Source organism: Cellvibrio sp. pealriver, assembly GCF_001183545.1.
Lineage (GTDB): Bacteria > Pseudomonadota > Gammaproteobacteria > Pseudomonadales > Cellvibrionaceae > Cellvibrio.
On sequence record NZ_KQ236688.1, the window covers coordinates 2015548 to 2246233 of the forward strand.

The window sequence follows — 230686 nt, forward strand, 5'->3', positions numbered from 1 at the left end:
GTGTCACCAAGCTGGAAGAAAAACTGAGCGAACTGGCCTAGTACATGCTCGCGGCACAGTGTAATGAGATAAAAGCATGGCACTACTGAATATCACATCGCCCCATACCCATGGGGCTAACCGCACCGGCCGCTTGATGCGTCTGGTGGTGTACGCCACCTTTCCTGGTATAGCGGCGCTCACCCATTTCTTTGGGATAGGCGTGATCATCAACGTGCTTTTGGCAAGCTTGTGTTGTGTTGCCTTTGAAGCCCTGGTGATGAAACTGCGCAACCGCCCGATCATGTTCTACTTGCGCGATTGCAGCGCCTTGGTGACAGGCGTATTGATCGGTGTATCACTCCCACCCTATTGCCCTTGGTGGCTGGTAGTCAGCGCGAGTTTTATCGCCATCGTGTTGGCAAAGCAGCTTTACGGCGGTATGGGTTTTAACCCGTTTAATCCGGCGATGGTTGCGTATGTGCTCTTGCTGATTTCATTCCCACTGCAAATGACGCAATGGGCAACGCCAGTGACTATGCTGGGTGATGGCCAAACCTTGCCCAGCCTTGTGGCTGCGCTCGATAAAGTGTTTTTGGGTACCCAGATTGATGGGTACAGCTCAGCGACCGTGCTGGACATCATGAAACAAAACACAGGGCTTACGCTGGATGACCTTTATCAACAGCAACCGGTATTTAGCGAAGGGCGCTGGGCGGGTGCGGGCTGGGAATGGGTCAACATTGCGTTCTTGATTGGTGGACTTTACCTGCTCTACAAAAAAGCCTTCACTTGGCACGCACCACTATCGATGCTGTTGGCGTTGGCATTGATGGCAGCACTGTTTTACGACTCAGGCAGCTCCAATTCCGGCGGCTCACCTATTTATCATTTGCTCTCCGGTGCCACCATGCTTGGTGCATTTTTTATCGTCACTGACCCGGTAAGTTCTGCCGTTAGTACACGCGGGCGTATTATTTACGGAGCACTGATTGGTGTGCTGGTTTATGTCATCCGCACTTGGGGGACAAGCTATCCGGACGGTGTCGGTTTTGCCGTTTTATTGTTGAATTTTGCCGCGCCGTTTATCGACTACTACACCACTCCGCGTACTTACGGCCACAAAAAGCCGCGCCGTGCTACCGATTCCAACAAGCAAGATGGAGGTCACTAATGCTCGGCCAATCCATTAGCAAAAACAGTTTATTACTCGCCGCGTTTGCATTGGCAACTGCAGGTACCTTGGCGCTCACCAATTTGGGCACCAAAGAGCGAATTGCCAATGCAGAGCGTGCTGCACAACAACGCGCACTGTTTGAAGTTATTCCCGTACAAGATCACGACAACGATTTGCTCAATGACACTATCGCAATACCTGAGTCTGCTTTGGCCGATTTGCATGTCAGTAGCACCGCCAGAATTTATCGCGCGCGCCGCAATGGCGACATCACCGCGTTGATTGTGCCCGCCATTGCACCTGACGGTTACTCAGGCGATATTGAAATGATTGTAGGGGTGAATCGCGATGGCAGTATTGCGGGCGTGCGTATTATCAAGCACAAAGAAACCCCGGGGCTTGGCGATAAAATCGAACTGAAAAAACATCAATGGATTTTAAGTTTTAATGGCAAGAGCTTGACGGTTCCGGTCATTGAAGAATGGAAAGTTAAAAAAGACGGCGGTGTGTTTGATCAATTTGCCGGAGCAACGATTACTCCACGCGCAGTAGTTGGGCAAGTGAAACGCGTGCTTGAATTTGTACAAGCCAATCAACAACCGTTTTTTAATGATGCGCAGCCAGCTATAGCAGGTGACCAGCATGAGTAATGACGTAAATTACAAAGAGATTACCCAAAAAGGCCTATGGAGCAATAACGCTGCACTGGTGCAATTACTCGGGCTGTGCCCACTGCTCGCCGTTAGCTCAACCGTTGTGAATGCACTGGGTTTAGGGTTGGCCACACTGATCGTATTGATGATTTCGAACATCGTGGTTTCGCTGATCCGCCATCAAGTGAGTGACGCAATCCGTCTGCCTGCGTTTGTCATGATTATCGCCTCGGCAGTGACCTGCACCGAGTTATTGATGAAAGCATTTACCTATGAGCTGTATCTGATACTGGGTATTTTTATTCCTCTGATCGTTACTAACTGTGCCGTCCTTGGCCGCGCCGATGCATTCGCCAGCAAAAATAAGTTGTTACCTGCTGCAGTAGACGGTTTTATGATGGGCATGGGTTTTATGTTGGTATTAATTGCCGTTGGTGCTGTACGTGAGCTGTTGGGTACAGGCCATTTGTTTGCTGACATGCATTTGATTTTTGGTGAATCCGCGCGCAGCTGGCAATTAAATATTTTTGGAGCCAGTTATCCCAATGTCATTTTTGCTCTATTGCCGCCGGGTGCCTTTATTGTGGTTGGCTTTTTGATTGCCGGAAAAAACTATATCGATGCGCAACTCAAGCAGCGCATGCAAGCTAAAAAAGAATCCACGCCCAAGGGCAGTAAACGCGTACGGACAACCGGCAGTGTTGTCTGATCGCCGATTGATTGGCAGCAACGAGAGGAGATAAATATGTTCGATATTGATCAAGCCCAGATAATCAGTTTCTACGATAAGTTTGTCGCTCCCTGGAGCATCAAAATTCTTATCGCACTGCTCATATTTTTGGTTGGTCAATTGGTTGCCAAAATTATTTCCCGCGTGCTTGGGAAAGTACTTGGCCGAACCAAGCTGGATTCCATTCTGGTTGAATTTATCCAATCGCTCGTCAACGCCCTCTTGTTGGTGTTTGTCATTGTGGCAGCGCTTGACCAGCTGGGTGTAAATACCAATTCTGTGATCGCAGTATTGGGTGCGGCCGGTTTGGCGATTGGCTTGGCATTGCAAGGCTCACTACAGAATTTTGCCGCCGGTTTTATGTTGTTGATCTTCCGCCCGTTCAAAGGCGGCGATTTTGTTGAAGCCGCCGGTGTTGCCGGGATTATCGAAAAAATCGGTATTTTTTCGACTACCATGCACACCGGTGACAACAAAGAAGTCATCATCCCTAATGGGGCGATTTACAGCAGCAACATCATCAACTACTCCAAGCGCGCCACCCGCCGTATCGATATGATTTTCAGTATTGGCTACGCCGATGATATACGCCTTGCACGCGATGTGATGGACGCAATCATCAAAGCCGACCCGCGTGTGTTGGCCGATCCTGAGCCGCTGATTGCTGTAGGTGAGTTAGGCCCGAGTAGCGTGAATTTTTTTGTGCGCCCCTGGGTAAAAACCGAAGACTATTGGACAGTGAAATTTGACCTGACCGAAAAAATCAAAATTGCTTTTGATGAGAACGGCATTACCATTCCCTTCCCTCAGATGGATATCCACTGGAATAAACCATGACTTATTGTGTTGCCATCAAAGTCGATGCCGGCCTGATTTTTTGTTCGGATTCACGTACCAATGCCGGTGTTGACCAGGTCAGCACCTATAGCAAGATGTATCAATTTGGTATTCAGGGCGATCGCCAGCTGGTCATCAACTCAGCGGGTAATCTGGCGACAACCCAGTCTGTTATTGCGCGAATTCGCAAGGATATCAAAGACGGTGCCGATGTCAGCCTCGCCACTGTCGAGAGCATTCATGAGGCAGCGGATTATGTCGGTGAGATCAGTATCGCCATTCAGGAAAAGCACGCCCAGCACAATACCAATGTGAGCTTTGAAGCAAGCTTCCTATTGGGCGGCCAAATCGGCTTGGAGACACCGGCAGTGATGCTGATCTATCCACAAGGCAACCACATCACCACCTCCAACCAAACGCCCTACCTGCAAATTGGCGAGAGCAAATACGGAAAGCCGATTCTGGACCGTATCCTCAAGCCCGAAACGGCGTTGGATACCGCTGCACTCTGTGCACTGGTGTCGATGGACTCCACCATGAAATCCAACCTTACCGTTGGCCCGCCAATTGAGTTGATGACCTACGCGACCGATAGCGGCGTTATGCAGCACAACATTTTTGAGGCAGACAACCAATATCTGCGCGAGCTCACCAAATCCTGGGACCGCCTGATTGTTGAAGCCTTCTTACAATTGCCATCACCGCCCAAAAGCTAAACGTTCCCAGCGGGCACGACCCGATAACGATAAATAAAGCGCCTGTATTTGACCCATACAGGCGCTTTATTTTTTTGTATTGGTGCTGCGGGGCACTTATGGTGCAGTTATTGCCTTACTAACAGTCAGTAACCAAGCAGTAACGGGAACAGGCGCATCATTCCGGCAGACTACAATCCCAATAGCGTCATAACGACTGTGGATGATGGTCTGCGACCTTGGTGAGTGAAGGCTGGCTCTGGTGATTGAACAGAGCGGCTCACTTCGCCACTGGCTGTCACTTGCCCTTTTCCCAACCTGATGCACACTTGAGTGCACCAGTATGAACCATAAACCGCATAACGCAGGAAGGATGTATTTATGGCTATCCGTGTTGCCATCCACCACAAAACCCATTACGAATTTGATCGCCTCACCAGCCTGTTTCCCCATGTGTTGCGCTTGCGTCCGGCACCCCACAGCCGCACCAAAATCCACAGCTATTCACTGAAAGTGGAGCCCACCAATCATTTCATTAACTGGCAGCAAGATCCCTTCGGTAATTTTCAGGCGCGGCTTGTGTTCCCTGAGCAATGCAAAAAATTAAGTATTGAAGTCGAAGTCATTGCCGATATGACTTCCATCAACCCGTTTGATTTTTTCGTTGAAGAATACGCGCAACATATTCCCTTCAAATACGACACCCAACTCCAGCGCGAGCTGATTCCCTATTTGGAGGTCACTGAAAGCGGCCCGCAATTAATGGCGATTGTGGATAAACTCAAAGCCGACATCCGCCATCGCGAACTCAGTGAAAAGCCTTGGGCAGTCAACGATTTTATGGTGAGCACCAACCAACTGGTGCAGCAAATGATTGGTTATGGTGTACGGCTGGAACCGGGCATACAAAGTTGCGAAGAAACGCTGACGCTCGCCAAAGGTTCCTGTCGCGATAGCGCCTGGCTGCTCGTGCAAATTTTTCGTCATTTGGGTTATGCCGCGCGTTTTGCATCGGGATATTTAGTGCAGTTAACCGCCGACATTAAAGCGCTTGATGGCCCCAGCGGCCCCGAAAAAGATTTCACTGATTTGCACGCGTGGACGGAAATTTATATTCCCGGTGCAGGCTGGATTGGCCTTGACCCAACATCAGGCTTACTGGCGACAGAAGGTCACATTCCCCTCGCCTGCACGCCCGATCCTATTTCTGCCGCACCTATTACCGGTGCAACCAGTAAGTGCGAAGTCACCTTTTCTTACAGCAATGAAGTCTTCCGTATCTTGGAAGACCCGCGCGTCACCAAACCTTATACCGAAGATCAATGGCAAACCATCAATGCATTGGGCGCGGCGGTCGATCAAGAATTAATTGCGCAAGATGTGCGCTTGACCACCGGCGGTGAACCGACATTTGTCTCCATCGACGATATGGAATCCGAACAGTGGAATACCGGTGCATTGGGTGCAGACAAATTAAAACTCGCCAAAGATTTATTACTGCGCATGCGCAATACCTTTGCGCCTAATGGACTACTGCATTACGGGCAAGGCAAATGGTATCCGGGTGAAGAAGTCCCGCGTTGGGCGCTGGGATGTTTCTGGCGTACCGACGGACAAGCGCTGTGGCGCAACCCGCATTTACTCGCCCGATTTGATAAAAATTACGGTCTCACCCATGTCGATGCGAAAAAATTTGCACAGGCACTGTGCGAAAAAATTGCCGTCAACACCGAACATTTAATTCCCGCCTATGAAGACGTGCTTTATTACTTATGGGCAGAACAAACATTACCGCCCGACATCAATCCGTTAAAAGCCGATTTAAAAGATGATCTTGAACGTCGCAGAATCGCAAAACTGTTAACACGCGGCCTTAATACTGAAACGGGTTATGTGTTGCCGATTGAATGGAATTATCTGCACCGGAATTGGCTAACTGGCCGCTGGAAACTGCGCAATGACCAATTGATGTTGATTCCTGGCGACTCACCACTCGGATTGCGTTTACCGTTAAATTCGCTGGAATTTCCCAAACACGAATACGAACGCTATCAACCAGAAAATGATCCGCTGGCAGAACGTGAACCACTGGCAGCGAGCGGCCAACAACAGGTTGCACTAACCAAGAACTTGTCTACGGCATCAACTAGCGCACTCAAATCGTCTATTGCGCAAAAAGTTGCTGAACAAAAAGCGGCATTACGTGGCGAGCCAACATCACCAACAAAACCGCCATACATTGAAGCCGGTTATGTCATCCGAACCGCACTCTGTTTTGAAGTGCGCGATGGGCGTTTGCATTTATTTTTACCGCCGCTCACTTACCTTGAACACTATGTTGCGTTAATTGAAGCGATCGAAGATACCGCTGCTGCGTTAAACATGCCTGTCGTGTTGGAAGGTTACGAACCACCAAAAGATTATCGATTAAAGAAATTTTTAATCACGCCTGATCCGGGTGTAATTGAAGTGAATATTCATCCGGTCGAAAGCTGGCAGGAATTAGTAACCAACACCGAAGCATTGTATGAAGATGCGCGGCAATGCCGGTTAGGCACTGAAAAATTTATGCTGGATGGCCGTCACTCAGGCACAGGCGGCGGCAATCATGTCACCTTTGGTGGTTCATCACCCGCCAACAGCCCATTCCTGCGCCGCCCGGATTTATTGCGTAGCCTTGTCACTTATTGGCAGCATCACCCGGGGCTATCGTATTTATTTTCCGGATTATTTATCGGCCCCACCAGTCAGTCACCGCGCGTTGACGAAGGGCGCGATGAAATGCTGTACGAACTGGAAATTGCCTTCAAACAAATGCCGGATGGTATTGTCGATCAGCCTTGGTTAGTCGATAGATTGATGCGTAATTTATTGATTGATATTACCGGCAATACCCATCGCTCGGAATTTTGTATCGATAAATTATATTCACCCGGCAGTGCGAGTGGGCGGCAAGGCATTCTGGAGTTTCGCGGATTTGAAATGCCGCCGCATGCGCGTATGTCGCTAGTACAAATTTTATTATTGCGCTGCCTGATCAGCCGTTTTTGGAAAAATCCATACAAGCAACCGTTGGTGCGCTGGGGGACATTACTGCACGATAAATTTATGTTGCCGCATTATGTGTGGGAAGACCTGCGCGATGTTGTAAACGATTTAAATGAAAATGGCTATCCGTTCCAATTGGAATGGCTCGCCGCATTTGAAGAATTCCGCTTCCCCCATTACGGTCGCGTACAACTTGACGATATCGAAATAGAATTGCGTTGGGCGATAGAACCCTGGCATGTGCTCGGCGAAGAAGTGAGTAGCTTCGGTACCTCACGTTATGTGGATTCCTCTGTCGAACGTTTACAAGTAAAAGTCAGCGGGCTCACACCTGGCCGCTATGTGCTCGCCTGCAACGGCCGGCGCGTGTGCCTGAACGCAACCGGCAAACACGGCGAATATGTTGGCGGCGTGCGTTACCGCGCATGGCAACCACCATCAGCGCTGCATCCGACTATCGGTATACATTCGCCGCTGGTGTTTGACTTAATCGATACCTGGAATGGCAAAAGCATTGGCGGTTGTACCTATCACGTGAGCCACCCCGGTGGCCGCAGTTATGATCGGTTCCCGGTCAATGCGAATGAAGCAGAATCGCGTCGCGGTAACCGCTTTTTTGATATCAACCATACACCCGGCGCTTTACCGATTACGCCAGCCGGTAAAATTCTGCGTGAATTTTTTGAAAACAAACATCCACCGCGCCCCATGGCACCACCACCCGAGGAGCCCGCTGACGAATATCCACATACACTTGATTTGCGTCGTTAATCTGCTGATCACGCACACTGCACCAGTAGTGTGCGTGGAATCTTGCGCACAAAAAAACGCATCGGCGCAAAATAGGGTTAAAATGAAAAACAAACACCATAACGACAAGAACCCAGACCATGAATTCCACGCTTATGGAAACCCGGCTCGATAGCAATCAAAGCGCATTTAATTATCCCTCGCCACTGCAAGGGGTTGATGAGGCTTACGATGCAGAAGGACGCATCCGCCCCTACTGGCGGTATTTGTTGCATAGCCTGGAATCGCTTGGGCAAGACACCATCGAAGATCGACAAAAAAAAGCGCGCCGCATTCTGCGCGATGACGGTGCCACTTACAAAATTTACGACGAGCCAGATGCAAACCAAAGCTGGCAACTCAATCCGATTCCACTGCTAATCAACAGCGATGAATGGAACCAGATTGAAACAGGTTTGATTGAGCGCGCAGAATTATTTAATTTATTACTGCAAGATATTTATGGCGAGCGAAAATTAATTCGCCAAGGTGTTATTCCGCCGGAATTATTATTTTCGCATCAGGGTTTTTTGCGCCCCTGCCATAGAGTCAGTTTATCCGGCCCACATCAATTGATTTTGCACGGCGTGGATTTGGTACGCGCACCCGATGGCCATATGCGGGTGATGGCTGACCGCACCCAAGCGCCTTCAGGTGCCGGTTATGCGCTGGAAAACCGTACGGTAATGAACCGTGTATTTCCCAGTTTATTTCGCGATAGCCATGTGCATCGCCTGTCATTATTTTTTTCGCGTTTGCGCCAACGTTTGCAAGAATTAAATCCGAACGGCGGCATTGCGCGCATTGTTGTACTCACCCCCGGCACCTACAACGAAGCCTATTTTGAACACGCCTATCTCGCCAATTATTTGGGCTTTCAATTAGTGCAAGGCAGCGATTTAAGTGTGCGCAACGGCTATGTATGGATGAAAGCGCTCGATGGTTTAAAACGCGTCGATGTCATTTTGCGCCGCGTGGATGATATTTATTGCGACCCTGTGGAATTAAAAGGCGATTCACGTTTGGGTGTGCCCGGTTTACTGGAAGTCGCGCGTATGGGGCGCGTTGCAATTGCCAACCCCCTCGGTTCAAGTGTGCTTGAGAATCCTGCATTGTTGCGTTATTTACCGGCGATCGCGCGCGCGCTGATCGGGCGCGATTTACAGTTGCGCTCAGTAAAAACCTGGTGGTGCGGCAACCCGGATGATTTGGAATATGTGTGCGCCAATTTAAAAAATTTGCTGATCAAACCCACCTATCGTCGCCCGGGTTTGTATGAAGCCTACGGCGCAGATTTGGATGAAACCAAATTACAGGCCTGGCAAAACCGTATCCGCAAAAATCCTTACCAGTTTGCTGCGCAAGAGTACGTTGCAGGTGCACAGACACCCACATGGCACCAAGGGAAAATAGTGCCGCGCCCTTCGGTATTACGCACCTTTGCGGTGGCCAGTGAAAGCTCTTATGCGGTGATGCCCGGTGGACTTACACGGATTAATCTGGATAGCGACAAAAAAATTATTTCCAACCAGCGCGGCTCGGTTTCAAAAGATACCTGGGTGCTTGCCTCGGAACCGGAAAAGCAAATCAGTTTGCGCCCGGTGGATGTGCAACCCACACTGGAATCGGGCAATGCATTGCCCAGCCGCGTAGTCGAAAATTTATTTTGGATGGGGCGTTACGCTGAACGCGCCGAATCGGCATTGCGCTTATTGCGCACCGTATTTATCCAACTCAACCGCACTGAAAAGTTACCCGATGCGGTGCAATGTACGCTGCTAAGTGCAATTACCCACGTGACATCGACTTACCCCGGCTTTACCAGCTTGCAGCAAAATTTATTAAAAAACCCCGAGCCGGAAATGATCGCAATCTTGCTGGATCAACAACGCTTGGGCAGCGTAGCAAATAATTTGATCGCCATGATCAATTCTGCGGAGCAAGTAAAGGAACAATTATCCAGCGATACCCAACGCGTCATTAACGATATTGGCGATGAGTTGGAAAATTTAAAAATTGCGCTGGAACCCGGCGCGCTTTCTGCACCGGAAGAAGCCCTTGCGCCGCTGATCACCACCCTGCTCGCCTTTGCCGGTTTGATCCATGAAAGCATGACGCGCGGTAACGGCTGGCACTTTATTGAAATTGGTCGCCGCCTTGAACGCGCACTGCAAATCACCAGCAGCTTGCGCGCATTGCTTACGCCGCGTTTTGATGAACCTGATCAGGAAAGCCTTATCGAATCAACATTACTCTGTGGTGAAGCATTAATTCCTTATCGCCGCCGCTACCAAAACGGTATTCATATCGATCAGGGGCTGGAAATGATTATGCTCAACAACAAAAATCCGCGCTCGCTGATTTATCAGCTGAACCAGCTTGAGCAACATTTTTCTGAATTGCCGGAAGACCGCGATACCTTTAGTGCAGAACACAAACTGTTATTGGAAGCGACTACCGCATTGAAATTAAGCGACATCAAAACTCTAGCAAAAACAACCGGTGGTATTCGCAGCGACCTGGATCAATTGTTATCGCGCTTGCAGTATTTGATTACTAACGCGGCAAAAACCATTGGCCAACGTTATTTCGATCACACCGAAGGGCCGCAATTGCTGGTGAAAAACGCCGATTGGCAAGACCATCTCTAAATGTACTCTGGCTTTTAAAGATGATCGGCATTTAAAGTAATCGACTGATAAAGCGCACCGACTATGAAATATCGTATCCAACACAAAACCCGCTATCACTACTCACTGCCGGTGAGTCATTGCTACAACCTTGCGTATGTGTTGCCACGCGCAACCGAGCGCCAGCGTGTTGAAGATATAAAAATTGCTATATCACCCAAAGTCAGTGGACATACTCAACATACCGATTATTTTGGCAATCATTTTTTACAATTTGCAATTGAAAAAGACCACAGCGAATTGGATGTCAGTATCACCAGTGAATTGTTGATTAAAGAAAACACCCACAATATCAATCTGGATTTTGGAACCCCTTGCGCCTACGTAAAATATTTACTGCAAAATAGCAAAGACTGGGAAACGCTAAGCGCACGTGAATTTATGCTGGATTCACCCATGGTGCAGCAACATGCCGAGCTTGCCGATTATGCAGCACCTTCTTTTGCCAATGACCGGCCTTTTTTATCGGCGGTATTGGAATTAACGCAGCGGATTTTTAGCGAGTTTATTTACGACCCGCAATTTTCTGACGTGGCGACACCACTTGCCGATGTACTCAAACACAAGCGCGGTGTGTGCCAGGATTTTGCACACCTGGCGATTGGTTGCTTGCGCTCATTGGGCTACCCAGCGCGTTATGTCAGTGGTTATTTGGAAACACTGCCACCACCGGGGCAAGAAAAATTAGTGGGTGCCGATGCAACCCATGCCTGGTTCGCGGTGTATTCGCCGGGCGAAGGCTGGTATGAATTCGACCCAACCAACAATACCATGACCGGCTCACAACACATCACCACCGCATGGGGGCGCGACTACTCCGATGTAACACCATTGAAAGGCGTTATTTTTGGTGGCGGCCTTTCACCTCAATTATCCGTATCCGTCGATGTGCAACGCATTCCAGAAGATGTTATTCAAGGCTTGTAATGTTAAGGTTTATTAATGACAACACGCATATCTATTCCATTAAAAGACAGCTACAAATTATTCAACCACGGCCCCGTCAGTATTATCACCAGCGCGCATGGAAACAAACGCAATGTTATGGCAGCGTCATGGACAATGCCCGTGGATTTTTCACCCGCCAAAGTTGCCGTGGTAATCGACAACAATACTTATACACGCGAACTGGTTGATGCCAGTGGTGAATTTGGCCTGCAATTTCCCATGCGTAAAATTGCCAAACTTACTTTAGATGTTGGCGATATCTCTGGCCGCGATAACGATAAATTTTCGCGCTTTGGTATCAACACCTTTTCCGCTGAAAAAATTGCAGCACCCTTTATTGAAGATTGTATTGGCTGGCTGGAATGTAAAGTCATTAGACAAGGCGCAGAAACAATGGATGTCATCATCGGCGAAGTGATTGCTGCCTATGCCGACGCAGAACAATTTATCGATGGCCGCTGGCATTTTTCCTCCGACCCACAAAAACGCAGCATCCACTATATGGCAGGCGGTGAGTTCTATATGACGGGCGAGGCGTTTCGGGTAGAAAGTGGTCATTCAGCAGAGTGAAATAGCATTCAGGATTGGTAAAGCTAATAGAGCTATGATTAACCGAAAACACTGATGACAAGTGTTTATGCTGCATAAACTACTAACGGACTAACAATACATGACGACCAAAGCGGTTATTAAAGGCCTTTCTTTATTACTTCTGATCTTCTTTTTGAACGGCTGCGAAAGCAGCGATAACAAAGCTATCGAAAGCCCTGGTGCTAGTATGAAGTCTGAACTAGCGCAGCGGAAAACCAATCCTTATCTGTCTTACGAGCACAGCCTTAGTGTAGAACTTGAAAAAGCAGCACTCGCAACCAAATTTAAAGCTCTGACTGACCAATGCTCAGCAGACAGAGAAAATAATTGCACGTTACTCGAAACTGATTTTTCTGGAGGAAGCTATACCTATGCAAGAATTAAGCTGAGAGTTGCCCCTACCGGGGTTGAAAAAATACTCGTTCTTGCAGGTGACAATGGAAAAATCACCAATGAAATGACTACCGTAGAAGATCTCTCCACGCAGATTTTTGATACTGAAAAACGTATCAAGCTATTACAAACCTATCAAAATGATCTACTTGATCTACAAAAACAAGCCAAGGGCAATATAGACTCGTTAATCAAAGTGTCTCAAGAAATTGCCAGCGTACAATCTCAACTGGAAGAGCTGAGCGGAAATAGCCAAGCATTAATGCAACGCGTAAATATGGACATCATTAACATTCGCCTATCAAGCCGCAACGAAAAAGCCTTCTGGACACCTATTTCTGATGCTCTCGATGAATTTAAAGGTAATTTAGCAGAAGGGATTGCTGGAGCTATTACGGGTGTCGCCTACCTTATTCCTTGGTTAATTGTTTTGCTGATCCTGTTTTTTATTGGCCGGTTTATATGGCGAAGGTTAAGAAGAAAATAATTTCATATCCAGTGAGTCCGAACAGTTTAGTTGTACTAGTTCATACGCCTGTTTTTCAATGGTCGCATCCGGCAAATTTATCATCACGATGCAAATATAACGATTGACGGAAATAAAAAACCCGGCCTTGTGAGCCGGGTTTTTTATTTTTACAACAGCGTTTTGTTAAAAGACTGTTTTTTAGCAGGCGTTAATCTTATTGCGGATTCAAGCCCATGATTTGCAGCACTTTCACGAAGTTGGCTTTTCTGTCGGCCAAGCCATCTACTGCGCCGCTGATTGGGCAGGTAGCTGCCGGACAGCCGCGGTTTACAATGCCGGAGATCTCGTTGATAAACGCATCGCCTTTTAATCCACCGTCAACGTAAGCTTTCAGGCGTGCGTAGTAATCCCAGTTGTACGCCGGGTCGTTATAGCCTTGCACTTCGTTCATCCAGAAGAACAAACCGGCGATCCATTTAATTTCACCGTGCTCGGTTGATGAACACACCAATTGCGGGTTGGAGCAAAGATCCATATCGGCGTACAGCGGTTGCGCCGGTGCCGGAGTTACTGGAACACCGTCGATCACTTGGCCAGCATAAGCAGGATCAACATGACTGCGGCCGAGGAAGTGGTTCAACTTACCAAAGTTCAAACGACCAGTGGTTTGGATAACACCGCGACCCCACCAACCACAACCTTCAATGCTCTTACCTGCACTGCCATTCCACACAAACTTACCGGCTTTTTGGCCGTCATAGACTTTACCTTCTTCACGCAAATAGGCTTGTGCAGATTTATCCACGGTGGTGACTGCAGGGAACCATGCGCTGTAATCCCAGTAGCCAACACTGCCATTCACGAGCAAACCTTTCTTCGCCAATACACGATCAGGCGCAGTGAATAATGGGCCTGGAGCGCCGTACCATTTTGCGTTGGTATTCGCTGTGATTTCCATTTTTGGATCGCGTGGGCAAGAGTATGGATTGTCGCGGCCAGTAATTGGGTCTTGGCCGTAGGACGCATAATCTTGTTGCAACTGACCGCATGACGCAGAGATTGGATAGTTCACTGGGTCGCCAGTATTGATCGACCAGTTATTTTCATCGCACGCATCGTATTGGATGGTTTCTTTCATACTTTGTGAAAGGAACGCTGCAATTGCCACCTTGGCGTATTTGATATTGGTTGCATTGTCTTTTGTTGGATCAATTAACCAATATTTGGTTGGCCCTACACCCACATTGTGCATTGCATTTAATGCCATCAAGAAATCCGCCCACTTGTAAATGCTGGAAGGTTCTTTGCCATTAGATGGTGTGGTGTAGAGGAATGCCTGATTATTCATGGCATTTTCAACACTCGCCAAATCGCTATTCAACTGCGCGATGGTGGTGATCGCACTTGCAGTGGTTAATTGGCCTGAGCCGTACAGTGGCATACCACCATTGGCTTTATTAGCAGCGATTTTATTTTTCAACCAACCGTTATCGGTTGCACTGTTTGCAGTTGGAACAACACCTACGCCGGTTTTGCTACCCCACATAATCGCAAACACATTGCTGTATGCGGCGCGACGCAATCCGGAAATACCCCAGTCGTACGGCGTTTGCTGCAACAATGCATTCACACTGCTTGCGCCTGTGTACACCGATGAATTCAGCGGAATGCTCAACACATCACTGCGCACATTGCTGATGGTTTTTCCAATACTCTTATCGCCCATGAAATAGGTACCGGCGGTGCCTGAATCATTTGCCAGATTGTAACTGCCAGTCGATTCACTCACGCTCGCCAAGTGACTACCAGGAATTTGCCACAGCATGGCGGGGATTGATAATGAATCTGTCACCTGACGCACGTAGTTCAAATAATTTTCCCACTGTCTTGCACCGTAAGCATAAGCACCGCGCGCAGAAGGTGACAAACCATCGTCAGCCGAGGTATCGAACGCGAAGAAATCCGGGCGATAACTATTCGTGGTGTAAGCACCGATGCTATTGGCAAAGGTGGATACAGAGAAAGCCGCTGCGTTCCAGACATCTTGCAAACCATCAAAATCGGTATGCACCCAGGTGTTATTACCAGGGCTTGATACGCCAGCAACCCAACCGAAAGACACATCCGGACTCAAACGTTTAATCAACAAATTGTGTGCTTGCACCCAACCGGTGATGTTGTTTTGCAATGCGCTATCCACTTCGGCTTTCACATTATTCAAATTGTAAATTGCCGATAGAGATTGGCTGCCGATAACAAAATTCGCATCATTAGTTAACGCATCTTTCACCGCTTGTTTGACATCAATCGCCACCCAGGCACCTTGACTACCGAATGCCGTTTTGAAGCTGCCATTTTGGTTCGCTTGCCATTGCGCTAATAAACCAGCGTTGAGCACGATTGCACCAGGGTTCGGATGCGATGAATCTTTACTCGCCTGTAAAGTTGCCGCAACGCGAATCAGATTTTGGAAATGCTTAACCATATTGGCGGAATTCAAAATATCATCCGCACCAATACCGGTTGCATCTGCCGTTGCAACACCGATCACCGGCAACACAGAACCACCGCCTACGCGTTCAATATCACGCGCTTGCACAATAGTATTGTTGGTAACAGTGGGTGCAATCACTTGTCCACGGTCGCCAGTGCCATTACCTTCGTTATTGAAAACAGAATCCACACCGGATGCAGCAAGCGCATCGTTGGATGCGGTGTTGTTATCGGTGAAAGAACCCATCGCCAAATCACTTGGCCAACCTTTTACTTTCAAGCTCACGGGATTTGCGCGCACCGGGAAATAACCGGTAATCGCCACGCTCACACTGGAAGGAGCAGACGAAGAAGAAGGCACAGATGAGGAAGAAGGCGCAGATGAAGACGACGGAGTGATTGAACTGGAAGAGCTTCTTGAACTGCTAGTCACACTCACACTGGAAGCACTTGATCTGCTACTGCTCACCGACGAAACGCTCGATGGCGCAACCGAGCTACTACCTGTGCCCGTACAATTTTGCACAAATGTCCAGGAGCCATCGCTACCCGGAACGCTTTGTGTCCACCAATTTGCCCGATAAGCAACACCTTGGTGTTGCATTTGGTCGCCACCGGCAGCGTAAGAAGGATTACCCGCCCAATCTTTTTGAGTCCAATTCGGGTAAACATTAATGCCCGCACACACACCGGTTGAAACCGACGAGCTGCTAGACGAAATACTGGAAGGCGCTACGCTGCTCGACTTACTGGAAGGAGCCACACTGCTTGATGAAACACTGGATGGTGCTACGCTGCTGGATGACACACTGGAAGGTGCAACGCTACTTGACGTGACGACCGCATCGCACGAACCCAAATCAGTCCACGCATTGCTCGCCGCCCAACCTACGCCCGGTTCATAAGGGCCACCAATCGAACACCAACCGCCCACCGTACAACGGTAGGCTTTGTTGACATTCTTTACCAACGCACCTGTTGTATAAGCGGAACCATTTACATACTGCGCCAGTTGGCTACAGTCATAAGCGTGGGCTGTGGTTGACCACAATAATCCTGCTGATGACACCAACATCAACTTTGAAATTATTTTCATTATTTTCCCCTCGTGATTGATTTCATTTTCTCCGGGCAATAAAACACCCTCCCCTGTCATTGGGGTAATTTTTATTAAACTTGATTTACACACACGCACTACAACGGTGATTCCGACACCAATAAACGCCAACGGAATCCCGCTCTAAAAGAAAAGGGCTTAACAATACTGCAGCAGACGTAATGCATTATTTATATTGAGCAATACTATTTATTTCAGGCAATAGAATATCGCTCTGAGTTTTCACTCAAATAAAATAATGATCAGCGGACTATTCAGTGATTAACCCGTCATTCGTTAGATTTTTTATTATTCCCTTGTTGTAACCCAGCGCTGTAGTTCCCAACAGCTATTCCAACAAAAGCATTCCAACAAACATCGATAACCAACTAACAAGAAAACACTCAGAACTGAGTACTTGAGAATCCCAAACTACGCCCATTGGACAACGTTGTCAAGTTTTGTAAAGCCCTGCGTCAATATGCCGCTATCAACGCGACTGCGATGTGTAACCAATGGAAACAGCCTTGGTGATTATTTGATGAGGCTGAAAGTTATTTTCATCATGCTCGCTATTTATATAATTTTATCCAGTTTGTTGCGCGCTTATTCAATGCTGAACATTGCTGATATTAATAGCCGAAAATAGAAAAACTGCCTTAAAAAAACCAACATCTATCGCCATATATTTTTTCAAAACCATTGCCTTGCCCGTATTCATACCATGCTTTAAGTTCTGGGGGATTATCAGCCATTATGCTAAGATCACGCCCGCACATTTGCTGGCTTGTACGGCACTTTTTGCATAAGACTAACATTGGATTTCACCACTCATTAATGGAGCTTGGGATTATGAAAAAAATGGTTTATGGCAGCCTGTTTTTACTGGCGGCTTGTGGCGGCGGTGGTAGTAGTGGTGGTGGAAGCGGTAATGGAGGCGGCGGCGTATTTGGCAGCACGCAGTATGGGACAGCCGCGATTGCCGGATTGTGGGATCTGTCGGAAGAGGTTTCTCCGGGTGTGCGCGACGAGCTTTATTTACATATCGCCAGCGATGGAAAAGGCACCTTTTATGATTACGCGGGCGATACCTATGATGAATGGGGAAATTGTTACTGGATTGATTCCGGATTTGATTTTACTCACGTAGAGAAAAATACTTTTAAATTTGGAACAGTCAATACAATCAATGTTGAAGCTTACGTGACTAACAATAAGCTGACGCTCAAATTACCCGACGTTGGCGACCTTGATGATGACGGCAACACGACGGAAATACTGACCGAAGAAGTGCCAAAAGCAACCAATAAAAATGTCGCAAACTTCAAACCGGAATGTTCTGACTCTATGGCAACAGCCAGATCACTTATTCCAGCCAAAGGTAAAAAGCCTGATGCTGTATTGATGATTAAATAAACCGGATTTTTTCAGGTTAAAGGGCGCACTAAAAATGCGCCCTTTTTAATTGAAAACAACAGTTGTTGAATTAGATAACAGTTTCAAAAACCAGCTAACAACCATAATAAAAAACGCCCGCATAATAAAAAAGGCCCGCATAATAAAAAAGGCCCGCATAACGGGCCAGAGGTCTCAGAGAGACAACACGCAAGACAAAACAATAATCAGGCAATACAAAAGCAATTATGCAGATTTTTGCTCCTGTGATTGCACCATCACACTGGGAAGAAACCAGGTTTCTGCAATTTTGAAATGCAAGTTACCGATCTCCAATTGCAGCTCATCAATGTACTCGTGCAAGCCTGATTGCAATAACCTGTCCAAATCCGCTTCATCTAATTTATGCTGGATGTTCACAATCGCGGCTAATACTTTTTCGCTATTCGGCAAAGCCCATAAACACTGCTCCAACTGTTTTAAGCAGTGGGATACGGCGCGCGGAAAATCCTCGTTCTGCAATAAAAAGCTCACCACTGCGTTGGCATTTACCCGGTCGCGCACGTGTTGGCGATACATTTGGTATGCGCTTAAAGAACGCAGTACACTCATCCAAAGAATGTTGTCGTAAGGCTCCAGTACTTCCGTTCCACCAATCGACAAATGCGGCAATAAATTGACCAAGCCGACATCGACAATACGCGTACTCATATCGGCGCGTTCAAGGTTGCGCCCAATACGGATTAAATCGTAAGCATTGTTGTGACTCATACAGCCCGCCAAAAGCCCGGTAAATTGCTGTACGCTGCTAATCACATGCAGCAACATAATACTACGGTCGCGACGCGAGGTGACTTTTTCGGCGCGGTCGCGGATGTAATGATACAAATCATTAATTAATTCCCATGCTTCCATGGGCATAATTTCACGCGTGATACGCGAATTTTCCCGTGCAAAGCTCAATGAGTTAATTAAAGATGCAGGGTTGTCTTTATCCGCCAGCATAAAATGCACAACGGTTTTTTCATCTGCACTCAAGGTATCTTTTTTAAAATAACTGCCGGTGCCACTGATATCAATCAACGACCCCCAGCCCACACGCACACCACTCGGCAAATCCAATAATAAATTCGAGTTTACATTCACAAGGCGCGCTGTATTTTCGCAGCGTTCCATGTAACGCCCTAACCAATAAATGCGTTCAGCTACACGGGACAACATAATTTAGCCCTCCACCACAATCCAGGTATCTTTACTGCCACCGCCTTGCGATGAGTTCACCACATAAGAACCCTTGCGCATTGCCACGCGAGTTAAACCGCCGGGTGTTACGCAGTGATCTCTGCCTTGCAATACAAATGGGCGCAAATCAATATGACGTGGCTCGGCATTACCCTCTGTGAGAATAGGTGCCGTTGACAATGAAATTAATGGCTGCGCCATATAATTGCGCGGGTTTGCTTTAATGCGTAAAGCAAATTCTTCCAATTCTTTTTTGCTCGCTTGCGGGCCGATAATCATCCCGTAACCGCCCGATTCATTGGCAGGTTTCACTACTAATTTATCGAGATTTTGCAACACGTAATCGCACTGTTTTTTATCGACACACAAATAACTGGGAACATTCGGCAGAATGGGCTCTTCACCCAAATAATATTTGATCATGTCTGGCACGTAGGTATAGATGACTTTATCATCTGCCACACCTGCACCCGGTGCATTGGCCAGTGCGACATTACCTTTTAGCCATGCGCGCATGAGCCCGCGCACGCCCAATACTGAATCAGGATGAAACATTTCAGGATCAAGGAATAAATCATCAATACGGCGATAAATAACATCCACACGTTTCAAACCATCAATACTGCGCATGTAAACGCAGTCATCGCTATCCACCACTAAATCATTACCTTCAACCAATTCAACGCCCATTTGCTGCGCAAGGTATGAATGTTCGAAATACGCAGAGTTATAAATACCTGGCGTGAGCACCACAATTTCCGGGCGGTCTGATTTACGCGGCGAGAGCGATGCAAGTGTGTCAAATAATTGATTGGGATAATCGGTGACTGGGACTATGTTGTGGTTTTCAAATAATTCTGGAAAAACCCGCTTGGTGACTTTACGGTTTTCCAACATGTAAGATACACCGGAAGGCACACGCAGGTTATCTTCCAACACAAAAAACTCTCCTTTGTTATCGCGAATTAAATCGCTACCGCAAATATGTGACCACACACCATACGCGGGTTTCATGCCGATGCATTCTTTGCGGAAGTTGACTGAATCCTCAAATAAATAAGAAGGTACAACCTTATCTTTGATAATTTTCTGGTCGTTATAAATATCGTTGATAAATAAATTCAGCGCCGTTAATCGTTGGATCAAACCGCGCTCGGTTTTTTGCCATTCACGTTGCGGGATGATGCGCGGAATAATATCGAATGGCCATTCACGGTCGATGTTTCCTGCATCGCTATATACCGTAAACGAAATACCCATGGTTTTGATTGCAAGCTCAGCAGAGAGTTTTCGCTCTTGCAATTCTTCTCCGGAAAGAGAGGCCAGATACTGCGCAAGGTGTTTGGTTTCAGGACGGGGGTTGCCGGGCGAGCTAATTAATTCGTCGTAAAAATTGCCAGAATGATAATTCTGCCAATCAATTTTCATTTCACTCATGGTGACTTCCTTAAGCATGCGCGGCCTCGCTTTATTGTCTCTATAAAGAGGAGTTTCTCTGAGCGTCGGGTTCTAGTTGTCTTGTTGTTATAGCGCTCACTGAAATTCATCCCTGGTTCCATTTCTCCACTCCCGGAAGACTTTCAGCGAGCTACGCCCCTAATCTTGCAAAAGCATTGCCAACTAACTTGAGCACTCCAAAACCTAACACAACTATCCGTTACATCCCGGTCATTCCACTCTGGCAACGCTAACAATAATTAGCGATCCCAAGTCGCACGCTGTATTTGCAAGGTCAGTTAGCCGCCGATTTATGAGACACGAGGGATTTATCGCCTAAAAATTCTGTTGCTTTAGGCTGAATATTTTCGCGCACCTAAAGAGCTCACGGCTTTACCCGAAACCACCCTGCAATACTTTGGCGTGGACGGCTCGCTGGAAGAACCTCATGGGGAAATTCCTCACTTAAAAACAGCACCAGCCTGCCGCATTCTGGTGCAACACGGACTAACTCGTCCGTGCCTGCTTCATCATAGAGCACCAATTCACCACCCGCTGCAAAATCCCAATCCGCATTTAAATAAAACACGCTGGAGACTTTGCGGCCCGGTTTTCCACGAAATGCATCGCTGTGTTTCTTATAAAAAGCGCCGGGGTTATAACGTGCAAAATGCGCCTCATAATCGCATAACCCTAAAAACAGACGCTGGTTGAGTGCAGCGCGCAGTTTATCCATGGCGGATAAAAATTCTGTGACAGCAGGTTCGCCCGCTTCCAACCACTCAATAGCATCGCCACGCACAGTGTCATTGAGCTGGAAATCGTCATTGCGACCAACACCCGCACGTTTCAGCTGGCCATCTTTGCCACTGATAAGCTCGATAAGTCTTTGCGTAAGTGCGTCCGGCAGGGCTCCGTCCAGAATAATAAACCCGGGGCCCGCGAGCGCATCGGCAATTTCATCGTACTTTTTTTCAAGGCACGATGTAGCTTCAAGAAGGCTCTTGTTGTGGGAATCAAACCTGCTGTTAGACATAAACACCATCGTTCATTTTAAAAAGGATTACATGATTGACCAGATTAGCCATTATAGGCTTGATCCATGTCAATTCGTTTGGCTGCGCTGGTTTTTACTATAACGACTCCACAGTAACAGGTAGGCGTTATGCGCAACTTTGAACAACCTCTTGAATGGGACTCGCTGCTAATTCACCGCTATGATTTGGCGGGGCCACGGTATACCTCCTACCCGACTGCGCCACAATTTCGCGAAGCATTTAGCCAGTCTGCGCTGTTCCGTGCAATTGTGCGCAGCAATCTCGCGCACCGGCCGCTGTCGTTGTACTTTCACATTCCGTTTTGTGAAAGTCTTTGTTACTACTGCGGCTGCAATAAAGTTGTCACCCATAACAAAAGCCGCGCGCTGCCTTATATCCAGCGCATGATCCAGGAATTATCGCTTTACGCCGATTTATTTGAACCGGGTAAACAAGTGCAACAAGTACACTGGGGCGGAGGTACACCTACCTTTATTAGCGATGATGAAATGTCATTACTTATGAACGCGAGCCGACGTTTATTTTCGTTTGCTGATGATGAATCGGCCGAGTTTTCAATTGAAATTCATCCGGGACAAATAGCGCCTGACAGACTGCGACATCTTCGCAAACTGGGATTTAACCGGATCAGCATGGGCGTACAAGATTTTGATCCGCATGTGCAGCGCGCCGTCAATCGCTTTAATACTTACGAGCAAGTCGCAGACCTGACACGCGCGACGCGTGAACATCAATACCAATCGATCAGTATGGATTTGATCTACGGTTTGCCGTTGCAAAACCAACAGTCATTGCACAATACTTTGCAGAAAGTGATTGATTTGGAGCCGGATCGTTTATCGCTATTTAATTATGCGCACATGCCACATTTATTCAAAAGCCAAAAAATGATTAGCGAAAGCGAGCTGCCATCGCCCGCTGAAAAACTGGATATGCTGCAACACGCGATTGAGACTCTGCAAGTGGCAGGTTACGTTTATATCGGCATGGATCACTTTGCCAAACCCAGCGACCCACTTGCTATTGCACAGCAACAAGGAAAATTACAGCGAAATTTTCAGGGATATTCGACGCATGGCAATTGCGATTTACTAGCGCTGGGCGTGTCGTCCATAAGCATGATCGATAATGTGTACGTGCAAAACGCAAAGGACTTAACCACCTATCAGCAAAAAATGGATATGGGATTACTGCCCATCATGAAAGGCTTTAGTTTGAATCAGGAGGATATTCTCCGGCGCTTTGTCATTAACCAATTAATTTGCCACTTTGAGTTGGCATTTGCAGATGTAATGCGCGAATTTGGAATTGATGCACAAGCACATTTTCAAAAAGAACTTATCCAGCTACAACCTATGCGTGAAGATGGATTATTGAGTATTAACAGCAGCGGCATTTATGTCCATAACAAAGGCCGCTTGTTGATCCGCAGAATTTGCATGGTATTTGATGAATACCTGCAAAAACAGCAGAGCACGGTATCGCCTATTCGCTATTCAAAAATTATTTGACCGGCATTAATTATTAAGATGGTCAGGTAATTTTTTAATCGTGTAAATGTCGTAACGGCTGGATTTTCCTTCCAATTGGTACGAAGGCGTTTGATTATTGAGAAACGGTGCTTTACGTGGACGCTTTACAACAACACGATAATTCACATGCTCAAGCGCCAGCGGTAATAGTGAATCGGCATCCTCATCTTTACCAACAACATCGTGAAACGCAGCCATTTCTTTTTTAACATCGGCACTTTTATTTCGTTCCGGGAACATTGGATCAAGATAAATCACATCGGGAAATGCCGATGTATCCAGTGAAGCCAAATACGCGCCGCTATCCTGTGTAATCAATTGCATACGCTGTAGCACCACTAACAATTCAGGATCATGCTCACGTGCAAACGCTAACGCACGCATCAATCCGTCCTGCAATAAAATCTGCACGACCGGTGAACGCTCAAGCAGCGTAACGGGGCAGCCCAAACTCGCCAATACAAAACTGTCTTTACCTAAACCTGCGGTTGCATCCAATACACGCGGGTAACAACCCGATTTAATACCGACTGCTTTGGCAATCATCTGCCCTTTGCCACCACCAAATTTCCGGCGATGATCAACCGAACCTTCTGTAAACTCCACCAGAATAGGGCCAGGAGCCTTGCGCCCGGTTTGCTGCAACACTACACGCACGTCATCAACAAGCAGTACGAATTCAGCGCTGGTGATTAAGTCTGGCGATTGGTCGCGCAACAAAGGAATTTGCAGCTGTGATGCCAGTGATTCAACCCATGCAGCGCGCGCAGAGTCGAGTGATAAGTCATTGCATAAAATAGCGATGTTGGATGAGCAGGACATAACAACCAAGGGCACAGTAAATAGAGCGGCTATTATCTACTGTGCCTTTGTAAGCGCAACTATTTTTCCAATTTAAAGGTCACGCGATCACGCACATCCGGTGTTCTGACGGGATTGCCATCCACCACATTCGGCTTGTACTTCCAGTTTTTAATTGCTTTTAACACGCTGCGATTAAATACGCTCGATGGATGAAACCCGACAACACGAATATTATCGGTAGTGCCTAATTCCGTTACATCAAACATAACATCTACATAACCTTCCACGCCTTTTGCCAACGCCGATTGTGGATATTGCGGCGGTACTTTAATGAAAGGAATCATTTGACCTGTACCGGCTATTCCAACACCGATAGGTGGTTGTTCTATCACAACCGGGCCACCCAAATTTATCGCGGTTGAACCGGGATCAATTTCGATGGGTTCAACCATCGCGATTTTCGGTGGCTGCTCTACCTCAACAGGACGCACAGGTGGCTCATCCATTCTGGTATCAATTGTTGGAGGACCTGCCATAACAACAACCGGAATTTTCGGAGTATCGTCTACTATTTCCACTGGCTGTTCGTTATTGACCAATGCCTGCATCATCCAAAGAAGACAAGCGGTCATCAAAATACCTAAGGGCAAACCTGTAAACATACGGCCGAGCGCGCTTATCTCCTCTTGATCGGCAACGGTTTTATTGAATTGATTAGCGGTTATTGCTTTACTCATGATGACATCCTCAATGTTCGGGCAAAACATGGCCCTGCCCGAGTAAGGGCCATTAAAAACAGCAGGGAATACAGGGTGAAATTTATCGTCGAGAGAAAGACGATGCGGGTATCAATTGGAAATGGTATGTCTCGGTAACACCTTGGACAATCACAGCTTGTCCATCAATGATCTGCGGGCGATAGCGGGATTTTTTAATCGCACCCAACACATTGCGATCAAATATTGCAGAGGGAGAATGGGCGATAATTCGCGGCTCAATAATTTCACCTTCGATGCCTATAGAAAACTCTACTTGTACCCAACCTTCTATTCCTTTTTGAAGCGCCACTGCAGGATATTCCGGCGAAACCAAATCGACAGGCAAATAACCTTGGATTTGAATACGGGGAATATCAGGGCGTACCTGCTCCACTGAGAGTCCACTGGAAAATTCTTGTTTAGTGGGCTTGCTGACAGTGACCCGTGTTGTTTCCAATTGCTCATCCCAATGGGGATATTCTTGTAAAACAGGTTTAATCCGCTGCAGTAATTCCCAACTAAAAGTCTCGACAACAACAGCCTTATCATCATCAACCAGTTTCTTTTCTGCAATTTCCGGCCATTGAATTTCCAACAAAAAATCACTTCGCTGACGCAGCTGCTCTTGTAGTGGCAGCAACTGTACACTGGCCCAAAACACTAATAAAAATACACTGCAAATAACCCAGTACTGAGCCGTCTCCATCGCAACAGGCTGGTGCGAACGCTGTTGATCAAGCAACGCCATAATGCGCCAATAAATAGGAGACTGGCCGCGCATATGTAAACTTTCTGAAGAGTGAGTTGATTCATTTGTATCAGCAATTGCCAATAAATTTTTAGCGTAAACAACATGTTTATCACGCAGTTTAAAAATATAATCATCACATGCGATTTCGGCCTGCTGATAAATTTGCCTGGCAACCCACCAGATGGGCGCTAAAAACCAGAAGCATGCGCAAGTTATTTTTACCAACAATAATGTCAACCAATCCCAACGGGCAATGTGCCCAAGCTCATGAATAAGCGCACTGATTTGCTTGTCTTCATCCCAAACTAAAGCTGCACGAGGTAACATGATAACCGGGTGGAAAAGCCCCCAGGTTTGCGGAGAATTTATCTCGCGATCTATCACAAGTTTAATGGGACGTTGTATGCCAACTAACTCACTGAGTGCATTTAACTGCGCAATCAACTCTTGTGATTTAACAGGCTCAGCTTGGCGTGTTTGCCACCAGAGCCCACCAATCCCCAAAAGCAAATAAAAAATCAAGGTACTGGCAGGCAGAAAATAAATTGCGGTTAGTATTAAAAATTCATGCATTGATGAATGATTGCCGAGCCAGCTATTCATCGCATCCAGCCAGGACACAGGCACTTGAAAAACCGACGCAAAGGCAGGGAACAACGAAATTGAGCCATCGCTTAATCCAATAGTAAGCACCCCCAACAAAAGCACGCTGATTACACCAAGGCTTAGTACAAAGTGTTGCAAGGATGCGGAACGTTTACGCAACAACCACCATAACGCGCTAATGACAAGCAATAAAATAATCGGCTTTATTAGTCCGGAGATAATGAAGCTGGCCATTAGTTGGGTATTCATTTACCACCTTCCAGTACTGTTATTGAATATGATGTTTTTATTGGAGCCGGTATTTTTATTTTGGTAATTGGATATCGCGCGCGGCCTCATCAATCGCCTGCTGCAGCTGCTGTACCTCTGCCTCGCTCAATTTTTCCCGGTTCATACCCAACAGTGCATTAACTGCCGCTGCGGTCGATCCACCAAAAAAAGTTTTTAACAATTTTTGTAACGCCGATGTACGCGCCTCTTCTGCGGCGACTACCGGAAAATAAATATAACGAGGGCCATCCTCGCGAAAATCAACTATTTTTTTCTCAACCAATTTGGCCAGTAGCGCACGAACGGCTGAATAGCTAGGTGCATCCGGAATTGCGGCGCGAACATCCTGTGCTGATAGCTCACCCGCTTCAAATAAGGCATCCATAATTTGTCTTTCACGTCGGCTCAGTTGCGCGGCTGCACTTTTGTCCAAATCATCTAACGTCATTGTTATCACCATTCATTAAAAATGTACTCATCTGGTAATTGGGTTGCCAAAGCTTTCCCATCCCACCTGCTAATTTTTTAGCACCATGCTAATAAAGTAGCACTCACATCACAATGGTCAAGCAAAATATGCTAAAAAATTAGCACACCTTCTTAACCACTTGAAATTTAAGACAATAAAAAAGCCGCCAAGCAATGCTTGGCGGCTTCAGATGACTCAAATAACGCTTACTCGTTAGGAATTAGTTCCAGCTCAACACGGCGGTTTTGTTCGCGACCACTTGGAGTATCGTTGCTTGCGATCGGGTAACGTGAACCATAACCATATGATTGGATACGTGCACTGCTCACTTTCTGGCTTCGTAAATACATGGCTACGCTGTCAGCGCGGCGCTCACTCAGCGGCTGGTTGATTTTGTCGCCGCCGGTAGAGTCTGTATGCCCGGTTACGCGAATGGAGGTTTGGTTAAACTCGGCTAACACTTTTGCAACTGAGTTCAACACATCGAAAAAGTCGGAACGAATGTCAGCACTATTGGATGCAAACGTAATATTACCCGGCATAATCAGGGTTAAATTATTGCCATCACGTTGAACCTGCACGCCAGTACCTTGCAATTCAGCACGCAGTTTGGCCTCTTGGCGATCCATATAATTGCCGACGCCGCCACCAATCACACCACCCAGAACAGCGCCTTTTAACGCACGATCACGACGATCTTTTTTATTATCGCCAGTAGCAGCACCCAATACCGCACCTGCAACAGCGCCAATACCGGCACCTTTAACAGTTTTACTGGTCTTTTGTTCACCGGTATAAGGGTCTGTAGTGGTACAAGCGATCAAGCTCATGGAAAATAATAATGCAATGATATATTTCATGTTGGACTCTCCTGTGGAACAAAAGTAAAAAACATCGTGTCAACTTAACAGACAACAACTTAATGGGAATTGTTAAATAGCAGAACTGAATAAATACTGAATTTCAAATCCAATGATTGCTGTGCAACCCGAACCTTATTAAAGTGCTTATATTAAACACTTATGAAATCAACCTGAGAAAACTCACTATGTATAACAAATTTCCTTTTGTTTTTTGTGGTCTTATCGTCAGTTTTTTAATGACGGGCTGTAAAAATTATTCAGTGAGTGTGAATGAAAATATTGTTTATACACCACCTTCAATATTCAAAAATTACCAATTGGCAGACTCAAAATTACACGATTGTGTTGAACAAACCATTTACGATCAACACATCACCAAAGCGGAAGATTTGAAACGATTGGACTGTAGCGATGCAGGCATTACATCACTTTCAGGGCTGGAAACTTTTTTTGCATTAAAAGAACTTAATTTGGCCAATAATCAGCTAGTTGCTATAGATACCATTGGCCAGTTAGGGCGCTTGGAGAAATTAATGCTGGGAAATAACAAAATCAACAATGCAGCACCGCTGCTGCATTTATTGCATTTGAAACACCTGGATGTAACAAACAATCCACAAATGGGATGCAAGGATTTAAAGCAATTATCACGAAATTTGAACAGCCAAAAACTCGAATTGGCATTGCCGACACAGTGTTTGTAAGTAATATGGGCGCGTTAGCTAGCGCCCCGAACAAACATCAAACCTATCGTGTTACGGAGTTGGTGCACCACACGCATACGCACCGGGTCAGCATTGATAGCGCCGACGGCTTTTTTAAACTTCACCGAAACTTCTGTTCCTACAGGTGGACAGACCTGATTTTCTATTTGGACTTGCGCACCACCATCAGAAATATCTTTAGCAAATCCAATAATCGTTCCGAAGCTGGGATGCGACATTTCAACCCGTACAGAGGTTGATGTACGCTCAAAAACGCGGCGTTCATTCACTGTGAGTTCTCCATTAGTAACTTGCCGTTTATTCATTTGTTTATTGTTGCGCGTGATAATTCATTCACGAATATTGCTGAGTATAGATAGGATTGGACAAAAATCACCTTCCGCATCTGTTAAGAAGAGACTGTCAGCAAAAAGTGAATTTAACGCGCAAATGAAAAGGGGGCTCTAAGCCCCCATTTTCTAATGCCTGAACAGTATCCTTAGAACGTCAAACCAAGGCGCTGACCAACCATTTCGTAAGACTCGACCACATTGCCCAGATTTTGGCGGAAACGGTCTTTATCCAGCTTTTCACGTGTATCTTTATCCCATAAACGGCAGCCATCTGGTGAAAACTCATCACCGAGAATCACTTCGCCTTTATGCAGACCAAATTCCACTTTGAAATCCACCAACAGCATATTGCCTGCTGCAAATAAATCCTTAAGTACTGCGTTGATTTTGAAGGTCAGCTCTTTCATGCGAGCCAATTGTTCCGGTGTAGCCCAGCCAAATGACTGCACATGTGATTCATTGACCATTGGGTCGCCCAAAGCATCGTTTTTAAGAAAGAGTTCAAACGTAGGCGGATTCAAATCCATACCTTCCTGAACTCCCAAGCGACGCACCAACGAGCCTGCCGCTAGATTGCGCACAACGCACTCTACCGGAATCATTTCCATCGTTTTCACCAGGGATTCTGTATCGGATACCAACTTGACGAAATGCGTCGGGATACCCGCTTCCTGCAACTTACCCATAATGAATGCATTGAACTTATTGTTCACCATGCCCTTGCGATCCAATTGTTCGATTCGTTTGCCATCAAAGGCGGACGTATCATTGCGGAACAACATGATCAACAGATCAGGATCGTCAGTTTTATAGATGGATTTGGCTTTGCCTGCGTAGAGTTGTTCGCGCTTTTCCATTGATTGGCCTGCTATTCGAAAGTAAAAAATTAAACTTGTAGTTAAGTAACCGACAACCAGTCAAACCCCTGGTTTTGGCAGGCAAAAGTCACTTGTTTGACCTCTGCCGTGACCGATGCCAAAGCCGCCTGCGCAAGCTCCAGCGAATTATTTTGTTGACTGATGTGCGCCACCACCAAATGCTGCAGCCGCGCACAATTGAGCCGCTGTAAAAACCCGGCAGCTTGCTGATTGCTCAAGTGCCCCCAGAGCCCGCCGACACGTTGTTTTAACGATGGAGGATAAGGCCCGGATGCCAACATAAAAGGATCATGATTAGCTTCAAGCACCATCGCATCCAAATCCTGATAATGCGTTTCTACATGGGAGGTAATACTTCCCAAATCCGTCAGCACCCCCAATCGCAACCCTTCGTATTCAAAAACAAATTGCGCAGGTTCGCGTGCATCATGCGGTACAGCCACAGGAACGACATTTAAATCGTTGAGCACAAAAGGGGTATAGGCCTCGATTAATCGCAAATCCGGTAGTTCACCCAGATCCCTACTCTGCCAGGTCCCCGGTGTCATATAGACCGGTAAACCATAGCGCCGAGCCATAGCCGCAACGCCTTTGATGTGGTCAGTATGCTCATGGGTTACCAATATCGCAGTCAGATCTTCTGCACATTTCCCTAATCGCTCAAGCCGCTGATTGGCTTCTTTGACACTGAATCCGCAATCAATCAAAAGTGTTCCTGCGGCCCACTCAATCAGCGTTGAATTACCGCGACTGCCACTCCCAAGGGATGCAAAGCGCAGGGGGCTTGCCATTTAGATCAGGTTTCTGCGCAGCACGGTTAATAACTCACGAGCCTCATGAGGGCTCAAGCGTTTGCCGTACGGATCACGGATGCGGACAACGAAATTGTTGTTGCTTCCCGTTACGACTATTAAATAACCCGGGGCATCAGGTAATGCTTTTTCTTCGTCACGATCAGAGCGTGGCGCTTTTTCAAAGGCATCACCGGTCAGCATATTGGTTTTGATTTGCTCCAATGAGTAGGGCGTAGTTGGGGCTTTAGGTTCCAAACCAATGCGGAACAAGCGTTTGAGCCAGCCCGGCTTAGCATCTTCCGGATTTATGTAATGGACGTAATAGAGACCTGCATCGATATCCTGGGCAAACGTGGTAAAACCATCGCGTTTGGCTGCATATGTCAGAGTTGCAAAGGCGCGCTGACGATCAAGCTTGATGGTCATCAATGGCTCGTTACCCAACACACCCAGATTTGCTTTTACCGAGCCACCAATCGCCTGCGCGAGTAATGATGTTCCACCTTCAGCTGTTTCACTTGCCAAGGTTGCAGCAAGCTCATCCAACATCCACTTTTCACGCTCTGGATTAACTGAACGACGCGGCCACCCCATAGTAGGAGTTGGTTTTTCAGCAACCGGAACGCTCATATGGGTGATGTGGATTTCAGTAGTCTCAGGCTGTACACCTTGATCGATCTGCAAACGATAACGGTCATAAGTTGATAGATCCGTCTTGAATTGCAACCAACTGGTCTCGATGATGCCTTTACCAATATCGGCTTTGCTAACAGCCAAAGCATTCACATTAAGGAAATTACGGATTCGTGGCCAGACCTCGCCAGGTGCCGCATTCAGCAAAATCCAGCTTTCATTGCCTACTCGCTGTATTTTGACGTTTTCCTGTTCAAGGTTTGCCGATAAGGGCATAGGCCGCGGTACTTCGTAGTCGTCCGCACTGGGGTCAAAGCCAAAGTCAGTCGCAGTAATCGGTGGAATTGGATACAACTCACCCATGGTTTCTGATTTTGTCCCTGCGGGTAACACAAGCGGAGGAATATTATCGGCTTTTAAATAATCACCTTCGCGATTACGAAAAACTCCCTCATCGCCAAAAAACATGCCGCACCCCGATAGAGAAACCCCCAAAGTGGCAACTAGCAGGGTCCATAATGGACGCTTAATATTGATAGACAAAAATGGTTTTGTTGTTATGGTCATTGCGTTAATCGGACTCATGAATCATCTCGTGACAACATGCAACCCAAGGTTCTTTCAGACCCCGGCGAGCTGCATCGCTGATTTAAGCTGTTGGTGATACTGCTCTGACAAGCGTGTCAGTGGCAGGCGAATACCCGATTGGATCATCCCCATATGTTCAAGGGCCCACTTCACCGGAATCGGGTTGGATTCAACAAACATAGCCGTATGCAAAGGCAATAAACGCTCGTTAATTGCGCGCGCTTCATTTGCATTACCTGCCAGAGCCAATTCGCACATACGCGCAATGGCAGCAGGTACGACATTCGCCGTGACAGAAATATCCCCTTTACCCCCTAAAAGAATTAAATCAGCGGCTGTTGCATCATCACCCGAGATAACTGCAAAGCTGGATGGGGCTTGCTCGATCAGTACTTTAGCGCGCTCAAGATCACCCGTTGCCTCTTTGATCCCAACAATGTTAGGCACTTTAGCCAAACGAAGTGCCGTTTCAGGCTTCATATCCACGCCCGTGCGGCCGGGCACATTGTAGAGGATTTGGGGAATGGCGACGGCGCGCGCAATATGAGTATGGTGTAACACCAAGCCTTCCTGAGTGGGCTTGTTGTAATAAGGAGTTACCAGCAGACAGGCATCAGCACCAATATCTTTGGCTGCTTGGGTCCACTCAACCGCCTCTGCAGTAGAGTTAGCGCCTGTACCCGCGATTACCGGAATACGACCATTCACCTGATCAACTACTTTCTTGATTACTGCCAGATGTTCATCAACATTCAACGTGGGCGATTCGCCGGTGGTACCCACGGCAACAATTGCATGAGTGCCCTGCTCCAGATGCCAGTCCACCAACTTATGCAAACTCGCCCAATCGAGGGAATTATCTGCATTCATCGGGGTTACCAGGGCAACCATACTGCCTTGAATCATCGGGAGCTCCGTTAGCTAGCGAAATAAAGTAGCGTTTTAAAGTTGGGGGAATTGAATTGACCAAATACGAAAGGCGACATGGTACTGAGTGGTGCCAGACGAAACAAGCAAAACACTATCAATCACCAGCAGCAATACTTATTTTTTAAAATCCAGCATTCGTTGTAACGGAATCATCGCTCGCTTACCCAGGTCAGGGTCAACATGGATTTCGTTATCCGTCCGTTCAAACACACTTGCCAGATTATCCAATACATTCATTGCCATCCAGGGGCAGTTGGCGCAAGAGCGACAAGTTGCGCCGCTACCCGCCGTTGGGGCGATGTGGAAAGTTTTGTCAGGATTGACCTGTTGCATTTTGTAGAAAATGCCTTGGTCAGTTGCCACGATGAACTCCCGGTTTGGTAAAGTCTGCGCCGCTTTGATCAACTGTGATGTTGAACCAACCACATCAGCCAATTCTACTACCGCTTTGGGCGACTCAGGGTGCACCAGCACTGCAGCATCGGGATAAAGAATCTTGAGATCCTCCACTCCCTTCGCCTTAAACTCTTCGTGCACAATGCAAGCGCCGTCCCACAACAGAACATCAGCTCCGGTTTTTTGCTGAACATAAGCACCAAGATGTTTATCGGGTGCCCACAGAATTTTTTTACCTTGGCGATCCAGATAGTCAACCACATCCAGCGCAATACTCGAAGTCACGACCCAATCGGCACGCGCTTTTACCGCGGCGGACGTGTTGGCATAAACCACGACAGTGCGATCAGGGTGCTGGTCGCAAAACGCAGAAAACTCATCAATAGGACACCCCAAATCCAGCGAGCATGTCGCCTCCAGGGTCGGCATAAGTACACGCTTTTCAGGTGTGAGGATTTTGGCGGTTTCACCCATGAATTTAACACCGGCAACAATGAGGGTGTCGGCAGGGTGATTTTTTCCAAAACGAGCCATCTCCAAAGAGTCAGACACACAACCACCCGTCTCTTCGGCAAGCGCTTGTATCAGGGGATCGGTGTAATAGTGAGCAACCAATACTGCATTGTGCTGTTTGAGCAATGATTTAATGCGCAACTTGTATTCAGATTCTTGCTCAGGAGTGTATTGAGGCGCACTCCAGACTCGCGCCAGATGTTGTTTAACGAGATCTTCAGCAGCGAGATCGCGCACAGCAAGATTCACAAACTCGGACATATCATCGCCTCACTAAAACCAACTCGCTTTGGCGAGCAGTACATTTGCGCCAAATTTTATCACAGAGCAAACTCTGGATTGGCGGTTAAATTTGGGACTTCGCAAGAATCAATTATTTTGTCCAATAAAAAAGGGCGCTTTGTTAAGCGCCCTTTTTTGCATTTCTATGTGGTGGGTCGTGCTGGATTCGAACCAGCGACCAATTGGTTAAAAGCCAACTGCTCTACCGACTGATTTGTCCAACAACAGGGTTCGCATTTACTATTTTTGAAGTACCACCAGATAAATGGTGGGTCGTGCTGGATTCGAACCAGCGACCAATTGGTTAAAAGCCAACTGCTCTACCGACTGAGCTAACGACCCCAAATGCGAGGCGCGTATAATAATGTTTTGGACTGAAAAGACAAGCATTTTTTACTAATTCTTGCAGACGCTACAGATCCCAAATAATTATTGGTTATTAAAGAAGCTTTTTGGTAGCTTTATCAACAGCGCACTCGATACAAAGAAGATTCTGCAGAGCTTTTTGGGCCACATTGAAACTTTTGCGACAACGGCACCAAATTTAACCTATTCTTTAAGTCGGCTCGCTACCCCCCTTTGAAATAACAACAGGTTTGTAACGGCCATCCAGGATTGGTTGCCCTAGTCGATTACGAGACAGTCGCATGCTTTTTGCTTCACACGGGGAAGGAATATCGCAGCCCAATTTACCCAGGCTCGCTCAATTAGTGATTGTTTTTTTGGCTTACAGCCTGACTGGTTGGCTAGGCCTGTGTGTGCCTTTCGAAAATGATCGGGTCACCCTTTTTTGGTTACCCGGCGGAATTGCTTTAGCCGCATTTTATCGCTGGTCCCCACGCATGTGGCCAGCTGTATTTCTGGCTGCATTCGCCCTGCAAACATACAGTGGTGCGAACATCGTCACCAATCTGATTTTGGCCGCAGGGAACACCTTGGCACCGCTGTTTGGCACATGGCTTTTGCGCAGGGCACAGTGCGACCTCACACAACTCAATCGTCGCAACACTGTCTGGTTTTTAGCACTAGGGGCGCTGGGCATGTTGGTGTCAGCTGCTATCGGTGGCTTTACACTCAATAGCGACAACCAGGGGTCACTCAATGACGGCTTATATACCGTACTTATCTGGTGGATGGGCGATAGCCTCGGCGTTTTCCTCATTACTCCCCTGCTGATAAACATCAATCGCGCCAACATCAACCGTGTAGCAGAACGCAAGCTGGATTTTGTCATTATTCTCGCAGTCAGCCTGATTGTAGGTTTATGCTGTTTTCCATTTAATAATTTTGAAGGTGACTTGCTTGAAGGCAAATGGCATTTGCCTATCGTGTTCACCAGTTTTGTTTGCGTGGCGTGGGCAGCACTCTCTTTCGGTTTGTTAGGTTGCGCATTAACCACAATTGGCTTCAGCTTTCTCGCGATCTGGTCCAGCGTTCACCAACTCGGGCCTTTTTCATTACCTTCGCAGCAGCTCAGCTATTGGGTTATCTGGATTTACACTGTCAGTATGACTATTTTGGGGCTGATGATCACTGCAGCTCATACCGAAATAATCACCACAACGCATCAATTGGGCGAGTCGAATGAGGCGCAAGAGAAACAAAAATTACATCTTGAAGCCATCCTTCATGCAATTCCGGATTTGCTATTTGAAATTGACCGTCAGGGTCATGTGTTGTCTTTCAACGGCAGCAGCCAGCATCACAATCTGACAACAGAAGAACTGCTAGGAAAAAATCTTTCGGAAACATTACCCTCATCGTCTGTTTCTGTATGGATGCATGCCCTCAGCGAAGCTGATCACTGGGGAATATCGCAAGGCAAAAGTATTCGTATCACCCACGGCGATGACACTTTCTGGTACGAACTGTCGATTGCCAAACACGCTGGCAGTCGCCGTGAGGATGACAGGTTTATTTGTCTTGCGCGCGACATCACCAAACGCATCAATACCCATCAAGCCGATCTCGCCAATGAACAGCGCTTCCGCAATATTTTTGAAACCACACGGAATATTGCTGTGCAAGGCTACAACCGTTTCCACGAAGTAATTTTCTGGAACAAAGCCAGTGAGGATCTATATGGATTTAGCGCCTCAAATGCAATGGGGAAAAAACTGGAAGATTTAATTATCCCCGGCTTTATGCGCGAAGGCGTTTATCAAGCAATCGAAGACTGGCATGAAAAGGATATAGCGATCCCCTCGGGTGAACTCGCACTACAGGACGCCAATGGCAATGAAGTGTGGGTATATTCAAACCATGTATTGATTGACACGCCCGATCACAAAGAAATGTATTGCCTTGATATTGATTTGGGACCACAGCGCAAAGCGCTCTTGCGAGCAGAGAAGGAACTGGCAGAGCGCAAACAAGTGGAAGATGCCTTGCGCCAAAGCGAGCAACGCCTGGAAAGCGCCCAGCTAATGGCGCGCATCGCCTACTGGAGCTGGAATCCGGATACGGATGAATGCCATTTCAATAATTCAGTGAAAGACTTATTTGGCTTTCCCGATGAATATCTCAACTCCACCATGACCGATTTTATCAACCGGTTTGTCTATAGCGAAGATCGGGAAAATCTGAGCAATGCCCTTGCTGACAGCCTTCGCTATCACAAACCACTGACGCAAGAAGTGCGCATTGAAATTGACGGACAAAAATTGTGGCTGCAATTACAAGGCGATACATTAGACGATACACAAAACATCAGTATCCAAGGCAGTTTGCAGGATATTACCGAACGTAAAGGCCTTGATTTAGCCTTAACAGCTGCTGCGGCAGATGCAGCCTCTACTCCTGATTTTTTTGTCACCATATTGCAGGCACTCGCCGATGCCATTGGCGCAGGTCATGCAGCGATCAGTTTGATTGACAGTGAAAATCCCAACGAAGCAGTTACACACACCTACCTGAAAAACGGCCAGTTGCAACCCAACATTCGCTATGCACTACAAGGCACTCCATGCAACGATGTCTTTGAAGAAAATTTTTGTTTTATGAGCAGTGGCGCAAGTGCGCGCTATCCCGATGATGCGTTATTGCGGGAACTCAATATTGAGAGTTATCTCGGAGTAGGTATACGCAATGCACAAGGAGCACCCTTCGGTGTATTGGTGCTGCTTGCAGAACATCCATTACCCATATCCCCGCAAATCAGCTCGCTATTATTAATTTTTGCCGACCGTATTAGCGGTGAGTTACGACGCGCACAAGATCAGGAAAAAATCTATAACCTCGCATTTTTTGATCCATTAACACGCCTGCCAAATAGACGTATGTTGCAAGATCGTCTGCGACTATTAACGGCGCAAAGTGCGCGCACTGGTCAGCATGGCGCGCTTTTGTTTATCGATATTGATCACTTTAAAATGCTTAACGATACCCGCGGCCATCACATCGGCGACCAGCTATTGGTGCAAGTGGCGGAGCGCATTGCCAGTATTATCCGCACAACAGATTTAGCTGCACGTTTGGGCGGTGATGAATTTGTTGTGGTGTTTGATAATTTGGGGGAGGACGCTGAAACAGCGGCGCTGGAAGCGAAAAAACGTGCAGAAGAATTACATGACCTGATTAATTTACCCTATCCGTTACAACAATCGGTTTATCACTGCACCATCAGTATTGGTGTCAATTTATTTAAAGGCCAGATGCGCACAATTGACGATCTATTGCGTCATGCCGATGTCGCCATGTATCAAGCCAAAGACAGTGGCAGAAATGCGATCCGCTTTTTTGACCCCAATATGCAATCGCATTTGGAAAAGCGCGCCGCAATTGAAACTGATTTGCGCACTGCATATGAATCAAAACAACAATTGATTCCCTACTATCAAGTACAAATTGATACACAGGGTAAAGCCTTGGGCGCAGAGCTGTTACTGCGTTGGCGACATCCGAATAACGGCATGATTTCCCCTGCCGATTTTATTCCTGTCGCTGAGCAAACCGGTTTAATTGTTTCCATTGGCAAACAAGTCATTCGCCAAGCTTGTGAGCAGTTACAACAATGGAGCCTTCATCAGGCGTTTTGCCAGCTAAGCATTGCCGTCAATGTAAGCCCAATTCAATTTAACCAGCCAAGTTTTGTGGATGATGTACTGGCTATTGTCAGCCACAGCAATATCAATCCGCATTTATTAAAGTTGGAGTTAACCGAAAGTTCACTGCTGAAAAATGTCGATCAAAGTATCGAAAAAATGCAGCAACTACAAAATAGCGGAATTGGCTTTTCAATGGATGACTTTGGTATAGGTTATTCATCCCTGTCTTATTTGAAACGTTTGCCGCTGGATCAATTAAAAATTGACCAGACATTTGTGCGCGATATCGCGATTGACCCTAACGATGCCATTATTACCCGCACTATTATTGCTATGGCACAAAATATGAATTTGCAAGTCATCGCAGAAGGAGTTGAAACAGAAGTACAGAAAAGCTTCCTGGAACAAAATGGATGCACCATGTTCCAAGGATATTTCTTCGGCAGACCCATGCCGATTGAAGAATTTGAACAGCAGCTATTGGAGCGCGGATATTGCTCTGCGCATAAATGATAAAAATCAGTTCTGGTAATGTGTTGGGTCGGCAATACCGGCCTGAGTAAAACCCTGCTTGCGCAAGCGGCAGCTATCGCATTTTCCGCACGCCTCGCCCGCATCGTTTGCTTGATAGCAAGATACTGTCAGCCCGTAGTCAACACCCAATGCAATACCCTGGCGGATAATATCGGCTTTACTCAAGTGAATCAGTGGTGTGCGGATATGTAATTTATTACCTTCGGCACCCGCGCGGGTTGCCAGATTGGCCATCTTCTCATAAGCCGCGATATATTCCGGGCGGCAATCCGGATAGCCGGAAAAATCCACCGCATTTACACCAATAAAAATATCGTCACACTCCAGTACTTCAGCCCAACCCAAGGCAATCGATAGAAATACTGTATTGCGTGCCGGCACATAGGTTACCGGAATACCGCCCGTCTCTTCCTCCGGCACATCAATCGCGTCATCTGTCAGTGCAGAACCACCGATTGAGCGCAAATCCAGTTTAATCACTTTATGTTCAACAGCGCCCAAGGCCTTGGCAGTGCGTTCTGCTGCAAGCAATTCAGATTTATGGCGCTGGCCGTAATCAAAACTCATGGAATAGCAGGCGTAACCTTCACTGCGGGCAATAGCCAACACAGTGGTGGAATCCAGACCGCCGGAGACAAGCACGACTGCTTTTTTTTGCGACATAACAACAACCAACCATGAATAAAAAAAGAAAAACGCTGATGAAAACGACAGCCATCAATGGCCGGGGGTATCACTCCACAGAAGTTTGTGGAGTTGTAACTGGAAACGCACCGGTAAATTATCCGCCAAAATCCATTCAGCTAACGCCAATGGCTCTACTTGACCAAAGCTGGGGGAAAACAATACTTCAGCGACTCTGCCTGATAATTGATATTCGTCCAGTTTGAAACGTGCCCATTCATAATCAGCACGATCGCAAATCACAAACTTAATCTGATCCTGCTCACCCAATAACGGGATATTTTCCCAGCGATTACGCCCCACTTCGCCTGAACCGGGCGTTTTTAAATCCATTACTTTAACCACGCGAGGATCAACGTCATCTACGGGCAAAGCACCGCTGGTTTCCAGGGATACCTTGTAGCCAGCATCACACAGTGCCGTCAACAATGTCAGGCATTCGCGCTGGGCAAGCGGTTCACCGCCAGTGACACAGATGTAGCGTGCGTTATAGGTGGCGACTTTGGCGAGAATTTCATCGAGCGACAAACGCTCCCCACCGTAAAAGGCGTATTCAGAATCGCAATAACCACAACGCAGCGGACAGCCAGTGAGCCGGACAAATACGGTCGGCAAACCAACAGTATTAGACTCTCCCTGGAGCGAATAGAAAATTTCAGTAATTTTGAGGCTGGCTTGGGTCATGCGACGACCATTTAAGATACAGATGGAATGAAGAGGCTTGAAAGGCGCGCAGTTTACCTAAAGCGAGCCGGTGATGCGAGGTTAAAGGCTCTGGCCGATTGCCCTTGGCTTGGGGGCGCTGGTATGCTGGCAGATCGTCCCGCTACTGCGGGTTTGTCCAATCCAACATTTGCACAACATGATCACACCCACCAAAACCCGCCGCCAACTGCATCAGGAACTGGAACAACAAGTTCAGGAATTTCTGCATAAAGGCGGACATGTCAATGAAATACCTCGCGGACTCAGTGGCCGCGTGGATGCTAACGGGCCCTTGGTCAGCATCTTTGAAGGTTCAAGCCAGGAAGACCGCACCCCCTTACCTGAGGTGGTCGCCGCCATAGAAGCGCGGAAAAAACCCCAGCTGGCACTCAAACCTAAAAAGCCTCGCCCTCGCAAAAAAGTGATTCTGGATGATTTTGGCCAACCCTTACGTTGGGAATGGGTAGAAGAATAAATTAGACAGGCGATGTTGCTCGCTGGTCACCTGGGTGCTTGTGCAGAACCAACACATCCTGAAGTGTGCTATCGAATACAACCGTGGTATTACGCCCGATATGCTTTGCCTGATACAGAGCCGCATCAGCCGCTCTGAACCATTCACTGTAACCCTGCCCCTCGCGAAACGCAGCCACTCCCACGCTGATAGAACAGCGTAATCCGCTCACCCGTTCATCGATTTCATATAAAGCCTGCCCTACCAACAAGCGCAAGCGCTCGGCGGTTGCGTAGGCAGCATCCTGGGTGGTGTTAGGTAATAAAAGCGCGAACTCCTCGCCACCGTAACGCCCTAACAATTCGCCTTCGCGCAAATTCATGCGCAGTAATTGCGCCACCTGCTTGAGCACCTGATCGCCTGCCACATGCCCATAGGTATCGTTAATAGCTTTGAAGTGGTCGATATCCAACAAAATCAACGCCATAGGTTGATTGTTGCGGCGCGCGACAGCAATCGACTCGGTAGTACGGGACTCCCAGTAATAACGATTGTATAAGCCCGTCAATCCATCGGTGCGGCTCAAGCGCTTTAATAATTCTTTTTGTTGATGCAGCTGGATAGCAAGGTTGTAAGTAATCAAGCCTATCGCTACCGGGTAAGCAACCAGCATGGGTAATGAGGCGTATACAACCCAATCGCCCGTCGTCAGGTCTGGATGCCAACCAAATGCAGCTAACCCCACCAGTAAACCTATACCTGTGGTGGCCAGCCCTTTCAGGAATAAGCGCAATCCACCGGCTGCGATGTTGTTCATCCACAACATCATGAGGATCAGGGTACTGACTAAAGGATTGAATCCCATCGCGACCACCCAGAAGCCGCCACTTCCACTATCCAACAATAGATGTCTGCGTTCGGCCTGAAAAGGTATAGCGCTACGGCAGGCAATTACATAAGCCAAATGCGGCCAGACCAAGCCATTGACCAGCAAAAGCAACCAATAAAAGACAGGAAAGTCTTGCGCCAGAAGTACAGTGCCAACCGCAACCCCGCCCAACCCCAGACCCAGGGTGCGAGCAGGGTAAACGCGTTTTACAAAGCTTAATCCCCTGACGGATTCGTCTTTTTTACTCACGTTATTACAGCCAGTCTTTGCGCTTGAAATACCAATACGGCAAAACAGCGGAAAGGAACATCAATGAGAGAGCCACCGCAAACCCGTATTTCCAGTGGGTATGGGGGATAAACTCAAAGTTCATACCGTACGCACTGGCCACTACTGTTGGAGGCAGGAACACCATCGCCGCAATCGAGAATATTTTAATAATCTGGTTTTGTTCGATGTTGATGAAACCTTGGGTCGAGTCCATCAAGAAGTTAATTTTGTCGAACAGGAAAGCGGTGTGCGACATGAGGGTGTCCACATCACGCTTGATCTCACGTGCAGTTTCCTGCAGATCAAATGATTCGCGCAGATGGCGCTGCAAAAAAGAAATTGAACGCTGGGTATCCATCAAACACAGTCGGATTTTTCCATTGCTGTCCTCAAGCTTCGCCAATCTATCGATGGCCTCCTCCAACTCGGCATCCTCATCCTCCAGCACCATGTGGCTGACTTCTTCGAGTTTGCGGTGGATGTCTTCCAAGGCATCGGCAAGGTTTTCCACTTTCTGCTCAAACATGGTCACCAGCAAATCTTGCGGGGATGTCACATGTACTTGCCCGGCACGGGCACGCATGCGCAACAAACGGAAATCTGCCAGATCACCATCGCGCACTGAAATCAAACGTTTGTCTTGAAGGATGAATGCCACCGTTGAGGTGCTATGGCGACCAGAGTCTCCCGGTGCCAAAAACAGCGAGTGGACATGGATTCCCACACCATCCTGAAAATAGCGCGCAGAGAATTCAATCTCTTCAACATCATCGGTTTCGGGTAACTCGGCACGCAGAAAGGTATTAAGCTCTTCGCGTTCTTCGTCACTGGGTTCGCGCGCATCAATCCACAGCGCACTACTAAGTGCCAAGGGGGTATTTTCATCTTGCTGCTTGTCTTCACGCAGCGCGTTACCTTGAACTTTAAACATTCTCAACATCGGTGTTTATCTCCTGAAGCTTCAAGGTTTCGATGGTTTCCGCGGGTGGCGGCTTTATAGCATAGGCGTAATTAATGTAGATTAAATGAAATGCATTTATTCAGTGTTGCTGACAATTATTCATCAACAAAACCTCAGCGTTTCTTTTTATAAAACCCTGGCTCTCCTGCCGGACGGGTTTTGAAGCGGCGATGCACCCACAAATACTGCTCGGGTTTTACACGCACCATATCCTCAATAATCTTGTTGATGCGCGTTGCATCTTCCACATCGTCACCGCTGGGAAAGTTTTCCAGTGGTGCACCAAACACCAAACGGTAGTGTCCATTATCCTCGCGATAATGCGCATAGGGCAAAACCACTGCACGACCCAACTGGGCAATACGGGCAGTCCCCAAGACAGTCGCTGCAGGAATACCAAAAAACGGGGCGAATACGCTTTGGTCTTTCCCGTAGTCCTGATCAGGCGCATACCAGACTGCCTCACCCTGCCGCAGCTTTTTAATCAGCTGGCGGGTATCGCTGTAGACAATCGCTGAAGTCAGGTATTTTTCGCGCGCCTTGATCAATTCATAAGCCAATAGCGGGTTAGGGTCTTTGCGATACAACATGTGCGCATCGGCGTGATAGGCATAAATGCGGCCTGCCGGATCCATGGTAGTGAAATGACATCCCAACAACAGCGCACCGCGCCCCTCTGCTTTTGCAGCAGCGATATGCTCCAAACCTTCTACGGTGTGACGATCGCGCAGCTTGTCTTTTTGTCCCCACAAAGACATCGCTGACTCCATGATACTGATACCGCAATTGCGGATAACATCGCGCACCATTTTGTGTTGCGCTTGTTCATCCAGCTCGGGAAAACACAAGGCAATATTGGTCTGGGCAACACGGCGGCGCGACTTGGCCAAGTAATAAAACAGCAGGCCAATAAAACGGCCTATCGCGAAATTGACCGGCACCGGCAGCAAAGCGCAAATGCGGAAAAAAGCCAACAGCATCCAAGTCGGCCAAAAGCGTGGACGATAAAAAGAAGAGTGAAATTCGGGTGGGCTGTGTTTATCCAAAATAATTACTCGTATCGGAAAATGAAAACACTGGACGCAGACACGACTGCGTCAGGCACACAATAAGCGCGCGAATTATAGCAACCACATTCGCTCCGCGCTCAGGCAAAAACACGACAAGGACAAAGCCAGTGGGTTCTGCTAAGGTTGTCCGGCAGCCACAAAGAGCTCTTATTTATGCAAATTCGTCAGGTATCTGCCGCGCTTGACCGCAAGCTGGTTCAACTGGATCAACAACTTAAATCCCTTGAGCAAGAACGCAATCAGCCGGATGGCAACCGGCAGCAAGCCGACATAGAGCATGACATCCATGCCCTGCTCCAAATCCGCAACAAGTTGGTCAAATCCAAAGACATCGCGTGGCGTGCCCATCAGCTGCAATCCCAAAACGATGAACAACGCAGGGCGCGCCAGCGTGTGATTGGTTTATCGCTTTGTATTATCAGTGTGATAGGTGCAGGAATTCTGCTGGTGTTTGCCATCAACCAATAAGATTGGTGGCAAACCCATCATGCGCAGCACCCGCAGCCTGAGACTGCCGGTGCCAAAGGCTTAGCCGGCAGCCGCGGCGTCAATCAAAGGCTTCAATTCACCCTTTTCGTGCATTTCGGTGATGATATCGCAGCCACCAATCAGTTCACCCTTGACCCACAATTGTGGAAAGGTTGGCCAGTTGGCGTACTTGGGCAATTCGGAGCGGATGTCCGGATTGCTCAGGATATCCACATAGGCAAAGCGCTGGCCACACGCCATCAATGCCTGGGATGCGCGTTGGGAAAAACCACATTGGGGCGCATTGGGCGACCCTTTCATATAAAGAATCACGGCATTTTCGCTAATTTGCTGCTTGATTGTTTCTAACACATCCATCTTTCTCTACCTCGACAAGGCTATTCGTTACGACAGGGGGAACAGGGCAAGGGCGGATATATCCGAGTATTTTGCTCAAGTATTGCCATTTTACCCCAGCCGGTGGCGACAGGCCAATCTCGTGCGATTGCCAAATAACGGTTTTTGCATATGCTGTTACCACGCAATCCTGCTTACCCTCACGACCAAGGTTGTATCAGTACCGTGAAATTCAATTTACGAGTCCAGGTTTTTTTAGTCTTCGCCTGTTTTGCCGTGTTGCTGACGGGCGGATTATTTTTATATTCACGATTAAGTTTTGAGCGCAGTTTTAACCATTACATGGAAGAAAAAGAAGCCGCGCGCAATGCACGCCTGATCAGAGCCTTGGAGCGCCATTATTCCAATAATGGAAACTGGGCGATGTTCACGCTCAATCCTTTTTATTGGGAATTATTTGTGTGGCAAAACAGCGCCAGTTTACGTCAACGGCTTGAACGCCCTATTCCGTTTCCATTTCTTCCCGAATTCGACAATCGTTTTGATGAAGACAAAGTAGAGCGCAACCCGGATTTCATTCGCAGGAATACGCAAGAAGAGCGTCGACAGCTGCGCCGCAGTGAACCGGAAACAGATGATTTCTTGCGTCACCAACCCTACCGGCGTTTCATTTTGCTCGATAAAAATAAAAACATTATCAGTGGGAAAAAATGGCGCAACGAAAGTTATTTTCTTAGCGATTTATTTGCCACAATTGAGGGTAAAAAAGAACGTATTGGCTATTTGGGTACCCCCATGAATCCTGCCCTGCGCGATTTGCGCGACAGCGAATTTGCCAAACGCCAACAAAAACATTTTCTGGTAATGGCAATGGTCGCCCTGGCGATTGCGCTCGCTTGCGCAATTCCACTCTCGTATTTATTGACGCAGCGCGTTAAAAAATTAGCCCGTCACGTGCAGGATTTAAGCAAAGGTGAATATCACCAGCGCCTCGCAATCAAAGGGCAAGATGAAATTGCCAATTTAGCTGAAAACTTAAATCACCTGGCGCATACACTGGACCAAACAGAACAAGCACGCAAACGCTGGGTAGCCGATATTTCCCACGAGTTGCGCACGCCGCTGGCAGTACTAAAAGCAGATCTTGAAGCACTGGAGGATGGTGTACGGAAATTTGATGCTAAAGCAATTGCACGGCTACAAAAACACGCTGCGCGTCTTGCCAATCTTATTAATGATTTGTATCAATTATCGCTAACTGATATTGGCGCTATGAGCTACCGCAAAACAACCTGTGATTTACGGGAAATCATCGATGAAATCAGTGTTTCCCTGCATGAAAAATTACAACAGACTGGGCTGCAACTTGATACACAACTACCCAACAATCCGCTCATGGCATTTGCAGATCCGGAACGGTTGCACCAGTTATTTTTAAATTTGTTCAATAACAGCATTAATTACACTGAAGCTCCCGGAAACATTCGTGTGCGCCTATTGTCTGAGCAAGGCAATGCCGTGTTTACTATTGAAGATTCATCACCCGGTGTTTCACCTGAATTACACGAAAAACTGTTTGAACGTTTATATCGCGCCGAATCATCGCGCAGCCGCGAAACAGGCGGAGCAGGATTAGGCTTAAGCATTTGTCGCAACATTGCCGATGCGCACGAAGGCAAGATCACTATTACCAACAGTGAACTGGGCGGCTTGAAAGTCTCTGTGTATTTACCTCTACAGGAAAGCGTATGAATATTTTAATTGTGGAAGATGAAATTGATCTGGGTGAAATTTTGCAAGATTATCTGGCCAGTGAAAATTACAACACCACCTTGATCAGCGATGGTGAACAGGCTTTGCAAAAAATCCTCACTGAAAAATGGGACCTTATACTGCTTGATCTGATGCTTCCCAAACGCGATGGGTTAAGTATTTGTCAGGAAGTGCGCAAGACATCCCAAGTGCCGATTATTATGACAACGGCAAAAGTGGAAGAAATTGATCGCTTGATTGGGTTGGAGTTGGGCGCAGACGATTATATATGCAAACCTTTTAGCCCACGTGAAGTTGTTGCACGGGTAAAAGCGGTACTGCGCCGCAGCAGCAAAACAGATGAGCAACACGAAGAAGGTTTACGTCTGGACAAAGAGCGGCAATATGCCTGTGTAGGTGAGCAATGTGTGGAGCTGACCAGTATTGAATTTCGCATTTTGGAAACATTATTACTGAACAAGCAGCGTGTTATCTCGCGCGATTTATTATTAAAAAATGCCTACACCGATCACCGGGTTGTGAGTGATAGGACTATGGATTCACACATCACTAAATTACGCAAAAAATTACAGCCCATTTGCAACGATGACATTATTCACTCTGTTTACGGTGTAGGGTATCGTTTGCAAATTTCATGATCTTTAGCTGCTAAACGGCAAGCCATGGAAGGCACCGAAACAACCTACCACCTCCAAAAAATGCTCTATTATCAACCTTACTCGCTGCTTTCACATTTTTTCCATAATTGATTATAAGAATTGTACCGCTCAGGTTTACAGGCTGTTTCATAACCGGGTTAATACTAAGATTATGTCCGGAACCCACTTAACAATGCCTCCAATTTAAGAATCTCCTGCTCAAGATGTGCGCGTGAGCGGCTCACTTGCTCGCCTGCCTCATGATTTTTTTGGGCTTGTTGTAAAATCGTGTCCATGCTGCCGGTAATTTTCTGCATGGAGTACTTTTCCTCTTCCGATGCACGTTCAATTTGCGAATTCATTTGCTGGATCCTATCAACCACATCCACAATGTTGGAGAAAGCGTTCGACGTATTGGCAATACGCTCTTTAATAACCAACGCTTTTTGCTGTGCTCCCCCCATCACCTCCACCGCTTTACTTGAACCCGTGGTCAAATTGGTGATGATCGTTTCGATAGCTTTAGTTGATTCCTGCGTGCGCGAAGCCAAACTTCTCACTTCGTCTGCCACCACCGCAAAACCGCGCCCGGTTTCGCCTGCACGCGCCGCCTCGATTGCAGCATTGAGCGCTAACAAATTTGTTTGTTCGGCAATACTGCGAATGACTTCCAACATGCTTCCAATATTCTGGCTATCCGCTACTAATGCAGAAATCACTTGCGATGCGTTATTCACTTCCTGCACCACTTCATCAACGCCTTGCTGTGCCAAAACCACTACCTCATTACCTGCACCAGTCGTGTTGGCAGCATCAACCGATGCCTGATTAGCGCGCACAGCCGCTTCTGCCACCTTCTCCAAAGTAGAGGAAATGTTTTCCACTACCGAAACAACATGGGAAATTTCTTGCAGCTGCATATCGCAACCCTTGGTGGTCTGGGCAATAGATTCAGTGATCTGCACACTGGCAGCGGTCAATGTATGGTTGCTGTTTTGCGCCTGACTAATCAGTATTTGTAATTTTTCAACAAACCGGTTAAATGCATAAGCAAGCCGCCCCAATTCTGTAGTGGAATTTTCATTGTGCAGGCGCGCAGTCAGATCTCCTGACCCTGATGACAACTCTTGCAAGTTTTCAGTGACGCGTGATATTGGCTGCAATATCATGTTGTTGGCAAAAATAAAAATAACGATCGCCATCACAACACTCACTACCAATGCAGAAAATAATTTGATCGTAGCAGCATGTTGCAATGCCGATACATTTCCTGTTTCACTCTCCACTTTTGCATCGGCCTCTTCTTCCATTTTTCCAATAAAGACTAACAATTCATCCAATTGGCTATTGAGTTGTTGATATTCCGTTAGCGCTACAGCACCTGACTGTAGTTTGTTGATCAGCGCATCGCGGGTTATGTGGTATTCCGTTAATTGTTGATCCAGGTTGGCAATAGTGGCTGGGCTCATCAACCCGGAATTTTTCATGCGCGCCAGTGCTTCATTTTCCATTGCAATTGCATCTTCAAAAACTGTTTGAATTTCAGCGTAGGTTGCTTCGTTGTAGTACAGCTTTTGCAGCGCAATGATTTGAGCCTCCAAACCAATTTGCCCTTCCATAGCACCGTCTGCTGCATTCCAGGCCGGACCGGAAATATAATCCAGCAACGCACCCAGTTTTTGGCTGGAATTAAAGCCAACATAGGTATTAATTCCTATGAGCACAATAAACACAGCGACGACACAGGTTATTGATTGCCTGATATTCATTACGTTTGCCCTTTTCCGTAACTTTCAGTAGAAAACACTTCATTAAAAAATAAATTGAATGCTCCATCTAAAACTCTATGTAAACACGTGCGCCTAACGCCAATGCATCGCTTATTGTTTTATCCATAGATGGATTCTGGATGTAATACACGCTTGCTTGTGCACTTAAATGATCGATCACCGGTGCAAAATAGGTTAGCTCCCACGCCGTTTCTGCACGCTGTAGTTCTGTATTAGCGGCAAGATAGGGATCGCCATTGCGCGCATGGGCGACAGCAAGCCCTAACCCATCATCATCCAGCCAAAAACTATTGAAGGTAATACCGGTACCCGCGTAATACTCCAGTTGGTTAAATTGGTCGTCTGCCTGCCCTAATTGCACAAAGACAGCGGCAACATTATTAATATTTTTTTCACCAATAATATAAATTCCGGTGTTGTCATCGTTGATGCTGCCATCCACCGGGTTTTCAACTTCAGCGGTGTGTTGCCATGCGCCTAATGCGAGCTTGTCACTGTTGCTATTTGCCCAACCCCATTCGACTGCACTGAATAAGCCATCGCTACTATTGAATTGAATATGAGTGCCGCGTGGGTTATTGGGATCACCAGGAATTCCGTCATAAATTGCGGCGAGCAAATATTGATTCTCGCCCGTAAAAGTAAAATGCAAGGCAGTGGCCGTTGTGGAAAAAATGGAAGGGCCAACCTGTGATGTATCCGGGCCTATACCGAATGATGGGTGGGTAAAAAGGCCCGCAGACTCTAATGAATAAAAAGTGGAATTGTAATCGTGCAACCCGAACAGCACTTTTACACTTTCATCGGCAAAATAATGCTGATACCAAAACTCATACATTTTTACCGTTTCATCCGTTGCGATATTGGAAATACCTTGTACATCGCCAACGTAATCAGAAGGATTTTTTCCCGCGTTACCCAACACATAAACAAACCATTCGCCGCTTCCCCACCATCCTGCGGCCTCTGTATCGATTGCCAGTGTCAGATCAAGATTGGCCAGTTCACGCGAACCTTTTTTAATCCCGCCATCCATATTGCTCACGCTTTCCAAGGTGAGCGCAGCTGACCATTCATACGCGGGGGTATTGGAATCCTCTGTATTTGCGTGTGCGCTTGTGGTGAAGAACAGGAGTAAAACGGTAAGCGATAATTTTTTCATGGCGAATTGGTCCCTCGATAATCAGGACGGAAAATCCCAGCTCAGCCCATACCATGCAAATGATACGGTGAATAGCAGTATAGACAGGGATTTAACAATTCACGGGTTGTCGCCTAAAAAGAAATTTTTCATTTCTTTTTAGAATTTAAAGGTAAATTAATAGACAAATAAGCGGATAAAAACACAGACTCAAGGAGATATTTAAACATGATCGGATTATTGACCCTGTTGCTGCGCCAATTTCTTTTTGGTGAGCGCAGTGGCTTCATGCTCCAGTGGATTGTCCGGCCATGGGTGACGAGGATAGCGCCCTCGCATTTCTTTGCGCACATCCGGGTAGGCCTGCTGCCAAAAGGTTTGCAAATTGGTGGTGATAGCAAGCGGACTGCCATTGGGGGATAACAAATGTATTTTCAAAGGAATTTTTCCACCGCCTAATTGCAACTGTTCACAGCCAAAAAATTCCTGCAATTTGGCAAACACTTGCGCACTGCCATCACTATTAAAACTGACCGATACGTTACGCCCACTGGGCAGCTCGATTTTTTCTGGCAGCAGTTGTGCTATTTTTTGGCAGCCATCAAAGCCGATATAAAACTCCAATGCTTCAAATAAAGGCAACTGCTCCAAGCGGGTTGATTCAGTTAAAAATGGCAGCAACCATTGTTCAAGATGACTAACGAGGTGTTCGTCATCCACTGCGGGCAAATCGTATAGCTGATGCAAACTCACCAAACGCGCGCGCTCAAGTAGCGTTTTCGCTTTATCGCTCCATGCCAAGTGATCGAGCCCTTTTGATGCAGCGATTGTACGGACCTGTTGCAGTAACTTCGGTACTATGTCGGTTGCGGATATCGCTCTCCATTCTTCATCAATCACCACACCACCCATCACCCAGCAAATGTGTTCTTGCCAACGCTGCTGTTTAAACACCAATTCTGATTGCGATTGACTGAGCTGTCGCTGTTGCACCGACGTTAACTGCAAAGCGATACCAATACCGGAGTGGCTTTTCGGGCGCGTGTTGATAACGGGGAAGACGGCCCATTGGGATTCCAACTTGCCCTGACTTTCTACACTCATGCCAGAGTTCAAGCGGTAGCGACCAGAGTCTTGTTTAAATCCAATACGATCACTGAATGCCTGGGCAACATACAGCGGCATTAATTCGCTGTCGTTTTTTTGTAGTGACAATACTTGAAGCCAACGTTTTTGTTGCTGCTGCCATTGACGATTGCGCGCAAGCTCACGTGCGGCGTCATCCATCAAGGTTGCAATATCTTGCTCGGCAGAAAATTCAAAATGTAAGGCAAGTGCAAGCAATAGCGCAGGCTCACTGATCACCTGTTGATGCAGTAACAAAAACGCAGCAACGCGCGGATGGGTTCCCAAGGCGCTGACTGATTTTCCTGCAGCAGTAATCGCGCCCGAGCCATCTAACAGTTGCATCTTGTGTAATTGCTGCTGCGCAAAATTCATTGCCAATGCATTAGGCACCTCCAGCCAGGGTAAATCGGCAACAGGGCTTCCCCAATGTGCAATGCGCAGCGCCAGCGGTAAATAATCGGTCGCACGGATTTCCGGTAAATCTGCTGCGGCCAGCGGCTGGTCTTGCGACCACAAGCGAATACAATGACCTGCCTGCACGCGCCCTGCACGACCGCGACGTTGCTCTGCACTGGCCATGCTAATGCGCGCAGTGCGCAAGCGCGTGACACCGGTGCGCTGTTCGTAATCGGCACGGCGCGCCAAACCGGAATCAATCACCAGAGTTACATCGGCAATGGTCAATGAGGTTTCGGCAATATTGGTAGCAAGAATCAACCGCGCACCTTGTGTTTCATCCAACGCCGCTGTTTGTTCATTCATCAGCACACGGCTGTGAAGGCGACATATTTTATGCGCAGGAAATTGCTGCGAAATTAACGCTGCACAGTTTTCAATTTCACGCCAACCCGGCAAAAAAACCAACACACATTGCGATTGCCAATTCGTTTGCGCAAGCAAGGCGCGCAACAATTGCTCTTCCAGTTTTTCCGGGTAGCCGTTGTTTGATTGTTTTGCTGGTTGATACTGGATACTCACCGGAAAACAGCGGCCGGGCGCAAATAAACGGTTGGCGATTTGTTTCTGCAATGCGGGGTCAGGTGTTGCACTCATCAATACCAGCTGCAAATCATCGCGCAGGATGTGCACTTCTTGTAAAAACGCCCAAGCTACATCCTGATTGACGCTGCGCTCGTGAATTTCATCGAGCATCACACAGGCAACACCATCCAGAGTTGGATTTTGCAATAAGTGTTGCAACAAAACGCCCGGTGTCATCAACACCAACCGGGTATTGTTGCCCATGCGTGAATCGTAGGGCACTTGATAACCCACTTGCTGCCCCGGCGTTTCCCCCAGTAGCTGCGCGAGCCGCTGTGCCAATGCTTGCGCCGCCAGTACGCGCGGCTGTACCAACCATACTTGTTGTCCGGGCGCTGTATTGGCCAATACCCACAGCGGTGCAAGAGTTGATTTACCCGCGCCTGGTTCTGCCTCTAACAACAGTGGCGTGCGGGTTAATGCCGCAAAAAAATCGTCGCGCAAACCAGTGAGCGGAAGTACGGGCAAGCTATCAAGATCAATATCGGCCAAGTGCAAAACCTATGTAAATGTTACTTTTGAAAGTGATTTTTAGAAGCAACTTTTTAAAATAATTTTTTAAAAAAACTTTTTAAAACTTGTAACCAAGCTTGATGCCGGCAACAAGGTTACGCCCCAACGCTGGTTCAAAAGCGCGGCCATTGCTTTGGTTAACGACCACCGAGCCTACATAATTTTCATCGGTAATATTCGCCAATTTGATCCACCATTCAATATCGGTTTTTGGTAATGACACCTGTTGCAATGAGTAAACACCTTGCAAGGTGAAATCAAAGGTAGTGTATGCAGGTGCGTAAATCTGGTTATTATCCGCCGTAAAAATGCGCGCACGCTCTTGCGCTTGCAACCCTGCAATCAATGCATCATTTACCCACGGCCGCCATTGTACGCCTAACTGATATTGGCGGGCGGCGACACCCGGTAATGTTTTACCTTGCCATTGCCCCGCGGAATATTCAGCATCCAATTGTTGTGCGCTGAATTGCACTAAAATTTGCTCACCAAGCGGGTAGCGCACCAGCAGTTCTATGCCATCGCGTTCGGTTGCTGCGGCATTGCGAAAACTGGTGCGCCCGTTGAGTGATTGGTCAACCACAATTTCATTTTCGGTCTCGATTAAAAATTGCGTGAGCGTTATCTCACCCAAGGCTCTTGGGCGGTAGCGGATTCCCCATTCGTGCTGGCGATTAATCGCCGCGTCAAGCTCAGTATTCAAACCGGTCGCGTTGGTTTTATACGCCATTTCGGTCAGAGTGGGCGTTTCATAACCGCGCCCGCTGCTGGCAAATATTTCCCATGCATTTACAAATGTGTAATTAACACCGATTGCATACGCCTGTTCGCGATAATTGCGCGCACCGGAATCATCCGGATTCCCTACGGCTCCTGTCGGTGACGACACTATAAAAAAATCCTGCACATCAATGTCCAGACTCGTGTGACGTGCACCGGCATACAGCATTAATGTTTCAAGGGGATGCATTTGCACCAGCGCATAAATATCGCGGCTATCCAGATCACCTTTATCGTTGCGGCGCAAATCACCGGCTTCGCCATTATTGTTTACATAACCGCGCCGATGATCTTGCATCTGCGCCAATTCAGCACCCACACTGATATCAACAGGCATTGCCAATACATCAAGGCTTTGCGTAAAAGTGCCGCTCGCACCAGAAAAATCCCGCGCTAAATCCACTACGCCACCACTGCCGGTAATCGCATCGCCACTAAAACCCAGGTACTGAACAATATCGCGCTCACCTTGCCAGAGCGATGCCTGCCAGCGGCGCGAGCCGGTGTTGTCACGCAGGCTGATAGAGGTCTGCTGATGCGCAACCGATTTGCGTGTATCGAAGGTTTCAGCGGCGGGGTTTAATTGCCAGGGGTCATTGCGCCATTGCGCTGGTGTTAACCCGAGCGGATCTTGCAGCAGCGGATCGTCGCTGTAATCGTGTTTGACCAACACATCAATTCCGCTGTCAGTGCGATAAAAAATCTGCGCACCTGCTTGCTTGCGCTCTGCACGCGAATGCGGGCGCTCGCCATCGATATCCGTATTGGCAAACTGCACCCGCGCAGCCAAATTGTTGCGCTGCCACTCACCTTGCAACAATTGCCGCTGCAACCCGGGGTCACCCGCCATCACACTGGCGCTGATGTTGTTGTATTCGGGCACAGCGGTTTGCAGTGCAATAACACCACCTGCGCCATTGCCATAGAGCGCGGCAATCGGCCCGCGCAATACCTCTACGCGCCCGATGCTATCCAGCAAGCTGCTGGATAACTGCCCTTGCCCGTCCGGTGTGGACAAGGGGACGCCATCCACCAATAAATCAATACCGCGCACACCAAATGCGGAGCGCGCGCCAAAACCCCGCAGGCTGATACGGGTGTCTTGCGCATAGTTACTACGGGAATCCACCTGCACACCCGGAAAGTGCTGCAACAATTCAGCGGGATCAAGGCGCGCACCCGGCATGAAATTTTCATCGGTTTTGAGCATGACCCGGTCATGCAGTCCGGAGGTGCCTGTGCGCACACCCGACACCAGCAGTGTTTCCAATACTTCAGGTGCAGCCTGCAGCGACGGCGCGATCATGAATGGTGCAAGCACCGATGATGCAATTACCGATTTTGTTGCCAACAACCGCGTTGTCACCAAGCGAGAACACTTTTTTCCAAACCAGGAACCCATAAAGAAACCATCTGCGTATAAGTAATGACGAATGCCAGTGAAAAGCTGGCTCGGAACGAGAGCGCCATTTTGCTGAAAAACACGCCTAATCTCATGCACCAAAACGATTTTTTACGCCGGGAGCAGATGAGTCTCTACAACACCTGCACTTTGGTGAACAGGTTCTATACTCAAGAAGTGAGCATCAGGATGATTCTATGCAACAAGAATTTCGCAATCAGCTAGAACAGCTACGCCAGCAATTTGTGGCAAGCCTGCCAGAGCGGGCGCGCCGTCTGGAAGAGATCTGGAGCCATTTGCGCCACCTCAACTGGACTGAGCAAGGCATTACTGTCCTGCAACAATTTGCGCGTAAACTCGCCGAGGCCAGTACCCACTATGGCTTCCCCGACCTGCACCACACAGCCGGGCAGTTAGACAGTTTTATCACCAACCTCAACGCACTGGGGCGCAGTTTTGGCGGATTGGAACATGCCCAGTTGCAGGAACATATCCAACACCTCAGCCGCGCTATGGCGATTGCGGCCAGTGGCAATGCCCGCAAAGATCCCCTGCCACTGAATGACCGGACTGCCCCCTACCCTGAAGCACAGGGAAAAACCATTTTTGTTATCGACCCTGACCGCGTTGTTGCCGCACTTTGCAATGCGTATTTGCGCAAAGCAGGATTTACGGTTGAGTACTTTGATAACCCTCAATCTTGCATGCAGCGGCTTTATCTGGATTCGCCTTCTGCCATATTGATGGATCCGGATTTTGAGCGCGCAGGGCTCAAAGCCATCACCAGCCTTCACCAGATCAAGGCGCTTCTTACCGCGACTACCCCGATCATCCTGATGTCTGGCCGCACCGATGTGAACGCCAAATTGCGCGCCCTGCGCGCTGGCAGTACGGACTACCTGACCAAACCGCTCGATTTCAATTTTTTGGTAGAAAAGCTGGTGCATATCATCAGTGAAAACACCAAAACCCCACGGGTGATGCTGGTCGATGACGACCAGGACATCACCGGGCTGCAGGCGGAAATCCTGCGCTATGCAGGCATGGAGGTGTTAGCAGTGAACCAGCCACTGCATAGCTTGCAACATGCAGCGCGCTTCAAACCTGATCTGGTGATATTGGACATGCATATGCCCGACATGAACGGCATGGAGTTGGCTGTGTTGCTCAGGCAGGATCCAGAGTTTTTATTGCTCCCGATCATTTTTGTCACCGCCGATACCGATGCCACACTCCACAAAAACATCAAAGCATTAGGCATTAACGCCCTGCTGACCAAGCCTTTTGAAGCAGCCGACCTGATACGCGTCAGCCAACAAGCACTGGCGGATACATCGGCCCTGAAAAATCGGGTCGCGCGGGTAACCCGTCAAAACCAACAGCCCCAGCAGATCAACCGCAGCTACTTTTTTACTGTGCTGGAGGAAGAATTACACACCAGCAATCTGGGCAGCCAAACCAGCGCCCTTTATTACTTCAGTATCGACAAACTGGAAGAGCTGGCTAAGCAGCTTGGGCCGGTGGATTTCGCTGAACTACACGACCAATTCTGTCGCCGCCTCGCCGATACTGTCGGCAGTGACGAGCACTGGATGGATCTGTCCAATCTGGTGGCCTGTGTGCTTGCCGGAAAACGCAGCCCGGAATTCCATCGCCAACGCGGCGAACAATTTACGCGTCATTTAAGCGCGCAACCCTACATGATCAAGGGCAAGTCGCTTTCACTGGATATCAAGCTGGGTATAGCAGCACTCAATCCCGCACTGGGCACCGCCAACAATGCCCTGCTCAGTGCAGAGCAAGCATTTGAGGCCAGCCTCAGTGGCGCTGCAACAGCCAGTGCAACAGCAACAACCGATAAGAATTTGCCCGACTTTTCCCATATCGTGTTTAGCCGTGACCTGACCCTGGCATTCCAGCCGATCATTAGCCTTGAAGATGCCCAGATAGAGCACTTTTCCGTGCTCACCCGGTTACGCAACGAGGAGGGAGATCCAATCCCGGCCGGGCAATTCCTCAGCCGGATTACCCAGCCCGGGCGGAGGTTGGAACTGGATCGCTGGGTACTGCAGCAGGCGGTCAGCGCCATCGCCGAGAATAGCGCTACCCGCGAGCAGGCAACACTATTCATTCATTTAGCAGAAGAGACCCTGCAACAGAGCGCTTTCTTTTCTTTTGCTGCCAATGTATTGCGCTCGTCGCGCCTGCGCGGTGATGGCCGACTGGTTTTCATGCTGGAAGAAAACTGGGCGCTCAATCACTTTCACCAGACCCAGGAAATTGCCAAGGCATTGGAGAATATACGCTGCAGTATCTGTATCACCCGTGCCGGTGAAAATGAAAACATCATTCCTATGCTTGATCAGTTGGCAACGCGCTACCTGCGCCTATCGCCCAAGCTGACCAACAAAGGCACCAACTCCGCACTACTAGAGCAATTGGTCAACAAGGCAACGCAGCAAGGTATTAAGGTCATCGCAACCCAAATAGAAAATTCACACAACCTATCCAGTTTGTGGATGCAAGGTGTACGTTTGTTTGAAGGGTTTTTTATCCAGCCACCGGACAGCGGATTCCATCTGCAAAACGACATTATTTTTGCCAAGGAATTTGTGCAGGGAAATGGTTTTTCCAGCCGCTAATGAGGTGAAATCCGGCCAAATTTGCCAATAATCGCAATAACTTATATATTTGACGCCTATTTTATGCCGCTGACAGGTTGTGTTTATGCCTCAAGCGCCTTGGGCAAAAACATTGTCCAAGCGGCACCCTGTGTTAATTGAGTGAAAAATCCCCCCGGTTAACCAATCACGAGCCTATCGCTGATCGGCATTGATAGATTCATTTTTTCACACAACACATATGCAATTGGCGACGCTCTCGCGTCATCTATCTGGCGTTACTTTTTTTGGCGTCATTTTATTGGAGAACATCATGTCCACGCTCATGAATACTTACGGCACCAGAACCCTGACCCTGACCAAGGGCGAGGGCAGCCGAGTATGGGATGACAGTGGCAAATCCTATCTGGACGCCATCAGCGGTATCGCCGTTTGCGGCCTGGGTCACGCACATCCCGCAGTCACCAAGGCTATTTCTGAACAGGCTGCCACGCTTTTGCATGTGTCCAATTTATACAATATCCCCCAGCAACAACAGCTGGCAGATTTACTCATCAAAGCATCGGGTATGGATAAGGTGTTCTTTTCCAACTCCGGTGCAGAGGCGAATGAAGCAGCGATCAAAATCGCTCGGAAATATGGCAACGATAAGGGTGTAAAAACTCCCACCATCATCGTCATGAGCAACAGTTTCCACGGCCGGACCATGGCCACACTGACCGCCACTGGCAACACCAAAGTACAAATTGGTTTTGAGCCGTTGGTGGAAGGCTTTGTGCGGGTTCCTTACAACGATGTTGAAGCGGTTAAATCAGCTATCGCTGAACATAAAAACATCGTTGCCATTCTGGTTGAGCCAGTGCAGGGCGAAGGCGGTGTGCGGGTTCCTGCTGCAGACTATCTGAACCAGTTGCGCACCATCGCCGACCAACACGATTTATTGTTGATGCTGGATGAAATCCAGACTGGCAATGGCCGTACCGGTACTTTCTTTGCCTATCAACATAATGGCCTGTTACCCGATGTCGTCACTACGGCAAAAGGATTGGGCAATGGCATGCCAATTGGTGCCTGCCTCGCACGGGGTAAAGCGGCTGAAGTACTGCAACCGGGCAACCACGGCACCACTTTTGGTGGCAATCCACTCGCGTGTAGCGCAGGTATTGCAGTGATAGAAACCCTGCAATCAAGCAACCTGATTGAACGCGTTAACGTGCTGGGCGCTAAATTGCTGGCCGATTTCAAAACCGCACTCGCAGACAACCCAAAAGTGGTTGATGTTCGTGGCAAAGGGTTGATGATCGGTATTGAGCTGAACGCCCCCTGCCCTGAACTGGTACAAAAAGGCCGCGATCTGGGTGTATTGATTAACGTGACAGCAGTAAACACCATCCGTTTACTGCCTACCTTTATCCTCACCGATGCTGAAGCAGATGAACTGGTGAGTAAAGTTGTACAGCTAGTGACAGAGTTTTAAACAAGTGCGCGCAATAAAGCGCGCACTGCAATAAAAGAGCAATGATTATGGTTCCCCAAAAGGCACCGAGACATTTCCTAACCCTCGCTGATATTAACCGCGCTGAACTGCAGCAGATTATTGCACGCGCTATCGAACTTAAAGCCATGTTGCGCCAGGGCGAAGCCCCTGAGATTTTTAACAACAAAGTGCTGGCGATGATCTTTGAAAAAAACTCTACCCGCACCCGTGTTTCATTCGAATCCGGTGTTGCCAAACTGGGTGGCCATGCGATTTTTCTGTCCACCAAAGATTCACAATTAGGGCGCGGCGAACCGATTGAAGACGCTGCACGCTGCATCGCCAGCATGGTCGATATGGTTATGATCCGCACCTTTGGCCACCAAACCGTTGAGCGTTTTGCTGAATACTCACGTGTACCCGTGATCAATGGCCTGACCGATGAATACCATCCCTGCCAGTTGCTGGCTGACATCCAAACCTACGTGGAAAAGCGCGGCTCTCTCGCCGGTAAAACAGTCGCTTGGGTGGGTGATGGTAATAACATGTGCAACACCTACATTCAGGCCGCGGAGCTGTGTGATTTTGAATTGCGCATCGCTACACCAAAAGGCTTTGAACCAGAAGACGAGTTTGTGACTCCCTACCAACATCGTGTAAGCCTGAGCAATGACCCGCGTGTGGCGGTTGCTGATGCTGATTTGGTGGTGACGGATACTTGGGCATCGATGGGGCAAGAAGACGAGAAGAAACAGCGCGAGAAAATCTTTATGGGCTATCAAGTCAATAAAGAACTGATGGCGCTCGCTAAATCCGATGCGATCTTTATGCACTGCTTGCCTGCTTATCGTGGCAAAGAAGTGTCAGCAGACATACTCGATGCACCCGACTCGGTTGTATGGGAAGAGGCAGAGAACCGTATGCACGCCCAAAACGCTCTGATGGAATTCCTGTTCAACCAATAGATTCCTCAAAACACGCACAATAAAACCCGCTTATCCCTCCGGAAAGCGGGTTTTATTGTTTTACCCCTTCTACTTTCCTCTTGCTTTAGATTACCCCACCAATTCCTCTGGCACCAAAAAGAGACAACAAAATGACAACGTTGCCTTTCGTGCCCTGTTTGGCCGCACCACAGAAACACCAAAAAATTACAGTAAGTCATACAAATTAAGAAAAATGACCCAAAATAATGCTTTTAATAACATTAAACGATTTTAAATTAATTTAATATTCACTATATGAATAGAAACGCTAATTTTTTCTGTTTTTGTGAAAAAACAATCTGAGAAAAAGTAACAAAAAGTAACACTTTGAAATTTTAGATGCCTATAATTCTTTCGTGGGTGCAGTTAAACATTCTGATTAATCTTACTTCCTGAGGGTTTTATCATGGCAAAATCATTCGCTTCAAAATCTGCTGCTGTTTTTTCTTTGCTATTAATGACAACGTTGTCCAATGTAGTGAGCGCTGAATCATTCTCTTCGTATAAAAAAGTGCCGGGCGTTGTGAAGGCAGTAGATGCAGCCGAAAGCACTATCACCATCACTACTGAAGAAGGTGTTACCAAAACCTATTCAGTTATCAAAGGTGCAAAGGTGGCAACCGAGAAAGGCCGTGTGATGTCGTTGAGCTCGCTGCAAAAGGGCGATACCGTTATATTGAAAAATCGCGTATCTAACACTGTTGCGAGTGAGGTAAAAAGCAAAACATTGACCGCTAACTAATGCCGTGGGCGACCAGATAACAACAGTCCCATAGTTGATTTGACCACTGCAATGAGCCCCTTATGGGGCTTATTGTTTTTAAGGCGCATACATTTATATAACGAATTAATTTTAGCCTTGCATACGTATTCAAAATATTTCGTAAAAAAATTTGCCGTATTCTGATGGTGGAAGTTGTTGTTGCATGTGACTGCATGCATACAAACCTAATAAAGATAATCATCAAAACTTCGGTATCTACTATGAAAACGCTCCCCAAACTTTTGTTTGCTTCACTGCTATTTCCATTCATTTCAATTCCTGTCCAAGCGCAGACAACATTTGTCCATTTGTTTGAGTGGAAATGGAACGACATCGCCTCTGAGTGCGAAAATGTTTTAGGCCCGAAAGGTTATGCGGCTGTACAAGTTTCTCCTCCACAAAAATCCGTTACAGGAAATGCCTGGTGGACGCGCTACCAACCCGTCAGTTATTCCATCGAAGGTCGCTCAGGCACACGTGCAGAATTTGCAAGCATGGTGTCACGCTGTAAAGCGGTCGGTGTGGATATTTATGTCGATGCCGTGATTAACCATATGGCTGCAGGTGGGCGTAATTTTCCAGAAGTACCTTACAGTGCAAATGATTTCCACACCTGCACCACCAATATTGATTACACCAATGCATGGCAAGTACAGAATTGCGATTTGGTTGGCTTAAACGATTTAAAAACCGAATCAGATTATGTGCGCGCAAAAATTGCAGCTTATATGAATGATTTATTGAGTCTGGGTGTTGCAGGTTTTCGTATCGATGCCGCAAAACATATGCCGAGTGCCGATATCGCCAATATTGTCAGCCGCTTAAATGGCAATCCGTATATTTTCCAGGAAGTAATTGGAGCCGCTAACGAACCTATCACTCCATCGCAATACACTTACATTAGCGACGTCACTGAATTTAATTTTAGCAATACACTCGGACATTATTTTAAAGGCCGCGCGCCCTTAAAAGATTTACGCAATATCGGTGTGTGGAGTGGCTGGCTGGCGAGCAGTGATGCAGTGACTTTTGTTGCCAACCATGACAACCAACGTCAAAACACCAGCAATATTGTGACGCACAAAGATGGCGCGAATGTAAATAACATTGCGCATGTGTTCATGCTTGCATTTCCCTACGGTTACACACAAGTGATGTCCAGTTACGATTGGACAGACCACGATCAAGGTCCACCAAGTACCGCTGCAAGTGCATGTAATAACGGTTGGTTATGTGAGCACCGCAATCGCGAAATCGCCAACATGGTTGGTTTCCGCAACGCGACTAAAGATGCATTTTATGTTTCTAACTGGTGGGACAACGGTGCAAATGCTATTGCATTCGGTCGCGGTAGTTCAGGCTTTGTCGTTGTTAATGGTGAAAACAGTTCGATCAACGTGACATTACAAACTGGAATGGCCGCCGGTAGCTATTGCAACGTAATCACTGGCGATTATGTGAATGGCACCTGCACCGGTGCGAGTATTACCGTTGCAGCAAATGGTACTGCGACATTTTCTGTGGGCGCAAAAGCCGCAGCAGCGATTCATATAAAAGCGAAAAATGGCGATGTTGTTGGCAACAATTGCGTTTATTCCTCAATGAAATTGCGTGGCACGTTTAACAATTGGGGCAGCACCGATATGACGTGTTCTGCGGGCACCTGGGTTGGCAGCGCAACATTTGCAGGCAACAGCACTGATCGTTTTAAATTTGATGCTTATGGCAATTGGGTTAATAACTGGGGCAATAATAACAGCGATTTAATTGCCGATGCTGCAGGTAATGATATTGCTGTAACAACCGCAGGCACTTACACCATTACGTTCAATGATGCGAGTTTGCAATACAGTGTTACCCGCAATAACACCAGCAGTTCTGTTGCAAGTTCGAGCGCAGCAGCCAGTAGTGTTGCCGCAAGTTCAACACCTGCAAGCTCAAGCACTCCCGCCAGCTCAAGCAGCGCGCAAAGTTCAAACGCGGCGACAGTCAATGTGGCATTCACCTGCCAAAATGGCACGACTTACACCGGGCAAAGTGTGTACGTTGTTGGTAACCACGCCGCACTGGGTAATTGGAACCTTGCATCGGCGATCAAACTCAACCCCACCAGCTACCCAACCTGGACAGGTAATATCACATTGCCCGCGAACACCGCCTTCGAATGGAAATGTGTAAAACGCCAGGAAAATAATGCAACGCTAGGTGTTGTATGGGAAAGCGGCGGCAATAATCTATTAAGTACCAGTAATGCAACCAGCACCTTGGGCGCGTTTTAATAAAAATTTTCGTCATACTCGCCATTGCGGGTATGACGATTCCCAGATAATCCACTCTTGTTGTACGCGTATACAAATCCGAAAAAAATCAAACCGTTAAATTAATTTCTTGCACAACACCTACCTTTCCATCTTCCGTTAAATAAATTCCGGAATTAGCGATTTCACCGAGCGAATTATTTTGTTCGTCTTTGAGTTGGAATGGCGAAGAAACGTGGCCTAAAAATATCGCCCCCACATTTTTATCGCCCAAGCCAACTAATTGTGTTGATCCATCTTCATTGGTAGACCAAATCCGCAACTGGTGATAAATACTGTCGCCTTCATCAATAAAATAATTGCCATCTTCATCATAAGCAGCAAGCTCGGCAAAACCACGCCCGCTGCTGGGGCCAAATAATTCAGTGCCATTATTAATCGCGCCATCGCCATTACGATCCAACGCCAGGTAGCCACTGCCGGGGCGCAAACTGGCAATTTGTTCTGCGCTGCCATCGGAATCCAGATCAAATGCAAAACGTGTTTGGCTAAGACTTGCGCCCTTCCCATCAAAATTGATAACAAGAGGATCGATTTTTTGGCTGCCGGCCTGAATCGCCAGAGAAGATTCCTGTACAAATTCGCGGTTCATCGCCATATCCACCGTGAACGCGATTTCACGGCCATCCTGAGTGCGGACAATTCCCTCCGCCTTGAATTGCATACGCTCCTGTTCCTGATAGCGCTCCTGCCGCTGGTATACGATTCCCGGGCCACTACTGCGCACCACCGCCTGACTTGGCGCAGAGGTATCCACATTCAGCGCTTGGACGTTACCGCCCGCCACCGCTTGCACCGATGCAGGCTCAACAATCTGCATCTCATTACCGGTAATCGATTTGTACATCGCGGCCAGAATCATCATATTCAAACGCGAACGCCAATCCATCTCTACCGTTAAATCCACTGTTTCGCGCTGTCGATGCATGGCGAGGAGTGAGCCTGCAGCGGATAAATCCACGGCAACGTCCGGCTCGGGCTGCGCTTGGGATGCTGCCGCTGGCACCGCAGGCGGCGCTGTCGGTTGATCCAACCAGAACTCCAGCGACTCTTTCACGCTGCGTTCTTCACGATATTCCCGCTGTGCGGCCATGCCGATAAAGGCGTTAGAAATAATCATAGTGCCATCCGTTTTTGCCAAGACCAATGAGTAGCCATCAGCAGAAAGACCAAGGGCTAGAGTCTATAGCGGCAAAAACGTTGATTTTTTAAGCTAAATTTGGCGCGTAAATTAGAATAATAAGTTATGAGCAGATACCAGTTGGCATGCATTCAGGGAATAGATCAGCGAAATGATTCAATCAAAGGAAGGTCGGGATGAAATGAAATAGAACAGGAATAAATTAATTGCGCGCCAGAGCCAACTGGGTTTTATAGCGTTGGTGCAGGATGTTTACCCGAAACACATAGGTCTTGGTTTCTTCATAAGGCGGTACACCTTTGTAGCGCTCGACCGCACCGGGGCCAGCATTGTAAGCCGCGGTTGCCAGTGTGATGTTGCCATCAAACCGTTCCAGCAGCCACGCCAGATACTTCACTCCCCCCTCAATATTCTGCGCTGCGTTCGATGTATCGCGCACACCCATATCTTTGGCGGTGCCCGGCATCAACTGCATCAACCCCATAGCGCCTTTGCGCGAACGGGCAAGAGGATTGAAGTTGGATTCTGCATGGATCACCGCACGCACCAGGGAAGGATCAACCCCGTGTTTGCGAGCGGCCTGACTGATGGAGTAAGTGAACTCTGTCATATACAAGCGTGTTGCACGCCAGTCCACGCGCGATAGCGGGTTACAGGCATAACAAGAGTTGTACACGATCACTTCATAATCGGCCTTGCGCGGCTGACGGTCTGAATAGGCAACCGCGCCATCTTTGCGATACTTAAAAAACTTGAAGGGTTGCGCAGGTTGCTTACTGGCGGCGGCCTCGGCCTCCAGCCGCTCCTGCTCTTTGCGGGCTTTTTCTTCTGCTGCGGTTTTCTCGGCAATCCGCCGGACATGGGCTTCAAAGTCAGCAAGACTCGATTCCTGAGCTGCCTCACGCGTCGGCTCACCTACGTTTTTGTCGGTGGCGATACTGGCCTTCACATCCGCCCATACGCCGACACTGGCCAGCGCCAGTATCAGGGAGGTAAATGACAACCAGGTTTTACACACAGCACACACCACAATTCGTAACAGGAAAAAAGCGGCTCAAAAAATCCAGCCGGGAGATTCAGTGTAGCCCAACAAAACACGGGGCTCTGTCACCAAAATCCATTTTCGTGACTTATTGCAGCTTATCGACATCTAGCCGCATTCAGGAATGCATGCCTGACGATCAGGATTCCAACCACACATCGCGGATCCAATGCCAAATCGAGGGCCAGCTTTCATCGGTCATGTCGTCATCGCGCCAGTACACAATCTCGCCATCCGGCTCGGCGCAGTAATAGCTGCCATTCACTTCACAGATAGGTAATAAATGGCGCGGCACACCCATCGCCCATGCGGTAGCCGTTACTTCCGGCAAATAGGTGTGGGAGTTGGGATCGGCAGCGGTAACAGGCTCAAGCGAACCGTATACAACGTCGCTTGCCTCCAGCAGAAAAGTGCGTACATCACGCGGGATCGGCAACAGGATCTCTTCTTCAATTTCGACCAGCTTGTCTTCATCGGGCAAATCCAGCGGAACCGGTACGGGTTCGTTGTGCTCGCGTAACAAATCCAACACATCATCGATATCGGCCATGGGATTACCTGTCAATAATAAAAGGACGAGGACTATAGCCCGCGATATGATCCATCACAAGCGGTTCGCCCCCGCGGTAAAGCTCAAGCTCTCTCCATCCGCAGGAACAAAAAAGCGCGCGTGCCAATCCCTCCGGTCAATTTCAGCTTGCAACTGTGCCCGGCTTACCGGGCAGTGGTCCAGAGCTTCAAGATGGTTGGCAATCACATGCCTATCGCTCAGTGCGCCCAGCGCAATTGCTTCATCAAACCCCATAATGATGTCTCCCCCCAGATCAAACCTTGCCCCACCGGCTGGAATAAGGGTGATATCCGGTTGGTTTCGGATAATGCATTCACGCACGTCATCAGTCAGTAAGGTATCACCCGTAATGTAAAGGCTGGGCTCATTAGGCAGTTGGATAAAATACCCAACCCCATGCGCCATCAATTTTCCAATCAGGCCACGCCCATGCAGACAGGAAACCAATTGGATATTTCCCGACAAAAACGCCGATCTTCCCTGCCGCCCCAATGCCTGCACCTGTAATCCTTTGCGCTGTAAAAATACGGCATCCGCTTCACTGCAAAACACCGGAATATTCCGCTCTCTAAGCCACTTCACTGCCCGCCGATCCAAATGATCAAAATGGCCTTTCTGACAATGGGTAACGAGGCAGTGGGTCACGTGTTCCAGTAGCTCCGGTGTATTTTCCGGCAGATCTACCAATGGGTTGCGGCGGCGTTCGCTACCAAAATAAGTCAATCCCGGTATAGCGCCTTTAGGTGCCAACATAGGATCGACCAGAATCACCGCATCACCAGCCTGAATAACAACCGTCGCGTTGCGCACTTGTGTAATTTTCATATCGCTTCCCCAACCCACTTTTCAATTCATGACAAAAACAGGATGGTAAACAAGGAAGCATTGGTTGTAGATGGCAAGAAATGCCACATAAAATACATAACTCGCCACCAAAGCAGCGCAACCAGACCAGATGGGGATAAAAGATGAATATCGGCGTACTGCTCTATCCCGGCTGTATCGCATCGGGATTACTCGCCTTTAGCGAGTTACTGTATGTCGCGAATAAACGTTCAGGCAAAAAGCGGTTCACGGTAATGTGGCTGGGGTTGGATAAAACTCCTGTCAATCTGGCTCCCGAAAATCACCCACCCCATGTATCAATTACTCCCCAGCTCACTCTCAGTGAAATCTCTACGAAAAAAATGACAGGGGAAAAGACAGGGATAGACGCGCTCATTATTCCGGGGTTTTGGGCAAGTGCTGGCACAGACTTGCAACGCAATCTGGATCAACTCCAGCATCTGGTGAATGCACTCAAAAAAATTCCCGCGCATATTCATTTATCAGCCTATTGCTCAGGAGTGTGCTGGTTGGCTGCCGCCGGAAAATTAAACCGCATGGACGCAACATCCACTTGGTGGATGACCGATTTTTTACAAACTCACTACCCTGCGGTGCAATGGCGGTTTAGCCACACGTGTATTACCGGCACATCGGCCACCAAAAAATATCGCTGCATTACCGCAGCGGGGGTCAATGGTTATTTGCCTATTGCACAAGAATTGATTAGCCAGTGCTGTGGCGAACAAAGCTGGCGTGATATTGCAGACATTATGGTGATACCCAAACCAGAAAAAAAATTACAGCCCTTCCATGCCATTCAACTCATGCAATTAAACGATCCACAGATGCGCAAAATGTACCTGTGGATTGAACAACAAGCCGCTGTCACATTATCGCTTGCTCGTCTGGCAACTTACGTTAATGTGTCTGCACGAACCCTTGCACGCAAAGTCAAAGCAATCACCGGGCTTTCGTGTGCGCAATGGATGAAGCTTATTAAATTACACCAAGCAAGCGAGCTGCTGATTTATAGCAAAAAGAACATCACTAGCATCAGCGATGACGTGGGATTTTCTGATACTGCTGCCTTTCGCCGCAGTTTTAAATCTGTCACGGGATATACACCGAATGAATACCGGATGGAATTTAAACGTTAACAACAACGAATACTACTGACCAAAAAGCGATAGCTGGTTATCCACTAATTGGTTTAACGACTCATTCATAAAATGCAAAATACTGTCGGCAACCGGTGTTAATTGCTTATCTACATAATGTTGATAATCAATCGGGCTTTGGCGTAACCGCATATCCACTTCATAGCGGCCGACAGGCTCAGGGCCGTTGCTGGTAATCACATAACTGATCCAATCACCGCGGCGAAGCGATTCACCGGTCAGTTGCACATACTTGCGCGCGGCCTGTACATGGGGCGGAACATTTTTTTGGTACTCGTGCAAATGGCGGCGCAAGCGTTTGCGATACACCAGTTCCAGATCGCGCTTGCCTGCCAAAACTTCATCGTTAATAGTGCGCACAAAATCCAGATAATCTTCACCCGCAAAAATTTTTTGATATAACGCTGCCTGAAAATCTTTGGCGATCTGCGTCCAATCGGTACGGACATTTTCCAATCCTTTGAATACCATTTCGCGCTTGCCATTATTGTCCACCAATCCGGCATAACGTTTTTTAGTCCCCAACTCCGATCCCCGCATCGTCGGCATTAAAAAACGCAAGTAATGGGTCTCGTATTGAATTTCCAACGCGCTATTAATCGCAAACTCTGCCAATAGCGTTTTTTGCCACCACTGGTTTAATTCTTTCGCAAGGCGTTTACCTATTGCATCGCATTGGGTGGTATCTTTTGGTTTTTTGCCAACACAATTGTTTTCCAACCACACAAACAGCGAGTCTGTATCGCCATAAATGACCGCATAACCTTGCTGCTCAATCCAATCGCGGCTGCGCTGGATGATCTCATGACCGCGCATGGTAATTGAACTGCTAACGCGAGGATCAAAAAAACGGCAGCCGGTTGAACCCAACACACCATAAAATGAATTCATAATAATTTTAATGGCGTGCGATAGCGGTGCATTTTTATGTTGTTTGGCGCGGTCGCGCGCGGCCGATAACTGCTCAATAATATTGGGCAGGATGTGCCCTTCACGCGCAAAATAAGCACCATTAAAACCCGGCACCGTTTGCTCTGCGGGCAATTGCTGGTGTTGCGCCAACCAAAATGCGCAAGGGTCAATTAAAAACGTGCGCATGATGCTGGGATACAGACTTTTAAAATCCAGCACTAATACGTTGTCATAAATGCCCGGCCGCGAATCCATTACGTAACCACCGGGGCTATAAATATCCGATTCCAGCTCACCCAAATTAGGCGCGATATAACCGCGCCGGTGCAAGCGTGGCAAATATAAATATTCGAATGCTGCCACCGAGCCGCCAATACGGTCCAACAGCAAGCCGGTTAGCTGACTGCGCTCCATCGCAAAATCCAGCAATTGTTGCTGTTGGAAAATTTTCCACACCAGCTCACAGTCGCGTAGGTTATAGTCCGCTAGCGAAAGCTTGTCATGGTTAAATAAATAAGTGATGTCATCAGCGCGATCGTTACCGCTAATTAACTTTCCCTCACCTAATAATTCTTCAGCAATATTCTGCAGTGAATAACTGTCATAGCGATAATTCGCTGCTTTTAATAACTCAATACCATCCAGTGCGACACGTCCTGGAATGACCACATAACTGCGGCCAGTATCAGCATCATCATGTCGCCAATGAATGCTTTGGTTTGCGCGCCCTAACTGCAGCTCCATATTCAGGCTTTTGCAGATGTTTTCCAGCACCAATAAATCAAACTGTACGACACTCCAACCAATCACAATATCCGGATCAGCCGTACGGAAAAATTCAAAAAAAGCTAACAAACAGTGTTTGGCATCGGCACAAAAAATTACCGTTTCAGTATTAGTGCCCTCTCCCACCATAAACACTTTTTGTCCTGCATCACACCAGACACCGATTGAATACAGCTGTTTCGCATCCATCGATGTTTCAATATCGAGCGATAGCATTTTCAATGCAGGCCGCCACTGTGGATCCTCTACGGGAGCCAGTTTCGGGTTGATGATCGGAAATGCGTTTGCAGGAAAATCGATTTGTGCAGCAGCGGTAATAAAACGCTCCATTAAAAATCGTTCAGGCGGGCGTACATCGGCCTCCCAAAAAGGAATGTTCTGTTGCTGCAAAATCATTTGTGCATCGCGCGCGATACGATGCTGGCGAAAATAAAGCGCATTCACAGTTTTGTTATGAAAGTTTTTTAATTCAACTTCTGCCATATGCCACTGGCGTAAAGGCTTGAGCAACTGTTGAATGCGCTGCGCCTGCTCGCGCAAGACAAAGAACACCACCGTCTGGCCCGTTATTTGTGTCCAACAACTTCCGGTTTCTGTCGCCCACCATAAATCCAGCACCACACCCTCACGGGTGTCGCGCCACTGGCGGGTCAATAAAAAGGCATTAGTCATAAGTGCACGGGACAAAACTGGTTAAGTAACCAGTATTATCCCGCATGGGGGATGGCGATGCAATCCAAGGCCGCCCTAGTGAGAACAAGAAGCAAGCACGCAAAAAAGCCCGCAAGTTTAATAATTTCTTTGCGAGCCCACTACCTTACTCAGCAGCCTGATGTTTTCTAACAAGCTCTCGCTTTCATTTAACGCATAGGCGCTTTCAAAGGCCGTTAGTGCGCCTTTGAAATTTCGTTTCTTCGCTAACACTTGGCCAAGCCCGATTAAACCTTGGTATTTTCTGGGATGATTGTATATCGAGCGCTCGTAATACAGCTCTGCGCGATCAAGTTCTCCTTTCAACATCGCGCTTTTCCCTCCTAGCAACAACGCGGAAATATTCAATGGATTTTGGCTGAGAACCTTTTCTACCAATTGCAATGCGTTATCCGTATTGCCCGCCTGAAGAAAACCCTGCGCCTTCATCAGATTGAATTCATCGTTATCCAAGCGCTGTGCCTGGCTCGCATAGCGATCTTCAAAAACAGAAAAGTAGGCTTCAAGATCAGCCCAGTCTGCACCGCCGTTTACCAAATTATAAAAACTCGTTACCGCACGTTGGTAATCAATTGAGGTGCCCTTGCCAATTGATTGACTGTAGCGAATGGACGCCAGCTCAGGTAGCCTGGTTTTAAGATAAAGATCCCCCAACAGTGTTAAAGCCTCCCAGTGTTGCGGCTGCAAACGACGCACAAGTTCAAGGTTTATTATCGCTTTGCTATAGGCTTGTTGCTGGGTGTGCACATTGGCTTGCAATAGCAGGTAATCGATATTCAGTGCATCGAGTGATAACAGATCGTCAAGCACAGCGTTGGCAGATGCGTGGTTACCCATACCGATATGTGCTTGCGCTTCCCCTACCTTCCAGTCTCTATTATTAGGTTGATAGATCTTGGCCATTTGATAAAGCCCAACAGCGTCGCCAAACTGTTTATCCTGTAGTGCGCAGTAGCCGAGGTAACCAAACACATAGGCATCAGCTTGCGATAAGTTGACGACTTTCAGCAGATGCCGCTTCGCAGCGTTGCATTGGTTATCGGCCATATAAATATGAGCAACATTTTTGTGTGCGCGCGCAAAGTTTGGAAACTTTGACACGGCATTTAAGTAGGCACCCAACGCGTCCTTTTCTTTGCGCTGTTCGTAAAGAACTTGCCCCAACAAAAAATCGTAGACAGCACTTTTGTCTTCCGCCGCACGCGATTTTATTTTTTCGATAGCCTCTACCGGATTCTTTTCAAACGATTCGCGTAGCCGCCTGAGATCCATATAGATCTCGAAGTTAATGGGCGGCTCGACCGCCGAAACAACACCGTAACTGCCCAGAAAGTTATTGGTAAATTCGGGGTTACCCCAATGATTTTCCGATAAGGGAAGCACCTTTGAAAAAACATTGGGAGCTTGAATAAAAATGAAACCCAGAAAAATGCATCGAACGAAATACATTACACCAACGCCATTTCGCCAACTGCCGAAAATACTATTCACTTGCCACACGTTGTTTATTAAAAAAATTGGATTCATTAGCGAACTCCTTCCAATTCCAAAGGGAGAATAAGCTCAGCTTTAACGGCTTGTCCCGCTCTTGTCGGCTTGGTAAACCGCATTCCTTGAATGATTTCTCTTACCACAGGCTTAAGCTCCTCGTAAGCAATACTCTCGAAATCGATGAGTGATAAGCGCCCATCCTCATGAATGACAACATGAACCGTCACCGTTGTGTCCGGCATTCTCTGCTGAATAAGGCTTTTAGGAAGTTCATACTCAGGCCAAATAACCGGCAAGGGTTTGGAATCCAGCTCATCGAGTTTCAACAACACAGGTTCATTTTCAAACCTGAGTTCTTGCATCATGTCATTCGCAATCTGCTGGCTGTCCATCAATCCACTACCGCTCGTACTGGCTAATGTTGGACTCACGCGCTCAAACAGGGACATATCGATTTCAATCCCAACGTCGGCAATATCCACTGAAGTTTCTTGCGCAGAACCTTGGGTTTGAGATTGATTGGAAGTTTCCAGGGTTGGAGTTATAGGCTCATTGGCGAGTAACGGCTGCACAGCGACCTCACGCAGGTGCACAAGCTTGTGTTCTGAAAAATCCGCGCGATTGCCAAGCAATAAACTTAACAGCAGTAAGCCGGTAATGAGCACCGACAATACTCCATTTCCCAACATCTTTAGCAATGAATGTTTCGCCACTAGCGTCTACTCACTTCGGTAGCCACACTGACCGTTTCCGCTCCGGCCACGCGAGCTTCATCGACAACTTGTATCAACACTTTACTGAGCGCACGCTCATCTACTTGAACAACAACCGGCCTGCCCTCATTTTTTTGAACTATGTGACGAACTTCGTTAAGCGATATTTTTTCACCTGAGTAATAAAGTTGCCCGTTCTCATCTACTGCCAAAAACGTACTTGCCATTTCGAGCTGTTCGGCGCTGGTTGCCTTGGGCCGATTTACATCGATACCCGATTCTTTGACAAACACGGCGGTGACGATGAAAAATATAAGCAGAATAAAAACAACATCGATCAAGGGTGAAATATTGACTTCCACCATTACCTCTTCTTCAGAGTTACGTTTGATTTTGGACCACATAATGCTACCTGCAGCTCAACAACGAAGATCGTTTGGCGCGGAGATAACCCAAGGCAAACATGGCGGGCGTGGCGACAATTAACCCAGCCTGGGTGGTAATAAGTGCTTGCGATACGCTCAGCGCAAAACCATCGTAGATATTTTCGCCGGCTGACATAGATTGGAACGCGTTAATCAAACCAATGACGGTACCCAGCAACCCCAATAGCGGTGTGCTCGCGACCAATACCATGAGCACGCGGATGTCATTACCCACCTCTTTCAAATTAGCGGATTGGTTGGCGGTTTGGTTGGCGAATTGATCGCCCACCTGATCGCTGGATTCAATCAGCCGAAGCTTGTCGAACGTATTCAAAAGCATCCAATAAATAAGCAGGGAAACAGAAAAAATCGCCACTGTCAGCGGGCCGCCTTCAACAACAATGTAGCGATAAAATTCTGATGCACTATTCATTGCGCGTGTATCCGAACTTTTTTTCAAGCAGTCGAGCGGCGTAATACTCCATATCTGAAATAATGGCGTGTGATTTTCTACCGAGCACGACGTGCATGACCAATGCAGGAATTGCGACAATCAAACCCAGCTCTGTCGTAATTAACGCTTTCGATATACCTGAGGAAAGCGACATAGCATCACTTGATCCAAACAGTGAAATCATTTTGAACGTTTCGATCATGCCCGCTACTGTTCCAAGCAAGCCAACCAGCGGCGCGACGGATGCGGTTACTGCGACCAAATATAAATATTTTTCCTGCTTGGTTTTTGCTCGCTGCATCAATTCCAGTAAGGCATCTTCCATCTGGTCGCGCGCGCTGGAGGAGCGGTTCAACGCTTCACGGACAAACTGGTGAATTGCCGATCCATTCACACGCGCAGTTTGTGATGGGGAACTTTGATCGCCCGCAGCATTAGCCATTAACCGATCAATCGCTTTTCGATCGACGCGCCCTGCTTGTGTGAGCTCAACCGTTTTGGCGAGCGCAATAATTAAACTAAGCAGTCCGAACGCCAGGATTGGGTATACCCAAAACCCGCCTTTATGGATTTCTGAAAATACACTGCCGGATTCCGCTTGCAGCAGCAACGCTTTACCGGAAGTTACATCAATCGGTAGCGATATTTTTACATGCTCTTCGGATGTGCGCTGTGCAGCACCCAATGAGCCTTGGGCAATTGTTTTGGTTAAACCGGAAACTTCGCCGCTAGCGATGCTGTAACCATCGCCATTCTGGTTAAGAAACCAAACGTTATCGGCAGCGCGCAGAAATTTTCCCTGAGTTAAAGGTTCATCGCCAACGATTGCTTTACCGTCGTAAAGCGCAAGGCGAGATCCCGCCAATAGCCGATCCACACCCCGCGCGAATACTTGGCGTTGGGTTTGAATTCGTAATGTGATCGGCGCATCCGAATCCGCCAGGTGCCTGGGGTATTGGTCACTTTCAAAAATCCGGACACTCTCGTTGTACAACCCGGTGTAGTTTGAAAGCGTTCGGTTTATCGCAAACAGCGTATCTTCATGCGCTTTTAAATTGTCACGCAAAGATTGCAGATCTACGCTTTTGCTGTCTTCAAGCTTGCGAAATGCATCCAGGTTTTTTCGAAGCTGCAAGATCTCGGCTTCTCTTTCCCTGATCTTTTTTGACAAGGGGATTTTTTCGTTAGCAATTGTTTTCCTGAGTGTTGCAAGCTCATTCAACGCCAACTCCAGATCACGATGGACACTTTCCGAAAGACTATCCAACGCCTTATCGGACACTCCCCAAGCACTTAAAGAACATAAACATAAAATGATGAGTATGAGTTTGTTCATTTAGCCTTCCCTCGCAACGACCGGCAATCTAATCAACGCGGGGGGAACCTCACCCGCAAAAATCTTGAGCGCCAGTTTTACATCGCCAACAATTGCATTGTCTTCCTGCCACACCCAACCCTGCCCGGAGGCAAATCCAACACCAGAGAAGCGTTCGTAGGGATCAACATAATACGCGCGCCAAAGCCCCACGTAGAGAATCTCAACTTCTCTTTCCATGCGCTCGCCACTAACATCAACTTCAATAACTTGCGTGCGGGACAAAAAAGAATTGTCGATATTCTGTAGTTTTATGGCCAGCATAACCGCGCTCTCAATTTTTCCCTGCGTCAGGCTGGCCTCGCCGGAGTGCATTGCCAACTGCTCATAATCTTGCGCAAGATCTTCTTTAAAAACTTGAGGTAGTTGTTCACGAATCAATAAAAGTTGCTTGGTAATACGATCAATTTCATTACCAAACTCCGCCTGCGTCGCCTGCAATTTTTCAATGTCGGCCAATAACGCCATGCGCTCCTTGTCTCCGCCAGAAAGCGCGGACTGAATTGCATGCAAGCTTTCAGTTAAACCCGCCTTCTCTTCGGATAAGACACCCAAAAGCTGCTCTGAGAAGGCTTTCTCTTCGCTCCAGCTGCGTTTTTCTGAGGAGATTAACGTTTTTGCTTCTACCCATTTATCGAGCTCGTTTTTTGCAAACGATAATGTGATTTGGCCTTCACCTGCAGATGAGTCATCATTTGAAAGCACCACAGAAGACAAGAGCACCAGTGACAAAATGAACCACCTGATACCTGACGTGTGTTTGTCACAGTTCGTATCCTTCAGACCATCATTCACTTTTATCATTGCTATCCATTCCTCACTCAACACATCACCAGAAAAACCACTAAATACTCAGTCGATCCTTGAGCTCAGCCGCATTGCGCCGGGAGACTTCCACCCGCTTGCCGTCTTCCATAACAAGATCATACCCTTCGCTAACGCCCGGCTTTATTTGATCGATCCGATTTAAGTTCACAATAAACTGACGGCTTGCGCGGAAAAAAATTGCTCTCGGCAAGGTCTGCTCCAGAGCAGCCATGTTCTTGCGAATAAATGCCTTTTTTCCATTAAAAAAAGCGCAGACATAGTTCTTACAGCTTTCGATGTAAACAATGTCAGAAAGCGAAATCAAATGGCATTCATCATTATCCTTGATAAATATTTTGCTGTTTTCTTTAAGTACTCTTTCGGGAAGATGTTGGGCTGAAGGGCTTTCCTCTGCGCTCAACTTTTCAATGGATTTTGCAAGGCGTTCATGGCTAATTGGCTTGAGCAGAAAATCCACGGTCGGATAGTCAAACGAATTAATGGCATATTCCGCATAAGCCGTAGTAAAAATTATTTTTGGCGTGCTAGTGAGTGATTGAAGTAATTCCAGCCCGCTTTCGCCGGGCATGTGAATATCCAAAAACAAAACATCAGGCTGGTGTTTATCAATCAGTTCCCGTGCCTGCACAGCGGTTTTTGCTTGACCCACAACGTCCAGTTCCGGAAAGCGCTCAAGCATCCGGCACAAACCTTCACGGGCCAGCCGGGAATCTTCAATGACTAGCGCTTTCATAGTGATATTCCATTGGAAAATGTAAGGTAACGGAAAATAATCCAACGCGGCTTTCAACCTGCAAACCTGCTTTGTCGCCATAGAGTATGGCCAACCGCTTCTTTATATTTTTATGTCCGGTTCCTGTGCCGGGAACGGGAGGAGCTTGCTCAGGTACGGGGTTGCTAATCGTAAAACGTATTTCATTATTTTTTTGTATCCCTTGTATATGCAGGGTTGATACATCATCAAGGTGATCAATGCCATGCTTTAATGCGTTCTCCACCAGCATTTGTAAAACCATTGGCGGGATACTGCACTTCAGTAATGCGGCGGGCACATCGATCCTCGCATCCAGGCGGTGCTCCATCTGCAAGGCGCAAATGGCTAATTGATGGTTTACCATCGCGAGCTCCTGCTCGATGCTCACTTTTTCGCATTGGTTGGTGACCAAGGAATAGCGCAACAAATCCGCCAGTGTTGTGACCATATGATCTGCATGATCAGGATTTTCGTGGATCATAAATCGAATATTATTTAATGCATTAAATAAAAAGTGTGGATTCAACTGATTGGTGAGGCTGGTTAGCTGCGCCTCTTTAAGCGTGTTTTGCAAATGCAGATTTTCAATCTCATGGCGATCCGCGCGCTGCCCGGACTTCATTGTTGTGTAAATGAACATCCATCCACACAGAAGCGCCATATTGACTACCGTGTTATTAATAAAAAAATGAGCAACTACACGCGCTTCGGTTAGCCCTCGCTCTTGCAATAACTCCGGGTTCATCAATGAATCGAGGAACAGTGAAACCAATAAGGCAAACCAAAGCGCTGTAAGAACAGCGGATATAATTAGAGCCGCACCAAAACATACAGCGAGATGTTTACCGCTGGATAGCAAATACCATTGTTTGGTGTTGTACCAATACCGAAACAGCAAGACAGCCAGTGTAAAAAGTAAAACGATAATGAATCCAGCACCGATATTCACATAGATCAACCTGGGGTGCTGAAAAGCGATAGCCAGAGCAGTAAGTAAGGTAAACACAAGTACCGTCAACAGAATGTGGTAAGCCCAAAATCGACGACTGTGCGGGAAAAATGTAAACGGCATCATAGCACCCGGTTTTTTATCCACATGAGATGTCAGCGATCATACACACCAGCGTACCCAGCAGCGATCCACCTGACAGATTGAAAATGGTCAAGGGTTTACACTGCAGGACTCTATCGTGCTGTTGTGCTGTCGCATCTTCATGCACCTATTCATTCAACACTCATTCTGCCTCTGCCTGGAGCGGCGATGTTGCGTAAAATGCCGAGCGGCGGATGGGATGTATGAATGGCAAAAAAAAGAGACTGGGCTCTTAAACCAGAGAGAGCCCAGAGTGCATTGTCTGGATTAGATTGAGTAAACTGAGCTGAATTAAACGGCCTAGTGCATATTCTTTTTGGCGAAGCTCCACCCTTGCATATTGGAAATACCCGGAGGGTTACCGGTAAAGAATGTCTTGGCTTTTTTGTCACCTTTCAACTGCCAGTTAAACCACTCGGTTGCCACTTTGGCAAAATCACCGCCGAACGGTTGTGCATAGGTTCCGCCATGCCCAACATCCAAGTTGCCGACGAACACTGGAACATGGTTAATTTTTTCTACATCATCCATCCCGTTTTTATAGGCGATATCGGAAGGGCCACCGAGTAGATACAGTGTTGGGGTATGGATTTTTTTAAGATCGTCTTTTACCAGTTGCGGCATCATCGGCATGGCATTGCCACGCACAGCATCAATAAAAATTCCGCTGTTCGCCACTACCAAGGTTTTAATTCTGGGATCATCCGCCACTTCCAATGCTTGCAAGCCACCGCATGACATGCCTGCTACAGCGATATTTTTAGTATCGATTTTCTTGAAATAGCCGCTGTCTTTATTAGCGTTCTGCGCAACTGCCCAATCAATTGCAGCACGCAATTTTGCTGATGTTGATCGCTCTTTGACTTGTTCACCGGTTTCTTTCGGGATAACACCCGTTGCAATCACCATATACCCTTGTGATGCAATTTCATTTAAAAAATTGACATGCTCCCAAGGCGAATCAAAACAAGCACCATTCCCCCACACGATCAACGGCAAGCTTTTTTTACCGGTAAATTTATCGATATTACTTGGTCTGAAAATAGTATGTGTAGGTAATGAAGCGTCTTTAAGCATAATGGCGCTATGCTGCCCGGCACCGCCCTTTTCAATAACTCTCGATTCAACTGTTTGCGCAAACGATGGTACAGACAACAACATTAAGCACAGAAAAATATAGCTAATTGCCTTCATGGTATTTCCCTAAAGTCAGGTTTAATAATTAAGATGAAGTTAATGCAATACTGATAAAAAGCTGCATTAACCCAATCATGATTTCGCCGTTTTTTTGTAAGAATCTTTTAAGGGATGCATCTTCGAGGTCAATTTTTTATTATTGGCTTTATCGCACTGCGCACGAATAAAGCCAGCATCATCTTAAAATAAGACAATTGAAATAGCCACGCAGAAATGATAATTCTTGTAAAGCTTGATAATTTTTATATGGGTAAAATCGGATAAAAATGACTTGGATATTTGACCACTTGTTATTTTTTTGACTCAGCAATCGCTTTAATTTTTTGATTGTGGAGATGGTACCTGCGCTGATAAGAACTGATCAACGTTTTAGGTATTGACTCTTACCACAGTCGCTTGTTCGTACTAATGTTCTGTTCCTGCATAAATCCACATAGGTTCTGTTTTGCCAGCACGAACAAATCCGACAGCTTTATAAAATTCAATGGCCTCGCCGTCGGCTGTTAGCATTTGCTGGTGAAAATTTCCGTAAATAGCATTCATTGCCTCAACCAGTTTTCTACCTATTCCTTTCCGGTGAAAATCGGGGTGAACAAGCAAATGCGGATAATAGACAACCAAATGACCATCAGAAATAGCGTTGGCAATACCAACCAATAAACCTGAAGCTCTGGCAGTGACCAAAGTGTGGGAATTTCTCAACGCAGGTAAAAGCTGATCAGGTTTTTCAGCAGATGACCAGTTGTTCAAGCGATACAATTCAATTACTTCCTGCTCTTCAATTGTACCGTTTACTTCGATTTCTATATCCATATGAATAACCTATTAACATTAAACTTATCACGCACCAAAAGATTTTAAACTAACAGGGTGCCATCCTTACGCAATCTCCACTGAACGGTTACGCGGCATTAGTGCGCTTTGTTATAGTTTTACACTCCCCGTACACACTATAATTTCATCACCATCCGTTTTTTCCCATTTTCCATTCTTTTGAATATATATAGTCCCTGCAGTAAAACAAACAGGGTCTTTATATTCCCGCTCGCAAGCCAATACATGTCCCGAAGGATTTTTATACCACAATATAAAACGCCCGCTATACCAAGTGGTACTCTGCTCTATACCTTGCGGTTTGGAAATTTCAGTCCATCCGTCACCATCGGACACCAAGGCACAATAATTCCCTTTTTGAGCTGTTGCGCAACTCAATAAAAATGCAGCTAAAATAATGAAAATTAATTTTTTCACTTTGCTACCTTGCTCTAAAATCATGGAAACAGAAGAATTTTGGTATCAGCTTTCTGTAATACTTTTACGCAACAAAACCACAAAATATTGCACAATTTAGCTGCCGCGTATCTATTGCCTCATAAATCATTTTTTTGCCGCCTAATGAATCTTTCCTTTATTGTGTTACTAAAATCACTTCTCTCTTTATACAAATTAAAAATAGTCCAAAAATTGAATCCTACGACAGTTGACATTAAATTTCCGCGCAAGCCGCCAGATGCAAAACTGAGCTCACTAGAATTTTTCTCAACAGCATTCTTCAAAGAAATGCAATCTACTACACTCACCTGATTTACAAATGTCTGAATGACATTTTGGTCACCCTGCACATGGAATGGGACATTTATCCAAACTTTATCAATGATATTAGTTAATGCTTTTGTTGCAGAATCAAGCTCTGCTTTCAATCCAGGCGATGACAGCAGCAACGCGCCATACTTCCCGTGAATTCGATGCACATCGATACCCATTGAAACAAGGCGCTGCCTTTTTTGTATGAATATTTGACTCTGCTCTCTGTTGTAATGTGCCAAAAATACCGCATCATCAAGAGCACAATCCTTCTGAATCTTATCCACGGCTTCTACCAAAGCTTCCGCGTACAAACTGCAGTCAGTAGACAATCTTGAACATTCAGCGAAGAAAACCTCAATTTCACCTGCGGCTTGAATTTTCATATTAGCTAACAACTGGGCTTTCCAGTTTGATGTTGCTGTTGCGTACGCGATTAAAAAACCTATCACAGTTATTACAGAGCTCAGAACAGCCGCTTTTGTAGTTTCCCCTTGCGTAACCAGCCACATCATCAGCTCATCGAAATTAAGTGGATCGACTCCGAACAGGAACCCACTTAACTTGTATAGTGCAATGCAGCACAAAAGTATTCCAACTACGCTCCCAAAGAGAAATCTGTATAACAATACAAATGTCATTAAGATGAAAAACATAGGCACTGAAACATTAGGAGGTAATTTTGTGAACATGCTATATCCCTAATGAGGGTTAACTATATTTTAGAGCGAAAAACTTCCACATTTTACGCTGGAGCTTTTCCATCCAAGCTTTTGAATAGTGTTTTATAACACAGCCCTGGATTACGCGCCATTACAGGCCTTGCGGTGGGTTTTCCAATTTTTTAGTAGGATTAAAGGTGGGAAATCTGCGTTGGTGGTGAGACAAAAAACGATAAAGGCGGCTAATGTGGCCGCCTTTATCTTTTCTGAGAGAGGAAATATTTAGTTGTGAATAATGGGCTACTTCAATACACGGCTTGAGCTTGCGGGGTGCCAGGGTTCTGGTACGTAGCGGGTGCGGGCGAGCGTTTTGTAGTGTTCCAGATCATGCTTGGGTTGTTCGTAGCCTGCGGGTATGGGTTTGCCTGAGAAGGTTTGGAAATACAGGACACAGGAGTCCCCCCAAATAACGGCATCGCGCTCTTGAATTTGTAACAGCGCTTTAACTTGCGCGAAGCGTTCAGCATCGATGTAGTCGCGCTGTTGTTCCCACTCGCGCTGCATGGTGCGCACCTGCTCTACTCCTTCGTAATATTTGTGAACTAACTCGTCCCACAAGCTGCGGCCGGATTGCATTTTATGATCCCAACTGACGCGATGGAACCACAGCATTAATTCTTCCGGTACGGTTTTTACATCGCCGTATTGTTTGGTAAGTGTTTCAGGATACTGCGCGATTGCATTGGAGCCTGATTGCGTGCGGTCAAAGCCGATGCCGTCTTTGCTGGCGCGATGATAATAAACCGCAGTCCAATCCGGACGTTCCTGATTGGATAACCAGGGAGCGGGACCATAGTGATCGCCTTGTGAATATAAATGGGTCAAACCTAATGGCGAGCGATAATTCACACCCGCTTCGCGCGAAAGCAGCATGATTTTTTTGGTGGATTCGATAAATTTTTCATTATTGGAAAACGTCATGCGCAACCATTCTTCGGCTGCGGTTTCAGCGGAAATTGTATGGTCCCACGCCATACGCCCGAATGCATACCAACTGGATTGCACAAAAGGATGCCCTGTCCAATTGCGGTCAGTGCCCGGGTTAATCACTGCGGCCATTCCTGTGTGCTTGGTGGAAAATACTTTTCCTTCCAAAATATTGCCAATAGTTGAGCCTTCACCTTTTACAAAAGTATCGGTCTTTAATGATTCTTCAAACAAGGTTCCCTGATACGCAAGGTGAGTGGCAAAACCAAAATATTCTTGCGTGACTTGGAATTCCATCATCATGTTGGTTTTTTGCATGGCAGAAAACAACGGCGAATAGGGTTCGCGCGGCTGGAAATCGATGGGACCATTTTTAACTTGCAAGATCACGTTCTCTGCAAATTTTCCATCGAGCGATTTGAATTCATCGTAAGCGCCGCGAAAGCGGTCTTCTATGTCCGGGCTGTACACAAATGCTCGCCAAAATACAACGCCGCCGTAAGGCTTTAATGCAGCGGCCAGCATATTGGCACCATCGGCATGGTTGCGTTTGTAGTCTTGTGGGCCAGGCTGCCCTTCCGAGTTGGCTTTGACCAAATAGCCACCAAAATCCGGAATATATTCATAAACTTTTTTCGTGCGCTCTTGCCACCATTGCGCAACGCGTGGATCAAGCGGGTCAGCGGTATCCAAATCGCCAAATGCACGCGGCGAATTGTAGTTAATCGATAAATATAGCTTGATGCCATAAGGGCGAAATACATCGGCTAATGCCGCAATTTTTTGCAGGAATTGGTCGCTCAACACGCGTGGGTCAGCATTTACATTATTGATCACTGTGCCATTAATACCGAGCGATGCATTAATGCGCGCATAATCGGTATAACGTTGCGCTTTGTAATCCGGCAAGGTGCCCCAATCCCATAATGATAGACCGGCATAACCACGCTCTATCACGCGGTTTAAATTATCCCAATGGTTTACCACACGGTGTTGCAACTTGGGCGCACTGGTAATGGATAATTTTTCTAACGATTGCTGTGTTTGAATCAAACGCAAAAAATGAAAGCTGCCATAAAGTACACCCACATCGGAATTGGCGGCGATAATAAACACATCGCGTTTATTGATGCGTGTTTTTTCCAGTAAATAACCTTCATTACCCAACACAGAAAGTCGCTCGGTTAACTGTAGCGATGCAATGAGCGGGGAGTTTTTAGGAGTACCTATTACCAGCGTGGATTTAGCTAAGGATTTCACTGCACCCTGCTTAGCACTCACTGGCTTATTAAATAATCCACCTAACCCACGCTCCAACTCTGTAGCAGCAACCCGAAGCGTCGGCGAGCTACCCTCTACCACTATCTGTGTAATCTGTTGTGCGTAGGTTTTGCGCAGCTGCTCATCGGCAATCGGCTGGTAGCGCAACCACATGTCATAACCATCTTCAGCGTGACTCAACGACGCAATAGAGCTCGTCAGGCATACACACAACAATAATAATCGGGGGAAAAAATTTCTGGTCACACAATTCTCCACTGTAGTTTTTCTTTTTTTGTTCTGCATTTCTTTAAAAATTTTTTGCTTTTTTATAACGTTTTTAATTTTTAACGAATTTTTAATTCGAATTTTTCAAAACACTACTCGCTCGCCCCTCTGCACTTTTAGCACTTCTAGCACTTTTTAAGCACTTATATCAGGAAGGTTACTTTTTTGATTGACACAGTCTTATAGTCACACTAACTTATAGTCACTTCAAATATAACACTGGCATACAAGAATACAATTCAATAAATGTAAAGAGCATATCGCTCACCACAGCCTTGGTAGAAAAATGATAAAAATCATAATCTTATCTGTTATCAGCTTGCTTCCTATGCAGCTTGCAGCGGCAAACAACGTAATTCGGGTAAACGATTACAGCGACCCTAATGCCGCTTACGCGATCAAAATGCTCAAACTGGCCATTGCCCATAGCGACAATCCCGACTACCGGGTTGAAGTCAGCAGCGAAAACTATACGCAAACCCGCACCAACGAAGAAGTTCGCAGTAAAGGATTGCTGGATGTGTGCTGGGCCTCTTCTGATAGCGACATTGAATCCCAACTGCGCCCCATCCGCATCCCTTTGTTTAAAGGCTTATTGGGCTATCGCATTTTTATTATCAATAAAAATGATCAAGCCAAATTCGACAAGGTACAGACACTGGCTGATTTGAAAAAACTGACAGTAGGCCAAGGGCGCACCTGGGCGGACGGCAGAATTCTGGAAGCTAATGGTTTTACCGTGATTAAAACCAATAAATACCCCAGTTTGTTTCATATGGTGGAAGGCGGCCGTTTTGATGGTTTTCCCCGTGGCGTACATGAACCTTTTGGTGAGTTGGAATCGCGCCCTGAACTGGAGTTAGCGGTAGAAAAAAAGTTACTGCTGTATTACCGCATGCCTTTTTATTTATTTGTTGCACCGGATAACCAAACACTCGCTAAAGATTTGGAAGTTGGTTTTGAACGCGCCATTGCTAACGGCGAATTCGACAAAGTGTTTTATGGCGATAAAGCCATTCAAGATGTTATGCAAAAAGCCAACATGCAAAACCGCACATTATTCAAACTGGATAACCCTTTGCTTTCCAAAGAAACGCCAACTGACAGACCGGAGCTGTGGTTTGATCCACAAGCTATTCCTGATGATGTGGTGCAGGCAATGAATTCAGTTTCCGCTATTGAATAACACAACAACACTATCGCTGCACACCAGAGACTATAACGAGAGGAACAATCACCATGACCATTTCTATATCGCGCAGAGGCCTACTCGCTATGAGCGGCGTTACGGCGGCAATGATCGCTAGCGCAAAATTACAAGCTGCACAAAAAGCCGCTGAAGCAACCGGATTAAAAGAAGCTTATAAAGAGGATTTTTTGATTGGTGCCGCGTTGAATGCAGGTATTGTCGCCAAGCAGGACCCAAAACTCATTGCGCTGATCACCAAAGAATTTAATTCCATCACCGCTGAAAACTGTCAGAAATGGGAAGAAGTGCGCAATGAAGATGACAGCTGGAAATGGCAAGACAGCGATGCATTTGTCAACTTCGGCGTGCAGCACAAAATGCACATCGTCGGCCACACATTGGGCTGGCACAGTCAGATTCCCGAAAGTGTATTTAAAAACAAAGATGGCTCTTACATCTCAAAAGAGGCGTTAGCGAAAAAACAGCAAGAGCATATCACCACTCTGGTTGATCGCTACAAAGGTAAAATCGCTGCCTGGGATGTCATAAATGAAGCAGTGGGCGATGACAATAAAATGCGTACCAGCCACTGGTATAACATCATGGGCGATGACTTTTTAGTGAACGCATTCAATCTGGCTCATGAAACCGACCCTAAAGCACATTTGATGTACAACGATTACAACAATGAGCAACAAGGCAAACGCGATGCCACGATTGGGATGCTAAAACGCTTACAAAAACGCGGTGTGCCTGTTCATGGTTTGGGAATGCAGGCGCATGTGGGTATTGCATCCGACATGAAAAATTTTGAAGACAGTATCCTTGCCTATTCTGCACTGGGTTTACGCATTCACCTCACCGAGTTGGATATTGATGTATTACCTTCTGTGTGGAATTTGCCGGTTGCAGAAATTTCTACCCGTTTTGAATACAAACCCGAGCGCGATCCTTACATCCAAGGTTTACCGAAAGAAATTGATGAGCAACTTGCAAAAGCCTATGAAAATTTATTTAAGATTCTGATCAAGCATCGCGATAAAGTTGACCGCGTGACTTTCTGGGGTGTAAGTGATGATGCAAGCTGGCTGAATAATTTCCCCATCAGAGGCCGCACCAATTATCCGTTGCTGTTTGACCGCAACCAATCCCCCAAAAGCGCTTACTTCCGTTTGCTGGATTTGAAACGATAGTGTATTGCCTGGAAAATACTGACTAGAGTGCTCCGGTTGTTGTAGGCTTGCGATCTCCATCGCAGGCTTACAATAGCAATGAAAAAAACTCCTCACGCAAAACATCTTCCTCCAGTATTTCGCTGGTCATTTTTAGGCCCACGTTATTGGCCAACCTGGCTAATGCTCGGGTGCCTAATGGCAATCGCACAGCTCCCCATACGCATGAATATTGCGCTGGGCAAAAAACTGGGGCAATTGTTATTTCATATCGTCCCCAGCCGCAAACGCATTGCCGACACCAACCTGCGCCTATGTTTTCCTGAACTGACCGACAATGAACGGCAGGCGCTGGTGCGCGCGGTTATTGAATCCTGTGGCATCAGTTTTTTTGAAAGCGCTGTCGCACTCTGGGGGCGCACTAAATCCCTTGCACAACACCATCATATTATTGGATTGGAACATATTCGCGCAGCACAACAACAAGGCAAAGGCGTATTGCTGGTGGGATGCCATATGACCACCATGGATATATGCGGGCGCATGCTTGCGCAGCATTGCAAATTCGACATCCTTTACCGGCAAGACCCAAATCCACTGTTAGCGTATATGTTGGTAAAAGCGCGAGAAGGTTTTAATGGCGAATCTATTATTACGGTAGAAACACGCAAACTTGTGCGCAACCTGCAAGCCGGGCATGTTGTATGGTACGCACCAGATCAGGATTACGGAATCAAACACAGTATTTTTGCGCCCTTCTTTGGCATTGCCGCCGCAACCGTTCCGGGAACTGCACGCTTTGCGAAATTAGGTGATGCGCAGGTTATTCTGTTTTCACACTATCGCAACGCCGATGGTCACTATCGGATCGAGCTTAGCCCTGCGTTGGATAACTTCCCCAGCGGCGACGACCTTGCCGATGTCACGCGGATTAACCAGCTTATCGAGCAGATTATCCGCAAGCAGCCGGATCAATATTTGTGGGTGCACCGGCGCTTTAAATCGCGCCCGAATGGGGAAGCACACATTTACGCAAAAAAGAAAAAATGAACACATCAATTTCTGAAATTGGTTATGTGTATTCGCCGTCACTCCCGCTCGCGGGAGTCTATTTGTCAGCCTTAAAACCTATGGATTGCAGCGAGCGGAAATGACGTTTTAAATCAATCAGTGATTTACCAATTCATTTTCTGTTTGATAAATGCTGTTAACTTTTCGGCATTCGCCTTGTTTTGCGCGATACGGGGGTGCCCACCGTAACCGGTGAACTCAAAGAAAATGGTATCCAGTTTTTGGTCATTGTTTTCTTTTTTCATGCGCGCCACTGCGGTGGTAATGTAATCCGGCCATTTGGATGTCGCGGTTGCATCCATACTACCGAGCGCACAGATGATGGGAACATTGGGATATTTTGCGCGAATCGTGCGGACAAGATCGATATAGGCTTGCACACGCTGGGCATCGCTTGGCACTGGCTGCAAACGTTTTTCACGATCGATCAACCAGCTGTCGTTTTGCAATAAATTGATGACCACGACATCTGGCGTCCATTGCGTGAAATCCCATTTCGAATCGTTATCACCCACTGCGCTGAGCTGGTCATAAAACTGCGGCATAATAAACGGAAACCAGCTGATCATAATGCCAATGCCACTTTGCGAAATAGTATGCAGCTCGGCATTTAAATTACGCGCGGTAATTGCACCATAAGCCCAATAATTATTTTTCTCACTCAGCAGATGATCTACACCATTGTCAGCGCCTTCGTTGCCAGCACCAGAGGTAATGGAATCACCATAAATTTCTATACGGCGTGTGGGGCGTGCAGGCGGTGTCAAAAGTGTTGCATTGGTATCCAGCATCAGCCCTTTGAATATGGTTGCGCCTTCCTCACCTTCTGTACGCTTATAAATTTCTACACTGTGATTGCCCGGCTTTAATGCCGTGCTAATTACATAAGTCTGCTCGCCTTTTTTTGCTTCCAGCACATAAGGGTGTTGGGTTTCACCATCAATAAACACATTGAAATAATTTTTACCTGATTGGTCGTCCAGCGTAATTGCCAATGATGTACCGGTGAAATTAGCTTTAATGCTGGTTCCAGGCCATGAAATACCGGGGGCTTTTTTATTAGCAAAATCAATGCGCCCGGTATAAAGGTAGTGCGGATTATCCGCAGGTATTAGCTGCACGGGTTCTGCAGCCACATAAAAACTGACAATACTTAACAATAACATTGCAATTCTTTTCATGTTGATCCCTGTGAGAATGAGTTAAACAACTGTGCAATTATTAAATCATATTTATGGGCTTTGCTACAGTAAATGAGAGAACGGATGATGTATTGCCAAAGCGGCAAAGCCTTGTTATGGTTTATCCATGAACAGCAAACACGCACTTCACACGACCACTTCTTTTTGCACGCAAAAGCCAAAGACTTTTTGCGCCTTCGTCGTATTTGGCGATTAAGTTTTTTACCACTTAATCGCCCTTAAACCACCTGTTTCATTTTCAATTTTTTTATTATCAGATTGGCCGCTATTGCAGGCCAATATTTATCTATTGGAGAAATTTATGAGCGGCAAAAGCACTAGCGAATTGATTATTTCAACCGTTGATTACACGCATTTAATGCAGCTTATTGAAAAAACAGACACCAGCGCAGCGGATGCGCTGGATGAGGAAATCAGCCGCGCCAAAGTGGTTGATACTACTGATTTACCCAAAAATACAGTGACAATGAATTCACTCGTCACATTTTCCGATATAGATTCAAAAGAGGAAAAAACTGTGCAATTGGTTTATCCACAAGAGGCCGATATTAACCAACTGAAAATATCGATACTGTCACCTGTGGGTAGTGCACTGATTGGATTATCACTCGGCGGTGCCATTGAATGGCCAATCCCGCAAGGAAAATTCCGCCGATTAAAAGTGATTGCAGTAAAACAACCGCAATAAAATGTATTGCGGTTGTCTTGCGCCATCATGTGCATTAATAATTACGGTTAATGCACATAAAAAGGCACGTTGGCGACCGCTGCGCGTTTGTAATCATTGGTGACATAACCAAATAACCGGTAAGCGCCGGTTTTTGCGGGAGCCACAAATTCCATTACACCCTTTCCATTATCGCTCGCGATCAAACCGGGAACTGCAACAGGGCGTTTTTCCGGATCACCGCCGGCGCGAATGTCGGTACTTTCGGGCAATACTTCCCAGCGGATGTGAAACGCTTCATTGTTAGGATGGAATGCATCCAACACCACTTTATAGGTTTTACCGGATTTCAAATAAATACTGTCGAGCGCTTTTTTTCCGTCGATCGTAAAACTGCGGATAGAAGGCGCGCGATGCTCTGGCCATTTACCCGTCCACAGATATTGCATTGAATCGACCACTTCAGTTGCCTCACCGGATTCCAAAAACAAACCGTACCATGTCGGCGTAGTTTCCTGTTTTTGTCCCCATAAAAATGCATAGGAACCCAATGCCTTTCCAGGGGCACCTAACACACCGGCGTTGTAGCGCTCGCGATAAGACGCGGCTTTTTCAGTGCTGGTTTGTTCGATGGGTACATTCCATTTTGTTTTGGCAATTTGCCAATGGCCAGTGGGTCCCCATTCAGTCACAACATAGGCACCTTTCCAACCCACTTCGCGTAATGTTGCTGGCAAGGTTTCCAGGCCGCCGTAAATATTCACACTCAAATAATCGATACTCGGGACGCGCTCCATAATCAAGCGTGCTTTTTCAGCATCGATACCCGCAGTGACGGTAGTGACCAAATGATTCGGATCGATTTGCTGGATGTTGCGCGCGATATCTTCAATCGCGTACCAGACTTTGGTATTGGTATAAAATAAATCCACTTCATTGCCGATTCCCCATGCAAGTACAGCGGGGTGATCTTTGTATTTTTTCACTTCGTTCAATACATATTCTTTTTGCGCGGCAACGGCGGCTTCATCGTTGTAATCAAACCCGTGACGCTCGTGACCGATCCGCAAGCCCAACATCACACTCAAACCCGCGGCATGGGCGCGGTCGAGAATCTCTTGGGCGTTATCTGTGCTCCAGGTGCGCATGGAATTGCCGCCACTGGCCGCCAACAATTCCGGCTGGCTGGTTCCGCCTGCACCTAAAATAAAATAGGGTTTTCCGCCGCGATAAATTTGGTAGTGCCCATCATTATTTTCCAGCGTCACCGGAATGGCATTTTGGGCAGCAGATTGGCCAGTTGCTGTCGCAGAGGCTTGTGCAGTGGCAGATAATTCCGAATTAATCGATGTCGATGTATTGTTGCAGCCTGCCAATAGCATTAAAGACAACACAGAAAAGACGACAAAAAAAGTGGATGCGCGCATAGTGGAATTTCTCTTGGCCAATTAAATTCAGATTATTATTGATTATGTCTTTGTTGGTTAAACGCAATGAGTTGATCCGGCTTGTCGGTGAATACTGCATCAACGCCAATCGTTTGCATTTTTTCCCACTCTTTTTCGCGATTCACTGTGTATACCCAATTTTTCAATCCACGCTTGTTCGCATCCTGAACTAATTCAGGTGTAATAAAACTGTGATGTGTATTAAATGAATAGGCTTTCAGTGGCTCGCAACATGCCGCCGATGTCAATGAGGCTTTCTTCTCAATCAGAACACCGCGCTTTACTTCCGGTAGCTGCTGCAGCGATTGATACAATTGCGCATGATCAAAGCTGGAAATGATGTATTGCTCATAAGTGCCTTGATAGCTGGAAATATAATCGCGCAACACCTTTGCTACTGCAGATACACTATCAGCGCCTTTTATCTCAATATTCAATACGCATTTATCGCCTATCAGCTCAAGCACTTGCCACAGGGTTGGCATTGGCTCACCATTCTCCAAACGTTGCGCACGCAAATATGACAGTGGTAACTCGGTAATAATTCCTTGCCCTGAAACGACCCGCCCCAGATGGTGGTCATGGGTGACAAACAACTCGCCTTCAACTTGAAATACATCGATCTCGACCGCATAAACACCCAGCGTCAGGGCGCGCGCAATCGCCGCCAGACTGTTTTCCGGTAATGAAATCCCGCCTACCTCCGGACCTCCGCGGTGGGCAACACACAATAAGCCATTGGCAGGTGATGAAATCATCGGTAATGGATTCATAAAGCACTCGTTCAGTTAAGCACGCGGTATAATGGTGCACTTATTCAGGTGATTGCTGGAGTATGGCAGTCACTGTCAGAATCATCAATAAAGGTGTCAAAGTGAATAGTTTTGTGGATAGTTTTCCCCGTATTGAAGAAATTATCAGCCATAGTATTTTTTCAAAGTTATTAATTGTTTTTTTCTGCCTGGCGGGATTTTATTTTGCTGCCAAATTGCTCAATAAAATCATTCATGACATCAGCGTGCGCCGCGCATTAGGCGATTTGCGCGTGCTTTACATTACCCGCCTGATGAATATCGGTATGGTGTTTTGCTGCATTGTGGTGATGTGCCTGATTTTAGGTTTGGGGTACAGTGAAATCTCTGTGTTTCTATCCTCTATTTTTGCAGTTGTGGGAATTGCACTGTTCGCACAATGGTCGATTCTAAGTAACGTTACTGCCAGTATGATTATTTTCTTCGGTTTTCCTTATAAAGTCGGTGACCGGATAAAAGTGTTGGACAAAGATGACGACATGCGCGGTGACATTGTAGAAATCAGTATGTTCCATGTGATTCTAAAGCGGGAAGACGGCAATTTAATTACCTACCCGAACACGTTGATTTTACAAAAAGCAGTATTAAAAATTGATCACCCACTACAAGAAGCCATTACCGAAAACGCCCATGAACGCGAGCGTTTGGCAGTGGAGCAAATGAGTATGGCGGACAACCCTAATCCGGAAAAATTGCGTCAGCAACAGTAGTGCGCTCCACGTAAAATTTTTACATCCAGAAAGCACACACTAAAAAAACGGGCGATGAATAATCATCGCCCGTTTTTTTATTGACTACACCGGTGATTATTTCAGATCAAAACGGTCTGCGTTCATCACTTTTACCCAGGCATTTACGAAGTCTTTTACGAACTTCTCGCGGTTATCGTCTTGTGCATAGACTTCCGCATAAGAGCGTAAAATCGAGTTGGAACCAAACACCAGATCTACCCGTGTAGCCGTCCATTTCACATTGCCGGTGTTGCGTTCAACAATGTTGTAGGAGTTTTTACCGGTAGGTTTCCACTGGTAACTCATGTCGGTCAGGTTGACGAAAAAGTCATTGCTTAATACGCCCACTTTATCGGTAAACACACCGTGTTTACTGCCGCCATGATTGGTGCCCAGTACACGCATGCCGCCGATTAATACGGTCATTTCCGGCGCGGTTAAACCCATTAGTTGCGCGCGGTCGAGCAGCATTTCTTCCGGTTGTACCACATAATCTTTTTTGGTCCAGTTGCGGAAACCATCATGCACAGGCTCAAGCGGCGCAAAAGATTCTGCATCGGTCTGCGCATCAGTCGCGTCGCCACGGCCTGCAGCAAAAGGCACCGTAATATTCACACCGGCATCTTTAGCCGCTTTTTCAACCGCTGCTGTTCCACCCAGCACAATTAAATCGGCAATGCTGACTTTTTTGCTCAAGCCCGATTGAATTCCTGCCAACACCCCCAGCACTTTTTGCAAGCGCGCAGGCTCATTTCCTTCCCAATCTTTTTGTGGCGCAAGGCGAATACGTGCACCGTTGGCACCACCGCGGAAATCCGAACCGCGGAACGTGCGGGCACTGTCCCACGCCGTTGCCACCAAGTCAGACACACTCAAACCACTGGCAAGAATTTTGGCTTTCAAATCGGCAATTTCTGCATCGCTCAGGGTGTAATCCACCGCAGGAACCGGGTCTTGCCAAATCAAATCTTCAGCCGGCACATCGGCACCCAAATAACGTGCCTTTGGCCCCAAATCGCGATGGGTTAATTTAAACCAGGCGCGCGCAAACACTTCCGAGAAATACGCAGGGTCTTTGTGGAAACGCTCGGAAATTTTGCGATATTCAGGGTCTACTTTCATCGCCATATCGGCATCGGTCATCAAGGGCATACAGCGAATTGATGGATCTTCCACATCGACCGGTTTGTCTTCCTCTTTGATGTTTACCGGTTTCCACTGCCATGCACCGGCGGGGCTTTTGGTCAGCTCCCACTCGTGGTTTAACAACATGTCGAAATAACCGTTATCCCATTGAGTAGGATTTGTAGTCCATGCACCTTCAATACCACTGGTGACGGTATCACGGCCAATACCGCGGGTTTTGTGATTGTTCCAACCCAAGCCCTGCTCTTCCACATCGGCCGCTTCCGGCTCTGGCCCCAGGTTCGCCGCGCTGCCGTTGCCGTGCGCTTTACCCACGGTGTGGCCACCGGCGGTGAGGGCGACGGTTTCTTCATCGTTCATCGCCATGCGTGCGAAGGTGATGCGAATATCGTTCGCGGTTTTTTGTGGATCGGGATTGCCATCTACACCTTCCGGATTCACATAAATCAAACCCATCATCACCGCCGCAAGTGGGTTCTCTAAATCACGTTGCCCAGAGTAGCGGGTGCCTTCACCACCGCTTTTTGCTAGCCACTCTTTCTCTGAGCCCCAGTAAATATCTTTTTCAGGATGCCAAATATCTTCGCGACCACCAGCAAAACCAAAGGTTTTCAAACCCATGGATTCGTAGGCCATATTGCCCGCGAGGATCATTAAATCCGCCCATGAAAGTTTGTTGCCGTATTTCTTTTTGATCGGCCACAACAGGCGGCGGGCTTTGTCCAGGTTGCCGTTGTCCGGCCAACTATTCAGTGGCGCAAAACGTTGGTTACCGGTACCTGCGCCGCCGCGGCCATCGGCAATACGGTAGCTACCGGCAGAGTGCCAAGCCATACGAATAAACAGGCCACCGTAATGACCCCAGTCGGCGGGCCACCAATCCTGGCTGTCAGTCATCAGGGCTTTAAGGTCGCTTTTAACGGCTTCCAGATCGAGGGATTTAAACGCCTCGGCGTAGTTGAAATCATCGCCGAGCGGGTTGGTTTTGCGGTCGTGTTGATGAAGGATGTCCAGATTCAAGGCATTCGGCCACCAGGCCGTATTGGAGTTACTCGATGCAGTATTGCTGCCGTGCATAACGGGGCATTTACCAGCAGATGATGTCTTATCCATGTGTTTCTCCTGTGCGTGTGATAGTTAACCTGAATGTGGAAAGTTAACCTGTAGTTGAAATAGCGAAGCGCATATCGCGCAGACAAGACAACCTTAGTCCAAAACTCATTAATTAGTTAAATTTATATTTACACTGGAATCGATAGTAAAAAATTATACAAGGAGACACCCGCATAAATACTGGGTAGTAAAAGGGATTTATAAGCAGTGATTGTTACAACGGACGTTTTAATTTGAAAAAAATTCAACACCTCATGACAAAGAACACAGGGGCGATGAATGTCGCCCCTGTGTTCAAAGGTTAAATTTGCACTCTTGTACCCAATTCGATCACCGCGTTGTCGGGCAAGCGGAAGAACTCCACCACACCCCCTGCATTACGTGTCATCGCAGAGAATAATCGCTCGCGCCAGGGTGCCATTCCACCACCCGGTGTGGAAACAATCGATTCTCGGCTTAAAAAATAACTGGTCTGGAACTGCGGGATCGGCAAGCCGTATTGTTCACATAATGTCAGCGCGCGTGGCACATCGGGTGCATCCATAAAACCAAAATTCAGTGTCACTCGCCAAAAACTATTGCCCAATGCTTCAATCTGTACACGCTCGGACTCATTCACCCAGGGAGCGTCATGAAAGTGTACGGTGAGGATCAAGTTGCGCTCATGCAATACCTGATTGTGTTTTAAATTATGGAGCAAGGCTTGGGGAACTGTGGTTGGATCAGCCACCATGTAAATGGCGGTGCGCGCCGCGCGCTGGATCTCAGCAGGACGTAGCGTTTGCAAAAACGGTTTCAATTCCACGCCATCGCTGTGGATGGATTGCATCACAATAACGCGGCCACGCTGCCAGGTGCTCATCACTAAAAATAACAAGGCGGCAACCAATAACGAAAACCAACCTCCATCAAAAAATTTCAGCGCACAACCTGCGATCAGGAAAATATCCACCGCCAGAAAAAATACCGTTGCGCCCAACGCAATAGGCAAGGGTAATTTCCAGCGGCCACGCACGACAAAAAACGTTAGCAGCGTGGTGGTCGCCATGGTGACGGTGACGGCAATACCGTAAGCACCGGCAAGACCAGAAGAACTACCAAAAAATAAAACGACGGCGATCACACCGGCCAACAACATCCAATTCACCGCAGGCATATAAATTTGCCCGGCCTCGCGTGCAGAGGTGTGCTGCACGGCCATGCGCGGTAAAAAGCCCAACTGGATAGCTTGGCGCGTCATAGAATAAGCACCGGAAATAACGGCTTGCGATGCAATAATGGCTGCGAGTGTTGCAATGATCAACGCAGGCCAAATTAACGTTTGTGGAAACAATTTATAAAATGGATTGGCAATAGCCGAGGGATCTGCCAGCAGTAACGCGCCCTGCCCCATGTAATTAAGTGCGAGTGATGGAAATACCAAAAATGTCCACGCCAGTTGGATAGGCTTGCGGCCAAAATGCCCCATATCGGCATAAAGCGCTTCTGCACCCGTCAACGCCAGCACAATCGCACCCACAGCTGCAAAAACCAACCAGCCGCGGCCACTCATAAATTGCCAAGCCTCCAATGGATTTAATGCAGCGAGAATTGCCGGTTGCGCAATAATGTGCGCAACACCGGATATCGCCAACATTGAAAACCACACAGTGACAATCGGCCCAAACACTTTTCCCATTGCACCGGTTCCAAAACGCTGCACCAAAAACAAACTGACTAAAATGGCCAAGGTTATCGGCACCACTAATGGTTTAAGCGCTGGCGTTGCGACCTCTAATCCCTCCATTGCACCCAGCACAGAAATCGCCGGTGTAATAATGCTATCGCCATAAAACAGCGTTGCGCCAAATAAACCGATCAACAGAATCCAGCGACGTAATGAAGAATGTTTTTGCGCTGTTTGTGCAGCGAGTGCGGTCAACGCGAGTGAACCACCTTCACCACGATTATCAGCACGTAAAATTAACAACACATACTTGAGCGTTACCACCAACATCAACGCCCAAAAAATGGTGGAAACAGCACCGACAATATGCGTTGCATCTAAAGGAATACCGGTTGCCGGTGAAAAAATTTCCTTCACCGTGTAAAGCGGACTCGTGCCGATATCACCATACACAACACCGATTGCAGCGAGCGTCAGTGCCGCAAGACTTTGCTTCGCCGGAGAGAGCTTGGCAGGAGAGTGTTTTTGCGGATGACTTTTTTCCGCGACATGCGCTGCGTCGGTTTTTACGATGGATGAAGCAGCGCCTGATGGTGCAGAATCTGATGAAGTTAAATCTGGTGAAGGGAAATCTGGTGAAGTGGAATTTGATGGAACTGTCATAACAACTACCTGTGCAATGAAAACACACGCAGTATGTGCAACCCGACATCAGGATCGCATAAGTATGCAGTGAATCACTCTGCGCAGGTGTTATCCAACACGCGATAACCGATTCCGGGTTCGGTCAGCAAAAATTCAGGGCGCGCGGGATTTCGCTCCAGCTTTGCGCGCAATTGCCCCATATACAAACGCAAGTAATGGGTGTGGTCCGAGTATTCCTGCCCCCACACATCCACTAATAAATGCCGATGGCTGACCACTTGTCCGGCACTGCGTACCAAGCGTGCAAGCAAATGAAATTCCGTCGGTGTGAGATGAACAGCCTTGCCTTTTTTACTCACCTTATGACTGACCAGATCGACGTACACATCAGCATATTCGTAACGTGTAATCGCCGGACGCAGATGCGCGCCGCGATGCCGCATCGCCACACGGATGCGCGCTAACAATTCACCGACACTGAATGGTTTTACCAAATAATCATCCGCGCCAGCATCCAACAATTGAATTTTTTGTCCATCCGTTTCACGCGCCGAAACAATAATCACCGGCATGTTTTGACGGCGGCGCAAACGATTAAGAAACTCGCTGCCGTCACCATCTGGCAACCCAAGATCCAACAAAATTAAATCAAAGGCTTGGGTTTTATATTCGCCATCCACCTGTGTTTGTATATAGATTGCGCTAGCTTCCGACAAACTGGCAGCAGTGATAACCTCATAACCTTCAAGCATTAACGCTGAGCGCAGCGTCGCGCAAAGTTCACGGTCATCTTCTACCAACAACAAACGCAAACTCATCAAACTTCTCCAGATATTGCAGGTTGAGTATGTACCGGTAAGCGGCATTCAAAGCACGCCCCCTGTGCAGTAATGCAATGCACAAATTCTCCGCCATGCGCGCGCACTATGGCTCGGCACAGAGCCAGCCCAACACCAGCGCCTGATTGCCGATGATCGCCACGCTGAAAATTTTCCAACAGTTGTTCAAAATCGTTTTGCGCAATTCCTCTGCCTTGATCTTCTACTGCAAGCACCAGCATTTGCTGATCCACGCGTGCTATCAATTTTATTGCGCCCTCTTTAGGACCGTACTTAATGGCATTATCGATTAAGTTTTCCAGCAGCTGCGTTAACAATAGAGCATCGCCCCACAGTAACGGCAAATCCGTTTGAATGTAGGTTTCAATCTGCGTTTGATGATCTGCAGGTATACGCTGTAAGACACTGCCAATAATGTCTTCCGCTGATTGCCAATCCGCTTTAATCGCAGCACCAACCGCTTGAATGCCATCTAAACGCGCGAGCTGTAACATATTGCTGGTCTGGCGACGCAGGCGATCAGCTTCATCCAAAATACGCTGCGTTAATTGTTGGCGCGCTTCAAATGACAAGCGCTCATTCTGTTCGATGAGCGACGAAGCAGAAGTCATAATAGTCGCAAGTGGCGTGCGGTAATCGTGAGAAATAGCGGCGAGAAAGGTATTGCGCAAATTTTGCGATTGCACTTGATCGCGCGCGCGCTGCTCATCTTCCACAATTTTCTGGCGCTCCAGTGCAGCTCCCATTTGATCACACAAGGCTTGCGCCTGAGCAAACACGTCATGCTGCTGAATTAAGCTTGCATCAAGCATCACCGCACCACCCGCCTGATTTTTTCCGCGCAACGGCAAATAGAGATTTAACAATTCCTGATAGCGGCCGCTGCCTGGGCCAATGGCCTGGTTACTCTCTTTGCAGTGGCGCAAAGCATCAGATTGCTCACGCGTTAATTGTGCCGGGTCGGTTGATAAATGCGTGGTGCCACTGACGCTATCGATCAACATAACAACAGGAAATCCGCTCAGCTGTGTCAGTTGTTTTTGCAACTCATCCAGCAATTCGACGGGCGCTTTCGTATCGCGCAGTTGATCCCCCCACCGTCGCAACGCATCAGCCGCCTCAGCATGGGCGCGTGCACGGCGGGTTTGCTCGCGCAGCGATACCATCAAGCCCGCCACAATCAGGTTGACGACCACTAACGCCAACAACAAAAACGCATGCTGGTGAAGATCGATTGCAAAGGTGCCGCGCGGTGGAACGAAATTCCAGTTAAACGCCATCACCGCTACCAGACTGATGGCGAGGGTAAGGCTCAACGGCAACCAGAGCGCGCCAATGGCGGAGATAAGCACCAACACCAAACCCAGATTGGCAACATCGAAATGCGAATCCAACAACAGCAACAGGCACCATCCAATCCCCCAGATGGCAAGGCCTGTCGCATAGCGTGTCAGGTGTTGTGATGAAAAGAAGGCGTTCATAGGCGAGAGCTTAGCAGTACCGCCGTAAGGAGCGCGTAAGGATTGCGGGAAAATGCTTCCCGCAGAAAAACTACAGCACCGCCACAATCGCCTTGGCGACGTAATCCATTTTTTCGGTAGTCAAACCCGCCACACTGATGCGGCTGGTGTCGGTCATGTAAATGCTGTAATCGCTTTTTAATTTGCGCACCTGCTCAACGGTCAAGCCTAAAAACGAGAACATGCCGCGCTCTTGGGCGATAAAACTGAAATCGCGCGCTTGCTGCAATCCGTTCAGCGATTCCACCAAATGGCTGCGCAAACCGGCGATGCGTTGGCGCATTTGGGTGAGTTCGCTTTGCCACATCTGGGTCAACTCATCGCTGTGCAGGATGATGTCGACAATCGTCGAGCCGTGGGCTGGGGGCATGGAGTAGATACCGCGCGCGACGTTCAGCAATTGGCTAAAACCGGCATCAGCTTGCTGGGTATCGGCAAATACCAAACTCAGGCTGGCCGCGCGCTCGCGGTATAAACCAAAGTTTTTGGAGAAGGAGTTGGCGACGATCATTTCCGGCACGCGATTCGCCAACATGCGCAGGCCATAAGCGTCTTCCTCCAAGCCCTCACCAAAGCCCTGGTAGGCCATGTCCACAAACGGAATGATGCCGCGCTCAACCAGTACATCGGCCACTTGATCCCATTGCGCGCGGGTTAAATCCGCACCGCTGGGGTTGTGGCAGCAGGCGTGCAGCAACACCAAATCGCCGCGTGGAATTTCGTTGATAGTCGCCATCATCGCCACAAAATCAATGCTGTGGCTGGCGTAGTCGTAGTAAGGATATTCGCGCAGCTTCAAACCGGCGCTGCCCAGTAAAGGGATGTGGTTTGCCCAGGTCGGTGTGCTCACCCACAGGTTTGCACCGGGTTTTGCGCGTTGGATCAGCTCCGCCGCCACACGCAAGGCACCACAGCCACCGGGGGCTTGCACGGTGCGCACGCGCCCTGCTTCTACCGCCGCATGCACTGCGCCAAATACCAAACGAGTAGACACTTCATTCGCACCCGGAACACCCGCTGGCGGGGTGTAGGCTTTGGTGGTATCGCGCTGGATACGCAGTTTTTCCGCTTCGGCCACGGCTTTCATAATCGGGGTCACGCCTGCATCGTTCTTGTACACGCCCACGCCCAAATCCACTTTTTGCGGATTAGTGTCATTTGCGTAGGCGATACTCAACCCGAGGATCGGGTCGTTGGGCAATAAAGGCAGAACTTCAAACATGGCTGGCTCCAAAGGCGATACAAAAAGACGTTAAGTGCGGACAACAAGGCGCGGCAACAAATGGGGTGCCGCTTGAAAACTGGCGGCGATTATACGCCGCGTTAATGCCGATGCCAGCATAAACAAACAGCGTATGTGGTAAGTTGCACACCCCTGACACAAGGACATTATTTATGACGTTTGATTGGCAAGCCGACTGGCAGATCGCACCGGTAAACCGCGCTGCCAGCGCCGATATCCAGCAGCACATCGACCAAAAAACCAAACCACTGGGCGCACTCGGCCAACTGGAGCAACTCGCACTGCAGATTGCGCTTGTGCAAGGGCGCAAGCGGTTAAGTATCGAGCGCCCACTGATGCTGGTATTCGCCGCCGACCACGGTATTGCCGACGAAGGCGTAAGCATCGCCCCCAGCAGCGTCACCCAGCAAATGGTGCAAAATTTTTTAGCCGGTGGAGCTGCCATCAACTGTTTTTGCCGCACCAATCATTTGCCGTTAAAAGTGATTGATGCCGGCATAAAATACGAAATAAAACCCGCGCCTTCTGCATTGATTCTGCAACGCATTGCCGCCGGTACGCGCAACTTTGCCAATGAACCAGCGATGACAGTAGCGCAAGCACAACACGCGCTCAGGCTCGGAAAAGAATTGGCCGAAGCAGAAATAGCGGCGGGCTCTAATTTATTGGCATTCGGTGAAATGGGCATTGGCAACAGCAGCTCTGCCGCCGCCATTCTTGCCGCCGTCAGTGGCGAAGCGGTTGAGCGTTGCGTTGGCCTTGGCACTGGTATCAATCCAGAACAGCTCACCAAAAAAATTGCACTAGTAACGCAAGCGGTTGCGCGTATTGAAGATAAATCGCCACTCACTATTTTGTGTGAAGTGGGCGGTTTTGAAATCGCGCAAATTTGCGGTGCCATGCTCGCCACGGCGCAAGCGGGCCGTTTGATTGTGGTGGATGGGTTTATCGTCACGGCGGCTGCATTACTCGCTGTGCAATTTAACCCTAACGCGCGCGACTACATGATTTTCGCGCATGAATCGGAAGAAGCAGGTCATCAACTAATGCTGCGTTTGTTGGATGCAAAACCGTTATTAAATTTGGGATTGCGTTTAGGCGAAGGAACCGGTGCTGCGCTTGCAATGCCAATTATCCAGGCCGCCGTGAGTTTTTATAATCAGATGGCGACGTTTGAGAGCGCAGGTGTAAAAGTGTAATCCTGTGATCAATCCATCGCAGGAATGGATGACTTTACAAGACACGCCGTGAATACATCCCTGTAGGCTTGTCATCCGCTCCTGCGATTCACAATCAGATATTTATGAAAAACCAACTCAATTTATTTTTTCTCGCGCTCGGATTTTTCAGCCGGATTCCAATGCCGAAGTGGGTGGAATATTCACCGGGAAAACTCAACCAATCCAGCCGTTACTTAACGCTCGTCGGTTGGTTGCTGGGCGCACTGGTTGCCGCGGTATTTTGGGGAGCGCAAACGCTTTTTCCTGAAACCATCAGCTTGTGGTTGGCCATGCTATTTAGCCTGTTACTCACCGGTGCATTCCATGAAGACGGATTAGCGGACACTGCCGATGGTTTGGGCGGTGCTTTTGCGCGCGATAAAAAACTCGCGATTATGAAAGACAGCCGCATTGGCACTTATGGCGCTTGCGCACTGTTCATGGCATTGATTGGAAAATATTTATTGCTGATTGAAAACACCGACATTCTGATCGCGCTGCTTATCGCTTACCCGTTATCGCGTGCAACTGCCGTAAGTCTGATTGCCGATATGCAGTACGTCACCGATGCTGACACCAGCAAAAGCAAACCCATCGCCACCACGCTCAGCAAAACCGATCTCACCATTTTACTCATCAGCACACTGCCGATATTTTTGTTGGTGGATCACACCAGCGCAGTGTATTTGCTTGCCTGTCTGTTGCTGGTGCGCACACTGGCAAAACTGTATTTAAAAAAACAACTGGGCGGTTACACCGGCGATACCTTAGGTGCTGTGCAACAAATCAGTGAGCTGGTTATTTATGGGGTCTTGCTCGCATCATGATTGAACTCATTCTTGGCGGTGCACGTTCCGGAAAATCACGCCATGCAGAAGCGCGTGCGCAAGCATCCAACAAATCAGTGTTGTATATCGCCACCGCAACCGCGCTGGACGATGAAATGGCCGCGCGCATTGCGCATCACCAACAACAACGGCCGCAACATTGGCAACTGCTTGAATGCCCATTAACGTTAAGTGAAGCGCTTGCACAGGAAGCGCAAAAAGACCAACTCATTTTGGTGGATTGCTTAACGCTGTGGTTGAACAACCAGTTGTTTCATTATCCGCAACAAGATTTTTCCAAGCTATACGATGAATTGCTTTCCAGCATCGCCAATGCAAAAGCCGATATTATTTTTGTCGCCAACGAAGTGGGCTTGGGCATTATTCCATTAGGCGAAATCAGCCGCACATTTGTCGATGAAGCCGGGCGGTTAAACCAACGCGTTGCACAAGCAGCCGACAAGGTATTTTTTATCGCCGCAGGCCTGCCACTGCAACTCAAAGGTGATTAACGTGAACAACCGCATCATCACCCTTATACGCCACGGAAAAGTCGATGGCCCCGCTGCGCTTTATGGTGCAACCGATATTCCGTTGAGTGCAACCGGCCATAACGATTTAACCCGTACATTGCAACACCTGCATTCGCATAGCCGCATAAATCACCTCATCAGCTCACCGCGAATTCGCTGCCTGCAAGTCGCGCAAGAATTTTCTATACAGCATAAAATTCTGCTGCACGTTGATGAAAATTTACAAGAAATGGATTTTGGTATTTGGGATGGAGTCCCATTTGATGAACTGGGCGATGAATGGAACAACATCGAAGCCTTCTGGCATTCCCCCCACAGCATGCAACCACCACAAGGTGAATCCCTTACCGATTTCGCCGCGCGCGTCATCACCGGCTGGGAATCGCTGATGAATAATCCCAAATCGGGTCACAGCGCAATCATTTGCCACGGCGGCGTGATCCGCATCCTTATCGCCCACATACTCCAACTCGATTGGCGCAACCCCGCCCTATTCAAACAATTACAAATCGATTACGCGAGTTGTACGAGAATAGAAGTTGGGAATTTTAAGGGCGCGTTGCCGTTGATTAAATGGATTGGGAGACAGGAGAATAGTTAGCTAAAAGGATTAATCACCTTTACGCCGGTGCTTTTAAAGTCATCATAATTTCTTGTCACTACGTAAAGGTCATAAACAAGTGCCGTCGCCGCTATCTGTTTGTCCAATGCATTCTCATGATTAGGGACGCGCAGCGCTCCCCATACCTGCGCTGCCTCTTGCGAGAATTCCAGAATGTGATCTTGATACTCCTCAATCACATGATTAAGCCACAGTTCCAGTTTCTGGCTTTGCATCACATCACCACGATGCCGAATCAACTCAATGCCTCTGCGTAATTCACCAATCGTAATAACGCTAATGTATATAGGTGTGTCGCTCAGCGCTGCTTGCGTGAAAAATGCTTTCACACCTTGATTAATATTATTACCTGTCTTACGAAGCTCACTAATTACATTGGTATCAATTAAATACATCTCGCGCATCCTTGTCCTGTAGACGCTCAAAGTCCGAATCATCCCCTACCTTGGGAATAGAGCGAAGCACATCGGCAAAGCTTTTTTTGGCTGGGCGCAAGAGCGCGCGCTCCAGAATTTTTCTATGTTCAGCCTCCGCACTGATGCCTTCCAGCCCAGCACGAGCCTTCAATGCTTGTACAATCGCATCATCGACATTGCGTACTATTAAATTTGCCATGACAGCACCCCAGTAGATAGTAGATCGCCACAAATGATAGCATTGCTATCATTCATCTTCAAATCGCGAATACCAACGGATACCCTGTGGAACCTTTACCGACTGACCAACAGCAAACCCTACCTGACCATAACCAGACACTTATGCAGCGCATGTTGCAAGAGTGGAAGCAGCTTGCGCTTTTGGGGGCGCCGATTTTTATTGCGCAGCTTGCGCAAATGGCGAATGGAGTTATTGATACGGTGATGGCCGGTCATGCCAGTGCGGAAGATTTGGCGGGGGTTGGTATAGGGACGAGTATGTGGGTGCCGGTGCTGTTGTTTTTTGTGGGTGTGTTGGGCGCGCTGCAGCCGACGATATCCGGCCACCGTGGCGCTGGGGAATTTCACAAGATTATGCCAGCTGTTTGGCAAGGTATTTATATTGCCATCGCCGGAATGGTGTTGATGGTGTTGCTTTTGGTGAATCTTGACCCTTTACTAACATTGCTGAAACTGGATGCAGCAACCACAGCAATTGCGGACGGTTATTTAAGTGCGTTTGCCTGGGGTGTTCCTGCGTTGCTGTTGCTGACTGCACTGCGTGGTCTTACCGATGGTTTAGGGCATACACGTGTGATCATGGTGTTTTCATTAATCAGTACGCTACTGAACCTGCCACTGAATTACGCGTTTATATATGGTTTTGATTTTGGATTTTTTCTACTGCCAGCAATGGGCGGTATTGGTTGTGGTTGGGCAACCAGTATTTCCAACTGGGTCGCAACACTTGCGCTGCTGGTGTATTTAAACCGCAGCAGCATTTACAAAAATTTCCATCTGATTAGCAATTGGGCATCCCCCAAATGGAACGAGATTAATCGCCTGCTAAAACTCGGGCTGCCGATTGGGTTTACGCTGTTTATTGAAGTCAGCATGTTTTGCATGATCGCATTATTTTTGGCACCACTGGGCGCAACAACGGTTGCAGGCCACCAGATTGTGTTGAACGCGATATCGCTGCTGTTTATGTTGCCCATGAGTTTGGGCATGGCAATTACGTTGCGCGTGAGCTTTTTGGTAGGCGCACAAGATACCGATGAAGCGCGCTTGCTTGCACGCAGTTCATTACTGCTCGCACTGGGAATTGCGTGCATAAATGCACCGATTTTATTTTTTGGCCGCGATTGGCTTGCCAGCCTTTACACCTCTGACCCTGAGGTGCAAAAAGTGGCTGCGCAGTTATTTATGTTCGGTGCTATTTTCCAAATTGCTGATGTTATCCAAGTGACTATGATCAACGTGCAACGCGGCTATAAAGATACCAAAATCCCAATGTTTATTATGCTGATTTCGTTCTGGGGAATTTCACTGCCGTTAGGTTATGCACTGACATTTAAAGAGTGGATCACCGACCCGATTGGCGCTCCGGGGTTTTGGATGGGATTGACCGTGGGATTAATTTGCGCCGCAATATTACTTACCACGCGGATGTTGCGCTTTAAACCGGCAGCAAGCGATCACTCATCTTTTGTTGACGCTCACTAATCTCTTGTTGAAGAGCCAAAGGAGACGATTATGATCAGTTGTAATCAGCACGATTACATCGAAATAGTGTGCATGTACCGCTACCCCATCAAACTCACACTAATAACGGGTGATACACTGGAAGGCATTGCGCTGGACACCCAGCGCAATGATCACAAGGAAGAATGCTTAAAAATAGATATAAAAGGTGTTGAAGAGTTAGTGGTGCTGGAGCACATCAAAACACTGGAAGTGCTGGTAGAAAATCCGCATCTACAAAAAATCGGTTTCCAATAAGCCACGCCGTTTATTTTCACCAACCACACGCCTGCCCTTTATTTTGCTCATCCAACCAAGTTTTGAGCGGCGCGAAATAATCCAGAATGGCAGAGGCATCCATCTCGCGGGTGCCGATGGATTCTTCCAACACATCTTGCCAGGGTTTACTTGCACCGGCCGCTAACATCGCCTGCAGTTTTGCGCCCGCTTCTTTGCTGTTGTAAATCGAACACTCATGCAAGGGACCTTTAAAACCCGCCGCATCGCATAAGGCTTTGTGGAATTGGAATTGCAAAATGTGGGCAATAAAATAACGGGTGTAAGGTACGTTAGCGGCGATATGGTATTTTGCGCCCGCATCAAAATCCGTTTCACTACGCGGCACCGGCGATTGGATACCTTGATATTGGTTGACCAGCTGCCACCAGGCTTGATTGTATTGCTCCGGTTTTACTTTTCCGGAAAACACTTGCCAGCGCCATTGATCAATAATTTTTCCAAAAGGTAAAAAGGCAACTTTATCCAGCGCCATTTTCATTTGTTGGTTGATAACTGCTTGCTGATTTTTTTCCACCTTATCGATCAAACCAATTTGCTTTAAATAATCAGGCGTCATGGATAACACAATGGTGTCGCCTATGGCTTCATGGAAACCATCGTTTGCACCGTTTTGAAATAAATAGGGTTTGTCGTTGTAGGCAAGGTAATAATAAATATGGCCAAGCTCATGATGGATGGTGGTAAATTCCGCTTCCGTCGGCTCTATACATTCTTTAATACGCACATCGTCTTTTGCATCCATATTCCAGGCACTGGCATGACACACCACTTCGCGGTCACGCGGTTTGGTGAGCATGGATTTTTCCCAAAAGCTTTGCGGTAATTCGCGCAACCCGAGCGAGGTAAAAAACTGCTCGGCTGTTTTCGTAATCGCTACTGCATCTTTTTTGCTTTTCACTAACGCCGCTGTCACATCAAGATCACCTACGCCCGGGTAAGGCGTTACCAGATCATAAATATTGCCCCACTCCTGACTCCACATATTGCCCAGCAGATGCGCAGGGATGGGTTTATCGAGCGGCACTTTATCGACACCATAATGTTTCGCGAGATCTGTGCGCACTTTGCAATGCAAGGATTGATACAGCGGCTCTACTTGCGACCAAAGACGCTCCACATCTTTTTCAAAATCGGCAGAGGGCATGTCGTAACCGGATTTCCAGGATGCACCCAAATCACTGAAACCATATGCGCGTGCGCCTGCGTTCGCTATCTCAATAAAGCGCGCGTAATCGTTTTTGTACGCGGGTGAAACGGTTCGCCAACCCGTCCAGGCATCCAGTAATTCATCGTAATTGCGGCTTTTGACCAACACATCGGAAAGCTGGTTTAAATCGCGGCAATCTTGTTTACCATTGATTGTTTTGCAATATTTTCCTGCGCCGTAAACACCTTCCATGTGGGTGCCCAATTGCGCAAGCTCTGCGCGTTCCGCTGCAGTGTCGGGTGGTAACAATGTTTTACCCAAGGTTAAATTGGTATACGCCTTGGCGGTGGATGCTGACATTGGTGATTGTTTGAATTCGCGCGCTTCTGCCAGCACGCCTTTTTCAAACTCCATGTACCGTTCATAGGTTTTTGCGGCGATCAGCGCGGTATCTTCATTGATATAAGTAACATAAGCCCATTGCGCCGCGTTCATTTCGCGGTTCATATCCAGATAGCGCTGGTTAACATCGGCAATAAATTCATCGGTAGATTTTGCAGTGGTTTTTTGTTCAGTTTTTGTATCTGCCGATGGCTGGCACGCTGCTAAAAAAACACTCGCTACGCACACGGCTATTGCACGACTGGTCATTATTTTTTGTCGTTTATTCATAACACAATCTCTATCACAAATTTGGTTTTTGGTTAACGAACACCCGCCATACCACGCTTAAGCAAAGGCGAAATAATCAACAAACAAATACCGGCACCTACGCCCATCCACATCAAGAATTCAAACAATTCGGTATAGGTTGCCAACATGGCGGCAACATCGGTTTTAGCCGATGGATCAATCGCCGCCCATTTGGATATGCGCGTTGCCAGCGTCTCCGACAATGCCGTTGCCACAAACCAAATGCCCATGCTCGCGCTGACTACGCGCGGCAGCGATAATTTCGTCACGGCCGATAAACCAATCGGTGAAAGGCACATCTCTCCAACACTGTGCAGCAAGTACGCGAGCACCATCCAGATTATCGCTACTTTGCCCACCTCATTAGGAAATTGTGCGCCCAATACTAATGCCCCAAAACCCAAACCCGAAAAAATAATACCGATGGAAAATTTCACTGGTGTTGATGGATTCATACCGCGCGCATCCAACCATGGCCACAAAAATGCTAATGGAATAGCGAGTAACATAATGAATGCAGGATTTAATGCCGGAAATTGGCTGGCAACAACCGTGGTGCCAAACACATCGCGATCCAATACGCGATCGGCAAATAGCGTCATGGATGCAGCGGATTGTTCAATCAAGGACCAGAACACAATTGCGGAAAGGGTGAGCACCATTAACACCAGAGTGCGGGTAAATTCCGCACTGCGGTGACGCAAGAAACCGTAAACCACAAACCCCAATAACGCGAGTATTGCGGCATACAATGCAAGCTCGGCACCTTCTTCTGATATTTGGATAACTTTGTTTTGCGTCATGACATTACCCAAGCCAATAACAATCACCAACGCGGCTAATATCATCACCGATTTTTTTGATTCCCAAGGCGCAGAATGGATCATGGAATACGCAAGAATCCCCACAATACCCACCAACAGAAAAACATTTTGCGTGATATGAACAATCGGCTCGCTTTGCACCAACCACCAGATAACCGGAAGCGCACACAAACTGCCAAGATAAATCCACCACTCGCGTTTAATGCCCGCGCGTTTTTCTATCAACCATTCAGGGCAAGGGGACTCGGTATACTCTTTGATGTAACGCTGGCCATACATAAATACCAGCATGCCAATCACCATGCCGATGCCGGCAAGACCAAAACCGTACTTCCAGCCGTAAGTCTCGCCCAACCAACCACACAGTAAAATAGCGATAAAAGAACCGACGTTGATGCCCATGTAAAACAAGGTGAATCCGGAATCGCGGCGCGGGTCATTCGCTGGATAAAGCTGCCCAACAATCACCGAAATATTCGGTTTTAAAAAACCAACACCCACCACAATCAGCGCAATCGCCAAATAAAAAATATTTAACGCGGCGGTATCCTGAATCGTAATTTCGTTAGCGAGCACTGTACCTGCTGCCAATACTTCACCGGTTTTCAAAGTAAGCGATTCAACCAATACCGTACCGGCGGGATAATGCACCGCTTGCTGCCCTTCAAATGCCATTAAAAAATGGCCAACCGATAAAATAACAGCGCCCAACATTACTGCGCGGCGCGTGCCTAAATAACGGTCGGCGATCAAACCACCAATTACCGGCGTCGCGTACACCAAACCGGCGTAAGCACCCAGAATGTCCAGACCGGCACCATCGGAAAATAAATGGTATTTAGTGAGGTATAACAACAGGAGATATTTCATCCCGTAAAATGAAAACCGCTCCCACATTTCCGTTGCAAAACATACATAAAGCCCTTTGGGATGGCCAAGAAAATCATTGTTGTTTGTTATCATTATTACTCTCTCATTAACTCACATTAACGATACGTCATCGCACCAATTCAATTAATCCAGCAATAGAATCTATTATGTAATTCGGCCTTACGGGCGATTGTTCTGCGTAGGCTGCGCGATATTTTCCGGTGCGCACCAGGCAGCCACGAACACCCATTTGTTGGGCACCACCTACATCGCTGTCAATATCATCGCCCACCATCAACGCATCCATAGCATCAACACCGGCAGAATCTAACACTCGTTTGAAAAAATCGCGATTGGGTTTACCCATCACGCGTGCAGGTTTACTGCACACATACTCAAGCCCTGCAACAAAAAATCCTATGTCGGCTTTGAGCCCTTCCTCTGTTTGCCAGAAACGATTTTTATGCAAAGCAATTAATTCCGCACCGGAATGGATCACATTAAATAGCCGGTTGATTAATGTGATATCCCATGCATCACCTATATCACCCAGTACAACATAATCGGGCGTGTATTCGTCCCAGAAAAACTCTGAAAAATCCTGTTTGATGCTGTCAGCCACAGCAGGCCATATACGCACAGGCCGCTGCAACTTTTGTTGCAAACTCAATAATTCGAGCCTTGCACCGACAGGCGCACTGATCAGCTCCTCCTCTTCAAGGCTAAAGCCCATCACCCGTAATTGGGCGACCAATTCATCCTGGGATTTGGTCGTGGTGTTGGTAAGAAAGCGCAACTGTATACCGCGCTTACGCAATTGCCGGAGGCATTCAATCGCACCCGGAATTGGCTGCCTGCCAACATACAGGGTTCCATCCAGATCAAGCATGATGAGTTGCGGTATACGCTTCATAAGTGACTCCTGTAAACATTCCACAGAGGCTGTCTCTCTGAACTATAGCGCTGTTTTAAATACCATTCATGCAATAAACGCAGGCAATAAACACACCAGCATGGCAACTTTTGCCAAGGTTAATGTAGATTTTTTTGTACTACTTTTAGTATCTCTTGCGACAGTACCGGGTCGTCTACCGCACGTGCCATCACCTGGGCACCCACCAGGGTTGCCATTGTTAGTATCGCCTGTTCTCGCCTTGCTGCCGGCGTTTTAGTTAATGGCAACAACTGAATAAGTGCATTCAGCAAGCGGTTAAAACTCTGCGTGAAAGCCTGCTTAACCTGCGGTGTTTGCCGCGCGGCATCCGCCCCTAAGGCTGCCATCAGGCAACCCTGGCCGGGATTATCGCGATGCTCACCAGACAGGTAACGGGTGATAAACGTTTTATAGCGATTACCTTCTTTTGCAGACGCAGGGTTATTTACCTGCCCCAGCTCCAAAAGTTCATCCACCGCATAGTCACACGCCTGTGACATCAGATCTTCCTTTGAGGCGAAGTGCCCATAAAATCCGCCGTGCGTTAAACCAACTTTTTTCATCAGGTCGGCAATTCCGATACCATCAAAACCTTTCTCCCGGAATAATTGCGCAGCAGCCTGTAAAATTTTTCCGCGGTTTTCGGCAGCCTGTTCTCTGCTGACTTTCATCGTTATTTCCCCCATCAACGCATTTTGATTCAACCTACCAGCCATAATGCTATGACACAAATAGTGTTTGACATTATACATGACGACCATCATATAATTTTATATATGACGACCATCATGAAAAATAGGAGCATGCCATGGGCACCTCAACACGTATCGTTATTACCGGCATGGGCCTGGCATCCCCCTTGGGCTGCGGAGTGGAGCATGTGTGGCAACAACTGTTAGCCGGGAAGTCCGGTCTGCGCCGCCTGAATGAGGATATTGTTGGTGACTTACCCGCGAAAGTGGGCGGACTAGTACCTTCACTTTCAGAAGATGCGATAGGCGGGCTTGATGCGGATGGAATCGTTTCCCCGAAAGACCAACGCAAGATGGACCGTTTTATTGTGTTGGCACTGGTTGCCGCCGATGAAGCGATTAAACAAGCACAATGGGCACCGCAGACCGATGAACAACGCGAGCGCACAGCGACAATCATTGCATCGGGTGTGGGCGGCTTCCCGGCAATTGCCGATGCCGTCCGCACTGTGGATACACGCGGGCCGCGCAAATTATCGCCCTTTACCATCCCATCGTTTCTGGTCAATCTGGCGGCCGGGCATATCTCCATTCATTACGGATTCAAAGGCCCGCTGGGCGCACCGGTAACTGCTTGCGCGGCAGGGGTTCAGGCGATTGGCGACGCAGCGCGCCTGATTCGCAGCGGCGAAGCGGATATCGCCATTTGCGGCGGCACCGAGGCCACCGTTCATGCGGTCAGTTTGGGCGGGTTTGCGGCGGCGCGCGCGCTGTCTACCGGTTTTAACGAAGAACCCATAAAAGCGTCGAGGCCGTTTGACCGCGATCGCGATGGCTTTGTGATGGGCGAAGGTGCGGGCATTCTGGTCATTGAATCGCTTGAGCACGCTTTGGCACGCGGTGCGAAGCCCATTGCTGAAATTATCGGTTACGGCACCAGCGCCGATGCCTATCACCTCACCTCCGGCCCGGAAGATGGCGACGGCGCAAAACGCGCAATGGAAATAGCCATCAGGCAAGCTGGAATTACACCGCATCAAATCCAACATTTGAATGCGCATGCAACCTCAACACCGGTGGGCGATAAAGGCGAATTGGCGGCCATTAAAAGGGTATTCGGCCTTGATGCCGGAATCGCGGTGACTTCGACCAAATCTGCCACCGGGCATTTACTCGGCGCTGCCGGAGGCATGGAAACGATATTTACCGCGCTGGCACTGCGCGATCAGCTCATCCCGCCAACACTGAATCTGGAGAATCCAGATGAAGATGCCGCCGGTGTGGATATTGTTCACGGGCACGCGCGCCCAGCCATCATTGAACACGCCATTTCCAATGGCTTTGGTTTTGGTGGGGTGAACGCCAGTATTTTGTTAAAACGCTGGGTGTGAGGCTGCACTGCCAACGCGTATACTGCCTGCTCTTTTTAAATCACTGCTGAGGAGCGGTCATGTCGAAGTTATGGAGTCCTGTGGTGCGCGAGCTGGAGCCTTATGTGCCCGGCGAGCAACCGCAAATTGATGGGTTAATCAAATTAAACACTAACGAGAGCCCTTACCCGCCCTCGCCCAAAGTGATTGATCTGATTACTCATGATGCCATCGACAGACTGCGCCTTTATCCGGACCCCAACTCCAAAAAACTGAAAACCACCATCGCCAATTATTACAAGGTCACGCCCGAGCAAGTTTTTGTAGGTAATGGCTCGGATGAGGTGTTGGCCTTGTTATTTATGGCCTTTTTCCAGCAGGGCAAACCGCTACTGTTTCCGGATATTAGCTACAGCTTTTATCCTGTGTATTGCAAATTGTTCGGAATCGAAGAAAAAACCATTCCGCTGCGCGACGACTACACCATTGATTTCGCCGATTACCCAACCGACAACGGCGGCATTATTTTCCCCAACCCTAACGCCCCGACTGCGATTGGTAAACCACTGGCCGAAATAGAAGCATTGCTGCAAAAAAATACTGAATCAGTTGTGGTGGTAGATGAAGCTTACGTCGATTTTGGTGCAGAAACGGCAATCAAACTGGTGGATAAATATCCCAATCTATTAGTGGTGCAAACACTCTCCAAATCGCGCTCACTCGCGGGAATGCGCGTTGGATTTGCTGTGGGCAACAAAGACCTGATTGATGCACTGGATCGCGTTAAAAACTCATTCAATTCCTATCCTATAGATCGTATTGCCGAAGCGGCAACTATCGTTGCATTTGAAGATGAAGCTTACTTTCAATCCTGCCGCGATAAAATTATTGCCACTCGGGATTGGACAGTCAGTGAACTGGAAAAGCTGGGCTTTAAGGTGCTGCCATCGCAAGCAAATTTTGTATTTGCAGAACCTGTAGGAAAAAAAGCAGCCGATGTTGCGCAATATTTGCGCGACCATAAAATTCTGGTGCGCTATTTCAATAAGCCACGCATTAACCAATTCCTGCGTATCACTATTGGCACCGATGAACAAATGCAAGCCATGATCGCCGCCTTGAAAACATATTGAGTGGTGTAGATACATATCAGAAGCATAAAAAAGCCCGGATGCGAATCCGGGCTTTTTTATATTTACCAGTGTGGTAACGGGCTTAATTCATTTCAGATATTTGCGTGTTTTGGATGACAAAATATTTATCCATTCCGGTCCATTCCAATAATTGCGCAACTTCTTTATTACAGTTACACAGTTTAATCGCATCGCGCGCTGATCTTTTGCGCTCTTTAAAAAGCAACAACATCCCGAGACCTGTCAAACTCAACGCAGGTGTTTCATTTAAATTAAATTCAAACTCTTTGATGTCAGTTCCTTCCGTTTCCTCAAGCAACCGGCTCCACTCTTTGCGCAGGTTATTGTCTATATTTCCATGAATACTGACACGTAAACCGCGCCCGCTATTAATCGATACCCAGTCCAAGCTGGGCGAGTCAGAAAAGGTAATTGCATTGACTGATGAAGCCAGTTTCTTTTTTGCAGGTGCCGTTTTAGCTGAGCCCGCTTTTAATGGAACATGTGCGCGCGGAACAGACGCATGAGCGGCAGGCTTCGCAGGCACAGGTTTGGTTTTATCAAGCCAACCTTCCGGCACGACATCATCCCAGCTGCTTTCCTGGGGGCCTTCACCCACAACGTCATCAATCACACGGCCACTGGTACGCTTTGCGCGCGCCGATTCATCATTGGCACGCACAACCTTTCGCTCACCTACAAAAGGAACATGATGGCGCATAGAGCACTCCATAAATGCAATGCACTGCTGGACTAATATCGCTATTTAAATTTTAGTGCAGCTATAGCCAAAAGCGAGTTTGGTGTAGAGCCTTGCACGGGTATCAAGAAGATCACTGCGCGAAAGCGCGCGTTTTTCACTCAACTTATGAAAACATATTATTGGCACATATTTCATCTTTTAGCCAAAATATGCTGCTATTTGGGAATTTTGGAAACACTTCCCGATCCTCACAGACTCAAAAGCCTGGGATGTTTTTAGCGCAAACACGACTTACCAATTTATTTATCATAAAAAAAAGCGCTAACGCACTTTTTTGTTGTAAAGTGCTGATTCGATATAGAAATTTGGGACGTGCAGGCACCGGAAGAGTGCCATTAGTTAGGTTTTTTAGTGTTAGTGGTCTGCCCTTGTGAGAGACAAATGCCATGGCAAGATGCACTAAATAGCGAAACGATCACCCCAATTGAGCGATTATGCAGACGAGTGAATCAGGGCAGCCAAAAAATACTGCCATTGAGTTAATTAAAAAGTTCCAGCAACTTTTTACTGACTTAAACCATAAACAAATTGCCGAACGCTTGGTAAAACTGGTTATTGCCAAACGAACCATTAGCCGCGCTGTATTAATTGTTGAGCGCGACAGCCATCTTTATGTTGAAGCTATAGCGTCATCCGGTTTGGATGAACCTTTTGTCAACGGCGTTGCGACCTCTCTCAGCCGCTTGAATTATCTCCCGCATCAATACATACATCAGGTGTTTGATACCGGTTTACCTTGCGCACTTGATCAGGACACCATTAGCCGTATGGGAGCACTGTTCGTACAGAAAGGCACCCATTCCTGTTATTTGCACCCAATTAAAGAAAGACACAAAACCATTGCCGTGTTTTATATGGAGTCCGCGCAGGGTTTGCAGCAACTGCAAAAAACCGTTGCCGAATTGGATACTGTATGGACCTTTAGCTCACTGCTCGTACGTCAAGTAATTGATATGTGGCACCACGAGGAGCAAGCCGAGCGCTTCCGCGTTGCAGAGCAAGCACTCTGGGCAAGCGAAACTTATCTGAACGCTATTTTGCGTTACTCTCCTGCACTGATTTCAGTTAAAGATCTGGATGGCAACGTAGTGCTCGCCAGCGAACACTACAAGCAAATGGCCAACATTGATGAAACAGGTTTTGTTGGTAAAAACGTGTTTGATGTCTATCCAAAAGATGTTGCCCAATCCATGTGGGAAATCGATAAAGCCACCAAAACCAAACAACAGACTTATGAAGTTGAATTGGATTTGATGCACAAAGACGGCAGCCAACACACCTATCTGATGGTGAAGTTTCCACTGCGCAGCAAAGAAAATAACGTCTTTGGTGTCTGTACTATTGGTACCGATATTTCCGAACGTAAACTCGCCGAAAATGCGCTGCGCGAACAGCAGTCGCGCCTGAATTACATGGCATTTCACGACTCGCTTACCTCTTTGCCCAACCGCTCACTTTTTTATGATCGGATTTATCACGGCCTTGCACGCGCGCGCCGCAGCGAATCCAAACTCGCGCTGATGCTGTTGGATATCGACCGGTTCAAAAATATCAACGACAGTCTGGGGCACGATGCAGGGGATATTCTGCTGAAAGCCATCGCTATGCGCCTCAATGAAGGCGTGCGTGATATGGATACAGTGGCGCGTCTGGGTGGCGATGAGTTTGTAGTCGTACTTGAAGGCATACACGACATGGAAGATGTGGTGTTTGTTGCCAACAAACTACTCACGACGCTGTCGCGCCCGATTGAAATTAGCGGCCACAATATTTCCACCACGGTCAGTATCGGTGTCAGTATTTTTCCGGAAGATGGCGGTGATACTGACGAGCTACTGAAAAACGCCGACATCGCCATGTATAAAGCGAAAGAAGCAGGCAAAAACAACTGTCAGTTCTACACAAAGGGGATGAATGCCACGGCAGTAAATTACCTGCTGCTGGAAAACGACTTGCGCCGCGCGATAGAACAACAACAACTGGTGCTCTATTACCAGCCTCAAGTGGATTTACGCACTGGCGAGATGATGGGTGTAGAGGCCTTGGTGCGCTGGCAGCATCCGGACCGCGGTTTGGTATCCCCTGCTCACTTTATCCCGCTGGCCGAAGAAACCGGCCTGATCGTACCGATTGGTGAATGGGTATTGCGCGAGGCCTGCCGCCAACAAAAACTTTGGTTGGATGCCAATAAGTATGTTGGCAAAATTGCGGTGAACTTATCACCGCGTCAATTCCGTCAGAAAAACTTCCCTGGCAAGGTAGAAGCCATCCTCAAAGAGACAGGGCTGGAAGCGAAATATCTGGAGCTGGAAATCACCGAAAGCTGCGCAATGGAACACGCGGGTGAAACGATCACCCAGTTAAACCAATTAAAACAAATGGGTATGTTTCTGGCGATTGATGACTTTGGTACTGGCTACTCATCACTCGCGTACCTGCAGCGCTTCCCTATCCAAAAACTGAAGATTGACCGCAGTTTTATTAATGACATCCACGATGACGATAACGATGCGGCCATCGCGAAATCGATTATCGGCCTTGCCCATAACATGCAGATGCGGGTAGTCGCAGAAGGGGTAGAAACAGAACCGCAAGCGGAATGGCTGCGCGAGATGGGGTGCGACCAGGCGCAAGGCTTCCTCTATGCCAAACCCATGACGGCAAAACAACTGGAAAATCATTTCCACAATGGCCGCTTTTATTTCGACGGCACCATTGTCCATCTGGACACCCAAATGAAACTGGGAGCCTGATGGCTCCCTTTTTTATTGGCGCGGGTATTTTGAGTAACCGGGGTTAGCCTTTCCCACGTGTTTTATTGGCATTGGGGCGCGCGTTTTCTTCAACAAATGCCACTATCGCATCCGCTACATCTTTACCGGTTGCCCCTTCTATACCCTCCAACCCCGGCGACGAGTTCACCTCCATCACCAACGGCCCACGTGCTGAACGCAACAAATCCACCCCCGCAACATGCAACCCCATGGTCTGTGCTGCTTTAATGGCCGTGCGTCGCTCGGTGGGGGTCAGCTTGGCGAGCTTGGCCGAACCACCGCGATGCAGGTTGGAGCGGAACTCGCCCTCGGCAGCCGTGCGTTCCATGGCAGCGACCACTTTGTCACCAATGACAAAACAGCGCAGGTCGCTGCCATTGGCTTCTTTGATGAACTCTTGTACCAGAAACTCGGCACGCAACTCGCGGAAGGCTTCAATTACACTTTCCGCAGCTTTCTGGGTTTCGGCCAGCACTATGCCGCGCCCTTGGGTGCCTTCGCACAGTTTCAGAACCAGCGGCGTACCACCAACCAATTTGATCAGCTCTTTGGCATCGTGGACGTTGTAGGCAAAGCTGGTTTTAGGCAGGCCAATACCTTTGCGTGATAGCAATTGCAGTGCGCGTAACTTGTCGCGCGAACGTCCCAAGGCAATGGATTCAGTGAGGCAATAAACCCCCATCATTTCGAATTGACGGATTACCGCCAATCCATAATGTGTCACTGATGCGCCAATTCTGGGGATGACTGCATCAAAATCTTCCAAGCGCTCACCCATGTACCAAATGGCGGGGCTGTCTGATGCAATATCGATGTAGCATTTAAGAATATCGAGCACGCGCACTTCATGGCCACGTTTAGTGCAAGCCTCCACCAACCGACGGGTGGAATACAAGCGGCGATTACGCGACAAAATGGCGATTTTCATAGGAAACCTGGTCAGAAAATAAAGGGATTAAAGAAAACTGTGGTAATGCATTGATGCTGTAGCAACCATGCCTACATAGATGTTTTACATAGATGCTATCGGCGGATGGTTTTTGTTACCGCCCAACAAGAAGGATTTACCGCTATCGACCAGAAAACCTTGTTTAAGGGCGCTACGGCCTAGCAGCATACGAAAGCGCATATTCTCGCGGTCGGTCAAGGTTACTTCCATCGAGAATGTCATACCGTTGATCGATAACGTGGTATCTATCACCACCCGCTCTTCTTTGTGGCCGCCTGAATCAGTCACCATGCGCACATCTTTAACGGGTGCCTCGCACTCAATGCAGGTCAGACTGTCTTTCTGCAAGGGATGCAGGCCAAACCGCACCCAAGGCTTGCCATCTTTTTCAAACGGCGTAACGTAATAGGCATGCAGGGCACTGGTGCGTGCGCCTGTATCGACTTTGGCTTTGATAGCGCCAATTCCAAAAGCAGGCAAGCCCACCCATTCACGCCAACCGATGACTTCAGGCTGTTTTTTTATCACCACCAGAACCTCCGGATTATCAAGTGCAATTGCCTTGGAACTGATCCACTCAAACAGCTAAGGACAGGCGCGCTTTGTACCTCAGATCCAAGCCAAGGTAAAAAGAAAAATTTTGATCCTGCCCAGCAATTTTTCTTTTGTTTTTTTATGGGCTATGGTAAATAGCGCGGGTCAAATTCCTCCCTCCGGGGAATCGATCCACCTACCCTCTCTCTGTCAATGTTGGAGTAGTTTTATGTCAGTTGATGTAGAGTCACAAGATACTGATCTGATCAGTGATGTTAGCATCGAAACCGAAGATGAAGAGGCTACCCCGAAACTCACGGGTAAAGAAGCCAGCCAGCACACACTGGAAATGCGCCGCAAAATCGAAGATCGTCTGGAGCGTCGTCGCATCAAGGATCAACTGGGATACGATGATCTGTCTGATTTGGACTTTTAAGCGTCAGACTTGCAAGTAAATGCCCTCACAGGGCAACGAAGAGCGCGCGGAATAAAAAGCGTAATAGCAACCTGATACAGGTATTCGGTCAATATCCACAGCGCCACAACACTCAGATACTGCCTTATCTTTTCAGATAACGGCAGTATTTTTTTACCTGCATTTTTGACAATTCATTTACCGATAACAGGCCAGAGCTTCGCATTACCGATTTAATTTTTATAGTGGGAAAATCACAACCATCCAGATGTTACTCCAAACGGATATTGTCCAAATAGAAAGTTCGCGGTGCGGGTAATTTAGCGGCAAATACGGCAAAACCTGTTATTGCATCCAATTGCATATCGCGCTCCTTTGGCGCACTTTGAATGTCATCCACCTTGATACGAACTTCGTTCCACCCCGTCGTTAGCACCACAGGATAATTGAACCTATCCGCGAATTTATTACTGCCGATGTCATGTTGGTAATCGGAAATTTTAAGTACCAAAACCAAGGGCTCCGGATCTGGATTATAAAAATCCATCACTAAAAATTGATGACCCGCCCAATTTCCGTAAGGACCAACCAAACTGATGCCCGCATATTGTTGTGTGCTTAACTGCACTGCCAAAACCTGTGAACCATGCTGCGCACCAGTGTTATCCTGGTAAAAAGCCTTAGTCGCGCCATTCACGCGAACCTGTGCTATTTCTGCGCGCGATTCAAAGCGATTAATCATCGGAAACTGTGCGCGCATTGTGACATCTGCCCACGCGGAATCGATAATTAGCCATGCCGATGGCAATACACAACACAGGCTGGCAACGCGCAAACACCATATCTTCCTCGTTGGTTTTTGCCCCCAAAACAAACCCAGCCATGCACCAAAAAGATTATGTAATACATCGTTCCAACTTACGTTGCGCCCGACAAAAGATTGGGCGATTTCAATAATCCCCCCCAAAACCAATACACCCACCGAAACCCATAGCCACTCGCGCCACCCTGCAAGAGGCTTAATAGATTGAATCAGTAACAATAAAACAGTAAAAAAAATGATATGCCCAAAATCCCACAGGTTCTTAATAACCTCTGCAGAATAGAAATCTGCACCTCCCCAAAAAAACAAAGGTGCCAATATCAGAACAACCAAACCCAACAACCACGAAGGAAAACTTACTTTCAACTCTAACTCCATTACTGAAATAGCGAACATTAGAACAATTTATTACAAATACCTGGCGTCTGGCTTGGCAATCTGTAATGACTAAATCGATGCAAGGTTTAGTATTAGGTCGGCTCAGATGTTTTTGTGGCAATCGCATCTTTGCCTGATACTCAGGTCGCAACACAATCAGATTAACGAATTGCGAATGAACGAGATCGAAAAAACAAGGTCACTTTATTCAACCACATAACAGGATTTACGATTATGAACAGCATAACCCGTTCACTGCAGAGCAGGATCAAAATCGCCCTATCATGGCTTGTGTTTTCACTGGCACTGATAGGCGTAGGCGCTCACGCAAAATCGCCCGTCACCCCTCACCCGACAGGCACGACTTACATTGTAAAACCCGATTATCGCAAATGTGCGTTTCCAATGTGTGGCGGTTGGCATTTAACACCAGTCAACCAATACTCAATGCAACTGGAAACCGAAGACCAGGCGTATGAAAACTCAGCGCAGTTACCCAACAGCATTTATGTGGCCTACATTAATTACAAGCGACTCGGGCTTAGCAAAAAGCAAATTGCCGAACTTGAAAACGCTATTCGCACCGAACAAGTGTTAGTGCGTGGTTCACTGACCAAATCACCCACCAGCGGAAAAATCATCACCAGCACCAAGACATTGGTTGCCAATGGTGCATGGATCAGTGCGAATAAAAATGTACCGGTAGGCACTTATTTAAATATCACCAGCACCGGTATTTTTTGTATCACCACGCCCTGCCCGTCATTTAATGCGGCGTTGATCAACAGTGATTACAACACCCACTTCCATGATTTTTCACTGGAAAAAGCAACCCTGACGGAAGAACAGGAAGCAGCTGCCTGGGAAGCGATTTCAACAACAGGTTTGATCGTCACCGGCACCACCTATGAGACAACGGGTTTCAATGAAACCGGTGCAGAACCCGGCAAAGGAATTGGTATAGCAGCGACACAAGTATTTTTTGCTTATCCAGCAAAAAAATAACGACAATAAAAAAGCCGCGAGCATTGATTTGCTCGCGGCTTTTTTATTTAGCAGAACTACAGCGTTAACATCACAGCATCTAAAATCAGCGGGCCTTTTGTATCCAGTGCACCAAACATCCACATACTGGGCTTTTTAGTCAACCCCCGATAAGCGCCTTCACCACCTTCTTTATCCCAAGTAGTGATGTAGACCTGAATATCGTTCCAACCTTTGATCCCGATAAGATCAGCATCGTATTGAAACCGAATCGTCTTTTTAGCTTTATCCAAAAGGATGGCAGGTGCGGCACTGTAATCAGAGTGCTGCCATAGATGCGTTAATTTCCTGGATTACGTCAGGATTATTTATTACCTGATCAAGCAGCAATACTCTTACACCATTGCCAGGCACATCGATTTTCACGCGTGATTGCTTCGCGGTAATGTGGATATATTTATCATTAGCGGCGTCGCGCCACTTGCCAGGAATCAGCATGTTATCCAGAGTTACCGATTGAGCCGCATTACTTTTATTCAGCACAACCAAAGCGGTTTGATTAACACCTTCGTGTTGATAAATACGGTAAAAGCTTGCAGTGTTTCCTTTAAACTCCAGATTAACTTGCAGCCCTCTTTGCAACGCAATACTGTTTTTTCGAATATGCGCGATTTTGGTCAGGTTATTATGGATCGCGTGATTTTTTGCAGCCTCGATTCGCTCTTTACCAAAATAGTTACGATTCCCCTCATGCTCTTTCAAGCCAGTAGAAAAATTAGCCTCGGAACCATAATAAATGCACGGAATACCACGGCTGGTAAATAACCAATTATTGGCATTGATAAAACCTTCATCTGAGGCATTCATCCGCGCCATGTCATGGTTATCGTAAAAGGTCACTAACTCATAGGGGTTTTGATACATGCGGTCTTTCAAATGCAGATACGACAGTATCGAAGCGTAGTCACTATTATCCTGCTCAAACACATTGACGATTGCTTGTCGGCCAGGAAAATCAAGCACACTGTAACCACCATTTTCCGGGCGTGTATGTTCAGCAATAAAATTCGCATCATAAGAATAACTTTCGCCAAACATAAACATACCAGGATGACGTTCCTGCACACGATCAGCGACTTTTTTCCAAAAGTGATGGGGCATCTCTTTAATAGTATCGACTCGCAGCGCATATGCCCCCTGGTCAATCCATTTAAAATAAGAATTAACAAAATAATCGAGCACTTCCGGGTTGTTTTCATTTATATCCGATAGCTGTGCTAATCCCGGCTTATTGTTAAAGAACTTGTGTAATGGGTTATTCGGATCAAGTTTAGACGGGTGTAAATTTTGATGGTCAGCAACCAGCTTGCCTTGCTCATCATAAATTTTACCCATACTCGCCTGGCTCACCGGCATCGAATAAGAAGGCGATCCATGATTGGCAACAATATCCAATACATACTTCAATTCATATTTTTCGCGCAGGGTACGGGTAAAATCCGCAAAGCTAAGCCCGGGGGATTCCAGATGCTCATCAACCTTATAAAAATTCACGCCCCAATAACCGTGATAACCTGTTTTTCCTCCATCAGTCCCTACAGAACCGAACTCGGTTTTTTGTCCGCCGCTAAAGGCCTCATCAGGATTATCAAATATGGGAGTCGTCCATAAAGCGGTAAAGCCCATATCTTTAATATATTGTGCATGATCGATAATTCCCTGGAAGTCGCCCCCCATGTAACCAATATTGTCTTGCATTCCATTAGGGCCATATAACGGAACATTAAATGTTTTGTACTTTCCACCCTGATCAGTATGGTTATTGAGTGGGTCACCATCAACAAAGCGATCCGTCAATAAAAAGTAAATTTGCTCGCTCGCAAACGGGTTAAGGGTTCCGTATGCGCTGACAGCCTGAAGATTACTTGATTGATGCCGGTCGCTTGCACAACTGGCTAAAAAGCCAATGCATGCGAGGGTGAGTGTTTTTTTAATAATATTTTTTGTATTCATATTTTCAGGTTTCTGTAATTTATTAATTTTTATAACGTATTTCCCAGTCAGCAATCCTACGGGCATTTTTTTACGCAAAATAGAGACGTGCATACGTATTCAAATATGAAATCACTCAATAACATAGCGAAGGAGAAATTACATACGTATTCATATCGAAGGATATAAATAGCGGGTGTATCAAAAGCATTAAAACTTTTACCGAAAACACGGATTAGCTAACAGGGCGCTTGGAAAATTGCTGCAGGAAAAACATAAACAGTTATTTTTTGTAAAGAAAAATCAAGACAAAAACCTCTCACATGAAGTGAGAGGCTGCATGAAGAAATGAAAGGATGAAGGAATTACGGTAGAAAGAGAAAGGAATGGCTTAGTGCATTTACGAATAGCCATTAATACTGCGACTGCCCCATACCATTAAATTGCTTCGCAAGGTTAGTCGCATAGTTATCAGTCATGCCACTGATGTAATCAATCACCGCCATTAGAGCCAAATATTTATAGTTATCGCCGCGCTTGCTAACATCTGGGTGGAAATTATTTTCGCCAATCAGCGCCATTACCCGGTTATCTTTGTATGTCATTTGCGCGGGATCACCAAGCGATGCATAAACCGCAGAACAAATTGTATTTAATAAGGTACCAATTACTGCATATGCACCTATCTCCAGTTCAACACGACGCGAGTGATTAAATATTTTTTGCTTTGCCAGATCTTTCGCTGCTTGCACCGCATTTTTTACTTTAGGGTCGCACAAGGAAATTAAATCACCTTCTACCTCGCCGCGTAAAAATGCATCCTGATGTTTGATAAACGCCTGGGTTCCTGCATTAATAAACGCATCAATCACTTTGCCACGCACCAACGCTGGTTTGCGTCCGTCGTTCACCTTTTTCAGCAAACGTTCAAGCTCAGGCAATTGAGGTGAATCAGCAATCACAGGATGCAAGAGCTCATAAATTTCCGCCCAATTCAGAATGCCCATTTCCAAACCATCTTCCAGATCGATAATGCCGTAACAAAAATCGTCTGCTGCCTCCATTAAATACACCAGAGGGTGTCGGCAATACCAATCTGTGCCGCGCTCAATCAATCCGGTTTTTTGCGCAATTTCATGAAAGTAATTCACTTCCGACTGAAAAATTCCATACTTGGCATTTTTAGGGCGCTGCCCTAATACCGTTGGCGATGATGTCCAGGGATATTTAATCGACGATGCCAAGGTCGCGTAGGTCAAGCGCATACCATCGTGATATTGGTGATACTCCGATGTGGTCAACACGCGCAAACCCTGCGCATTACCTTCAAACACACGAATATCATCTTGTTCGGAAGGCGATAAGTCACGCAGAAATTCTGCGCCTTCTTTCTGGAACCAGTTGCGGATCGCATCTTCACCCGTGTGGCCAAACGGCGGGTTGCCAATGTCATGCGCAAGGCAAGTCGCTTGCACAATATCGCCAATGTCGGTCGGCCAAATATGCGCAGGCAAATCACCTTTATCTTTCAACGCCTGCCCCACACGAATCCCTAATGTGCGGCCCACACAGGCCACTTCCAAACTGTGGGTCATGCGGTTGTGGATGTGATCATTAGTGGCTAGTGGATGCACTTGCGTTTTACGCGCAAGCCGACGAAACGCACCAGAAAAAATAATCTTGTCGTGATCCGAGTGAAACGGCGAACGCCCTTCTTCATGCTTTGCTACACGCTTGCCCAAACGGTCTGCGCACAACAATTGGTTCCAGTTCATGGTCATACATAAATCCCTAACAATGTTTAAGAAATCCAGTTTTTCTGGATGTCTTGTTTATCGCGCAATGAATAAATCCACTCTTTGCCGTCTTTGTTTTTATCAAAAAGATTTAGTTCGACCAAACCATTTAAAACAGTGGCGGCGGTGTTATAAGAGCAGTGTAATTTTTCTTCTACATATCGTGCTGTAAAAATGGTATTCGGGCTGTTTTTGGCAACTTGAAAAACAATTCGCTGTTTTCCACTGAGCTTTCCATAAACACCGCTGTTAAATAACCATGTATCAAATGACTCAATATTTTCAACGGTTTTTTGGCAGTGACTTTTGAACGCAGCAACCGCACGCATAATTATCGAACATTGATAATCAATGAAATAGGTCATATCCATCTCATCCGTTTCGGTATACAAATAGGATTTCCCATATTGGGTAGCCGCTTCCTTTAACAGATTACTAATCGATATGTAGCGAAAGGCACCATAATCTTTTTTAAACATAAACCAGTAAAATAACGCCCGCGCAACCCTGCCATTACCGTCATTAAACGGATGTTCGTATCCTATCGCAAAGTGAATGCAAATCGCTTTTACCAAGGAGTGAATATAGCTTTGACTCTCAATATCATCGTGATTAGTGTTCACCCAATCACACAAGGACTGTAAGCGTTCATCAAGCCCCGCGGCTGGTGGCGGCTGATGAACTATATTTCCATCACTATCCTCGACAACCACATTATCCGTCAGGCGAAAAATTCCCGGTGCGTATTTCTCATCATCTATACCACTAACACCAATGGTATGAAGCTCTTTTATTAAATCAATAGTGAGCGGAAGCAATCGTTTATCCCACACGAAATGCATCATTTTAAAATTGCCGATAATCATGCGTTCATCCATGCTGCGCGGCTCACGCTTACGCTTGATCATCTCCTTTGCAACCAAGGTTGTTGTAGCCGCACCTTCTAGCTGGCTACTACTTATCGCCTCGTCTTCAATTAAATCCTCTAGCATGTAAGCGATATTCTGCCCTTCGCCTACTTTTTTGTTAGCCCACTCTAATGCGGCGGTGGTAGTAGATTGATCGACTAAGGCCCTCGCCTTTTGCGATATTGAAGTGGAAAAATAACCCCCTGCTTCCAGAGAGGAGCCACTTGCACCCAAAGATTGACGTGATGATCGCCTCGATTCTTTTACATACGCCCACACCAAATCCAAACTTAGGGACTCAGGCACACGATATCGAAATTCGTCAAATGGTAGGTAACGCCCTTTTTCATCGACAGGTGCAACATATTTCATATGATTGAGCATATCGTCTTTATTTTCTAACTTTCCCCATACCTCCCTCCAAAGAGTAGGAATGTCCAGATTAACAGGCGGTCGCTTAATCATCTCAATACATCTCAAAAAATCAAAATATTGAGATGAAATATAGAGCAGATCCCCTCACATCTCAATATTTTTAAATTTTGAGATGAAATGAAATATCCAAAACAGCGCCAGCCGCACCAATTTAGCTCCCAATCAAAATTCTCGCGCACAACTTCAGCGCATAAAAACTCTCTCAAAAACCAGCCTTTACTGCCTATCTCCTATTTTTTCTACGTCATTTAACTCATTGAATAGTAAGAATTTTATGCTTAAGCGGGCGATGGATTCAGAGCGTAATTTTCAATTGGCATAGTTTCTGCTGAATACAAACTTGTATCCAAGATTGTATTTAAGATGTGACTGCGGGAACGATAATGATGCAAACAACCGGTTGGACTATTACTGAATGGCTAAACGCCTACCGTGACCAAGGCTTGGTAGCGCGCGCGGCGTTGCAAGCGTTGCGTGCACAGCTTGATGCCGATGATGCAGCCTGGATCTATATTGTTTCTGCCACTGAACTGGATGACCAAATCAGCGCATTGGAAGTTCTGGGCGATGCGCATAGCCTGCCTCTTTACGGTGTTCCCTTTGCAGTAAAAGACAATATCGATGTGGCCGGACTTCCCACCACCGCAGCCTGCCCTGCGTTTACTTATATTCCCGAAGCAGATGCCACCAGTGTTGCACGCTTGAAAGCGGCAGGTGCCATTGTGCTCGGCAAAACCAACCTTGACCAATTTGCCACGGGGCTTGTGGGAACGCGCTCGCCTTACGGCGCTGTGCCTAATGCATTTAATGCGGATTACGTATCCGGCGGCTCAAGCTCCGGTTCTGCCACCACCGTTGCCAAAGGTGTCGTGCCGTTTAGTTTGGGAACCGACACCGCAGGTTCAGGCCGAGTGCCCGCCGGCTTTAACAATATCGTCGGATTAAAACCCACCAAGGGTCGTTTTAGTACTACAGGTGTTGTACCTGCCTGCCGCAGTTTGGATTGCGTTTCTATTTTTTCACTCACTGTCGATGATGCAGAAAAAGTGGCATCCGTGATGGAAGGTTTTGATGCAGCCGATGGTTATTCGCGCACCGCACCTGTAGCCGCCACCTACTTTTCTGCCACACCGCGTTTTGGTATTCCGGCATCACCCAATTGGTTTGGTGATGAACAAGCCAAAGCCGCGTGGGAAAGTACACTGCAAAAAATGCGTGCACTGAATGTGGAATTAATTGAAATAGATTTCACACCCATGTTTGCACTCGCGCAGCTTTTGTACGGCGGCCCTTGGGTTGCCGAACGCCATGCAGCGATTGGCGATTTTATGCAAAACCACGCGCAGGAAATGAATGAAGTTGTGCGCGGTATCGTTGAAAAAGCGGTCGATTTTTCTGCAACCGATGTGTTTAAAGCCGAATACAAGCGCGCTGAACTTGCCCGCCTTATTCAAACCCAAATAAAAAATGTGGATGCGCTATTAGTGCCCACATCACCACGCCATCCGACTATTGCCGAGGTTGCTGCTGACCCCGTTGGTGTCAACAGCCAACTCGGCACCTATACCAATTTTGTCAACCTCGCTGATCTATCCGCACTCGCATTGCCCGCTGTGATGCGTGCCGATGGTTTGCCGTTTGGTATCACCTTGATTGCATCCGCATGGCAAGACGCCGCACTCGCTACGTTTGGAAAAAAATGGCACGCGGCAACGCAATTACCTCTCGGTGCCATCGATAAAAAACAAAATCCGTTTACAACATCAACAGAATCGCCAAAAGGATATGTCCGTTTGGCCGTTGTTGGCGCACACCTCACGGGAATGCCGTTGAATGTGCAATTGCAGGAACGCAATGCGTTGTTTGTTGAAAGCACGTTCACTGCAAAAAATTATCGTTTGTTTGCGTTACCTAATACTACGCCACCCAAGCCGGGGTTGATTCGCACAGAAAGTGAAGGTGCTGAAATTATTGTGGAGTTATGGGATGTACCTGTGCAGCACTTCGGCAGTTTTGTTGCGCTGATTCCTGCTCCGTTAGGCATTGGCACACTCACACTGAACGATGGCCGCGAAGTAAAAGGTTTTATTTGTGAAGGCGCTGCCGTGAATGGTGCGAAAGATATTACGCACTTGGGTGGATGGCGCGCTTACATCAAGTCATTGCAAAAATAATTAACCCCACCCCTGCCCTCCCCTTAAAAAGGGGAGGGAGTAAAGCTCCTCCCCCTTAACAAGGGGGAGGCAGGGAGGGGGTAAACAAAATTACAGCCGGAGAAGAACCATGTTAAAGACCGTACTGATTGCCAACCGCGGGGAAATCGCGGTACGCATTGCCAAAACGCTGAAAAAAATGGGCATTGAATCTGTCGCAGTCTATTCCGATGCCGACCGCAATTCAGCGCATGTCACCGCCTGCGATAAAGCCATTTGCCTCGGTGGCAATACCGCTGCAGAAAGTTATTTAAAAGCGGATTTAATTCTGGCTGCAGCAAAAGAAACCGGCGCACAGGCAATTATTCCGGGTTACGGATTCCTCTCTGAAAATGCAAAATTTTGTGAACAATGTGAAGCAGAAGGTATCGCCTTTTGCGGCCCTACACCGGCACAAATTCGTCAATTTGGTTTAAAACACACCTCGCGTGAACTGGCAGAACAAGCGGGTGTGCCGCTCACTCCCGGCACCGGTTTATTAGACTCTGTAGAAGAAGCCACTGCCGCTGCTGCAAAACTGGGTTACCCGGTCATGTTAAAAAGTACCGCGGGTGGCGGTGGTATAGGTTTAACACGCTGCAATAGCGAAGCCGAATTAATTAATGCCTATGAAAGTGTTAAACGTTTAGGGCAAAACTTTTTTAGCGACTCAGGTGTATTTCTTGAGCGATTTGTGGATAACGCCCGCCACGTCGAAGTGCAAATTTTTGGCGATGGCAACGGCAACGTACTGGCACTGGGTGAACGCGATTGCTCACTGCAACGTCGCAACCAAAAAGTGGTAGAAGAAACACCTGCGCCAAATTTGCCTGCTGCAACACGCGAGAAATTACTCGCGGCATCAGTCAGCCTCGGAAAAATGGTGAGCTACCGTTCAGCAGGTACCATTGAATATATTTACGATCCAGCGCGCGATGAATTTTATTTCCTTGAAGTCAATACCCGCTTGCAAGTTGAACACCCGATTACCGAAGCCTGCACCGGAGTAGATTTGGTTGAGTGGATGATTTTAACTGCTGCTGGTACACCACCCAAATTGGATATTCAAATCAATCCAAAAGGCGCAGCAATTGAAGTGCGCTTATACGCTGAAGATCCGGTACGCGATTTCCAACCATCGCCAGGTGTATTGACCGATGTGTATTTTTCCGAAAGCGCGCGCATCGACACCTGGGTTTCTACCGGCACTGAAGTATCGCCCTACTACGATCCGATGATCGCCAAAATTATTGTGTACGGCAAAGACCGCGCTGATGCAATTGCAAAAATGAGCGCGGCATTGAATGAAACTCGTGCAGCCGGTATTGCAACCAATTTGGATTACCTTCGCCAAATTATTGCAACAGACTTTTTCGCCAAGGGCGATGTTGCAACCAATAAACTTGCGAGTTTTGAATACAGCGCGCCAGTAGTGGAAGTATTACAACCAGGTACTTACACCAGCATACAGGATTACCCAGGCCGTGTAGGTTTGTGGAGCATTGGTGTTCCGCCCTCTGGGCCGATGGATGATTATTCTTTCCGTTTGGCTAACCGTATTGTGGGTAACCATGACAGTGCGGCCGCGCTCGAATACACCATTATCGGACCGAAATTAAAATTCCATCGCGATGCGATTATTGCGCTCACGGGTGCGACATCACCTGCAAAAATTGATGGTGAATTAATTCCGTTCTGGCAACCGGTTGCCATTAAAGCCGGACAAATTCTGGAAGTGGGCAAAGCCGAACAAGGCTGCCGTGGTTATCTTGCCGTGCGCAATGGTTTTGATGTGCCTGTGTATTTGGGTAGCCGCTCTACGTTTGCGCTTGGTCAATTTGGTGGCCACGCAGGCCGCACACTGCGCGCGACTGACATGTTGCCAATTAGCAATCCTGCTATCGCAGCCTGTACCACACCCGCGCCGGTGTATGAAGCCGCCGCTGCGCCTGTTGAATTAATTCCCTCCTGCTTTTCAAAAACAGAAGCGTCAAACGAATGGGAAATTGGTGTGCTCTATGGCCCACACGGTGCGCCGGATTTTTTCAAACCCGAAGCGATTGAAATGTTTTTTTCCACTGCGTGGGAAGTGCATTACAACTCTAACCGTTTAGGCATTCGCTTGAATGGTCCAAAGCCCACATGGACACGCAGCGACGGTGGCGAAGCCGGTTTGCATCCATCGAATATTCACGATACTGAATACGCGATTGGCTCCATTAATTTCACTGGCGACATGCCCGTCATCCTCACCAAAGACGGCCCAAGCCTGGGTGGATTTGTTTGCCCGGTGACGATTGTAAAAGCAGAACTTTGGAAAGTCGGCCAAGTAAAACCGGGCGATAAAATCCGCTTCAAGCGTTTAAGTTTTGATACTGCATTGGCAATGGAATTAGCGATTGACCGCGCGATTGAAAACCTGAGCGTACAGCCCGCTGTGTTACCGGCTCCGATTACTGCACCGGAAAATACTATTTCCGAATGTATTGTTGCTGCACTGCCACCGCAAGCTAGCCGCCCATTGGTGAGTTATCGCCAAGCCGGTGATAAATATATTTTGCTTGAATACGGCGACAATATTCTCGATTTGAGTTTGCGCTTGCGTGTTCATGCATTGATGGAAGCGCTTAAAGCAGCACCAATTGCAGGCGTAATTGAATTATCACCCGGGGTGCGCTCACTGCAAATCAATTACGACAGCCGTGTTATTCATCAGCGCGATTTAATTAACCGCTTATTAATTATTGAAGAAACGCTGGGCGATGCACGCGATATTAAAGTGCCAAGCCGCATCGTTTACTTGCCGATGGCATTTGAAGATTCTGCAACACTGGATGCAGTTGCACGCTATCGCCAGTCGGTGCGTGATACTGCGCCCTGGCTGCCAAGCAATACGGAATTCATGCGTCGTATTAACGGCTTGGATTCCATCGATCAAGTAAAACAAATTTTATTTGATACCAGTTACATGGTGCTCGGTTTGGGCGACGTTTACCTCGGTGCACCTTGTGCAGTGCCGGTTGATCCGCGTCATCGCCTACTCACCTCCAAATACAACCCTGCGCGTACCTACACCGCAGAAGGTACCGTTGGTATTGGTGGCGTATACATGTGTATTTACGGCATGGATTCACCCGGCGGTTATCAACTCGTAGGTCGTACCTTGCCTATCTGGAATAAATTTCTCAAAAATCCCGTCTTCAAAAACGGTGAGCCCTGGCTGCTGAAATTCTTTGACCGCGTGCGTTATTACGAAGTCAGTGAAGAAGAATTGACCGCACAGCGCGAAGCCTTCCGTGAAGGCCGTTTAAGCCTGCGCATTGAAGAAGATTATTTCAGCCTTGCCGAACATGAACAATTTCTGCAAGAAAACGCCGCAAGCATTGCCGAATTTAAAACCAAACAGCAAGCCGCTTTCACCAAAGAAGTGGCGCTCTGGCAAGCCGATGAAGAAAAAAATGTGGATGCGGCATTGCAAGTCAAGATCAACACCAACCCGATTGAAGTAGATGGCCATGCAGTCACCGCAGACATCAGTGGCAACATTTGGAAATTGCTGGTAGAACCGGGGCAATTGGTGGAACCCGACCAACCATTGTTAATTGTTGAAGCAATGAAAATGGAATTCTCCGTGTATGCCGACCGCGCGGCAAAAGTGAGTGCGATTCACGTTGAACCGGGCAAACAAGTTAACGCAGGCGATTTGTTGTTGGTGTTGGAAGCGGATTGATTAACAAGACAATGTAGGTTGGGCAGCAATGCCCAACATTAAAATTTGAAATTTCGATGTTGGGCATTGCTGCCCAACCTACGGAAAACATATGAAGCTGGTCAAACACGACAAAACCAAAAAGAAAACCGATGAGCCGCGCACCAATTTAACGGAGCGGATTTATCAAACTATTAAGGACGATATTTTTTCGTTCCGCTTGCTGCCGGGTGACCGGTTTAGCGAAAACGAAATCGCTGAGCGCGTTGCAGCAAGCCGCACTCCGGTACGTGAAGCATTGGCGCGATTGCAGCGCGAAGGTTTTGTGGATGTATCGTTTCGCAGTGGATGGCAAGTCAAACCCTTCGACTTCATGAAATTTGAACAACTTTACGATGTGCGAATTGTGTTGGAGCTGGCTGCCGTTAAAAAACTTTGCGAGATGGAACCAGCACCCAATCTGGAAGATTTAAAACGTATCTGGTTAGTTAAGCCGGAAGATCGGTTAGAAGACGGCCCAAGCGTCTGTGCACTGGATGAACGCTTTCACGAGCAATTAGTGGAAGCAACAGGAAATGTCGAGATGGCACGCATCCACCACGAAATTACCGAACGCTTGCGTATTGTCCGTCGCATTGACTTTACTCAAAGCAATCGCATTGAAGCGACTTACGATGAACACGCAAAAATTTTGCGCACAATCATGGAACGGCGCGCAGAAGAAGTGAAAAGTTATTTGAAAACGCACATAGAGGCGAGCAAGTCCGAAGTGAGAAAAATTACGCTGCACATGTTGTATGAAGCACAGCAGCAACACCCGGACTGATAAACAGCATTACTAAAAGCAGTAATACACAGAGTGACAAAATGTTTATCGCAGATAAGCATTCAGCACGGAAGCAAAACTGTCACCCACGATTCGCATTAAAGGCGTTACCGGAAATTTTGTTTACACCACTGAGTCATTAAAACCATCAGGAGAAAGACCCATGAAGCTGAAGAAAATAGCAAAACATGTCGGGGCACTCGGTATCGCCTGCGGCTTAACCATCGCCTCTTTTAGTGCAGTAGCTGCCGACACAATTAAAGTCGGTGTACTTCACTCACTGTCAGGCACTATGGCCATTTCAGAAACCACACTGAAAGACACCATGCTGATGTTGATTGAAGAGCAAAACAAAAAAGGCGGTTTGCTTGGCAAGAAACTGGAAGCCGTTGTTGTTGACCCGGCATCAAACTGGCCACTGTTTGCAGAGAAAACCCGTGAGCTGTTAACCAAAGATAAAGTGTCTGCCATCTTCGGTTGCTGGACTTCAGTATCACGTAAATCTGTTCTGCCTGTTATTGAAGAATTAAACGGCGTGCTCTTTTACCCAGTGCAATACGAAGGTGAAGAATCATCACGCAATGTGTTCTACACCGGTGCAGCTCCAAACCAACAAGCAATTCCAGCAGTTGATTACTTGATGAAAGAAATGGGTGTGAAGCGCTGGGTATTGGCCGGTACTGACTACGTGTATCCACGTACTACCAACAAAATTCTGGAAGCCTATCTGAAAGCCAAAGGCGTTAAGCAAGAAGACATCATGATCAACTACACCCCATTCGGTCATTCCGATTGGCAAAACATTGTGTCGGACATTAAACGTTTTGGTTCAGCCGGTAAAAAGACTGCAGTGGTATCAACTATCAACGGCGATGCCAACGTTCCTTTCTATCGTGAACTGGGCAACCAAAAAGTAACTGCAGAAGATATTCCTGTTGTTGCGTTCTCTGTGGGTGAAGAAGAACTTTCTGGTATCGATACCAAACCATTGGTTGGCCACTTGGCAGCATGGAACTACTTCATGAGCGTAGAGAACGATGCTAACTCTGCCTTCATCAAAAAATGGAAAGAGTTCATCAAAAATGACAAGCGCGTCACCAACGATCCAATGGAAGCACACTACATCGGTTTCAATATGTGGGTGAAAGCGGTTGAGAAAGCAAAATCAACTGATCCGGATAAAGTGATCGATGCCATCGTCGGTGTTGAAGTTCCAAACCTGACTGGTGGTACCAGCAAAATGCTGCCAAACCATCACATCACCAAGCCCGTATTGATTGGTGAAATTCAAGAAGACGGCCAATTCCTCACCGTATGGGAAACCGAAGGTCTGGTTGCTGGCGATGCTTGGTCTGACTTCCTTGATGGCTCAAAAGACCTAGAGTCTGATTGGGTTAGCTTGAAGTGCGGTAACTACAACACCAAAACCAAAAAATGTTTGGGTGCAGCAGTACAGTAATAACGCATCATCATGGATTCTTCCCGAACGCGGTTCGGGAAGAATCACGCAACAAACTAAAAGAAGCTCAAACACGCTCAAACAACGACACACAGTATCAAACAACATTCATCGACATAAAAAACGATAACAACATTTTTTTAACTATTTTTACTATTGCTTTTATCGAGACACGATTATGCGGAACACCATGCAGCTATTTGGACAATGGCAAGCGCCGTTAATACTGTTGTTATCACTTTGCTACTCTGCATCAGGGTTTGCACAAGACAGCAGTAACACCGCAACCGCTGATGTTGCGCAGACAGAAATACATTCACCGGAAACGCCTGCACCCGCCATCGAAAATGAATTCGATTCGCTGGTTAAAGCGCTTACCCAAGGCAGCTTGCCCAAGCGGGCACAGACCGCCAAAAAATTAGGCAAGCTCGATGATCCACGTGTTGCCAGTGTGATTGCCGCCTTGCAACAGGGTAATCTTTATGCTGAAAAATCCAGTAACTCTGTGGTGGCGATTGCAGATAAATCCGGCCATTACACCAATGTAATCAGCGGCGAAAAAATTGCTGCCGATGCAACCGGCGCACTCAAGCGCGTCCCCATCAATAACAGTATGCGCACCCAATTGCGCACCATTCTGGCCGCATTAAACCTGAACGATAAAAGTGCCGCCATTCGTTTGGATGCGGTTAACCGCATGATTGCCGACGGCGTAGACGACGACATTATCAGCCTGTTACAAGAGCGCCAAAAAACCGAACCCGATGACGATGTGCGCACCGCTATTACTGCTGCGGTTGCACTAATGAATTTACAAAGCAGCGACCAACAAGTGCGTTTGGATGCAATTACGATTTTGCGCGGCAGTTTGCAGCAGGAAGTACGCACTGCTTTACAGGAAATAGCCACTAACGATGCCGATACAAAAGTAAAACAACAGGCGCAGTTTGCGTTGGATTCGATTGAAGACCGCATTGCGGCTTATCGATTTACTGAAAATATTTTTTTCGGCCTGAGTTTAGGCTCGGTACTACTGCTTTCTGCGATTGGTCTTTCCATCACCTTCGGTGTGATGGGCGTAATTAACATGGCGCACGGCGAATTGATGATGATCGGCGCGTATGTAACCTGGGTTGTGCAACAACTTTTTCCCAATCAGATTGCGTACAGCTTAATGATCGCGATTCCTGCGGCGTTTATTGTCGCAGGGCTGGTAGGGATTGCGATTGAACGCGGCGTGATTCGCTTTTTATACGGCCGCCCGTTGGAAACATTGCTTGCCACCTTTGGTATCAGTTTGGTGTTGCAACAAGCCGCGCGCAGTATTTTCTCCCCGCTTAACCGCGCAGTGGAGTTGCCTGAGTGGATGAGCGGTTCGCTGGTCATTAATCCGGTGCTCTCTATCACCTACAACCGTTTATATATTTTTATTTTTAGTTTGCTGGTGTTCTTTGCCCTGCTCGCCATTTTGAAAAAAACCACACTCGGTTTAAAAGTCCGCGCCGTTTCGCAAAACCGCGCCATGGCACGCGCTGTTGGTGTGCGCGCCAGCTGGGTCGATGCAATGACGTTTGGTTTGGGTTCCGGCATTGCCGGTATCGCAGGAGTTGCACTATCACAATTAACCAACGTCGGCCCCAACCTCGGCCAAGCCTACATTATCGATTCATTTATGGTGGTGGTCTTCGGCGGTGTTGGAAATTTGTGGGGCACATTAGTTGGCGCAATGGGGCTCGGCATTATCAATAAATTTTTAGAGCCTTATGCCGGTGCAGTACTCGCCAAAGTATTGGTGTTGGTGTTGCTGATTCTGTTTATTCAAAAACGGCCGAAGGGAATTTTCCCGCAGAAAGGCAGAGCTGCTGCGGATTAAAAAATCCCCTCCCAGCCTCCCCTTTTGCAAAGGGGAGGAGTAAACGCCACCTGGTAGGTTGACACTGGCCATGTAGGCTGAGGAACGAACCCCAACATTCGTAATTGCAGACGGCACATTGGCGAATGATGTAAAAAATTTAAAAGAGAGAATCAAATGTTAACCCAACGTTTATTACTCAGTGATCGCGGCGGCATGATTGTGCTGGGGCTGGTTTTGTTGGCGATGGTGCTAGTGCCCATCTGCAATTTACTTGTACCGGAATCATCTGCGTTTCATGTATCCACCTTTATGGTGACTTTGCTCGGCAAATTTTTATGTTATGCACTACTGGCGTTAGCGGTAGATTTAATCTGGGGCTACTGCGGTATTTTATCGCTTGGCCACGGCGCTTTTTTTGCGCTGGGTGGCTATGCAATGGGCATGTATTTAATGCGTCAGATTGGCCCGCGCGGACAGTATGGCGACCCAATCCTGCCGGACTTTATGGTGTTTTTAAACTGGAAAGAATTGCCCTGGTATTGGCAAGGCTTTGATATGTTCTGGTTTGCGATGCTGATGGTGATCGTCATTCCTGGAATACTTGCGTTTATTTTTGGCTGGCTTGCATTCCGTTCACGCGTGACCGGCGTTTACTTTTCCATTATCACCCAAGCACTCACCTACGCATTAATGCTGGCGTTTTTCCGCAATGAAATGGGCTTTGGCGGCAACAATGGTTTGACTGACTTTAAAGATATTTTAGGGTTTCCCATCGCCGCCAACGGCACACGCATTTCATTGTTTTTGGCATCAGGCTTTATGCTGATCCTTGCGTATCTCGCGTGCCGTTACATTGTGACATCGCGCATGGGTAAGATTGTTATTTCCATCCGCGATGCCGAAAGCCGCACGCGTTTTTGTGGCTATAAAGTGGAATCTTACAAGCTGTGGTTATTTGTATTTTCTGCTGTGCTCGCAGGTATCGCTGGCGCACTTTATGTACCACAAGTCGGGATTATTAACCCCGGTGAATTCTCTCCACTCAATTCCATAGAACTCGTTGTATGGGTTGCAACCGGTGGCCGTGGCACTTTATTCGGTGCAATTGTCGGCGCATTTTCGGTTAACTACGGCAAAACGATTTTCACTTCCTACTCACCCGAAACTTGGTTGTTTGCATTAGGCGCGCTGTTTGTGATTGTGACGCTGGTATTACCGAAAGGTTTGGTAGGCTTATTTAATCGCAGCAAAAAATTACCGCCTGCACAGACAACAAGTAACGAAAAACCATCCACAGAGTCATCAACCAAGGAGACTGTGTAATGAATATTTTTTCACAAGCACGTCGCAGCCTTGGCCAGCCAGATCCAAACTTTGGCGCACCTTTAGATACCACCAAAGGCACCATTCTGTACGTTGAAGGAATCAGCGTTAGCTTTGATGGCTTTCGCGCACTCAACAATTTAAACCTGTATATCGATGAAGGTGAATTGCGCTGCATTATCGGCCCCAACGGCGCAGGCAAAACCACCATGATGGATGTGATTACCGGCAAAACCAAACCCGATGAAGGCAGTGTGTATTTCGGCCAGCAAATTAATTTGCTGGAACTTTCCGAGCACCAAATTGCGCGCGGTGGTATTGGACGTAAATTTCAAAAGCCAACCATTTTTGAAGCGCTGACGGTATATGAAAACCTTGAGCTGGCCACTGCCGCCGATAAACGCGTATGGTGGACGCTCACCCAGCAATTAAACAGCACACAGAAATTCCGTATCGATGAAGTGCTGGTGCAGATCGGCTTGAAAGAACACCGATACAAAAATGCAGGCTCCCTTTCTCACGGCCAAAAACAGTGGCTGGAAATTGGCATGCTGCTAATGCAAAACCCGCGCGTGTTGTTGGTAGATGAACCGGTTGCGGGTATGACCGGTGAAGAGACGGAAAAAACCGCTGAATTATTATTGTCGCTTGCAGGTGAGCATTCTGTGATTGTGGTGGAACACGATATGAAATTTGTGCGCTCGATTGCACGCAAAGTTACCGTATTGCATCAAGGTTCGGTATTAACTGAAGGGACTATGGATCAGGTACAGAATGATCCTAAAGTTATTGAAGTCTATCTAGGCGAATAACGCGCTGGCGAACAAGATTGGAGTAAGAAATGCTAACCATTAAAAATATCAACCAATTCTACGGTCAGAGCCATATTCTGTGGGATTTATCGCTCACCTTAAAAGAAGGCACCTGCGGCTGTTTAATTGGCCGCAACGGCGTAGGCAAAACCACCCTGCTCAAATGCATTACCGGTTTGCTACCCGTACGCGATGGCGCTATCCAACTGAACGGTTACGACATTAATAAACTCTCTACCGAAAACCGCGCGCGCGGCGGTATTGGTTTTGTTCCTCAAGGCCGCGAAATTTTTCCGCTGTTAACGGTGGAAGAGAATTTAAAAATTTCACTCGGCGCACGCAAAGACAAATCGCGTTTTATCCCCGGTTTGATTTATGAGTTGTTTCCGGTATTGAAAGAAATGAAACACAGACGCGGCGGCGATTTGTCCGGCGGGCAGCAACAGCAGTTGGCGATTGGGCGCGCATTGGTGCTTGATCCGAAATTATTAATTCTGGATGAACCCACCGAAGGTATCCAACCTAATGTGGTGCGCGATATTGGCGAGGTAATCCGCAAACTGAATCGTGAATTGGGTTTGACGGTTTTGCTCGTCGAACAAAAACTCCCCTTCGCCCGCCGCGTTGCCGATGATTTTTTTATTATGGAAAAAGGCAGCGTGGTTGCGACGGGGCCAATTGCAGATCTGAATGATGATTTGGTACAGCGGTATTTGAGTGTTTAATTAATATTGCTGGCGAATGTCTTTATCACTGACTATTCACCAGCATCCGGCGCATTCCACCAAAACGTTTGCGATACGCGGCAGGTGTTATTCCCACCTGCCGACGAAACAGACGGCTAAAAAATCCGGCATCTTCATAACCAACTTCGTTGGCTATTTCTTCTATAGGCTGTTCAGTTCGTTCCAACATTTGTTTGGCTTCTTCCAAGCGCAAATTATGCACATATTCCAAGGGCGACATTCCCGCTGCTTGCTGAAAGCGCCGCTTGAATGAGCGCTCGGGCAAACCACTGCGCTGCACCATTTGCATCACTGGCGATGGCAATTGGTAATTGGATGAAATCCACACCTGGCAATCGGCAACCACTGCATCGTCAACACGCGGTGGACTCGCCAGATGCGCAAAAGGTTGTTGCCCTATGCTATGCCAGTCAATGAGATAAATGCGTGCCGTTTGCATCGCCTCTTCCACACCGCACCAACGCGCAATTAATAGCAAAGCCAAATCCAACCAACTGGTTCCACCACCAGCCATCAACAATCTCTGCCCTTCACCTGAAGCAACCAATGCACGCTGCGGATGCACTGTGATATCGGGATAATTACGGCTCAAGTAATCGCAATAACTCCAGTGCGTTGTTGCCTCACAACCTTTTAACAATCCCGCTTCTGCGAGCAATAAAGCACCGGAACAGGCCGTGGCGATAGTGGCACCGCGTGCATAAGCCCCACGTAAATAATCGAGTTCTTTTTTAAAGCGCCCAGCCCAATCATCATTGGGTGACACAAATACATCGGGCACACAAACAATATCGGGGTTGGGAAAATCGTGAATAGATTTGCTCGGTGTAATTTGCACACCGTTAGATGCTTCAAACGTCTTAGTGTGAACCGCCACCAGCTCAGGTTCCATCAGTGGTATACCCGGCTCACCTTCAGTAATGAAACGCCAATCGCGCCCCACGCCTTTGAATAAATCAAACATTCCATAAGCAGTTGAGATGGTCACGTCTGGAAAAATCAAAATCGCAATACGAATAGGCTGGTGGTGAGTCATGGCAGATTTGTCCTATTTCTTGCCGATATGGCTTTAAGGTTCCGAGACACTTGCGAGTAGATTAGCCATAAGGATCAGGCTCCATAGGTCGATCCGATATTGTATGGCTTAACAGGTACCGGACTATGATCTGGCTTAAAAGGAGTATACGCAATGCCAAATCCAATCGAACTTTTACTCGACCCGATTTCACTGACTGTATTTGCCCTGTATGGGTTAATTATTTTGGTTGAAGCGCTGTTCCCGGCACGCAAGTTACCGCGCAGCCCCTTCTGGCAAGCGCGCGGGCTGGGCGCGTTTGTACTGTTTTTTTATTTATCGTCTTACTTGCCACTCTGGTGGGGAGCGACGCTCGCCGAATGGCAAGTGTTTGATTTAACTTCACTCGGCAAATGGGGCGGCGCAGTGGTCGGTGTATTGTTGTATGAAGCCGGTGTTTATTTCTGGCATCGCCGCATGCATCGCTCACATTTTTTGTGGCGATACTTCCATCAAATGCATCACTCCGCTGAACGTGTGGATAGCTACGGTGCGTTTTGGTTTAGCCCGCTGGATATGCTGGGCTGGACAGTGCTATCGAGCTTTTGCCTCACACTGATAATAGGCATTACGCCGGAAGCCGCCGTATTAGTCCTTTACATCACCACGTTTATGGGCATTTTCCAACACACGAATATCCGTACACCGCGCTGGCTGGGCTATATCGTCCAACGCCCTGAAAGCCATTCGTATCATCATGGCCGCGGAATACACGCGTACAATTATTCGGACCTGCCATTGTTTGACATTATTTTCGGCACCTTTAGAAATCCACCCGATTTCGCTGAAGCGAATGGTTTTTACGATGGAGCCTCACTTCGCCTGAAAGATATTTTGCTGGGGCGCGATGTCACCGAACCACCGGTGATTCAGGAGTAAAAAACCTGCAAGTATGCAGCCTTAAACCTTTTAACTTTCGTTTGTGCTTCCCAGCGGATGCTGCTCAAACCATTCAACGATTTGCGGCATGTGTTGCTCAAAATTTCCCGGAGTGGAAATATTTAACACACCGGCACGCACTGCTCCGCGATTTTCAAAATCGTGAGTAATGCCGCCGTGGGCGAGCACAAACGAACCTGTTGGGGCATCTTTCCATTGATCGCCAATCAGGAAACTCATAGTTCCTTCCAGCACAAAGAACACATCGTCCTCCGCGTGGCTGTGGGCACCAGGGCCTTTACTGAAAGGCTCCAGCCACCACTCGGAAATTGAATAGCGCCCGTCGGATTCTTCACCATCGGCTTTGAACACCGCTGACATAGACCCCATTGAATACAACCGACCCTCACCGGGCGCTAGCAATATAGCGTTGCGACTTTTTCCATCTTCTTTCATTGCTGCTTCCCCGACTGACGAGTCTTTAATTGATTATTTTCTATTCTACCCACTTCTGTAAAAACCGGAAAAGCACGTTATATACACCTTGACTATAAGTAACCTTTAGGCGATCCTATGGCGACTTGTACACCAGTATTATCAACCTCCTGCGGTACGGGTGAATTGGCATATACGTCTATGCTTAAACAACCCATTACTCTTATAAGAAGTCATAACAATGAATCAAAACGCGCATAAGCTTTCCGTTGTTGAAAAAGTAGGTTACAGCCTGGGCGATCTGGCCGCTAACCTGATCTTCCAAACCCTGGTTACCTTCCTCGCCTTTTTTTATACCGATGTCTACGGCATATCACCCGGTAAAGCCGCGATGATCATGGCCGCTGGCGGTATTTTTGGTGCTTTCTTTACCCCGGTGATGGGAGTCATCGCCGACCGAACCAACACCCGCTGGGGTAAATTCCGCCCCTGGCTGCTGTGGACATCCATCCCGTTTGGTGCCCTGGCATTACTCGCCTTCAGCACGCCGGATTTTGATGAAAACGGCAAAGTGATTTACGCCTTTGCAACCTACATTTTGCTGCTAGTGATCTACGCCGCCAACAACCTGCCCTACTCTGCGTTAAGCGGTGTACTCACTGGCAATATGGCTGAGCGCAACAGTTTGTCGGCTTACCGTTTTGTGGCAGTGATGGTGGCGCAATTTATTATTCAAGTATTGTTGTTGCCACTGGTACTGATTTTGGGCGATGGCGATAAAGCGGTTGGTTTTCACAACACCATGTTGGTGTTTTCCATTACCGGAACGATTTTCTTTTTGATCGCGTTTATCACCACCAAAGAACGTATTTTGCCGGTCGTGGAAACACGCAACAGTATTGCGCAAGACCTCTCAGATTTATTTAAGAACCTGCCGTGGATTGTGATGCTCACCGTCACCATTCTGGTGTTTGTAACGCTCGCGTTAAAAGGCGGCATGTACATTTATTATTTTGAAAATTATTTGAGCGAGCCGCACCTCGCGCAGTTCTTAAATGATATTGGTTTTAATAGTTTTATCGCCGGACTCAACGGTGTACTGACCAGCATTGGCCTGTCTGAATTCCAATGGCCGAAAGATGCGCCCACCTCCACCTTCAGTTTGTTTAACGCTGGCGGCATCATCATGATGATTGTCGGCATCGGTTTCTCAAAAGGTTTGGCAGACAAATTCGGCAAACGCAATGTGTTTGCTTCAGCTCTGTTTCTTTCTACTGTGTTTGTATTTGCGTTCAAGTTTTACCCGGCAGAAAGCATCGGCATTGTGTTTTTATCGCAAATACTGCACGGCTTTTTCTACGGTGTAACCATTCCACTGCTGTGGGCGATGATCGCCGACGTAGCGGATTACTCCGAGTGGAAAAATAATCGCCGCGCAACCGCGATGGTGTTCTCTGCCATGATTCTCGGTTTAAAACTCGGTTTGACCATCGGCGGCTCGCTGGTTGCCGGTTTGCTCGCGCACTACGGTTATCAAGCCGGTCTTGAGCAGCAAAATCCCGAAACCATTGAAGGCATTAAAACCGGTGTGAGCGTATTTGCATCATTGCCATTCTTTATGGCGGTGGGTTGCATGTTCTTGTATGCAATCAATAAAAAGCTGGAAGTGCAGATAGAAGCTGACCTGAATGAGCGCCGCAAAGCGGCTGGAAAATAATTAGCGAAATAATTTTTCCAACCGTTTTTACTGAATGATTTTTGAAACGTTTTTGATTTAAGAAGTGAGAAACAATTATGGCCGCTGAAGAAACTTTAGCCCCCGAAGTGATCGCCGATTTAAAAGCGCGCGCGATTTCTGCACCGCTGGTTGAACATATCTACACTGCTGATCCTTCAGCACATGTATTCAACGGCAAACTTTATATTTATCCGTCGCACGACATCGAAGCGGGCATTCCGTTTAACGACAACGGCGATCATTTCGGTATGGAGGATTACCACGTAATCTCCCTCGATTCGCCCGATAGCCCCCCCGTGGATAACGGCGTTGCCTTGCATGTAAAAGACGTGCCTTGGGCGCAGCGCCAAATGTGGGCACCCGATGCCGCGCATAAAAATGGCAAATACTATTTGTATTTTCCCGCAAAACGCGCCGACGATATTTTCCAGATCGGCGTAGCGGTTGGCGATTCACCCGTCGGCCCATTTAAAGCCGAACCCGAAGCCATCAAAGGCAGTTACACCATCGACCCTGCCGTCTTTGAAGATACTGATGGCGAGTACTACATGTACTTCGGTGGCATTTGGGGCGGGCAGCTACAGAATTATCGCAACAATCAATATGACGCAAACCGCGGTGAACCGGCCGACGATGAACCTGCACTCGGTCCCATCGTTGCACGCATGAGTGACGACATGTTGCAATTTGCTGAAGAGCCGCGCGAAATAAAAATCCTCGACGAAAACGGCAAGCCCATTCTTGCGGGCGACCACGACCGCCGCTTCTTTGAAGCATCCTGGATGCACAAATACAACGGCAAATATTATTTCTCTTACTCTACCGGCAACACGCACTTTTTGTGTTACGCCACCGGTGACAACCCTTACGGCCCGTTCACCTACCAAGGCCGTATTTTGGAGCCGGTTATTGGCTGGACAACGCACCACTCCATCGCGGAATTCCAGGGGCAATGGTATTTGTTCTACCACGATTCCGTATTATCCAAAGGCATCACCCACCTGCGTTCAGTGAAGATGGCACCTCTCACCCACAATGCCGATGGCAGCATCCAAACTATTGTTCCTTATCGCGATTAATAGGGGTAGAATGCCGCCACTCGCTGGCTTGGACACCACTATCCCCTCAGATAGTAACCGTCCAGCGACTGGGGCCGATTTGGATTCGACGCCGGTAACAAAGCCCGAGGTGCATGTCGTGATGACAGCCAATCACGTTAATCCAAAGCTGTACTTGAATAGTCGCAAACGACGATTCTTACGCTTTAGCAGCTTAATTGCTGCTAACGGTCTCTGCCAAGGTGCCAGTACCGCGATAGAGCCCGTCATATAGAACTGGATCGCAGCAAAGCTTGCCTGGGGCCGCGCTGCTAAAACTCTACAGGATCGCGCTTCACGTCCTGCCCGCTGGGCTGTGAAGGGTTAAATCAATAAACGGACCTAAACATGTAGAGCCGAGGATGGAGTGCTGGCGGACGGGGGTTCAAATCCCCCCGGCTCCACCAAACACCCAGATAAAAAACCCGATCAGAAATGATCGGGTTTTTTATTGCTCGCCAGTAAGCAAAATGACAGGTATGACCATTGATGGACGGCTGTTAGCGAAAAATACAATCATTGACAATCTTTGTATCCAGCCCTAGCATTTTTCAGAGTCATTTATCTTTGGAGGTCACCATGCATGTATCACTGACACCGGAACTCGAATCCCGTGTAAAAGCCAAAGTAGAAAGCGGCCTCTACAACAATGCCAGCGAAGTCATCCGTGAAGCATTGCGCTTTATGGATACCCACGAAGACTGGATTCACGAGATCAAACTGGCGCGTTTACGGGAGCAATTAAAAGTGGGGGCAGACCAGTTGAACAGAGGCGAAGGTACTGCCATAGAATCCAAAGCTGCGCTCGACACCCTGTTTGATAGCATCAAGGACTGATCGCTGTGCCAAGTCACCAACTAATCATTTCACCAGCCACTAAAGAAGACCTAAAAGAAATCTATCAATATGGTCTGAGGCAATGGGGGCAGGCACAATCCGACAGCTATCTGGAAAACCTGAAAGAAAAATTCTGGTCACTGACCGAACAACCTCTTGTTGGTACTGAGCGGCCAGAACTACTCAGTGGTATACGCAGCCTGCCAATTGAAAGCCACCTTTTGTTTTACCGTGTTACGGCCAGCAGTGTGGAAATAATCCGCGTACTACATGCCCGCCAAGACCCTGCACGTCATTTGAAATAATCAGCTAATCACCGTTCAACTGCGCCGGGGGGATTTGAACCCCCGTCCAAGTTATTGCTGGTAATGGCATCAAACTCTCCAAGCGTCTATAGTCCGCTCTACTTACTGAAAGATTGTAACAACATAATCATTTTGAACTTTATTGGGTTATTTATGAACTCACTCGACAACCTGAAATTAGCATTACGAAAATTTGCCGAAGAACGAGACTGGGATCAATTCCATTCCCCCAAAAACCTCTCTATGGCTTTGGCTGGCGAAGCTGGAGAGCTGCTTGAACAATTCCAGTGGCTCTCTGAAGATCAATCAAAAAACCTTTCAAATCAAAAACGTCTTGCAGTTGCAGATGAAATTGCAGATATCCAACTATACCTGATACGGCTTGCAGACAAATTAGAGTTGGATATTTTGGCTGAGTGCACTAGAAAAATTGCAATTAATGCTGAAAAGTATCCCATTGATAAATCAAAAGGCAAATCTGATAAATACACCAACATATAAAACGGAATTATTGAATGTTAGTTTACTCTGCCAGCAAAGACGATTTCGTTCGTGATATACGCTCAAACAGAATTGAAGAAATTATTCAAAATGAAGTTTCACGAAAGCTAAATAGAAACTCACCCAAGAACGAAATCCTTTCTTGGAAAAATTCTTTGGATTATATGTTCAGAATATTAGTAGACCCTGATATTCCACCAACAGCCGGTGTCGCTATTGAATACAACATTCCATTAACCAATCGTAGAGTGGACTTCATCCTTACAGGTAAAGATGCAAATCGCAACGATACCGCCGTCATTATTGAACTAAAACAATGGCAAGAGGTTGATAAAACCCAAAAAGATGGAATCGTAAAAACCTTTTTAAATGGGGGAATTAGAGAAACCAATCACCCATCTTATCAAGCGTGGTCATATGCAGCATTAATAACTGACTACAACGAAACGGTTAGATCTGAATCTATTAGTTTGCAACCTTGCGCCTATCTACACAATCTAAAATCCACCTCAGCGATTAACGATCCTTTTTATTCGCCCCATACTGATAAAGCTCCAGTGTTCATTTCTGATGACGCTATGAGACTGTCCAATTTTTTAAAGCAACATGTCAAGTATGGTGATTCTGACAACATCATGTATCGAATTGAGCATGGAGTCATAAAACCATCCAAAACTTTGGCCGATAGTCTCGCATCAATGCTTAAGGGAAAAAAAGAATTTATTCTTTTAGATGAGCAAAAGTTGGTATATGAAACTGCTCTGGATATTGCACACAAAGCAAAAAACGGAAAAAAACAAACTCTAATTGTTAAAGGTGGCCCTGGCACCGGTAAATCTGTAGTCGCGATTAATCTTTTGGTTGAACTTACCAATAGAGAAATGGTGGTTCAATACACCACCAAAAACTCTGCTCCTCGCGAAGTTTTTAAAAGCAAACTAACCAAAACGTTGCGACGAACAGCAATAGATAATTTATTTAGAGGAACAGGCAGCTACGTTACAACACCCACACAAATTTTTGATGCGCTTATTGTCGATGAAGCCCACAGACTTAATGAAAAATCAGGCTTGTACGCAAACCTTGGTGAAAATCAAATAAAGGAAATCATTAATTCATCCAACGCAAACATTTTCTTTATCGATGAAGATCAGCGAGTTACATTTCAGGATATAGGATCAATCGAAGCCATAACCCAGTTTGCCCAGCGTGCCAACTCAGAAATAACTATCCTTCAACTGGATTCGCAATTTAGATGTAATGGTTCAGATGGATACATCGCTTGGCTTGATAATACGTTGCAAATTCGCGAAACCGCAAATGCAGACCTTTCGGATATAGATTACGAGTTCAAGGTTTTTGACAACCCCGCTGAGATGCGAAAAGCCATTTTTGAGAAAAATAAGTTAAGTAATAAAGCTCGAATCGTTGCTGGATATTGTTGGGATTGGAAAAGCAAAAAGGAAAAATCCAATTTTGACATCACATTTCCCGAATTCAATTTCGAAGCGAAATGGAATCTAACTGACGATGGCAGTCTATGGATGATATCCCCAAATTCAGTTAATGAAATTGGTTGCATTCATACATGCCAAGGTCTTGAGGTTGATTACATTGGTGTCATTATTGGGCCAGATTTTGTCATTCGTGATAGTCAAGTTGTCACAGATGCAGGAAAAAGATCATCAAAAGATAAATCAATAAAAGGCTACAAATCACTTTTGAAGTCTTCCCCAGTAGAAACCAAAAAGAAAGCCGATCAAATTATAAAAAACACTTATCGGACATTAATGACTCGCGGCATTAAAGGCTGCTATCTGTATTGCACTGACCCGGAAACCAATGCATATTTTTCAGCATTTCAACAATCGATCAATGAACCCCAATACTTATCCTTAGAGAAAGTTCCTTATGAAGGACTTGGCTACGCAGTAGTTTCCTTCGAAACAGCCCGCCCTTATGACGGCTTCGTACCCGTATTTGATATTGCAGCCGCAGCAGGTAGCTTTAGCCCACATCAAGATGCAGAAACTTGTGATTGGGTTGAATTACCCGAAGAATTTGCGACTAAAGAAGGAATGTTTGTTATTCGAGTAATCGGCGAATCCATGAACAGAAAAATACCCGACGGGTCATGGTGCTTATTTAAATCAAATCCTGGCGGCACTAGAAACGGCAAAGTCGTACTTGTACAACATAATCATATCTCTGATGTTGATCATGGTGGCTCCTTCACAGTTAAAGTTTATAAAAGTGAGAAGCGCCAAATTGATGATCAACTCATTCATGAAAAAATTGTTTTGTCGCCAGACACCAATTCCTTTGGTTATTCAGACATAGTCATAAAAGAAAATGATTTGGAGGAGTTTAGAGTCATCGGCGAGTTTGTAGCGGTTCTTTAGAGGATATTGAATTACGTCAAGATACTAGTCATTAACTTTATTTAAAGTAAAGTTAATGAGACATCATAAAATCCTAAACTTTCTTATGTTAAGAAATCATATTGCTACGACCAGGAAAAACCATGCCCAACACCTCCATCACTCAAGCAGCCGATTACATCCAACAAGCCGATGCGCTTATCATCGCTGCTGGTGCAGGCATGGGTGTGGATTCGGGTTTGCCGGATTTTCGGGGCAACGAGGGATTTTGGAAGGCCTACCCTGCCCTTGCAAAAGCGAAAATGGATTTTACGCAAGCGGCGTCGCCCGATACATTTGTGCGCGATGTGAAATTGGCTTGGGGATTTTATGGGCACCGGCTCGCACTTTATCGCAATACTATTCCCCACGAAGGCTTTGCGATTTTAAAACGCTGGGGCGAAAGCAAAGCGAAAGGTTATTCGGTATTTACCAGTAATGTGGATGGGCAATTTCAAAAAGCAGGTTTCGCTGCGGATAATATTTACGAGTGCCACGGCTCTATTCATCACTTGCAATGTCTTGAACCCTGCTCCGCTACTATTTGGGAGGCAAATTCATTCTTGCCTGAAGTCGATCACGAACAGTGTCAGCTTATTAATAAGCCTCCGCTGTGCCCCTATTGCAACCAAATCGCGCGGCCAAATATTTTAATGTTTGGCGATTGGGGTTGGATTAGCGATAGATCGGATCAGCAAGCCGAGCAATTACAGCTCTGGTTGCAGCGCTGTAATAATCCGGTGGTGATTGAGCTAGGTGCAGGCACACATATTCCATCGGTGCGCCGCTTTTCCGAGCAGGTCGTAAACAGTTTTAATGGCAAATTAATTCGCATTAATCCGCGCGATTATGAAGTACCGCTCCAAAATGCGGTGGGTATTAGCATGGGAGCGAAAGCGGGATTGATCGCCATTGAACAAGTCATCAAGCCCCAACAATAATAGCCGCACAGGCTACCGCCATATTGGAAACACAATGCCCACCTACACCATCCTATCCACCGCTGTTGAATCCACCACCGAAGAAAAAAACAGTGAGTTCATTACTTTTTTGCATCCGGTTACTTCGCGTGAAGAGGCGATGGTGTGGGTGGAGGTTTATCGCAAGCAGTATCCGGATGCGGCGCATGTGTGTTGGGCGTATGTGATTGGCAATACGCGGCAGCCGTTAACACAGGCGTTTAGTGATGACGGTGAGCCTTCGGGTACGGCGGGTAAGCCGATGCTGCATGTATTAACCGAGCGCGATGTGGGCAATTCGCTCGCGGTAGTGGTGCGTTATTTTGGTGGGGTGAAGTTGGGTGCAGGTGGTTTGGTGCGGGCGTATTCCGGTGCGGTGTCGCAGGCGGTGAATGCGGCGGTATTGGTTGCGGTTACGCCCAAGGTGGAATGTATTGTCAGCGTGGATTTTGCGCGTGAGGCGAAGGTTCGCCACCTGGTTAACCAATTTCAGGGCGAGATACTGGCGGTGGATTACGCGGCGCAGGTGAGTTTGCAGATCCGTTTGGAAGAGGCGCAGCTGGATGCGTTTAGTGTGCAGGTGGTGAATGAAACGGCGGGCACGGCGATAGTGAAGTTGAATTTCTTTTAAAAATAATTTTCTCTCCTGTCGAATTCCGACAGCCTGCTTCGACTACTCTACAGAACACCTCAGTACACAAACATCCATCTCAATTTTTAATGAAGGAGAACGCGTTATGAAAGTCATGGTTATGGTTAAAGCATCGCCCGGTTCTGAAGCAGGCAAAATGCCGAGCGAGGCGCTGCTCAATGCAATGGGCCAATTTAATGAAGAATTGGTGAAGGCTGGCATTATGGAATCTGGCGATGGATTAAAGCCCAGCAGCGAAGGTTTTCGTGTGCGTTTTAGTGGCGATAAACGCGTTGTCACCACTGGCCCTTTCACTGAAACCAATGAGCTGATTGCCGGTTATTGGATTTGGAATGTGAACTCCATGGAAGAAGCGATTGAGTGGGTAAAGAAATGCCCTAACCCGATGGAAGATGAAGACTCTGATATTGAAATTCGCACATTTTATACGATGGAGGATTTTGCCGAGGCCGATGTAGATGGCAAAGCGGCTGCACATGAAGACGCACTGCGCCAAACCATTGCGATGCGTAAAGTGCAGGTAAATAATTATTTATTTTTCTCTGGCCGTTGCGATGAAGCACTCGCATTTTATAAACAACATTTAAGTGCAGAGGTTAAATTTTTAATCCGCTTTAACGAAAGCCCCGACCCTATGCCAGAAGGTGTATTGCAGCCGGGTTTTGAAAACAAAGTGATGCACGCTGAATTCAGCTTGGGCAATGTGGATATCATGGCATCGGATGGTTGTAACGATGCCGAAACATTCAGCGGTTTTCGCATCGCACTGAATGTTAACGATGAAGCCGAAGCGCGCCGTATTTTTGCCGCACTGGCCAGCAATGGCGGCAAAGTGGATATGCCGTTAATGAAAACCTTTTGGTCGCCGTTGTATGGGCAAGTCACTGACCAATTTGGTGTTGGTTGGATGGTGATGCTGCCAGGTGAAGAGCCAGCATAAAAGCAGGCGCTTTATAAAGATGTATATTCACGCTGTGCTGGCACGAACAGCACAGCGTGAAAAATAGAAACAATGTGAAAAAAATAGAAGCAGTATGAAAAAATAAAAACAATAAACATTAAACCGGCGTGTTTTTCTTTTTATTTTGCAAATGCGTAATGCGCCACCAGGTGAGCAGCGCTGCCACGGCGGGCACGGCAAATACCAGCAGAAATATCGGCAGCTCTTGCATAAAAGTGTAACCCGCGTAGTGGATACCCACCCACATATTGATCGCGGCAATCACAAACCACAGCGGCACAAATACCACCAATGCTTTTGCGATGGGTTTAACGCCCTCGCCACCAAACACGCGCGCAACCAATTGGCAAAAAAACAACAGAACAAAACCGCCAACCAAAACCATCAGTGTGTGCATAGCAACCTCGTTATCTTGTCTGTGTTAATGCGACGGCAAATTTAATCCCCGCGCAACCAATTCCACCATGGCGATTAACTCGTCATCTAATTTATCGACCATGTCCTGCTGCCATTCGCCGTTATGTAATGCCTGCTCAAGTTGAAAACAATTCACTTCCAGTTGGTTCATTCCCAAACTGCCCGCAAGGGACTTCAGCGAATGCACCTGGTTAAGTGCCTCTGCTGGATTTTTTTCCAGCAATACGGGTAGCTGCGCCGGGAATTCTGCCCGCTCATGGGCAAAGCGTTCAAGCAAGCGCCGGTAGAGTTTTTCATTGCCCATTAAATTATGCAGAGCGCGTTGGGTGTCTATACCCGCGTTGTGCAAAAACTCCATACTGCCCGCACTGGAAACCAATTCCGGCGCTACACGGCAGGCGTGCCCCCACTGCTCCAGTACGCGGCGCAACTGTGCTGGTTCAATCGGCTTGGATAGATAATCATCCATACCGGCTGCCAGATAGGTCTCTTTATCGCCGGGCAAGGCATTGGCTGTGACAGCAATAATAGGCAGATGTTTGCCTATTGCCAGCTCGCGGATACGTGCCGTGGTTTCTACACCGTCCATGCCGGGCAGTTGGATGTCCATCAGCACTACATCAAATGGCTGCTGTGCTAATGCCTGCTGCTGGAGCGCGGCAAGCGCCTCGGGGCCAGACCCGACACACATCACCTCTGCGCCCATGGATTCCAGCAGTGAGAAAATAATTTCCTGATTGAGCAGGTTGTCTTCCACTACCAGTATTTTGCAACTGATTGCGGCCGATACAGGATCGGGCACATTGGGTTGTATCAATGGAGCAATAGTTTGCGGGCGTGCCTTTTCCAACTGCACACGCAGGCGAAAACTACTGCCGTGACCGGGCGCGCTTTGTACATCGATACGCGCATTCATGAGATCCGCCAGGTTTTTACAGATGGACAAGCCCAAGCCGGTGCCTTCAAAACGGCGCGCGCTGGACGAATCGACCTGCTGGAAAGGTTGGAACAGTTTGGCCTGTTTTTCAGCATCAATCCCGATACCGGTATCCTGTACTTCAAACAGAACTTCAACCCGATCCTCCCAATCACGCACTTTGAAGGCATTGATACTGATGCTGCCCTGATCGGTAAATTTCACCGCATTGGCGCAGAAGTTAATCAGGATCTGCCCCAGCCGCAAGGCATCGCCCAACAACAGTGAAGGGATTTTTTCATCGATATTCACATTGACGGCTAGCCCTTTGGCGGCCGCTTTTTCCCACACCTGATCTACGGTTTTATCGATCAATTGCACAACCGAGAATTCACTGTGGTCAAGGCTGAGCTTGCCCGCTTCCATGCGCGAGAAATTCAGTATGTCGTTCACAATGTCCAATAAATGCTCGCCCGAGCCGCGCATTTTTTCCAGATAAGTGCGCTGTTTTGCTTCCGGTTTATTGGCGAGCGCCACATGGGCAAGGCCAATGATGGCATTGAGCGGGGTGCGGATTTCATGGCTCATATTGGCGAGGAATTCTGCCTTGCTTTGCGATGCCGCCAGTGCTGCATCTTTGGCGGCCATTAATTCGCGGGTGCGCTCGTCAATCATCTGCTCCAGATTTTGGTTGACCTCTTCCATCCGCTGGGTGGCGACAATGCGCTCGGTCACATCCACCCAAATACAGGTAATCGCCTGCGGCTCCTGGTCTTGCCCATGTACGATGGGAAAACGCACGATGCGGTAATAGCGCGGGCTGCCGTCCGGGTGCTTAAGTTCGGATACCACATCTTTCCAATAAGAATCCGCCCCAACCTGCTCTTCAGCTTGCAAGAGCGGCTTGAGCCAATTGGGCGCAGCAATATGGTGCAGATCAACCCCCAGCAGGTCATGCTCATCCAGCATCAGCAAACTGCAAAACGCCGGATTCACCATAATCAGGCGATGGTCCATCGAGGTCATATGAGTGGCGGCGGGCAAATTGTCCAGCAGCGAGCGGAAGCGCCCTTCGCGGATGGCCAGACGGCGGCGGTTGACCATCCCCGTAATCGTCAGCAGGATAATCAACAGGTTCGCACTCACACTCAAACCGATAATGATATTGCGCGATGCCTGATAAGGAGCCATTGCCTCGCTGATATCTTGCTCGACAATCACCCCCAATTCCATTTCATCGATCCAGCGCCCTGCACCCGCGACCTTCACGCCGCGATAATCCTCATAACCTACCTTCACTAGCCCCGCTTCATGGTTGATCAGGAAGCCCACCATGTCGGTCAGCGGGCCAGCATCACTACTGTTGGCAGCGCGGCGCACTTTCTCGCCCAATCCGATCAGCGGTTGACCATGGCTGCTGTCATTATGGAAACGCAGCGGCGTCATCAGCCGACCGTGGTTATCAATTGCATAAATTTCACCGGAACCACCGGTGCGGCCTTTAAAAAAAATTGGGAAAAAACTGGCCTGGGTATTAAAACGCAAGCAGAAGTACCCGGGTGCAGTCACCCCGGGTTCAAGCAGAACACACATGTTTTGCATGAGCGTGCCCGCAGGTTGCGTTCCGCGCGGCCCTGAAATCGGGCGCAAGGCCGCAACCGGGCGCGAAATAGCCGGGTGGTTTGCCAGTGCTTTATCCAGAACCTCATGGGTCTCGGCGAGCTGGACTTTTTGTTTGTGGTAATTCTCTGAACTGGCTGCAACCAAAATACGTTCATGGTTAATCACCGAAAAGCCATCAAAGCCCATAACCATTAGCACCGGGTACAACCATTCGCGCAGGGCTTCATGGGTCGCTGGGTTATCGCCTTTCTCCAGCAAAACCTGCCTCAGTAAATTTTTGCCTTGGGATGAATTAGCCAGCATCTGGATGGCAGCGACATTCTGCTGCTGCCAGATAGTGATCAGTTCAGAGAAAGAATTCAGCGAGGTTTGCAGGTGTTCGCGGATCACCCGCTCCTGGCTGGCGTGGATATGGCGCAATGCAACGGCGGTAAAAAAAAACAGCAGTGCTATCGCTAGCACTGCTGATATCAGGGGGGGATTGACCAGCGAGACAAATGAAAAATAACGCTTTAACCGGGATTTTTGCACTACCCGGAACTTGAAGTTCGGCATATGGCTAACTTACGTTGTAGATCCTGATCGACCCAGCTCATCAAATCGCGCCCGGACATAGGGCGCGCCAGCAGGAAACCCTGAGCCTGTTTACAACCCAGGCTTTTGAGCAAGTGTAGCTCGGCTTCTGTCTCTACACCTTCGGCAACCGTACTTATTCCCAGGCGATGCCCTAATTCGATGGCCGATTTCAAAATATTGCGCATGTATTGCCGCTCGGGCGCCCCCTGAATGAAGGAGCGATCGATCTTCAACTCGGAAAACGGAAAGCGCGACAACTGCTGCATGGATGAAAACCCGGTGCCGTAGTCATCAATGGAAATACCAAAACCTTTCAGGCGCAGGCGGCTGATGGTTGCCAGTGCCGCGGGTAAATCCACCACTAACGCACTCTCGGTAATTTCAAAGGTAATGTAATGCGCGGGGATTCCCTGGCGAATCACCCGTTGGATAATTTCATTGGCGAGATTAAATTCCGCGAGGGACTTGGCCGAAAGATTGATCGCCACCGGAATGTATTGCCCCTGCTCCCACCACTCATTCATGTCCTGTAGCACTTGCTCCAGCACGGATAAGGTCAGGGCACCAATCAAACCATGTTCTTCTGCAAGCGGGATAAACACTGCGGGCGAAATCCATTCGCTTTTGGCATTTTGCCAACGCGCCAAGGCTTCTACACCGGCAATCTGCAGCGATTCCAGATCCACCTTGGGCTGGTAATGCACTTGTATTTGAGCCTGGTCGATAGCAAGGCTCAGCTGCGCCGCATCGGCTGATGCCGGTTTCTGGGTAGAGAGGATTTCTTCGGCGCTAACACCAATACTGTATTTGGTCAGGGCATCGGCCAGGTCAACCGGATTGACTGGCTTACGGAATGCGCCCAACAGCGACACGCCCAGCGCTTCGGCCATAGTGGCAACCGCACTGATCAGAACTTCATCGGAACTGCTGGCGAGGACAACGGCGGGTTTGTTGGGCAAGAGTGCCAATTGCTGCAAGACTTCAATGCCGTCCATAACTGGCATTTCCAAATCCAGCAACATGACCGCAGGGGTCTCTTCCATCTGCGCCAACTGATCCAGTGCAAGCCTGCCGTTGGCAGCCTCATATACACGGCTTACCCCGAAGGCTTTCAAGCACAAATGGGCACTGTATCTGTGCATGCTGCTGTCATCCACTACCATCACGCCCTGCTGATGGATCTGCCTGTGCAAATCAATCGTCTCCAGAGTGGTCGAGGTATTGAGTGAAATCATAGGTTGCTCTCTAGCCTCAAAATCGCTGTTGAAAAGGTGCGGAAAGATAACAGCTTTACGCAAACTTAGGGATACCGCGAGGGTATTCACAATCATTCATTACACCGCTAACTTTTGTAGAACCTGTACAGCGTCTGCTGGTTTGCGATAAATCGATGGACGTATCGTCGTCAATTTAAGATTTAAACCCGTTATGCTTTCGCAATGACCAAGAATCAACCAGCCACCAGGGCGCAAGCATTGCAGCAAATTCTCAATCACTTTTTGCTTGGTAGGCTGGTCAAAATAAATCAGGACATTGCGCAAAAAAATCACATCAAATTGTTCGTCATTTTTACGTGTATGCATCAAATTATGTTGCTCAAAACGGATGCGTGAACGCAGTGAAGGCACGACTGCCAACATACCTTCGTATTCACCAATACCTCGGCGACAATAATTTTTTAAGTAATTTGCCGGAATATGATCAATGCGCTCAGCGCGGTAAACACCGGTGCGCGCGTGCTCAAGTACTTTGCCGGAAATATCGGTTGCCAAAATATCCCAGTCGGTTTTACCCATCACATCGGATAACACCATTGCAATGCTGTGGGGCTCTTCACCGGTAGAGGATGCTGCACACCATACACGCATCGGCTTGTTGCGTTGTTGCGGAATAATCTGGTCGCGCAAAAATTCAAAATGCGCAGGCTCGCGGAAAAAATAAGTTTCATTTGTGGTGAGCAAATCCAGCATGGTGCTGCGCTCTTGCGCACCTTCAGGGCTGGACACATACGCAAAATAAGCTTCGTAGGTTTTGTGGCCATACAACTCAAGACGACGCCAGAGGCGGCCAGTGACCAAGGCCGTTTTATCATTACCAATCACAATACCCGCAGTGCGATAAACGTAATCGCGGATTTTGTGGAACGCAAAGGGGCTGATGTCGTTATGTGTACTCATAATCCTGTATCGCTAACTAAGTGGACATTATGGGCACAGGTCAGTGCCAACTCCGGGAATTCCTTGATTAACCAGCAGGTGATTCGCCGTTTCGCGGTTCACCTTCATTGGTTCCCAGTGTGGCGGTTTGGCAAAAAAGCGGTGAGAGTAAAACTACTCACCTGAGGTGGGGGAAAACCCCTAATTAGCGGCTGGCAGCCAACTGCATGAAGTCGCGCATCAGCTCCATAGCGGAGTTCACGCGCAGCTTTTCCATAATGCGCGCGCGGTGGTTTTCCACGGTGCGCACACTCAGGTTGAGCTTGTGGGCGATGTCTTTACTGGGCAGGCCATCGAGTACGGCTTGCAGGACTTCCTGTTCTTTGGGGGTGAGCAGCGCGATGCGCGCCTCGCGGGTGGATAAATCCATGCGTTTTTGATGCAACTGGCGGCTGAGCGATAAAGCAGCCTGCAGCTTTTCCAGAAACTGGTGGCCATTGATGGGCTTCTCGACAAAATCAAATGCGCCCTGTTTCATCGCCTCTACCGCCGCACTGACCTCGGCATAGCCGGTGACAATAATCAGCGGTGGCGGCACCGGATAGCGCTGCTGCAGGACTTTATGCAGCTGCAAACCACTCACACCGGGCATGCGCATGTCAGTAATTACGCACTCGCAGGGGCGTGGGGTGTAGGCATCCAAAAAGGCTTCGGCGCTCTCGAAACACACGGGTTCTACCCCTATGGGTTCTACAATGCCACTCATTAATTCGAGGGTGATACTGTCGTCGTCAATCAGATATGCCGTTGCTATAGCCGTTTTACTCATGAAACACTCGTGATCCTGTCAATTAAATTGGCACCAAAATGAGTGTAGCAGAACCCCGGCGCATTACCCGGTGATTAGCCTGTTTGCGCTTGCATCTGCGCCTTATGTCCGTTAAAAAGCCGCCACTTTTTGAACATATTCTCTCTATACGTTGGTTTGCCCATGAACAGATCCCCTTCCCCCGCTTATCTGCAACGCTTTGGCGGCATTGCCCGCCTTTACGGCGAAAGCGCACTAACGGCATTGCACAACGCCCATTTTGCTGTTGTCGGCTTGGGCGGTGTGGGCACTTGGGTAGCTGAGGCTCTGGCGCGTTCGGGGGTGGGTGAGCTTACGCTGGTCGAGATGGACGAGGTGTGTGTCACCAACACCAATCGCCAATCCCATGCTTTGCAATCGACCATCGGTCAATCCAAAAACCAGGTCATTAGCGCACGCCTGCGCGACATTAACCCGGACATCATCATTCACTCGGTAGAAGACTTTATCGATGACCAAAATATTCACCAGCTGCTGGGCAAACAGCACCATGTGATTATTGATGCGATAGATGCCGCGCATTTAAAAGCACGGCTGGTGGCCTATTGCTCGGCAGTAAAAATTCGCCTGATTGTGATTGGTTCATCCGGTGGTAAGCGCGATTTGCAGCGCATTACCGTGGATGATTTGGCGCGTGCGCAAAATGACCCCATGCTGCACAAAATTCGCCAGCAGTTGTATCGCCACTTTAATTTTGCACGCGATACCAAACGCAAATTCCGTGTGGATGCCGTTTATTCCGATGAGCAAATGGTTTATCCAAAACCCGATGGCAGCGTATGCCAAACCAAACAACATTTGCAGGATGGCGTAAAACTGGATTGCACCGGCGGTTTTGGCTCCAGCATGATGGTGACAGCAACGTTCGGTTTACTCGCGGCATCGCGCGCGATTGAGCGCTACCTTAATCAGCAGCACTAACAACGCAACAATACCTGGCCAAGCAAAGAGAAGTGCACCCTTATTCTATTCACATGAAAGGGCGGCTCTGAATATTCCAATTCAGCAAAGTTTGCAATAAATCCATTATTTCAATTAATTCTATTTACACCGCAGCCAAATTTCCTTTTTTAATTAAAATTGATGTAAATCAATTAAACCGCATTAATTGCCTTTTTGTTTTTGGCACTCCGCACAAATCAAGCTAGTCTGAAATCGGGTTCTCTTATGCCGGAGGCACACCGATGCAGGATAAGCAACATCAGGCGACACCGCTCACCGCTGAACAGCAAGTAGAAAAAAAGAAAGAGTGGCGGCTGTATATTTTTATCATCGTCTTTTTATTCCCCATACTCACGGTTGCTATTGTGGGCGCAATGGGTTTTTCCATTTGGTTTTACCAACTCATGATGGGGCCACCCGGGCCGCACTGATACAGGGAATGAAAATGAATCACCCAGCAAAACCAACCATCGCCTCAACACACACCATCCCTTTACGTGACCTCACGCAAATTCCTGCGCAATTGCATATTGCCAGTTTAATCGCCCATGTGCGCCCCGAACAATTGGCAGCTATACGCAATTGGCTACTCGCACAAACATCTATTCACAATTCAATCCACATTGAAATACACGCTGAAAATGCGCAGGGAAAATTGGTGTTAGTGACCGAAAGCGAAGCAGAAAAAGCGATTGTGAATTTTTTGGATGATCTGCGCGCGCAGCCTGGTGTACTCAATGCCGCGCTGGTGTACCACGAGTATTTGTCTGCGCAGGATCTAGAGGGCGAGGCTCAAGACGATTTGCAACCGGAGGAAAACGCGCAATGAATATTTCACGCCGTTTATTTGCCAAAGCTAATGCTGCTGCAGTAGCGGCAGCCGCGATTGGTTTACCTGTTCCCGCAAGCGCGAGTAATTTAATTACCAACCGCGAACTCACTAATTTGCAATGGAACAAAGCGCCTTGCCGTTTTTGCGGCACTGGTTGCGGCGTAATGGTGGCCACCAAAGACAATCGTGTCGTTGCGACCCACGGCGATGTAAAAGCCGAAGTGAACCGCGGATTGAATTGTGCGAAGGGTTATTTCCTTTCCAAAATTATGTACGGCAGTGACCGCTTGCATGAACCGCTGCTGCGCATGAAAAATGGCAAATACGATAAAAATGGTGATTTCACTCCCGTGAGTTGGGATGCCGCGTTTGACATCATGGCGCAAAAAATGAAAGAGGCCATCGCACAGCACGGCCCGGAAAGTATCGCCATGCTCGGCTCCGGCCAATGGACGGTATGGGAAGCTTACGCGGCAAGTAAATTATTCAAAGGCGGTTTGCGCTCCAATAATCTCGACCCTAACGCGCGCCACTGTATGGCCTCAGCGGTAACCGGTTTTATGCGCACCTTTGGCATGGATGAACCCATGGGCTGCTACGACGATTTTGAAGCTGCCGATGCGTTTGTGCTCTGGGGTTCAAACATGGCAGAGATGCATCCGATTTTGTGGAGCCGCATCACCGACCGGCGCATGTCGTTTCCCCATGTGCAAGTCGCGGTGTTATCGCCTTATGAGACACGCAGTTTTGACTTGGCCGATGTGCCACTTATTTTCAAACCCAATACCGATTTAATTATTTTGAATTACATCGCCAACCACATTATCCAAAGTGGAAAAGTGAATCAGGAGTTTGTGAAAAAGTACACGCGTTTTGCCAAAGGGCAAGACGATATTGGTTATGGCTTGCGCGCTGAAGATCCACGCCAGAAGAACGCTAAAGGTGCCGAAAAAGCCAATACCTGGAGCGATATTACCTTTGAGGATTTTGCCAATTTTGTAAAACCCTACACGCTCGAACACACCGCCAAAGAAACCGGTGTTGCGCCCGAACATTTAAAACGTCTTGCCGATATTTATGCCGACCCGAAAATAAAAGTGATGTCACTGTGGACGATGGGTTTTAACCAACACACCCGCGGCACTTGGGCTAACAACATGGTGTACAACCTGCATTTGTTGACCGGAAAAATTGCCGAACCGGGCAACAGCCCCTTTTCATTGACCGGCCAACCTTCCGCTTGCGGCTCCGCGCGCGAAGTGGGCACCTTTGCACATCGTTTGCCTGCCGATTTGTTAGTCGCCAACCCTAAACACCGCGCGATTGCAGAAAAAATCTGGAAATTACCCGAGGGCACTGTACCCGATAAAATCGGTTTTGCAGCGGTAACCCAAAGCCGCAAATTAAAAGACGGCGTCATCCGTTTTTATTGGACGCAAGTGTGCAACAACATGCAGGCCGGGCCGAATATCGCCCAGGAAATTTTACCCGGCTGGCGCAACCCCGATGCGTTTGTGGTGGTGTCAGATGTGTACCCCACCGTTTCTGCACAAGCAGCCGATTTAATTCTGCCCAGCGCCATGTGGGTAGAAAAAGAAGGTGCCTATGGCAACGCTGAACGGCGCACACAATTTTGGCATCAATTAGTCAAAGCGCCGGGCGATGCAAAATCAGACTTATGGCAACTGATTGAATTTTCCAAACGCATCAATACCAATGATGTCTGGCCAGAAGCATTACTCAGCAAAGCACCCGAGTATAAAAATAAATCCCTCTATCAAATTTTATTTACCAATGGCCAGGTCAACCAATTTGCCAACAGTGAGCGCGATGCAGCGTATTTAAATAGCGAAGCCGATGCGTTTGGTTTTTATATCCAAAAAGGTTTGTTTGAAGAGTACGCACAATTCGGACGCGGCCACGGCCATGACCTTGCCGATTTTAATGCGTACCACAATGCGCGCGGTTTGCGTTGGCCAGTGGTAGACGGAAAAGAAACGCGCTGGCGTTATCGCGAAGGTCATGATCCCTATGTGGAAAAAGGTACAGGTGTGCAGTTTTATGGTCACCCCGACAAACGCGCCATTATTTTTGCATTGCCGTACGAGCCGCCTGCGGAATCGCCCGATCAGGAATATCCATTCTGGTTGAGTACTGGCCGCGTACTGGAGCACTGGCACACCGGCACCATGACCAACCGCGTCGAAGAATTGCACGCAGCGGTGCCCAATGCGCTGGTGTATATGAACCACGAAGATGCTGAAGCGATGGGAGTCAGGCGCGGCAGCGAAGTGCGGGTAATTAGCAGACGCGGCGCTGTACGTGTGCGCGTGGAAACACGCGGCCGGGTAAAACCACCACGCGGTTTGATATTCATTCCGTTCTTCGATGCAACCCGGTTGGTCAATAACGTCACACTCGACGCAACCGATCCGATTTCACTGCAAACCGATTTTAAAAAATGCGCGGTGAAAATCGAACTGATCAATTTGGCGTGATGCAGAGGATTATGATGATGAAAAAAATTCTATTCGCTCTCAGCATCTTCTGCGCGTGTTGTATCACCTTTATTAATGCGAATGCGCAACAAAATGTGAATGCGCAACAACACGCTGAACCCGTGATCGCCAATATGGCCGCAAAGTTGGATGCGCCCGCACCCGATGGCATTCGCCCCGGTGGCACCTTGAATCAGGAATTACCCGCACCGAAAATTCCGCGTGACCGCATCAGTGCTGAACCGGCTAACCGCAATTATCCGGAACAGCCGCCGATGATTCCGCACAATATCCGCGGTTACCAAATCGATAAAAATTTTAATATGTGCCTGAGTTGCCACAGCCGTAGCGCCAGCCCGCAAACCGGTGCACCCATGGTGAGTATCACCCATTTTTATGACCGCGATGGACAGGCGCTCGCGGCCGTTTCACCGCGCCGTTATTTTTGTGTGCAATGCCATTTACCCCAAGCCGATGTAAAACCGGCACGCACCAATAATTACCAAAGTATTGATGCGCTTTTGCAAAATAGCAGCGGGGAGTAATCCATGTGGACATTGATTAAAGATTACTGGCAGCGATTCAAACGCCCCGCCACTTACATCGGCATGGGCACTTTAAGTATGGGCGGTTTTATTGCCGGGATTATTTTTTGGGGCGGATTTAACACCGCACTCGAACTGACCAATACCGAACAATTTTGTATTGGCTGCCACGAAATGAAAAATAATCCCTATCAGGAATTGGCCAGCACCATCCACTACACCAACCGCTCCGGCGTGCGCGCCATGTGCTCAGACTGCCATGTACCCCATGATTGGACAGACAAAATTGCGCGCAAAATGCAGGCATCAAAAGAAGTCTGGGGAAAAATATTTGGCACCATCAACACGCGCGATAAATTTCTCGCTAAACGGCGTGAATTGGCCGAGCGCGAATGGGCGCGCCTGAAAGCGAATGATTCATTGGAGTGCCGCAATTGCCACGCGCTGGAATCCATGGACTTCACCCAGCAGTCGCCACGCGCGCAAGCCATGCATTCCACCCTGCTCGCCAGCGGTGAAAAAACCTGTATCGATTGCCACAAAGGCATCGCACACCATTTACCCGATATGGCCGGTGTACCTATGGTGACGCAAGTGTGGCAAGACAAAATGATGGAAGAGCGCTTGCAGGAGCCTTGGCAACAATCAATCGCCCAGGTTATTGCCGATGGTGTTGTGCAGGAGAGCGCTGCAGATAACACTCTTCAATCTGCGCAATAATCGCCTGCAAACCATTATTGCGCGATGGGGTCAGGTGTTTTTCCAATCCCAGAACACGCAGCGCGTGCTGCAAATCCAAACCCGCCAATTCTGTGCGGGTTTTTCCATTGACCTGTACCAGTAACAATGCGGCCAAACCATTCATGACACTGCTGTCGGAATCAAACCCGAGATAATGCTGCTCGCCTTGCTGCTCATGCGCCAGCCATACAGGAATTTCGCAGCCTTTGATCAGGTTGGTGGGTAAACGGATATCCGCTTTGGGCTGGATTAATTTGCCCCATTGGATGATCAGTTTGTATTGCTGCTGCCAATTGATTGCGGCTTTTAGTTCATCCAGATTGATCTGGCTCAGGTCATCGCGGGGAATCACGTTTTTGATCTCACTGAATGGAGTCTCACTGAAGATTGAGGCTCACTGAAAATGGATAGCGATTATAAGGGTTATAGGGGTACATGAGGGCGAGCCAAAACTTTAAGAATCTTTACCCGGTACTTCCCCCACTATGACAACCGCCAAGGCTAGAATAGCGCCATAACGTACAATCGCTGATCACAGCGAATAACAATAAGCGTATTGATTACGCCCACCACCGCTGCATGCTCTCGCAGACAACCAATTTGCTGTTGATGACGAGGGTTAATATGAACGCGTTTTTGAATTCTTTGTGTACCGCCGTATTTGCACTGGGCATGATTGCCTGTAGTAAACCTGCTACAGAAACCACCCCCAATACCACACCAGAACCCAAGCAGGCGGTTGCCACCTCCAGTGCTCCGGCCACTGAGCAAAGCTACAAAGTGATTGCCTATTACATGGGCGACGGCTCGGATTTGTCGCGCTACAACTTCAACCAATTGACGCACATCATCTACAGCTTTTTGCATTTGAACGCTAACCAATTGTCGTTTGATAGCGACCAAGACAAGCTCGCGTTGCAGCGACTGGTGGCACTCAAACAGCAGCATCCCCATTTAAAAGTCATGTTGTCACTGGGTGGTTGGGGCGGCTGTGAAACCTGTTCAGACGTTTTCAATTCCGCTGAAAACCGCAAAGCCTTTGCTCAATCGACCTTGTCCATCATCAAAGAATACCAAGCTGACGGTATTGACCTGGATTGGGAATACCCTGTGGTTCCCGGCTTCCCCGGCCACAAATTTGCGCCCTATGACCGCGACAATTTCACTGCACTGATTCAGGAATTGCGCAGCGCATTTGGCCAGCAATATGAATTGAGTTTTGCGGCGGGCGGGTTTGATCAGTTTTTGGAAAACGCAGTGGATTGGGATGCAATTATGCCGCTGCTGGATAACGTCAACCTGATGAGCTACGACATCGTCAACGGCGCGACACCACACACTGGCCACCACACCGCGCTCTACTCCACACCGGAACAAAAAGATTCCACCGATAACGCCGTGAAATTTTTATTGGCCAAAGGCATAGCACCAGAAAAAATTGTCATCGGCACCGCATTTTATGCACGCATGTGGGAACAGGTTGCCAACACCAATAACGGCTTATATCAACCGGGCGTGCATATCGATGGGGCAGACTATAAAGAATTTGCTACGCGCTTTAGCACTGAAAACGGCTTCGTATATCACTGGGATGATGTCGCCAAAGCACCGACCTATTACAACCCTGCCACACAAGTGTTCGCCACCTTTGACGATCCGCGATCCATGGCAGAAAAAGCACAGTATGTGAAAGCGAATAAGCTGGGCGGCATGATGTTCTGGCAGCTGCCTCACGACGCGGATGAGAATGGATTGCTAAATGCTATCCACACGCATCTGATTGGCAGCGCTCAATAACTATCGCCCTGTAATTCTCACACCTGTTTTGCTGTAACTATTTTTGGGTAGTTACAGCAAAACGCGATAGAAAAAGTTATAAAAAAACAGGTTTTTTCATGAGCTGTTAATTGCCGCTGTCGGCTCGCGAAAAACTATGCTTTACTAACAAAAATTAACACACGGCTACACCCATTATTATGACTATCCAGCACGACATTCTAAAAGCAAGGCTGCTTGGATTACTCATTATCATTACGCTTTGTACTTTGGCTTTCCAACATTACGGGCCAGAGCGAACCCTCATTATTGGGCAAGATTCCGGGCTCTACTTCGAGGCCATTGATGATCGCGGAAATGGCGGAAAATCGGTTGCCTCATTATCCCGCGACGGTGAAAAATTTATTTTGGATTGCGACATCATCGCATCGGACTACGCTTGGCCCTATTGTGAAATTAGTTTTAGTCTTGCTGACCAAAACGGCAAAGGCAAAGACCTGACCAATTACGAGCGCGTAACACTCTACGCACAATATTCCGAGCCGCAGGCATTTGGTGTGCGTTTCCAATTGATCAACTACAACCCTGCCTATGCACGCAAGGGTGAAGACAACTCACTGAAATACAACGCCATTGAATTATTTGATACCCATGAACGCTACCCGCAAGTGATTGAGATGAGCCACATGCAGGTACCTACCTGGTGGCTGAGCCAGGGGAAAATTCCGCCGGATTTTTGGGGGCCGGAATTTACCGAAGTGCGCGGAGTGCAAATTGCTACCGGTGAGCATGTCAAACCAGGTAAGTACAAAATGATTATTGAGCGCATTGAAATCAGCGGTAAATACATCAGCGACCGCGCCTTGTATCTAATGCTGCTGGCCATTTGGACACTCGCAGCCATGTCGTTTTTTATCAGCACGCTGCGCAAAGCCAATATTGAAGTCATGCTCAATAAACAACGGCAACACCAGCTTGAGGCGTTGAACCGTTTGCTGAATCAGGAACATAAAGCACTGGAAGAACGGTTGACGCGCGACCCGCTGACCGGTGTCTTCAATCGCGACGGTTTGGCTCCGGTATTCCAGCTGGGGCTGAACTCGGATGTAACGCCACTCCTGTCGCTGATATTTATCGATATCGACCATTTCAAAAAAGTAAACGATACCTACGGCCACCCGATTGGCGACCAGGTGTTATTGGCATTCGCTCAAACATTGAGTGCCAACACCCGCACCCACGATTTACTCGCACGCTGGGGCGGTGAAGAATTTGTGCTCGCCTGCCCGGATACCTCGCTTGAAAATGCCCTCGGCCTCGCGGAAAAATTGCGCCGTGCCATTGAAGAAAGCGAGTGGCCCAAGCAATTGAAACTCACCGCCAGTTTTGGCGTGGCGCAGATGATGGAAGGCGAATCGCCTACCGATTTTATCGCCCGTGCAGACAAAGCCCTGTATGTCGCCAAAGCCCAAGGGCGCAATTGCGTGCGCGCATCCAGTCAAGGGCCAGCCAATTTGGTTGCAGTGAAGTAACTCTAGAAAACCTAACCCCAGAAAACCTAACCCCAAAACCTAGCCGCAGTGAAATAAGCGGCGTGTATTTGCAACCGTTTTAGCCGCGACCTCCGCCACTGATACTCCGCGTAAATCTGCCAGCGCTTGCGCAATTAACGGCAGTGATTGCGATGTATTGCGCATGCCCTGCCTGCCACTGGGCGGCATATCCGGTGCATCCGTTTCCAACACAATCGACTCCACCGGCACACGCGCAAAGGTTGCACGGGTTTTCTGCGCACGCTCGTAAGTAATCACTCCGCCCGCGCCAAGACAAAAGCCCAAATCAATCAGCTGCATCGCCGTTTCATAGCTGCCACTAAACGCATGTACCACACCACCGTAGCGGGGCTTGTGTTTTTTACACAGGGAAATCAATTCGTTATGGGTTTTGAGGCTGTGCACAATCAACGGCTTACCTAACCGGTTTGCCAGAGCAATATGCCAACTGAATACATCCAGCTGTTGCGACAAAGGGAGATCAATCGTTTTATCCAGGCCACATTCACCTACAGCTACACAGCGGTGCCGCTCTTGCTCAGGCAGCGCAGCAAGATGGGTATCTATCTGCGTTTCATACCGGCACAGCGAGTCTGCATCCACCGGCACTTGGTGAATCCAACAGGGATGAACTCCAAACGCCCAGTAAAAACCCGGAACCGCCAGTGACAGATCCACCAACCTGTTCCACTGCTGCGGGTACACACCGGGCATCACCAAGGCATTCACACCCAGTGTTTGCGCTGCTTGCCACACTTCCATGCGGTCAGCATCAAACTCGGGAAAATCAAAATGACAGTGGCTATCAAAAAATGCGATGGAGTTGGACATAGGCACGCCTGCTTTTACACTCTTTCGGGATTACTTGGGCAAAGTCCGGTTTTAGCGACTATCATGTGTCATATAAAAAAGGGGCAAACTGATTGGCCCTGAAAAAAATGACCACGGGAGAATCTGCCGGCAATTATGCTGACTGACTCAAAAAACAAATACCAGCGCGGAATGGTGTACCTGTTTGCCATACTCGCCAGCCTGTTCATTGCACCTTTTTGTGTGATTCGCTACCTCAATGGAGAAATCATCAACGCCATTGTCGATTTGGCGATTGTGATTGTTGCGCTTGGCAGTGCGATCTACACCTACCGTTTGGGGCAAGCAACTCAGTTGGTATCCAATATTACCGCGCTGCTTTATTCCTCTGGTGCCGTTGCTGTTGCCCATCTAAATGAACCTATTTTTGTGTTTTGGGTGTTTCCCTCGTTAATCGCCAATTTCTTTTTGCTGAGTACCAAAGCGGCGCTGATTGCGAATTCGCTGACCATTATCGCGATATTGCCTATCGCAGTTGGTATGCCAAGCACGACAGAAACACTGGCGATGGTTGCCTCGCTGGTCATGTGCAGTTGCATGGCGTATGTATTTGCCTTGCTTACCCACCAACAACAGTCCTTGTTGCAAGGTTACGCCACGCAGGATGCGTTGACTGGCCTTGGCAACCGCCGCGCGATGGATGAAGAGCTGAGTTTGTGTGTGGAAGATTATGAACGCGCCCAAACACCTGCCACCCTGATCGTCATCGATCTGGATTTTTTCAAAATGGTGAACGATAAGTTCGGCCACAACGTGGGCGATAAAGTGTTGATCGACCTGGCTGAATTGCTCGCAAGACGTGTGCGCAAAACCGACCGCGCATTCCGCTTCGGCGGTGAAGAATTCGTGGTGCTCGCGCGCAATACCTCACTGGCCGATGCGCTGGTAATCGCCGAGCAATTGCGTCTGCAAATCGAGGCAGAACTCAAAGACCCCGATGGTGCCATCACCGCCTCATTCGGCTGCGCCCAGCTACTGCCCGACGAAAGCCCGGAAGAATGGTTTGTGCGTGCAGACAAAGCGATTTACCAAGCCAAACAACAAGGCCGCAACTGTGTGGTTGCTGCCGATTAAGTAGGATTGATTGCTGCGCAGTGAGAAGCAGCGCCCGCTTTGCGATTCTTAATTCCTCCCTGTTCCCCCCTGCGCTATGCTGGCAGCTGAGTCAGTTGATTATCAGGGTTGTCCATGCAGTCACTCATCCAACGCATTATTGAACAAGTAGACCAGATTGTTTTAGGCAAAGACCAACAAGTTCGTCTCTCACTTGCCTGCCTGTTTGCCGAAGGTCATTTATTGATTGAGGACCTGCCCGGCATGGGCAAAACCACCCTCGCCCACTGCCTTGCCAAAGTGCTCGGGCTGAAATTCGAGCGGGTACAATTCACCAGCGATTTGCTACCGGCCGATATTCTTGGCGTGGCGATTTTTGAACGGGAGCAAGGCGTTTTTAAATTCCACCCCGGCCCTGTATTTACCCAAGTGTTGCTGGCCGATGAAATCAACCGCAGCTCGCCCAAAACCCAAAGCGCATTGTTGGAGGCGATGGAAGAAGGGCAAGTGACAATTGAAGGTAAAAGCCGCCCATTGCCTAAACCCTTTTTTGTAATCGCCACCCAAAACCCGCTGTTCCAAAGCGGAACCTTTCCTCTGCCAGAGTCGCAACTCGACCGCTTTTTAATGCGCATCTCCCTTGGCTACCCCAGCCCGGCATCGGAGCGCATGTTGTTTCAGGGGGTTGATCCGCGTGCGCGTATCCGCGAGTTGAACCCACTGGTCACACATGAACAATTGGCGGCGATCCAAAGCGCGGTACATCAGGTAAAAGCCAGCGATGCCCTGCTCGATTACGTGCAGCGGTTAGTCGCCTTTACACGCAGCGATAGCCAGTTCAGTTACGGACTATCACCACGCGGCGCGCTGGCCTTGTTGCGCGCAGCCAAAGCCTGGGCACTGATCCACAACCGCGACTATTTAGTACCGGAAGATGTGCAGACAGTATTGCCCGCCGTGGTTGGCCATCGGGTGCGCGGCCGCGGCCACAGCCAGGATACCGAACCGCTTGTGAAGCACCTGCGCGACAGTGTGAATGTATTGGGTTGATCGATTTACCCTATGAACACTCTATTGGCAGCATGGCGACAGGCATGGCAGCAGCGATTTTATCGCTGGGTAGACAAACGCACCCCGCGCACGCAACAGGTACGGCTCAACCGCAAAAACCTCTACATCTTCCCCAACCTCACCGGCGGCTTGTATCTGTTGGTGATGCTGGTGATCTGGATGCTGGGCACCAACTACCAGAACAACCTGATCCTCGCGCTCGCATACCTTATGGGCAGTATTTTTGTGGTGGGCATTCACCACACCTTCGCCAATATGGCGGGCGTGAGTGTGCGGGTGGTAGATGCCAAACCCACCTTCGCCGGTGAGCAGGCCATCTTTAAATTGGAACTGAACTGCACCCATAAAAACGGTTGCGACAACCTTGAGCTGCGCTGGCAAAACAGCAATGGCGAAACACAAACGATCAGCCTCAACCCCAACGAACCACAGCAGGTCAACCTGCGCGCACCGAGCAAACTGCGCGGTTATTTGCGCCCGGGGCGGTTATCGATACAAAGCCGCTTTCCGCTTGGGATTATCCGCTGCTGGACCTGGGTAAATCTGGATATCCAAGCGCTAATTTACCCATCACCCATCGCCACCGACGAACCCCATGCCCAAGCCAGCGACGGAAAAGATGAAGGCGGTAGCAGTCAGCGTGGAGGCGATGATTTCAGCGGACTGCGCGATTACCAACCGGGAGACCCCATCAAGCACATCGCCTGGAAACAATACGCGCAAGACAAGGGTTTATTCACCAAGGAGTACGAGGCACAGCGCTCGGCCGATAAGTGGCTGGATTGGAATAGTCTGAACCATCCGCAAGAAATGCGCTTATCCGGCCTGTGTTATTGGGCGCTGGAATATGAACGCCAACAAATTCCTTACGGGCTGCAATTACCGGGGCTAAGCCTTGCCCCCACATGCGGTGAACATCACCTGCAAACGGTATTAACCGCATTGGCGGAATTCAATTTACCGCGCGAGGCTGACCATGTTCGCTAAGCGCCAATCGCCCTTTACCGCCAAAGTGACACCCAAGCAGCGAATGCCAGACTACTTGGCGCGCGACAAGCTCATCTGGCTGCTGGCGATGCAGGTGTTGGTGATACTGCCACTGCTGTTTTACCTGCCGATCTGGCTGTGGCTGGTGTGGGCGATTGCCGGATTCTGGCGCACCCAAATGTTCCGTGGCCGCTGGGGCGCGCCGGGTGGCGTGATCAAGACCTCACTGGCGTTGATCTGCGCTGCCGGGCTGCTCGCCAGTTTTTCCGGCAAGGCAGGCACTGAGACGATGGTCGGTCTGTTGGTCTGTGCCTTTGCCCTGAAATTATTGGAGGTCAACTCTGCGCGCGATGCGCAACTGCTGGTGTTTATCGGTTTTATCATCAGCGCCACCCAACTGCTGTTCAGCCAAACACCCCAGGCCGCACTCTATTGCATGGGCTGTCTGATGGTGCTCATCACCTGTTGGCGTTCGCTCTACCTCACGCGGCCGGAGCCAACCAAACAGCGTTTCCAGCAGGGAGCCAAAGTGCTGCTGCACGCCCTGCCGATCATGTTGGTGATGTTTATTGTGATCCCACGCTTGGGCCCGCTCTGGGCCATTCCCAGCCAAAACGCCGCCAAAACCGGATTTAGCGATAGTCTCTCGCCGGGCGATTTAGGCAATTTGGCGCAAGATCGCTCACCCGCCTTCCGCGTGGAGTTTGAGGGAAATCCCCCCGCTGCCAACCAGCTCTACTGGCGCGGTCTGGTGCTGGACACCTTTGATGGCCGCACCTGGCGCATGCGCGATTCCTGGGGTGGGTTCCCGCCGCGCCGCGCCGATTCGCAAAACATCAAACGCGATCCAATCAGTTACAAGGTCATCATGGAGCCCCACGGTCAGATCTGGTTATTCAGCTTGATGACACCCCAGCGCGCCACCAATACCGCCGATTCCATCCGTATCACCAGCGATTATTTGCTGATGCACCACATGCCCGTCGCACAGCGCATGGGCTATAGCGTCACCTCAGCACTGCAGGTTGATTGGCCAGAAGCCCCACGACTGAACAGCAGCGAACGCGAGTTCTACACCCGAATTCCGCGCGAATTTAATCCACAAACCCAAGCCATCGCCCATGCCTGGCGCGAGCAAAACATCGGCGATGACCACATCATCGCAAAGGCCTTGACGCTGTTTAATCGCGAGTTCACCTACACATTGCAACCACCGACGCTGGGTGAACACTCTGTGGATGAGTTTCTGCTGACCACCAAGCGCGGCTTCTGTGAGCACTTCTCCAGCAGCTTTGCGTTTTTGCTGCGTGCGGCGGGAATACCGGCGCGGGTGGTGGTGGGCTATCAGGGCGGGCGCTGGAATCCGCTGGAAAATTACCTACTGGTCAGCCAATCCGATGCCCACGCCTGGACGGAAGTCTGGATTGAAGGCAAAGGCTGGCAGATGATCGACCCTACCGCAGCAGTTGCACCCAATCGTATCGAGCAGGGCATAAATGAAGCCCTGGGCTTGGAAGATCAGGAACTGGTCGCCAACGCATGGCAATCCTCCAGCTTGTTATACAACCTGCAAATGCGCTGGGATGCGGCCACCTACGTATGGCAGCGCTGGGTATTGAATTACGACACCGAAACGCAAGAAGGCCTGCTGAGTCGGTTGCTAGGTGGAAAAGAGCCCTGGCGCTTGACCCTGTGGTTGATTGGATTAGGCCTAATAGGCGCTGCTATTTTCGCCTGGTCACTCATGCGCAACCAACACCAGGTTGAGCTACGCCCAGAGACAAAAGCCATCCGGCAACTGGAGCGCAAACTGTTGCAACTGGGGTACCAGCGTCAGCCGGGCGAAACACTGGGAAATTTTATCGCCCGGGTCAATTTTAGCGAGCCGCAATACCGTGTAGCGCTGGAGCAAATCCGGCAATTATTTGAAAACATCGCCTACCAAAACCGCACCGGAGAGCTAATACAATTGGAACAGGCGATCAAACAATTTCCGTGAAAACAAGAAACACTCTTGCTCTGGGCTTTTTTTGATGGGGATAAATTTTAATAAAAAACTAATTGCCAGTCGTTGGTGATAGGTCACCTGTGTTCGCTAATTGCGTTGCAATTTCCGCTTGCTTTGATTTGCGTTTAAGCAAATAAACCAATCCCGCCGCAGCAACTAATAACGCGAGCCCCACGAGCGGACGATAAAAAATCCATGCAATGCTGATGGTCGTTAACGCCAGAATTAATCCCAATAAAAAACTGACAATACCTGTACCTATCGCAACAATATTGCCAAACAGCGGAGCTACATCTGCCAGTACCGATAAGGGTTTGAAAATCATATTGAATGCGATTATCAGCAATAGACTGCCTGCCAATCTAATCATCCAGGTCAAGGTTGCATTGTCGCTTTTGGCTTTTTCAAACATGGCATCTGCCGTATGGTTGCCCGCTTGTAATAATGCAATTGAGCGTCCGTTGCTGGCGATATGTTCAGTGAGTGTTGTCCCTGTGAGATCGCCTATCACACTATAGGTTTGTGCAGGAATATAACTAAATGAGATTTGTTGGTCGCCAATCTTGGGCTCCCGCTCATCCTTCCCGTAATAAAAACCATCGCTGTTTTGCGCCACACCTTTTGGTAATTCAATATTGCGTGGGATCACCAGTGGCTGAAAATTATTGATGCTATTTTTATGGGTTTCCGATAATTGGTATTGGCCAATATTAATCTGATCGGCTGTCCAACGCTCAGATTGATAACGCCACTTTTCCGGGTTTTGATGTCCGTTGGTTTTTTTAAATGCGGATGAGTCTATGTATTTATCGGACCACACTTTTTCATAATTATAGGTGGTGATAGTTTCCGTATCGCCGCCCATATTTTTCTTTTCTTCGCTGTGCGATGTTTCTTCCCACTGGTAGGTTTCCACTTTTCGCTGCAATTTCAATGCTTGCACACTCACAGGCAAGAGATTGTCGCTGAGTGTTTGTGTGCTAGTGGCTTCACCGGTTAGATGCACCAACTTGCCATTCATCTGCGGCGTTGCCTCCTGCGCATTAATGGAAACAACCAGACCCTGCGACTCCACCAGTGCTTTGTGAGTTTTGACTGCACGCCCTTCATTCCAGAACAGCAGGCATACACCAATAACAATAAACAGGATGCCGAACAGCAACCCTTTAATTGATGCTCCAATTCGGCTAAACCAGGATGTATGAGTTATTTCGGTAAATCTATCGCCCATGATGTTCTCCTTACTTTCGTTATTATTAAGACTGGTTAGCGGCTGCGTATTGTTAACAGCTTGATTGGCTTCAGGCAATTATTTTTCTTTTCTGGCCTAATCTTTCTTGCCTTAATTTCTCCTTAAGTTTCGTTTTCTACTCTGCATCTTAAGAAATCCCACTTCTGAGGATGCAGTATGAAAGACCTGGCCGCCGCACTCACCCAAACCCCTTCCAGCAGCTGGCATATGCCACGCCTGCCACAGATCAAAATTCCGCGTTTTGGATTGCAAACCCCCGGCTCACCCGAGCGTGCGGCAGTTGAGGCTTACATTCACGACCGCTTTGCAGGTGTGCACCACGCCGAGGTCACTCACTTTCTGCCCAACATCATCAGCTTGCGCTGCGGTGGCGAATATTCTGCAGCAGTCGGCTTGGCACCTGCCGGTAACGGAAAGGTGTTTGCAGAACATTATTTGGATGCGCCGGTTGAACAGGTCATCAGCGAAAAGCTCGGTTTGCAGGTTCCACGCGACCAGATCATCGAAATTGGCAACTTGGTATCTACCTGGAAAGGCAGCAGCTTGTTGTTGTTTATCGTGATTGGCGAAGTCATGGAGCGCTTGGGTTATCACTATGTGATGTTCACCGGCACACGCGAAGTGAAAGCGCTGCTCGCACGTTTGCGTTACTCACCGATTGTACTGGCCGATGCAGACCCCAGCCGCGTACCCGATGGCGGTGCCAGTTGGGGAACCTATTACACCAACAATCCACAAGTCATGTTTGGCGATAACCGCCCTGCAATGGCCGCTGCGCGCAAAAATCCGATGTACCGTGCAACCGTCGCTGCGATCAGCCGCCCAATTGAAAAAATATGCGAACAATTTCGTGCTGCAAACGCGTCTGTCGCACGCAACAGTGTTAACAAACAGGAGCTGAATGATGAATAAAATTCTCACAGCCATTGCACAACACGCGGCCACTACGCCAGAAAAAATTGCACTTACCAGCCAAACGGCGCAAGGCAATATACAACTGACATACGCGCAACTCACCGCGCAGATTGATGTTCTGGCGGCATGGTTAAGCGCACAACACATTAGCCGCGCTGGCCTGTGGGGCGAGAATTCTATTGAATGGATTATTGCCGATCTCGCTGCGTGGAAAGCAGGCATCACCTTGGTGCCACTGCCACGCTTTTTTTCGCGCACACAATTGCAACATGTCATTGCACAGGCGCAATTGCCCTGCCTGTTAGTGTGCGGTGATATTGAAAAAGTCACCGATATAGCAGAGCGGAAAACTTCACCGGTTGCTGCTATTTATCTTGATAAATTCGTCGTACATGAACAAGTCGCGCATGACAAATCGACGGGGCTCGACACTGTTGCGAAAATTACCTTTACCTCTGGCACCACCGGCACGCCCAAAGGCGTGTGCTTATCTACTGCGGCGCTGGAAAATGTCGCACTGGCGTTGGCCGAGAGAATCTATTCCGGTGTCAACACTGACAAACTCAACACGCATTTGAATTTATTACCACTGAGCACGTTACTGGAAAATGTCGCTGGTGTGTATGTACCGCTTTACCTTGGCAAACGTGTGGTGGTGTTAGCGGGCTCTGCACTGGGCTTGACCGGGAGTTCGCAATTATCCTTGCCCACACTGTTACAAGTACTGCATCAACACCAACCAAATAGTTTGATTGTGTTGCCGCAAATTTTGCAGGGTTTTGTTGCTGCAAGTGCGCAAGGTTTTGGTTTGCCTTCATCGCTGGAGTTTATCGCTGTCGGCGGTGCCCGCACACCCGCCGTGTTAATTGAACAAGCACGCGCAATGCAGATACCGGTGTATGAAGGTTATGGTTTATCCGAGTGTGCATCGGTCGTGAGTTTGAATTCACCTGTCGCAGACAAAATTGGTAGCGTTGGCAAAGCGCTGGGGCATGTTGATATCAGAATTGATAACGGCTCTATCATGGTTCGCGGCAATGTATTCAGCGGCTATCTTGACCAAGAAACATTATCAAACGATGAATGGCTCGATAGCGGTGATTTGGGTTATATCGATGATGAAGGTTTTATTTTTATCACTGGTCGCAAAAAAAATCTGTTGATCAGCAGTTTTGGGCGCAACATTTCACCTGAGTGGATTGAAGCTGAATTATCAATGTGCCGCTCCATTGCCCAAGTGATGGTAATTGGCGATTCACAACCTTTCTGCAGTGCGATCATCGTGCCCACCTCTGCACAAGTAACAGCGGAGCAGATTACCCAGGACATACACCGCATCAACCAACACTTACCGGATTATGCGCGTATCCAAAAAATTATTTTTGCTACAGAACCCTTTACGCCTGCCAACCAATTACTTACCGACAATGGCCGTTTACGCCGCGCCGCCATTCTTGGCCAATACCTGAATGCGATTGCGGCGATTTATTCCGACACAACGGCTCAATCATTTTCCTCACAACAACACTCAGGAGTTGTTTATGACATTTTTTAATCGCTTGCAAAACGAAACACAGGCAGAGCGTAATTACTTGTTGAGCGCTCCTATCATTCAACGCTGCATCGGCCTTGGCCAATTTAGTTTGGATGAATACCGTGAATTTTTAACCCAGGCTTATCACCACGTTAAACATACAGTGCCACTATTGATGGCGGTGGGCAGCCGCTTGCCATCGCAAAAAGAAAATTACCGTGAAGCTATTGCTGAATATATTGAAGAAGAATTGGGGCATCAGGAATGGATATTAAATGATATTGCCGCGTGCGGTGCTGATAAAGAAGTTGTACGTAATGGCCGCCCGAATGCTGCGACCGAATTAATGGTGGCTTACGCTTACGATACCGTGATGCGCAATAACCCTATGGCTTTTTTTGGCATGGTGTTTGTGCTGGAAGGTACCAGTATTAATTTGGCAAGCCAAGCGGCGGATATTATCCAAAAACATTTGGATCTTCCCAATAAAGCATTTTCGTATTTGCGCTCACACGGCAGCCTTGACCAAGAACATATGGTGTTCTTTGAGAAATTAATGAATGGCCTGACCGAGCAAAAAGATCAGGACGATATTGTTCATACAGCAAAAATGTTTTTCACACTCTACGGCAATATTTTCCGCTCAATTGAACAGTTATCTGTTGCACAAGCAGCGTGAAAAAATTTATCGCATTGAGGAGTACAAAATGACACTCAAAGGCAAACTGATTTTACTAACCGGTGCCAGCGGCGGTATAGGCCAAGCGATTGCACGACGGCTCGCTGCACAGGGTGCTCGCTTGATTTTGGTGGGTCGCTCCACAGAACAGCTCAATGTGTTAGCACGGGAACTTCGTGTACTAGTGAATGAAGGCTTTGTGTTGCAGGCAGATATTACCCAACACAGCGGCCGCGAAACCATTCGCACCGCCTTGCTCGCGCTGCAAGAGCCGCTGGATGCACTCATCAATTGCGCTGGTGTCAATTTATTTGGCTTTCTGGAAGACAGTGATCCGGACACCGTTGCGCAACTGATCAATACCAATGTCACCGCTACGATTTTGCTCACGCAATTAACCTTACCGTTTTTGCACAAAAGTACAGGGCGCATCCTGAATATTGGCTCCAGTTTTGGCAGCTTGGGGTATCCCGGTTTCAGCGTTTATTGCGCGAGCAAATTTGCACTGCGCGGTTTCAGTGAAGCCTTGCGGCGCGAATTGGGCGACAGCAATATCCAGGTTGCACACCTTGCGCCACGCGCCACCAATACCAGCCTTAACAGCGATGCGGTATGTGCAATGAACCGCGAGCTAGGTAACGCAATGGATGAGCCGGATATTGTCGCGGCACAGGTGGAAATAATGTTATCCGCCAAACGCATGCGCGACCGAAACGTTGGCTGGCCAGAGCGATTGTTTTTGCGTATCAACAGTATTGTTCCGCGCATTATCGATAACGCACTGCGCGGCCAATTACCCATTATTCGTCGCTATGCACAGCGAATACCCGATGCTGGTGTAGCCACCAATACTATTTCAACCCGGTTATCCTAAAGGTGACATCATGAAAAAAAATCTATTGCAAGTAATCGCCCTGTTTGTCATCAGCTGTTTTGCGGTTGCAAGTTATGCGGACGACGCAACCGGCATCCAAACCCTGCAAACACGCTGGGCAGACATTAAATACCAAACACCGGAAGCCGATCAGGAAAAAGCGTTTGTTGCTTTAGTCGCAGAAGCTGAACAATTGCGCAAAGCGAATAACACTGCGCCTTACTTAATCTGGGAAGCGATTATTCGCTCCACTTACGCCGGTGCAAAAGGCGGTTTGGGTGCGCTGGATGAAGTGAAAAAAGCAAAAAAATTATTGGAGCAAGCCATTAAACTCGACCCTTCCGCTATGAATGGTTCGGCCTACACCAGTTTGGGTTCGCTTTATTATCAAGTACCCGGTTGGCCGGTTGGTTTTGGTGATGACAAAAAAGCCAAAGAAATGTTGTTAAAAGGCTTGAGCTATAATCCTGATGGCATAGACTCCAATTACTTTTATGGCGACTATTTGTTAGACCAAAAAGAGTACAAGCAAGCCGTGGCTGCATTTGAAAAAGCACTCAAAGCCGCACCTCGCCCCGGCCGTGAATCTGCCGATGCAGGCCGTAAAGGTGAAATAGAAACCGCCATGGCCAAGGCAAAAAAACATTTATGATGGATTAACAGATCAATGCAAATATTGTTAGTGGAAGATGATGAACTGCTCGCAGAAGGGATAGTCAGTGCCCTGTCGCGAGCAGGTTTTGCTGTTAATTGGTTAGCCACTGGAAAAGCAGCCACCGCACATGTGGTTGCTGAACCGCCCGATATTTTACTACTCGATCTCGGCCTGCCCGATATGGACGGAATTGAAGTATTGAAACTGGTGCGGCAAAAAAAATTACCCACGCAAGTATTGATTCTGACAGCACGGGACAGCACCCAGGCAAAAGTGATCGGCCTGGACTCCGGTGCCGATGACTATCTCACCAAACCTTTTGAATTGGATGAATTACTCGCACGCTTGCGTGTGCTCGAACGCCGCTTGGGTAATGCTACTTCCTCCATGATTAATATCGGACCGCTGAGCCTGAATACGGCGCATCACGAAGTGTTATTGGAAGGCCAGGCATTAGTGTTATCGCGGCGCGAATATATGTTGCTCAAGGCATTGGTGGAACACGTTGGTGTTATCCAAACGCGCGAAGGTCTTGAAGCGAAATTGTATTCCTGGGGCGATGAAGTGGCGAGCAACGCCATTGAAGTGCACATCCACAACCTGCGCAAAAAATTGCCGCCCAATTTCATCCGCACTTTGCGCGGCATAGGTTACATGGTGCCGCGCCAATGAAATCCATTCGTGGATTTTTAGTCATCATTTTATTGGCGATAGTAACACTCGCCAATTTCGCTGCGGCATTGCGCGGTTATTTAAGCAGTATGGATGAAGCAGAGCGTTTGTTTAACCAGCGCCTGCTACAGCAAGTGGATTTATTAAATTACACCCTGCCACAATTACTTTCCCACACACAGGCGCAACCTACTCCCACCGTTTTTCCAGCACGCACAGTTGCCGCCGAGACATCGCTGGAATTCCAATGGGTATCGCACGACGGAACATTACTTGCCCGCTCTCCAGCAATGCCCGAAGAGGTCGTTGTTCCGCTAGAAGACGGTTTTCGTTTTATCAATTTTCACAATTATCGCTGGCATTTATTAGTAACGCCCAGCGCCGATAAAAACAGTTGGTTTATTGTTGCCGAGCGCGATGATCAGCGTTACCGCCTCGCTGAATCCATGATTTTGCAAGCCGTGTACCCGATGGTATTAGCGATCCCAATTATCGGTTTGATTATCTGGTGGGTATTGGGTGTTGGCTTGCAACCCATAAAATTACTTGCAAGCGAACTGCGCCAACGCGAAGCCACTGACTTACGCATAATTGATCTGCAGCAAATGCCGAAAGAATTGGAACAGCTTGCACAATCTGCGAATGATTTGTTGCGCCGGTTGGATGCCTCTTTCGCGCGCGAAAAACGTTTTTCCGGCGATGCCGCCCATGAATTGCGCACCCCTATAGCCGCGTTAAAAATCCACTGCGAAAATTTGTTGCACGAACTACACCCCGCGCCAGCTTCAGTGATGAAATTAAAACAAGGTATTGAGCGGATGAGTTATTTGGTTGAGCAAATTCTGTTGCTCAACCGCACTGCGCCCGATCACTTTATGGGAAATTTTGAGACGATCAATTTAACACAGTTAGCTAAGCAGGCAATTGTTGACCACAGCGAAGCACTGGACGTAAAGCATCACCAGATTGAATTTGAAGGCGATGAATGCTGGATTTCCGGTGACCGCGCTGCGCTCACCAGTTTGTTAAATAATTTACTGGGCAACGCAATTAAATATACACCCTCAGGCGGACGCATTGCCGTTAACACCTGGTTGCGTGGCCGCGATGTTGTACTGGAAGTCATGGACAACGGCCCTGGAATTCCTGAAGCGGATCGCGCACGCGTGTTTGACCGATTTTATCGTTTGGGTGGCGACCGCCATAATTCCAAAACGCCCGGCTGCGGATTGGGCTTATCGATTGTGCAACAAGTTGTTGAGCTTCATGCAGCACACATTGCGCTCACACAATCGCGCTACGAACAGGGCCTGCTTGTCATGGTGACCTTTGCAGCGATTCTTGCGCCCGGTAATAAACATAACCCCGACACGCCGTTACTCGCACATCAGGCAGGAAAAAATGAACAGGATAATCACTAGCACTCTTTTGGCTTGTGCTCTGCTCTGCACAGCAGCCAACGCAGAAGTCCCCACATTTACTATCGAAATCCGCGAGCATTTATTTTATCCATCGCAATTGGTGATCCCAGCTAACACCAAAGTGAAATTAATTGTGATCAATCGCGATGCCACGCCGGAAGAATTTGAAAGCTACGAACTTAACCGTGAAAAAGTGATTATGGGCGGTGCCAAAGCGATTATTTTTATTGGCCCGCTAGTGCCGGGAGACTATCCGTTTTTTGGTGAGTTCAACCCCAAAACGGCGCAAGGTATTATTCGGGTGGAGAATTAATATGCTCGATGCCGTATTGCTTATTTTGCGCGAAGTACTTGAGGCAGCATTAATTCTTAGCTTGCTGTTGGCACTTGGCAATAAACTCAAGTTTCATTATCGCTGGAGTTTTTTTGCACTGGCGATAGGTGTACTGGGCTCCTGGCTACTCGCTCACTTTGCTTATGATATTGCCGATGCAATGGAAGGGATGGGGCAAGAATTATTGAATGCCGCATTATATGCAGCTGTCATCCTGAGCCTTATCGCACTGGCGCTGTTAATCCTGCCATTATTATTTGGCTGCTCTGCAAAATCATCCGCTTCCAGAGGCGTGGCAGACAATCGCACCGGATTATTTCACAGCTTATTTATCATTATCGTCAGCCTTTCACTGATGCGGGAAGGTTCTGAAATCTGGATTTATCTTTCTGCGTTTACTCACAATCCAAATGCGATGTCATCTGCGCTGATTGGCGCTGCAATAGGTACAGGGATTGGCATGAGTTTGGGAGCGATTATTTATTATGTGTTTGCATTTATGCGGGAAAAATATTTTCTCCCTGTTTTTTTAGTGGTTATTACACTGCTTGCAGGTGGACTCTCTATGCAAGTGGCCAAACAGTTAATGCAAATTGGTCTGCTCGACTCTGGCACTCCATTATGGGATAGCTCATTTCTGGTTGATGAACATTCCTGGCTGGGCGAATTGCTGTACGCCCTGGTCGGTTACGATTCACGCCCCGCACCTGTTCAGGGTATTTTTTATTTATTTACTGTCGCGCCCATTCTGCTTGCCAGCCTGTGGCGATTAATACGCTCGCGAGTCAATACACATGCGTAAATCATTCATTCGTAATACACCATTTTTGCTCAGGTCATCATTGATGGTGCTGCTGTTCAGCACGTTAAGTACAACGCACGCCCATGCCGAAATGAACCGTGTTTATCACCCCTATGTTGAGCAAGGTGAGCGTGAATTGGAGTATGGTTTTACCCTGCGCGATGCCGGTGGCGAGAATCTGTTACTTAACCGCGCCGGATTTGGTTATGCATGGAACGATAAATTATTTACCGAGGTTTATCTGCTCACTGAATCCATAACCCATGAAGGTGAACAAATTCGTGGTTATGAATTTGAAGCCAAATGGCAACTGACTGAACAAGGCGAATACTGGGCAGACTGGGGATTATTATTGGAGGCAGGCACCGCCAAAGACATCAATAGCCATGAGTTTGCTCTTGGCCTTTTATGGGAAAAAGAATTAGCCAGCCGCTGGGTAGCAACCGCCAATGCTATTGCCGAATACGAATACGGCAGTGATATAAAAGACGAATTTGAAACCGCACTTCGCGCACAATTTCGCTACCGGTACAGCGCTGCATTTGAACCGGCACTGGAATTATATTTGGATGACCAGGACTGGGCTGCTGGCCCTGCTGTTATGGGCATAGTGAAACTATCAGGCCGCAAACAACTGCGTTGGGAATTGGGTGTTTTATTCGGTTTAGATGACGACACACCGGAAAACAATTTGCGCGGCGCAATTGAATTTGAATTTTAAAAAGCCGCTATATCTCACTACTCGTTTACTACTCACTAGTAGTAAACACTATTATTCAGTCATATTTATCTAGCCCCTAACCATGCACCTGCACTGGTTGCCAATAAGCCACTGATTAACCACGCATTTAGCGGCTCACCCAAAATAAGTGATGCACCTATACCAGCAACCGCGGGCACCAGTGCCATACAGGCACCGGTTCGCGCTGGGCCAAGTCTCGTCATGGCGGCCATGTAAAACACCATTGCAATCACAGCGACGACAACCCCTTGATAAAGTCCTTGCAGAAGAATGTCGTTGAGGGGAGCCGTTATTATCGCCTTGGGTAGCAACACGACGTAAACCGGTAAAAAAATGAACGCCGATAAAAGCGCACCACCAATCGCCGTTTCCCACGCACCATAACCGGAGCGTTTGGCAAGAATGGTGTAAAGCGCCCAAAGTAGTGAGGAGGCAATCAACAACAAATCACCCGGCAAGGTATTTTCGCTACGGGAAAAAATATCCACCCCCAAACAAATAACCCCTACTGCAATTACCGGCAAGGCGATACGCAGGTTGCGGCGCAGAGGCTCACGCAGCACAACAAATGCCATGAGTGGGACAAAAAAAGGCAGCAAACCGGAAATGAGCACCGCACCATGCGCCGCAGGTGCGTGCTTAAAGGCAAAGTAAACCGTCACGGAATAGCCAATGCCACCGGATAAAGCCAGAGACAACATTTTGGTATTCAACAAGGGAACCCGCTTCCAGAATAACCACAGCGGCAGCAACACCAGAGAGGCAACACCAAAACGCAGTGCGGTAATATCAAACGCATTCAGCACACTGGTCCCACCTATGCGAGAAACCAGTACAAAACCAGACCAGATTAAAACGGCACCCGCAACAAACAAATAGCCGCTTTTGGCAGGAGATGATTGCATCTAAAGCTCCACAAACCACAGGAGTTGAACAGACAGCGAGACAAAGCGCCACTGAAAGGAGCCCAAGTATGAGTGAGCCAATAAAAGCCGGCAAACAAAATGCTCGCTCTTATGTATCTTTTTATAGTAATTAAACGAAGAGCCAATATTTTTATTCAACCCGAATAGCACGCAAAAAAAAGCCGCTCATTTTTGAGCGGCTTTTTCAACGAGTTTGTCACGCGGGCATATTATGCCTGACGCTTTCTTCTCATCAAACCCAAGCCCAACAAGCCAAGGCCAAACAGTATCAGGCTGCTTGATTCTGGCACGCTGACTTCTTTGGTGATTACGCTCAGGGTTGATTTACCTACAATGAAATCACCCAATGTGCTGGTCACTTGCACAAACAAAGTGCCATCGGCATTCAGTTTTGCCAATGAGCTCACGCCCAGATTGCCGAACCAAGCTACCGTTGGGTTAGCTACGCCGCCATCTTCCATATCGAAATTGCCGAGTTGCACCAACGCAATTTCAAAAGGCATGTACCAAGGATCATTTTTGTCGTCTTTGAGTTCAATCACGATACTTGCACTTTCGGCAGAGCCCAATGCGAAACCGCTATCAAGGATATTGTGAGTCCAAGAAACACTTTGACCAAAAGATACGGTTGTAGAAACACCGTTGCGCTCAACATCAGTAATCAAGCCAGCGAAACTATTAACAGAAAATACGCAAGCAACTACCGCTACAAAACTCTTCAAAGATTTAATCATGTTTGATTCCATTTTTAATAAAAACAGGCAACACGCTATTGCCTTACCTCATTACAACAACATCCTAAGGGAGTTGTTGCACACATGTACGCCCGGAAACTTACAGGAACGTATCATCCAAAACAAAGGGAGACCTGAAACAGGTCTCCCTTTGTTGAGAATTTTTTAATGCTGTTTAAGCGCGCGCTTTTCTTCTCGCCAGCACCAGTCCAACCAAACCAATCATCAGCATCACCAATGGGCTGGATTCAATCACATTGGCTTTCGCAGTCACAACAACACCATCCAGGAAATTACCCAAAGTGCCCGCATCGTAGGTTGTGAAGGTGATAGTGCTGAGGGTGCTGTTAGCAACAAAACTGCCGGTGTACTGCTTCCAGCTACCAACAACATGATCATTGATCAAAGCAGCCAAGGTACCGGCGCTAAAATGAAACTGCTCATTGGAATTAACACGCGCGCTATAGAAAAAAGAGACATCGTATGTTTGGCCAATGACGGTAGCAAAGTTCTGATAGATAGAGAACACGGAACCATCAAACGGATGTGCATTCAGCTCAGCATGTTGGTTTCCTTCAGGGGCTACAACACCGCCGTAGTGATCCCAAATTTCAATATTGTCGCCTTCCCAACCGTTGACACTGGCCGATGAGAAATAAGCCCAGTTGCCAGTAGCAACATTATTGTCTTCGAACCCGCCGTTTACGATCAGGTTGGCGTTAGCGCTCGCTGCCAACAACAAACCAGCCATTGCACCAGCACAGCGGGTAAAAATCGATTTGACTGACATAAAAGTTCCTTTGGAAACATGAGTGAGGGCGCTACCTAAGCTGTAATACTGGCGCCGATGGCACATAAATCAGCAAGTTTTACGCCATAAAAAAAATTGTCATGCAAATCAATAAAATAACGAGAATTGCATCACAAAATAAAATGAGATGCGTAAAATAAACCGACAACAATTTGCCTCACTACCCGTATTTATCGGAGGCTGGGCTCGATTTAGCGCGGATCGATGCTTATACTCTTGCCCGTTTTATCTAGCCCTATTTTCACCCATGTTTCCCCTCTAATCCTCACAAGGAGTTTTTATGAAACGCGTGTTTTGGTCCATCCTGACATCCATTACATTCCTCTTCGCCTTATCCGCACAAGCAGCCCCTTTGTTGGTTAACCCTGACCCAATTGCCGTGCCTGCAGGGATCAACGAATTCCAGATCACCAGCGACATCAAGCGCGCATTGGTAAGCCGCGGCTGGGTTGTGAGCGGTGAAAGCAAGGGCAAGATCGATGCAACACTCAATATTCGTTCACACTCTGCCCGTATCGCCATTTATCACGACCTGAAACAAGTGCGCATTGAGTATGTGTCCAGTGAAAACCTGAAATACAAAGAAAAAGACGGCAAGCGCTACATTCACCGCAACTACCTCAGCTGGGTTAACAATGTGGCCGGCGATATCAGCAAAAACATGCAATTGAGCGCGCTCAACTGATAATCGATGTAACGGCTTTACAATGACCTCTCTCGCGCTGCCTGTATTCACCCCTGTATATCCACATCATAAAGTGGTGATTATTGGCGGCGGCCCCGCCGGGAGTGTTGCCGCCTCCCGGTTGGCGCAAAAAGGAATTGATGCACTCGTACTGGAGCGCGAAAAGTTTCCCCGTTTCCATATTGGCGAATCCCTCCTGCCTAACGGCAACCATGTACTCAAAACCATTGGTGTGTGGGACAAAATCACCTCGGCAGGTTTTATTGAAAAACGCGGTGCCCAATTCACCCTGGCAGACCGCTCGCGTACGGTGCGCAATGTATTTGCCCAAGGCTGGATTCCCGGCCTGGATATGACTTATCAAGTCGAACGTGCCCGCTTTGATGACATTCTTCTTCGCCACGCCCAGCAGTCAGGGGCGCAGGTTCAAGAGGAGAGCCGTGTTACCCGGGTATCCCGCACCAGCGGCCATTGGCGCATCGAAGCCGAACATCAAGGCCAAACAGCCACCTTCACCGCCGATTGGGTGATCGATGCCAGCGGCAGGCATTGCGTGATGGGGCGAGCGATGAAGATGGAAAAATCCCCCTTGCCCTACCCCGGGCGTATGGCGGTGTTTAATCATTTTGAACATGTAGTGCGCGATCGAGGCGAAGCGGCTGGTGACATCATCGTCATGCGCCTGAGCGATGCCTGGTTTTGGGCAATTCCCATCTCGCCCACAGTTACCTCAGTTGGTGTTGTCCTGCAAAAAAATAGCGGCCGCCATACAGGCGAATCCTGGGAATCCCTGTTCTGGCGTAAGGTCAATGAATCGCCCTTCCTGAGCAATGCCATGGCGCATGCGACCGCCGTGGGCGAGTATCGCATCGAATCTGATTACAGCTTTTCCCATACTGATTTTGGCCGCGACCGCTGCTTGCTTGCAGGTGATGCAGCGAGTTTCATCGATCCGGTTTTTTCGTCGGGGGTTTATCTCGCACTTGAATCCGGTTTACTCGCAGCAGATGAAATCGCTGACGCATTGACATCACCAAAATCTGCGCGCGCTGAGGCCAAGCTTTACGCCCGCTATACCAACGCGATGAAAAACCGGATTGGCTATATGCGCCAACTGATCGATGCCTATTACGACGATGAAGCCTGCGAGGTCTTTATGTCGCCGCGTCCAACCCTGCGCCTGCCGCAGGCGATCAATTCTATTCTGGCAGGTGGGTTAACGCCGAGCTTTGCGGTACGCTGGCGGCTGTGGTTGTTCAAACAAATTTGCGCGCTGCAAAAACGCCGTGTGCTAGTCCCCAAGATTAATTGGCAATCGCCATCTGAAAGCACTCCAGAAAAATAAAACAAAAACCGCCCAAGGATTTGGCACAGCAATCCGTCTATTTAGATGAACCACAGAATTATGTGGCGCAACTCGATGTCTTCGCTTTCATATACCGCACTTGCGGCCAACACGAGATCACTGGATGGTATCGCCAGCATCAGATGCACTCATCAAAGCAGCGCAAGCGGGTGACCGCGCAGCCTTTGCGCAGGTCTTAAACGACCATTACGACACCCTTTATCGCTTTGCCTACCGCTGGTGCGGTAATCGCAGCGATGCAGACGATGTCACCCAACAGGCCTGCATAAAACTCGCACAGAGTATCGGCCAATTCCGTTTTGATGCTGCATTCAGCACCTGGCTTTACCGATTGGTCGTTAACTGTGCCAAAGACTGGCAACGCAGCCAGAGGCGGCATCAGCATGATGACATCGACCAGTTAACTCACGAAACCCGCCCTGACCAGAGCGCCGAAACCGGCATTTACTTGCAACAGATTTTGACGTGGCTGGACTCCCTCGCCGAGGGGTTTAAGGAAACCGCGCTTCTGGTTCACGCCGAAGGGCTAACCCATGCCGAAGCTGCCAGCATCTTGCAAATCAAAGAATCTACCGTGTCCTGGCGGCTCCACGAAATCCGCAAACAACTCCAGCATGTTCAACCGCGCGATGGACGTTGGGAGGCCTCTCTATGAACAAACAGCCTATGAATGACGATGAGCTGCAGCAGCACTTGCAACAACCCATTCCCGCACCGGATGCCAATACCAAAGCACGCCATATGGCGGCTGCGATGGCAGCGTTTGATGCGCAGCAGACCGCCCCAGAGGGTGCATCATCCAGCAGCAACCCAGTGGTGGAAGATTTATCGACAACAACAGAAACCGGTGTCGATGAAAAAAAATCCAATCTTCTCCAAGGATTTTTACAGCGCCTGCGTCTCACCCGTGACACCAACCACCACGGGAGCACCACCATGCGCCATTCCAATGTTGACAACCGTTCTATTTGGCAAAAACCTGCGCTGCTTTCCGCGATTGCGGCTTCCAGTCTCGCCGTTGTTGCAGGGCTTACGTTTACGCAACATTTTGTTATCCACTCAGGTGAGCAACAACTTCACGAGTCCATCGCATTGGATTCTGCCAAGAAATCCCAACCGATTGTTATTGGCGATAACCAACCGGAATCTGAATCGCAACCCATGGTAAGCCTTGCACCGCAGGAGCAAGATGCCAAAGAGGAAATCCTTGTCACCGGCGTTCGCCAAACATTAGCGCGCTCACAAGAATTGGGACGAACCGCAACAGCCGCCAAACCAGCGCCAGTTGCGCCGATAGAAATGCGCGAAGCATTAGTCAGTGCTGCGCCAAACGCTGATCAAGTGCGCGTGCAACGGCCACAAGAATTCCGCGATCGTTTTGAAGATTTCAAAGAAAACACCGTCGTGGCCACCAGCGAAAATCCGGTCTCGACGTTTTCAATTGATGTGGATACTGCCTCTTACAGTTTTGTGCGGCGCATACTGAATGAGGGTCAATTACCCGAAAAGGACGCGGTGCGCAGCGAAGAACTCATTAATTATTTTGATTACGCCTACCCTGCGCCCAAAGACCGCACAACACCGTTTGCAACATACACCACAGTAGTGGATTCGCCGTGGAAGCCAGGTAATAAATTAATTCACATCGGCATTCAGGGTTATCAATTAGCGGCGAGTGAAATCCCGCAATCGAATCTGGTGTTTTTGTTGGATGTCTCCGGCTCTATGGATGAGCCCAGCAAATTGCCGCTGGTAAAACAATCCATGGGATTGTTGTTGGATACATTAAAACCCGACGACACTATTGCCATTGTGGTGTATGCCGGTGCCGCAGGCACTGTACTTGAACCCACCAAGGTAAAAGAAAAAACCAAAATCCTTGCTGCATTAAATAATCTGCAAGCCGGGGGCAGCACTGCGGGGGCAGAAGGTATCGCGCTCGCCTATCAATTGGCGGAAGCCAATTTTAATGCGCAAGGCGTAAACCGCATTATTCTCGCCACCGATGGCGATTTTAATGTCGGCCAAACCGGCGATGAAGTATTGCAGGATTTTGTTGAACGCAAACGCGAAAAAGGCATTTATTTATCCGTACTCGGTTTTGGCCAGGGTAATTATCAGGACGAAATGATGCAAACCCTGGCACAAAACGGCAACGGTACCGCCGCCTACATCGACACACTCAGCGAAGCGCAAAAAGTGTTGGTCACCGAAGCGACATCAAATTTATTTCCTATCGCCAAGGATGTAAAAATCCAGGTGGAATTTAACCCAACTACGGTGAAAGAATATCGTCTGATTGGTTACGAAACGCGCGCGCTTAACCGCGACGATTTTAGTAACGACAAAGTCGATGCTGGCGAAATTGGCGCAGGCCAACGTGTTACCGCCATTTATGAAATTACCCCGGTTGGCGCGAAAAGCGGATTACTGGAAGAAAGCCGCTATCAAAAAGAAAACAAAGCCGATGCAGGCAAAAATAGCGAATACGCATTCTTGCGCTTACGCTATAAATTGCCAGACGCAACCCAATCAAAACTGATTGAAACAGCTATCGAGAAAAATGTACTGCGCGAAGCAAATCCTGTTTATCAACAAGAAGTGAACTTCTCTATCGCTGTTGCGGGTTTTGCACAACTATTGAAGGGAAGTCACTACGCCGGTGATTTTACTTACGACAAAGTGATTGAACTGGCGCAAGCCAATAAAGGCAAAGATGAGTACGGCTATCGCACCGAGTTTGTACAACTGGCAAGAAAGGCGAAAATTGCCAAGTAACAATCTATTTACATCGTAAATAAAAATGGCGCTCACTGAGCGCCATTTTTATCAATTATTTATCCCAGATTTCTTTGGAATGAAAAGCATATTGATATAAAGCGTAATATTGCAGAAACAGCAACGTACCTAAACACAAGAGTGTTATTGAGATGAGTATATATACCGCATTATCGCTTTCAGAAAATACACTCCAGTCCTGAGTAATTAACGTATAAGCATCCCAAACAATTGCACAAGGTATGAAATATCGCCAGAACTTACTAAACATGATTTTTTTATTGTGCGCAAAGCCAAAAACACCCAGTGTAATCATGGTATAGACAATCAATTCACCGCACTTATCGACGATACTGGACCCTGCATCAGCAAAAACAGACCAAAGTGACAGGCACACCAAGGGCATAAATATCCAGAAAAATATTCTCCAGCCTATTTTCCTTCGTAACACTCCTGTTTCAGACGTTAATTCTGACTGTGGTGCCTCATATGGATTAATCATTATTGACCTCCTTGTTTTTTTACACTGAAACTCGCACTGACTTTATTTAGCAAGGCACGGTTTTGTTCAAAACGGGACGTTAACGTCCATGCATAAACAATATAAAAATGGCTATCACTTTCAATGGCCGTCAACAAATAAGTCACTTTTACGTTTTCAGACAAGCCAGCCACAACTTGCTGCTCCGCAGGCAGGCCTCCAACTTGCATTGCAGTTGGTGTACTTACACGATGAAAATCCTTCACAGTTTCTTCCATGTTGCGAATGTGTATATCCAAATAATCACTGCGCGTGAGCGACGCATCAAAATCACTTTTATTGTCATCGATCACAATCGCATAAACTTCACCGATTTGATTGGAAACACCCAGAATCGCAACATCATTCAAGTTGCGGTCACCTTTCCAATTATCCGGCACCGTTAAGGACACACGTTTATCGTCGCTGTACATACGCTTTCTTAATGCATTGCGGTCTGTCTCCGGTTGCACTGTCACTGCACCACTACCGCCGCGGCATTCAGGCACACGGTATTTATCCGGCATAGATCCACCCAGGCAACTCCAGGTAATGTCGCCGTCTTCTTCTACCGGTGTCCAGATGATGATGTTCTGTCTGGTTTTTTCCAAATGCGGAATGCGGAACTCCACAATCATTTGTGCATCTTCACTCAGTGTGATGGCGCTGACAAATTCATTGCTGATGTTATCAGGCAAACCAGCCAACACATTTTCATTGGGATAAAACTCTTTTTCCTGAATCACTGCGGTTACTTTATCGCGTGTTTGGTTTACCAGCGGCAAACCGGCATGCACTTTGGAACGCGCGGTGTAGTCCTGATACGCAGGCAGGGAAACCGCCGCAAGAATTCCCACAATAAATATAAAACCAATAAAACACGCAACGCCAATAGCGACTTTGAATCCTGTGCTGGCAGCGGGTACTTGCCCGTATTTTTGTTGCCATGTTTGGCGCGATGTAAACCAAAACACAAAGGCTTCAAAAAAAGACACGATACTGGGAATCCAGGTAACCCAGAACAGCAGGTAAAAAACACCCCACCACTGCCCCAGATAAAAACGGTGAACACCAAACCCACCCAGGAAAAACGCAAGCAGCCCTGCGGTCGCTTTGTCTTTGCTATTGAGCTGCACTTGTTTTGCATGGCAATAAGGACAATACGCCACGCCAGCTGCGATTCCGCGCCCGCAGTTGTAACAAAAATATTCCCGTTCCTGATGCGCATTAGTTGCGGGCGCTGAATAAGGTGATGGCGCTTGCTGGCCACGTGTATCTGCAGCAGACACAGGTTCCGCTGCAGATGAGGCATCGACCGCAGGCGTTAATGCCGTCGCTTCAACAGGCGCAACCGTTAATGCTGGCCGCGGTGCGACAGGGCTTAGCGCATCGCTAGGAAATAATTGCTCGCCATGTGCAACTAACTCGCATTGCCCACCCGCTTTGTGGATAGCATTTTTGTATTTGGCTGCGGTGACAGCATCAACATTGGCTTTGAGCAGGCTGCGCGGTTTACGCAGCATCTTTTCAATGATGGGAACATCTTTTTTAAAGGTGGCGGCAAGATTGCGCACCAGTGCGGAACGCTCGGTTCCTGGCAGGGGTTCATTCAGTAAATAAATATCCAGACGATCTTCAGACATGGGCGCGCATCCTTATTTCTTTTTATCTTCGCGTGCCGACAGTAACCATTACAACTACCGCCGACACGCAGACTGATTGGCAATCCTATCCTTAGAAAAAATAAGGAGAGTTAGCGCGCCATATTAGCTTTTGTAAGGCATGCTTCCAAGATAATCCTTCTTGCCTACATCAACGCCGTTGTGGCGCAGAATTGCGTAGGCAGTCGTGACATGGAAGTAAATATTTGGAATGGCATGCTGGATCGCAAATTCAGTTCCGGTGAGATATTTACCTTCCCAACGTGGCTGGCTGATATGGCGCTCTGCCGCACCGGCAAAATCGTCCGGTGTGAATCCGGCAAGATAATCCAACACCGATTGGATACGCGCTTTTAATTCCGGCAGGCTGGTTTCAGTATCCGGGTGCACCGGTGCGGATTCCACTTTTCCTGTTAAACGTGCAACACCCAGCTTGGCGGTATCGCAAGCAATTTGTACCTGACGGATAAGATTGAATTGATCCGGTGCCAAGCGGGAATTCAACAGCACTGATACGTCGAATTTTTTAGCTTCGGCATAAGCTGCGCCCTTGTCGAGGATTGCATTGAGGTTGTTGAGTGCTTTGCTAAATTGCACCACGGTAAGCTCATAAAACATGGCATTCTCCTTTGAATGACGAACTAGCTAGGGGATATTACGAATTACGGCTCGCACTTAGTGGGGCTCTGACAGGAACTATTCAATCCACCAGATGTAAATAGCGCGGTAAAAAAACGCAAATATCGGCTCAATGCTTGCCATACTTTTATTTCAGCCAATATAGTTAAGCCTCATTCATCAAGGACTTAGCTGCTTATGCCACATGACATTAGCCTAATTACAACTATTGCGGCCGGTCTCGGTTTAGCGATGATTCTGGGGTTTATCGCTGCGCGTCTGCGCTTGCCGCCGCTCATCGGCTACCTTATCGCCGGTATTATTGTTGGCCCCTCAACCCCCGGCTTTGTTGCCGATATGGCGCTCACCGCCCAACTCGCTGAAATTGGCGTAATGCTGTTGATGTTTGGCGTTGGCTTGCATTTTTCCGTAGGCGATTTGATGGCGGTAAAACGTATCGCCGTGCCCGGTGCAATGCTACAGATCACTATCGCTACCCTGCTTGGTGCCGGTGCCGGCTATTTTTGGGGCTGGGATCTGGCGCAATGCCTGGTATTTGGTTTGTCACTCTCCTGTGCCAGCACGGTGGTTTTGCTAAAAGCCCTTGAAGCGCGCAACCAGATTGAGACCATTAATGGCCGTATCGCCGTAGGTTGGTTGATAGTAGAAGATCTGGTGATGGTGATGGTGCTGGTACTCCTGCCTGTAATCGCTGGCCTTATGGGAACAGTTCCCGCTACCGATGGCCTCGCACCTGTCGCCAATGACCAGCATGTCGCGGTCGCACTCTTGATTACTCTGGGCAAAGTGGCTGCCTTTGTGGTGTTTATGTTGGTGGTCGGCAAACGCTTGCTGCCCAAATTACTCTGGTGGGTGGCCGGCACTGGTTCGCGCGAATTATTCAGCCTCTGTGTTATTGCCACTGCCGTTGGTGTCGCCTATGGCTCGGCGCTGCTGTTTGATGTGTCCTTCGCATTGGGTGCTTTTTTTGCGGGCATGATGTTGCGCGAATCAGAATTTAGCCACCGCGCGGCCGATGACTCACTGCCGCTACGCGATGCATTTGCAGTATTGTTTTTTGTGTCGGTCGGCATGCTCTTTGATCCGCACATACTGCTCAATGAACCGCTGAAAGTGCTCGCTGTGGTGACCATTATTATGTTTGGGAAAACCATCGCCGCTGTAGCACTGGTGCTGGTGTTCCGCTACCCACTCAACACGGCGTTGATTGTCGGCGCGAGCCTGGCGCAGATCGGTGAGTTTTCCTTTATTTTGGCGGGATTGAGCATCAGTTTGGGCTTGATGGATATTCAAGCACAAAACTTGATACTGGCTGGTGCATTGGTTTCCATCGCACTCAATTCGCTGATGTTTACTCTGCTGGAGCCACTGCGCAATTTGGCACTCAAGCACTCAGCCTTTGCGCGCAAATTGGAAGTGCGAGACGACCCTCTTGCCGTATTACCCATGAGCACCGATGAAGTATTTTTGTCAGGTCAAGCAGTATTAGTCGGTTACGGGCGAGTAGGCCGCCGTATTGCCCGCATGCTCGATGAAAAACAAATCCCTTATGTGGTTGCTGATACCAATCGCGAAATAGTCGAGAAACTGCGTAAAAATAATATTCCGGCCGTGTGTGGCGATGCCGCTGATCCGAATGTATTGATCCAGGCGCACATAGCCAAAGCAGGCATGCTCATTGCAGCAACGTCCAATACTTTTCATGTGCGACAAATGGTTGAAACCGCACGCACACTGAATCCTAAAATTGAAATTGTGATCCGTACTCACAACGAAGAAGAAGCCGATTTGTGGATGAAGGAAAACATCGGCAAAATATTTCTGAGTGAGCAGCAATTGGCGAGCGGTATGGCAACCCATGTGCTGCAACGCATGGGCAAGGGTGACAAACCGAAGGAATCGCATCAGCACTAATCATGCTTAACTACTGACATCACCAGTAATTAATAATGCGTAAAACCATAAAAAAAACGGGCTGGATTTCCAGCCCGTTTTTTTATCTTCGAATAACGTACATTTACCGTACTACTGTGAGCTGGCAGCATCGATTGCATCGTCAACTTCCGCTGGCGATAAAAACCGTTGTGCGGGTTCAACCGGCGCAGGTGGTGCAAAAGTATCACTGCTTTTCATCAGTTGACTGCTATCAATACCGACACCACTACCAAGCGCATCAGCGACTGCTTTTTTCAGCACAATAATGGCGATACGACGATTGATTGGCTCGTTGGGTTTATCAATCACCAAGGGCGCAGCTGATCCCATACCTTGTACCGTTGCCACTTTAGCCTCGGGATAAGAACCTTCCAGCAATGCTCTGCGCGCGGCATTGGCACGGTCAGCCGATAACTCCCAGTTAGTGTAAGTCGCACCTGCTCCGTAAGGTGTTGAGTCGGTATGGCCGGTAACGCTGATTTTGTTTTGTACCTTATTCAAAATCGGCGCGAGCGCGTGCAACACATCCGATGACCACTTCTGCAAATTCGCGCTTCCTACATCAAACATAGGGCGCTGGTCTTTATCAACAATCTGGATACGCAAACCCAGCGCAGTAAAATCAATCAGGATTTGGTCTTTAATTTGTTGGAATACAGAATCCAACGAATTGATTTCAGTCTCCAATTGTTTTTTCAGTTCTTCCAGTTGTTGCGCTTCGATGCGTTCAATTTCTTTTTGCAACTGCTCTTCTGATAAATCCTGCGCTACCGATTGGTCATTGGCACGCTCATCATTGGGGCTATCTGACTGTGTCATTTCCAGCGGTTTATCCTGACTGATCAACCCCAAATCAGCACCCCCCTCTCCCACAACATATTTACTGCCGGGATCATTGAAGTGCGCCGCAATCGCTTTCTGCTCTTCAGGTGATGTACTGCCCAATAGCCACATCAACAAAAAGAACGCCATCAGCGCCGTCATGAAATCTGCCAGTGCCACTTTCCATGAGCCACCATGATGCCCATGCCCATGCCCTTTCTTCTTCTTGATAATAAGAGGTTGCTGGTTCGCGCCCTTTTCCATCGACAATTACCTTGCAAATGCCTTAATGAGTTATCTCTTGGCGCGATATTGTTCTTCCAGCTCTTTGAAGCTGGGGCGGACACTGTGAAACAGCACTTTGCGGCCAAACTCAACTGCAACCTGCGGTGGAACACCATTCATCGATGCAACCAACACCGCTTTGATACATTCATAAGCACGTGACTCATCACGGTTTTTACCACTTAAATAAGATGCAAAAGGTGCAATAAACCCATAGGCAAACAAAATCCCCAGAAGGGTACCCACCAACGCTGCCGCAACTGCCGCACCGATTTCACCCGGTGGGCCGCCGATTTTTCCCATGGTGATAATTACACCCAATACCGCCGCCACAATGCCGAAACCAGGCAAACCATCCGCCGCGTTTTGAATTGCTCCCGGGATCACCGCTGCTTCTTGATGATGCCCATCCAGTTCCTGCTCCATCAAAGACTCAAGTTCGTGCGGTGCCATATTTCCCGCAACCATAATGCGCAAGTAATCACAGATAAACTCCACAATATGGTGATCTTTCATAATCTCCGGATAATTAGCAAAAAGTGGGCTACTTTCAGGTTCTTCAATATCACCTTCAATCGCCATCAAGCCTTCACGACGGGTTTTATTGAGGATGTCATATAGAAGGGTCAGGATCTCCAGATAAAACGTTTTATTAAATTTGGATGGGGTCAGTAATGCCCCTGCAGATTTAATAACCCCCATGGTGACTGACAATGGATTACCAATAATCATTGCCCCAAAGGAAGCACCACAAATAATCATCACCTCAATAGGTGACATGAGCGCCATAGGATTACCACCGTGGATCGCAAACCCACCGATCACACAACCCAGGACAACAATAATCCCTAAAATAATATTCACGCAAAAACCCCCAAACAGGTAAAGGTTTAGATTAAAGCGGCAAAAACGATCAAATAAAATTCAACTCGACCATAACATGATGACCAGCACGGTTTGAGTATAGGCAGGTTGATTTGAGGATCAAGAAAATGGTGAATTAATCGTATCTCGTCCCTCGTAATGCTTTCTGGATAGCGGTAAGCACTGACGAATGAGATACCCACAAACCACTGAATAATCCTAAAATACAAGTCCTATTACTCCTCACTGGCTCGACAGGTAATTCACCATGAAGATTGACCAACTCCCCGCATCAACCCAACAAGCGCTGGAAGCCGCCACATTTCGCCGCCTACTGGAGCATTTGGATAGCCGCAAAGATGTGCAAAATATTGATCTCATGAATCTCGCGGGTTTTTGCCGCAATTGTTTAAGCAAATGGTATGTCGCAGCGGCAAAAGAAGAAGCGATTGAATTGGATTACGAAGATACACGCACACACATTTACGGAATGCCTTATGCGGAATGGAAAGATAAATTCCAGACAGAAGCCAGTGCCGCCCAATTGCAACAATTCCAACAGGCAGCACCGGTCAACGAAAAGTAAACGGTTAATCCAACTGGTAGGCAGTCACCGTATTTTTGAAAAAATTCGGCACGAACACCTGATTGGTATTAGGGTCGTAGCCAATGTCGGCGGTATTGATTTTTTGCGCTTGTGAATCGATCAACACCTGGATCTTGCCATCGCCGGAAACGTAATACACCAGCCCCGGCCAGCAAGACACAATAAACTCACCGCGCTTGGCCAACATCTCTATACCATCAATTCCTTGGGCAAAACCTTTGGCAAGCACCAGAGGTTTTTTATCTGCACCAAATAACAACAATTCAGGACCTGCACCGACAACCAAACTGGGACCAAATGCCTTCAGGCCATTTGCATTAGCTACATTCTCCAGATAGAGACTGGGAACATCATCAATAATCCGGTGCACTTTGTTAGTACGCGTATCGGAAACGTAGACAACCCCCGTCGAATTGATCGTCACATCATTTAAAAATACAGCACCTTCAATTGGAATTTTCTTTAATAGCGTTTGCTCTTTGATATCGATCACGGCAACCGTAGTGATATCGGCAACATAAAGGCGGCCTTCAAATATCGCCATGCCTTTGGGAGCATCGAGCCCGACAAGCCACTCTTTTTCGATAACCGAGCCATCGGTAGCCAGCTTGGCAATACCGCCTTTTCCATCGGCGACATTACCCTCTCCATCAATAAGGGATACAAAAAGATAAGGATCATTTTTATCGGCAACATAAAGAACCGATTCGGGCGTTGGCAAATCAGGTGTTTGCCATAACTGTTCAAGGCTATGTTGGGCCGACGCTGGCAATGATCCTAAAAGCGTTCCAAACAAAGAGAGAGTGTAAATCCAGTATTTCATTGCGATACCTCATTATTTTTGTAGTCATGCACCACATGGAATACAAACGTCCCATAACGGTGCCGTCACAACACAAACTACCTAATGATGTACTCCCAGTACACGATACAGCGCTCCTTAACCAATCCCATGGTGCCATTTTCATTTTATGCACCGCAAAGTACTTTGCAAATCCTTGCATGCACCACCTACAAGCACCGCACCTCTTCGCAGGAATAAAAGAAGAGTGCAAGAGAACTTATTGCGCTTGTATAGCCTAAGCTCTACCCTAGCAGCCAACCACGACGGTATACCTACTCACTTTGACTCATAAAGCCTAATAATCTATGAAAACCAGTGCAGATAAACTCGCGCCCAAATCCAAAGCCACCATCAAAGATGTCGCCAAGTTAGCAGGGGTATCATTCAAAACCGTTTCGCGAGTCATCAACAAAGAAGGAACTGTTGGCCAGGAGCTGCAAGACAAAGTCATGCAGGCGGTCAAAGCGCTGAATTACCAACCCAATTTATCGGCACGTTTGCTGCGCGGAGCTGCCTCCTCTATCGGGTTTATCTACGACAACCCCAACAGCAACTACGTTATAGATATGCAAAAAGGGATTTTGGGTGAGTGCCGTCGTCAGGGGTATGAGTTGGTCATTCACCCCTGCGATTCAAAATCCGATGAAATTATCGATGAAGTACTCGACATGATTGACCGCAGCCAGGTGGGCGGGCTGGTATTAACACCGCCCATATCAGAAATGCCCGAAGTATTATCGGCCCTGAGCAAGCGCAAGCTACCATTTGTACGGATCTTGTCTGGCTCACAACCGCCCGATAAAAAAGGCCCCTGTATTTTCATCGATGACCGTACAGCTGCCTATAAAATTACCCAATACCTGATTGATCTGGGGCACAAATCCATTGCCTTTCTCGGGGGGGAAGAAACGCACAAATCGAGTATTGAGCGTTTGGAAGGTTACAAGGCCGCATTGAAAGCCAATAAACTTCCGATTGATAAAAAACTGATCGTTCCCGGAGAATATTCGTTTGAATCCGGCGTGAAGCGCACACGCCAACTCTTGTCATCCGCTGTAAAAGCGACCGCAGTCTTTGCATGTAACGACGAAATTGCGGCAGGCACCCTGTTTGCAGCACGTATTCAAGGCGTAGATGTGCCGCAACACTTATCGATTGTCGGGTTCGAGGACAGCCCCTTCTCACGTCAAGCCTGGCCAAACCTGACCACAGCGCAGCAACCTAACCCGACCATTGCAGAACGCGCCACCAATTTATTGATCGATACCATCCGCAATAAACGCGATGTAGAAAGCGAAGGCTTTTATCCGCAACTTATTGTGCGCGACTCTACTTGCCCTGCACCGAGTAAACGCTAACCTCAGGTCTAATTATTAGACCTGATAAATAAAAAAGGGGATCGATGACTCGATCCCCTTTTTTGCACATCCAGAATAAAGACAACTCTGTGGGACTGGCGATTATTTTGGTGCGCCACTCAACTGTTGTTTAATCTGCAGAATTTCGCGATTGGTACTGCGACGGAAATCATCGATAGCAGAAATAGCTTCTTCGCTGTTACGCATACGGCTATTTAACGTATCCAATGCCGTCATTTCCAAACGCATCTTATCCACTGCCTCTTTCAGATTTTGCACGCTTTGCGTTTGCTGGCTGGTACTGGTCGCCATACCATCAATCTTCGCAGCGGCAGCGTCGGCAACTGCTTTATTAGCGGCAATTTCTTGCTTCAGTGATGCAATTCCCGCTCTGGCATCTGTACCCAATTTCAGTGCATTCGCAGTATCACGGGTAACGGCTGTTGTTTTTTCGGTGTTCGCAGCAATCGCTTTGCGGTTGGTCTCTACCAAACCTGCAATACGACGCACTTCTGTATCCAATTTTTTGAGATTGGATTGTAAAGTCACCACCGACGCGCTCGACTCTTCCGATGTCAAACTCAGCTGTTGCTCCAACCCCTGAATACGTACATCGGCTTGCTTCAGCATCGCCTGTGCCTGAAATAATTGCCAACCAAGAAACCCGGCACCAGCAGCGGCAATCAGCGCAATCACCAACGCAATAGCAGGCAAACTGCTGGAAGGCGCTGGTGCAGCATACGCGGGAGCAGCAGGTGCAGACCTGCGCGTTGGGCGATTTGCCGTATCAGGTTCTGATTCTTGATAGCGACGCGACGGGGATTCTGCTGGCTCAGACATTCCGCCCGTCGATAATGTGGGTTCTCTGCGTTCCATAACAACTGTTACCTTCGATGATGCAGTGAGAAAAGTTCGCTAACCAGCGAACAATATGTGGTCGCATTTTATAGCAGTAGCCCACACAAACATAGGCCAGTCATTTTATTCTCGCTATAAAAAAACGGGCCTTAAAGCCCGTTTTTTCTGCAAATCGCACTAGCCTTTATTTAGCGTAGTTAGCGTTCACGAATTCCCAATTCACCAGAGACCAGAAAGCGCCAATGTAGTTTGGACGTGAATTGCGATAGTCGATGTAGTAAGCGTGCTCCCACAAATCGAGAGTCAAAATTGGAGTCACGGATGCATCAGTCAACGGAGTAGCAGCATTGCTGGTATTCACAATCGCAACTGAACCGTCCGCTTTTTTCACCAACCAAGTCCATGAAGAACCAAAGTTGTTGATAGCAGAGTTGGTGAAATCTTCTTTGAATTTATCGAAAGATCCAAATGCTTTAGTGATCGCATCAGCAACTGCACCTGTTGGTGCACCGCCACCATTAGGGCTCAAGCAGTTCCAGTAAAAAGTGTGGTTCCAGATTTGCGCGGCGTTATTAAACACAGGGCCAGCAGACGATTTAATAACGTCTTCCAAACTTTTGCCTTCAAATTCAGTGCCTGGAACTAATGTGTTCAGTTTATCCACATAGGCTTTGTGGTGTTTGCCGTGGTGATAATCCAGGGTTTCAGCAGAAATGTGTGGAGCCAGAGCGTCTTTGGCGTAAGGCAGTGCAGGTAATTCAAAAGCCATGATGTTTCTCCTAGTTCACGGTTGTATAGATTCAATCTCTGTTAAAAAAATCCGGTAGCAGATAATAACAACTAAACACAGACTCGCTTATTAAAAATTCGCTATTGCAAAAAAATGGGAAAACCAATCGCTGAAAACAATTACGGCCCACTAGGGGCCGTAACGATTGAGCGCATTGATTACATCATGCCGCCCATACCACCCATGCCGCCCATGTCGTGGCCATGGCCAGCAGCTGGTTTATCTTCAGGTAAATCAGCAACCATTGCTTCGGTGGTGATCATCAAACCAGCGATAGAACCAGCAGCTTGCAATGCAGTGCGGGTTACTTTAGCTGGATCGAGAATACCCATCTCAATCATATCGCCATATACGCCAGTTGCAGCGTTGTAGCCAAAATTGCCAGTACCTTTTTTCACGGAATCAGCAACGACTGATGGCTCATCACCAGCATTAGCAACGATTTGACGCAAAGGCGCTTCCATTGCACGACGTGCGATGGTGATACCGGCGTTTTGATCTTCGTTGTCACCTTTCAGGTCAGCGATAGCTGCAACTGCACGAATCAGAGCAGTACCGCCCCCTGGAACCACGCCTTCTTCTACCGCTGCACGGGTAGCGTGCAGTGCGTCTTCAACGCGTGCTTTTTTCTCTTTCATTTCCACTTCGGTAGCAGCACCGACTTTGATTACCGCAACGCCGCCAGCCAATTTAGCTACGCGCTCTTGCAGTTTTTCACGGTCGTAATCAGAAGAAGTTTCTTCGATTTGTACACGAATTTGTTGCACGCGAGATTTGATCTCGTCAGCGTTACCTGCACCATCAACAATAGTGGTGTTGTCTTTGTTCATGGTGACGCGTTTTGCAGTACCCAAGTGCTCCAAAGTTGCGCTTTCCAGATCCAAACCCACTTCTTCAGAAATCACAGTACCGCCAGTCAATACGGCGATATCTTGCAACATAGCCTTACGACGATCACCAAAACCGGGGGCTTTAACCGCAGCAACTTTTACGATGCCGCGAATGTTATTGACTACCAAAGTTGCCAAGGCTTCGCCTTCAACGTCTTCAGCAACAATCACCAGTGGTTTGCCTGATTTGGCAACGCCTTCCAACACCGGCAGCAATTCACGGATGTTAGAGATTTTTTTATCAACCAAAAGGATGAACGGATGATCGTGCTCAACGCTCATGTTGTCCTGGTTGTTGATGAAGTAAGGAGACAGGTAGCCACGGTCAAACTGCATACCCTCTACTACATCCAGCTCGTTTTCGAGGCTGGTGCCTTCCTCAACAGTAATAACGCCCTCTTTACCTACTTTTTCCATCGCTTCGGCAATCAGTGAACCCACTGACGCATCGCTGTTAGCAGAAATAGTACCTACTTGGGCGATAGATTTGCTGTCAGCGCAAGGAACAGCAATAGACTGGACGTGTTTAACTGCAGCAGTGATTGCTTTGTCGATACCGCGCTTCAGGTCCATCGGGTTCATACCTGCCGCAACAGATTTCAAACCTTCGTTAACAATCGCTTGCGCCAGAACAGTTGCAGTAGTGGTACCGTCACCCGCATCGTCAGACGCTTTGGACGCAACTTCTTTCACCATTTGTGCGCCCATGTTTTCGAACTTGTCTTTCAGGGAAATTTCTTTCGCCACAGAAACACCGTCTTTAGTGATGGTGGGAGCACCGAAAGATTTTTCCAACACCACGTTACGGCCTTTCGGACCAAGAGTCGCCTTAACCGCATCGGCCAGAATATTTACACCAGCCAACATACGTTGACGTGCGCTATCACCAAATTTCACTTCTTTAGCTGACATATTTTCACTTCCTACAGTCTTTTGTTAACACATAGAAACCGGCTGTTGCGGTTTCACGTTAAATTCTTTGGCATTCGAATCAGATGTTCGAATTACACCAGAACCGCTTTGATATCGGATTCACTCAGGATGACCAGCTCTTCACCGTCGATGGTAATGGTGTCGCTGCCAGCGTATTTGCCGAATACCACTACATCACCCACTTTCACATCCAGAGGACGCAATTCACCACTCGCCAGTACACGGCCATTGCCTACAGCCAACACTTCGCCTTGATTCGGCTTTTCTTTCGCTGCGCCAGACAGGATGATGCCGCCAGCGGTTTTGGTTTCTTCTTCTTTGCGACGAACTACAACACGATCATGCAACGGACGAATTTTCATGGAACTTTGTCTCCTAACAAAACAGATTAAACACTCGCGAAACCCCTCACCCAGTACTCTACAGATGAACACAACATCAAGAGTGGAGCAGTGTGATTCCGCGTGATGACATATAAGGACGGCCTGAAAAGTTTCAAGGCCATCAGTTAAGGCCACCGTTTTACAGGGGCTTCCCCCCTTGGTCTTAACAAGGGCGGTGACCTAAAAGCGGTGACATCTATGTGGGGCTGGGTTTAAGGATTTCAACAGAAGGGTAGAGAAAATTTATGATATTCAGGCTTTAAGCTATTTCCGGTACCGGATAGGTTCTGGCGCGACTGGATTCTGGCTCAAATAGATTTCAGGGTTTTGCGGAAGGCGAATCCTTTGGAGATGACTCGGGATGCTGATCAATCAGGATGGCATCTTCTGCTTGATCGCTTTTGGTATGTGCAGCCCCTTGATGCTCATACACATTACCCGCCTGATAACCGCCGGACGATGTGCGTCTGAAAGCCCCCGATGCGAAGGGGTTAGCGCCGAAAGCCTGACTATTGGCGGCAATTTTCGCCATCCAGCGCCGAAGCAACCATTTGCGCACCCAAGGGAGAAAGCAAAGTATCCCCACGACATCGGAGATAAACCCGGGAATAATCAACAGTACCGCACCAACGGCTTTGAATAAGCCGTCGGCTAGCGACTGTGCGGGCACCTCACCGCCATTGCGAACTCCTTGGGCTGCGCGCAACATGCTGGACGCACCTAAATAACGCAGCAAATTGAGCCCTACAATAATCATCCCGACCAGCCAGGCAATCACCGCCAACGCACCAACTTCGCCGCCGATAACAATCATCAGCCACAGCTCAACAAAGGGTAACAACAAGAGTGGGAGAATCGGCAGGCGCATCAGAGTAATCCAAAATGACAGTGCAGGCAGTCTACCATTTGTAGCTCACTCCCAGCGACATGCGGGTATCTTTCGGTTGGCGGGCGGGCTGAGGGTCTTTATCCAGCCAATAATCGATTTTAAATTCAGAATAAATACGTTTGAGGATCATGGAGCTCAAACCTGTTGAGGTTTTTAGCTGTAGATTGGGATCATCCTCGGTAGATTGCAGCACTTCATTGTTATGAAAAACCCCAACACCCCAAGGCAGGTTATAACGAAAATCCAAGGCGACACCCAACGCAACAAAATCATCGTCCAAAACATAATCACCCGTTAATCCCTCGGGCAACTGATAAGATTCATCATGTAAGGCCAGACCCGACTTAAGTGCCAAGGTCATCGTTTTATTTTCATAAAACTGGTAGCCAGCGCCGGAGCCTAATCGCTCATAAGAGCTCATACCACGCTGGGGGTCTGCCCCGACCAATAAGCTGTTATACCAAAACCAGTGTTCACCCATAAACCAATCCAGTGAGTAATGCAGATTCCAACGCTCCTGCGCAGTAGCGTAATTCCAGGAAGCACGCGCAAACTCGCCACTGACGATATGACGAAAATCATTGCGTCTCAAATTAATTTCGCCTTGCGCATTCCACTCGTTGCGCACTTCATTACCGCGCGAATAAGCACCCCACAAATGGATACGCCCATGATGCACATAAGAGTCTTGCACGTAAGTATCGTAGGGAATCAATGTTTTAATTCGCAACAGCGATGCCCGCTTCACGGGAGCGGATTCGCCACAGCGATAACGCAAGTATTCAGCATCCATTGGTTCCAGATAGCAGGGATTGTTGTTGCCATTAATTTTCAAGGCAACATCCGTTTGAATATTTTTGACATTGGTTTTCTTGATGTTTTGATCGCCAAAATTTTTGGATCGCCACAATAAATAGTCAGCATCAATACTAACCAGCTCACCTTCAAACCGGTCGCCATTCAATAATTCAACGACTCCCGCATAACTGCCGGGCGCAAACGACAAGAGCAAAAGACAAACAATCCATAAGGTTTTGGGCACAATCCACCTATTTGGCAAGAGAAGTGGTTTAATCAGGAATCGTTTGTCATTAAAGTAACCTCTTGCTATAGCTGCAATCACAGAAGTGTTAATAATGTAAATTTAGGTTTCCAAGGGTTTAGCGGCGTAAACTTGCCGGTTAAATGGATAAAGTACGCACAAACCACATGAAAAAACCTCATCACACATAGCAATCACCATGAATAATTCAGGCTCAAATCGCGAGGCTATTTATCTCGCACTGATGACCATCCCGGCAGGCAAAGTAATCACCTATGGGCAATTGGCTGCGCTTGCAGGCCTACCCGGTGCCGCTCGCCTGGCAGGTACTGTTCTTTGTGGCTTACCCGAAAACACCGGACTCCCCTGGCACAGGGTTATTAACGCGCAGGGTAAAATTTCAATGCCGGAAAATTCTCCCGGGTACAAAGAACAAAAGTATCGATTAGAAGCAGAGGGTGTAGAATTTAACAATCAAAAAATTAATTTGCGTATTTACGGTTACACTAACTAAAGACTAACTAAACACTAACAACCAAAAACCCAGCCTATTTATGACTTCCTCACATTCAACTGAAAATAATTACAAAGGCTGGAGCGGGATAAAACGCGCGTTCGCCACTCCCTCTGCACTCACACTATTTTGTCTTGGTTTGGGCTCAGGATTACCCTTCTTACTAGTGGGCGGCATGACATTGTCCACATGGTTGCGCGATGTTGGATTTGAGTTAAGTGTGATTGGCTTAATCAGCTTCGTCGGTTTTTTTTATGTGCTCAAATTTTTATGGGCACCACTGATCGACAAATACAGTTTACCTTTCTTAGGCCGCCGAAAAGGCTGGCTTGTCCTTTCCCAAATTGTCTTGATTGCCACCCTGAGTGCTATCGCTTTACTCGGGCCGGAATCATCACTGGGCGTTTTTATTGTGTTGGTAGGCGTTGCTGCATTTGCAGGTGCAACACTCGATACCGTTGTCGATGCTTATCGTATTGAAATTGCGCCCATCGAATTCCAGGCAGCACTCGCGTCTACTTATATCCTGGGGTACCGCATCGCGTTAATTTTATCGGGCGCTGTTGCATTTTATATCGCTGATTTATGGGGATGGAAAAATGCGTATTTAATGATGGCGCTCTTCATGGTAATCCCATTACTTGCAACATTAATGTCCAAAGAGCCGGCTACGCCGCAAACCATCATAGTGCGCGATGTGCATATTGTTGATGCTTTTATCAAACCGTTTCAGGAGTTTTTTTCACGCAACGGTATGATGCTTGCGTTGGCATTATTGCTGTTTGTCGGTTTGTTTAGATTGCCAGACCAAATGATTGGTGTTATGGCTGGCCCTTTTTATTTAGACTCGGGTTATACCAAAACAGACATTGCCACAGTATCTAAATTATTTGGCGTATGGGTAGGAATTGCGGGCGCATTTCTGGGCGGGATTTGCGTAGCAATATTCAGTATGCGCAGCATGCTGTTTGTAGCCACTATTGTTGTGTCTGTATCCAATATTGCCTATTTATTGATGGCAAACAATCCTGGGCAGGATTGGGCATTTTTTGCAGCTATCAGTGCCGATAACATTTCACAAGGGTTCGCGGGAGTAGTATTGGTCGCATTTATGTCTGGCCTGACCAACCAGAACTTTACCGCAACGCAATATGCACTACTCGCTTCTCTGGCAAACTTACCAGGTAAATTTATCGGCGGTTTGTCGGGTTATATTGTTGAGGCAAGCAGTTATTCCTGGTTCTACATTTTTAGCAGTTTGTCGGTGATTCCAACGCTGTTGATTCTCGCTTGGTTATGGAACCGGCTGCACAAAACTTCCGCGTAAAATAAAAAAGCCCTACATAAGCAGGGCTTTTTGTTGATGTACCCACAAAAATTAATCGCGGAAGTTTTCAAACTGCATTGGCATGCCCAGCTCTGCTGCGCGTAACGCGGCAATACACTCTTGCAAGTCGTCGCGCTTTTTGCCTGTTACACGCACTTGCTCGCCCTGAATACTCGCCTGTACTTTTAGTTTTTTATCTTTGACTAATGCCACGATTTTTTTGGCTAAATCTTTATCGATCCCGGTACGCACAGTCACTTCACGCTTCACTTGCTTGCCCGCGCTTTTTACTTGGCCTATTTCCAGACAACTGACATCAATACTATTTTTTGCCATAGCAGGCCTGAGCAAATCCAGCATCTGATCAAGCTGCATCTCGGCATCCGCCGTGATGGTAATGACATATTCCTTAAGTTCGAAACTCGCATTCACGCCTTTAAAATCAAAACGATTGGTGACCAAGCGCTGGGCTTGGTCAACCGAGTTGGTCAACGCGTGCTTATCAACTTCCGAAACCACATCAAACGATGGCATAACTAACCTCAAGTTTTCTCAATTTAACTGCTTTACATTCATCAATACGGCTTATTAAACAATCAAGGTCGCAAATGCGATTGCACACACCCAAAACAGAAGTGAGCGCGTGTAAAGTGGCATGCTGGATTTAACCAATGCGAATGAATATGCGGGCTCAGAGTGAGTAGTAATTACATCACCTGTTAAATCTTCAATGATATCTTGTGTTTCTTCTTCCATTTCTTCCTGCATTTCTGCTTTTTCAGCAGGAGCCATTTGTGCCATAGCCGCATCCGAGCATTCGGTGGGTGCACCTAAAGCGCCACGCAGGCATTCATTTAATACGTGCTCGGATGAGCTCTGCACATCCAATAAATTTTTGCGCAGTGGGCAGGTTTCAAAATTCCCCACTAGCGCCCAAGTCACGCCCATCAGGCGCACAGAGGGAAGCTCCAACAACCACAGCCATTTACTTGCGGCTTGCGCAGCATCACTGCCCTGCTCGGAAAAATCGCGATAAAGCACACTCAAGCGATAGAGCAATGCACCAAACGGACCTGCAATAAAGAACCAGAACAGCACAGCAAAAGTGCGCTCAAACCCACGATAAGCAATAATTTTTAACGCTTCGCCATGCAATAAACGCCAATCTGCTGCTTCACTTGCAGTGGGAACCACATCGGTGTTGCCACGCAGTCTATCCAATAATTGCACCGCCGCTACAGAATCACCACGCACCGCTAGAGCAATATACTCCTGGACATCAGCAATCAGATTACCGCGTCCCAAACTATAAAGCAGTACCAGTGAATACAGCAAAAACAAACCAAACCAAGGTCTATCAAACCCTTGGTTAATGACAACAAAAACCAACACCAATACGGCCAATGGAATCACAAGCGCTACAACAAGTGGCAACGCAGAAACAGAGGCAAGGCCCGGCACTTTTTGCAGACGATTAATAAGCCATTTGAACCAGCCATCGTGGTGGATAATGCTGGCAGATCCCAACCAGTAAATAATGGCAAGTACTGCAACTAAACTAAGAAAAATCATATGGCCCCACATTCATGAATCAATCCGGTCTATGTCAATCCGGAATAGGTTAACCGGGTGGATAATTAAGCGAATCACGATAACGCTGCCAATCAAATGCAGGACCCGGATCTGTTTTTCGCCCGGGCGCTATGTGTTCATGCCCAGTAATACGCTCATGCGTTAGTTTAGGATAAGTTTGTAGCAACTGGCGAGTAACTTTATCCAACGAGCGGTATTGTGCATCGGTGTAAGGGATATCATCTGCTCCCTCCAGCTCTATACCAATGCTGTAATCATTACAGTTTGCAACGCCCTCAAAACTGGAATTACCCGCGTGCCAGGCGCGATCATTAAATGAAACAAACTGGATTACTTCACCGCCGCGCTCAATAAACACATGCGCAGAGACTTGCAGGTTGGCAATCGTTTCAAAATACGGATGTACGTTCACATCCAGCTGATTTTGAAAAAATTGCTGCACATAACCACCACCAAACTCTCCCGGTGGCAAGCTTATGTTATGGATCACCAACAGACTAACCGCTGCGCTTTCAGGTCGCTGGTTGTAGTTAGGTGATGGGCATTTTGTAGCCCAGTCGAGCCAGCCATTGGTGATGCTCACTGCATTTATCCTCTTTTACTACAGATCAGGCAGGAATAGTGCGGTCAACAGCCCACTGACGCAATCCCGCTATTTGCTCAGCCATCACCACCGATAACGGACTAGTTGCAGCAATTTCCCGCAATAAAATTGCATCCGTTAACGCCTGACCTTCAGCTGCAGCAGAATAAAGTGCCGCAATAATTGCCTGTTCGATCTCAGATCCAGAAAAACCGTCCGTTGCTGCGGCCAGCTGCTCAAGATTAAAGTGCGCCAATGCACAATCACGCTTACGCAAATGGATAGAAAAAATATCTTTGCGCACATCAAGCTCGGGTAAATCGACAAAAAAGATTTCATCCAAACGACCTTTGCGAATCAGCTCGGGCGGCAAGCGCGAAATATCATTACTGGTCGCCACGATAAATACGCGCGTACGGCGCTCTGCCATCCAGGTCAGCAGCGTTCCTAATAAACGTTGGGATACACCGTTATCGTGGCCGTCCTGCGCCATCCCTTTTTCAATTTCATCCAACCACAGCACGCAGGGCGACATAGCATCTGCCAGTTTTAATGCCTCGCGCAAATTGCGCTCAGTCTCACCGTGAAATTTATTGTAGAGCGCACCAACATCCATACGCATCAATGGCAAACCCCATAAACCCGCCACAGCTTTGGCCGCAAGACTTTTACCGCCGCCTTGTACCCCTAACAATAAAATACCTTTTGGTCGATCCAATTTTGAATCATCGTCATTAAACGCATCGCGACGCGTAAGCAACCAACGTTTTAAATTGTGCAATCCACCTACGTTGGAAAAATCTTCGGTTTTTTGTTCAAAACTGATGACACCTTCCATATCCAACAACGCAAATTTTGCTTTGTTGATACGCGGCAAATCTTCTTCATTAAGTGAGCCATCATTCCAAATTGCACCACGTACCAAGCGGCGCACATCGCTCACGCTCATTCCCTGTAAATTATTCACCAGTTTTTTCAAGGTAACATTGTCGGTTTTTACCCGTGCACCCGCATGGCGATCAGACCAATCCTTAGCTTCTTCGCGAATGATTTCCATGATTTTGTCGTCATCGGGCAATGTCAAAGAATAGGCTGCACTGTAGCGCGAGAGCTCCGGAGGCAGACGCAATTGATGGCTCAACAACACCAGTGTATGCGGCACTGCGAAATGATTCAGCGCTATATCTTTTAATAAGCGAACCACCTGTGGCTGCTCGGTTAAAAATGGGTGGATATCGCACAATGCAAACATGGATGGTTGTTGCTGTTGTTTGATATGGCGCAGCATCTCCTCAGGTTCATTTAGTTCACTTCCCTTGGGTACCAACTGCGGCCCGAAATTTAAACGTGTCAAACCATCAGTGACTGACCAGCGATGCAAGTCTTTACCTTGTTTATTGGCGACTTTTAGCAAGACATCCAATGCTTTTTTTTCTTCATAGGTTTCTATAACCACCAGCGGAATGCGCGCATCCAGCAACAACTTGATTTCATCAACATCTTGCACGTTTGTCTCCTTTCAGCTCTACATTATTGTGCTTTTGATCGGTAAGGATGCAGTGGGCTGCACCGCCTTGCAATAGTTTTCCCGCTACTGGTGTTTAAGCCGGGTTTTCTGTTTAAATGACACGATTGCCGGAGGAACAACCATTATGCCCAGCAGACACTTAAGCCTGATCGACAATTTGATTATCAACGCTGACCGCGCGCTACGCACACTGGCTGCTGGCAGCGATATGACCTGTGAGCGGCCATCACCGGCAACACCGATTCACGAGGCCGAACTAAGCGACGCGGAACGCAAAAAAGCAGCTGCATTGATGCGCGTTAACCATACCGGGGAAGTCTGCGCCCAAGCGCTTTACCAAGGCCAGGCGCTAACAGCCAAACTCCCTAATGTGCGCGCAGAAATGGAAAAGGCGGCCGATGAAGAAATTGACCATCTGGTGTGGTGCCAAAAGCGCATCGACGCACTGGGAAGCCACACCAGCTATTTAAATCCGCTATGGTACGGGCTGTCGTTTGCGATTGGCGCAGGTGCGGGGTTGATTAGCGATAAAGTGAGCTTGGGGTTTGTCGCCGCAACAGAAGATCAAGTCTGCAAACACTTACAAAGTCACCTGACGCAACTTCCAGAGGCAGATGTCCGCAGCCGCGCTGTTGTGGAACAAATGCTGATCGATGAAGCGCAACATGCTGAAGTTGCGCTAGAGGCCGGCGGCTATCGTTTTCCAGGGCCCGTAAAGGGCGTAATGACATTGGTATCGAAAGTCATGACCAGTACCAGTTATCACATCTAGCCAGTACCAAGTATCCTTCAACAAAAATGCCCGCAATCGCGGGCATTTTTTGACCCATCGAATGTAATCAGGCTTCACTGATTTCATAGGAATGCGTAATTTCGACACCACCTGCTTCCAACATAATGGAGGCGGAACAGTATTTGGTTGCCGATAACTCTACTGCGCGTTTGACTTGCGCTTCTTTTAAATCTTTCCCCTTTACCAAAAACTTCATATGGATTTTAGTAAACGGTGAGGGCACGCCTTCCGCGCGCTCTGCTTCCAATTCACAACGGCAATCCGTTACTTGCTGGCGAGCCTTGGTTAAAATGCTCATCACATCAAAGGATGAACAACCACCCAAACCAAGCAATAACATTTCCATGGGACGCACACCCGTATTACGTCCGCCGTGATCAGGAGGGCCATCCATTAACACCGCATGGCCACTACCTGATTCACCTAAAAACTGGGCACCATCTACCCACTTCACCACTGCTTGCATAATCACACCCGTTTTAACGCTATGAGCCGACAAAAGAAGGGGCTAGCGTAACATAGACAAAGATCAAACCGAAAATGTCACCAAAATCAACATGAAACCCCAAAAAGGCGATTTTATGTAGACAATTCAATTATCTAGGCTTATAACTGCATCACAAATTTTCAGGTTGTAGGGGCGCATCTATGGCAGCCCAATCGCCTTGTCGTCATAATAAATTTTTATTTGCATTCGTCATATAAAAACTTATCAACCGTCACTATTGATCACTTAGGGAGCCACACCTTGGTCGCTGTCTCACTCACACCGCACATTAAGAATGTGGAAGAATTTCTAGTTCATTGTCATCGTCGCCGTTATCCCGCAAAAAGCACCATTATTTATGCTGGCGACAAAAGCGACTCCCTGTATTACATCGTAAAAGGCTCAGTCACTGTTTTGATTGAGGACGACGAAGGCCATGAAATGATCGTTGCCTATCTTAACGATGGCGATTTCTTTGGCGAAATGGGTTTATTTGATGAAAAAGACTCGCGCAGCGCGTGGGTTCGTGCAAAATCCGAATGCGAAGTGGCAGAGATCAGCTACACCAAATTTCAGGAAATTTCTGAAACTCATCCCGAGTTTTTGTTTGCATTAGGCAGCCAAATGGCACGCCGCCTTCGGGCAACCACCCGCAAGGTAGGAGACTTGGCATTCCTGGATGTCACCGGCCGCGTCGCTCGTACTTTGTTAGAACTTTGCAAAGAACCAGATGCAATGACTCATCCGGATGGTATGCAAATCAAAATTACCCGTCAGGAAATTGGCCGGATTGTAGGTTGTTCACGCGAAATGGTTGGCCGCGTCTTGAAAACTCTCGAAGAACAAGGCTTGGTGATGGTAAAGGGAAAAACGATGGTAGTTTACGGTACGCGTTAACATATTGGACACTTGTCCAGTCCTGAAATAAGTTGACACTGATTTATCCAAACGCCCGATGCACCTCATCGGGCGTTTTGTATTCTAGGGATAGATGCGGACGACGTTCGTTGTAGATCCGAATCGACTCGGCCACCATCACTTTTGCTTCTGCAAGATCCCTGGGTTTCCTTATCAAAAACTCACTTTTCAAAATACCATTCACACGCTCTGCCAGCGCATTTTGATAGCAGTCGTAACCATCCGTCATCGAACAATGAACACCGTATTGATAATGCAATTTCTGGTATTGCGCTGAACAATACTGAATACCCCGATCTGAATGGTGGATGAGCTCATCACCACTGCGTCGCTGCTGTAGTGCTTGTTTATACGCACCGATTACTGACTCAGCCTTCAGATTGTCATGGACGCAATGCCCCACAATCTTGCGCGAATAGGCATCGGTCACCAAACTCAAATAGGCCTCGCCCTGATGCACGGGTAAATAGGTAATGTCAGCCACCCAAACATGTTCTGGTCGTTGCGGAATCACTTGATGTTCACCAGGCTTCAGAAGATTGGGATGTTTGCGAAAGCGATGATGGCTGTGCGTTGTTTTGTGATAAGCCCGCTTGGTGGGAACCAGCAGGCGATGTTCGCGCAGCAAAGCAAACAGTCGATCTCGCCCCACAACCAATGCGGATTGTTGTAACAAGCGCTGTAGTTTGCGCGTTCCGATGCAGGGTTGTAATGCACGTTCACGCTGCACCGCATCAAGGAGTATCTGCGTGTGCACTTCTCGTTGTCGCACCCGCTTACATTGTTGATACCAGGCTTGCCGACTGATGCCGAGTAGCTGGCAACCACGGACAACGGATAAACCCGCTAACGTTTTCGTTTGGATGATGTTCCGTGCGGCTTTTTTACCACGCTGACTCCATAGTCGCGCTTGAGTACATCAACCACCGCTTCGAAAAAATCCGCTTTTTGTTGGGTTAGAGCGAGCTGCTGTTCCAGTTCTTTGATGCGCTGTTCTGGCGTTTGAGGGCGAGGATTATCGGACATGAGGAGGCCTTTTGCTGGTAAACCTAATGACCAATCCAGTTGACCATGCTTGCGCAGCCAACACAAGACTGTAGATCTGCCTTGTATACCGTAGCGAGACTGGGCTTGTTTATAAGTCATCTCTCCTTTTTCGATTTGATCGACAAGAGCCAATTTAAAGGCGAGAGAGTAATCACGCTGGGTGCGTTTAATAACGGGATTCATAACACTTTCCTCAGTAGAGAGTAGAAAAGTGTCAACTTTATTCAGGACGAGTCAACTCGAAAATAAAAAGCCCGCAACCGCGGGCTTTTTATTTTTTATCAACTGACAAACTAAGCGAAAAATTCCGCCAAAGCCTCTCCGGGTTGGTCTGCACGCATAAACGCCTCACCCACTAAAAATGCATTAACGTTTTTAGCGCGCATCGCAACAACATCTGCTGGTGTCAAAATTCCACTCTCGGTGACTACAATGCGATCACTGCCGATACTATCGAGCAATTGATAGGTTGTATCCAATGTAACATCAAAGGTATGCAAGTTACGGTTATTGATGCCGATTAATTTATTAGGTAACTCCAGCGCTATATCCAATTCAGCCTGGTCGTGAACTTCTACCAATACATCCAAACCAATTGATAAAGCCAATGTATTCAGCTCTTTCAATTTTTCAGGTGATAAGGCAGCAACAATAAGAAGCACACAATCCGCCCCCATCGCTCTTGCCTCATAAATTTGATACTCATCAACTAAAAAATCTTTGCGAATCACCGGCAAGTTCACAGCAGCGCGTGCTTGCTGCAAATACGCATCTGCTCCCTGAAAAAAATCAACATCAGTCAATACCGACAAACACGCCGCACCGCCTTTTTCATAAGAGCGTGCAATTTCATCAGGTACAAAATGTTCGCGAATCACACCTTTACTGGGAGACGCTTTTTTAATTTCAGCAATGACTCCGGCTTTACCCTGGGCAATTTTATTTTCAATTGCTTTCACAAAACCGCGAGCAACAGGTTGCGCAGCAGCACGCGCTTTTAATTCATCGAGCGAAATCTGCTGTTTACGTTCGGCAATTTCTTCCCATTTGCGCGCGATAATTTTACGCAGCACGGTTGGTGTATCAGACATGAGCTTTTCCAACAAAAAGTAAATATATTGATCGTATAAGCGACACAAAGAATAGCGTCATTTATTCAAAAGGCCGTCAATCGAGATACTATCATTCAAGATATTGGGTGAATGCTGCCAATTCGCGGATTTTTTCACCCGCCAGGCTACTGCCGATGGCATCACGAGCCATTTCAACGCCGTCCGATAAACTACTAGCAACACCACTCACATAAATCGCAGCGCCCGCATTTAATGCAATAATATCCGCAGCCTTCTCAGCATACTGGCCACGGCGATTACCCAGCGCATCGCGAATCAACAACAACGAGTCTTCGGCATTACTTACACTCAAACCAATAAGGCTTTTGGACTGCATGCCAAAATCTTCAGGCTTGATAGTGTACTCACGAATTTCACCATTTTTTAATTCTGCAACCTGCGTTTCTGTTGCCAGACTAATTTCATCCAGTCCATCTTTTGCGTGCACAACCATCACATGTTCGCTACCCAGACGCGCCAGTACTTCTGCCATAGGTTTGCACAGTTCACCATTGAATACACCGATAACCTGACGTTTCACGCGAGCCGGGTTAGTCATAGGACCCAGCATATTAAAAATCGTACGCATGCCAAGCTCTTTACGCGGACCAATAGCATGACGCATCGCACTGTGATGTGCTGGCGCAAACATAAAACCCACGCCAATTTCACGCACACAGCGAGCAACTTGTTCAGCAGTGACATCCAACTTAATGCCAGCCGCTTCCAGAACATCCGCACTACCGGTTGAGCTGGACACGGAACGGTTTCCATGTTTGGCAACACGGCCACCAGCTGCAGCGACTACGAATGCGCTCGCAGTAGATACATTAAATAAATTGGCGCCATCGCCACCAGTGCCGCAAGTATCCACTAAAAACGGAACGTCAATATCAACGGGAGTGGCCAGTTCGCGCATGACCATTGCTGCGCCGGTAATTTCATCCAGCGTTTCGCCTTTCATGCGCAGGGCTACTAAAAAACCACCAATCTGGGCTGGTGTTGCACCGCCAGTCATAACCTCACGCATGACTGAAATCATTTCTTCAGTGCTTAAATCAATACGCGCGACTAACTTTGTTAATGCTTGTTTGATTTCCATTGCCTTATACCTTTTTCAATGCACAGCAAAGAATTAATACGCTGTTAAAAAATTACGTAACATGTCATGCCCATGCTCAGTCAAAATTGACTCTGGATGGAATTGCACACCCTCAATCGCAAGAGTTTTGTGCTTCACTCCCATAATTTCTGCCATGCTGCCATCTTCATTTTGTGTCCAGGCGGTGATTTCCAAACAATCCGGTATTGATTCCTTTTCTATAACGAGCGAGTGATATCGCGTCGCCTGAAATGGATTCTTCAAACCGGCAAACACACCTTTATTGTTGTGGTATACCGGCGAGGTTTTTCCATGCATTACGAAAGGTGCACGAATCACTTTGCCGCCCAGCGCTTGGCCAATACTTTGATGCCCCAGACAAACACCTAGCAATGGAATTTTACCGGCGAATGCATTGATCGTATCAATTGAAATACCCGCTTCCGTTGGCGTGCATGGGCCGGGAGAAATCACAATTTTTTCAGGTGCTAACGCAGCAATCTCTTCAACAGTGATTTCATCGTTGCGCACGACTTTAATATCTGCGCCCAGCTCACCAAAATATTGCACCAGGTTGTAGGTGAAAGAATCATAGTTATCAATCATCAGAATCATTTTGCATCACCTTTCACAGCGGTGTTATTTGTACTGCCTGCAGCGTTGCCGACCATATCAACCGCTTTGAAAATAGCACGCGCTTTATTCATGGTTTCTTTCCATTCAAGCGCAGGAATTGAATCAGCCACCACGCCAGCACCCGCCTGAACATACAGTTTTCCATTTTTAATAACGGCAGTACGAATCGCAATGGCGGTATCCATGTTGCCATTCCAGGAGATGTATCCAACAGCGCCGCCATAAATACCGCGCTTTTCGGTTTCCAGTTCATCGATGATTTCCATCGCACGGATTTTCGGCGCACCACTTAATGTACCTGCAGGTAATGCAGCGCGAAGTACATCCATCGCACGCAAACCGGATTTTAATTTTCCCGTCACATTCGATGTGATATGCATGACGTGAGAGTAACGTTCAACCACCATTTTATCGGTGAGTTTTACGCTGCCGATTTCCGCCACGCGGCCAACATCATTGCGCCCTAAATCAATCAACATAAGATGTTCAGCAATTTCTTTAGGATCATTGACCAACTCAACTTCCAATGCTTTATCTTCTTCTGGTGTGTGACCGCGACGACGTGTGCCCGCTATAGGACGTACAGTCACTTCGCCGTCTTCCAATCGCGCCAGGATTTCCGGACTTGAACCGACCACATGATGATCACCAAGATCCATAAAATACATGTAGGGCGATGGATTTAAATTGCGTAGTGCGCGATAAAGATTGATCGGTTCTTGCGTGAAATCAATCGACATACGCTGCGAAATAACCACTTGCATGGTATCCCCTGCAAGCACGTAGTCTTTGATGCTATCAACCATTTTGTGGAACTTGGTCGCCCCAACATTGGAAACAAAATGGGGTTCGTTATTTCCATTGTTACCCAAGGATAAACTGGGCGTTGCAGGCGTTTCACCCCGCAGTTTTTGCTCCAACTCATCAAGCCGTGCAGTTGCTTTTGCAAATGCATCCTCAATTTCAGGATTAGCGTGGATTACAAAAATTAATTTTCCTGCGAGATTATCGAACACCAATACTTCGTCAGATACGCTAAGCAAAATATCCGGGGTGCCGATGACATCTTCAGGCATGCTTGCTTTTAAATGCGGTTCGACATAACGCACGCAGTCGTAAGCAAAATAACCAACCAAACCACCTGTAAATCGTGGCAGACCAGGCAATTCCGGCGCACGATAACGCTGTTTGAACTCTTCAACAAATGCGAGTGCATCGGCACAGGTATGAACTTCAACAACAACACCGTCGCGTTCAATTTGAATTTGATCTCCGAAGGCTTTGAGCACCGTGCGTGCGGGAAGGCCAATCATGGAGTAACGACCCCATTTTTCCCCACCTTGCACGGATTCAAATAAATAAGAATATGCGCCGGAAGCCAGCTTGAGATAAGACGATAGCGGTGTATCCAGATCAGCCAATACTTCACGCATCACGGGGATACGGTTGTAACCTTGAGCCGCCAATTCAGCAAACTGCGCCTGTGTAATTGGAGCCGAATGAATAGTGGATTCGGAATTCATGACATTACCTTTAATACTCGCCAATCAATGTCGGCAAGTTTTTATCTTTAATATTGTATTTGCAGTGCCCTATTAAAAAGTCCCCCGAAGGAAAACATTTAACAGCAGCAATACGCAAACAGAGAAAGGCAAGCTTGGCACAGCACCCGAAATAATAGGCACAGGCAAAGCAAAATGAATCAGCGACGCCATCGGGCGGCAAGGTAGGCAGCGCACTCTGTAATAAGGAAAGTTGCGTGTTTCACGAAGGGGATTCCTGTTTGAACTGAGGGCAAGTGTACTGAATTAATCGGTACATGCCTACCCTTTGCAATCGCTTGCCCGTCTATTTATAACAGCGTTATACCAGTGCTAATTGCTGCCTCATTTGAGCGATAACCTCGGCATAGTCAGGCGCGTTAAAAATAGCGGAGCCAGCAACAAAGGTATCCGCGCCCGCTGCTGCAACTTCCCGGATATTGCCCAAACCGACACCACCATCAACCTCAAGGCGAATTGGCAATCCGCTTGCGTCAATCAGGGAGCGCGCCTCACGTATTTTATCCAGTACATAGGGAATAAATGACTGCCCACCAAAACCGGGGTTCACCGACATTAACAACAGCATATCGAGCTTACCCATAACGTACTTGATATGGTCAAGTGAGCTGGCTGGTGTCAGAACCAAACCGGCTTTACAACCCTTATCTTTGATTAACTGCAAAGAGCGATCAACATGGCGCGATGCTTCCGGGTGAAAAGTTATATAAGTCGCACCCGCATCAGCAAACTGCACGATCAAATCATCGACCGGTTCAACCATTAGATGCACATCAATCGGGGCACTCACACCATACTTACGCAAGGCTTTACAGACCATCGGCCCGACAGTGAGGTTAGGGACATAGTGATTATCCATCACATCGAAATGGATAATATCGGCACCTGCTGCCAATACCGCATCGACCTCTTCACCCAAACGGGCAAAATCTGCAGAGAGGATGGAAGGCGCTATTTGATAATCCCGTTTAAGGTTCGTCATACAATCAAGTCCTGCATACAATTAAAGTCCTGCATAATTATCCCGATAAAGTAATTATCAAGACAAAGCCAAGCGGCTGCGTGCATTCTACGTGATAAGACCAGCCATACAAACCCATTACCCGAGTGCAACCATGCCAGTGAATGCAGGACTGCCGCTAATAAAACATCGCTACATAAATGGCAGATTGCTGCCGTTGCTTGGTTTTTTGTGGTTCTTGATGGGGCCGATATCCTATGCTCAGGAAGAACCCCTTACTAATACAGACGATAGTGAGACATCATCATCTGCTAGTGGCGCATCATCCAGCTCACGCTCCTCAGAGGCGCCACTTTATCCGTCAAGAGATATTCGCGATAAAACCCTGATAGCAAAGGCGATGGATGACGAAGCACAATGGCTGGATACCGAGTACGGTAAAATTCTAGCGCTGTACCGTCAAACAGAAGCGCGCAAAACCTACGGTGTGCTCGTACTATTTCATGCCACTGAAAATCCACAATCCTGGCCTGCTATGCTGGAAAACCTGCGGGCAAGGTTACCTCGCTATGGCTGGGAGACGCTGGCAATAAGCTTACCCCAACAATACCCAGCATCAATTCCTTCTCGACCGAGCTCATCATTCAGCAGCGACTCGGCATCCAGTGCGCCTGTCGATGTCGATGCAACTACAGAAACTTTACCGGCAGACAATCCCGCCGCCGAAGTGGACTCGACAGCTCCAGCTGATACCAGCTCTTCTGCTGCAACCGAAAGCTCATCCAGCTCGGCAGCCTCATCAATCATTGCGCGCGAATTAGTAATCACCGCTAATGTAAACGCTGCATTTGAGTTTCTCAAAAGCAAAGGACAGTTCAATACGGTTGTGCTAGCGGATAACAGCTCGGCAGAACTTGTTCTTAAGGATTTATTACCCCAAATTCGTGATAATCCAGCGGACCCCACAACAGTGGATGGACCACTACAGGCACTATTAATAATTAATCTGCAACAACAAGAACACATCAGCAAGGCAGGATTGGAAGCAATCTTTAGTGCGGCGCAATTACCCGTACTGGACATTTTTTTTACCCCCGACAGTCAGGAGCAGGAAATTGCCCGCGAGTTGCATAAAGCAACCGCGCTACGTAAAAAAGTAGTCGATTACCAACAACTACTATTGGACACCCAACCCAAGTTGGTTGAGCAAGACAGTCAAAGTTTTTTGATTGGACGCGTGAGAGGGTTTATGAAGCAAAAAGCGACAGGATCAGAAATAAAAGCATTAGATGACACTAAAAATTAGTTATAAAAAAACGGAGCCAACTTCCAGCTGACTCCGTTTGACGCATCATTACAACACGGCCAGCATCCAGCATAGCCACGCTGTGAACTCCGCAGTTCTGAGCTGCACGACCTGAGTGAAGCAATAACAAAATTAGGCGCTTCCCTTGACCCTGCTTGGCCAACCAACCTTCCCTGACGACCTCCTTGTTAGAAACTATTTTCAAGTAAAAGCAAACGGGAGAATAGTCGCAAACTTCACTAGTTCTTGTAGGAAATCACCCACACAACACCGAGGTTATTGACCGGCAAGTAGCGGAAAAACGGCTGTACCGGCGGTATAAACTCATAAATCAACAGGTGTACTGCTTGAGCCGCTGGTGCAAAACACCAATAACCGGAGGCACAGCACTGCGTGTTGAAAGATAATGCAGATTAAAAAGCTGGAAATAATCAAACAAAACATCCGCAGCCGAGCTCTCATTGGCCATCTGCAAACAAAGCCCAGCGGCTTCTGCAGTTGAAAGATAGTGCTCCTGATGTGACTTACGCACTGCATAGTTGCGCACCAACGCTTCAGGTAATACGACGCAAGGAAGATCGTCCAACCACCGGCTCAAATGGAACATCCGCCCACTTTGTTTCCAAGTTCCATCCAACAAAATAAAAGTGATGGTTCTACCATCTCTCGGTAGCTCATAAACCAACTCATGAGGTTTAGCTGCACCTTCATTTGCATCAGCAGGAAATACAATCACACAGTACCGGCCGGGATCAGCCAATAATGCTAATAGTTCACGCGCAGGCTCTGTACGACTCCAACAGAAAACATGGGTTTGCTGAGGAAAAACATCAGCAATTAAACGACCACTATTGGTCGGCTTAAATACCTCATCACGATGCATTACCAAAACAAATTCACAACACGCATCAAACTTAGGACGCCAAGGGCAAAGGCAAGCAAAAGTTGCCAGTTGGCAATGTTTACAACGAGAAACAGATTTTCCTCTTGCCAAAAACTCCCGTTTCGCTTCAGTCAAACGCTGTGCACGCAAACGCAAATATTGATTAGAGTATTCATCAGTGCCCATCAATTATTCCCACCACAAAAAATTATTTATTGCACACCAATTAATAGCTACATCATTTTTTACACGAAAAAAAAGCGCTCATATGAGCGCTTTTTATTTTGGTGCCCTGGGCCGGACTCGAACCGGCACAGCATTCGCCACTACGACCTCAACATAGCGTGTCTACCAATTCCACCACCGGGGCATAAAACTCTGAAAACAATTATTTCTTTTCTTCAACTTCTACTGGTGCAGTCTCGTTTTGCACTGCTGGAACATCTGACGATGCAGCAGGAACATCTACAGGCGCATCAGAAGCCGGAATATCCGATGTTGCTGGCGCTTGCTGCGAAGCAGGAATGACAACACCTTGAGTCGCCACTTTAGAATGATTTTTGGCAATAATTGCCAAACCAAAACTAGTGCAGAAAAACAGTGTTGCAATTATCCATGTTGCGCGAGTAAAAAAGTTACCGCTACCTTCACTGCCAAATACTGTTTGCGATGCACCGGCACCAAAAGATGCGCCCGCTGCTGCACCCTTGCCTTGCTGCAGCAAGATCAAACCAATAATGACCAAAGCAGCAAGTGAATGAATGATAAGTACAAATTTTTCCATACAAAGCTCTCTTGAGCGCTTAGTGGTAAGAAAGCAGAATTCAGTCTGCTGCCTTACATATTGCTAAAAATTCTTCGGCATTCAAAGATGCACCGCCAAGTAGCGCACCATCTATGTCAGGTAACGCGAACAACTGCTGTGCGTTGTGCGCCTTCACACTACCACCATACAGAATCCTGACTTCTTCAGCTAGCCTACCTAGCTGAGAACGCATGAAGCGATGCACTTCTTCTGCTTGTTCTGGTAACGCTGTTTTGCCAGTACCTACTGCCCATACAGGCTCATAAGCGAGTACCGCATTCTCAAAAACATCTTTGCCGGTATGGGCAAATACTGCATTTAATTGTCTGTTAATGGTTTCTAAATGTCGCCCTTGCTCTCGATCCTGCAAAGACTCACCAACACACAATATCGGTATCAAACCTGCTTTTTGTACGGCTATGAATTTATGAACTATTTGCTCATCAGATTCATGCTGCATACGGCGGCGCTCATTGTGACCAATAATTACAAATTTGCAATTCAAATCTGTAAGCATCGATGCAGATATTTCCCCGGTAAAAGCACCTTTATCGTGCTCACTTACAGTCTGCGCCCCCAACATAATCGGAGTGTTTTTTAGTAACTCACAAACTTGCTGTAAATATGGAAAAGGAGGGCAGATAACGACATCCGTATTACCCTGCCAGCCAGCAGTAATGCTAGCTAACAACCCTGCATTTTCCTGCAGACTTCCGTTCATTTTCCAGTTGCCAACCACCAGTTGGCGACGCTTGGCGTTACTTGCTTTGTTCAACAGCAATACCTCCCCCAAAGCGGGCGCCAATGGTAGCTAAGATGATTTGAACATACAACCAAATCTTCGCTTACATTCTGATTTTTATCGTTTTTATTGTGCATTAAACACACTATAGATAACAATTGAACATAAAGCCTACAATTTGCAGGGCTCTTACAGTCAAGACAGTGCAGACTCTACAATGGCAGCCAGCTCCTGAGCCAATTCCTTTACTTGCTTCTTGTCTTCTCCCTCGACCATAACCCTGACTACAGGCTCAGTGCCTGACGGTCTGAGCAGTACACGTCCGGTTCCTGCCAATTTTTCCTCTGTCAGTTTTACTGCAGATTGCACAGCCTCGTTGGTAGCAAGATCAACCCGTTTAGCCATATGCACATTTATCATCACCTGAGGCAACTTATTCATTGCTTTCTTGATGCGATGCAGAGGCTCACCTATTGTCGTTATAGCTAGCAACACCTGCAGGGCAGAGATTATTCCATCACCCGTCGTAGTGACATTACTGCATACAATGTGACCAGAGTTTTCGCCACCCAAACGCCAACCGTTATTGCGCATCATTTCAATAACATAACGATCGCCAACTTTAGCGCGAGCGAAGGGAACATTGAGCTTTTTAAGCGCGAGCTCAAAACCAAAATTACTCATTAATGTACCTACAACACCATCGCAACCACCTGCATACTCCTGTTGATAAGCCGCGATGATATAGAGCAGCTCATCACCATCGACCAGTTCTCCTTTGTGATCAACAAAGACAACACGATCACCATCGCCATCAAATGCAATACCAAGGTCAGCACCCAACTCAATCACTTTTTCCTGCAAGGCTTCCGGTTTGGTTGAGCCGCAACTACGATTGATATTGGTACCATTAGGTTCCACGAAAAGGGATGTTACATGCGCCCCCAATTCAGTGAATACATCAGGGGCAATGTTGTAGGTAGCACCATTAGCGCAATCCAAAACAATGTGCATTCCTTTGAGATTGAACCCCCAAGGCATAGTGCCTTTACAAAATTCGATGTAACGGCCAGATGCATCCGCAATACGGCGAGCCTTTCCTAATTTTTCAGCGGTGGACATTGGCTTTTCCAGCTGAGCTTCAATCAAATTTTCCAACTCATCTGGCAACTTACTTCCATTACCACCAAAAAATTTAATTCCGTTATCGACATAACTGTTATGCGATGCGCTGATCACTATGCCGGCCTGAGCTTTAAAAGTGCGGGACAAATAAGCAACACCCGGAGTTGGCATTGGGCCAAGTAAACCGACATCAACACCTGCATTAATCAACCCTGCCTGCAGGGCAGATTCAAACATGTAGCCTGAAATACGCGTATCCTTGCCAATTAAAATCATATTCTGACCATCAAACCTATCCTTGAGCACGCAGCCAGCTGCCCAGCCCAACTTGAGCATAAAGTCAGGGGTGATCGGGAATTCGCCAACCAATCCGCGAATACCATCTGTGCCAAAATACTTGCGAGACATAATTCCTTACTCCGCTAATTACCATTACGCTGTGATTATTCAGTCACAGCAGCAAGAACACTTAATACATCAACCGTAGCAGCGACATCGTGCACCCGAATTATTGCTGCGCCACGTTCAGCCGCCAGCATCGCCAAAGCCAAACTGCCTGATAATCGTTCACCAACAGGACGATTTAGCAATTGTCCTATCATCGACTTACGCGACATACCTACCAATACAGGATACCCAAGCGCATTCAACTCGGGCAGGCGCTGCAAAAGCGCGAGATTATGCGCGAGAGTTTTACCAAATCCAAATCCCGGATCGATGATAATTTTCTCACGCTCGATTCCAGCATGAAGACACGCATCAATCCGCTCCTGTAAAAATACCTTCACATCGTTCACAACATCACTGTAATCCGGTTTAGATTGCATATTCTGCGGTTGCCCTTGCATATGCATCAAACAAACGGGCAACTGGGCTGCTGCCGCCGCATCCATAGCACCCTTGCGCTGCAAAGCCCTTACATCATTAATCAAGCCTGCACCTTTGTTTGCAGACTCGTAAATCACAGATGCTGTGCTCGTATCAACAGACACTAATGCATCAAGATTTGCTACCAGCGCTTCCACTACCGGCACAACCCTATCCAACTCCTCCTGTTCAGAAACAGGTATTGCACCGGGACGTGTCGACTCTCCACCAACATCAATAATGCGCGCACCATCTGCCAACATTTGTTCAGCCCTGCGCAAGGCCGCATCGATTGATAAACAATTATTAATGTAACTGTTGCCACCATCTGAAAAGGAATCTGGTGTTGTATTCAAAATACCCATAACGACAGGGAAGGAAAGGTCCAACAGGTGCTTGCCGCACCGAAGAGTTGGCGTAGTGTGATCGGACAAATTATTCACCTTAAAAACGATAACCAATAAAACAAGAACCCCGAGCAAGCCCGGGGTTCTTTAATGAGACTGCAAGTTAATCAGTGAGTATTGGCTGGGCCACCAATGGGGCCATTAGGAGACTCTCCTGCGTCTTTATCATGTAAATGACTATTAAAGTCATCGTCATTCCACTCACGAGGCGGGCGTACTTTACGTCGAGCCATGAGGTCATCAACCTGTTCAGCATCAATAGTTTCGTACTCCATCAACGCATCTTTCATCGCTTCCAAAATATCGCGATTGTCTTCCAGAATTTTCTGCGCGCGCGCATAACACTCATTAATAATACGACGTACTTCTTCATCAATATTTTTTGATGTTTCGTCGGAGTATTGCTGTGTCGCCATGCCGGGGTACATACCCTCTTCTTCACCATAGTGAAGCGGACCCAGTTTTGCCGATAGCCCCCACTTGGTCACCATGTTGCGCGCAATAGCCGTGGCACGCTCAATATCATTAGATGCTCCCGTAGTAATACCATCGGAACCCAAGGTCATATCCTCGGCGATACGACCACCAAACAAAGTGCAAATACTGGACTCAAGCGCTCGACGACTTAAACTGTACTTGTCAGCTTCTGGTAAAAACTGGGTTACCCCCAAGGCGCGACCACGCGGGATGATAGTCACTTTGTGTACAGGATCATGCTCTGGAACCAGACGGCCAACAATAGCGTGGCCAGCTTCATGATATGCCGTATTTTCTTTCTCTTTCTCGCTCATAACCATGGTACGACGCTCTGCGCCCATCATGATTTTGTCACGCGCTTTTTCGAAATCTTCCATAGTGACCAAGCGCTTGTTAGCACGCGCTGCCATCAGTGCAGCTTCGTTAACCAGGTTTGCCAATTCCGCACCCGAAAAGCCCGGCGTTCCACGTGCGATAACTGACGCGCTAATGCGTTCATCCAGCGGGACTTTGCGCATATGCACTTTGAGGATTTGCTCGCGACCACGGATATCCGGAAGACCTACGTAAACCTGACGGTCAAAGCGACCTGGACGCAACAAGGCTTTATCGAGCACATCTGCACGGTTGGTTGCAGCAATAATGATTACGCCATCATTGCCTTCAAAACCATCCATTTCTACTAAAAGTTGGTTAAGGGTTTGCTCACGCTCATCGTGACCACCACCGTGGCCACCACCACGATGGCGGCCTACTGCGTCGATTTCGTCGATAAAAATAATGCAAGGGGCCTGCTTCTTCGCTTGTTCAAACATATCGCGGACACGGCTTGCACCAACCCCCACAAACATTTCAACGAAGTCCGAACCAGAGATCGAGAAAAAAGGTACTTTGGCTTCACCTGCAATCGCCTTGGCAAGTAATGTTTTACCAGTACCTGGCGGACCAACCATCAACACACCACGTGGTATCTGGCCGCCCAAGCGCTGGAATTTGGATGGATCGCGCAGATATTGCACCAGCTCCTGAACTTCTTCTTTGGCTTCATCAACACCGGCGACATCGGCAAATGTTGTTTTGATTTGGTCTTCACCCAGTAAACGCGCTTTGCTTTTACCAAAGCTCATAGGGCCGCCTTTTCCACCTGCCCCACCTTGCATTTGGCGCATAAAAAACCAAAACACTGCAATAATAATCAGGATTGGGAAACTGGCGACAAGTAACTGATTGAAAAGACTGGGCTTTTCCAGCTCTTTACCTTCAAAGCTAACCCCGTGATTGTACAAGTCATCGATCAGCTTATCGTCGCGCACATAGGGGCGGACAGTCACAAAACTGGTATTGTCTTGCAAGACACCTTCGATGGTATCGGGAGTAATCACAACCTCGCGCACACGATCATCTTTAACTGCTGTAATAAACTCAGAATAATTGAGTGTATTGCTGCTCGATGGCTTATTAAAACCATCAAATACGCTAAAGAGGACCACGGCAATGATCAGCCAAAGCACGAGATTCTTGGTTATATCGTTCAAGGAGGAGTCCTCACAGTTACATCACAAGGGTTAAATCACGTTTACTGACATTTTGGGGCATAGCACACAAATTACAAGATGCTGAGCCGGAAGATATTGTTTATTAAGCCCATCAAAATAGACTCGGGTTACGCGGTAAGGGGAGTAATGGAGTAGAATGCCGCCCTATTTTTCTTAAACCCCCATACAGACCCCTAAGGTAAGTTTATGCCGATTAGCCCTGAGCGTAAAAAACAATTTCGTACTATTGGCCACAAGCTTAATCCTATTGTGACTATTGCTGGCAATGGTCTAAGTGACGGAGTACTTGCCGAGCTTAATCGCGCTCTGGATGATCACGAATTAATCAAGGTGAAGCTTGCGATTGCCGAGCGGGAAGAACGCAAAGAAGTGGTTGCTGAACTCGTTGCCCTGCCTAATGTTGAGCTAATCCAGGAGATCGGCAAAGTAGTTTTACTCTATCGTCATAATAAAAGAGCCAACCCCAAGCTCTCTAACCTGCACCGCTAAAATCGGTATATCAGACATAAAAAAACCGCCTAATGGCGGTTTTTTTATGTCTATGAAACTCATTGAGTTAAATGTGTTCAACCTTGTCAATTTCATAATCAACGTCGCCACCAGGAGCGCGAACCACAACCACATCACCTTCCTCTTTACCAACCAAAGCGCGGGCGATGGGTGAGTTGACTGAAATTTTGTTGGCTTTCACATCTGCTTCATCATCACCGACGATCTGATAAGTCACAGATTGATCAGTATCCTGATTAATAATGGTCACCGTAGTACCAAAAATCACTTTTCCCGTGTGCGGGATTTTAGTGACATCGATGATTTGGGCATTGCTGAGCTTGCCTTCAATTTCCTGGATACGACCTTCACAAAAACTTTGCTGCTCGCGCGCAGCAGAATATTCTGCATTCTCCTTGAGGTCGCCGTGCTCACGCGCCTCGGCGATTGCTTGCACAATGCGCGGGCGCTGGACTTTTTTCAGGTCTTCCAATTCAAGCGCTAATTTTTCGGCGCCCTGAACAGTCATTGGGAATTTAGTGCTCATGGACAATCCTTATTTTTTCAGTTGCTGATGCAAATCTTGCAAGCGACGCACTTCAATATGCTGGCCTTGCTTCAGCGCCATGCAAACTGCCTGGCTTGCAGCCAAGGTTGTGTTGTAATAGACGCGATGGTTTTCTGCGCTACGACGGATCGATGATGAGTCGCGTGTTGCCTGGCGACCTTCTACGGTATTCAGGATCAAATCGATCTCATCATTCTTGATCATATCCACGATATGCGGGCGACCTTCCTGAACTTTATTCACGATTTGCACCGTCAAACCGGCCTGTTGCAATACATCGGCAGTGCCACGTGTTGCTACCAGTTTAAAGCCAAGTTCCACAAGATCTTTACCAACACCAACAATTCCGTCTTTATCCATATCGCGGACACTCAGAAACGCAGTACCCGTAGATGGAATGCGATTGTTGGCACCCAATTGCGATTTGCCGTAAGCCTCACCGAAGCTGTCGCCCACACCCATAACTTCACCGGTCGATTTCATTTCTGGCCCGAGGATCGGATCAACTGCCGGGAATTTGTTGAACGGGAACACCGCTTCTTTCACGCTGAAATAGGTCGGGATAATTTCTTTGGTAAAACCCTGCTCTTCCAACGAAACACCTGCTTGGCAACGCGCCGCCACCTTTGCAAGGGACACACCAATACATTTCGAAACGAACGGCACAGTGCGCGATGCACGTGGGTTGACTTCAATTACGTAAATTTTGCCGTCTTGATAGGCCAGCTGGGTGTTCATCAAACCGATAACGCCCAACTCAATCGCCATTTTCTTAACGATCTCACGCATATCGTCCTGCACATTGGCTGGCAGGGAGTAAGGTGGCAGTGAACACGCAGAGTCACCGGAGTGAACACCACACTGCTCGATGTGTTGCATGATGCCGCCAATGACGACTTGTTTGCCGTCAGAGACTGAGTCGATATCCACTTCGATGGCGTTATTCAGGAAGTGATCGAGCAACACAGGCGCATCTTCAGACACTTGAACCGCTGTGCGCATATAGGTGCGCAGCTCTTCTTCTTTATAAACAATCTCCATCGCGCGGCCGCCCAATACATAAGATGGGCGCACAACGAGCGGGTAACCAACTTTGTCGGCTGCCAATAATGCTTCTTCGAGTGAACGTACAATCGCGTTTGGCGGTTGCAGCAAATCCAGCTTGTTGATCATTTGCTGGAAGCGCTCACGGTCTTCTGCCTTATCGATTGCATCCGGGCTGGTACCAATAATCGGTACGCCTTCTGCTTCAAGTGCGCGCGCTAATTTCAGTGGAGTTTGTCCACCGAATTGCACGATAACACCCACTGGCTTTTCTTTGTGGACGATTTCCAACACGTCTTCCAGTGTCACTGGTTCAAAGAACAAACGGTCAGAGGTGTCGTAATCAGTAGAAACAGTTTCGGGGTTACAGTTAACCATAATGGTTTCGTAACCGTCTTCGCGCATGGCCAGTGCAGCATGCACACAGCAGTAATCGAATTCGATACCTTGACCAATACGATTGGGGCCACCGCCGATCACCAGAATTTTTTTCTTGTCACTCGGGTTAGCTTCGCATTCTTCTTCGTAAGTCGAATACATGTAAGCAGTTGAAGTAGAGAATTCAGCCGCACAAGTATCAACACGCTTATAAGCAGGACGAATATTCAGACCTTGGCGATGATGACGAACGGCTTTCTCTGTGGCACCGAGCAACAAGGCCAAACGCTTATCCGAGAAACCTTTACGCTTCAAACGGAACAGCTGATCGCCATCTAATTGGTTGAGCGATTTACCGCGCAGCGACTGCTCCAGATCAATCAGCTCTTTGATTTGCACCAAGAACCATGGGTCAATTTTCGAGAGGTTAAATACATCGTTAACACTCATGCCCATGCGGAAGGCATCGCCCACGTACCAAATACGCTCAGCACCTGGAGTCGCCAATTCGCGACGAATTTTTGCCTGACCTTCTTCGCTGGTGACATCCACTTTGGATTCAAAACCGGCAGAGCCAACTTCCAATCCGCGCAGCGCTTTTTGCAATGACTCCTGGAAAGTACGGCCAATTGCCATGACTTCGCCAACAGATTTCATTTGCGTGGTCAAACGCGCATCGGCATCACCGAATTTTTCAAAGGTGAAGCGCGGCACCTTGGTAACTACGTAATCGATTGAAGGTTCAAACGATGCTGGGGTCGCACCGCCGGTGATGTCGTTTTTCAATTCGTCGAGGGTATAACCTACCGCCAGTTTTGCGGCGATTTTTGCAATCGGGAAACCGGTTGCTTTGGAGGCGAGTGCCGATGAACGCGATACACGCGGGTTCATCTCGATCACCACCATACGTCCATCGACCGGATTCACCGCAAACTGCACGTTGGAACCGCCAGTTTCCACACCGATCTCACGCAATACCGCAATCGATGCATTACGCATGATTTGGTATTCCTTATCGGTAAGGGTTTGCGCTGGTGCAACAGTAATTGAGTCGCCGGTGTGAACGCCCATCGGGTCAAAGTTTTCGATGGAGCAGACGATAATGCAGTTGTCGTTTTTATCACGCACCACTTCCATCTCGTACTCTTTCCAACCGAGCAGTGATTCGTCGATCAACAATTCGTTGGTGGGCGATAAGTCCAGACCGCGGGTACAAATTTCTTCAAACTCGTCCCAGTTGTAAGCGATACCACCACCGGAACCACCCATGGTAAATGATGGGCGGATAATGCAAGGGAAGCCGAATTCTTTCGGTGCTTCTTTGGCTTCCTCCAAGCTGTGAACAATTTTTGCGCGCGCGCAGGAAAGACCGATACGCTTCATCGCCTGATCAAACAGGTTGCGGTCTTCCGCCATGTTGATGGCTTCTTCTTTCGCACCGATCAACTCCACATTGTACTTTTCCAGCACACCGTTTTTGGCGAGAGCCAGAGCGCAGTTCAATGCAGTTTGGCCACCCATAGTGGGGAGGATTACATCGGGGCGTTCTTTCTCAATAATTTTGGCAACAGTTTGCCACTCGATTGGCTCAATATAGGTTGCATCTGCCATCGCAGGGTCGGTCATGATGGTGGCCGGGTTTGAGTTCACCAGAATGACGCGATAACCCTCTTCACGCAGGGCTTTACAGG

General features: G+C 47.7%; 204 protein-coding genes, 2 tRNA genes and 1 other RNA gene (2 of these 207 running past the window's edge). 96 read left to right on the forward strand and 111 right to left on the reverse strand.

From position 1 onward, the window contains the following. The 11 genes from rsxC to VC28_RS08790 form a co-directional block, all read left to right on the forward strand. On the forward strand, positions 1-41 hold the 3' portion of the coding sequence (rsxC, locus tag VC28_RS08740) for an electron transport complex subunit RsxC (RefSeq protein WP_049630310.1). It extends 2353 nt beyond the left edge of the window; 41 of the gene's 2394 nt are visible here — the last part of the coding sequence; its start codon lies beyond the left edge, outside the window; the stop codon is at positions 39-41. 35 nt (positions 42-76) lie between these two features. Continuing rightward, positions 77-1153 (forward strand): electron transport complex subunit RsxD, encoded by a 1077-nt coding sequence (rsxD, locus tag VC28_RS08745; protein ID WP_049630311.1) that lies wholly within the window; start codon positions 77-79, stop codon positions 1151-1153. Next, the gene (gene rsxG / locus VC28_RS08750; protein ID WP_049630312.1) at positions 1153-1806 is read left to right on the forward strand and encodes an electron transport complex subunit RsxG; all 654 of its coding nucleotides are present in this window, start codon (positions 1153-1155) and stop codon (positions 1804-1806) included. The genes rsxD and rsxG overlap by 1 nt, the downstream gene beginning before the upstream one ends. Further along, complete coding sequence (locus VC28_RS08755; RefSeq protein ID WP_049630313.1) at positions 1799-2518, forward strand: electron transport complex subunit E; 720 nt, start codon at positions 1799-1801, stop codon at positions 2516-2518. Before rsxG ends, VC28_RS08755 begins: the two co-directional genes overlap by 8 nt. Positions 2519-2554: 36 nt before the next feature. Continuing rightward, positions 2555-3376 carry a mechanosensitive ion channel family protein gene (locus tag VC28_RS08760; protein ID WP_049630314.1) on the forward strand — a complete coding sequence of 274 codons (822 nt, stop codon included), beginning with the start codon at positions 2555-2557 and terminating at the stop codon, positions 3374-3376. Next, positions 3373-4092 carry a proteasome-type protease gene (locus VC28_RS08765; RefSeq protein ID WP_049630315.1) on the forward strand — a complete coding sequence of 240 codons (720 nt, stop codon included), beginning with the start codon at positions 3373-3375 and terminating at the stop codon, positions 4090-4092. Before VC28_RS08760 ends, VC28_RS08765 begins: the two co-directional genes overlap by 4 nt. 360 nt (positions 4093-4452) lie before the next feature. Beyond that, positions 4453-7890 carry a transglutaminase family protein gene (locus tag VC28_RS08770; RefSeq protein WP_049630316.1) on the forward strand — a complete coding sequence of 1146 codons (3438 nt, stop codon included), beginning with the start codon at positions 4453-4455 and terminating at the stop codon, positions 7888-7890. 119 nt (positions 7891-8009) lie between these two features. Further along, complete coding sequence (locus VC28_RS08775) at positions 8010-10559, forward strand: circularly permuted type 2 ATP-grasp protein (RefSeq protein WP_082191461.1); 2550 nt, start codon at positions 8010-8012, stop codon at positions 10557-10559. A 63-nt stretch (positions 10560-10622) separates the two neighbouring features. Further along, on the forward strand, positions 10623-11525 hold the full coding sequence (locus tag VC28_RS08780; RefSeq protein WP_049630317.1) for a transglutaminase family protein: 903 nt from the start codon (positions 10623-10625) through the stop codon (positions 11523-11525). Positions 11526-11540: 15 nt separating this feature from the next. Then, a complete protein-coding gene (locus VC28_RS08785; protein WP_049630318.1) occupies positions 11541-12116 on the forward strand; it encodes a flavin reductase family protein in 576 nt (191 codons plus the stop codon). A gap of 100 nt (positions 12117-12216) precedes the next feature. Further along, positions 12217-13017: a DUF4349 domain-containing protein gene (locus VC28_RS08790; RefSeq protein WP_049630319.1), complete on the forward strand. Its 801-nt coding sequence runs from the start codon at positions 12217-12219 to the stop codon at positions 13015-13017. 196 nt (positions 13018-13213) lie between these two features. Here the strand turns inward: VC28_RS08790 and VC28_RS08795 are convergent, their stop codons facing one another. After that, positions 13214-16588: a cellulose-binding domain-containing protein gene (locus VC28_RS08795; protein ID WP_049632271.1), complete on the reverse strand. Its 3375-nt coding sequence runs from the start codon at positions 16586-16588 to the stop codon at positions 13214-13216. Between the two features lie 852 nt (positions 16589-17440). Between VC28_RS08795 and VC28_RS08800 the strand changes: the two genes are divergently transcribed. Further along, positions 17441-18004, forward strand: coding sequence for a hypothetical protein (locus VC28_RS08800; protein WP_049630320.1), 564 nt, complete (start codon positions 17441-17443; stop codon positions 18002-18004). 225 nt (positions 18005-18229) lie between these two features. On the opposite strand, the gene VC28_RS08805 is transcribed toward VC28_RS08800, so the two are convergent. From VC28_RS08805 to VC28_RS08815, 3 genes are all read right to left on the reverse strand, one after another. Continuing rightward, complete coding sequence (locus tag VC28_RS08805; protein ID WP_049630321.1) at positions 18230-19204, reverse strand: alpha-E domain-containing protein; 975 nt, start codon at positions 19202-19204, stop codon at positions 18230-18232. Between the two features lie 3 nt (positions 19205-19207). Beyond that, entirely contained in the window at positions 19208-20653 is a 1446-nt protein-coding gene (locus VC28_RS08810) for a circularly permuted type 2 ATP-grasp protein (RefSeq protein ID WP_049632272.1), read from the reverse strand. Between the two features lie 394 nt (positions 20654-21047). Beyond that, positions 21048-21698: a 2OG-Fe(II) oxygenase gene (locus tag VC28_RS08815; RefSeq protein ID WP_082191462.1), complete on the reverse strand. Its 651-nt coding sequence runs from the start codon at positions 21696-21698 to the stop codon at positions 21048-21050. A gap of 129 nt (positions 21699-21827) precedes the next feature. On the opposite strand from VC28_RS08815, the gene hemN reads away from it, so the two are divergent. Then, entirely contained in the window at positions 21828-23231 is a 1404-nt protein-coding gene (hemN, locus tag VC28_RS08820; RefSeq protein ID WP_049630322.1) for an oxygen-independent coproporphyrinogen III oxidase, read from the forward strand. Positions 23232-23237: 6 nt separating this feature from the next. Here hemN and VC28_RS08825 read toward each other — a convergent pair whose 3' ends face one another. The 5 genes from VC28_RS08825 to VC28_RS08845 form a co-directional block, all read right to left on the reverse strand. Further along, a complete protein-coding gene (locus VC28_RS08825; protein WP_049630323.1) occupies positions 23238-24074 on the reverse strand; it encodes a class I SAM-dependent methyltransferase in 837 nt (278 codons plus the stop codon). Positions 24075-24133: 59 nt separating this feature from the next. Then, positions 24134-24793, reverse strand: a complete 660-nt coding sequence (locus tag VC28_RS08830) for an energy transducer TonB (RefSeq protein WP_049630324.1) — start codon at positions 24791-24793, stop codon at positions 24134-24136. 82 nt (positions 24794-24875) lie between these two features. Then, positions 24876-26420, reverse strand: a complete 1545-nt coding sequence (locus tag VC28_RS19290) for a M56 family metallopeptidase (protein WP_082191464.1) — start codon at positions 26418-26420, stop codon at positions 24876-24878. Positions 26421-26475: 55 nt separating this feature from the next. Beyond that, the gene (locus tag VC28_RS08840) at positions 26476-26889 is read right to left on the reverse strand and encodes a BlaI/MecI/CopY family transcriptional regulator (RefSeq protein ID WP_082191465.1); all 414 of its coding nucleotides are present in this window, start codon (positions 26887-26889) and stop codon (positions 26476-26478) included. Between the two features lie 227 nt (positions 26890-27116). Continuing rightward, the gene (locus tag VC28_RS08845) at positions 27117-27770 is read right to left on the reverse strand and encodes a YiaD family glycine zipper/OmpA-like lipoprotein (protein ID WP_049630325.1); all 654 of its coding nucleotides are present in this window, start codon (positions 27768-27770) and stop codon (positions 27117-27119) included. A gap of 188 nt (positions 27771-27958) precedes the next feature. On the opposite strand from VC28_RS08845, the gene VC28_RS08850 reads away from it, so the two are divergent. Further along, a complete protein-coding gene (locus tag VC28_RS08850) occupies positions 27959-28477 on the forward strand; it encodes a leucine-rich repeat domain-containing protein (protein WP_231591682.1) in 519 nt (172 codons plus the stop codon). Positions 28478-28491: 14 nt separating this feature from the next. On the opposite strand, the gene VC28_RS08855 is transcribed toward VC28_RS08850, so the two are convergent. The 7 genes from VC28_RS08855 to VC28_RS08890 all read right to left on the reverse strand — a co-directional run bounded on the left by VC28_RS08855 (position 28492) and on the right by VC28_RS08890 (position 34186). After that, entirely contained in the window at positions 28492-28767 is a 276-nt protein-coding gene (locus VC28_RS08855) for a PilZ domain-containing protein (protein WP_049630326.1), read from the reverse strand. A 209-nt stretch (positions 28768-28976) separates the two neighbouring features. Continuing rightward, positions 28977-29687: a phosphoribosylaminoimidazolesuccinocarboxamide synthase gene (gene purC, locus VC28_RS08860; protein ID WP_049630327.1), complete on the reverse strand. Its 711-nt coding sequence runs from the start codon at positions 29685-29687 to the stop codon at positions 28977-28979. Positions 29688-29728: 41 nt separating this feature from the next. Continuing rightward, entirely contained in the window at positions 29729-30499 is a 771-nt protein-coding gene (locus VC28_RS08865; protein ID WP_049630328.1) for an MBL fold metallo-hydrolase, read from the reverse strand. Continuing rightward, positions 30500-31720, reverse strand: a complete 1221-nt coding sequence (gene bamC / locus VC28_RS08870) for an outer membrane protein assembly factor BamC (protein WP_231591683.1) — start codon at positions 31718-31720, stop codon at positions 30500-30502. 36 nt (positions 31721-31756) lie between these two features. Next, complete coding sequence (dapA, locus tag VC28_RS08875) at positions 31757-32629, reverse strand: 4-hydroxy-tetrahydrodipicolinate synthase (RefSeq protein WP_049630329.1); 873 nt, start codon at positions 32627-32629, stop codon at positions 31757-31759. Positions 32630-32767: 138 nt separating this feature from the next. After that, on the reverse strand, positions 32768-33823 hold the full coding sequence (gene nadA, locus VC28_RS08880) for a quinolinate synthase NadA (RefSeq protein ID WP_049630330.1): 1056 nt from the start codon (positions 33821-33823) through the stop codon (positions 32768-32770). A gap of 287 nt (positions 33824-34110) precedes the next feature. Further along, a tRNA-Lys gene (locus VC28_RS08890) sits at positions 34111-34186 on the reverse strand. Between the two features lie 305 nt (positions 34187-34491). Between VC28_RS08890 and VC28_RS19545 the strand changes: the two genes are divergently transcribed. Continuing rightward, positions 34492-38403, forward strand: a complete 3912-nt coding sequence (locus VC28_RS19545) for an EAL domain-containing protein (protein WP_082191466.1) — start codon at positions 34492-34494, stop codon at positions 38401-38403. A gap of 6 nt (positions 38404-38409) precedes the next feature. Here VC28_RS19545 and queC read toward each other — a convergent pair whose 3' ends face one another. Both queC and queE read right to left on the reverse strand, forming a co-directional pair. Further along, a complete protein-coding gene (gene queC / locus VC28_RS08900; RefSeq protein ID WP_049630331.1) occupies positions 38410-39087 on the reverse strand; it encodes a 7-cyano-7-deazaguanine synthase QueC in 678 nt (225 codons plus the stop codon). A 54-nt stretch (positions 39088-39141) separates the two neighbouring features. Then, positions 39142-39792 carry a 7-carboxy-7-deazaguanine synthase QueE gene (gene queE, locus VC28_RS08905; protein ID WP_049630332.1) on the reverse strand — a complete coding sequence of 217 codons (651 nt, stop codon included), beginning with the start codon at positions 39790-39792 and terminating at the stop codon, positions 39142-39144. A gap of 178 nt (positions 39793-39970) precedes the next feature. Here queE and VC28_RS08910 point away from each other — a divergent pair, with 178 nt between their 5' ends. Beyond that, positions 39971-40288 carry a hypothetical protein gene (locus tag VC28_RS08910; protein WP_049630333.1) on the forward strand — a complete coding sequence of 106 codons (318 nt, stop codon included), beginning with the start codon at positions 39971-39973 and terminating at the stop codon, positions 40286-40288. Position 40289: 1 nt separating this feature from the next. Here the strand turns inward: VC28_RS08910 and VC28_RS08915 are convergent, their stop codons facing one another. From VC28_RS08915 to lpxL (VC28_RS08925), 3 genes are all read right to left on the reverse strand, one after another. Further along, positions 40290-41405 (reverse strand): diguanylate cyclase, encoded by a 1116-nt coding sequence (locus VC28_RS08915; protein ID WP_049630334.1) that lies wholly within the window; start codon positions 41403-41405, stop codon positions 40290-40292. Between the two features lie 4 nt (positions 41406-41409). Continuing rightward, the gene (corA, locus tag VC28_RS08920) at positions 41410-42366 is read right to left on the reverse strand and encodes a magnesium/cobalt transporter CorA (RefSeq protein ID WP_049630335.1); all 957 of its coding nucleotides are present in this window, start codon (positions 42364-42366) and stop codon (positions 41410-41412) included. Positions 42367-42500: 134 nt separating this feature from the next. Then, positions 42501-43433 carry an LpxL/LpxP family Kdo(2)-lipid IV(A) lauroyl/palmitoleoyl acyltransferase gene (gene lpxL, locus VC28_RS08925; protein ID WP_082191467.1) on the reverse strand — a complete coding sequence of 311 codons (933 nt, stop codon included), beginning with the start codon at positions 43431-43433 and terminating at the stop codon, positions 42501-42503. Positions 43434-43610: 177 nt separating this feature from the next. Between lpxL (VC28_RS08925) and VC28_RS08930 the strand changes: the two genes are divergently transcribed. Next, entirely contained in the window at positions 43611-43925 is a 315-nt protein-coding gene (locus VC28_RS08930; RefSeq protein WP_049630337.1) for a hypothetical protein, read from the forward strand. Positions 43926-43985: 60 nt separating this feature from the next. Here the strand turns inward: VC28_RS08930 and grxD are convergent, their stop codons facing one another. Further along, complete coding sequence (gene grxD / locus VC28_RS08935) at positions 43986-44303, reverse strand: Grx4 family monothiol glutaredoxin (protein WP_049630338.1); 318 nt, start codon at positions 44301-44303, stop codon at positions 43986-43988. Positions 44304-44453: 150 nt separating this feature from the next. On the opposite strand from grxD, the gene VC28_RS08940 reads away from it, so the two are divergent. Together VC28_RS08940 and VC28_RS08945 are read left to right on the forward strand one after the other, a co-directional pair. Further along, a complete protein-coding gene (locus VC28_RS08940) occupies positions 44454-46034 on the forward strand; it encodes an ATP-binding protein (RefSeq protein ID WP_231591684.1) in 1581 nt (526 codons plus the stop codon). Beyond that, positions 46031-46693 (forward strand): response regulator, encoded by a 663-nt coding sequence (locus VC28_RS08945; RefSeq protein WP_049630339.1) that lies wholly within the window; start codon positions 46031-46033, stop codon positions 46691-46693. Before VC28_RS08940 ends, VC28_RS08945 begins: the two co-directional genes overlap by 4 nt. Before the next feature lie 170 nt (positions 46694-46863). Here the strand turns inward: VC28_RS08945 and VC28_RS08950 are convergent, their stop codons facing one another. The 4 genes from VC28_RS08950 to VC28_RS08965 all read right to left on the reverse strand — a co-directional run bounded on the left by VC28_RS08950 (position 46864) and on the right by VC28_RS08965 (position 54488). Next, a complete protein-coding gene (locus VC28_RS08950; protein ID WP_049630340.1) occupies positions 46864-48462 on the reverse strand; it encodes a methyl-accepting chemotaxis protein in 1599 nt (532 codons plus the stop codon). Positions 48463-48529: 67 nt separating this feature from the next. After that, the gene (locus tag VC28_RS08955) at positions 48530-49645 is read right to left on the reverse strand and encodes a carbohydrate porin (protein ID WP_049630341.1); all 1116 of its coding nucleotides are present in this window, start codon (positions 49643-49645) and stop codon (positions 48530-48532) included. Positions 49646-49861: 216 nt separating this feature from the next. Next, on the reverse strand, positions 49862-52285 hold the full coding sequence (hrpB, locus tag VC28_RS08960; protein ID WP_049630342.1) for an ATP-dependent helicase HrpB: 2424 nt from the start codon (positions 52283-52285) through the stop codon (positions 49862-49864). Between the two features lie 79 nt (positions 52286-52364). Further along, positions 52365-54488 (reverse strand): TonB-dependent receptor family protein, encoded by a 2124-nt coding sequence (locus VC28_RS08965; RefSeq protein ID WP_231591685.1) that lies wholly within the window; start codon positions 54486-54488, stop codon positions 52365-52367. 197 nt (positions 54489-54685) lie between these two features. Here VC28_RS08965 and VC28_RS08975 point away from each other — a divergent pair, with 197 nt between their 5' ends. From VC28_RS08975 to VC28_RS08995, 5 genes are all read left to right on the forward strand, one after another. Then, positions 54686-57130: a response regulator gene (locus VC28_RS08975; RefSeq protein ID WP_049630344.1), complete on the forward strand. Its 2445-nt coding sequence runs from the start codon at positions 54686-54688 to the stop codon at positions 57128-57130. 292 nt (positions 57131-57422) lie between these two features. Further along, positions 57423-58586, forward strand: a complete 1164-nt coding sequence (locus VC28_RS08980) for an acetylornithine transaminase (protein ID WP_049630345.1) — start codon at positions 57423-57425, stop codon at positions 58584-58586. A 47-nt stretch (positions 58587-58633) separates the two neighbouring features. Continuing rightward, on the forward strand, positions 58634-59551 hold the full coding sequence (gene argF / locus VC28_RS08985) for an ornithine carbamoyltransferase (protein WP_049630346.1): 918 nt from the start codon (positions 58634-58636) through the stop codon (positions 59549-59551). A gap of 427 nt (positions 59552-59978) precedes the next feature. After that, a complete protein-coding gene (locus VC28_RS08990; RefSeq protein WP_049630347.1) occupies positions 59979-60314 on the forward strand; it encodes a hypothetical protein in 336 nt (111 codons plus the stop codon). 242 nt (positions 60315-60556) lie between these two features. After that, the gene (locus tag VC28_RS08995; RefSeq protein ID WP_197085500.1) at positions 60557-62614 is read left to right on the forward strand and encodes a carbohydrate-binding module family 20 domain-containing protein; all 2058 of its coding nucleotides are present in this window, start codon (positions 60557-60559) and stop codon (positions 62612-62614) included. 88 nt (positions 62615-62702) lie between these two features. Here VC28_RS08995 and VC28_RS09000 read toward each other — a convergent pair whose 3' ends face one another. The 4 genes from VC28_RS09000 to VC28_RS09015 form a co-directional block, all read right to left on the reverse strand. Further along, positions 62703-63773, reverse strand: a complete 1071-nt coding sequence (locus tag VC28_RS09000; RefSeq protein ID WP_049630348.1) for a hypothetical protein — start codon at positions 63771-63773, stop codon at positions 62703-62705. Positions 63774-63996: 223 nt separating this feature from the next. Further along, positions 63997-64812, reverse strand: a complete 816-nt coding sequence (locus VC28_RS09005; RefSeq protein ID WP_231591686.1) for a lytic transglycosylase domain-containing protein — start codon at positions 64810-64812, stop codon at positions 63997-63999. 163 nt (positions 64813-64975) lie between these two features. After that, on the reverse strand, positions 64976-65377 hold the full coding sequence (locus tag VC28_RS09010) for an SMI1/KNR4 family protein (RefSeq protein WP_049632282.1): 402 nt from the start codon (positions 65375-65377) through the stop codon (positions 64976-64978). A gap of 63 nt (positions 65378-65440) precedes the next feature. Beyond that, on the reverse strand, positions 65441-66232 hold the full coding sequence (locus tag VC28_RS09015) for an MBL fold metallo-hydrolase (protein ID WP_049630350.1): 792 nt from the start codon (positions 66230-66232) through the stop codon (positions 65441-65443). A gap of 143 nt (positions 66233-66375) precedes the next feature. On the opposite strand from VC28_RS09015, the gene VC28_RS09020 reads away from it, so the two are divergent. Beyond that, on the forward strand, positions 66376-67392 hold the full coding sequence (locus tag VC28_RS09020) for a GlxA family transcriptional regulator (RefSeq protein ID WP_049630351.1): 1017 nt from the start codon (positions 66376-66378) through the stop codon (positions 67390-67392). Positions 67393-67404: 12 nt separating this feature from the next. Here VC28_RS09020 and VC28_RS09025 read toward each other — a convergent pair whose 3' ends face one another. The 14 genes from VC28_RS09025 to VC28_RS09090 all read right to left on the reverse strand — a co-directional run bounded on the left by VC28_RS09025 (position 67405) and on the right by VC28_RS09090 (position 82912). Beyond that, positions 67405-69783, reverse strand: a complete 2379-nt coding sequence (locus VC28_RS09025) for a DNA polymerase II (RefSeq protein ID WP_049630352.1) — start codon at positions 69781-69783, stop codon at positions 67405-67407. Positions 69784-69900: 117 nt separating this feature from the next. Then, entirely contained in the window at positions 69901-71349 is a 1449-nt protein-coding gene (locus tag VC28_RS09030; protein WP_049630353.1) for a tetratricopeptide repeat protein, read from the reverse strand. After that, a complete protein-coding gene (locus tag VC28_RS09035) occupies positions 71349-72026 on the reverse strand; it encodes an energy transducer TonB (protein ID WP_156184308.1) in 678 nt (225 codons plus the stop codon). Before VC28_RS09035 ends, VC28_RS09030 begins: the two co-directional genes overlap by 1 nt. Continuing rightward, positions 72026-72430, reverse strand: coding sequence for an ExbD/TolR family protein (locus VC28_RS09040; RefSeq protein WP_197085502.1), 405 nt, complete (start codon positions 72428-72430; stop codon positions 72026-72028). The genes VC28_RS09035 and VC28_RS09040 overlap by 1 nt, the downstream gene beginning before the upstream one ends. Before the next feature lie 4 nt (positions 72431-72434). Then, positions 72435-72884 carry a MotA/TolQ/ExbB proton channel family protein gene (locus tag VC28_RS19300; RefSeq protein ID WP_053094178.1) on the reverse strand — a complete coding sequence of 150 codons (450 nt, stop codon included), beginning with the start codon at positions 72882-72884 and terminating at the stop codon, positions 72435-72437. Further along, positions 72877-74241 (reverse strand): MotA/TolQ/ExbB proton channel family protein, encoded by a 1365-nt coding sequence (locus VC28_RS09050; RefSeq protein WP_049630355.1) that lies wholly within the window; start codon positions 74239-74241, stop codon positions 72877-72879. Before VC28_RS09050 ends, VC28_RS19300 begins: the two co-directional genes overlap by 8 nt. Next, positions 74242-75084 carry a DUF3450 family protein gene (locus VC28_RS09055; RefSeq protein WP_049630356.1) on the reverse strand — a complete coding sequence of 281 codons (843 nt, stop codon included), beginning with the start codon at positions 75082-75084 and terminating at the stop codon, positions 74242-74244. It abuts the gene before it with no gap. Positions 75085-75124: 40 nt separating this feature from the next. Then, complete coding sequence (locus VC28_RS09060; protein WP_049630357.1) at positions 75125-75841, reverse strand: LytR/AlgR family response regulator transcription factor; 717 nt, start codon at positions 75839-75841, stop codon at positions 75125-75127. Beyond that, positions 75822-76811 (reverse strand): sensor histidine kinase, encoded by a 990-nt coding sequence (locus tag VC28_RS09065; RefSeq protein WP_197085503.1) that lies wholly within the window; start codon positions 76809-76811, stop codon positions 75822-75824. Before VC28_RS09065 ends, VC28_RS09060 begins: the two co-directional genes overlap by 20 nt. A 444-nt stretch (positions 76812-77255) precedes the next feature. After that, entirely contained in the window at positions 77256-78149 is an 894-nt protein-coding gene (locus tag VC28_RS09070; protein ID WP_049630359.1) for a poly(ethylene terephthalate) hydrolase family protein, read from the reverse strand. A gap of 408 nt (positions 78150-78557) precedes the next feature. Further along, a complete protein-coding gene (locus tag VC28_RS09075; protein ID WP_049630360.1) occupies positions 78558-78965 on the reverse strand; it encodes a GNAT family N-acetyltransferase in 408 nt (135 codons plus the stop codon). A gap of 111 nt (positions 78966-79076) precedes the next feature. Beyond that, on the reverse strand, positions 79077-79403 hold the full coding sequence (locus VC28_RS09080; protein WP_156184309.1) for a hypothetical protein: 327 nt from the start codon (positions 79401-79403) through the stop codon (positions 79077-79079). Positions 79404-79522: 119 nt separating this feature from the next. Then, on the reverse strand, positions 79523-80428 hold the full coding sequence (locus VC28_RS09085) for a hypothetical protein (protein WP_049630362.1): 906 nt from the start codon (positions 80426-80428) through the stop codon (positions 79523-79525). 270 nt (positions 80429-80698) lie between these two features. After that, entirely contained in the window at positions 80699-82912 is a 2214-nt protein-coding gene (locus tag VC28_RS09090) for an alpha-glucuronidase family glycosyl hydrolase (RefSeq protein ID WP_231591687.1), read from the reverse strand. A 307-nt stretch (positions 82913-83219) separates the two neighbouring features. Between VC28_RS09090 and VC28_RS09095 the strand changes: the two genes are divergently transcribed. The 3 genes from VC28_RS09095 to lpxL (VC28_RS09105) all read left to right on the forward strand — a co-directional run bounded on the left by VC28_RS09095 (position 83220) and on the right by lpxL (VC28_RS09105) (position 86344). After that, a complete protein-coding gene (locus tag VC28_RS09095) occupies positions 83220-84119 on the forward strand; it encodes a type 2 periplasmic-binding domain-containing protein (RefSeq protein WP_049630363.1) in 900 nt (299 codons plus the stop codon). Positions 84120-84172: 53 nt separating this feature from the next. Next, positions 84173-85315, forward strand: coding sequence for an endo-1,4-beta-xylanase (locus VC28_RS09100; protein ID WP_231591688.1), 1143 nt, complete (start codon positions 84173-84175; stop codon positions 85313-85315). A gap of 78 nt (positions 85316-85393) precedes the next feature. Beyond that, positions 85394-86344, forward strand: coding sequence for an LpxL/LpxP family Kdo(2)-lipid IV(A) lauroyl/palmitoleoyl acyltransferase (lpxL, locus tag VC28_RS09105; protein WP_049630364.1), 951 nt, complete (start codon positions 85394-85396; stop codon positions 86342-86344). A gap of 125 nt (positions 86345-86469) precedes the next feature. Here lpxL (VC28_RS09105) and VC28_RS09110 read toward each other — a convergent pair whose 3' ends face one another. Further along, positions 86470-87546 carry an SGNH/GDSL hydrolase family protein gene (locus tag VC28_RS09110; protein ID WP_082191470.1) on the reverse strand — a complete coding sequence of 359 codons (1077 nt, stop codon included), beginning with the start codon at positions 87544-87546 and terminating at the stop codon, positions 86470-86472. 84 nt (positions 87547-87630) lie between these two features. Here VC28_RS09110 and VC28_RS19725 point away from each other — a divergent pair, with 84 nt between their 5' ends. Together VC28_RS19725 and rnk are read left to right on the forward strand one after the other, a co-directional pair. Beyond that, positions 87631-87789 (forward strand): hypothetical protein, encoded by a 159-nt coding sequence (locus VC28_RS19725; protein ID WP_156184310.1) that lies wholly within the window; start codon positions 87631-87633, stop codon positions 87787-87789. Between the two features lie 79 nt (positions 87790-87868). Next, the gene (gene rnk / locus VC28_RS09115) at positions 87869-88255 is read left to right on the forward strand and encodes a nucleoside diphosphate kinase regulator (RefSeq protein ID WP_049630365.1); all 387 of its coding nucleotides are present in this window, start codon (positions 87869-87871) and stop codon (positions 88253-88255) included. Between the two features lie 47 nt (positions 88256-88302). Here rnk and VC28_RS09120 read toward each other — a convergent pair whose 3' ends face one another. Next, a complete protein-coding gene (locus VC28_RS09120; RefSeq protein ID WP_049630366.1) occupies positions 88303-89661 on the reverse strand; it encodes a glycoside hydrolase family 2 TIM barrel-domain containing protein in 1359 nt (452 codons plus the stop codon). A gap of 35 nt (positions 89662-89696) precedes the next feature. Further along, positions 89697-90455 carry a glycerophosphodiester phosphodiesterase gene (locus tag VC28_RS09125; protein WP_231591689.1) on the reverse strand — a complete coding sequence of 253 codons (759 nt, stop codon included), beginning with the start codon at positions 90453-90455 and terminating at the stop codon, positions 89697-89699. Between the two features lie 62 nt (positions 90456-90517). Between VC28_RS09125 and VC28_RS09130 the strand changes: the two genes are divergently transcribed. Then, positions 90518-91204 (forward strand): mechanosensitive ion channel domain-containing protein, encoded by a 687-nt coding sequence (locus VC28_RS09130; RefSeq protein WP_053094179.1) that lies wholly within the window; start codon positions 90518-90520, stop codon positions 91202-91204. Between the two features lie 96 nt (positions 91205-91300). On the opposite strand, the gene katG is transcribed toward VC28_RS09130, so the two are convergent. The 5 genes from katG to VC28_RS09155 form a co-directional block, all read right to left on the reverse strand. Then, complete coding sequence (katG, locus tag VC28_RS09135) at positions 91301-93484, reverse strand: catalase/peroxidase HPI (protein ID WP_049630367.1); 2184 nt, start codon at positions 93482-93484, stop codon at positions 91301-91303. 301 nt (positions 93485-93785) lie between these two features. Further along, complete coding sequence (locus VC28_RS09140) at positions 93786-95813, reverse strand: potassium transporter Kup (protein WP_082191471.1); 2028 nt, start codon at positions 95811-95813, stop codon at positions 93786-93788. A gap of 74 nt (positions 95814-95887) precedes the next feature. After that, positions 95888-96613 (reverse strand): response regulator, encoded by a 726-nt coding sequence (locus VC28_RS09145; RefSeq protein WP_049630368.1) that lies wholly within the window; start codon positions 96611-96613, stop codon positions 95888-95890. Further along, positions 96613-98115 (reverse strand): ATP-binding protein, encoded by a 1503-nt coding sequence (locus tag VC28_RS09150; protein ID WP_049630369.1) that lies wholly within the window; start codon positions 98113-98115, stop codon positions 96613-96615. The genes VC28_RS09145 and VC28_RS09150 overlap by 1 nt, the downstream gene beginning before the upstream one ends. Positions 98116-98185: 70 nt before the next feature. After that, on the reverse strand, positions 98186-99376 hold the full coding sequence (locus tag VC28_RS09155) for an amino acid aminotransferase (RefSeq protein WP_049630370.1): 1191 nt from the start codon (positions 99374-99376) through the stop codon (positions 98186-98188). Between the two features lie 173 nt (positions 99377-99549). Between VC28_RS09155 and cobT the strand changes: the two genes are divergently transcribed. The 4 genes from cobT to VC28_RS09175 all read left to right on the forward strand — a co-directional run bounded on the left by cobT (position 99550) and on the right by VC28_RS09175 (position 102578). Next, complete coding sequence (gene cobT / locus VC28_RS09160) at positions 99550-100596, forward strand: nicotinate-nucleotide--dimethylbenzimidazole phosphoribosyltransferase (RefSeq protein ID WP_082191472.1); 1047 nt, start codon at positions 99550-99552, stop codon at positions 100594-100596. A gap of 104 nt (positions 100597-100700) precedes the next feature. Further along, complete coding sequence (locus VC28_RS09165) at positions 100701-101444, forward strand: adenosylcobinamide-GDP ribazoletransferase (protein WP_049630371.1); 744 nt, start codon at positions 100701-100703, stop codon at positions 101442-101444. Continuing rightward, positions 101441-101956 carry a bifunctional adenosylcobinamide kinase/adenosylcobinamide-phosphate guanylyltransferase gene (gene cobU / locus VC28_RS09170; protein ID WP_049630372.1) on the forward strand — a complete coding sequence of 172 codons (516 nt, stop codon included), beginning with the start codon at positions 101441-101443 and terminating at the stop codon, positions 101954-101956. The genes VC28_RS09165 and cobU overlap by 4 nt, the downstream gene beginning before the upstream one ends. A 1-nt stretch (position 101957) precedes the next feature. Continuing rightward, positions 101958-102578, forward strand: coding sequence for a histidine phosphatase family protein (locus tag VC28_RS09175; protein ID WP_049630373.1), 621 nt, complete (start codon positions 101958-101960; stop codon positions 102576-102578). Here VC28_RS09175 and VC28_RS09180 read toward each other — a convergent pair. Next, the gene (locus VC28_RS09180; protein WP_049630374.1) at positions 102575-102994 is read right to left on the reverse strand and encodes a type II toxin-antitoxin system VapC family toxin; all 420 of its coding nucleotides are present in this window, start codon (positions 102992-102994) and stop codon (positions 102575-102577) included. The two genes, VC28_RS09175 and VC28_RS09180, sit on opposite strands and share 4 nt — an antisense overlap. After that, positions 102981-103214, reverse strand: a complete 234-nt coding sequence (locus tag VC28_RS09185; RefSeq protein WP_049630375.1) for a FitA-like ribbon-helix-helix domain-containing protein — start codon at positions 103212-103214, stop codon at positions 102981-102983. The genes VC28_RS09180 and VC28_RS09185 overlap by 14 nt, the downstream gene beginning before the upstream one ends. An 86-nt stretch (positions 103215-103300) precedes the next feature. On the opposite strand from VC28_RS09185, the gene VC28_RS09190 reads away from it, so the two are divergent. Next, the gene (locus tag VC28_RS09190; RefSeq protein WP_231591690.1) at positions 103301-104740 is read left to right on the forward strand and encodes an MATE family efflux transporter; all 1440 of its coding nucleotides are present in this window, start codon (positions 103301-103303) and stop codon (positions 104738-104740) included. 30 nt (positions 104741-104770) lie between these two features. Further along, complete coding sequence (locus VC28_RS09195) at positions 104771-105016, forward strand: Rho-binding antiterminator (RefSeq protein ID WP_049630376.1); 246 nt, start codon at positions 104771-104773, stop codon at positions 105014-105016. A gap of 16 nt (positions 105017-105032) precedes the next feature. On the opposite strand, the gene VC28_RS09200 is transcribed toward VC28_RS09195, so the two are convergent. The 4 genes from VC28_RS09200 to VC28_RS09215 all read right to left on the reverse strand — a co-directional run bounded on the left by VC28_RS09200 (position 105033) and on the right by VC28_RS09215 (position 110197). Next, a complete protein-coding gene (locus VC28_RS09200) occupies positions 105033-106877 on the reverse strand; it encodes a M2 family metallopeptidase (protein WP_231591691.1) in 1845 nt (614 codons plus the stop codon). Between the two features lie 32 nt (positions 106878-106909). Next, complete coding sequence (locus tag VC28_RS09205) at positions 106910-108685, reverse strand: peptide MFS transporter (protein WP_049630377.1); 1776 nt, start codon at positions 108683-108685, stop codon at positions 106910-106912. A 34-nt stretch (positions 108686-108719) separates the two neighbouring features. After that, positions 108720-109505: a TIGR01458 family HAD-type hydrolase gene (locus tag VC28_RS09210; RefSeq protein WP_049630378.1), complete on the reverse strand. Its 786-nt coding sequence runs from the start codon at positions 109503-109505 to the stop codon at positions 108720-108722. 119 nt (positions 109506-109624) lie between these two features. Then, a complete protein-coding gene (locus VC28_RS09215; RefSeq protein ID WP_049630379.1) occupies positions 109625-110197 on the reverse strand; it encodes a TetR/AcrR family transcriptional regulator in 573 nt (190 codons plus the stop codon). A 137-nt stretch (positions 110198-110334) separates the two neighbouring features. Here VC28_RS09215 and fabF point away from each other — a divergent pair, with 137 nt between their 5' ends. Then, positions 110335-111609: a beta-ketoacyl-ACP synthase II gene (gene fabF, locus VC28_RS09220; protein ID WP_049630380.1), complete on the forward strand. Its 1275-nt coding sequence runs from the start codon at positions 110335-110337 to the stop codon at positions 111607-111609. A gap of 59 nt (positions 111610-111668) precedes the next feature. After that, positions 111669-112721 carry a histidinol-phosphate transaminase gene (gene hisC, locus VC28_RS09225; RefSeq protein ID WP_049630381.1) on the forward strand — a complete coding sequence of 351 codons (1053 nt, stop codon included), beginning with the start codon at positions 111669-111671 and terminating at the stop codon, positions 112719-112721. A gap of 82 nt (positions 112722-112803) precedes the next feature. Here hisC and VC28_RS09230 read toward each other — a convergent pair whose 3' ends face one another. After that, the gene (locus VC28_RS09230; protein ID WP_049630382.1) at positions 112804-113442 is read right to left on the reverse strand and encodes an STAS domain-containing protein; all 639 of its coding nucleotides are present in this window, start codon (positions 113440-113442) and stop codon (positions 112804-112806) included. Between the two features lie 476 nt (positions 113443-113918). Here VC28_RS09230 and VC28_RS09235 point away from each other — a divergent pair, with 476 nt between their 5' ends. Next, positions 113919-116237: a sensor domain-containing protein gene (locus VC28_RS09235; RefSeq protein ID WP_053094180.1), complete on the forward strand. Its 2319-nt coding sequence runs from the start codon at positions 113919-113921 to the stop codon at positions 116235-116237. Between the two features lie 43 nt (positions 116238-116280). On the opposite strand, the gene rimK is transcribed toward VC28_RS09235, so the two are convergent. Then, the gene (gene rimK, locus VC28_RS19980; RefSeq protein WP_049630383.1) at positions 116281-117186 is read right to left on the reverse strand and encodes a 30S ribosomal protein S6--L-glutamate ligase; all 906 of its coding nucleotides are present in this window, start codon (positions 117184-117186) and stop codon (positions 116281-116283) included. Positions 117187-117270: 84 nt separating this feature from the next. Beyond that, entirely contained in the window at positions 117271-117735 is a 465-nt protein-coding gene (locus VC28_RS19985; RefSeq protein WP_082191690.1) for an ATP-dependent zinc protease family protein, read from the reverse strand. A gap of 235 nt (positions 117736-117970) precedes the next feature. On the opposite strand from VC28_RS19985, the gene VC28_RS09250 reads away from it, so the two are divergent. After that, the gene (locus tag VC28_RS09250) at positions 117971-118177 is read left to right on the forward strand and encodes a PA3496 family putative envelope integrity protein (protein WP_049630385.1); all 207 of its coding nucleotides are present in this window, start codon (positions 117971-117973) and stop codon (positions 118175-118177) included. 250 nt (positions 118178-118427) lie between these two features. Here the strand turns inward: VC28_RS09250 and VC28_RS09255 are convergent, their stop codons facing one another. Then, the gene (locus VC28_RS09255; protein WP_156184311.1) at positions 118428-119345 is read right to left on the reverse strand and encodes a VanZ family protein; all 918 of its coding nucleotides are present in this window, start codon (positions 119343-119345) and stop codon (positions 118428-118430) included. A gap of 246 nt (positions 119346-119591) precedes the next feature. Here VC28_RS09255 and VC28_RS09260 point away from each other — a divergent pair, with 246 nt between their 5' ends. Then, positions 119592-120362 carry a DUF6748 domain-containing protein gene (locus VC28_RS09260; RefSeq protein WP_049630387.1) on the forward strand — a complete coding sequence of 257 codons (771 nt, stop codon included), beginning with the start codon at positions 119592-119594 and terminating at the stop codon, positions 120360-120362. A gap of 56 nt (positions 120363-120418) precedes the next feature. On the opposite strand, the gene VC28_RS09265 is transcribed toward VC28_RS09260, so the two are convergent. From VC28_RS09265 to VC28_RS09280, 4 genes are all read right to left on the reverse strand, one after another. After that, positions 120419-120634, reverse strand: coding sequence for a hypothetical protein (locus VC28_RS09265; protein ID WP_049630388.1), 216 nt, complete (start codon positions 120632-120634; stop codon positions 120419-120421). A 25-nt stretch (positions 120635-120659) separates the two neighbouring features. Beyond that, positions 120660-122354, reverse strand: coding sequence for an alpha-amylase family glycosyl hydrolase (locus VC28_RS09270; RefSeq protein ID WP_049632295.1), 1695 nt, complete (start codon positions 122352-122354; stop codon positions 120660-120662). A gap of 392 nt (positions 122355-122746) precedes the next feature. After that, positions 122747-124114 (reverse strand): deoxyguanosinetriphosphate triphosphohydrolase, encoded by a 1368-nt coding sequence (locus VC28_RS09275; RefSeq protein ID WP_197085504.1) that lies wholly within the window; start codon positions 124112-124114, stop codon positions 122747-122749. 20 nt (positions 124115-124134) lie between these two features. Next, positions 124135-125502, reverse strand: coding sequence for a Fic family protein (locus VC28_RS09280; RefSeq protein WP_049630389.1), 1368 nt, complete (start codon positions 125500-125502; stop codon positions 124135-124137). Positions 125503-125855: 353 nt separating this feature from the next. On the opposite strand from VC28_RS09280, the gene atzF reads away from it, so the two are divergent. The 8 genes from atzF to urtE all read left to right on the forward strand — a co-directional run bounded on the left by atzF (position 125856) and on the right by urtE (position 138373). After that, positions 125856-127646, forward strand: a complete 1791-nt coding sequence (gene atzF / locus VC28_RS09285; protein WP_049630390.1) for an allophanate hydrolase — start codon at positions 125856-125858, stop codon at positions 127644-127646. A 109-nt stretch (positions 127647-127755) separates the two neighbouring features. Continuing rightward, positions 127756-131394 carry an urea carboxylase gene (uca, locus tag VC28_RS09290; RefSeq protein ID WP_049630391.1) on the forward strand — a complete coding sequence of 1213 codons (3639 nt, stop codon included), beginning with the start codon at positions 127756-127758 and terminating at the stop codon, positions 131392-131394. 91 nt (positions 131395-131485) lie between these two features. After that, on the forward strand, positions 131486-132199 hold the full coding sequence (locus VC28_RS09295; RefSeq protein ID WP_049630392.1) for a GntR family transcriptional regulator: 714 nt from the start codon (positions 131486-131488) through the stop codon (positions 132197-132199). A 163-nt stretch (positions 132200-132362) separates the two neighbouring features. Then, positions 132363-133658: an urea ABC transporter substrate-binding protein gene (gene urtA, locus VC28_RS09300; protein WP_231591693.1), complete on the forward strand. Its 1296-nt coding sequence runs from the start codon at positions 132363-132365 to the stop codon at positions 133656-133658. 190 nt (positions 133659-133848) lie between these two features. Beyond that, complete coding sequence (gene urtB, locus VC28_RS09305) at positions 133849-135531, forward strand: urea ABC transporter permease subunit UrtB (protein ID WP_082191473.1); 1683 nt, start codon at positions 133849-133851, stop codon at positions 135529-135531. 156 nt (positions 135532-135687) lie between these two features. Beyond that, positions 135688-136836 (forward strand): urea ABC transporter permease subunit UrtC, encoded by a 1149-nt coding sequence (gene urtC / locus VC28_RS09310; RefSeq protein WP_049630393.1) that lies wholly within the window; start codon positions 135688-135690, stop codon positions 136834-136836. Further along, positions 136836-137648, forward strand: coding sequence for an urea ABC transporter ATP-binding protein UrtD (gene urtD, locus VC28_RS09315; RefSeq protein ID WP_049630394.1), 813 nt, complete (start codon positions 136836-136838; stop codon positions 137646-137648). The genes urtC and urtD overlap by 1 nt, the downstream gene beginning before the upstream one ends. A 29-nt stretch (positions 137649-137677) precedes the next feature. Next, positions 137678-138373 (forward strand): urea ABC transporter ATP-binding subunit UrtE, encoded by a 696-nt coding sequence (gene urtE, locus VC28_RS09320; RefSeq protein WP_049630395.1) that lies wholly within the window; start codon positions 137678-137680, stop codon positions 138371-138373. A 25-nt stretch (positions 138374-138398) separates the two neighbouring features. On the opposite strand, the gene VC28_RS09325 is transcribed toward urtE, so the two are convergent. Continuing rightward, positions 138399-139430: a GlxA family transcriptional regulator gene (locus VC28_RS09325; protein WP_049630396.1), complete on the reverse strand. Its 1032-nt coding sequence runs from the start codon at positions 139428-139430 to the stop codon at positions 138399-138401. Between the two features lie 153 nt (positions 139431-139583). Here VC28_RS09325 and VC28_RS09330 point away from each other — a divergent pair, with 153 nt between their 5' ends. Continuing rightward, a complete protein-coding gene (locus VC28_RS09330; RefSeq protein WP_049630397.1) occupies positions 139584-140348 on the forward strand; it encodes a sterol desaturase family protein in 765 nt (254 codons plus the stop codon). A gap of 30 nt (positions 140349-140378) precedes the next feature. Here the strand turns inward: VC28_RS09330 and VC28_RS09335 are convergent, their stop codons facing one another. Then, the gene (locus VC28_RS09335; RefSeq protein WP_049630398.1) at positions 140379-140804 is read right to left on the reverse strand and encodes a cupin domain-containing protein; all 426 of its coding nucleotides are present in this window, start codon (positions 140802-140804) and stop codon (positions 140379-140381) included. A gap of 220 nt (positions 140805-141024) precedes the next feature. Between VC28_RS09335 and VC28_RS09340 the strand changes: the two genes are divergently transcribed. The 10 genes from VC28_RS09340 to VC28_RS09380 all read left to right on the forward strand — a co-directional run bounded on the left by VC28_RS09340 (position 141025) and on the right by VC28_RS09380 (position 150232). Further along, positions 141025-142500, forward strand: a complete 1476-nt coding sequence (locus VC28_RS09340) for an MFS transporter (protein ID WP_049630399.1) — start codon at positions 141025-141027, stop codon at positions 142498-142500. Positions 142501-142577: 77 nt separating this feature from the next. Next, positions 142578-143600: a glycoside hydrolase family 43 protein gene (locus VC28_RS09345; RefSeq protein WP_049630400.1), complete on the forward strand. Its 1023-nt coding sequence runs from the start codon at positions 142578-142580 to the stop codon at positions 143598-143600. A gap of 70 nt (positions 143601-143670) precedes the next feature. Continuing rightward, positions 143671-144025, forward strand: a transfer-messenger RNA (tmRNA) gene (gene ssrA / locus VC28_RS19550). 172 nt (positions 144026-144197) lie between these two features. Beyond that, entirely contained in the window at positions 144198-144455 is a 258-nt protein-coding gene (locus VC28_RS09350; RefSeq protein WP_049630401.1) for a type II toxin-antitoxin system ParD family antitoxin, read from the forward strand. Between the two features lie 5 nt (positions 144456-144460). Next, on the forward strand, positions 144461-144760 hold the full coding sequence (locus VC28_RS09355; protein ID WP_049630402.1) for a type II toxin-antitoxin system RelE/ParE family toxin: 300 nt from the start codon (positions 144461-144463) through the stop codon (positions 144758-144760). A 153-nt stretch (positions 144761-144913) separates the two neighbouring features. Beyond that, the gene (locus VC28_RS09360) at positions 144914-145261 is read left to right on the forward strand and encodes a nucleotide pyrophosphohydrolase (RefSeq protein WP_049632299.1); all 348 of its coding nucleotides are present in this window, start codon (positions 144914-144916) and stop codon (positions 145259-145261) included. A gap of 14 nt (positions 145262-145275) precedes the next feature. Then, positions 145276-147663, forward strand: coding sequence for a DNA/RNA helicase domain-containing protein (locus VC28_RS09365; RefSeq protein ID WP_049630403.1), 2388 nt, complete (start codon positions 145276-145278; stop codon positions 147661-147663). A 122-nt stretch (positions 147664-147785) separates the two neighbouring features. Then, positions 147786-148622 (forward strand): SIR2 family NAD-dependent protein deacylase, encoded by an 837-nt coding sequence (locus VC28_RS09370; protein ID WP_049630404.1) that lies wholly within the window; start codon positions 147786-147788, stop codon positions 148620-148622. Positions 148623-148656: 34 nt separating this feature from the next. Further along, complete coding sequence (locus VC28_RS09375; protein WP_049630405.1) at positions 148657-149271, forward strand: YigZ family protein; 615 nt, start codon at positions 148657-148659, stop codon at positions 149269-149271. 106 nt (positions 149272-149377) lie between these two features. Continuing rightward, on the forward strand, positions 149378-150232 hold the full coding sequence (locus VC28_RS09380; protein ID WP_049630406.1) for a YciI family protein: 855 nt from the start codon (positions 149378-149380) through the stop codon (positions 150230-150232). Positions 150233-150350: 118 nt separating this feature from the next. Here VC28_RS09380 and VC28_RS09385 read toward each other — a convergent pair whose 3' ends face one another. From VC28_RS09385 to VC28_RS09405, 5 genes are all read right to left on the reverse strand, one after another. Next, a complete protein-coding gene (locus VC28_RS09385; RefSeq protein WP_049630407.1) occupies positions 150351-150650 on the reverse strand; it encodes a hypothetical protein in 300 nt (99 codons plus the stop codon). Positions 150651-150674: 24 nt separating this feature from the next. Beyond that, entirely contained in the window at positions 150675-153764 is a 3090-nt protein-coding gene (locus VC28_RS09390) for a PAS domain-containing hybrid sensor histidine kinase/response regulator (protein ID WP_082191474.1), read from the reverse strand. Next, positions 153740-155020: an EAL domain-containing response regulator gene (locus VC28_RS09395; RefSeq protein ID WP_049632300.1), complete on the reverse strand. Its 1281-nt coding sequence runs from the start codon at positions 155018-155020 to the stop codon at positions 153740-153742. The genes VC28_RS09390 and VC28_RS09395 overlap by 25 nt, the downstream gene beginning before the upstream one ends. A 99-nt stretch (positions 155021-155119) precedes the next feature. Beyond that, complete coding sequence (locus tag VC28_RS09400; RefSeq protein WP_049630409.1) at positions 155120-155962, reverse strand: CheR family methyltransferase; 843 nt, start codon at positions 155960-155962, stop codon at positions 155120-155122. A 184-nt stretch (positions 155963-156146) separates the two neighbouring features. Then, positions 156147-156770 (reverse strand): response regulator transcription factor, encoded by a 624-nt coding sequence (locus VC28_RS09405; protein ID WP_049630410.1) that lies wholly within the window; start codon positions 156768-156770, stop codon positions 156147-156149. Between the two features lie 162 nt (positions 156771-156932). Between VC28_RS09405 and tcdA the strand changes: the two genes are divergently transcribed. From tcdA to VC28_RS09435, 6 genes are all read left to right on the forward strand, one after another. Next, entirely contained in the window at positions 156933-157730 is a 798-nt protein-coding gene (tcdA, locus tag VC28_RS09410; RefSeq protein ID WP_049630411.1) for a tRNA cyclic N6-threonylcarbamoyladenosine(37) synthase TcdA, read from the forward strand. Positions 157731-157993: 263 nt separating this feature from the next. After that, the gene (locus VC28_RS09415) at positions 157994-158182 is read left to right on the forward strand and encodes a periplasmic nitrate reductase, NapE protein (RefSeq protein ID WP_049630412.1); all 189 of its coding nucleotides are present in this window, start codon (positions 157994-157996) and stop codon (positions 158180-158182) included. Between the two features lie 14 nt (positions 158183-158196). After that, positions 158197-158580, forward strand: coding sequence for a chaperone NapD (locus tag VC28_RS09420; protein ID WP_082191475.1), 384 nt, complete (start codon positions 158197-158199; stop codon positions 158578-158580). Further along, positions 158577-161081 (forward strand): nitrate reductase catalytic subunit NapA, encoded by a 2505-nt coding sequence (gene napA, locus VC28_RS09425; RefSeq protein WP_049630413.1) that lies wholly within the window; start codon positions 158577-158579, stop codon positions 161079-161081. Before VC28_RS09420 ends, napA begins: the two co-directional genes overlap by 4 nt. 17 nt (positions 161082-161098) lie before the next feature. Continuing rightward, complete coding sequence (locus VC28_RS09430) at positions 161099-161626, forward strand: nitrate reductase cytochrome c-type subunit (protein ID WP_231591695.1); 528 nt, start codon at positions 161099-161101, stop codon at positions 161624-161626. 3 nt (positions 161627-161629) lie between these two features. Beyond that, complete coding sequence (locus tag VC28_RS09435; protein ID WP_082191476.1) at positions 161630-162346, forward strand: cytochrome c3 family protein; 717 nt, start codon at positions 161630-161632, stop codon at positions 162344-162346. Here the strand turns inward: VC28_RS09435 and VC28_RS09440 are convergent. Next, positions 162285-162719 (reverse strand): SufE family protein, encoded by a 435-nt coding sequence (locus VC28_RS09440; RefSeq protein WP_049630414.1) that lies wholly within the window; start codon positions 162717-162719, stop codon positions 162285-162287. The two genes, VC28_RS09435 and VC28_RS09440, sit on opposite strands and share 62 nt — an antisense overlap. A gap of 272 nt (positions 162720-162991) precedes the next feature. Between VC28_RS09440 and VC28_RS09445 the strand changes: the two genes are divergently transcribed. After that, positions 162992-164164, forward strand: coding sequence for a glycoside hydrolase family 18 protein (locus VC28_RS09445; RefSeq protein WP_231591697.1), 1173 nt, complete (start codon positions 162992-162994; stop codon positions 164162-164164). A 179-nt stretch (positions 164165-164343) separates the two neighbouring features. Next, positions 164344-165675, forward strand: coding sequence for a GGDEF domain-containing protein (locus tag VC28_RS09450; RefSeq protein WP_049630415.1), 1332 nt, complete (start codon positions 164344-164346; stop codon positions 165673-165675). Positions 165676-165714: 39 nt separating this feature from the next. On the opposite strand, the gene VC28_RS09455 is transcribed toward VC28_RS09450, so the two are convergent. Further along, positions 165715-166527 carry a TatD family hydrolase gene (locus VC28_RS09455; protein WP_049630416.1) on the reverse strand — a complete coding sequence of 271 codons (813 nt, stop codon included), beginning with the start codon at positions 166525-166527 and terminating at the stop codon, positions 165715-165717. A gap of 135 nt (positions 166528-166662) precedes the next feature. Between VC28_RS09455 and VC28_RS09460 the strand changes: the two genes are divergently transcribed. The 4 genes from VC28_RS09460 (at position 166663) to VC28_RS09475 (ending at position 171676) form a co-directional block, all read left to right on the forward strand. Then, the gene (locus VC28_RS09460) at positions 166663-167640 is read left to right on the forward strand and encodes a GGDEF domain-containing protein (RefSeq protein WP_049630417.1); all 978 of its coding nucleotides are present in this window, start codon (positions 166663-166665) and stop codon (positions 167638-167640) included. 114 nt (positions 167641-167754) lie between these two features. Further along, positions 167755-168669, forward strand: a complete 915-nt coding sequence (locus VC28_RS09465) for an AAA family ATPase (protein ID WP_049630418.1) — start codon at positions 167755-167757, stop codon at positions 168667-168669. 12 nt (positions 168670-168681) lie between these two features. Next, positions 168682-169677, forward strand: a complete 996-nt coding sequence (locus VC28_RS09470) for a DUF58 domain-containing protein (protein WP_049630419.1) — start codon at positions 168682-168684, stop codon at positions 169675-169677. Next, positions 169667-171676, forward strand: coding sequence for a transglutaminase TgpA family protein (locus VC28_RS09475; RefSeq protein ID WP_049630420.1), 2010 nt, complete (start codon positions 169667-169669; stop codon positions 171674-171676). The genes VC28_RS09470 and VC28_RS09475 overlap by 11 nt, the downstream gene beginning before the upstream one ends. A gap of 58 nt (positions 171677-171734) precedes the next feature. Here VC28_RS09475 and VC28_RS09480 read toward each other — a convergent pair whose 3' ends face one another. After that, a complete protein-coding gene (locus VC28_RS09480; protein WP_049630421.1) occupies positions 171735-172916 on the reverse strand; it encodes a TMEM43 family protein in 1182 nt (393 codons plus the stop codon). 177 nt (positions 172917-173093) lie between these two features. Between VC28_RS09480 and VC28_RS09485 the strand changes: the two genes are divergently transcribed. The 10 genes from VC28_RS09485 to VC28_RS09530 are packed head-to-tail and all read left to right on the forward strand — an operon-like array spanning position 173094 to position 181544. Continuing rightward, positions 173094-173849 (forward strand): thermostable hemolysin, encoded by a 756-nt coding sequence (locus VC28_RS09485; protein ID WP_049630422.1) that lies wholly within the window; start codon positions 173094-173096, stop codon positions 173847-173849. Continuing rightward, positions 173842-175407 (forward strand): AMP-binding protein, encoded by a 1566-nt coding sequence (locus VC28_RS09490; protein ID WP_049630423.1) that lies wholly within the window; start codon positions 173842-173844, stop codon positions 175405-175407. The genes VC28_RS09485 and VC28_RS09490 overlap by 8 nt, the downstream gene beginning before the upstream one ends. Continuing rightward, complete coding sequence (locus VC28_RS09495; protein WP_049630424.1) at positions 175394-176065, forward strand: TenA family transcriptional regulator; 672 nt, start codon at positions 175394-175396, stop codon at positions 176063-176065. Before VC28_RS09490 ends, VC28_RS09495 begins: the two co-directional genes overlap by 14 nt. 28 nt (positions 176066-176093) lie before the next feature. After that, positions 176094-176939: an SDR family oxidoreductase gene (locus VC28_RS09500; protein ID WP_049630425.1), complete on the forward strand. Its 846-nt coding sequence runs from the start codon at positions 176094-176096 to the stop codon at positions 176937-176939. Between the two features lie 10 nt (positions 176940-176949). After that, positions 176950-177591, forward strand: a complete 642-nt coding sequence (locus VC28_RS09505; RefSeq protein WP_049630426.1) for a tetratricopeptide repeat protein — start codon at positions 176950-176952, stop codon at positions 177589-177591. 15 nt (positions 177592-177606) lie between these two features. Further along, on the forward strand, positions 177607-178266 hold the full coding sequence (locus VC28_RS09510) for a response regulator (protein ID WP_049630427.1): 660 nt from the start codon (positions 177607-177609) through the stop codon (positions 178264-178266). Further along, a complete protein-coding gene (locus VC28_RS09515; protein ID WP_049630428.1) occupies positions 178263-179687 on the forward strand; it encodes a sensor histidine kinase in 1425 nt (474 codons plus the stop codon). Before VC28_RS09510 ends, VC28_RS09515 begins: the two co-directional genes overlap by 4 nt. Further along, entirely contained in the window at positions 179668-180000 is a 333-nt protein-coding gene (locus tag VC28_RS09520; protein ID WP_049630429.1) for a cupredoxin domain-containing protein, read from the forward strand. The genes VC28_RS09515 and VC28_RS09520 overlap by 20 nt, the downstream gene beginning before the upstream one ends. 1 nt (position 180001) lies before the next feature. Next, a complete protein-coding gene (locus VC28_RS09525; RefSeq protein ID WP_049630430.1) occupies positions 180002-180823 on the forward strand; it encodes an FTR1 family protein in 822 nt (273 codons plus the stop codon). Beyond that, positions 180816-181544, forward strand: a complete 729-nt coding sequence (locus tag VC28_RS09530) for a hypothetical protein (protein ID WP_049630431.1) — start codon at positions 180816-180818, stop codon at positions 181542-181544. The genes VC28_RS09525 and VC28_RS09530 overlap by 8 nt, the downstream gene beginning before the upstream one ends. A 65-nt stretch (positions 181545-181609) precedes the next feature. On the opposite strand, the gene VC28_RS09535 is transcribed toward VC28_RS09530, so the two are convergent. From VC28_RS09535 to VC28_RS09545, 3 genes are all read right to left on the reverse strand, one after another. Continuing rightward, complete coding sequence (locus VC28_RS09535) at positions 181610-182470, reverse strand: DMT family transporter (RefSeq protein ID WP_049630432.1); 861 nt, start codon at positions 182468-182470, stop codon at positions 181610-181612. A 230-nt stretch (positions 182471-182700) separates the two neighbouring features. Beyond that, entirely contained in the window at positions 182701-183225 is a 525-nt protein-coding gene (locus tag VC28_RS09540; RefSeq protein WP_049630433.1) for a PEP-CTERM sorting domain-containing protein, read from the reverse strand. 175 nt (positions 183226-183400) lie between these two features. Next, positions 183401-184015 (reverse strand): carbohydrate binding domain-containing protein, encoded by a 615-nt coding sequence (locus tag VC28_RS09545; protein ID WP_049630434.1) that lies wholly within the window; start codon positions 184013-184015, stop codon positions 183401-183403. A gap of 301 nt (positions 184016-184316) precedes the next feature. On the opposite strand from VC28_RS09545, the gene VC28_RS09550 reads away from it, so the two are divergent. The 4 genes from VC28_RS09550 (at position 184317) to VC28_RS09565 (ending at position 188865) form a co-directional block, all read left to right on the forward strand. Continuing rightward, a complete protein-coding gene (locus tag VC28_RS09550) occupies positions 184317-184721 on the forward strand; it encodes a hypothetical protein (RefSeq protein ID WP_049630435.1) in 405 nt (134 codons plus the stop codon). A gap of 22 nt (positions 184722-184743) precedes the next feature. Continuing rightward, entirely contained in the window at positions 184744-186066 is a 1323-nt protein-coding gene (locus VC28_RS09555; RefSeq protein WP_049630436.1) for an NAD(P)/FAD-dependent oxidoreductase, read from the forward strand. A 124-nt stretch (positions 186067-186190) separates the two neighbouring features. Beyond that, positions 186191-186742 (forward strand): RNA polymerase sigma factor, encoded by a 552-nt coding sequence (locus VC28_RS09560; protein WP_049630437.1) that lies wholly within the window; start codon positions 186191-186193, stop codon positions 186740-186742. Next, a complete protein-coding gene (locus VC28_RS09565) occupies positions 186739-188865 on the forward strand; it encodes a vWA domain-containing protein (RefSeq protein ID WP_049630438.1) in 2127 nt (708 codons plus the stop codon). The genes VC28_RS09560 and VC28_RS09565 overlap by 4 nt, the downstream gene beginning before the upstream one ends. Before the next feature lie 55 nt (positions 188866-188920). Here the strand turns inward: VC28_RS09565 and VC28_RS09570 are convergent, their stop codons facing one another. From VC28_RS09570 to VC28_RS09580, 3 genes are all read right to left on the reverse strand, one after another. Then, the gene (locus VC28_RS09570) at positions 188921-189367 is read right to left on the reverse strand and encodes a hypothetical protein (protein WP_049630439.1); all 447 of its coding nucleotides are present in this window, start codon (positions 189365-189367) and stop codon (positions 188921-188923) included. After that, positions 189367-191028: an NINE protein gene (locus VC28_RS19555; RefSeq protein ID WP_082191480.1), complete on the reverse strand. Its 1662-nt coding sequence runs from the start codon at positions 191026-191028 to the stop codon at positions 189367-189369. Before VC28_RS19555 ends, VC28_RS09570 begins: the two co-directional genes overlap by 1 nt. 123 nt (positions 191029-191151) lie before the next feature. Then, complete coding sequence (locus VC28_RS09580) at positions 191152-191664, reverse strand: DUF1993 domain-containing protein (protein WP_049630440.1); 513 nt, start codon at positions 191662-191664, stop codon at positions 191152-191154. A gap of 198 nt (positions 191665-191862) precedes the next feature. On the opposite strand from VC28_RS09580, the gene ybaL reads away from it, so the two are divergent. After that, the gene (gene ybaL / locus VC28_RS09585) at positions 191863-193599 is read left to right on the forward strand and encodes a cation:proton antiporter domain-containing protein (RefSeq protein WP_049630441.1); all 1737 of its coding nucleotides are present in this window, start codon (positions 191863-191865) and stop codon (positions 193597-193599) included. 111 nt (positions 193600-193710) lie between these two features. Here ybaL and motB read toward each other — a convergent pair whose 3' ends face one another. Both motB and motA read right to left on the reverse strand, forming a co-directional pair. After that, a complete protein-coding gene (gene motB / locus VC28_RS09590; RefSeq protein ID WP_049630442.1) occupies positions 193711-194706 on the reverse strand; it encodes a flagellar motor protein MotB in 996 nt (331 codons plus the stop codon). A gap of 30 nt (positions 194707-194736) precedes the next feature. Next, positions 194737-195591: a flagellar motor stator protein MotA gene (motA, locus tag VC28_RS09595; protein WP_049630443.1), complete on the reverse strand. Its 855-nt coding sequence runs from the start codon at positions 195589-195591 to the stop codon at positions 194737-194739. Between the two features lie 268 nt (positions 195592-195859). Between motA and VC28_RS09600 the strand changes: the two genes are divergently transcribed. Continuing rightward, positions 195860-196177 carry a DUF1244 domain-containing protein gene (locus VC28_RS09600; protein ID WP_049630444.1) on the forward strand — a complete coding sequence of 106 codons (318 nt, stop codon included), beginning with the start codon at positions 195860-195862 and terminating at the stop codon, positions 196175-196177. A 4-nt stretch (positions 196178-196181) separates the two neighbouring features. On the opposite strand, the gene VC28_RS09605 is transcribed toward VC28_RS09600, so the two are convergent. Next, positions 196182-197021 carry an NHL repeat-containing protein gene (locus VC28_RS09605; RefSeq protein WP_082191481.1) on the reverse strand — a complete coding sequence of 280 codons (840 nt, stop codon included), beginning with the start codon at positions 197019-197021 and terminating at the stop codon, positions 196182-196184. Positions 197022-197347: 326 nt separating this feature from the next. Here VC28_RS09605 and VC28_RS09610 point away from each other — a divergent pair, with 326 nt between their 5' ends. Next, entirely contained in the window at positions 197348-198400 is a 1053-nt protein-coding gene (locus VC28_RS09610) for a LacI family DNA-binding transcriptional regulator (protein ID WP_049630445.1), read from the forward strand. 102 nt (positions 198401-198502) lie between these two features. On the opposite strand, the gene VC28_RS09615 is transcribed toward VC28_RS09610, so the two are convergent. The 6 genes from VC28_RS09615 to VC28_RS09640 all read right to left on the reverse strand — a co-directional run bounded on the left by VC28_RS09615 (position 198503) and on the right by VC28_RS09640 (position 204185). Beyond that, entirely contained in the window at positions 198503-199276 is a 774-nt protein-coding gene (locus tag VC28_RS09615; RefSeq protein ID WP_049630446.1) for a hypothetical protein, read from the reverse strand. A 166-nt stretch (positions 199277-199442) separates the two neighbouring features. Then, positions 199443-200027 (reverse strand): superoxide dismutase, encoded by a 585-nt coding sequence (locus VC28_RS09620; RefSeq protein WP_049630447.1) that lies wholly within the window; start codon positions 200025-200027, stop codon positions 199443-199445. A gap of 179 nt (positions 200028-200206) precedes the next feature. Next, positions 200207-201850 carry a chaperonin GroEL gene (gene groL, locus VC28_RS09625; protein ID WP_049630448.1) on the reverse strand — a complete coding sequence of 548 codons (1644 nt, stop codon included), beginning with the start codon at positions 201848-201850 and terminating at the stop codon, positions 200207-200209. Between the two features lie 92 nt (positions 201851-201942). After that, positions 201943-202233: a co-chaperone GroES gene (locus tag VC28_RS09630; protein ID WP_049630449.1), complete on the reverse strand. Its 291-nt coding sequence runs from the start codon at positions 202231-202233 to the stop codon at positions 201943-201945. 340 nt (positions 202234-202573) lie between these two features. Further along, positions 202574-203122 (reverse strand): FxsA family protein, encoded by a 549-nt coding sequence (locus VC28_RS09635; protein ID WP_049630450.1) that lies wholly within the window; start codon positions 203120-203122, stop codon positions 202574-202576. Positions 203123-203153: 31 nt separating this feature from the next. Then, the gene (locus VC28_RS09640) at positions 203154-204185 is read right to left on the reverse strand and encodes a DUF481 domain-containing protein (RefSeq protein ID WP_049630451.1); all 1032 of its coding nucleotides are present in this window, start codon (positions 204183-204185) and stop codon (positions 203154-203156) included. A gap of 199 nt (positions 204186-204384) precedes the next feature. Between VC28_RS09640 and VC28_RS09645 the strand changes: the two genes are divergently transcribed. Both VC28_RS09645 and VC28_RS09650 read left to right on the forward strand, forming a co-directional pair. Next, positions 204385-204699: an MGMT family protein gene (locus VC28_RS09645; protein ID WP_049630452.1), complete on the forward strand. Its 315-nt coding sequence runs from the start codon at positions 204385-204387 to the stop codon at positions 204697-204699. Between the two features lie 40 nt (positions 204700-204739). After that, on the forward strand, positions 204740-206026 hold the full coding sequence (locus VC28_RS09650; RefSeq protein ID WP_049630453.1) for an AmpG family muropeptide MFS transporter: 1287 nt from the start codon (positions 204740-204742) through the stop codon (positions 206024-206026). Between the two features lie 51 nt (positions 206027-206077). On the opposite strand, the gene VC28_RS09655 is transcribed toward VC28_RS09650, so the two are convergent. Genes VC28_RS09655 through VC28_RS09670 form a run of 4 tightly spaced genes read right to left on the reverse strand, consistent with a single transcriptional unit; the run spans position 206078 to position 209709 of the window. Continuing rightward, positions 206078-206560 (reverse strand): YajQ family cyclic di-GMP-binding protein, encoded by a 483-nt coding sequence (locus tag VC28_RS09655; protein ID WP_049630454.1) that lies wholly within the window; start codon positions 206558-206560, stop codon positions 206078-206080. A 54-nt stretch (positions 206561-206614) separates the two neighbouring features. After that, positions 206615-207598, reverse strand: coding sequence for a regulatory signaling modulator protein AmpE (gene ampE / locus VC28_RS09660; protein WP_049632307.1), 984 nt, complete (start codon positions 207596-207598; stop codon positions 206615-206617). Between the two features lie 49 nt (positions 207599-207647). After that, a complete protein-coding gene (gene ampD, locus VC28_RS09665; protein WP_049630455.1) occupies positions 207648-208202 on the reverse strand; it encodes a 1,6-anhydro-N-acetylmuramyl-L-alanine amidase AmpD in 555 nt (184 codons plus the stop codon). A 25-nt stretch (positions 208203-208227) separates the two neighbouring features. Next, positions 208228-209709 (reverse strand): AAA family ATPase, encoded by a 1482-nt coding sequence (locus VC28_RS09670; RefSeq protein WP_049630456.1) that lies wholly within the window; start codon positions 209707-209709, stop codon positions 208228-208230. A 142-nt stretch (positions 209710-209851) separates the two neighbouring features. Here VC28_RS09670 and coq7 point away from each other — a divergent pair, with 142 nt between their 5' ends. Further along, a complete protein-coding gene (gene coq7 / locus VC28_RS09675) occupies positions 209852-210502 on the forward strand; it encodes a 2-polyprenyl-3-methyl-6-methoxy-1,4-benzoquinone monooxygenase (protein ID WP_197085594.1) in 651 nt (216 codons plus the stop codon). 67 nt (positions 210503-210569) lie between these two features. On the opposite strand, the gene VC28_RS09680 is transcribed toward coq7, so the two are convergent. Next, positions 210570-210989 (reverse strand): OsmC family protein, encoded by a 420-nt coding sequence (locus VC28_RS09680; protein WP_049630458.1) that lies wholly within the window; start codon positions 210987-210989, stop codon positions 210570-210572. A 282-nt stretch (positions 210990-211271) separates the two neighbouring features. On the opposite strand from VC28_RS09680, the gene crp reads away from it, so the two are divergent. Then, positions 211272-211907: a cAMP-activated global transcriptional regulator CRP gene (gene crp / locus VC28_RS09685; protein WP_049630459.1), complete on the forward strand. Its 636-nt coding sequence runs from the start codon at positions 211272-211274 to the stop codon at positions 211905-211907. A gap of 43 nt (positions 211908-211950) precedes the next feature. Here crp and VC28_RS19560 read toward each other — a convergent pair. The 6 genes from VC28_RS19560 to rpe all read right to left on the reverse strand — a co-directional run bounded on the left by VC28_RS19560 (position 211951) and on the right by rpe (position 218369). Further along, a protein-coding gene (locus VC28_RS19560; protein ID WP_156184249.1) for an IS3 family transposase occupies positions 211951-213158 on the reverse strand; the annotation gives its coding sequence in 2 pieces (ribosomal slippage) (positions 211951-212816 and positions 212816-213158; 1209 coding nt in all). Between the two features lie 110 nt (positions 213159-213268). After that, complete coding sequence (gene trpC, locus VC28_RS09700; protein WP_197085505.1) at positions 213269-214066, reverse strand: indole-3-glycerol phosphate synthase TrpC; 798 nt, start codon at positions 214064-214066, stop codon at positions 213269-213271. Between the two features lie 91 nt (positions 214067-214157). Next, complete coding sequence (trpD, locus tag VC28_RS09705; RefSeq protein WP_049630460.1) at positions 214158-215189, reverse strand: anthranilate phosphoribosyltransferase; 1032 nt, start codon at positions 215187-215189, stop codon at positions 214158-214160. A 33-nt stretch (positions 215190-215222) separates the two neighbouring features. Next, the gene (locus tag VC28_RS09710; RefSeq protein ID WP_049630461.1) at positions 215223-215804 is read right to left on the reverse strand and encodes an anthranilate synthase component II; all 582 of its coding nucleotides are present in this window, start codon (positions 215802-215804) and stop codon (positions 215223-215225) included. Further along, positions 215801-217315, reverse strand: coding sequence for an anthranilate synthase component I (gene trpE, locus VC28_RS09715; RefSeq protein ID WP_049632309.1), 1515 nt, complete (start codon positions 217313-217315; stop codon positions 215801-215803). Before trpE ends, VC28_RS09710 begins: the two co-directional genes overlap by 4 nt. 373 nt (positions 217316-217688) lie before the next feature. Beyond that, the gene (rpe, locus tag VC28_RS09720; RefSeq protein WP_049630462.1) at positions 217689-218369 is read right to left on the reverse strand and encodes a ribulose-phosphate 3-epimerase; all 681 of its coding nucleotides are present in this window, start codon (positions 218367-218369) and stop codon (positions 217689-217691) included. Between the two features lie 133 nt (positions 218370-218502). On the opposite strand from rpe, the gene VC28_RS09725 reads away from it, so the two are divergent. Continuing rightward, positions 218503-219654: a DUF3530 family protein gene (locus tag VC28_RS09725; protein WP_082191482.1), complete on the forward strand. Its 1152-nt coding sequence runs from the start codon at positions 218503-218505 to the stop codon at positions 219652-219654. Positions 219655-219985: 331 nt separating this feature from the next. On the opposite strand, the gene VC28_RS09730 is transcribed toward VC28_RS09725, so the two are convergent. The 7 genes from VC28_RS09730 to ftsH form a co-directional block, all read right to left on the reverse strand. Beyond that, positions 219986-220672: a tRNA-uridine aminocarboxypropyltransferase gene (locus tag VC28_RS09730; RefSeq protein WP_231591698.1), complete on the reverse strand. Its 687-nt coding sequence runs from the start codon at positions 220670-220672 to the stop codon at positions 219986-219988. A gap of 150 nt (positions 220673-220822) precedes the next feature. Then, a tRNA-Leu gene (locus VC28_RS09735) sits at positions 220823-220907 on the reverse strand. An 18-nt stretch (positions 220908-220925) separates the two neighbouring features. Continuing rightward, positions 220926-221321 (reverse strand): preprotein translocase subunit SecG, encoded by a 396-nt coding sequence (secG, locus tag VC28_RS09740; RefSeq protein ID WP_049630465.1) that lies wholly within the window; start codon positions 221319-221321, stop codon positions 220926-220928. A 40-nt stretch (positions 221322-221361) separates the two neighbouring features. Beyond that, on the reverse strand, positions 221362-222117 hold the full coding sequence (gene tpiA, locus VC28_RS09745; RefSeq protein ID WP_156184313.1) for a triose-phosphate isomerase: 756 nt from the start codon (positions 222115-222117) through the stop codon (positions 221362-221364). Between the two features lie 162 nt (positions 222118-222279). Further along, positions 222280-223617, reverse strand: a complete 1338-nt coding sequence (gene glmM, locus VC28_RS09750; protein WP_049630466.1) for a phosphoglucosamine mutase — start codon at positions 223615-223617, stop codon at positions 222280-222282. A gap of 35 nt (positions 223618-223652) precedes the next feature. Continuing rightward, a complete protein-coding gene (folP, locus tag VC28_RS09755; protein ID WP_049630467.1) occupies positions 223653-224441 on the reverse strand; it encodes a dihydropteroate synthase in 789 nt (262 codons plus the stop codon). A gap of 149 nt (positions 224442-224590) precedes the next feature. Next, the gene (gene ftsH / locus VC28_RS09760) at positions 224591-226495 is read right to left on the reverse strand and encodes an ATP-dependent zinc metalloprotease FtsH (RefSeq protein ID WP_049630468.1); all 1905 of its coding nucleotides are present in this window, start codon (positions 226493-226495) and stop codon (positions 224591-224593) included. 207 nt (positions 226496-226702) lie between these two features. Here ftsH and VC28_RS09765 point away from each other — a divergent pair, with 207 nt between their 5' ends. After that, a complete protein-coding gene (locus VC28_RS09765; protein ID WP_049630469.1) occupies positions 226703-227005 on the forward strand; it encodes a YhbY family RNA-binding protein in 303 nt (100 codons plus the stop codon). A gap of 67 nt (positions 227006-227072) precedes the next feature. On the opposite strand, the gene greA is transcribed toward VC28_RS09765, so the two are convergent. Both greA and carB read right to left on the reverse strand, forming a co-directional pair. Next, on the reverse strand, positions 227073-227552 hold the full coding sequence (gene greA / locus VC28_RS09770) for a transcription elongation factor GreA (RefSeq protein WP_049630470.1): 480 nt from the start codon (positions 227550-227552) through the stop codon (positions 227073-227075). Positions 227553-227561: 9 nt separating this feature from the next. Then, positions 227562-230686, reverse strand: the 3' portion of a protein-coding gene (gene carB, locus VC28_RS09775; RefSeq protein ID WP_049630471.1) for a carbamoyl-phosphate synthase large subunit. The gene runs 97 nt beyond the window's last position; the window shows 3125 of its 3222 coding nt (coding positions 98-3222); its start codon lies beyond the right edge, outside the window — the gene reads right to left on this strand; it ends in the stop codon at positions 227562-227564.

What these genes read in the sequence shown, in the direction of transcription:
- VC28_RS09465 (WP_049630418.1), top strand. Translation starts at nt 167,755, where the DNA reads ATGCAGTCACTCATCCAACGCATTATTGAACAAGTAGACCAGATTGTT.
- greA (WP_049630470.1), bottom strand. Translation starts at nt 227,552, where the DNA reads ATGAGCACTAAATTCCCAATGACTGTTCAGGGCGCCGAAAAATTAGCG.
- VC28_RS09345 (WP_049630400.1), top strand. Translation starts at nt 142,578, where the DNA reads ATGGCCGCTGAAGAAACTTTAGCCCCCGAAGTGATCGCCGATTTAAAA.
- VC28_RS09110 (WP_082191470.1), bottom strand. Translation starts at nt 87,546, where the DNA reads ATGAAAAGAATTGCAATGTTATTGTTAAGTATTGTCAGTTTTTATGTG.
- VC28_RS08770 (WP_049630316.1), top strand. Translation starts at nt 4,453, where the DNA reads ATGGCTATCCGTGTTGCCATCCACCACAAAACCCATTACGAATTTGAT.
- lpxL (WP_049630364.1), top strand. Translation starts at nt 85,394, where the DNA reads ATGAAAAAAACTCCTCACGCAAAACATCTTCCTCCAGTATTTCGCTGG.
- VC28_RS09460 (WP_049630417.1), top strand. Translation starts at nt 166,663, where the DNA reads ATGCTGACTGACTCAAAAAACAAATACCAGCGCGGAATGGTGTACCTG.
- VC28_RS08805 (WP_049630321.1), bottom strand. Translation starts at nt 19,204, where the DNA reads ATGTTGTCCCGTGTAGCTGAACGCATTTATTGGTTAGGGCGTTACATG.
- VC28_RS09205 (WP_049630377.1), bottom strand. Translation starts at nt 108,685, where the DNA reads ATGATAACAAACAACAATGATTTTCTTGGCCATCCCAAAGGGCTTTAT.
- VC28_RS09710 (WP_049630461.1), bottom strand. Translation starts at nt 215,804, where the DNA reads ATGATTCTGATGATTGATAACTATGATTCTTTCACCTACAACCTGGTG.
- VC28_RS08790 (WP_049630319.1), top strand. Translation starts at nt 12,217, where the DNA reads ATGACGACCAAAGCGGTTATTAAAGGCCTTTCTTTATTACTTCTGATC.
- VC28_RS09200 (WP_231591691.1), bottom strand. Translation starts at nt 106,877, where the DNA reads ATGAATAAACGACAAAAAATAATGACCAGTCGTGCAATAGCCGTGTGC.
- VC28_RS09765 (WP_049630469.1), top strand. Translation starts at nt 226,703, where the DNA reads ATGCCGATTAGCCCTGAGCGTAAAAAACAATTTCGTACTATTGGCCAC.
- VC28_RS08940 (WP_231591684.1), top strand. Translation starts at nt 44,454, where the DNA reads ATGCTGTTACCACGCAATCCTGCTTACCCTCACGACCAAGGTTGTATC.
- VC28_RS09430 (WP_231591695.1), top strand. Translation starts at nt 161,099, where the DNA reads ATGAAAAAAATTCTATTCGCTCTCAGCATCTTCTGCGCGTGTTGTATC.
- VC28_RS09395 (WP_049632300.1), bottom strand. Translation starts at nt 155,020, where the DNA reads ATGATTTCACTCAATACCTCGACCACTCTGGAGACGATTGATTTGCAC.
- VC28_RS09565 (WP_049630438.1), top strand. Translation starts at nt 186,739, where the DNA reads ATGAACAAACAGCCTATGAATGACGATGAGCTGCAGCAGCACTTGCAA.
- VC28_RS08780 (WP_049630317.1), top strand. Translation starts at nt 10,623, where the DNA reads ATGAAATATCGTATCCAACACAAAACCCGCTATCACTACTCACTGCCG.
- VC28_RS09470 (WP_049630419.1), top strand. Translation starts at nt 168,682, where the DNA reads ATGAACACTCTATTGGCAGCATGGCGACAGGCATGGCAGCAGCGATTT.
- VC28_RS09275 (WP_197085504.1), bottom strand. Translation starts at nt 124,114, where the DNA reads ATGACCATGAACTGGAACCAATTGTTGTGCGCAGACCGTTTGGGCAAG.
- VC28_RS08815 (WP_082191462.1), bottom strand. Translation starts at nt 21,698, where the DNA reads ATGTCTAACAGCAGGTTTGATTCCCACAACAAGAGCCTTCTTGAAGCT.
- motB (WP_049630442.1), bottom strand. Translation starts at nt 194,706, where the DNA reads ATGGAAAAGGGCGCGAACCAGCAACCTCTTATTATCAAGAAGAAGAAA.
- VC28_RS09070 (WP_049630359.1), bottom strand. Translation starts at nt 78,149, where the DNA reads ATGAAGGCAATTAGCTATATTTTTCTGTGCTTAATGTTGTTGTCTGTA.
- VC28_RS09680 (WP_049630458.1), bottom strand. Translation starts at nt 210,989, where the DNA reads ATGCAAGCAGTGGTGAAGTGGGTAGATGGTGCCCAGTTTTTAGGTGAA.
- VC28_RS08850 (WP_231591682.1), top strand. Translation starts at nt 27,959, where the DNA reads ATGTATAACAAATTTCCTTTTGTTTTTTGTGGTCTTATCGTCAGTTTT.
- VC28_RS09475 (WP_049630420.1), top strand. Translation starts at nt 169,667, where the DNA reads ATGTTCGCTAAGCGCCAATCGCCCTTTACCGCCAAAGTGACACCCAAG.
- argF (WP_049630346.1), top strand. Translation starts at nt 58,634, where the DNA reads ATGGTTCCCCAAAAGGCACCGAGACATTTCCTAACCCTCGCTGATATT.
- VC28_RS08990 (WP_049630347.1), top strand. Translation starts at nt 59,979, where the DNA reads ATGGCAAAATCATTCGCTTCAAAATCTGCTGCTGTTTTTTCTTTGCTA.
- VC28_RS08775 (WP_082191461.1), top strand. Translation starts at nt 8,010, where the DNA reads ATGAATTCCACGCTTATGGAAACCCGGCTCGATAGCAATCAAAGCGCA.
- VC28_RS09380 (WP_049630406.1), top strand. Translation starts at nt 149,378, where the DNA reads ATGAAAGTCATGGTTATGGTTAAAGCATCGCCCGGTTCTGAAGCAGGC.
- rsxG (WP_049630312.1), top strand. Translation starts at nt 1,153, where the DNA reads ATGCTCGGCCAATCCATTAGCAAAAACAGTTTATTACTCGCCGCGTTT.
- secG (WP_049630465.1), bottom strand. Translation starts at nt 221,321, where the DNA reads ATGGAAAAATTTGTACTTATCATTCATTCACTTGCTGCTTTGGTCATT.
- VC28_RS08765 (WP_049630315.1), top strand. Translation starts at nt 3,373, where the DNA reads ATGACTTATTGTGTTGCCATCAAAGTCGATGCCGGCCTGATTTTTTGT.
- VC28_RS09180 (WP_049630374.1), bottom strand. Translation starts at nt 102,994, where the DNA reads ATGTATTTAATTGATACCAATGTAATTAGTGAGCTTCGTAAGACAGGT.
- VC28_RS09495 (WP_049630424.1), top strand. Translation starts at nt 175,394, where the DNA reads ATGACATTTTTTAATCGCTTGCAAAACGAAACACAGGCAGAGCGTAAT.
- bamC (WP_231591683.1), bottom strand. Translation starts at nt 31,720, where the DNA reads ATGAGTCCGATTAACGCAATGACCATAACAACAAAACCATTTTTGTCT.
- VC28_RS19290 (WP_082191464.1), bottom strand. Translation starts at nt 26,420, where the DNA reads ATGAATACCCAACTAATGGCCAGCTTCATTATCTCCGGACTAATAAAG.
- trpC (WP_197085505.1), bottom strand. Translation starts at nt 214,066, where the DNA reads ATGTCTGATACACCAACCGTGCTGCGTAAAATTATCGCGCGCAAATGG.
- VC28_RS09655 (WP_049630454.1), bottom strand. Translation starts at nt 206,560, where the DNA reads ATGCCATCGTTTGATGTGGTTTCGGAAGTTGATAAGCACGCGTTGACC.
- cobU (WP_049630372.1), top strand. Translation starts at nt 101,441, where the DNA reads ATGATTGAACTCATTCTTGGCGGTGCACGTTCCGGAAAATCACGCCAT.
- VC28_RS09370 (WP_049630404.1), top strand. Translation starts at nt 147,786, where the DNA reads ATGCCCAACACCTCCATCACTCAAGCAGCCGATTACATCCAACAAGCC.
- VC28_RS09535 (WP_049630432.1), bottom strand. Translation starts at nt 182,470, where the DNA reads ATGCAATCATCTCCTGCCAAAAGCGGCTATTTGTTTGTTGCGGGTGCC.
- VC28_RS09085 (WP_049630362.1), bottom strand. Translation starts at nt 80,428, where the DNA reads ATGTTCACAAAATTACCTCCTAATGTTTCAGTGCCTATGTTTTTCATC.
- VC28_RS09150 (WP_049630369.1), bottom strand. Translation starts at nt 98,115, where the DNA reads ATGAACGCCTTCTTTTCATCACAACACCTGACACGCTATGCGACAGGC.
- VC28_RS08965 (WP_231591685.1), bottom strand. Translation starts at nt 54,488, where the DNA reads ATGGGTTCCTGGTTTGGAAAAAAGTGTTCTCGCTTGGTGACAACGCGG.
- VC28_RS08955 (WP_049630341.1), bottom strand. Translation starts at nt 49,645, where the DNA reads ATGAAAAAATTATCGCTTACCGTTTTACTCCTGTTCTTCACCACAAGC.
- VC28_RS09210 (WP_049630378.1), bottom strand. Translation starts at nt 109,505, where the DNA reads ATGAAGCGTATACCGCAACTCATCATGCTTGATCTGGATGGAACCCTG.
- VC28_RS08865 (WP_049630328.1), bottom strand. Translation starts at nt 30,499, where the DNA reads ATGGCAAGCCCCCTGCGCTTTGCATCCCTTGGGAGTGGCAGTCGCGGT.
- VC28_RS09455 (WP_049630416.1), bottom strand. Translation starts at nt 166,527, where the DNA reads ATGTCCAACTCCATCGCATTTTTTGATAGCCACTGTCATTTTGATTTT.
- VC28_RS08910 (WP_049630333.1), top strand. Translation starts at nt 39,971, where the DNA reads ATGATCACACCCACCAAAACCCGCCGCCAACTGCATCAGGAACTGGAA.
- VC28_RS09120 (WP_049630366.1), bottom strand. Translation starts at nt 89,661, where the DNA reads ATGCGCGCATCCACTTTTTTTGTCGTCTTTTCTGTGTTGTCTTTAATG.
- VC28_RS19545 (WP_082191466.1), top strand. Translation starts at nt 34,492, where the DNA reads ATGCTTTTTGCTTCACACGGGGAAGGAATATCGCAGCCCAATTTACCC.
- VC28_RS09025 (WP_049630352.1), bottom strand. Translation starts at nt 69,783, where the DNA reads ATGACTAATGCCTTTTTATTGACCCGCCAGTGGCGCGACACCCGTGAG.
- VC28_RS09295 (WP_049630392.1), top strand. Translation starts at nt 131,486, where the DNA reads ATGAAGCTGGTCAAACACGACAAAACCAAAAAGAAAACCGATGAGCCG.
- VC28_RS09375 (WP_049630405.1), top strand. Translation starts at nt 148,657, where the DNA reads ATGCCCACCTACACCATCCTATCCACCGCTGTTGAATCCACCACCGAA.
- VC28_RS09270 (WP_049632295.1), bottom strand. Translation starts at nt 122,354, where the DNA reads ATGAATACAAAAAATATTATTAAAAAAACACTCACCCTCGCATGCATT.
- VC28_RS09000 (WP_049630348.1), bottom strand. Translation starts at nt 63,773, where the DNA reads ATGATTATTTCTAACGCCTTTATCGGCATGGCCGCACAGCGGGAATAT.
- VC28_RS09230 (WP_049630382.1), bottom strand. Translation starts at nt 113,442, where the DNA reads ATGCGCCATCATGTTCCTTTTGTAGGTGAGCGAAAGGTTGTGCGTGCC.
- ampE (WP_049632307.1), bottom strand. Translation starts at nt 207,598, where the DNA reads ATGATTTTTCTTAGTTTAGTTGCAGTACTTGCCATTATTTACTGGTTG.
- hisC (WP_049630381.1), top strand. Translation starts at nt 111,669, where the DNA reads ATGTCGAAGTTATGGAGTCCTGTGGTGCGCGAGCTGGAGCCTTATGTG.
- urtC (WP_049630393.1), top strand. Translation starts at nt 135,688, where the DNA reads ATGTTAACCCAACGTTTATTACTCAGTGATCGCGGCGGCATGATTGTG.
- VC28_RS09060 (WP_049630357.1), bottom strand. Translation starts at nt 75,841, where the DNA reads ATGAAAGCGCTAGTCATTGAAGATTCCCGGCTGGCCCGTGAAGGTTTG.
- urtB (WP_082191473.1), top strand. Translation starts at nt 133,849, where the DNA reads ATGCAGCTATTTGGACAATGGCAAGCGCCGTTAATACTGTTGTTATCA.
- VC28_RS09515 (WP_049630428.1), top strand. Translation starts at nt 178,263, where the DNA reads ATGAAATCCATTCGTGGATTTTTAGTCATCATTTTATTGGCGATAGTA.
- VC28_RS09545 (WP_049630434.1), bottom strand. Translation starts at nt 184,015, where the DNA reads ATGTCAGTCAAATCGATTTTTACCCGCTGTGCTGGTGCAATGGCTGGT.
- VC28_RS08800 (WP_049630320.1), top strand. Translation starts at nt 17,441, where the DNA reads ATGAAAAAAATGGTTTATGGCAGCCTGTTTTTACTGGCGGCTTGTGGC.
- VC28_RS09385 (WP_049630407.1), bottom strand. Translation starts at nt 150,650, where the DNA reads ATGCACACACTGATGGTTTTGGTTGGCGGTTTTGTTCTGTTGTTTTTT.
- VC28_RS09615 (WP_049630446.1), bottom strand. Translation starts at nt 199,276, where the DNA reads ATGGAACGCAGAGAACCCACATTATCGACGGGCGGAATGTCTGAGCCA.
- VC28_RS19725 (WP_156184310.1), top strand. Translation starts at nt 87,631, where the DNA reads ATGATGTATTGCCAAAGCGGCAAAGCCTTGTTATGGTTTATCCATGAA.
- queC (WP_049630331.1), bottom strand. Translation starts at nt 39,087, where the DNA reads ATGTCGCAAAAAAAAGCAGTCGTGCTTGTCTCCGGCGGTCTGGATTCC.
- VC28_RS09560 (WP_049630437.1), top strand. Translation starts at nt 186,191, where the DNA reads ATGGTATCGCCAGCATCAGATGCACTCATCAAAGCAGCGCAAGCGGGT.
- VC28_RS09400 (WP_049630409.1), bottom strand. Translation starts at nt 155,962, where the DNA reads ATGAGTACACATAACGACATCAGCCCCTTTGCGTTCCACAAAATCCGC.
- VC28_RS08840 (WP_082191465.1), bottom strand. Translation starts at nt 26,889, where the DNA reads ATGACGTTAGATGATTTGGACAAAAGTGCAGCCGCGCAACTGAGCCGA.
- VC28_RS09140 (WP_082191471.1), bottom strand. Translation starts at nt 95,813, where the DNA reads ATGACAGTTCCATCAAATTCCACTTCACCAGATTTCCCTTCACCAGAT.
- VC28_RS09520 (WP_049630429.1), top strand. Translation starts at nt 179,668, where the DNA reads ATGAACAGGATAATCACTAGCACTCTTTTGGCTTGTGCTCTGCTCTGC.
- VC28_RS09610 (WP_049630445.1), top strand. Translation starts at nt 197,348, where the DNA reads ATGAAAACCAGTGCAGATAAACTCGCGCCCAAATCCAAAGCCACCATC.
- VC28_RS09505 (WP_049630426.1), top strand. Translation starts at nt 176,950, where the DNA reads ATGAAAAAAAATCTATTGCAAGTAATCGCCCTGTTTGTCATCAGCTGT.
- VC28_RS09645 (WP_049630452.1), top strand. Translation starts at nt 204,385, where the DNA reads ATGAATAATTCAGGCTCAAATCGCGAGGCTATTTATCTCGCACTGATG.
- grxD (WP_049630338.1), bottom strand. Translation starts at nt 44,303, where the DNA reads ATGGATGTGTTAGAAACAATCAAGCAGCAAATTAGCGAAAATGCCGTG.
- VC28_RS09350 (WP_049630401.1), top strand. Translation starts at nt 144,198, where the DNA reads ATGCATGTATCACTGACACCGGAACTCGAATCCCGTGTAAAAGCCAAA.
- VC28_RS08755 (WP_049630313.1), top strand. Translation starts at nt 1,799, where the DNA reads ATGAGTAATGACGTAAATTACAAAGAGATTACCCAAAAAGGCCTATGG.
- VC28_RS09330 (WP_049630397.1), top strand. Translation starts at nt 139,584, where the DNA reads ATGCCAAATCCAATCGAACTTTTACTCGACCCGATTTCACTGACTGTA.
- VC28_RS09055 (WP_049630356.1), bottom strand. Translation starts at nt 75,084, where the DNA reads ATGATAAAAGTGAATGATGGTCTGAAGGATACGAACTGTGACAAACAC.
- VC28_RS19555 (WP_082191480.1), bottom strand. Translation starts at nt 191,028, where the DNA reads ATGTCTGAAGATCGTCTGGATATTTATTTACTGAATGAACCCCTGCCA.
- VC28_RS09155 (WP_049630370.1), bottom strand. Translation starts at nt 99,376, where the DNA reads ATGTTTGAAGTTCTGCCTTTATTGCCCAACGACCCGATCCTCGGGTTG.
- VC28_RS09635 (WP_049630450.1), bottom strand. Translation starts at nt 203,122, where the DNA reads ATGCGCCTGCCGATTCTCCCACTCTTGTTGTTACCCTTTGTTGAGCTG.
- rimK (WP_049630383.1), bottom strand. Translation starts at nt 117,186, where the DNA reads ATGAAAATCGCCATTTTGTCGCGTAATCGCCGCTTGTATTCCACCCGT.
- VC28_RS09040 (WP_197085502.1), bottom strand. Translation starts at nt 72,430, where the DNA reads ATGTGGTCCAAAATCAAACGTAACTCTGAAGAAGAGGTAATGGTGGAA.
- VC28_RS09500 (WP_049630425.1), top strand. Translation starts at nt 176,094, where the DNA reads ATGACACTCAAAGGCAAACTGATTTTACTAACCGGTGCCAGCGGCGGT.
- hemN (WP_049630322.1), top strand. Translation starts at nt 21,828, where the DNA reads ATGCGCAACTTTGAACAACCTCTTGAATGGGACTCGCTGCTAATTCAC.
- tcdA (WP_049630411.1), top strand. Translation starts at nt 156,933, where the DNA reads ATGAACAGATCCCCTTCCCCCGCTTATCTGCAACGCTTTGGCGGCATT.
- VC28_RS09600 (WP_049630444.1), top strand. Translation starts at nt 195,860, where the DNA reads ATGAAGATTGACCAACTCCCCGCATCAACCCAACAAGCGCTGGAAGCC.
- VC28_RS09620 (WP_049630447.1), bottom strand. Translation starts at nt 200,027, where the DNA reads ATGGCTTTTGAATTACCTGCACTGCCTTACGCCAAAGACGCTCTGGCT.
- corA (WP_049630335.1), bottom strand. Translation starts at nt 42,366, where the DNA reads ATGTTGAGAATGTTTAAAGTTCAAGGTAACGCGCTGCGTGAAGACAAG.
- VC28_RS09185 (WP_049630375.1), bottom strand. Translation starts at nt 103,214, where the DNA reads ATGGCAAATTTAATAGTACGCAATGTCGATGATGCGATTGTACAAGCA.
- VC28_RS09450 (WP_049630415.1), top strand. Translation starts at nt 164,344, where the DNA reads ATGACTATCCAGCACGACATTCTAAAAGCAAGGCTGCTTGGATTACTC.
- VC28_RS09540 (WP_049630433.1), bottom strand. Translation starts at nt 183,225, where the DNA reads ATGATTAAATCTTTGAAGAGTTTTGTAGCGGTAGTTGCTTGCGTATTT.
- VC28_RS19300 (WP_053094178.1), bottom strand. Translation starts at nt 72,884, where the DNA reads ATGAATAGTGCATCAGAATTTTATCGCTACATTGTTGTTGAAGGCGGC.
- VC28_RS08930 (WP_049630337.1), top strand. Translation starts at nt 43,611, where the DNA reads ATGCAAATTCGTCAGGTATCTGCCGCGCTTGACCGCAAGCTGGTTCAA.
- VC28_RS09490 (WP_049630423.1), top strand. Translation starts at nt 173,842, where the DNA reads ATGAATAAAATTCTCACAGCCATTGCACAACACGCGGCCACTACGCCA.
- glmM (WP_049630466.1), bottom strand. Translation starts at nt 223,617, where the DNA reads ATGTCTCGCAAGTATTTTGGCACAGATGGTATTCGCGGATTGGTTGGC.
- VC28_RS09260 (WP_049630387.1), top strand. Translation starts at nt 119,592, where the DNA reads ATGAACAGCATAACCCGTTCACTGCAGAGCAGGATCAAAATCGCCCTA.
- VC28_RS09280 (WP_049630389.1), bottom strand. Translation starts at nt 125,502, where the DNA reads ATGATTAAGCGACCGCCTGTTAATCTGGACATTCCTACTCTTTGGAGG.
- VC28_RS09095 (WP_049630363.1), top strand. Translation starts at nt 83,220, where the DNA reads ATGATAAAAATCATAATCTTATCTGTTATCAGCTTGCTTCCTATGCAG.
- atzF (WP_049630390.1), top strand. Translation starts at nt 125,856, where the DNA reads ATGATGCAAACAACCGGTTGGACTATTACTGAATGGCTAAACGCCTAC.
- VC28_RS09405 (WP_049630410.1), bottom strand. Translation starts at nt 156,770, where the DNA reads ATGAGTAAAACGGCTATAGCAACGGCATATCTGATTGACGACGACAGT.
- VC28_RS09100 (WP_231591688.1), top strand. Translation starts at nt 84,173, where the DNA reads ATGACCATTTCTATATCGCGCAGAGGCCTACTCGCTATGAGCGGCGTT.
- VC28_RS09250 (WP_049630385.1), top strand. Translation starts at nt 117,971, where the DNA reads ATGTCAGTTGATGTAGAGTCACAAGATACTGATCTGATCAGTGATGTT.
- urtA (WP_231591693.1), top strand. Translation starts at nt 132,363, where the DNA reads ATGAAGCTGAAGAAAATAGCAAAACATGTCGGGGCACTCGGTATCGCC.
- napA (WP_049630413.1), top strand. Translation starts at nt 158,577, where the DNA reads ATGAATATTTCACGCCGTTTATTTGCCAAAGCTAATGCTGCTGCAGTA.
- VC28_RS09365 (WP_049630403.1), top strand. Translation starts at nt 145,276, where the DNA reads ATGTTAGTTTACTCTGCCAGCAAAGACGATTTCGTTCGTGATATACGC.
- VC28_RS08785 (WP_049630318.1), top strand. Translation starts at nt 11,541, where the DNA reads ATGACAACACGCATATCTATTCCATTAAAAGACAGCTACAAATTATTC.
- VC28_RS09480 (WP_049630421.1), bottom strand. Translation starts at nt 172,916, where the DNA reads ATGGGCGATAGATTTACCGAAATAACTCATACATCCTGGTTTAGCCGA.
- VC28_RS08980 (WP_049630345.1), top strand. Translation starts at nt 57,423, where the DNA reads ATGTCCACGCTCATGAATACTTACGGCACCAGAACCCTGACCCTGACC.
- ybaL (WP_049630441.1), top strand. Translation starts at nt 191,863, where the DNA reads ATGCCACATGACATTAGCCTAATTACAACTATTGCGGCCGGTCTCGGT.
- VC28_RS09555 (WP_049630436.1), top strand. Translation starts at nt 184,744, where the DNA reads ATGACCTCTCTCGCGCTGCCTGTATTCACCCCTGTATATCCACATCAT.
- VC28_RS09415 (WP_049630412.1), top strand. Translation starts at nt 157,994, where the DNA reads ATGCAGGATAAGCAACATCAGGCGACACCGCTCACCGCTGAACAGCAA.
- VC28_RS09510 (WP_049630427.1), top strand. Translation starts at nt 177,607, where the DNA reads ATGCAAATATTGTTAGTGGAAGATGATGAACTGCTCGCAGAAGGGATA.
- VC28_RS09445 (WP_231591697.1), top strand. Translation starts at nt 162,992, where the DNA reads ATGAACGCGTTTTTGAATTCTTTGTGTACCGCCGTATTTGCACTGGGC.
- VC28_RS09570 (WP_049630439.1), bottom strand. Translation starts at nt 189,367, where the DNA reads ATGATTAATCCATATGAGGCACCACAGTCAGAATTAACGTCTGAAACA.
- VC28_RS08825 (WP_049630323.1), bottom strand. Translation starts at nt 24,074, where the DNA reads ATGTCCTGCTCATCCAACATCGCTATTTTATGCAATGACTTATCACTC.
- VC28_RS09525 (WP_049630430.1), top strand. Translation starts at nt 180,002, where the DNA reads ATGCTCGATGCCGTATTGCTTATTTTGCGCGAAGTACTTGAGGCAGCA.
- VC28_RS08945 (WP_049630339.1), top strand. Translation starts at nt 46,031, where the DNA reads ATGAATATTTTAATTGTGGAAGATGAAATTGATCTGGGTGAAATTTTG.
- VC28_RS09325 (WP_049630396.1), bottom strand. Translation starts at nt 139,430, where the DNA reads ATGACTCACCACCAGCCTATTCGTATTGCGATTTTGATTTTTCCAGAC.
- VC28_RS08830 (WP_049630324.1), bottom strand. Translation starts at nt 24,793, where the DNA reads ATGAGTAAAGCAATAACCGCTAATCAATTCAATAAAACCGTTGCCGAT.
- rpe (WP_049630462.1), bottom strand. Translation starts at nt 218,369, where the DNA reads ATGACGAACCTTAAACGGGATTATCAAATAGCGCCTTCCATCCTCTCT.
- VC28_RS09580 (WP_049630440.1), bottom strand. Translation starts at nt 191,664, where the DNA reads ATGTTTTATGAGCTTACCGTGGTGCAATTTAGCAAAGCACTCAACAAC.
- VC28_RS09125 (WP_231591689.1), bottom strand. Translation starts at nt 90,455, where the DNA reads ATGAATCCATTACCGATGATTTCATCACCTGCCAATGGCTTATTGTGT.
- VC28_RS09020 (WP_049630351.1), top strand. Translation starts at nt 66,376, where the DNA reads ATGAATATCGGCGTACTGCTCTATCCCGGCTGTATCGCATCGGGATTA.
- VC28_RS09485 (WP_049630422.1), top strand. Translation starts at nt 173,094, where the DNA reads ATGAAAGACCTGGCCGCCGCACTCACCCAAACCCCTTCCAGCAGCTGG.
- VC28_RS09195 (WP_049630376.1), top strand. Translation starts at nt 104,771, where the DNA reads ATGATCAGTTGTAATCAGCACGATTACATCGAAATAGTGTGCATGTAC.
- VC28_RS09360 (WP_049632299.1), top strand. Translation starts at nt 144,914, where the DNA reads ATGAACTCACTCGACAACCTGAAATTAGCATTACGAAAATTTGCCGAA.
- VC28_RS09235 (WP_053094180.1), top strand. Translation starts at nt 113,919, where the DNA reads ATGCAGACGAGTGAATCAGGGCAGCCAAAAAATACTGCCATTGAGTTA.
- nadA (WP_049630330.1), bottom strand. Translation starts at nt 33,823, where the DNA reads ATGTCCGAGTTTGTGAATCTTGCTGTGCGCGATCTCGCTGCTGAAGAT.
- rsxD (WP_049630311.1), top strand. Translation starts at nt 77, where the DNA reads ATGGCACTACTGAATATCACATCGCCCCATACCCATGGGGCTAACCGC.
- VC28_RS09050 (WP_049630355.1), bottom strand. Translation starts at nt 74,241, where the DNA reads ATGAACAAACTCATACTCATCATTTTATGTTTATGTTCTTTAAGTGCT.
- VC28_RS08950 (WP_049630340.1), bottom strand. Translation starts at nt 48,462, where the DNA reads ATGAATATCAGGCAATCAATAACCTGTGTCGTCGCTGTGTTTATTGTG.
- VC28_RS09030 (WP_049630353.1), bottom strand. Translation starts at nt 71,349, where the DNA reads ATGAATCCAATTTTTTTAATAAACAACGTGTGGCAAGTGAATAGTATT.
- VC28_RS09145 (WP_049630368.1), bottom strand. Translation starts at nt 96,613, where the DNA reads ATGAGTTTGCGTTTGTTGTTGGTAGAAGATGACCGTGAACTTTGCGCG.
- fabF (WP_049630380.1), top strand. Translation starts at nt 110,335, where the DNA reads ATGGGCACCTCAACACGTATCGTTATTACCGGCATGGGCCTGGCATCC.
- dapA (WP_049630329.1), bottom strand. Translation starts at nt 32,629, where the DNA reads ATGATTCAAGGCAGTATGGTTGCCCTGGTAACCCCGATGAATGCAGAT.
- queE (WP_049630332.1), bottom strand. Translation starts at nt 39,792, where the DNA reads ATGACCCAAGCCAGCCTCAAAATTACTGAAATTTTCTATTCGCTCCAG.
- VC28_RS08975 (WP_049630344.1), top strand. Translation starts at nt 54,686, where the DNA reads ATGCAACAAGAATTTCGCAATCAGCTAGAACAGCTACGCCAGCAATTT.
- rnk (WP_049630365.1), top strand. Translation starts at nt 87,869, where the DNA reads ATGAGCGGCAAAAGCACTAGCGAATTGATTATTTCAACCGTTGATTAC.
- urtE (WP_049630395.1), top strand. Translation starts at nt 137,678, where the DNA reads ATGCTAACCATTAAAAATATCAACCAATTCTACGGTCAGAGCCATATT.
- cobT (WP_082191472.1), top strand. Translation starts at nt 99,550, where the DNA reads ATGACGTTTGATTGGCAAGCCGACTGGCAGATCGCACCGGTAAACCGC.
- folP (WP_049630467.1), bottom strand. Translation starts at nt 224,441, where the DNA reads ATGGGTATTTTGAATACAACACCAGATTCCTTTTCAGATGGTGGCAAC.
- urtD (WP_049630394.1), top strand. Translation starts at nt 136,836, where the DNA reads ATGAATATTTTTTCACAAGCACGTCGCAGCCTTGGCCAGCCAGATCCA.
- VC28_RS09420 (WP_082191475.1), top strand. Translation starts at nt 158,197, where the DNA reads ATGAATCACCCAGCAAAACCAACCATCGCCTCAACACACACCATCCCT.
- VC28_RS09390 (WP_082191474.1), bottom strand. Translation starts at nt 153,764, where the DNA reads ATGCCGAACTTCAAGTTCCGGGTAGTGCAAAAATCCCGGTTAAAGCGT.
- VC28_RS09650 (WP_049630453.1), top strand. Translation starts at nt 204,740, where the DNA reads ATGACTTCCTCACATTCAACTGAAAATAATTACAAAGGCTGGAGCGGG.
- purC (WP_049630327.1), bottom strand. Translation starts at nt 29,687, where the DNA reads ATGGAAAAGCGCGAACAACTCTACGCAGGCAAAGCCAAATCCATCTAT.
- VC28_RS09340 (WP_049630399.1), top strand. Translation starts at nt 141,025, where the DNA reads ATGAATCAAAACGCGCATAAGCTTTCCGTTGTTGAAAAAGTAGGTTAC.
- VC28_RS09075 (WP_049630360.1), bottom strand. Translation starts at nt 78,965, where the DNA reads ATGGATATAGAAATCGAAGTAAACGGTACAATTGAAGAGCAGGAAGTA.
- katG (WP_049630367.1), bottom strand. Translation starts at nt 93,484, where the DNA reads ATGGATAAGACATCATCTGCTGGTAAATGCCCCGTTATGCACGGCAGC.
- groL (WP_049630448.1), bottom strand. Translation starts at nt 201,850, where the DNA reads ATGTCAGCTAAAGAAGTGAAATTTGGTGATAGCGCACGTCAACGTATG.
- VC28_RS08995 (WP_197085500.1), top strand. Translation starts at nt 60,557, where the DNA reads ATGAAAACGCTCCCCAAACTTTTGTTTGCTTCACTGCTATTTCCATTC.
- VC28_RS08845 (WP_049630325.1), bottom strand. Translation starts at nt 27,770, where the DNA reads ATGAAATATATCATTGCATTATTATTTTCCATGAGCTTGATCGCTTGT.
- VC28_RS09630 (WP_049630449.1), bottom strand. Translation starts at nt 202,233, where the DNA reads ATGAAAATTCGTCCGTTGCATGATCGTGTTGTAGTTCGTCGCAAAGAA.
- VC28_RS09335 (WP_049630398.1), bottom strand. Translation starts at nt 140,804, where the DNA reads ATGAAAGAAGATGGAAAAAGTCGCAACGCTATATTGCTAGCGCCCGGT.
- VC28_RS09605 (WP_082191481.1), bottom strand. Translation starts at nt 197,021, where the DNA reads ATGAAATACTGGATTTACACTCTCTCTTTGTTTGGAACGCTTTTAGGA.
- VC28_RS09435 (WP_082191476.1), top strand. Translation starts at nt 161,630, where the DNA reads ATGTGGACATTGATTAAAGATTACTGGCAGCGATTCAAACGCCCCGCC.
- VC28_RS08795 (WP_049632271.1), bottom strand. Translation starts at nt 16,588, where the DNA reads ATGAAAATAATTTCAAAGTTGATGTTGGTGTCATCAGCAGGATTATTG.
- VC28_RS09130 (WP_053094179.1), top strand. Translation starts at nt 90,518, where the DNA reads ATGGCAGTCACTGTCAGAATCATCAATAAAGGTGTCAAAGTGAATAGT.
- trpD (WP_049630460.1), bottom strand. Translation starts at nt 215,189, where the DNA reads ATGGAAATCAAACAAGCATTAACAAAGTTAGTCGCGCGTATTGATTTA.
- VC28_RS09725 (WP_082191482.1), top strand. Translation starts at nt 218,503, where the DNA reads ATGCCAGTGAATGCAGGACTGCCGCTAATAAAACATCGCTACATAAAT.
- VC28_RS08760 (WP_049630314.1), top strand. Translation starts at nt 2,555, where the DNA reads ATGTTCGATATTGATCAAGCCCAGATAATCAGTTTCTACGATAAGTTT.
- VC28_RS08810 (WP_049632272.1), bottom strand. Translation starts at nt 20,653, where the DNA reads ATGAAAATTGATTGGCAGAATTATCATTCTGGCAATTTTTACGACGAA.
- VC28_RS09530 (WP_049630431.1), top strand. Translation starts at nt 180,816, where the DNA reads ATGCGTAAATCATTCATTCGTAATACACCATTTTTGCTCAGGTCATCA.
- uca (WP_049630391.1), top strand. Translation starts at nt 127,756, where the DNA reads ATGTTAAAGACCGTACTGATTGCCAACCGCGGGGAAATCGCGGTACGC.
- VC28_RS09015 (WP_049630350.1), bottom strand. Translation starts at nt 66,232, where the DNA reads ATGAAAATTACACAAGTGCGCAACGCGACGGTTGTTATTCAGGCTGGT.
- VC28_RS09215 (WP_049630379.1), bottom strand. Translation starts at nt 110,197, where the DNA reads ATGAAAGTCAGCAGAGAACAGGCTGCCGAAAACCGCGGAAAAATTTTA.
- VC28_RS09165 (WP_049630371.1), top strand. Translation starts at nt 100,701, where the DNA reads ATGAAAAACCAACTCAATTTATTTTTTCTCGCGCTCGGATTTTTCAGC.
- VC28_RS09550 (WP_049630435.1), top strand. Translation starts at nt 184,317, where the DNA reads ATGAAACGCGTGTTTTGGTCCATCCTGACATCCATTACATTCCTCTTC.